Raw genomic sequence first — 230686 nt, 5'->3', positions numbered from 1 at the left:
TCTGAACCGTGGAAGAAATTCTCCGGGCTGGGTTGCAGCCCGTCCCGGAGATGAAACGCCTTCGTCACAGAACGAAGGTATCGATATTGGCCAGCAAAGGAGTACACCTATGGCTACCACAATTCAACTGACGCAGTCTTCCTCCGATCTGATCGGCTACCTCAACGGTTGGACGAGCGGTTTCGGTTCGACCTATGGTGCGTTCTACGACGCTCAGACGAGCTCTCTTGCCACCACCACCATCGATCCGAACACGACCTATGAGGCGTGGGGCGATGGCAGCACCGGCGGCAAGGGCATCGTCATGAGCGGCGCTCTGCAGTACTCCCAGGGCAACCTGACGGGTTCGGTCGACAGCATCGTTCTGGGCACCGGCTACAGCCAGTCCACCAGCGGTATCGCGGTCAGCCAGCAGGAACTGCTGATCGATCCCGACAGCGCCTACTCGCTCGCCGGCGCTCGCGATCTTCTCGATCTTGCCGTTTATCAGCTCGCCCGCTTCGGTTCGCTTGCCGGTTTTTATGATTACTTCGCGGCCACCGGCACCGTCATCGAGGATACGGCGGCCTCCAATACCCTGACCGGTTTTGCCGGCGCGGACACCTTCGTATTCTCCGGCGGCAACGACGTTGTGGCGGCTGGCCCGACCGGCACCTACGGCTACCAGGACGGCACGGATACGCTCGACGTTTCCGCCTGGGGCGCAACTTCGGTGGACGATTTGTTGTGGTATAATGATAGCGGAAATGCCGTTATCCTTTCGGCAACAGACACATCCGTCTCCATCACGCTCAATGGCGTCGATGCAAATGTGCTCGATGCATCGGACTTCATTTTCGCCAACGCATCGGCGCTTGCCGCGTAAAGGAAAAACAGGCTGTGGGCTTTCAGAACCACCAGCAGACGCCGCCGCAGTCCCTCACTGCGGCGGTTGTTTCGCCCCTTAAAAGCACATTTCTCGGCGTTGCGCTCGTCAGCGGCGTGGTCAATATACTCGCGCTCACGTCGCCGCTCTTCATGTTGCAGGTTTATGACCGGGTTCTGGCAAGCGGCAGCCTGCCGACGCTGGTCGGACTTGCCGTGCTTGCGCTCGGCCTTTACGGTTTCCAGTGCCTGCTCGACATCATCCGCGCGCGTGTCCTTATCCGCATCGGCGAAGACTTCGACATGCGTCACTCCGGCAGGGTGCATGATGCGGTGGTGCGCCTGCCGCTCGTCAATCGCATGCCGGGCGACGGGCTGCAGCCGCTGCGCGATCTCGACAATGTGCGCGGTTTTCTCTCCGGCACGGGGCCGACTGCCTTTTTCGATCTGCCGTGGATGCCGCTTTATCTCGGCATATGTTTTCTGTTTCACTTCTGGATCGGCGTGACGGCGCTTGCCGGCGCGGTGCTGCTGGTATCCCTGACGATCCTCACCAATATCTTCTCGCAGAAGCCGATCCGCGACACCATGGTCGAGAATATGGCCCGCAACCGGCAGCTGGAGGCCTCGCGCCGTAATGCCGAAGTCGTGCAGGCTATGGGTCTTGGCGGCCGGCTCGGAAAACGCTGGCAGAATTCCAACGAGGCCTATCTTGCCGCCAATCGCAAGGCGGGCGACGTGGCCGGCGGTCTCGGCAATATCGCGAAATCCCTGCGGGTCGTGCTGCAATCGGCCATTCTGGCGGTCGGCGCTTGGCTCGTCATCAATCAGGAGGCCTCCGGTGGCGTGATGATCGCCAGTTCGATCATGATGGGCCGGGCTCTGGCGCCCGTCGATCTCGCCATTTCCAACTGGAAGTCCTTCGTGGCCGCCCGGCAGAGCTGGGCGCGGCTGAGGGAGCTTTTTGCCCAGATGCCGGCCAATGACGCCGCCATGGCCCTGCCGAAGCCTGAAAAGGAATTGCGGGTCGAAAACGTCACCATCGTTCCGCCGGGAGAAAGAAAACCGACCGTCACCGGCCTTGGCTTCATCGTGACTGCTGGAAACGCGCTCGGCGTCATCGGCCCCTCCGGCTCGGGTAAATCCACGCTGTCGCGCATTCTCACCGGTGCGTGGATGCCGGCCGCCGGCAAGGTACGGCTGGACGGTGCAAGTTTCGAGCAATGGGACCGTGAGGCGCTGGGCCGCCACATAGGCTATCTGCCGCAGGGCGTGGAGCTGTTCGACGGCACGATCGGTGAAAATATCTCCCGTTTCGAGGATAATCCCGATCCCGAGGCCATCATGGCGGCGGCCAGGGCTGCGGGTGCGCATGAACTGATCCTGCGTTTCGAAAAAGGTTATGACAGCGATATCGGCGAGGCGGGTTCGGCGCTTTCCGCCGGGCAGCGCCAGCGCATCGGCCTTGCCCGCGCGCTATACGGCGATCCCTTCATCGTGGTGCTGGACGAACCCAACGCCAATCTCGATGCGGAAGGCGAAGCCGCCGTGGTCAAGGCGATTTCCTCGGTCAAGGCGCGTGGCGGCATTGCCGTCGTCGTCGCCCACCGGCCGAGCGCCATCGGTGCCGTCGATTTCATTCTGATGATGGAAGAGGGGAGGATGAAGGCCTTCGGCCCGCGCGACGAAGTGCTGTCGAAGGTGCTGCGCGTTCCGCAGGGGCAGGCGGCCAAGGGATTTGCCGCATCCGCCCAGACGGTCTCGCCGCTGCGCGTCGTCGCCAATACCCAGCCACAGGCGTTGGTGCTGGAAGACGTCCGTGAAGAGAACAGCCAGGAAGGAGATGCGGATGTCAAACATTGATCAGCGCAGCCGTGTGTCCCGCTCCATCCGCAAACATCTCGTTGCCGGCCTTGCTGCGGGTGTAGCGCTGCTGGCCGGCGTCGGCGGATGGGCTGCGACGACCAATCTTGCCGGCGCGGTTGTCGCCTCCGGTCATCTGGTGGTGGATTCCTACAGCAAGAAGGTGCAGCACCCGAGCGGCGGTGTCGTCGGCGAAATTCTGGTGAATGAGGGCGACAGGGTGAAGGCCGGCGATGTGGTCATGCGCCTCGATGCGACCCAGACGCGCGCCAATCTCGCCATCGTCACCAAGCGTCTGGATGAGCTGAATGCGCGCATGGCAAGGCTGGAGGCTGAGCGCGACGATCTGCCGGAACTCGTTTTTCCGCAGACTCTCATTGCACGCAAGGACGATCCCGATGTCGCCTCCGCCATGCGCAGCGAGACCAAGCTGTTCGAATTCCGTAAATCCTATCGGGAAGGGCGCAAAGCGCAGCTTTCCGAACGCATCACCCAGTTCGAACATGAGATTGAGGGGCTGAAGGCGCAGGAAGTCGCTTATGATAACGGCCTTGCCGTGCTGGAGGCTGAAATCACCTCGCAGAAATCCCTGCGCGAACAGGGTGTCGTCTCGGTGCAGAGGCTGAACAGCCTGCAGACGCAGGCCGCGACATTCGGCGGCGAACGCGGCGAAAAAATCGCCTATCAGGCGCAGGCAGCAGGGCGCATCACCGAAACCAGGCTGCAAATCCTGCAGATCGATCAGGAATTGCGCACCGAGGTCGGGCGGGAACTGCGCGAGATACAGGCCCAGATGGGTGAATTCGTCGAGCGCAAGGTTGCCGCCGAAGACCAGCTGAAGCGCATCGATATCGTCGCGCCGCAATCCGGCATGGTACATGAAATGGCCGTGCATACCGTGGGCGGCGTGGTGACGCCGGCGGATCCGATCATGCTCATCGTGCCTGATGGAGACGAGCTGGCGCTGGAAGTGCAGATCGTGCCGAAGGATATCGACCAGCTTCAGCTGGGGCAAAAGGCCATGCTGCGCATGACCGCCTTCAACCAGCGGGTCACGCCGGAACTGGAAGGCCATGTCAGTCGTATCGCGGCGGATATCACCACCGATCAGCGCAGCGGTCTCTCCTATTATCTGGCGCGGATTTCCGTGCCGGTTTCCGAAAGGCAGAAGCTGAACAATGCGCCGCTGGTGCCGGGTATGCCGGCCGAGGCGTTCATCCAGACCAGTGAAAGGACGGCGCTGTCCTATATCGCCAAGCCGTTGACGGACCAGATCAGCCGCGCCTTCCGGGAAGAGTAGGAATCTGGGCCAGGCTTGCGGACTTTATCCACCTTCGCCAAAACGGAAGGCGGCAAAGCCCTTTTTCTGTGTCGGGATTGCCCAGACGCCGCCCGAAAATGGCGATTGCTTCAGCCGGTCTTCGGACATGTTGTGGCGGTGTGACGTCAGGAAAAGGATGCTGAAATCAGGTCCTCCGAAGCACGGCATAGTGGGGTGCGGCACAGGGGTCGGGATCACGTCCGTATGGTCGCCGTCGGGCGCGAAAATGTTCAACAGGCCAGCGGAAACGCCTGCGCTGTAATAGGCGCCACTGCTGTCGAGACAGCCGCCATCGGGTCTTCCCGTCTCTTCCGTCATCCGGGCCACCAGCACGCCCTCATCGAATGTGCCGTTCCTGCTATCGAATTTGCGCCGGCGTATCCATTTCTGGACGGAATCGCTCTGCCACATGATGGAGCCGTCTGGGGAAAAGGCGAGGCCGTTTGGGCATGTCAGGCCGGTCTGCCTGCGCTCGGCGCTCTTTTCGGTGATCCGCCAAAGCTCACCATGAGGTTCCATGTCCGAGAGTGGCACATTATGCATGGTTCCCACCCAGAAGGCGCCGTCGGGGCCGACCCGTCCGTCGTTCAGCCGGCAAGGAATGCCGTCCGGTGACGGGAGGGAATGGAGAAGGCGTGTTTCGCCGCTGTCCGGATCGAGGATGACAACATCCATGCCGCAGGCGACGATGAGATCGCCGTTCCGACAGAGACCGAGACTTGAGACCGTATGAGGAAACGTCCATTCGCGATAAAGGCCGGGCTCGATCGCTGCGGACCGCACCGTCCTGCCGAGTATATCGCACCAGAAAAGCACCTGTCGCCGCTCGTCCCAGACAGGGGATTCCGCAAGTGTGCTCATCGTGTCGCACAGAAGTTTCGCCTGCGACATGGCAAGCGCTTTTTCGGGATTTGCCGTATTCATGATGCTCGAACCGTTGAAGATGATGGCGCAGAATTATTCGAAATAGTCCTGGTGGTTCTCGAAAACCTGCGAAAGAATACCGAGAACGCGTCGCAGGTGCTTGCGCAGACCATCGGTCGCGCGGGCTTCGTCGCCGGCCTTGATCGCATCGTAAACCGCCTCATGTTCGGAGAGCAGCCGCGCCATATGCGCCTCGTCGGTGATGGCGAGCGCGCGCAGGCGGTCCAGCCCCGCCTTCTCGCGGATCAACAGCGTCTCCAGCCTCTCAAGACCGGTCGCGGCGGCAAGCGCGCTGTGGAACTGGTCGTCATGCACACGAAAAGCCTTTCTGTCTCCGCGGTGCATGGCTGCGCGCTGGCCGGTGAGGGCGTGTTCGATCTCCTGCTCGGCCTCCGCGGTTATGCCGATCTGGCACAGCCTGCAAACCGCAGCGACCTCCAGTGCCTCGCGGATGAATTGCGCACTGCGAATGTGTTTTTCCGATAATCTGGAGACATAGGTGCCGCGGCTTGGCAGGGTGACGATCAGGCCGTCATCCCGCAGGCGGCTCAGCGCTTCGCGCACCGGCGTTCGACTGGAATTGAACAACTGTCCGATCTCGTTTTCCGAAACCGCCTGGCCGGGAAAAAGCTCCCGGGACAGGATGGCCGATTTCAGCGCGGAATAGATCTGGTCCACGACCGGACGGTTAAGGTCCAGTCGCTCCATCGTCGGCACGGAGCCACCTGTTACGGGAATTTTCGGCATATACCCTCCAGCGTTTTCATAACCGGTATACCGGAACACAAGTCTGTTGACAACCGGCATACCGGTATGCAAATGATCGCTTATTGGGAAGGAGGCTCCCGAAATGCAAAATATCAAGACCTGCGTCATCGTCGGCGCCGGAATGGTGGCGAAGACGCATGTGCTCGCCTGTGCGGCAAGTCCGGAAAAAATTCGCCTGAAGGGTTTGGTCGATGGCGGTTCCGGCCGCGCCAGGGCGCTGGCCGCCGAAGCGTCGAAACACGCCGGATATGAGGTCGTCGTTTATTCCTCGGTGGAGGAAGCCGCACGCGATGCGGATGTCGATTTTGCCATCGTCGCAACGCCGCCGAATGCCCGCATCGATATCGTCGGACAGCTCGCAAAGGCGGGCAAACACATTCTGATGGAAAAGCCCGTCGCCCGGAACACGCAGGAGGCCGGCGGCCTTGTCGCCCTCTGTCGTGACGCCGGCGTCACGCTCGGCATCATCTTCCAGCACCGTATGCGGGCTGCATCGCAAGAAGCCCGTGAGCTTGTGGACGGCGGGACGCTCGGAGCTCTGGGTCTCTGCGAAATTTCCGTGCCGTGGTGGCGTGGGCAATCCTATTATGATGAACCCGGCCGGGGCACACTGGCACGCGACGGCGGCGGTGTCCTGATCTCCCAGGCAATCCACACCATCGATCTGGCGCTGAGCCTCGCCGGGCCGGTCTCGCGCGTTCAGGCTATGGCGGCGACGACGCGGTTTCATCGCATGGAAACCGAAGATTACGTCGCGGCCGGCCTGCGATTCAAGAATGGTGCCGTTGGCTCACTCGTTGCAAGCACCGCAAGTTTCCCCGGTGCTCCGGAATCGATTGTCCTGCATTTCGACAATGCCAGCCTGCGGCTCGCCTCGGGCCTCCTGCATGTCGACTGGCGCGATGGCCGGCAGGAGACCTTTGGCGGTGCGGCATCCGGCACGGGTGGCGGCGCCGACCCCATGGCTTTCACGCATGAATGGCATCAGGGCGTCTTCGAGGATTTCGCAGACGCCATCTCCTCAGGGCGCGCGCCGGTCGTCACCGGTGAAGCGGCTCTTTTGTCTCACAGATTGATCGACGCGATCATCAACTCGGCCGATACCGGCAAGGAAGTGGAACTGCAGGATGACTAAAGCAATCAAGTTCGTCGCTCTCGGCATAGAGCACCGGCACATTTTCGGCATGGCCCAGAACCTGCTGGACGCCGGCGCGGAATTCGTCGGCTGGTGGACCGAAGGCGAGCCGGATGTCGTGGAAGGCTTCGTCAAGCGCTTCCCGACCGTGCCGCGCGCGGCATCGAAAGAGGCTCTGCTTGCCGATGGCACCGTCGATCTCGTGGTGATAGCTGATATTCCTTCCAAGCGCGCCGATCTGGCGATTGCCGCCATGGAAGCGGGCAAGGACGTCATGTCCGACAAGCCCGGCTGCACCACTTTCGAACAGCTCGATCGCCTTCGCCAGACCGTGGCTAAGACCAAGCGTATCTGGACCGTCGATTTCTCCGAGCGTTTTGAAGTTCCGAGCGTGACCAAGGCGGCCGAACTCGTTGCGCAGGGCGCCATCGGCCGTGTGATCCAGACCGTCGGCCTCGGCCCGCATCGCCTAAACCGCCAGATCCGTCCGAAATGGTTCTTCGAGCGTGAAGCTTACGGCGGCATCATCACCGATATCGCCAGCCACCAGATCGACCAGTTCATGTTCTTCACCGGTTCGACCGAAGTGGAGATCGTGGCTGCCACCGTTGCCAACTATGCCAACCCTGATGATCCGGGTCTGCAGGATTTCGGTGAAGTGGTGCTGCGCGGCGACAAGGGTCACGGCTATATCCGCGTCGACTGGTACACGCCCGATGCGCTGCCGACCTGGGGTGACGGCCGCCTCACAATCCTCGGCACCGAGGGCTACATCGAACTGCGTAAATATGTCGATGTCGGCAACAAGGAAGGCACCGACCGCCTCGTTCTCGTGAATGGCGACCGCTGCGAATACATCGACGCCTCCGATGCAGGCTTGCCCTATTTCGGCCGCCTGTGCGACGACATCCGCAACCGCACGGAAACGGCGATGACGCAGGAGCATGTGTTCAAGGTATGCGACCTGTCGCTGCAGGCGCAGGCCAAGGCCGAAGGAACTTCGAAATGATCGGTGTTGCCATCATTGGCGCCGGCATCGGCGCCCAGCATCTGAGCGGCTATCGGGCCCTGCCGAAGCGCTTCGTCGTCAAGGCGATCTGCGACCTCGATCTGGAGCGCGCCCGTTCCGTCGTGGGTGAGGATACGTCCATTCGTCTGACGACCGATCTCGACGAGGTTCTGGCGGATGAGAGCATCCAGCTCATCGACGTCTGCCTGCCGCCGCACCTGCATTTCCCCGTAACGCTGAAGGCGCATGCGGCGGGCAAGGACGTGGTCTGCGAAAAGCCGCTTGTTCGCTCGCTTGAAGAGGCAAATGCGCTGATCGACTCCGTCAAGAAGACCGGCCGTGGCGTGTTTCCCGTCTTCCAGTACCGTTTCGGACATGCGATGCGGCAGCTGCGTGCGCTCATCGATGCCGGCCTTGCGGGTAAGGCCTTTGTCGCGAGCTCGGAAGTTCACTGGAACCGTGGCGCCAGCTATTACGACATTCCCTGGCGCGGTACGTGGAAGGGCGAATGCGGTGGCGCGATCCTCGGTCATGCCATTCACGCCCATGATCTTCTCTGCCACGTTCTCGGTCCCGTCGACGAAGTGTTCGCCATGGCCGATACGCGCGTCAACAAGATCGAAACCGAAGATTGCGCGGCACTCAGCTTCCGTATGAAAAGCGGTGCGCTGGCGACAAGCTCGGTGACGCTCGGTGCCGCCGAAGATACGTCCCGCCTGCGCTTCTGCTTCGAGGGCTTCACCGCCGAAAGCGGCACGCTGCCCTATCGTCCGGCCGAAGACACATGGCGTTTCATCGCCCGTGCGCCGACCACGCAGGACCAGATCGACGCCGTCCTGGCGACGGTGGCCGATGGCGAAAACGGTTTTGCCGGTTTCGTCGAAGCCATTGCCGACGCAATGGAAGGACGCGGCGGCAAGGAAGTGACTGTGAACGATGGCTTGCAGTCCATCGAACTCGTCACCGCCATCTATCGCTCGGTGCGGGAAGGAAAGCCGGTTCGCCTGTCTGACGCCGCCGAAGGCGAGTGGATCAAGGGCTGGGCTCCGCGCACATCCGCCAACGCATAATCATCTAAGGGAGGAAAAGAGATGATCGGTAAATACAGCATGGCATTGGCGCTCGCCATTGGCGCGGCGTCCTTTGCAGGCGCCGCACAGGCGGCTGAGGAAGTGCGCTTCACCTGCGCTTATGACGGCAACGGCTGCGAAATTCTGAAAGATATTCTCGCGCGCTACGAAAAGCAGCACCCGGACGTGAAGATCGTCACTGACGTCGTGCCCTATAAGGCGCTGCTGGAAGGTCTGCCCGTGCAGCTCGCCGGCGGCAGCGGCCCGGATTTCGCAACCGTGACCGACCTTGGCGGCCTCAACCGCTATTATCTCGATCTCACGCCCTACGTGGACGCGAAATATTGGGAAGACAATTTCTCGAACGTGCTGAAATGGTACCGCAGCGGCCCTGACGACAAGGGCATCTACGGCATGCATACCCAGCTCACCATTACCGGCGCCTTCATCAACCGCACTTTGTTCGATCAGGCAAACGTCGCCGTTCCCGGCAAGGATGCGACGCTGGACGACTGGGCGAAGGCTGCAAATGCCGTCGCCAAGGCAACCGGCACGCCTTACCCGATGGCCATCGACCGTTCCGGCCACCGCATTGCCGGCCCGGCCATTTCCTATGGCGCGAAGATTTTCGATGCTGATGGTAAGCCAATTCTGGTCGATGAAGGCTTCACGACCTTCGTGAAGAAATTCGTCGAATGGAACAAGGACGGCACCATGGCGCGTGACGTCTGGGCCGGGCAGGGCGGCAATACCTATCGCGACGCCGCGCAGGAATTCATCAACGGCCAGCTCGTCTATTATTATTCCGGCAGCTGGCAGACCGCGCGCTTCGACAGCCAGGTGGGCGATGCGTTCGACTGGGAAGTCGTGCCGCAGCCCTGCGGTGGCGCAGCCTGCACCGGCATGCCCGGCGGAACCGGCATCGTCGGCTTCAAGCAGACCAAGAACCCGAAGATCGTTGCAGACATCCTGAACTTCTTGGCGCAGGACGAGAATTATCTCGACTTCACCGTGCGCACCCGCAACGTTCCGGCCCACAAGGCCGTGGCCGACAAGGGCGTGACCTATACCGGTGCGACGCCCGCGACGCAGAAGGCCATGAATGCCTGGCTGGACCAGATCCCCGGCCTCAGCCCGATTGCCTACACCTATCAGGGTTACAAGAACAATCGCGCCATGTTCAACATCTCCGTCCAGCGCATCACGCAGGCCATCGTCGGTGAAAGCACCGTCGATGAGGCCATGGCCCGCGCGAAGACGGACCTCGAGGAAGCGTTGAAACAGGCGAAGTGATCCATCGCCTTCCGGCGCGGCGCATGCCGCGCCGCGCCGGATCGAAGGAGGACCCTCATGTATAAATTTCTTGCGCCCGTCATGGGCATCGTCGAACTGCCCTTCGCCTTTCTGCAGAAGGTTCTCGGCCACCGGCGGATCGCCTGGGTGTTTCTCACACCCAACCTGATCCTGTTTGCGGTCTTCGCCTTTCTGCCGATCCTGCTGAACATGGCCTATTCCGTGACCGGCAGCGAACACATATTGCTTTCCGAGCGCCCTTCGGTGGGCGGTGAAAACTTTTCGGTCCTTCTTTCCTGTCAGAATTACCTCGACCCCAATTCCTGTCAGCGCGACCTGTTCTGGCGCTCGGTCTGGAATACGGTTTTCTTTGTGGTGCTGCAGGTTGGTTTCATGGTCGGCTTCTCGCTGATAACGGCCATCGTGCTCAACCGCGATATCCGGGCGCGCGGGTTCTTCCGCGCGGTGTTCTTCTTCCCGGTTCTACTCTCGCCCGTCGTTGTCGCGCTGATCTGGAAGTGGATTCTCCAGCGTTTCGGCGTTCTTAACGCGGCGATGGAGGGGCTCGGCCTCGGTTCGGTCGATTGGCTGCTCGAAGCCAACCTTGCCTTCGGCTGGTCCGTGTTCCTGTCGGTCTGGGCGCATATGGGTTTCTACACGCTCATTCTTCTGGCCGGCCTGCAGGCGATCCCGCGTGATGTCTATGAGGCGGCGCAGCTTGACAAGGCGAGCCCGTGGCGCATTTTCCGGCGCATTACCCTGCCGTTGCTTGCGCCCACCATGCTCGTCGTTCTCGTCCTGTCGCTCATCAAGGGCGTGCAGACCTTCGATGAAGTCTTTGCCTTCACGGGTGGCGGCCCCGGTTCGGCGACCACCTTCATCATTCAGTTCATCTATCAGACCGGCTTTGCCGGGACGCCCCGCAATTTCGGCCTTGCGGCTGCCGCTTCGCTGCTGCTCGCCGTGGTGCTCGTGGTGCTGACCGCCCTGCAATTCCGGGCAAACAGGAGCAAGGTCGATGGCTAGGATTGGCGCATTTCTGACCCGTACCCGCGGCCGCAACGGCAAGCTGCACTGGACCGACTGGCTGTCCTACGCCTATCTCGGCGTGGCGGTGCTGATGATGTTTGGTCCCGTCGTCTGGCTGGTGCTCTCCTCGTTCAAGACGGAGGCCGATCTGCAGCGCTTTCCGCCGCGTCTTCTGCCCTATACGCAGGAAACCGTGGTGGTGGATGGGCAGCCGGCGCCGCTGCCGGCCTATGTCGACAAGGATGGCCGCAAGTTCGGCATGGTGCGCCGCATCGGTCTCGTTGCCCAGGTGGTCGACCCGGCCAAGCCAGCCGAAGTCCTGAAGATGCAGTTCAACGAGCTGAAGCCTGCCGAAAAGGTGGCGCTGGCGACGGAAAACTACACCGAGCTTTTCCAGCGCTTCAATTTCCCGCTTTATTTCTGGAACTCGACCTTCATTACGGTGACGTCCACGCTCATCATGCTGATCGTCAATTCCATGGCGGCCTTCGCGCTCTCGAAATACCAGTTCAAGGGCAGGGGCGTGGTGCTGGCGCTGGTTGTCGGCACGCTGATGATCCCGCAGACCGTCGTGCTGGTGCCGCTGTTTCTCATTACCAGCCAGCTCGGCATGATCAACAGTCTCTGGGGCGTCATCATTCCGGGGGCGGCTACACCGACCGGCGTCTTCCTGCTGCGGCAATACATGCTGACGATCCCGGATGAAATCCTCGATGCGGCGCGTATGGACAAGGCCAGCGAGTGGAAAATCTACTGGCGCATCATCCTGCCGCTTTCGGCCCCGGCGCTTGCGGTTCTGGCGATCCTTGCGATCATGTGGCGCTGGAACGACTTCCTCTGGCCGCTGATCGTGCTGACCCGCAACGACAACTTCACCCTGCAACTGGCGCTCAACTCCTTCCAGGGGGAGATGACGACGGAATGGAGCAATCTTCTGGCCATGACGGTGCTGACACTCGCCCCGATCGCGCTGGTCTTCATGTTCCTGCAAAAATACATCGCCACCGGCATTGCATCGACGGGCGGCAAATAATCCTCAGGGAGGAAACACGACAATGGCAAGTATAGAGCTTCGTCAGGTCAAAAAGACATATGGTGCCCTCGATGTGATCAAGGGTGTGGATCTCGATATCAAACACGGCGAATTCTGCGTTTTCGTCGGCCCTTCCGGCTGCGGCAAGTCGACCCTGCTGCGCATGATCTCGGGTCTCGAGGAACTGAGCGGCGGCGATATCGTCATCGGCGGCGATGTGGTCAACACGGTGCCGGCCGCAGATCGTGGCCTTGCCATGGTGTTCCAATCCTATGCCCTTTATCCGCATATGACCGTGCGCGAAAACCTCTCTTTCGGGCTTGAAAATATCGGCACACCCAAGAAGGACATCGCCGAAAAGATCGCCCAGGTCGCCAAGATGCTGCAGATCGACCAGCTGCTGGAGCGTCGCCCGAAGGACTTGTCGGGCGGCCAGCGCCAGCGCGTCGCCATCGGCCGCGCCGTGGTGCGCGAGCCGCGCGTGTTTCTTTTCGACGAGCCGCTTTCCAACCTCGATGCGGAATTGCGCGTCGATATGCGCGGCGAGATTTCCAGCCTGCACCGGCGGCTCGGTAATACCATGATCTATGTGACGCACGATCAGGTGGAAGCCATGACCATGGCCGACAAGATCGCCGTTCTGCGCGCCGGCAAGCTCGAACAGTTCGGCGTGCCGCTCGATCTTTATAACCGCCCGGCCAATCTTTTCGTGGCAGGCTTCATCGGTTCGCCGAAGATGAATTTCTTTGCCGGCGAAGTAACCTCGGATGCAGCGCCGTCGCTCAAGATCGCCACAGGCGAGCTGATCCCTCTGCCGCAGACCGGTTTTGCCTACAGGCCCGGCCAGAAGGTGACGCTCGGCATCCGCCCGAACCATGTGCAGGCGGGTGGCGAAGGCGCGCTGACCATGTCGGTGCGAACGGCCGAGCAGCTGGGCGGCGAATCCTATCTTTACGGCACGCTCGGCGATGGCACTCGGGTGACGCTGCATCTTTCCGGCCAGACCTCGACATCGGCGGACGAAGTCATCCGTTTGTCGGCGCCGCTGGAACATATCCATCTTTTCGACACGACGAGCGGGCTGACGCTCCGGCAGGACTGACAGCCTTAAGCGCAACCCGCAACGCAGGATCATTGACATGACCGATAAAAAACTCCGCTCCGACCGCTGGTTCGCACCCGATGACCTGCGCAGCTTCGGCCACCGTTCGCGCATGATGCAGCTTGGTTATGCGGAGGAGGATTTTGTCGGCAAACCCGTCATCGGTATCCTCAATACCTGGTCGGAGCTGAACACCTGTCATTCGCATTTCCCTGAAAGGGTGAAGGATGTGAAACGCGGTGTGCTGCAGGCGGGTGGTTTCCCCGTCGAAATGCCGTCGCTCTCGGTGGACGAAAGCTTCACCAAGCCGACATCGATGCTTTACCGCAACATGCTGGCCATGGAGACGGAGGAGATGATCCGCTCGCATCCGCTTGACGGCGTGGTGTTGATGGGTGGTTGCGACAAGACGACGCCCGGCCTCGTCATGGGGGCGATCTCCGCCGGCGTGCCGATGATCTATCTGCCGGCCGGCCCGATGCTGCGTGGCAACTATGCCGGCAAGGTGCTGGGTTCAGGTTCGGACGCCTGGAAATATTGGGACGAGCGCCGCGCTGGTAACGTCACGGACGAGGAATGGCGCGGCGTGCAGGGCGGCATCGCCCGTTCCGCCGGTGTCTGCATGACCATGGGCACCGCCTCGACCATGACCGCCATCACCGATGCCCTTGGCCTCACCCTGCCGGGAGCTTCCTCCATTCCGGCGGTGGATGCCGAACATCAGCGCATGTCGGCAGGTTGCGGCCGGCGTATCGTGGAGATGGTGGCCGAGGATCTGACGCCGGACCGTATCCTGACCGCGACCGCGTTTCGCAACGCCGCCATCGTCGCCATGGCGACCGGTTGCTCCACCAATGCCGTCGTGCATCTTATCGCCATGGCGCGGCGCGCCGGCGTGCCGATGACGCTCGATGAGCTGGACGAGCTTGGCCGGATCACGCCGCTCATCGCCAATGTTCGCCCCTCCGGCAAAGACTATCTGATGGAGGACTTTTATTACGCCGGCGGTCTGCGGGCGCTGATGAAGCAGCTCGAAAGCCGTCTCGACTGTTCGGCGCTGACCGTGACCGGCCGCAGCATGGGCGAGAACCTCGAAGGTGCGAAGGTCTATAATGACGACGTCATCCGCTCGCTCGATAATCCTGTCTATGCGGAAGGCTCGCTTGCGGTGCTGCGCGGCAATCTTTGCCCTGATGGCGCCGTCATAAAGCCCGCCGCCTGCGATCCGAAATACCATATCCATGAAGGCCCCGCGCTGGTCTTCGACAGCTATCCCGAGATGAAGAAGGCGATTGATGACGAGAACCTCGATGTCACGCCGGATCATGTTCTGGTGCTGCGCAATGCCGGTCCGCTCGGCGGTCCCGGATTTCCTGAATGGGGCATGCTGCCGATCCCCAAGGCGCTGATCAAGAAGGGGCACCGCGACATGGTGCGTATTTCCGATGCCCGCATGTCCGGCACGTCCTATGGCGCCTGCGTGCTGCATGTCGCGCCGGAAAGCTTTGTCGGTGGCCCGCTGGCGCTCCTGAAGACCGGCGATATTGTCCGCCTCGATCTGCCGCAGCGCCGTCTCGACATGCTGGTCAGCGAAGAGGAAATCGCCAGCCGCCGCGCCGCCTGGCAGGCGCCGGTACCGCGTTATGAACGCGGTTATGGCTATCTCTTCTCCAAGCACGTCACCCAGGCCGATCAAGGCTGCGATTTCGACTTCCTGCAGACGGATTTCGGCCGCACCGCCGGCGAGCCCGATATTTTCTAAGGACGCGACATGTTGAAGCGATTGCTCATCACCGGTGCCGGCGGCAAGCTGGGCAGCATGCTGCGCGGGCGGCTTGGCCATGTCGCGGAGACGATCCGTCTTTCCGACGTCGTCGATCTCGGTGAGGCAGCCCCCCAAGAGGAGCTTGTTCGCTGCCGGCTCGAAGACGAGGCGGCGGTTCATGAACTGGTAAAGGGCTGTGACGGCATCGTCCATCTCGGCGGTATTTCGGTGGAAAAGGCTTTTGATCCCATCGAGGCCGCCAATCTTCGCGGCGTCTACAATCTTTACGAGGCGGCGAGACAAAACGATCTGCCGCGTATTCTCTTCGCCTCCAGCAACCATACGATCGGTTATTATCCGCAGGGGCGGCAGCTTGAGCCGGAAACACCCTTTCTGCCGGATGGCCTTTATGGCGTCTCGAAGATTTTCGGTGAGGTGATGGCAAGCCTCTACCATTCCAAATTCGGCCAGGAGACGGCCATCGTCCGCATCGGATCCTGCGAAGAAAAGCCCTCGAACTGGCGGATGCTGTCGACCTGGCTGAGCTATGGTGATTTCGTCTCGCTGATCGAGGCCACCTTCCGTGTGCCGAAACTCGGCTGCCCGGTCATCTGGGGCGTTTCGGCCAATGACGACAGCTGGTGGGACAATTCCCATGTCGATTTTCTCGGCTGGCAGCGGCGCGACAATGCTGCACATTACCGGGCGGAAATCGAACGCGACGTACCGCGCCCCGATCCCGAGGCCGCAATCGCAAAATATCAGGGCGGCGTCTTCACAGACGAGCCCATTCACAGGACTTGAAACACACCCATCCGCCCATTGCGAGGAGACAGACATGAACAATGAAACGCGCGAAAAATTGCTGACGATTTCCGTCGCTACGCTGGCGACGGCGCTTTACAAGCGGGGTCTGCGCAACCAGGTCATTCAGGGCGTGCGCCCGCTTGGTTACAAGGGCAAGAACATGGTGGGCCCGGCCTTTACCCTGCGTTACATGCCGGCCCGTGAGGATCGCAACCAGCTTGTCGAATTTCGCAATCCCGCCCATCCGCAGCGCGTCGCCATCGAGACCTGCCCGCCGGGCCATGTGCTTGTGATGGACAGCCGCAAGGACGCGAGTGCCGCTTCGGCCGGCGATATCCTCGTTACGCGCCTGATGGTTCGCGGCGGTGCGGGCATCGTTTCGGATGGCGGCTTCCGTGATGCGGCCACCATTGCCGAGCTGGATATTCCTGCTTACCACACCCGCCCTTCGAGCCCCACCAACCTCACCAAACACGAGGCTATCGAGATCAACGGCCCGATCGGCTGTGGCGATGCGCCGGTCTTTCCGGGTGACATCATCGTCGGCGACGCCGATTGCGTCATCGTCATCCCGGCGGGTATAGCCGACGAGGTAGCGACCGAGGCGGTGGAAATGACGGCTTATGAGGACTTCGTGGTGGAGCAGGTCAAGGCCGGCCAGACGATCATCGGGCTTTACCCCTGCACCAAGGAAGAGCACCAGACGGCATTTGCCGAATGGCGCAAGAAGAACAACCGCTGAGCCTTACAGCCAGCCCAGTGCTTTCGCCGCGCGGATCGCCTCCGCGCGGCGTTTGCAATCCAGCTTGCGGAACAGGTTGCCGAGGTGAAATTTCACCGTCACTTCCGAGATGTTGAGCGTCTGGGCGATCTTCTTGTTGGACATGCCGCTGGCCAGCAATTGCAGCATCTGCGCTTCCCGCTGGGAAAGCCCGCCATGCAGCGCGCGTGCCTGCGGTGAGTTGACCGAGGCGGCGAAAATCGACAGCGCGGTGCGCACATCGGAAGAGGTTTCGATGAAACTGCGGATGCGGCGATTGTTGAGAAGCGGTGACAGAAAGACGCGCTCTTCCGACAGCACGCCGTTGCAGCCAAGGCGGGTTGCTGATTCAAGAGCGGTGAGGATATGGGCGCGGGCGCCGGCATTGTCGCGGCGCTGCTGCGCGGCATAGCTCTGCCAGATCCTTAGCGCGACCTTTTCACGATTGGTGACCTTGGGATTGGCGATCATCGCGTCGATCTGGCGGGAGAGATAGGCGCGCGGTGTGAAAAGATGCACCGCATCGCGCAGCCAGGCCATGACATAGGCGATTTCGTCTCGCCGCGTCAGGCGGGAAAGGTCTTCATGGGCGCTTTCCACCCAGTTGCGGCCCATCGGCATGCGGATTGCCGAAAGCGTCGCGGCGGCATCCGCCCACCGGTTGGCGTTCTGATAGGCGAGGGCCGTCCTGATCTCCATCATCGCATGGAATTGCAGCCCTTCCGAAAGGTGAATCCACAGGCCATCGAGAAAGCCCGGACGAACGGTCATCGGAAAATGGTCGATCAACACCTGCGAGGCGTAAAACAGGGCAAATTGCATCAGGCTCGGCCAGATTTCGGCAGCGGCGAAGTGATCGAATTCGTGCTCGACGAAATGTAGGAGGTCGCGTGGCTTTCCCGCTTCATAGGCAAGACAGGCTTCCGCCAGCCGCAACATCCGGAACTCCTGCACGGCATCATGCGGCACCTGTTCCAACCGTGCGCGCGCCTCCTGCGCCGCCCGGCGGGCCAGAAGCACATCGCCGCTCATCAGCCGCAGTACGATCTGATGCAGGTGGATGAAGAATTCCAGCAGGGGCTGCCCGCCCATCTTGCGCAGATAGATAAGCGCGCGGGCGGCAGCCGCCTCCGCCTCACGGAAATTGCGGCGGCGGATTTCAAATTCCAGCAGCGCATTGTAATAGGCCGCCCATTTACCGTGATCGTCCATCGGATAATCGGCCATGAACTCGCCGAGCCGCGTTATGACAGCGTCATTGGGCGTCAGGTCCTCGGCGATCATCAGGTTTAGCCGGAAGGTGCGGGCGGCGAAGGAAAACCGCGAGCCACGGGCAAGCACCTTCAGCGGATCGAGATAATCCGAACCGAGACTCTTGCCGAGCAGATGGCGCACGCGTTGCAATTCACCCTGTTTCAGCAGCGCGCGGGTGACGGCGAAGAGCACGGTTTCATTGGCCGCGATCATATCCTGCGAAAACCGCATGATGATTTCGCGAAACCGGTCGACGCTGCTTCTGTAGATCAGCTCACGGCCGTCGGCGCGCTCAAGGATTTGTGCGGCATGGGTCTCGTAACCGCGGTCCAGCAGCATGGCCATGGCGGCCAGCGAACGCCCTGCCTTTTCGAAAGCCGAGGCGACCTCCACCACGGCGCTGTCGGCCTGCAATGTGGCGAGGCGTTCTTTTGCCGCAACCGTCAGAAGCCGTATCAGCGTGCGGTGATTGTCGGGCTTTCCCGTCAGAAAGGGCGGCAGAAGCTTGCTCCAGTCCGCATCTGGGTCTGCGGAGGGATTTTCGAGCCAGAAGGACAGTTCGACCGTTTGGGCAGGGGAAAGATGCGGCAGATAGCTTTCCCGCAGATAGTCGGCGCATAAGGTTTCGTCCGGCAGGCGCGCCAGCGACAGGAAGGCCGGCCACCCCGCATAATCCTCGAGTGCCAGATGCTTCTGCTCAGGCGGAAGGCTTTCGGCCTCGTCCTGCCTGAAGGCCAGTTCGTCCGATCCTATGGTGAGCGAGCCGCGATGCAGTATGTGCCGCGCCATGCCGCTGATCCGCTGGTCCGGCCGGCAGGCGATGACGACGAAACGCACCGATTCCAGGATGGGGGCGGGCATGCGTACCGCCCGTGCAAAGACCGGAACGTCCCACAGCAGGCAGCCATTTGCCGCGTCGTCGCCTTGCGGCTGGTGCGTGCGGCATATCCGCGTTCCCAGTTCTTCTGCGAGCATCTCCAGCAGCACGCTTTTTCCGGCCCCCGCTGGCGCGCGCAGAAATACCACGCCCGCGGTTTCGCTGGCGATGCGGTGGCAGAGGCGGGGACGGGGCAGGAGTGTCATCGGGAAAGGGATAGGGTATCCAGATATAAAAACCTATACTCATTCTTCAAAAAACTATACCTTTCGGCAATTGTTCAAACCGCCATCTGGTGAAAACTTGTGCTCCGGCAACCGATGCACAAGGAACGTTCCACCGATGCAGCAACATCCGCTGGTCGCGATTTTGAACAGGCTCGGCACCTTCGTGCTGGTCATGATCGCCCTGTCCATCATGATTTTCGGGCTCGCCCGTGTGGTCCCCGGCGATCCCGCCCGCATGGCGCTGGGTCCTGCGGCAACGCAGGAGCAGGTGGATGCGCTGCGCGGCGAGATGGGCCTCGATAAGCCGCTTGCCATCCAATATCTCGATTACATCGGCAATGCCCTGCACGGCGATCTCGGTTTCTCGCTGGTGTCGCAGCGCCCCGTCACCACCGATCTGGCGCAGACCGTTCCGGCAACCGTCGAACTGGTGCTGGTCTCTGTCATCTTCATGTTCGCCGTCGCCATTCCGCTGGGCGTCATCACCGCACATTACCGCGACCGGCCGCTGGACCATATCGGCCGTATCCTGTCGCTCACCGGGGTGACGATCCCGAGCTTTCTTTTCGCCATCACGCTGCAATTGCTGGCCGCCCGGTTTCTCTCCGGCTGGCCGATCATCGGCAGGCTCGATCACTCGCTCGGCTGGCAGGGCGGCCCGACGGGCTTCATCCTGATCGACGGCATGCTGGCCGGACGGTTCGATGTGGTGCTGGATGCGCTGAAACACCTTGCGCTGCCGGCTTTTGCGCTTTCCATGGCCGGCATCGGCCAAATCACCCGCATTACCCGCTCCTCGATGATTGAAAACCAGCGCAAGGACCATGTGCTGACCCTGCAGAGCTTCGGCGTGCCGGAGCGGGTGATCATCTTCCGTTACCTGCTGAAGCTCTCTTCCATTGCGCCGCTGACGATCATGGGTCTCGAATTCGCGTCGCTGATCGGCAATGCCTTCGTGATCGAGATGGTCTTCGCCTGGGGTGGTTTCGCTTCTTACGGGTTGAACGCCATCCTGCAGAAAGACCTCAATGCCGTCACTGCCGTGGTGCTGGTGGCCGGCCTGTTCTTCATCGTTGCGAACCTGATCGTGGATGTCCTGATCTCGATCATCGACCCGCGCCTGCGCCGCAAGGAGGCTCGCTGATGGCTGATATGAAAATGCTCGAACCCACCGATCGCGGTTTAAGCGCCGGTTACATGATGTGGTATCGCTTCAGCCGCAATCCGGCAGCGGTCATCGGTTCGCTGATCCTTCTGTCGGTGCTGGTGCTGGCGGTCTTCGCGCCATGGCTCACGCCCTATCCGAAACATATCGGCGCGGTCGTCGATTTCCGTGCCCGCCATATGCCGCCGGATCTGGAGCACTGGTTCGGCACCGACAAGGCCGGGCGCGATATCTTTTCCCGCACCATTTTCGGGCTGCGTGTTTCCCTCCTTCTCGTCATCGGCGTGCTCGGCATTTCCGTGCCAGTCGGCACCGTGCTCGGCCTCATCGCCGGTTATTTCGGCGGCTGGACCGAGAAACTCATCAGCGGCCTGACGAATGTGATGCTGGCCATGCCGCCGCTCGTCATGGCGCTGGCGGTCTCCAACCTCCTGGAACCGACACTGACGAACGCCATGATCGCGATCACGCTGCTGTGGTGGACCTGGCACGCGCGGCTGATCTATTCGGTGTCGAAGTCCATTGCGTCCGAAGACTATATCGAGGCGGCGCGTCTTGCCGGTGCCGGCCCCCTGCACATTCTCTTTCGCGAAATCCTGCCCAATTGCGTCTCGGTCATATCGGTCAAGACGACGCTTGATGCCGCCTTCGTCATCCTGTTCGGCGCGACGCTCAGCTTCCTCGGTTTCGGCGTCAAGCCGCCGACCCCCGATCTTGGATCGATGGTCGCCGACGGGCGCCAGTTCATGCCGGATTTCTGGTGGGAAGTGCTCTGCCCCGGTGCGGCCGTGCTTTACGTGACGCTGGGTTTCAACCTGCTGGGCGACGGCCTGCGCGACATGTTCGACGTGGAAAGCTAAGGCCATGACTGAACCGCTTCTCAAGGTCGAAAACCTCAACGTCACCTTCACCAATTATGGCCGCACCCGGCAGGTGCTGCGCGATGTCGCCTTCACCGTTGCCGCTGGCGAGCGTGTGGCGCTGATCGGCGAAACCGGATCGGGCAAATCGGTCACCGCCAAGGCGATTATCGGCACTTTGCCGAAGAATGCCGCGATCACCTCCGGCGCCATCGTCATCGATGGCCGCGATGTGCTTGCCCTGCCGCGCAGAGACCGTGAGGCGCTGAAGGGAACGGCGTTTTCACTGATCATGCAGGACCCGCTATCGTCCTTCAATCCGGTCTTCAAGATCGGCACGCATCTCGATGATGTCATGCGCTTTGCCGACAAACGCGATGGTATCAACTCGTCCAAGGCGGAGCGCCGCAACCGCATCGCAGCCGTTTTGCGCCGGGTACAGCTTGCCGATACCGAGCGGGTGATGAACGCCTATCCGTCTGAGCTGTCGGGCGGTATGCGCCAGCGCGTGCTGATCGGCCTTGCCCTGCTGCACCAGCCGAAGCTCCTGATCGCCGATGAGCCCGGCACGGCGCTCGATGTGACGACGCAGGATGAAATCCTCAATCTCATCAACCAGCTGGTTGCCGAAGAAAACATGGCGCTGCTGATGATCACTCACAATCTCGGCGTCGTGCGCAAGGTGGCGGACCGCGTCGTTGTCATGCACCACGGCGATATCGTCGAGACCGGCCCTTGCACGCAAATCCTGCATAGTCCCGCCAAGGACTATACGCGTTCACTGCTGGATGCCGTGCCGCCGCTTTATGGCCTGCGCGTTACCGATCTGGCGCAAAGCACGCGGCAGCCGATCATCACAATCGAAGGTCTGAACAAGATTTACGGCAGGCGCAATGGCTACCATGCCGTGCGCGACGTGAACCTGACGCTGAAGCAGGGCGAGGTTTTTGGCCTTGCGGGCGAATCCGGTTCGGGCAAGACCTCGGTTGCGCGCATGATCATGGGCCTTTCGCGCCCCACCTCCGGCAATCTCGTCATTGACGCCCCGACGCCTGAACGCGGCAAGCGGCTGACGCAGATCGTCTATCAAAATCCGGGTACTTCGCTCAATCCGAAGCGTACCGTCAGGCAGACGCTTTCCTTGCCGCTGAAATCCATCGGCATGGATGGCCAGGCACGGGAAAGCCGCATGCAGGAACTGATGGGGCTGGTGCGGCTGCCGCAATCCTATCTCGGCAAATATCCGCACGAGCTTTCCGGCGGCCAGAAGCAGCGTGTGGCGATTGCCCGGGCGCTCGCGGCAGAACCGAAAATCCTCATCCTCGACGAGCCGACGGCGGCACTCGATGTCTCCGTGCAGAAGACGGTGATCGACCTTCTGCTGCAACTGCGCGAGGAGCTTGGCCTCACCTATCTGATGATCTCGCATGACCTGTCGCTGATGCGCAATTTCTGCTCGCGCATCGCCATCATGCTGCGCGGCGAGATTGTCGAGGAGGGTGTGACATCGGCGGTCTTCGCCGAGCCTGCCCATCCCTATACCCGCGCCCTGATCGCGGCCATCCCCGTCGTCACCGACGAGGAAGAACGTCTCAAACCCACCGTGACCGAGGAAGAGCGCATGCGCTTCCTCGTAAAAACGACCGATTGATGAAAGAGGAGCCTGACGTGTATCGCGTTGGAATTGACGTCGGCGGCACGAATACCGATGCCGTTGTGTTGCAGGATAAAACCGTTCTGGCGGGGGTGAAGGCCTCCACGACAGAGGATGTGACATCAGGTGTCATCGAAGCCCTTGAAAAGGTCATCGAGGCATCGGGCATTGACAGGGCGCGTATCGGCGCCGTGATGATCGGCACCACGCATTTTACCAATGCGGTGATCGAGCGCCGGCATATGGACGAGGTGGCCGCGATCCGTCTCGGCCTGCCTTCCGGCGCCGGCCTGCCGCCCATGGTAGACTGGCCGGATGATCTCAAGGAAATCGTCGGCAACCACGGTTATCAGGTGCGCGGCGGTTACGAATTCGACGGCCGCGAAATTTCGCCACTCGATGAGGACGAGATCGTCCGCATCGCCGCCGATATCCGCGCCAAGGGCCTGAAGGCCGCTGCCGTCACCTGTGTCTTCAGCGGCATCAATGATGCGATGGAGCTGCGGGCGAAGGAGATCCTGCAGGAGCGCTGCCCGGGCCTGCCGGTGGTGATGTCCAAGGATATTGGCCGTCACGGTCTGCTTGCGCGTGAAAGTGCGGCGATCATGAATGCCAGCCTGCTATCGCTTGCCGACCGCACCGTTGCGGCTTTCGGCGAAGCGCTGAAGGCTGCGGGCATCACCTGCCCGTTTTATATCACCCAGAACGACGGCACGCTGATGGCGGCGGATGTGGTGCGCGGTTTCCCCGTGCTCACCTTCGCGTCCGGCCCGACGAATTCCATGCGCGGTGCGGCTTTCCTCACCGGTCTCAAGGATGCCGTGGTGGTGGATGTCGGCGGCACCACCTCCGATGTCGGCTCGCTGTCGCACGGCTTCCCGCGTCAGGCCTCGACCACGGTGGATATTGGCGGTGTGCGCACCAATTTCCGCATGCCCGATGTCTTCTCCATCGGTCTTGGCGGTGGTTCGCTGGTGGTCAATGGCGATCACGGCGTGACCGTCGGGCCGAAATCCGTCGGTTATCGCGTTCGCCGCGATGCACTCTGCTTCGGTGGCTCGACCCTCACGGCAACCGATATCGCCGTTGCCTCCGGCAAGGCCGATGTGGGCGAGAAGGCGCTGGTCGCCAGCCTCGACAAAAAGCTCGTGAATGCGGCGGTCGACAAGATCAACGACATGCTCGAAGCCTGCGTGGAGCGCAGCCGCATCTCGTCGTCACCGGTGCCGGTGATCGCCGTTGGCGGCGGCTCCATCCTGATGCCGGACCGTATCGGTGACCTCGAAGTTATCCGGCCTGAGAATTTCGCGGTGGCCAATGCCGTTGGCGCGGCCATTGCGCAGATCAGCGGCGAGACCGACCGGGTCTTCTCGCTGATCGACGGACGCACGCGCGAGAGCGCGCTGGCCGAAGCAGAAGCGGAGGCCCGCGAAAAGGCGATTGCCGCCGGCGCGATTGCCGAAACGCTTGATGTCATCGAGCGCGAGGACATGCCGCTTGCATACCTGCCCGGCAACGCCACCCGCATTCATGTGAAAGTTGTTGGAGAAATGGGAGCCAATCATGGCTGAGACACGCAAGCTGAAATATGACGAAGCGGCATTGCGGACGCTGACCCGTGAAGACCTCGACGCGCTGGAAATCGGCGCGGGCATTCTCGGCACGGGCGGCGGCGGCAATCCCTATCTCGGCAAGCTGCTGGCGCTGGAGGCCATGAAGGCTGGTTACGAGATGAAAATCCTCGCAACTGATGCCATCGAGCCGGACGCGCTCTGCATGTCCATCGGCGGCATCGGCGCGCCTGTCGTCGGCGTCGAGCGCATTCGCGAAGGCCGCGAAGGCCTGCGTTGCCTGCGGGCGATGGAAGAGCTGATCCGCACGCCCGTCGACGCCATCGTCTGTGAGGAAATCGGCGGTTCCAATTCCATGAACCCGCTGGTGACTGCGGCGCTGGGCGGTCTGCCGATCCTCGATTGCGACGGCATGGGCCGGGCCTTCCCGGAAATGCAGATGACCACCTTCTCCATCTACGGCCATAGTTCCACGCCATCCGTGATGTGCGATCTGCACGGCAATGCCGTCATCTTCAGCCATGCCGTTTCCGAAGTCTGGCACGAGCGCATGGCGCGCGCCTGCGTCGTTTCGCAGGGCGGCGGCGCGATGCTGGCGACCGCGCCGATGCAGGCGCATTACGTGCACCAGTATGGCATTCCGAAAACCTACACCAAGGCGATCGCCATCGGTGAGGCGGTGATCCGCGCCCGCAAACAGCAGGAAGACCCGATTGCCGCAGTCTGCGCACTGGAAGGCGGGCGACGCATCTTCAACGGCAAGATCACCGATCTGAAGCGCCATCTGCGCGGCGGTTTCGCGGTTGGCGATCTCACGCTCTCCGGTTTCGACGATTGCGTCGGCCAGACGGCGGGCGTCGCCATCCAGAACGAATTTCTGCTGTTTTCCCGTGACGGCAAGGTGGAAGTGACGGTGCCCGATCTGATCGTCCTGCTCGATGTCGACACCGGTTATCCGATCACCACCGAAGTGCTGCGCTACGGCCAGCGCGTGGCCGTCATCGCCATCCCCTGCCATGACCTGCTGCGCAGCGCCCGCGCGCTTGAGGTCGTCGGGCCGGCGGCATTCGGTTACCCGGACATTCCTTTCTCACCGCTGCCCATTCCGGTCAGCAAGGCTGCCTAACCATAAGCGGGGCCAATGACCCGCAATAAAGAGGAGAACGATAATGAAAATGCCTGTACTTTCTTCCCGTCTCGCCGCGCTGGCGCTCGGCACGGCGCTCGTGCTGCCGTTTGTTTCTTCCGCAGCCCTTGCGGAAGACAAGGTCTCGGTCGCGGTCAACACCATGCAGATATTCAGCTCGCTCGACCCGGCGAAGGTGACTGATTACACCGGCTACATGGCTATCGTGAACATGTATGACGGCTTGACCACGGTGAACGCCAAGGGCGAAATCGTGCCGCATCTGGCGAAATCCTGGGATATTTCGCAAGATGGCCTGACCTACACCTTCCACCTGCGCGACGATGCGAAGTTTCAGGACGGTACGGCGGTAAAGGCTGCCGATCTTGCCTGGTCGATCCAGCGCCTGCTCGGCATCAACAAGGGCCCGTCGAACCTCATCGTCGGCGTGCTGAAGCCCGAAAACGTCACCGCGCCTGACGATGCGACGCTGGTCATGAAGATCGAGCGCCAGTTTTCGCCCTTCATGGCGGCGACGCCCTTGATGATGGCGATGAATAAGACGCTGATCGAAGCCAATGCCAAGCCGGAAGACAAGTGGGGCGAGGCCTATGTCGGCGAACATTCCGCCGGTTCCGGCCCCTACAAGCTCGTCAGCTACAACCGTTCCGCCGATATGGTCATTGCCCGCAATGCCGATTATTTCCTCGGCTGGACGAAGGGCAAGCCGATTGATGAAGTGCGCTTCGTGCAGACCAGCGACGACGCCACCGTCAAGGCGCTGGCGGAAAAGGGTGAACTCGGTCTTTCCTCGCACGGGCTTGGCAACGACACCTATGAATCCATCGGCCGCATGAAGGGTTACAAGCTGATCCAGACCCGCACCGCCGGCGGTTTCGTCATCAAGCTCAACACCAAGGTCTATCCGACCGACGACGTTCATGTGCGCCGCGCCATCGCCTATGCGACGGATTACAAGACGATCCAGGAAGTGATCTATCCGGGCTTCGACATGCGCGGACCGCTCTCCGACGCGTTCAAGGATGCGCATAACGGCGATATCCAGCCGGGCGTTTACGATCTGGAGAAAGCCAAGGAAGAACTGGCGAAGTCGAAATATGCCGGCCAGAAGATCACGCTGGTCAACAGCTATGTCGCGTCGCTGGCCTTCGAGGCCGAAGTGGCGTTGCTGTTGCAATCGAGCCTCGAGCAGATCGGCATCACGCTCGATATCAAGCCAGAGCCGTGGAACCGCATCGTCGAGCTGTCCTCCAAGCCCGAAACCACCCCGGCATCGACGCAGGTGAACATCTCTCCGACCTATCCGTCGCCGGACGCGATGTTCTACAACCAGTATCATTCCAAGGCTTCCGGCACCTGGATGTCGATGGAATGGTTGCAGAACGCGGAAATCGACGGCCTGATCGACAAGGTCCGCGCCACCACCGATGTGAACGAGCAGAACGCCACCTACAGGGAACTGCAGACGAAGATCGCCGATCTTCAGCCGGACGTCTGGGCCGTTGCGCCGAACCGCCGTTATGCGGCGAACAAGTGCCTTCAGGGTTACGAGTTCATTCCCATGCAGAGCTGGGACCTGAACTTTTCCAACTTCCATTGGGACTGCAAGGCGGAGTGATTTTCGCCTCTTGAAAACCGGCCCCGCCACAAATGGCGGGGTTGGCCAGACTTGGAACTTCAAAGGGAAGGAGCATCGCTTGCGGCCGGAAAGGCTGCGGCATGCCCGAGGATGACGCATGATCCAGGAATTTTCCGAAGACGATATCGAACCTCTGGCCACCGGCGCCTGGATTCTGGGAACGGGGGGCGGCGGCAATCCCTATATCTCGACGCTCAACCTGCGGCGTCTCTATGCCGAGGGGCGGCGGGTGAAAGTTATGGACCCCATGGCGCTCGCCGATGACGATATGGTTGCCGTCGTCTCCAAGATGGGTGCGCCGCTTGTCGGTCAGGAGCGGCTGGGAGACCCTGTCCATCTCGCCCGCGCTGTCGAGGTGATGGAGGATTATCTCGGCAAGCCGTTCCGGGCGATCATGAGCGTTGAAATCGGCGGTTCCAATGCGCTGTCGTCCTTCCTCGCCGCCGCCGTGCTCGACCGGCCGGTCGTGAATGCCGATGCCATGGGACGCGCCTATCCGGAGGCGCAGATGACATCCTTCGCCATCGGCAACCTGCCGATGTTTCCGCTGTCGCTGGTGGATGTGCGCGACAATGAGGTGATCGTGACGCGGGCCGCCTCGTGGAAATGGATGGAGCGCATCTCACGCAAGGTCTGTACCGAAGTCGGTTCCACCGCCGCCACCTGCAAGGCGCCGCGCACCGGCAGGGAAGTGAAGGAATGGGGCATTCATTACACCGTCACCAAGGCGACCGAACTCGGGCGCGCGGTGATGGAGGCGCGTGCGCGCCATGACGATCCGGTTCAAGCGGTTCTCGACCATGAGGGCGGCAAGCAGCTGTTCCGTGGCAAGGTGGTGGATGTGGCGCGTGAGACCACCGGTGGTTTCCTGCGCGGCAGCACGACCATTGAAGGCATCGATGCCGACCGCGGTTCGCGCATGGAACTGGCCTTCCAGAACGAATGGGCGGTCGCCTTCCGCGATGGCCAGCCTGTCGCCATGACGCCGGACCTGCTTTGCCTTCTCGACACTGTTTCGGGCGGCGCCATCGGTACGGAATCGGTGCGATACGGCCAGCGCGTCACGGTTGTCGCCCTGCCGGCGCCGGAGCTTTTGACGACACCTGCCGGCATCGCCGCCGTCGGTCCGCGCGCCTTCGGTTATGACATTGACTTCAGATCGGTATTCCCATGAAACGCATCGGTATTGACGTTGGCGGCACCAATACGGATGCCGTTCTGATCGATGGAGACACCATCGTCGCTTCCATCAAGGTTCCAACCACGCAGGATGTGCTGTCCGGCGTAAAGGCGGCGCTTGCCCATGTGGCGGGCCATGTCGGCACGGCGGAACGGCCGATTGATGCGGTGATGATCGGCACCACGCATTTCACCAATGCGGTGGTGGAGCGCGCCCGGCTGGAACGGGTCGCGGCGATCCGCATCGCATTGCCAACAGGTTCTTCACTGCCGCCGATGTGCGATTGGCCGAAGGATCTTCGCGAGGCCGTGGATCCGCTGATCTTCATGGTCCACGGCGGCCATGAATATGACGGCAGTCCGCTGGTGCCGATGGTTCCCGATGAAATTCGCGAAGCGGCGATGAAAATCCGCGATGCGGGCATCACCTCCATCGCCATTTCGGCAACCTTCTCACCGCTGACGACGGAGTGCGAGGTGAGAGCGGCGGAAATCGTCCGCTCTGTGATCCCTGATGCACGCATCACGCTTTCCCATACGCTTGGCCGCATCGGGCTGCTCGAGCGAGAAAATGTCGCTCTCCTGAATGCAGCGCTGCAAACGCTCGGCAAGACCACGGTTCAGGCATTTTCGGATGCGCTGCGCGAAGCGGGCGTAAAAGCGCCGTTCTATCTGACCCAGAATGACGGCACCGTGGCGCTCGCGGATGTGGCCGCCGCCAACCCCGTGCACAGTTTCGCTTCCGGCCCGACCAATTCGATGCGCGGTGCGGCCTTCCTCACCGGGCTTTCCGACGCCATGGTGGTGGATGTTGGCGGCACCACTTCCGACATCGGCTGCCTTGTCGGCGGCTTTCCGCGCGAGGCGAACAATATCGTTCATATCGGTGGGGTACGTACGCTTTTCCGTATGCCCGATCTTCTGCCGATTGCGCTCGGCGGCGGCACCATCGTTGACCCTGAGACAGGCAAGATCGGTCCGCGCTCGGTCGGTTATCGCATCCTGACGGAAGCCCGTGTTTTCGGCGGCGAGACGCTGACGACCTCGGATATCGCCGTTGCCGCAGGCCTGATCGAGATGGGTGACCGCGACCGTGTGAAAGACCTCGATCCGGCATTCGTGCAGGCCTCGCTTCAACGCATCCGTGACATGGTGGCCGACAGTTTCGACCAGATGAAGACCTCGGCCGAAGACGTGCCGCTGGTCGCTGTCGGCGGTGGGGCGTTCCTGATCCCGGAGACGGTTCCGGGTGCGTCGGAAGTGCTGCGCGTGGAAAGTGCCGGCGTTGCCAATGCGCTGGGCGCGGCGATGGCGCAGGTTTCCGGCGAGGTCGATCAGGTCTTTTCCGGCCTGAGCCGCGACGAAGCCCTTGCGAAAGCCGAGACCGAGGCGCAGAACGCAGCCGTTGCGTCTGGCGCGGAGCGGGCGAGCCTCAAGACGCTTGAGGTGGAGGATATTCCGATCGCCTATCTGCCGGGCGGCGCTCGCAGAGTGCGCGTGCGGGTCATCGGCGATATCGCCTTTCATTGATGGTAAGAGGCCCTGCCGGAGTGGGGTGACGAGGGAGTGAGCACATGACGAAGATCGCACTGGCCATTCACGGTGGTTGTGGCGTGATGCCGGAAGACAGCATGACGTCAGAGGAGTGGGCCGCTGCGCGCGACGATCTGGCGGCGGCGCTGCGTGCCGGTTATGGCGTGCTGAAGGCTGGCGGAACCGCGCTTGAGGCGGTCGAGGCGGCGGTCGTCGTCATGGAGGACAGCCCGCATTTTAATGCCGGGCATGGTGCCGCACTCAACGAAAACGGCATTCACGAACTCGATGCTTCGATCATGGATGGTGCCACACTGGCGGCGGGCGCGATCAGTGCGTCCCGCGCCATTCGTAACCCGGTGAAGGCGGCGCGCGCGCTGATGGTGGATGAACGTGCCGTCTATCTGACGGGTGAGGCGGCTGACCGCTTCGCAAAGGAAAAAGGGCTTGCTACCGAGCCTCAATCCTACTTCACCACACAAAAGCGCGTGGAGGCACTGGCGGCGATGAAGCGTCATGCCGCCACAGGTACGGAAGCGACTGAAAACGAAAAGCACGGGACCGTCGGCGCAGTGGCGCTCGATGCGGCGGGGCATCTTGCTGCGGCCACCTCGACCGGAGGTTACACCAACAAGCCGGACGGCCGGGTGGGAGACAGCCCGGTGATCGGCGCCGGCACCTATGCGCGGGATGGCGCCTGTGCGGTCTCCGGCACCGGCAAGGGCGAGTTTTTCATCCGTTATGTCGTCGGCCACGAGATCGCGTCCCGCGTTGCCTATCTCGGGCAGGATCTGGAGACCGCCGCCGGCAATCTCGTGCACAAGGATCTGGCCCCCTACGATATCGGTGCCGGGCTAGTGGCGATCGATGCCGAGGGCGGCATATCCGCGCCCTATAATACATCCGGCATGTTTCGCGGCTGGGTGACGCCATCGGGCGAGGCACGCGTGGCCACCCATGACACAGTCTACGAGGTGAAATTGTAGGTCGCTGTCACGCGCAGGATAAAAAACCGGTGACAGGAAGCGCTATCGGCGGCAAAAGGTTTGAACCGTTACCGGCTCGTTTTTCATCCATGGTGCTGGCCTCATGAACATCAAGCAGCTCGAAGTCCTGCGCACACTTCTTTCCACTGGCTCGACCATTGCCACGGCCAAGGCCATGGGTCTCAGCCAGTCCGGTGTCAGCCGGCTTCTGGCGCAGCTCGAATCGGATTTGTCACTGACACTGTTTGCCCGTGACAAAGGGCGGCTCATTCCGACGCCGGAAGCCGCACTTCTTGCCCGTGATGCCGAAAATGTGCTGCTCGCCGTTGATCGCATGTCCGGCCACGCCGAAGATTTGCGCAATGGTGCCGCCGGCCCGGAAATCGTTCGCATCGGCCTGCCGAGCAGCATGTGGGAAAATTTCGCGCCCGCCATGCTGATCGACTATGTCCGGGATTTTCCCGGCGTGCGTATCGAAACCTTCTTCGAAACGACCACCGCCATCAACAAGCTGGTGGGCGAACGGGTGATCGATCTCGGTTTCCTGCGGATGGAAGGCGAGATCGGGCCGGGCATCGATGTCGAACGTGTTGCAACCGGCAAAAGCGTCTGCGTGGTCCGGGAGGATCATCCGCTGGCTGAACTCACCGAAATCACCGTCAAGGATCTGCGCAATGTTCCGCTCATCCTGATCGGCCGGCAGAGGCCGAACCGTATGGCGCTCGATCAGGTGTTCAAGAAGGCCGGCGTCAAGCCGATGGTGAAGATCGAGACCCATACCAACAGTTCCGCCTGCGCCTATGTGGCGCACGGGTTGGGGGTAACGATCATCAGCAGTTTTTATGCTAACCTCTACCGGCACCTTCCCGTTGTCGCCCGACCATTCGTTCCGCAGGCGACACAGGAATTCGGTCTTGCCCGCGCTTCCGGTGCACCCTTGTCCATCGCGGCGCAGGCACTAAGCGATGCCCTGAAGCGGGAAATCCAGCTTTCGCAGAAAATCGACTGAAAACGGGATTTTGGGCGGAAAATCTCATTGTCCTCATCAAGATAAAACGCGCCGCCATTCTGCATAGACATATGACGTTTACGCATAATATTGCGTGATATTTCTCAATCCGTCATAGTCGCCAGCAACGAAACCGATAGAGGCGGGAACACGTTCCCGGCCATCAATCGTGGGGAACCGATGATAAGATTCATACTGAGCCGTCTTTTGATGGCGCTGCCGACGATCGCATTCGTGTCGATCACGGTTTTTGCGCTCATCCGCTTCATTCCGGGCGATCCGGCTGCCCTGATGCTGGGCGACATGGCGCAACCGGAACAGATCGAAGCCATGAGGACCGAACTCGGCCTCGACAAGTCCATACCGCAACAATTCGTCATCTGGGCCGGCAATGTGGTGCAGGGCGATTTCGGCCGCTCCATCGTCAACGACGAAGCGGTGTTGCCGCTGGTCGTGTCGCGCTTCCTCGTCAGCGCCGAGATCGTCGTGGTCGCCGTGCTGCTCGCCAGCCTGATTGCGGTTCCGGCAGGCGTGATCGCCGCCTGGAAACAGAACAGCCTGACCGATCTCGCGCTGGTGGGAACAGCAACCCTGCTCCTCTCCATCCCGACATTCTGGCTGGGTCTTCTGCTGCTTCTGTTTTTCGGCCTCAAGCTCGGCTGGCTGCCGGTGCTGGGATATGTGTCGATCAGCGACAACCTGGTCGGCGGCATGCTCTATCTCGTCCTGCCCGTCATGACGCTGGTGATCCATGAAATGGGTGTCCTGATCCGCATGGCGCGCGCTTCGACGCTGGAAGTGCTGCGGCTGGATTACATCACCCATGCCCGTGCCAAGGGCCTTTCCGAAGGTGCTGTCCTCTGGCGGCACGCCTTCAAGAACGCATTCGGCCCGACCTGGACGATGATCGGCCTCATCCTCGGCAATCTCCTCGGCGGTATCGCCGTCATCGAGACGGTGTTCACCATTCCCGGCCTCGGACGGCTGATGGTCGACAGTATTTTTGCCCGCGACTATCCCGTCATACAGGGCTGCCTGCTGTTCGTCTCGCTGTCCTATGTGCTGGTCAACCTGTTCGTCGACCTTCTTTATCCCCTCTTCGATCCGCGTGTGGTTGCCGAATGAAAAAGTTCACACTTAACGGGCTTATCGGCGGCTTTCTCATCGCCCTCCTGCTCATCACCGCCGCAACCGGTCTGTTCTGGACGCCCTATGACCCGATGAAGCTCGGTTTTGCCTCGCGTCTGGCCGGTCCAAGCGCCAGCCATCTTCTCGGCACCGACGAATTCGGGCGCGATGTTTTGAGCCGTTTGATGGTCGGCGCGCGCGCCAGTGTCTGGATCGGCTTCCTGACGGTCAGCTTCGCGACGATCTTCGGTACGCTGATCGGCCTTGTCAGCGGTTATGCGCGGGGCTGGGTGGATGGCGTCATCATGGCCATCAACAATGCGCTCTTGGCCTTCCCGGGCATTCTGCTGGCGCTCGGCCTGCTCGCGGTTTTCGGCGCAAACCAGTATGGCATCATCTTCGCGCTCGGCATTGCCTATACGCCATCCATGGCCCGCGTGGTGCGCGGTGCGGTGCTTTCTCTGCGTGAGCGGGAATTCATCGAGGCGTCGCTCGTGATGGGCAATGGCGAGATCTACACCATGTTCCGCCACATCCTGCCCAATTGCATCGCGCCGATCACGGTTCTTGCCACCTCCATGTTCGGCTGGGCCATCCTGTCGGAAAGCGCGCTCTCCTTCCTCGGCCTCGGCGTGCCGCCGCCGGCGCCCACCTGGGGCAACATGCTGGCCGCCGGCCGGCCCTTCATCCAGCAGGCCGTCTGGCTCGGGCTTTTCCCCGGTCTCTGCATCGCATTGACGCTGCTTGGCATCAATCTTCTGGGCGATGCCCTTCGCGACAGGCTTGACCCGCGCATGAGAGGTCTCAAATGACGGACAATACACTTCTCACCGTTCGCGGCCTTTCGCTCGAAGTCGCCAGAACCGGCCATCGGGTGGTCAAGGATGTCTCCTTCGATATTGCCGCGGGCGAAATCTTCGGCATCGTCGGCGAAAGCGGCTCGGGCAAGACGCTCGCGACCCGCGCGCTCATATCGCTTCTGCCGCCGGCCATCGCCGTCACCGGCGGGTCGATCATCTACAAGGGGCAGGACGTCATGTCCCTGCCGGTGAAGGATCTTCGGCGTCTGCGCGGCGCGGAGATCGGCGTGGTGTTTCAGGAGCCGATGACCTCCCTCAATCCGTCAATGACGATTGGCCGGCAGCTGGAAGAGGGGCTGATCCTTCACACGAAGTTGTCGCCCGAAGAGCGCCGTGAGAAAATTCTCGACATGCTGCGACGGGTCGGCATCCGCGATCCCGAAGGTGCGCTGAGGGCCTATCCGCACGAGTTTTCCGGCGGCATGCGCCAACGCATCATGCTGGCCTCGGTCATGCTGCTGAAACCAGCCCTGCTGATCGCCGATGAGCCGACGACGGCGCTCGACGCGGTCATCCAGCGCGATGTCATGGAACTGATGGTGGAGCTGACGCGGGCGGAAGGCACCGCCGTTCTCCTCATCAGTCACGATCTGCCGATGGTGGCACGTTATACCAGCCGCATCGTGGTGATGGAAAAAGGCACGATCGTCGAACAGGGCCGCACCGAGGACCTGCTGGACGCGCCGCAGCACCCCTATACGAAGAAACTTCTTTCCTCCCTGCCGTTTCGTGGTGAGCCGCGCAGTATCGACACCTCCAAGGCGCCAATGGTTTCGGCCCGCGATATCGTTGTGGATTATGCCGGCCGCAAATCGCTGCTGAAGAAAGCCAAACCGAAGCGGGCGCTGCATGGCGTCAGCATCGATATTCATGAGGGCGAAGTCGTGGCGCTCGTCGGCGGTTCCGGTTCCGGCAAGACGACGCTTGGCCGAACCATTGCCGGGCTTGTGCAGGAGAGCGAAGGGCATATCCGCTTTCAGGGCCGCGAGCGCAACGAGGACTGGAAGGATTATCGCCTGAATTGCCAGATGGTGTTTCAGGATCCCTATTCCTCGCTTGATCCGCGCATGACCATTCAGGCGCTGGTGGAGGAGGCGCTGCGCCTCGTGCCTGACCTCGATCAGGCCGCCAAGCGCAAGCGGGCGCTGGAGACGCTGGAGGAAGTGGGGCTCGGCGCCGATTTTGCCGCCCGCTACCCGCACGAGCTTTCCGGCGGCCAACGCCAGCGCGTGGCGATTGCCCGCGCCATTGCCCGCCGTCCGCGGTTCCTGATCGCCGACGAACCGGTCTCGGCGCTCGACGTGACAGTGCGGGCGCAGGTGCTCGATCTCTTTTCCGATCTGCAGAAACGTTACGGTTTTTCCTGCCTGTTCATCAGCCACGATCTCGGCGTGGTGGAGCAGGTGGCCGACCGTGTCGTCGTCATGCAGGACGGCCGCATCATCGAAGAGGGTGATCGCGACACAATTTTCGACAGTCCGAGGGAGGCCTATACGCGCCGGCTGCTCTCGGCCATTCCCGCCCTCGACCAGAATGAAAAGGGCGGCGTGACACTGAAATGGCGTCTGGAAGATGAAGTTTAACAGGAAGATGACAATGACTGTGGCTGCCCAATTAAATGCGATCTGTGATGCACAGCCTTTCGTGACGCGCTTCATGGTGCGTAATCTCCTGACCGGTGAAGAGATCGGCCGGGGAGAAAACGAGGAGACGCCATCGGGCAGCACCCGCAAGACGTCGATCATGATGGCTGTGCTCAAGGCCGCCAGCGAAGGGCGGATCGATCTCGACCAGCCCGTCACCTATGAAAAGCGGCTGGCGGAAGAGGTCGCGAGCGGCATGTTCCGCTATATGACGCCGGGCATCGTCATCTCACTACGTGATGCCGTCGCCGGCATGATGGTGCTGAGCGACAATGTCTGCACCAAGATGGTGCTGGAGAGACTGACGCTGGAAGAGGTGGACGGCTATTGCAAGTCGCTCGGCATGGCCAATACCCACCACCGTTTCCTCATCCCGCCGCTGGCGCTGGCGGCCGACCATCCGTTGAAGACAGTTACGACCACCTCGGCGGCGGATCAGGTGCTTCTGCTGCAGACCATTCTCGATGCGCAATCTTCGCCGGAGGCGCAGGCAAAGCTCGGTTGCAGCCCGCAATTGTGCGAGTGGGCGATGCAGACGCTGAAGAACCAGATTTTGCGTTATGGAATTCGCTCCCGTCTGCCCTTCGAGGCCGTGGTGGCCAGCAAGAGCGGTCGCGGCAAGCGCGGGCGCATGGATGCCGGCATCGTCTACAGAAACGGCGCGCCGTCCTTCATCATCACCACCTATACCGATGAGGTTCCGCAAACCATGCCTGACGGCACGCCGGGATACACCATCGCGCTCGAGACGATCGGCCGGCTGGCAAAGGCCTGCTGGGACGGGTTTTAATCAATTACAATCAACGACAACAAAGAGGGTAGAACAGTGAAAAAACTTCTTCTCGCAGGCGTTGCCCTGCTGGTAACGGCCAATATCGCGGCGGCCCGCGACATCACCATTGCGCAAAGCTCGGATCTGCGCAGCAACAATCCCGGCGTGAACCGCGACGGCAATACGGACGGGGTTATCCTGCACATCGTCGAAGGCCTTGTCGGTTATAACAATGCCGGCGAGGTGAAGCCGCTTCTGGCCGAAAGCGTCGAGGTTGCGCCTGACGGCCTGACCTATACGTTCAAGCTGCGCAAGGACGTGAAATTCCACAATGGCAAGCCGCTCACCGCAGAGGATGTCGTCTGGAACTGGACACGTTATCTGAAGCCGGAAACCAAATGGACCTGCCTCAACGATTTCGCGGAAGGCGGGGCAGCGCACGTCACCGGCGTCAAGGCCACGGATGCATCCACGGTCGAGATCTCGCTTGAAAAACCCTCCGCCGTTTTCCTCGGCCTGATGTCGCGGCCGGAGTGCGGTTATACCGGCATGATCTCGCCGGAATCGGTTGCTGCCGATGGCAGCTTCGTCAAGCCGATCGGCACCGGGCCTTTCCAGTGGGACGAGTGGAAGAAAGGCGAATATATCCGCCTCGCCAAATTTGCCGATTATGTTTCGCCGGCAAATGACGGCAAGCCTGATGGCATGGTCGGCTCCAAGCGGCCGCTGGCCGATGGTATCAAGTTCATGGTCATTCCGGATGCCTCGACCGTGAAGGCGGGCCTTGAATCCGGTGTGCTCGACACGGCCGAGATTTCTCCCGATCTCATTCCGGAGTTCAAGACCAATGACAAGATGCAGCTGATCGTTGCCCGTAACAACGGCAAGAACCTGTTCTACATTCAGACCCGCGACAAGGTGCTGAGCAATCCCGGTGTGCGCCGCGCCATGGCGATGGCGCTCGATCTCGATGAATTGGTTGCCGCCGCATCGAACGGTACGGGTGAAGCCAACGGTTCGATGGTCTCGCAGGACTCGGTCTATTTCGACGAGACCCAGAAAAAGCGTCCGGCCTATGACATCGAGGCGGCGAAGAAGGAACTGGAGGCCGCCGGTTACAAGGGCGAGCCGATCTCCATCATCGCCAACAAGCGTGGCAACGTGCCGAGCTTCCCGGCCGCCGTCATGGCGCAGGCCATGATGCAGCAGGCGGGTCTCAACGTGCAGATCGAGGTGCTGGATTACGCCACGCAGGTCGATCGCCGTCGCTCCGGTAATTATCAGGTGATCTCGCAGTCGGTCGCCCCGCGCCTCGACCCGGCGCTGATGTATGCCTTCTATGTCGGCAACAAGGACAAGAACGCCTCGCTGATGTGGGACGATCCGAAGGCGATCGAGCTGATGAAGGCGGCCTATGTCGAGGCCGACCAGACGAAGCGCCAGAAGATTTTCGACGAGTTCCATGAGCTGATGCTGAAGGAAATGCCGGGCATCTTCCTCTACGACATGGTCGATGTCTGGGGCGCCACGAAGAAACTCAAGGGCCAGCCGGTCTGGCAATCGAACGCCCGCCTCTGGGAAGTCTCGGTCGACAACTGATCCACTGTTGCCCGCGCCGGAGGCGGACCTCGGCGCGGGCTTTCCATTATAGGGTGCAAGGATTTGGCGGTGTATCCGCCAAAGCGCTTGCGCGTGCCCGCAAAGGGCGGAAATGCGAGGACAAGCCATGAACCGTGATGCCGTGATGTCGATTGCCGCCGAAGTCGAGGCCATGAAGCCCGACTTCACCACCTTGAGCGACAGCATCTGGGATTTTGCCGAGCTTAAATTCGAAGAACGGCAATCCGCTGGCGTTCTGGCCGCCGCGCTTGAGGAAAACGGCTTTGCGGTTCGCCGCGGCGTGGCAGGCATGGAAACGGCGTTCATCGGCGAATTCGGCAGCGGCGAGCCGGTCATTGCCTTCCTCGGCGAATTCGATGCGCTGGCCGGCATGAGCCAGGTGGCCGATGTGGCGCAGGTGCAGCCGCGCGAGGCGAACGCTACCGGCCATGGCTGCGGCCACAACCTCCTCGGCGTCGGCTCGTTGATGGGGGCCATCGCGCTCGCCCGGCATCTGAAAGCCAATAATCTGCCAGGCACCGTGCGTTATTACGGTTGCCCCGGTGAGGAGGGCGGTTCGGGCAAGACCTTCATGGTGCGCGCCGGCCTGTTTGATGATGTCGATGCGGCACTGACCTGGCATCCGGCACCCTTCAACGGCGTGCGTTCCACCAACAATCTTGCCGTGCTGGAATATTTCTACCGTTTCAAGGGTGTTGCGGCCCATGCTTCCAACGCCGCCCATCTCGGCCGCTCGGCGCTTGATGCGGTCGAACTCATGAATGTCGGCGTCAATTTCCTGCGCGAACACATGCCGCAGGATTGCCGGGTGCATTATGCGATCACCGATACCGGCGGCAAGGCGGCGAATGTGGTGCAGGCGAAGGCCGAAGTGCTTTATCTGATCCGCGCCCCGGAAATGCGCCAGGCGCTCGATCTTGCCGCACGGGTGGACAAGGTGGCGCGAGGCGCGGCGATGATGACTGAAACCGAGGTGGAGATCGTCTTCGATACCGCCTCCACCAACCTTTTGCCCAACCTCACGCTGGAAACGGCGATGCATGAAAACATGGTGGCGCTCGGCCCTATCGCCTTCGACGAAGCGGATATTGCTTTCGCAAAGAGCATTCAGGATACTTTCACCGACGAGGCGATCAAAAGCAGCATCCGGCTCTACCAGATAAAGGGCGATGTTTTCTCCAACCGGAAGATCGATGGTTCGGCGCCCCTGCATCTCGGCCTGCGCGATTTCGAGGGCCAGTCGCATTTCCGGGCGGGTTCCACCGATGTCGGCGACGTCAGCTGGATCACGCCAACCGCACAGTGCTGGACGCCGGCCTGGGCGATCGGGACCAATCCGCATACCTGGCAGGTGGTGGCGCAGGGCAAAAGCCCGGCCGCCCACAAGGCCATGGCGCATGCCGCCAAAACGCTTGCCTCGACCGGTCTTGCGCTGATGACCTCACCGGAACTGCTCGCCAGTGCGAAAAGGGAATGGCAGGAAAAGACCGAAGGCAGCGCTTACGTCTGCCCGATTCCCGCAGATGTCATGCCCAGTTCGCATCGATAGAACGTATCGTTCCAGCATCCGTCTCGATGACCGCTATGCGGGCTTGAGATTGGATTCGACCTGCAATCCTACTTGACGTCATCCTCGGGCTTGCCCCGGGGATCCGTAATTTCAATGGCTTATGTCTCCTCACCGTAAGGGCGGGGAGGATATGAAAAGAATGGGTCGGCACGCCTGTCGGCAATCCGACCCTAAGCTCCATCCCTTTCAATCTCCCTTCATCACCGCCTTGTGTGTCGCTTCGCCGTCAGGCCGCGAAGAAAACATTGACGTTCGAACCAAAAATGGAATAAATATATCGAACAACAGAAAATCGGTTTCATTATTCCGTTTTCTGGATGAGGAGGTAGCGGCGGGCTTTCGGGTCCGCTTCCGGCTGGGAGAGGTGGCGCCGGACACCGAGGAGGAGAAAAACAATGAAGAAACTTATCATCAGTGCTGCCATGTCTGTGCTTTTGGGCACGGCGGCACATGCCGAAACCGTCGGCGTTTCGATGGCACTGTTCGACGACAACTTCCTGACCGTGCTGCGCAACGGCATGCAAGATTATTCCAAGGAACTGAAGGGCGTTACCCTGCAGGTTGAAGACGCGCAGAACGACGTCGCCAAGCAGCAGAGCCAGATCCAGAATTTCATCGCTTCCAAGGTCGATGCGATCATCGTCAATCCGGTTGATACGGATGCGACGGCGGCCATGTCGAAGCTTGCAGCGGACGCGAAAATTCCGCTGGTTTACGTCAACCGCCAGCCGGTGAACGTGGATACGCTGCCGGACGGACAGGCATTCGTCGCCTCCGATGAGACGGTGGCCGGCACGCTTGAAGCGAAAGAAGTTTGCCGCCTTCTCGGTGGCAAGGGCAAGGCCGTCATCATGATGGGCGAGCTTTCGAACCAGGCGGCCCGCATGCGCACGCAGTCTGCAAAGGACTTTTTGCAGACCGACGAATGCAAGGGCATTTCGGTTGTTGAAGAGCAGACCGCCAACTGGCAGCGTACGCAGGGTTCCGACCTTGTTACCAACTGGCTCTCCAGCGGTATCGAATTCAACGCCGTCATCGCCAACAATGATGAAATGGCGATCGGTGCCGTTCAGGCGCTGAAAGCCGCTGGCAAGGACATGAAGGACTATGTCGTTGCCGGTGTGGACGCCACGCAGGACGCCCTTGCCGCCATGCAGGCGGGCGATCTCGACGTTACGGTTTTCCAGGATGCTGCCGGCCAGGGCAAGGGCGCTCTCGATGCGGCTCTGAAGCTCGTCAAGGGCGACAAGGTCGAGAAGAAGGTCTACATTCCCTTCCAGCTCGTCACGCCGGAAAACGTCAAGGACTACGTGGCCAAGAACTGACGATCCCGTTCCGGCATCTGCGCCCGATCGACGTGATCATCGCAGCCAGATGCCGGATCCGGACGGCAACCCAAGGCCAGGCCTGCGGGCTGATGTAGATAATAGAATTTCAGTGAATTCAAAGTGTTACAGCGCCGTCACCTGTCTTGAGAGACACGGCGCTGTAAGCCTCCCCGGAAGGAAGGGCGCGATTTCGCGGGCCATATTTCCGGTCATTTTTGTCTATTGTGGAGGGTGAGATGGTCGTCAGTCCATCGACAATGGCCGCCGTGCGCGCCAGTGGCGCCGTGCCGAATGCAGAATTTCTTCTGGCAGCGGACGGCATACGCAAGGAATTTCCCGGCGTCGTGGCGCTTGATGATGTGTCGTTCCACCTCAAGCGCGGCACCGTGCATGCGCTGATGGGCGAGAACGGCGCCGGCAAATCGACGCTGATGAAGATTCTCGCTGGTATCTACCAGCCGGACATTGGTGAAATCCGCCTGAAAGGTGCTCCGATACGCCTCGATTCCCCACTCGACGCGCTCGAAAACGGCATTGCCATGATCCATCAGGAACTCAACCTGATGGCCTATATGACGGTGGCCGAAAACATCTGGATTCGCCGCGAGCCAAAAAACCGGTTTGGTTTCATCGACCATGGCGAAATGTATCGCCGCACGGAGACGCTGCTGGAAAGGCTCGGTATCGACCTCGACCCGGAAACCCGCGTCGGCGAGCTGTCGGTCGCGAGCCGTCAGATGGTCGAGATCGCCAAGGCGGTTTCTTACGATTCCGACGTTCTGATCATGGACGAGCCGACATCGGCGCTGACCGAGCGCGAGGTCGAGCATCTCTTCCGCATCATCCGCGACCTCAGGGAACGTGGCATCGGCATCGTCTACATCACCCACAAGATGAACGAGCTGTTCGAGATCGCCGACGAGTTCTCTGTCTTCCGCGACGGCAAATATATCGGCACCCATGCTTCCACCGATGTGACGCGCGATGACATCATCCGCATGATGGTGGGCCGCGAAATCACGCAGATGTTCCCGAAGGAAGAGGTTCCGATCGGCGATGTGGTGCTGTCGGTCAAGAACCTGACGCTCGATGGCGTGTTCCATGATGTGTCGTTCGATGTTCGCGCCGGCGAAATTTTAGGCGTTGCGGGTCTTGTCGGCTCGGGACGCTCCAATGTTGCCGAGACGGTGTTCGGTGTTACGCCGGCCTCTTCGGGTAGCGTTGCAATCGACGGTAAACAGGTTGCTATCGACAGTCCGACCGAGGCAATCCGCCACCGCATGGCGTTCCTGACCGAGGACCGCAAGGATACGGGATGTCTGCTGATCCTCAATATTCTGGAGAACATGCAGATCGCCGTCCTGCAGGACAAATATGTCGCCAATGGCTTCGTGCAGGAAAACGCGCTTTCGGATGCCTGCGAGGAGATGTGCCGCAAGCTGCGGGTCAAGACGCCGCATCTTTATGAGCGCATCGAAAACCTGTCGGGCGGCAACCAGCAGAAGGTGCTGATCGGTCGCTGGATGCTGACCAAGCCGCGCATCCTCATTCTGGATGAGCCGACGCGGGGCATCGATGTCGGGGCCAAGGCGGAAATTCACAAGCTGGTTTGCGAGATGGCGCGCCAGGGCGTCGCCGTCATCATGATTTCCTCCGAAATGCCGGAGGTTCTGGGTATGAGCGACCGTGTCATGGTCATGCATGAAGGTCGGGTGACGGGTTTCCTTGACAGAAGTGAAGCCACACAGGTGAAGGTGATGGATCTCGCATCGCGGTGAGGCGCGCTGGGATTTCTCGAGGAGGAATGATTATGAATACGAACGCCGCCGCCAACGCAGAGTTGGACGCAAAATCCGGACGCAAGCCGCACAGGCGCATACCGCCGGAAGCCAATATCTTTTTCGTGCTGATCGGCATCGCGCTGGTTTATGAAATTCTCGGCTGGATTTTCATCGGTCAGAGCTTCCTTATGAACCAGCAGCGCCTGACGATCATGATCCTGCAGGTGTCGGTAATCGGCATCATCGCCGTTGGCGTGACGCAGGTTATCATCACCGGCGGTATCGACCTTTCCTCAGGCTCCGTCGTCGGCCTGACGGCAATGTTGTCTGCCAGCGTGGCGCAATCCTCCACCTGGCCGCGGGCGCTTTATCCGGGCCTCACCGACCTGCCGTTCTTCATCCCGCTGGCTGTTGGCATTCTAGCGGGTATGCTGGCCGGTTTCATCAACGGGCAGCTGATTGCGCGCACGAAAATTCCGCCCTTCATCGCCACGCTCGGCATGATGGTGACGGCGCGCGGTCTTTCCAAGTGGTACACGAAGGGCCAGCCGATCTCCGGCCTGACCGACGGTTTCAACTTCATCGGTACGGGCATCTGGCCGGTCGTCGTTTTCCTCGTCGTCGCCATCATCTTCCACATCGCGCTGCGTTACACGCGTTATGGCAAGTTCACCTATGCGATCGGCGCTAACCAGCAGGCGGCGCGCGTTTCCGGTATCAATATCGAGGCGCATCTGATCAAGGTCTATGCCATTGCCGGCATGCTGGCCGGTCTTGCCGGCGTCGTCACCGCCGCCCGTGCACAGACGGCGCAGGCCGGCATGGGCGTGATGTATGAACTCGACGCCATCGCCGCAGCCGTTATCGGCGGCACATCGCTTGCCGGCGGTGCCGGCCGTATCACCGGAACGGTCATCGGCACCATCATCCTCGGTGTGATGACATCGGGCTTCACGTTCCTCAGGGTCGATGCCTATTACCAGGAGATCGTCAAAGGCCTGATCATCGTGGCTGCCGTCGTCGCCGATGTCTACCGACAGAAGAAACGCGCAAAGCGCTAACTACTCCTCCCGGAACTTGGGGCAGGCCTTCAGGCTTGCCCCTTTTTTATGTCCTGATGCTGAAGTCCGCTTTGCTCTGGGTGCGGTTGGCCGATTTCAGGCTTTGCTGTTTCGGTACTCGTGAACAGCCTTGCCGAATGCCTCGAACAGGGCGCGTGAGGGTGCATCCGTTTCAGCCCAATATTCCGGATGCCATTGCACACCGACGGCAAAGCCCTTGGCATCGATGACGGAAACAGCCTCGATGGTGCCGTCTGCCGCCGTTGCCTCCACCTGCAGGCGTGGTGCGGTTTCGGCTATCGCCTGCCGGTGCAGCGAATTGATCTGGATTTCACCCGACATGCCGAGATGCTGCGCAATGCAGGAGCCTTCGCGCACATGCACGGGCTGGCGGATGGCGAAGGCCACGTCGCGGTCGTCATGCTCCGGCTTGCGGTGATCCCAGACGCCTGGCTGTTCCTGAATTTCCGAAGCAAGCGTGCCGCCGAGTGCGACGTTCAATTCCTGAATGCCGCGACAGATGGCGAGCATCGGAATGGCGCGTTCGATGGCGCGGCGAATGAGCGGCAGGCTGGTGGCGTCGCGGGCGGGATCGAAGGGACCGTCGCTCTCCCGCGCCTCTTTTCCGTAAAGGGCAGGGTGAACATTGGTTGCCGAGCCGGATACGAGCAGGCCGTCGACCCGGTCCAGAATGGCGTCGATCTCGTTACCATCCTCGAAAGCCGGGACGATGAAGGACATGACGCCCGCGACTTTCAGGGCGGCGGAGAGATACTGGTTTTGCGCGGCGTGCCAGTCGGCTCCGGCGAAATGCCTGATGTCGGCGGGGACGGCGATAATGGGTTTTGGCATGGCTGCTCCGGGGCGAATCTTCGAAATTTGTGCGACTGCCGGTGAGCCAAGTCAAGCACGCGTTTTGCGTTTTGGCGGGAATGGATGCGCCTAAAGTATAAGGCGCCGCGAAGATATTTCAGTTGCAAATAAAATACGAAGGTGACTTCCGGAAATGGCCGGTTTTCCGCGATTAATTCTTGATGCGGGTGCTTGTCAGTCGGGCGGTAACCGTGCTTACTTTGCTGCGATGCCTGAACAGCAAAAGGGGAATTCAAAGCTGCGGGCAGCGTTCATATCTGGGAGGATATAGATGGATCGCCGTTCCTTTATGAAAAAAGGTGCGCTTGCGGGAGCCGCGACGGCTCTGGCCGCGCCCGCCATTGCGCAGCAGAATGCCAAGATCAACTGGCGCCTGACGTCGTCATTTCCAAAATCCCTCGACACGATCTATGGCGGCGCCGAGGACATTGCCAAACACGTCGCCGCGGCAACCGACGGCAATTTCACCATCCAGCCCTTTGCCGCCGGCGAAATCGTGCCCGGTCTGCAGGCGGCCGATGCCGTGTCATCAGGCACGGTGGAAATGTGCCATACCTGCTCGTATTATTACGTCGGCAAGGACCCGACCTTCGCCATCGGCACGGCGATACCCTTCGGCCTCAATGCCCGCCTGACCAATTCCTGGTTCTATGAGGGCAACGGCAACAAACTGCTCAACGAATTTTACGCCAAGCATAATCTCTACGGCATGATATCAGGCAATACCGGTGCCCAGATGGGTGGCTGGTTCCGCAAGGAAATCAATACCGTCGACGATTTCAAGGGCGTGAAGATGCGCATCGCCGGTCTGGCCGGCAAGGTGGTGGAAAAACTCGGCGTCGTGCCGCAGCAGATCGCCGGCGGCGACATCTATCCGGCGCTGGAAAAGGGTACCATTGATGCTGCCGAATGGGTCGGCCCTTATGACGACCACAAGCTCGGCTTTCAGAAGGTGGCGAAATATTATTATTACCCGGCCTTCTGGGAAGGCGGTCCGGTCATCCATTCCTTCGTCAATCTGGACAAGTGGAACAGCCTGCCGAAGAGCTATCAGACCGCCCTTCAGGATGCCTGCGCCTTCGCCAACACCAGCATGATGGCGAAATACGACGCCAAAAACCCCATCGCCATCAAGCAGCTGGTTTCGGAAGGCGCAGTCCTTCGGCCTTTCAGCCAGGAGATTCTGGAAGCCTGCTACAAGTCCGCACTGGAGGTTTACGCCAATATTTCGGCATCCAACCCGGACTTCAAGAAGATCTACGAGGATCAGGTCGCCTTCAAGCGTGAAGGTTACCTGTGGATGCAGCTTGCGGAATATACCTTCGATACGTTCATGATGATCCAGCAGCGTAACGGCAAGCTCTGATTATTCGGTAACGGCGGCGGACCGGGCAAAGGCCTCGGAGATTTCGGTCTCCGGGGTTTTTGCTGTGCGGAAGCCTTCATGTATCCGACAACAAAGGATGATTTACGATCGGACCTGTTGTGAGCGAAAGCAGCAGGCTCCGCGACCAGCCGGAGTGTCGGCGGGGATTGGCCACGCCGACCTCGGCAAAGGCCTTGCTCTCAACTGTGGAGGTGATGTGATGTGGAAACCACTGAGCATTACGCTTTGGCTTAGGAAAAACCGGACGGGCTAGTCTATCTCCGTCCGGTTCAATTTTCTAAGCAGATAAGCTAACGGAAGGCAGGGCTGGAACCCTGTCTTCCACTCCGCAACTATAAGCGTTTCGCCCAATCCTTACAAGACAGCTCTTACGGTCCGATCTTCGGGGGTTCGCCGAGATTAGGCATGCCCGGCAAGCCCCCTGGCTGGCCGAAATTGGGCATGGTGTTGCCGCCCTGATTGCCGAAGGCGGGCACCTCGATCTTGATGGAGTTCAGATCGACCTCGGGCGCCTTGTCCAGCCAGTAGGTGACGGATTCCGGCCAGAAGATCACGATGGCGACGAGGATAAGCTGCATGCCGAGCCACGGGATGGCGCCCATGTAGATATCCGATGTCTTGACCGAGCGCGGCGCGATGGAGCGCAGGTAGAACAGCGCAAAACCGAAGGGCGGATGCATGAAGCTCGTCTGCATGTTGATGCAGATCAGCACGCCGAACCAGATCAGATCGATACCGAGCGACTGGGCGATCGGCGCCAGCATCGGAATGACGATGAAGGCGATCTCGAAGAAATCGAGGAAGAAGGCGAGGAAGAAGATGAAGATGTTGACGAAGATCAGGAAGCCGATGGGGCCGCCCGGAATGCCCGACAACATATGCTCGATCCACAGCGAACCGTCCATGCCCTGAAAGACGAGGGAAAAGCAGGTGGCGCCCACCAGAATGAACACCACCATGGAGGTGATATGCATGGTGGAATGCATGCCCTGCTTGACGAGGTCCCAGGTAAGGCGGCGATGTGCTGCGGCGAGCGCCATGGCACCAACGACGCCGAGCGCCCCGGCTTCCGTGGGGGTTGCAAGGCCGAGGAAAATGGTGCCGAGCACAAGGAAGATCAGCACGATGGAGGGGATCATGCCCGCCAGCACGCGGAATACCAGCTTGCGGTCCAGTTCGCCGCGCGCTTCCGGCGGCAGCGCCGGCAGATCCTTCGGCCGCACGATCGACATCAACAGGATGAAGAGCATGAAGATGGCGACCTGCAGGATCGACGGGCCGACCGCACCGAGATACATGTCGCCCACGGATTTGCCGAGCTGATCGGCAAGGACGATCAGCACGAGTGACGGGGGAATGACCTGCGTGATCGTGCCCGATGCGGCGATGACGCCGGTGGCAAGCCGCGGATTATACCCGTATTTCAGCATGATCGGCAGCGAGATCACACCCATGGTGATGACGGAGGCGGCAACCGTGCCGGTGATGGCGCCGAGGATCGCGCCGACGATGATGACGGCATAGGCAAGACCGCCGGGAATGGCGCCGAACAGTTTGCCCGTGCCTTCCAGCAGATCCTCCGCCAGCCCGCATCGTTCGAGGATCGCGCCCATGAAGGTGAAGAAGGGAATGGCGAGCAGAAGATCGTTCGAGACGATGCCGAAGATGCGCAGCGGCAAAGCCTGAAGAAAGGCCGGTGAAAAATGCTCGGTGAAGATGCCGATGACACCGAAGACGAGGCCGACGGTGGCAAGCGAGAAGGCGACTGGAAATCCGTAAAGCATGAAGATGATCATGCCGAGGAACATCAGCGGTGGAAGAATACCATATTCAAACATGGAAAATATCCTGAAGGTTCAGATCGGCGCGATCATTGCAGGGGTTTTTCGTACTTCGTATCCAGCGCATAAAGCCCGTTGAGGGCGCCTATGCGCTTGATGAGTTCGGAAAACCCCTGAAGAACCAGCAGGGCGAAACCGGCGAAGATGACGAGTTTCACGGGCCAGCGGATGAGGCCGCCGGCATTCGAGGATACTTCGTTCTGGTGCCAGGACAGTGTGAACATGGGCCAGGACAGCCAGGCCAGATAAACGCAGCCTGGCAGCAGGAACAGAACGATGCCGACAATGTCCACCCAGATGCGGCTGCGCGCGGAAATCGCGCCATAGATGATATCGACACGCACATGCTCGTTCATGCGCAGCGTATAGGATGCGCCGATAAGCACGATGAAGGCAAACATGTACCACTGGATTTCCAGCCAGCCGTTCGAGCTGTAGTTGAAGGCATAACGAACCATGGCGTTGCCGGCGCTGACGAGGCAGCAGATGAGCACCAGGTAACCGGCGACCTTGCCCAGAGCTTCGCTCGCAAGGTCTATCAAAGCACTTATTTTCAAAAGCGATTTCATGACTTTCCCCTCTTCCCTTACCGGGCCCTTTGCGGGTTATGGCGGAGAGCAAAGCCGGAAAGCTCCCGCGGCGGTCACGCCTCCACGTGTCTCCGCTCAGACTAGTTCCGGTGTTCCTCCCCACAGAATCCCGTGTATGGGCAGGCCGTACGAAAAGCAACTAAAACCGCGACCGGACGGGGCGCAGGGCCGTGCTTTTCAACCGTTTGCGCAAGGATGTTGCCCGGCCGCACGCTTTGCCCGGTTCGGCGGATGCCGCGTGCGGCATGGCTGCTCTTTCGCTCGGAACGCATTGCGCTTTTCTTCGACTTCATGTTACCTCTGGTGACGGAGAAACCGGCATGAGCCCGTCACCGTTCGCAGGATAATGGTCTTGCGCGGCGGGAGCGTCGGATGGAGCAAAGGGGAAGCGGAATGAGCGAACACCACACGGGTCCGGTCGAAGTTGGCGCCGAGATGAACTACGCCGAGCATGAAAAGACCTATAACGGCTTTCTGGCTCTGACGAAATACGGCACCATGGTCCTGTGCGTGCTGCTGCTGGCCATGGTCGCCGGTTTCTTCACGTCTGCGGGCTTCCTTGGCGGCCTCATTGTCTTCCTCGTGCTTTCGGCTGCGGGCTTCATTCTGCTGCGCTGAACGATCCGCCGTCTCGAAGGGTTTCCTGCGCGGGGACCCGGAAGATGCCGGACAATCGGAAAGGCCAGGCCATGAAACGTCTGTTATCCTGTCTGTTTCTGTTCGTGGTGCTGGCGCAGCCCGTGCTGTCGCGAGATATATCACCGTCTGAGCAGGACAGTTTGCGCCAGCAGATCGAACGGTTCAACAGCGCCCTGAACGGGCAGGATTTCGAGACTGTCGGCAAGACGGTGCCGCCGAAAATCTTCGAGTCCATCGCACGCGATGCGGGCGTGACCGTCGAGCAATTGCGCAGCGCCCTGACGACACAGATGCAGATGGCGCTCGCTGCGGTCAAGATAACCGAGTTTACCATGGACAAGCAGGCGATCCGCCTTGAGCAGACGCCGGACGGAACGCCCTATGCGCTTATTCCGACGAAAACGGTGATGGAAACCAACGGTCAGACGATCGAGGCGAATTCCCACACGCTGGCGCTGATGGACGGTAGCGACTGGTATCTGCTGCGCGTGAGCGACCAGCAGCAGGTGACGATCCTGCGAAAGGTCTATCCATCCTTCGCCACCGTGGAGTTTCCGGACGATTCCATGCAGGTGAAATAGCCGTCATTCCCGGAAGTATCTCCCCTTTATGCGGAATACGTTGCCCTGTTTCGGCTATTGCGCTGGCCTCGCCTGCGTCAGGAAAAACGCCCCGGCCGGAACGGATCGACGGAGATCGCCGTCTCCTCGCTATTGGCCAACTGCGTTACGAGACGGGCGGTCGCCGCCGATTGCGTCAGGCCCAGATGGCCGTGGCCGAAGGCGTAGATGACGGAAGGCGTGGTGCGCGCCGTGCCGATGACGGGAAGACAGTCCGGCATTGACGGGCGAAACCCCATCCATTGCCGTCCGCCCTCCGTCTTGAGACCGGGCAGGAAACGTCCCGCCTTTTTCAGCATCGCTTCCGACCGCTTGAAATTCGGCTCCAGATCCAGCCCGCCAAGTTCGACCGCGCCACCGACACGGATGCCGGAGGAAAGCGGCGTCACGACGAAGCCATGATCGTTGAAATAAAGCTGGCGCGTCAGGTTGAAGGCGCCGGCGGGCAGGGTGGTGTTGTAGCCCCTCTCCGTTTCCAGAGGCACGATATTGCCAAGCGTCGCGGCAAGTTTCTTCGACCAGGCGCCGCATGCGATCACCACCCTGTCGGCATCGATCTTGTCGCCGTTTTCCAGGGTGACGATGGTGCTTTCACCGACAGCGTCGATGCGTTCCGCCTCACCCTTGCGCAGGCTCGCACCCCTGGCAATCACCAGATCGAAAATCGCACGGGTGAAATCATGAGGATCGGAGACCTGCATGCCGTCCGGTGAGAACATGGCATGGCGGAACTGCGGGGCAAGACCCGGCTGCAATTCGTCTATCCGGTTACGGCCGACACGCTCAAAGGAGAAGCCCGCGCGCTGCTTTTCATCCCAGTCCCTGGCGGCGGCGTTCAGGCTTGCCTCGCTGTCATAGAGATCAAGCGTACCGGTTTTCGAGACAAGGGCGGAAAGTTCCGGCATGGCGGCGACATGCGCCATTTCCGTGGCCGCCAGCCGGTTGATATCGCTCAGCACTCTCAGCCCATGGCGGAAGTTGCGTTCGGCGCTGGCACGCCAGAAACGCCAGAGCCACGGTGCGATCTTTGCGGCATAGGCCGGCGGCACGCTGAGCGGGCCGAGCGGATCGAACAGCCAGCGCGGCGCTTTTTTCATGATGCCGGGGGAGGGAATGGGGATGATTTCCGGAAAGGCCAGTATACCGGCATTGCCGGAACTTGCGCCACCGGCAATCTCGCCGCGCTCCAGAAGGACGACCTCCCGCCCGGCGTTCTGCAGATAAAGCGCCGCCATCGAACCGATAATGCCGGTGCCGATCACCAGCACGTCGCATTTCAGGGTTTTGGTCATCGGCGCTCCTGCAACACAAATCTTTCAAGCCCGCCATAACAATGAATGGCGCCTCGATGAAAGGCCGCATTGCGTCGCGATCGCAGAAATATCAGCACTGTGGCAAATAAGCGGTTCATATATGGCTGGGGCGTAACGATCGTTCTTCCGGTCTTCACCGCCAGATCAGGCCTTTGGCGCGATAGTTATAAACCATCATTAATCGCTATTTAACGCTGTCCCGCTAGTTTTGCGTGCGGGCAGACTGACCGGTTTTCAGCCTCTGGATTATCCAGGGTTAGGAGGTCCGCAAACTGGTCTTTGTTGGGGATTGAAAAAGCATGTCTCACTTTTCTAGGTTTGGGTTGGATGCGTCTGCGGTGCTGGAAGCCCTGAACCGCTCACAGGCGATCATCGAATTCGATCTGACCGGCAAGGTTCTCAAAGCGAACGATAATTTCTGCAAGGCCATCGGTTACACGCAGGAAGAGATCGTCGGCCGCCATCATCGCATGTTCCTTTCCACTGAAGATGCGGCGTCTGCGCAATACAAGGCTTTCTGGGAAAAACTGTCGCGCGGCGAGCACGACAAGGGCCAGTATCGCCGGCGCGCCAAAAGCGGCGCCGATATCTGGATCGAAGCGTCCTACAATCCGGTTTTCCGCTTCGGCAAACCCTACAAGGTGGTCAAGATCGCCACGGACATCACCGTGATCAAGCGCCAGAGCGCCGAGGACAATGGCAAGCTCTCCGCACTTTCCCGTGCGCAGGCCATGATCGAATTCTCACCGGACGGAACGATCCTGAGCGCTAACGAGAATTTCCTCGAAGCGATGGGATATTCGGCGCAGGAAATCATCGGCAAGAACCACTCGATGTTCTGCGATCCCTCCTATGTCGGTTCAGCGGAATACCGGACCTTCTGGGAAGGGCTGCGAACCGGCCATTTCTCCACCGGCCAGTTCATGCGGCTCGGCAAGGCTGGCAGGCGCGTCTTCATCCAGGCATCGTATAATCCCATCCTCGATGATCGCGGGCAGGTCTTCAAGGTTGCCAAATTCGCCTTCGACGTGTCGGACCGGGTACATGCGGTGGAAGAACTCGGTGCGGCGCTGGAGAGGCTCTCCCAGTGCAACATCCGCATCACGCTGGACAAGCCGTTCGTCGGCGAGTTCGAAGGACTGCGGCGCGATTTCAACAAATCGATCGCGGAATTCCAGAAGACGCTCGAGAATGTTCTCGGCCAGACAGGTGACCTGACCCGCAGCAGCCAGGAAGTCAGCGAGGCCTCCGTCAATCTCGCCGAACGCTCCCGCGAGCAGGCTGTGGCGCTGGAGGAAACCTCGGCGGCGCTGGAAGAGATCACTGCGACGGTTCAATCATCCACCGAGAACATGAAGGAGACGCGCAAACTCGTGCAGAGCGCGCGGGCATCCACGGTCGCTTCCACGGAAGTGGTCGAACGGACGGTCGACGCCATGCAGCGCATCGAGACGGCATCGCGGGAAATCAGCCAGATCATCGGTGTCATCGACGAGATTGCCTTCCAGACCAACCTTCTGGCGTTGAATGCCGGTGTCGAGGCGGCACGGGCGGGCGATGCCGGCAAGGGTTTTGCCGTGGTGGCGCAGGAAGTACGCGAACTGGCGCAACGCTCCGCCAACGCCGCCAAGGAAATCAAGGTGCTGATCAATAATTCCGGCAGCGAGGTTCTTGAAGGTGTCCGGCTGGTTGGCGAGACCGGCGAGGCGCTGAAACAGATCGACGCACTGGTCAGGCACATTGACGGCAATGTCGACATGATTTCGAAGGCGGCCGATGAACAGGCCGTCGGCATCAGCGAAATCAACAAGGCCGTCAACCGGCTCGACCGGATGACCCAGGAAAATGCCGCGATGAGCGCCCGTACCACTGCGATCAGCACCACGCTGGCGCAGGGCGCCGATGTGCTGGCACAGCTTGTCAGCCTGTTCAAACTGAACCGCCGCACGGTTCAGCGCGAAGACGGAGCGTCCGCCCGGCCGGAATTTTCAAACGCCGGCCGGCGCGACCAGCAGGCGGGACGCGCCGCAGCGTGACAGGGCGGGCCTTTGCCCGCTCCGACTTATCGACGCGATTTGGTGATGCGGATGCCTGTGGTCAGGTATCCGCACGCTGTTATCCCCGCAACGTCGGACGGTCGATGCCAAGGTGGTCGCGCAGCGTCGAGCCTTCGTATTCCTTGCGGAACAGGCCGCGCTCCTGCAGAAGCGGCACGACCTCGCGGTTGAATTCTTCGAGCCCACCAGGGAAGAAGGGCGGCATGACGTTGAAGCCGTCGGCCGCGCCGTTTTCGAACCATTCCTGCATCCGGTCCGCCACGTCCTTGGCCGTGCCCATGACGATATGGTGGCCGCGTCCGGCGGCGACGCGCAGCGCCAGTTCGCGGATCGTCAGCTTTTCACGGCGCGCCAGTTCGGTCAGAAGTTCGGCGCGGCTGCGCAGCTGATCGGAGATCGGCAGGTCCGGCAGCGGGCCGTCGAGATCGTAATCGGCCAGGCTGTGGCCGATGCGTTCTTCAAGCAGCGGCATGGCGCTCTTGATATCCGTCCAGCGGTTCAGTTCCTTCAGCTTTTCACCGGCTTCCTCGAAGCTCCTGCCGATGATCGGCATGAAACCCGGCATGACGGCAACGCTTGCCGGATCGCGGCCGAACTTTTCCACCCGCGCCTTGAGACTGGTGTAAAAGGCCTGCGCTTCGGAAATCGCCTGCTGTGCGGTGAAGACGATATCGGCGGTGCGGGCGGCGAGATCCTGTCCCGGGCCGGAGGAGCCTGCCTGAATGAGAACCGGGTGTCCCTGCGGCGAGCGCGGAATATTGAGCGGCCCCTTGACCGTGAAATATTTGCCTTCGTGATTGAGGATGTGGACCTTTGCCGGATCGACATAGCGGCCCGCCTGCTTGTCCTTGATGAAGGCGTCGTCATCCCAGCTGTCCCAAAGGCCGCGAACGACGTTCACATATTCTTCCGCCACCACATAACGCTCGTCATGCTCGGGATGATCCTTGGAGAAATTCGCCGCCGTGCGGGCATAAGAAGTGGTGACGATGTTCCAGGCCGCGCGGCCATGGCTCAGATGGTCGATGGACGCGAAGGCGCGGGCGGTGTGATAGGGCTCGCCATAGGTTGTAGAGGCCGTTGCGGCCAGGCCGATCTTGTCGGTCACCATGGCAAGCGCTGCGAGCAGGGTCAGCGGCTCGAAGCGCGCGATCATCGACGGATGGGCGTCGACGCCGCTGGTCAGGCCGTCGGCCAGGAAAACCATGTCGAACTTCGCCGCTTCGGCCATTTTCGTAACGCGGGTGAGCAGATCGAGATTCTCGCTGCCGGCCTCCGCATCGGGGTGACGCCAGCCGGAAACGTGGTGCCCGGCGCCCTGCAGGAAAAGGCCGAGATGCATCTGTCTTTTGCGGGTCGTATTGGTCATGGGGATCATGCCTTCATGTCGGTCGGGTTATATTTCAGTTGCCAGAAGCGTCTCGAGCTCCCGGAGATCGGCTGCGGTTTTCATGGACCGCACCAGTGCCGGAATTCCGGCGAATTTCTCATTGCCGCCGGTGGCATCGGCGAATTTCTCCGTCGGGTCATCGATGCCCGGCAGGCCGTCTATGCGGCGTGACAGCAATGTTCCGTCTTTCTTTGTCACATCGATGACCACGAAACGGGTGGTCGGGTCGGGCGACAGGCGGCGGGCTGTTTCATCATGCCGGCGCGAGACTTTTGCCGAAAGTGTAAGCAGATCGGCACGTGCCGGGCGCTCGTCGAAATGGCCAATCCCGAGTGCTCCGTCCGCGAGCGCTGCGGCGAAAACATATTCGGGGCTGAAGCGCGCATCGATGCCGGTGGCGGGCGTGGCGGTGCCGACAAGGGCGGCATCGCCGCCCGGCGGGAAGGTGATGACAACAGTTTTGATCTCGTCCGGTGTCAGATCATGCGCGTTGCGCAGTGCCAGCGCTCCAACGGCGACGGGGTGGGCGGCGGTGCAACAGGGAAAGGCCTTGAGGGTGAGGCCGGGCGAGACGATCTGCCAGGGTGCACCCCAGCCGGAGAGAACCCGTTTCGGTTGCTCGGCGCCGAAGGCGAAGGCCGAATAAAAGCCGATGGGATTTTCCAGAAAATCCGCTGCACCCTGAAACCCTGACCGAGCCAGCCGCGCCGCAGTGAGACCGGCGCGGGTGGCAAGCCCGGCATGAAGCGGCTTAGCATCGAACCCGAATTGCAGGCGAAGCCCGGCCGATTGCGTGGCGGCAAGGCCGAGTGCGACGGCTGTGGTCTGCGGATCGAATTTCAGGAGATGGGCGATGGCAGCGGCAGCGCCGATGGGACCGAGCGTGGCGGTGGCGTGGAAGCCGTTTTCATAGTGCTTGGTGCCGAGCGACAGGCCAATCCGCGCCATTGTCTCCAGCCCGACAATATAGGCGGCGATGAAGGCGTCCGCCGTCGAATTTTCCTCCACCGCAACGGCCAGAAGCGCGGGAATGATGGCGACGGTGGGGTGACCACGCACGCTGCCATGCACATCGTCATAATCAAGCACATGGCCGGCATGGCCGTTGATGAGGGCGGCGGTAAAGACGTCGGTGCGCAGATCATGGCCGATGATACCTGCCGTGCCTGAGGTGCCCGAGGTAAAGTTGTCGATCAGGATTTGGGTGCTTCTGTCGGCAGCACCGCCCAGCACGCAGGCGAAAAAATCGATCAGCGCCGTGCGGGCAATCGTCACCGCCTCATCGTCGCCTAGAGGATCAGACGCGGCGATGGCTTCGGCCAGATGAAGGGTGAGTTTTTCCTCGGTGGCCATGGCGTCAGATTCCCTCACCATCATTGAGCCGTGCCGCCTGTCCTCCCAGACCCTTGACGAAGGCGTTGATGCGCGGATTTGTCGACCGGTAGAAGATATGATCAGGCGTGCCCTGATCGACGATCAGGCCGTTTTCGGTAAACACGATCTTGTCGCTGATTTCTTCGGCGAAGCGCATTTCATGGGTGACGAGAATGCTGGTCATGCCGTCATTGACGAGATCGCGGATGACGGCGAGCACTTCACCCACGGTTTCCGGGTCGAGCGCGGAAGTGACCTCATCGAACAGCACCAGTTCCGGCCGCATGGCAAGCGCGCGGGCAATCGCCACGCGCTGCTGCTGGCCGCCGGAAAGCTGGCCGGGATAGGCATCGACCTTCTGGGAAAGGCGGACCTTTTCCAGCAGTTCGCGGGCATGACGCTCGGCTTCAGCCTTCGGTGTGCCGAGGATTTTGATCGGCGCGATGGTGATGTTTTCCATGACAGTCAGATGCGGGAAGAGATTGAACTGCTGGAAGACGATGCCGATGCGCTTGCGCAGTGCGATGCGCTCGGCCTCGGTCTTCAGCTGGTCTACCCGGGTGCCACCAACGGTGATCTTGCCCGATTGCGGGATGAGCAGGCCGTTGATGCAGCGCAGGATGGTGGATTTGCCGGAGCCGGAAGGGCCGATGATGGAGACGGCGTCGCCCTTGTTGACCGTAAGGTCTATGCCTTTCAGGACCTGATTGTCGCCGAAGGAGAGATGAATCCCTTCGAGTTCGACAAGCGCTTTGGCGGTTTGTGGTGCGGATGCGGACATGGCTTGTTCCAATCAGCGGGAGGCGAAGCGCCGCTCGAGGCGCTGCGTGAAACGGGAGACGGGATAGCAGAACAGGAAGAACGCCATCAGAACGGTGAGATAGACCACGACGGTGAAGTCATTGCGCTGCACGGCGGTGCTGGCGTCTGTCGCGGCGTGCAGCAGTTCATGCACGCCAACCAGCGAGGCGAGGGCCGTGCCCATGGTAATCGACGCGTAAAGGTTCATCCATGGCGGCAGCGAACGTTTCACGCATTGCGGCAGGATGATCCAGCGCAGCGTCTGATTGCGCGAAAAGCCCAGCCCCTGGGCGGCTTCCCATTGCGCCGTCGGAATGGACTGGATGGCGCCGCGGGTGATTTCGGCGATATGGGCGCTGGCGGGAATGGCGAGACCGACGACGGCCTTGATCCAGTCCGGGAAGGGGATGTAATTGCCAAAGGCGACGATCTCGAAGGGGAAGATGTAGGTCGCGGCAAAGATCAGCACCAGATGCGGGGCGTTGCGGAAAATCTGCACATAGGTGAGCGCCGGCGCGCGCACGAGGCGGTAGGGCGCAAGCTCCATGATGCCGAGCAGGACGCCGATGAAGGTGCCAATCGCGATCGCCAGAATGCTGATCAGCACATTCATGGCGAAACCCTTGCCGAGATAGGGCAGCCATTCGAGCAGCACCTGTCCGAGCGACGGATCGAGGATCAGCCACAGCACGACGGCGATCAGAACGCCGAGCAGCAGAATGGTGCCGAAAGGCGGCTTCTTTGCCGCCTGTGTTGGAGAAACCACCGCGCTCATTGGCCGAACCCCGGAACCGCAAGACGCCGTTCAAGCCAGAGACCGGCCCTTGCGACGATAAAATTGATGACGCTGAAGAAGATGAGAATGACGAGCATCAACTCGACCACATTGTCGCGCTGTGTCCAGATCAGGATCGAGGCATAGGTGATTTCACCCACCGCGATCGCCGAGCCGACCGTGGTGAGCTTCACCAGATTGACGAGATTGTTGATGATCGAGGGCAGGGCAGTGCGGATCGCCAGCGGAAATTCCACGTAACGCAGCACTTCGAAGGAGCTGAAACCGATCGCGCGCGCCGCTTCGATGGTGGTGGCCGGCACCGCTTCGATGCCGCCGCGCAGCGCTTCCGCGTGGAAGGCGGCAATATGCAGGCCGGTGACGGCGACGACCCAGAAGAACGGGGTGAGCGGATTGTTCTGCGCGCCGCCCAATGCATTGGAAATCAGCATGTTGAGCACGAGGAAACCGCACATCAGCTGCACCAGTGTCGGCGTGTTGCGCGTCAGCTCCACATAGGCGCGCACGGGACCGGCGAGCCAGACCTTGCCCGATGTCAGCATGGCGGCGAAAACAAAGCCGAAGACGAGGCTGAGCGGCAAAGTGACGGCGACGAGGATGAGCGTCATCTTCATGCCGTCAAGCCAGATCTGAACCTCGTAGCCGCTGTTCAGAAAATCATATTTGAGGCCGAGATGCGCGGCGAGTTCAATGAAGCGCGCTGTAAATGAATCCTGCATCGGAAATCCATGCTGTTATTGCGGGTGCCGCCCGGCGGGCGGCGCCAGAATGGCCTGCCTTGTTATAAAGCAGAAAAGAACGGCAGGCGAAACCGGCCGTTCCTGATGGTCAGGGGAAATCACTCCGCCCTTTTGCCGCCGTCCTCACCTGTGATGGGGACAGGCAGATAACGGAAAAGCCCTGCTCCTGTCCTTATTGGGCGGCAGAAAGCTTCTTTTGCTGTTCTTCCATGTAGCCGATGCTCGGCAGGCGGTTGGCCTTGGCGAATTCGAGCATCTTGCCGGAGGCGTGCAGCTCCTTGACGATCTTGTCGAGTGCGGCCTGGGTATCGCTTTCACCCTTGCGCAGCCAGATCACGGAATCGGAAGGGATGAGGTCGGTGGGGATCAGAATGCCGTAATCCTTCCACTCGTCGGCGCGGTCCTGCAGCATCAGGCTCAGCGTGCCGTTGACGTGGACGGAGACATCGCAATTGCCGCCCTTCAGCGCCAGCAGCGATTCCGGCTGGCTCGGCAGGGCCTTTACCTGTGCGCCATATTCCTCGATCAGCGGCTGGGTGTAGTTCGACCCTTGCGAAACGCAGGCGATCTTGCCCTTCAGGTCCGGCCAGTCCTTGATACCACTGTCCTTGCGGCCGATGGCTGCGCCGCCCTGGCGGTCATAGGGGGTGGGCACATAATCGAGGGTTTTGGCGCGCTCTTCCGTGTATTGCATGTTGGCGATCAGAATATCGACCTTGCCCTGCTGCAGGAACTGCACGCGGTTAGGCGGGGTAACGGTTTCGGTGACCAGCTCGACACCGAGGCCGGCGGCCAGCGCCTTGGCCACATCGATGTTGAGGCCTTTCTGTTCCTGCGTCTTCGGATCGATAAAGCCGAAGGGCGCGCCCGACAGGATCACGCCGACGGTGAGCTTGCCGCGACCCTTGATCCGGTCGAGCGTTGCATCCGCATGGGCGGCGGTGGCCATCGAAGCGATGACGACGGTTCCGGCGATGAGTTTTGCGGCAAATCTGGAGAAAGAGAGGGCCATGGGTATTTCCTTTTGATTGTAGGTGGAAACTACATGAGGCACCCGCCAAGAGCGAGAATTGGCATTGCGCAAAAAATACTATGAATAAAATCGTGTTCCAATAAAGCTTAGAGGGCGAAAAAATATCCTAATAATTTTAAATCGTAGAATCCTGTTCTTTGTCCGCGCTGTTTGCATCTGGCCATAAGGCCGCGCGGGGCAATCCGGACGCCGTTTTCCGGCCAAATGGCCAAAGGGAAAACGAGCGAATACCGCTTGTTTCTTCTCCCCGAGGGGGAGAAGGTCACGGCAGCGGGATGAGGAAGCTACGGTAGAGATATCCGGAGAGCTTGCCCCCTCATCTGACCCTTCGGGCCATCTTCTCCCCGGCGGGGAGAGGAAGCAAGCGACACGCCCTGTGCTTATCTCCCGGCGTTATAAGCCGCGATCGCCGCCATGTTGACGATATCGCTGTCCTTGGCACCCATCGAGGTGATCTGCACCGACTTGTCGAGGCCGACGAGCAGCGGGCCGATGACGGTTGCGCCGCCCAGTTCCTGCAGCATCTTGGTGGAGATGGAGGCGGAATGGATGGCCGGCATGACCAGAACGTTGGCCGGGCCGGAAAGCCGGGCGAAGGGATACTGGCTCTGCATGCGGTGATGGTTCAGCGCCACATCGGCCGACATCTCGCCGTCGACCTCGAAATTGACATTGCGCCGGTCGAGGATTTTCACCGCCTCGCGCACTTTGTCGGAACGCTCGCCGGTCGGCTGGCCGAAGGTGGAATAGGCGAGCATGGCGACGCGCGGCTCATAGCCGAAACGGCGGGCGAGGCCGGCTGCCTCTTCGGCGATATCGGCAAGGTCGTCGGCCGATGGCATGTCATGCACGGCGGTATCGGCCACGAAGACGGTGCGGTTGCGCGAGACAACAAGCGAAACGCCGATGACGCGATGGCCGGGTTTGGTATTGATGCAGCGGCGGATATCCTCGAGCGCCGTCGAATAATTGCGGGTAACGCCGGTGACCACGGCGTCCGCATCGCCCATCGCCACCATGCAGGCGGCGAAATGGTTGCGGTCATTGTGGATCAGGCGCTGCACGTCACGCAGCAGGAAACCACCGCGCTGCAGCCGCGCATAGAGATAATCGACATAGGCATCGACGCGGCTGGAGAGGCGGGCATTGGTAATCTCGATATTGGCGCGGTCGAGATCGATGCCGGCACGTTCCGCATTGGCCTTGATGATATCGTCGCGGCCGAGCAGGATGGCGGTGCCAAGCCCTTGAGCGGTAAACGAAATCGCCGCGCGCATGACCTGTTCTTCTTCCGCTTCGGCAAAGACCACGCGCTTCGGCGAGCGGCGCACGCGCTCGTAAAGACGCTGCGTCGTCGAGGCCATCGGGTCGCGGCGGGCGGAAAGCTCGCGGGCATAGGCGTCGAGGTCAGGCAGTTCGCGCCGGGCGACGCCGGTTTCGATGGCGGCTTTCGCCACGGCCACCGGAATGGCCGAGATCAGGCGCGGATCAAAGGGAACCGGAATGATATATTGCGGCCCGAAGCGCGGGCGGTTGCCCTGATAAGCGGCTGCGACATCATCAGGCACGTCCTCACGGGCAAGATCGGCCAGCGCCTGCGCGGCGGCGATCTTCATCGCATCGTTGATCTGGCTGGCGCGCACATCGAGCGCGCCGCGGAAGATGTAGGGGAAGCCGAGGACGTTGTTGACCTGGTTCGGATAATCCGAGCGCCCGGTCGCCATGATGGCGTCGTCACGGACGCGCGAGACTTCTTCGGGGGTGATTTCCGGGTCCGGATTGGCCATGGCGAAGATGATCGGCTTCGGCGCCATGGACCGGATCATCTCTTCACTGAAAGCGCCCTTCTGGGAGAGGCCGAACACCACATCCGCGCCCTTCATGGCTTCCGCCAGCGTGCGATTGTTGGTTTTCACCGCGTGGGCGGATTTCCACTGGTTCATGCCTTCGGTACGGCCCTGATAGATCACGCCCTTGGTGTCACAGAGCGTGATGTTTTCCGGGTTGAAGCCCATGGCCTTGATGAGGTCCATGCAGGCAATCGCCGCAGCACCCGCGCCGTTACAGACCAGCTTGGTGGTCTTGAAGTCGCGGCCCGTCAGCTCGATGGCGTTGATGAGGCCGGCGGCGGCGATGATGGCGGTGCCGTGCTGGTCGTCATGGAAAACGGGGATGTCCATCAGTTCGCGCAGGCGGCTTTCGATGATGAAACATTCCGGCGCCTTGATGTCTTCCAGATTGATGCCGCCGAAGGAGGGGCCGAGGTAGCGCACGCAATTGATGAATTCATCCGCATCTTCGGTATCGACCTCGAGATCGATGGAATCGACATCGGCGAAACGCTTGAAGAGGACGGATTTGCCCTCCATGACCGGCTTGGAGGCGAGCGCGCCGAGATTGCCAAGCCCGAGGATGGCCGTGCCGTTGGAGATGACGGCGACCATGTTGCCGCGTGTCGTATAATCGTAAGCGGTCGCCGGGTTTTCGGCGATGGCTTTCACCGGCACGGCCACGCCAGGCGAATAGGCGAGCGACAGATCCCGCTGCGTCGCCATCGGCTTGGTCGGGGTGATTTCCAGTTTCCCCGGTCTGCCTTCCGCGTGGAAATCCAGGGCTTCCTGATCCGTAACCGATGTTCTTGTGCTGGCGGGTTTTGGCGTGTCGGACATGGGCTGAGCGTGCTTTCGTGTCGATAACAGTGTAAAAATATCCGTCGTTGTTATTGTATTTTTCGCGCGCCTGCCAAGCCTTGAATGTTGTTCAGTGCAGCAAATTTAACGCGGGGGAAATTTGCGGCCGTTTCAATCGATTAAGTCGATATTCTTAACCTGGCGCCCGGTTCGTGGGTTCCGGGTGCCACCGCCCGGCCGCGGATGCGGCTTCTTGGGACGCCGAGATTTCCGCGATCCCCGGAGATGTTTTCGCGGAGAATTGTGCGGAACCTCGCAAGCCATCTCGCGTTAGCGAAACGGGTCCCCAGGCAATCGACATGTCCTCCAAATGCTCCGCCGCTCGTTCACCAAGCTTTCACAAGGCGAATTTATGAGCTTGCGCTTGTCCGCCCGTAAACCGATGATGGCGGCATTGGGAAATATGTATATTGTCCGGCGCGCCGGGAAATTTTTTGATGTTGGAAAGGTTTTGTCGTGAAAGAACACACTCGAAAGATCACGCCGGTTCTTCTTGCTGGCGGTGCCGGTTCGCGTCTCTGGCCTGTCTCGCGTGATCAGCTGCCCAAGCAGTTCCAGCCGCTGGTCGGCAATCTTTCGACCTATCAGCAGACGCTGATGCGGGTGGGCGACAAGGGGATGTATGCCGAGCCGCTCGTCATCACCAACGAGGATTTCCGTTTTTTCGCCCGCCGTCAGGCGGAAGAGATCGGCCTGCCGGCAACGGTGGTGCTTGAACCCGCCCGCCGCGACAGCGCTGCCGCCATGGCGGCTGCCGCCGTGCTGGCGGAGCGTCGCGAACCGGGATGTCTGGTGCTGGCGCTTGCCGCCGACCATGTGGTGCTCGATGCCGACAAGTTCTCCGACGCCGTGAAACTCGGGGCCAAGGCTGCCGATCAGGGCAATATCGTCGTTTTCGGCCTGGTGCCGAGCGAGCCGCGCACCTCCTATGGCTATATCAAGCCGGGCGAGGCGATCGACGGCGAGGAGGACCTGAGCACGGTCGATGCCTTCGTGGAGAAGCCTGACATGAAGACGGCGATCTCCTATCTGGAAAAGGGCTATCTCTGGAACTCCGGCAACTTCCTGTTCCGTTCCGATGTGATGATCGCCGAGCTGAAGGCCTTCGCGCCGGAGATTCTTTCGGCGGTGACGCAGGCGGTCGAGCAATATGAAAGCGACCTCGGTTTTGTGCGTCTGCATCAGGAAAGCTTCGAGGCCTCGCCGAAAAATTCCATCGACTATGCGGTGATTGAAAAAACCAGACGCATGGCGGTGGTGCATGGCCATTTCCGCTGGTCGGATATTGGCAGCTGGGATGCGATCTGGGAGATCGCCGACAAGCGCGGCAATGACAATGCGCTGGAAGGCGATGGCGTCTTCATCGATTCCGAAGGCTGCCTTATTCACTCCACGCAACTGCTGACGACGGTGGTGGGGGCGAAGGATCTGGTGGTGGTGGCCACCAAGGATGCGGTTCTGGTGGTGCCGAAGAACCGGGTGCAGGATGTGAAGGGTCTGGTGGAGACGCTGAAGGACGGCGAACATGCGCCGCAGACGCAGAGCCACAAGCGTGTTTACCGTCCCTGGGGTTATATCGAACACATGTATGTGGACGACCGTTACCGGGTCGGCCACATCACGGTCGATCCCGGCCATCGGATCTCGTTCCAGAAACATTATCATCGCTCGGAACACTGGATCGTGGTCAAGGGCACGGCGACGGTGACGATGGGCGAGGAAACGCGGCTTCTGACAGAAAACCAGTCGGTCTATATCCCGATCGGTCAGCCGCACCGTCTGGCAAACGAGGGCCAGATCCCGCTCGAACTGGTCGAAATCCAGACCGGAGCCTATATCGGCGAGGATGATGTCATCCGCATCGAGGATGATTACAAGCGGCAATAACATCGCCGGCCGCATTGAAGCCGTATGATCGAAGGCGAGCCGGAGTGCTGTCCGGCTCGCCTTTTCCGTTCACGAAGCCAATGCGTTCACACAATGGGCAAAGGCATGGGAAAACATCGCCGCCTCCAGTCCCCGGCGCCAGAACAGCCATCCGAACAACAGGCCGGGTATGAAATTGGTGAGCAGGATCGCGGCGATCAGTGCCGGTTGCGGCTGGGCGGCGATAGCGAACAGAAACGGCAGATGACCGGCGGCGAAGAGGGCGGCTGCCATGATGACGGCGGCCCACAAAATCGGCGGACGGACTTCTCCCTTGCCTGTCAGACGCCAGAGCACCCACGCGAAAAACAACATCAGGCCCCATCGGGTCAGCAATTCCTCGGTAATCCCGCCATAGAGTATCCGGGTTGCCAGCGGCACGGGAAAAGCGCTCATGCCCGCCACCGTCGCCGTATCTGTCACTGATGGCAGGATAATCCGTGCATAGGCGATCATCAGGAGGCCGACAGCAAGCCCGGTGAGCAGCGCGGCCGGCGACTGTCTTTGCAGCACGATGCGGTGGTTATTTCTCCGCAGTAACGCGTCGATCAGCGGTGTACCAAGTCCAACCTTTGCCGCAAGAGCCTGACCGACCGCAACGGCAGCCACGGTCAGTATCGTCGGTTGCACAAGTATCAGCGCGCGCATCATCTGCGAAAGTTGCTCTCCCGGCACAAGCTGCGCGAAACTTGCCAGCCATAGCGAGGCGACCCCCACCAGGCCGATGATCAAAAGAATGTGCCAGTTTTTCATTTTCGTTTTGCCCATTTATCCGCAGACCCGGTATCGATGCGGGAGACGGCCACAGCCTCAGACTTTAAAGAGCCAGCATTGCCAGTAAGTTACGCGATGAAATGAGGATTTTCCCGCCGCCGGCCCGCACGGTTTCCAAGCCCGTAAAGGCGCCGAAATGACCCCGAATAGATTCGTATCTTAGGCGGTTGCCTAATCAAAAATCTTCGCATACGTTCCAACTGCAACGTTTCAGTGAGGGAGGAGACTCATGCGAATGCGTGTTATTTCTGCGGCCTTTTTGGCCAGTGTCATGATTCCGGCGGGCATGGCCGGGGCCACCGATCTTGAGGTGACCCATTGGTGGACATCGGGCGGCGAAGCCGCAGCGGTGGCCGAGCTTGCCAAGGCTTTCGATGCGACCGGCAATAAATGGGTGGATGGCGCGATTGCCGGTTCGGGCGGCACGGCCCGTCCGATCATGATCAGCCGCATCACCGGCGGCGACCCGATGGGCGCCACGCAGTTCAACCATGGCCGGCAGGCGGAAGAGCTGGTGCAGGCCGGCCTGATGCGCGACCTTTCCGACGTTGCCGAAAAGGGCAAGTGGAAAGAGGTCATCAAGCCGGCAAGCCTGCTCGACAGCTGCACGATCGACGGCAAGATTTATTGCGCGCCGGTCAACATCCATTCCTGGCAATGGCTGTGGCTTTCCAACGAAGCCTTCAAGAAGGCGGGCGTCGAGGTTCCGAAGAACTGGACGGAATTCGTCGCGGCCGCACCGGCGCTGAAAAAGGCCGGCATCCAGCCGCTCGCCCTTGGCGGGCAGGCATGGCAGGCGAACGGCCTGTTCGACACGCTGACGCTTTCGATCGGCGGCAAGGACCTCTATCAGAAAGTCTATGGCGACAAGGATGCCGAAGCGGCAGCCGGCCCCGAGATGGCGAAGATTTTCGCGGCGGCCGTCGAGGCCCGCGATATGGCCAAGGGCACCAATGTTCAGGACTGGAACCAGGCCACCAACATGGTGATAACAGGCAAGGCCGGCGGCCAGATCATGGGTGACTGGGCGCAGGGCGAATTCCAGCTGGCCAACCAGAAGGCCGGTACGGATTATTCCTGCCTGCCGGGTCTGGGCCTCAACGACTATATCACCACGGGCGGCGACGCCTTTTATTTCCCGGTGCTGAAGGACGAGGCGAAAACCAAGGCGCAGGACGTGCTGGCCGAAACCATCGTCGATCCGAAAACGCAGGTCGCCTTCAACCTGAAGAAGGGCTCGCTGCCGATCCGTGGCGACGTCGATCTCAATGCCGCCAATGACTGCATGAAGAAGGGTCTGGAAATTCTGGCCAAGGGCAATGCGCTGACCAGCACCGACCAGCTGGTTTCTGCCGATACGCAGAAACAGAAGGAGGACCTGATGGCGGAATTCTTCGCGGGCTCGATGTCGGCGGAAGATGGACAGAAGCGTTTCGCGAGCATTATCAGCTCGGCTGACTGATTGTGATCTCTCCGGATCGGGGAGCGGTTCGCCGCTCCCCGATCCAACGTCCGGTCTGTGCGATAATTACCGGCACGGGCCAGGTTTCATGCGGCAAGGTTTTTTGCTTGGCTGCGAACTGTAACGTTACAGGAGGAGGTAACATGGCAGGACAAGCGCGCTCCGGGCGCCCCAATCAGCTCTTTCGCAATCTTAATTCCAAGATTGCCTCCATTCCCATGATCTTGACCGCCATGGTGATCTTCCTCGGCGGCACGATCTGGACGGTGGTTTATTCCTTCACCAATTCCAAGCTTCTGCCGCGCGCGAGTTTCATCGGTTTCGACCAATATGAGCGTTTGTGGGCCGCGCCGCGCTGGATCGTATCCATCCAGAATCTGGCGATCTACGGCGTGCTGTCGCTGATCTTCAGCCTTGTCATCGGCTTTGTGCTGGCGGCGCTCATGGATCAGAAAATCCGTTTCGAAAACACCTTCCGCACCATTTTCCTCTATCCCTTCGCCCTGTCCTTCATCGTCACCGGCCTTGTCTGGCAATGGCTGCTGAACCCGGAATTCGGCATCCAGTCCGTGGTCCGCTCGATGGGCTGGGAAAGCTTCACCTTCGATCCGCTCTATAATTCCCAGATCGTCATCTACGGCATCCTGATTGCCGCGCTCTGGCAGGGCACCGGGCTCGTCATGTGCCTGATGCTGGCGGGCCTTCGCGGTATCGATGAGGATATCTGGAAGGCGGCGCGCGTCGACGGCATTCCGATGTGGAAGACCTATATTCTCATCATCATTCCCATGATGCGGCCGGTCTTCATCACCACGCTGGTCATCATCGCCAGCGGCATCGTCAAGGTCTACGATCTGGTGGTGGCGCAGACCAGCGGCGGGCCGGGCATCGCCTCCGAAGTGCCGGCGAAATATGTCTATGACTACATGTTCCAGGCGCAAAATCTGGGGCAGGGCTTCGCAGCCTCCACCATGATGCTTCTGACGGTCGCGATCATCATCATTCCATGGGCCTACCTCGAATTCGGAGGCAAGAAGCGTGGCTAATATCAGCACATTGAACACGGTTGTCGCCGCAAACGATGCGGTTTCCAAGGAGCTTTCCGGCCCGCGCGGCAAGAAGCCGAAGAAGGCTTTTTCCCGCCGCAACATCATTCTCTACGGTACGCTGTTCGTGGCTGCCGCCTATTATCTGCTGCCGCTCTACGTGATGGTGGTCACCTCTCTGAAGGGCATGCCGGAAATCCGGCTCGGCAACATTTTCGCGCCGCCGGTGGAAATCACCTTCGAGCCCTGGGTGAAGGCCTGGGCCAATGCCTGCACCGGCTTGAACTGCGATGGGCTTTCGCGTGGCTTCTGGAATTCGGTGCGTATCCTCGTGCCTTCGGTGGCGATCTCGATCATCGTCGCTTCCGTCAGCGGCTACGCCATGGCCAACTGGAAATTCAAGGGATCGGAACTGTTCTTCTCGATCCTCATCATCGGTGCGTTCATTCCCTATCAGGTGATGATCTATCCGATCGTCATCGTGCTGCGTGAAATGGGTGTCTACGGCACGCTGACCGGCCTCGTCATGGTTCACACCATCTTTGGCATGCCGATCCTGACGCTGCTGTTCCGCAATTACTTCGCCTCGCTGCCGGAGGAATTGTTCAAGGCGGCGCGTATCGATGGCGCGAACTTCTGGCAGATCTATTTCCGCATCATGCTGCCCATGTCGCTGCCGATCTTCGTCGTGGCGATGATCCTGCAGGTGACCGGCATCTGGAACGACTTCCTGTTCGGTGTGGTGTTCACGCGGCCGGAATATTACCCGATGACGGTGCAGCTCAATAATATCGTCAACTCCGTGCAGGGCGTGAAGGAATACAACGTCAACATGGCCGCAACCCTTCTGACGGGTGCCGTGCCGCTGATCGTCTATTTCGTCTCCGGCAGGCTATTCGTGCGCGGCATTGCCGCAGGCGCAGTAAAAGGTTGAGCTATATGAACAAAAGCGTTTCCATCCGCGATCTTTCCCTGTCCTTCGGTGCCGTTACCGTGCTGAAAGACCTCAATCTCGATATTTACGACGGTGAGTTCCTCGTGCTGCTCGGCTCTTCCGGCTGCGGCAAGTCGACCCTCCTCAACTGCATCGCTGGGCTTCTGGAGCCGACCGACGGGCAAATCTTCATCAAGGACCGCAACGTTACCTGGGAGGAGCCGAAGGATCGCGGCATCGGCATGGTGTTCCAGTCCTATGCGCTTTATCCGCAGATGACGGTGGAGAAGAACCTGTCCTTCGGCCTTCAGGTCGCCAAGGTGCCGAAAGAGGAAATCGACCGCCGCGTCAAAAGGGCGGCCGGCATCCTCCAGATCGAGCCGCTGCTGAAACGCAAACCGGCCGAGCTTTCCGGCGGCCAGCGCCAGCGTGTCGCCATCGGCCGGGCGCTGGTGCGGGATGTGGATGTGTTCCTGTTTGACGAACCGCTTTCCAACCTCGACGCCAAGCTGCGCTCGGAGCTGCGCGTGGAAATCAAGCGGCTGCACCAGTCGCTGAAGAACACCATGATCTATGTGACGCACGATCAAATCGAGGCACTGACGCTGGCGGATCGCATCGCCATCATGAAAAGCGGCGTCATCCAGCAGCTGGCTGACCCCGTCACCATCTATAACAAGCCGCGGAACCTCTTCGTTGCCGGTTTCATCGGTTCGCCGTCGATGAATTTCCTGCGTGGCGAGTTGATCGAGAAGGACGGCAAGGTGGTATTCACCACCAATGGCGTGACTTTCGCGCTTGAGGGCTATCATGCGGAAACGCCGCTTGCCGCCGGCCGTGCCGTGGTACTCGGCGTGCGTCCCGAACATGTCCGTGTCGATGCCGATATCCTCAGTGGCGAAGTGCATGAGGCCGTTGTCGATATCGAGGAGCCGATGGGCGCCGACAATCTGATCTGGCTGAAACATGCCGGGCATACCATGTCCGTGCGTGTCGGTGGCCACAGGCGGTTTTCGCCGGGCACGAAGGTGCGCCTCGGCCTCGACATGGCCATGGCGTCGCTGTTCGACTCGCAAAGCGAGGAACGGCTTTAGGCGCCCTACTTTTCCCCCCCACACAATCCCAAGACCAACATCTCTATGGAGGAGACAATGACAGAACTCGGTTTTCAGCTTTACAGCGCCCGCAATTTCCAGCCGTTTTCCAATATTCTGAAGAAGCTCTCGGCGGCGGGTTACAAACAGGTCGAAGGTTATGGCGCCATGTATGCCTCGCTGGATGATGCCGGTTTGAAGGGCCTGCGCGCCGAACTTGATGCCAACGGCCTTTCCATGCCGACGGGTCATTTCGGCCTCGATCTTCTTGAGGGCGATCCGAAAAAGGCGCTCAACATTGCCAAGGTTCTGGGCGTGGAGGCGATCTATTGCCCTTACCTGATGCCCGACCAGCGCCCGGCGGATGCCGCAGGCTGGTTCGCTTTCGGCAAGCGCCTGCAGGAAGCCGGCAAGCCTTTCGTGGATGCCGGGCTGATTTTCGGCTGGCATAACCACGATTTCGAGTTCAAGGCGCTTGCCGATGGCTCCACCCCGCAGGAGCAGATTCTGGCCGGCGGACCGGACCTGAAGTGGGAAGCGGATATCGCCTGGATTATCAGAGGCAATGCCGATCCGCTCGCCTGGATCGAGAGTTACGGCAAGCGCATCACCGCCGTGCACGTGAAGGACATCGCACCGTCGGGCGAGAATGCGGATGAAGACGGCTGGGCCGATGTCGGCCATGGCACGGTGGACTGGAAGGGCCTCGTTGCGGCGCTGAAGGCGAAATCCGCCACGAAACATTTCGTGGTCGAACACGACAATCCAAAAGACATCGACCGGCTGATCACCCGCTCGATCGCCTCGTTCAAAACCTACTAAGTCTCACATTTCGGAGTTTCATCATGGCCAGGGATCTTGGCGTCGGCATCATCGGATGCGGCAATATCTCGTCTGCATATTTTTCGCTGGCACCGCTCTTCAAGGGTATCAAGGTGCTTGCCTGCGCCGACCTCAACCGCAATGCGGCGGAGCTGAGGGCAGAAGAATTCGGCGTTGTCGCGCAGTCCATCGAGGAACTGCTCGCCAACAAGGACATTGACGTGGTGGTGAACCTCACCATTCCCGCCGCGCATTTTCCGGTGTCGAAAGCAGCCCTCGAGGCAGGCAAACACGTCTATTCGGAAAAGCCGCTGGTGCTATCGCTTGAGGAAGGCGAGGAGCTGCGGCGCATCGCCCGCGAAAAGAAGCTTTCCGTCGGCTGCGCGCCGGATACGTTCCTCGGCGGTGCGCATCAGCTTGCCCGGCAATATATCGATGACGGCAAAGTCGGGCGCATCACGTCAGGCACGTGCCACGTGATGAGCCCCGGCATGGAGATGTGGCACCCCAATCCGGGCTTCTTCTTCCTGAAGGGCGGCGGGCCGATCCTTGATCTCGGCCCCTATTACGTTGCCAATCTCATCAACCTCATCGGCCCGGTCAAACGTGTCGGCGCGCTGACCACGATGGCGAACCCCACGCGCACGGTGACCAGCCAGCCACTCAACGGCGAGATCATTCCGGTCGAAACACCGACCAATATCCACGCCCTGCTGGAATTCGTGAACGGCGCGACGATCACGCTTTCGGCCAGCTGGGATGTCTGGTCGCATCGCCACGCCAATATGGAGCTCTATGGCACGGAAGGCTCGATCTACGTGCCGGACCCGAACTTCTTCGGCGGTGTGGTCGAAGCCAGTGGCCGCGACAAGAATATCCAGCCGCTGGAAGACTGGGCGCATCCCTTCGGCATTGCCAACCAGGAAAGCCCGAACGGGCCGCGCGCCAATTACCGCACGGCAGGCCTTGCCGATATGGCGATTGCAATCCTTGAAGGCCGCGATGCCCGTTGCTCGCTTGATCGCTCGCTGCACGGTATCGACGTGATGACCTCGATCCTGAAATCAGGCGAAGAGGGCCGCTTCATCGAGATGACGACCACCTGCACCCAGCCGGCGGCACTCGGCATCGAGGAGGCGCGGGCGCTGCTGCGCTAAGCCCCCGTTTACAAAAAAGAAGGCCCGGCGTACTGCCAGTCCGCCGGGCCTTCCCCGCTCAGCCGGTTGCGGCGAGCGTCGCGTGTTCGCGCTTGAACTCCTTAAAAGCCGATGAAAAACCCCAGCCACCGTGCAACGGTTCTGATCATCCAGATCAGGAACACGAACGGGGCTATGCCAACCGCTGCGACGAGTGCCGCCGAGGCGACAACCAGCGCAGCGGTGAGATTGCGCCTGAACCGATGGCGTTTTGTGTCGAGGGCCTTATCCATGGCGAATGGCGGCAACCAGCCCGCGAATGGTGAGCATGACGTAAAGCATGCCCGCCATCGCCATCAGCAGGCCGGTGCCGAGAGAGCTGAGATTGCTCAGCGAAAACAGAAATGTATCAGCCGCCACCATTGGCAGGACCCTTCAAGAACAGCAAATTCGGCATTGTTCTAGATCGCGCCGGTTTCCCGCTTATGTCCCGTTTGTTTCGTCTTGTTGCTGTGACGGGGCATTTTCGTGATGGCGCGGATTGGCCTCATATCCGCAAGGCCCTTCACAAGCCTGTCGGTTTGGTTTAAAGCCGCTCCCCGTAATCCGGTCGCAGCCCACCCGGTCAAAACAAGGGATCCCAAATTATGAAAACCATCGTCATCTGCTCCGGCGGATTGGACTCCGTTTCGCTTGCGCATAAAATCGCGGCGGAACACGAACTTCTCGCTCTCGTCTCCTTCGATTATGGCCAGCGCCACAAGAAGGAGCTGGAATACGCGGCCGATTGCGCAAGGCGTCTCGGCGTGCCGCATCATGTCATCGATATCAGAACCATCGGCGCGCATCTCACCGGCTCGGCGCTCACCGACGACGTGGAGGTGCCTGATGGCCATTACGCGGAAGAGACCATGCGCTCCACCGTGGTGCCGAACCGCAACGCCATCATGCTCACCATCGCTTTCGGGCTGGCCGCCGCGCAGCAGGCGGATGCGGTGGCGATTGCCGTGCATGGCGGCGACCATTTCATCTACCCCGATTGCCGGCCGGGCTTCATCGACAGCTTCAATGCCATGCAGGCGCATGCGCTTGAGGGTTATGCCGACGTCAAGCTCTTTGCGCCCTATGTCACCGTTTCCAAGGCGGCGATTGTGACCGATGGTGCGAAATACGGCACGCCGTTTGGCGAAACATGGTCCTGTTACAAGGGCGGCTTGCGTCATTGCGGCCGCTGCGGCACCTGCGTCGAACGGCGCGAGGCCTTTCATCTGGCCGGCGTTACCGACCCGACCGACTATGAGGACCCGGATTTCTGGGTTGCCGCCACCAACGCCTTTGTGGCCCAGGAGGTGCGCTGATGTTCCGCATCACCAAGGAGTTTCACTTCTCCGCCTCGCATCAGTTGAAAAGCCTGCCCTCAGATCACCAGTGTAACCGCCTGCACGGGCACAATTACATTGTCGAGGTGGAATTATCAGGCGAAGCACTGAACGAGCATGGCTTCGTGCGCGATTATCACGAGCTTGCGCCGCTGAAGCGCTATATCGACGATCATTTCGACCACCGCCACCTGAACGACGTTCTCGGCCATGACCGGGTGACGGCGGAATATCTGGCGAAGCATTTTTACGACTGGTGCAAGGATCGCCTGCCGGAAACCAGCGCCGTGCGGGTGAGCGAAACCGCCAAGACCTGGGCGGAATACCGGCCATGACGGCGGCTGCACATAAGATTGCAGCGAAGGAAACCACGATCCGCATCAGCGAAATCTTCGGTCCGACCATTCAGGGCGAAGGCGTGTTGATCGGTCTACCGACCGTCTTCGTGCGTACCGGCGGCTGCGATTACCGCTGTTCCTGGTGCGATACGTTGCATGCGGTCGATAGCGACTACCGCGATACGTGGAAACCGCTGTCGGTCGAGGTGATCTGGCAGGAGGTACGGCGGCTTTCCGGCGGCGTGCCGCTCACGGTATCGCTCTCCGGCGGCAACCCCGCCATCCAGCCGCTCGGGCCTTTGATCGCCAAGGGGCACGGTGAGGGGTATCGTTTTGCACTGGAAACGCAGGGCAGCATCGCGAAAGACTGGTTTACCGATCTCGACCATCTGGTTTTAAGCCCCAAGCCGCCATCAAGCGGCATGGGAACGGACTGGCAGGCTTTCGAGGACTGTCTTGCCGCGGCCGGCGAGGGGCCGCAGGTGGCGCTGAAGATCGTGGTCTTCGACGATGTGGATTATGCCTATGCCAAGGCGGCATCCGCGCGGTTTCCGCATCTGCCGGTTTTTCTTCAGCCCGGCAACCATACCCCGCCGCCGCCCGATGATGACGATGCGCGCGTGGATATCGATGGGGTGATGGACCGGATGTTATGGCTGGTGGACAAGGTCAGCGAAGACCGCTGGTTTTCCGCCCGCGTGCTGCCGCAGCTGCATGTCCTGTTGTGGGGGAACAAGCGCGGGGTTTGAGGGAGTTATAAGGTCCCTCCGTCATGCCGGTCCCCGGAACAAGTCCGAGGATGATCCGGCATCCAGTCACGGCGCGTCTGCGCCGGGAAAAGAGTCTTTTGCGATCAAAGGCTTGATCGCGCTGGACCCCGGATCATCCTCGGACTTGTTCCGGGGACCGGCATGACGGAGAGCGAGGAGCGCCCTTTGCGGCAATCCATGCGGCGGCTTGCGCCGCCGCACTTTCGAAAATCAAGCCGAAACAGCCACCTCACGCCGTTCCCGATCCGCGATGATCGATAGATCGAGCACCTTCTGCAGGTTGGCGGCATGGCGGAAGTCCGGATCGGCGGGGCCGCCTTCCATGACGGCCTTGGCGAATTTTTCATAATTCGTTGGCACGGGGTCGACATCGATCGTCTTCCAGATTGCCGTTTCCACATCCTCGCCGATGCAGGCACGCAGGCTGGAATAGTCGGGCGTGTGGATGACTTCCAGCGCACCCTTGTCGCCATGGATGCGCAGGCGCAGTTCGTTCAAGTGCCCCGTCGCCCAGCGGCTGGCGTGGATGACGCCCATGGCGCCGTTTTCAAGCTCGGCGGTCATGGTGAAGCTGTCATTGGCGTCGAGATCGTAGACGCCGATTTTATTGCCCTCATATTTGTCGAAGGTCTTCAGTCGCGTGAAGATGCGCTCCACATCGCTGCCCGCGCCATAGGAGGCGAAGTCGAGAATGTGGATGCCGACATCGCCCAGCACGCCGTTGGAGCCATGCTTGGTGGAAAGCCGCCACAGCCACTTGCTCTCCGTCATCCAGTCGCCCCAGGCCTTGGAAACCAGCCAGCTCTGGAGATAGGAGGCTTCCAGATGCCGCACCTTGCCGATCTTGCCTGCCAGCACCATCTCGCGCGCCGCCTGCAAGGGGGCGACGTTGCGATAGGTGAGGTTGACCATGGCGACGAGGCCGGCTTTTTCGGCGGCATCGGCCATTTCGGCGGCCTTGGCGTAGTTTTCCGCCAGCGGCTTTTCGCAGAAGACATGCTTGCCGGCCGCCAGCAGTTTCAGGCTGGTGGGATGGTGGATGGCATCCGGCGTGACATTCGCCGCCGCGTCGAATTCACCCCAGGCAATGGCGTCATCCAGCGAGGTGAAGGAGAGCGGGATGTTGTGGCGGAGCGCAAAGCCGCGCACCACGACATCGTCCACATCCACCGCCGCGACCAGTTCGACGCCGGGGATTTGCGAGAAATAGGTGGCATGGTTGTTGGCCATGCCGCCGGTTCCGAGAATGAGAAGTCTCATGGCTTTTTACCTGTAACCTGCTTCGCCTGCCTTGTGCAGCTTGGGGCCGCGTTCTTCGATCGGCTCCAGCGCCTTGTCGACGGGAACATTGGGGGCATCGTGAATGCTCTTCAGTGCGCCAACCGGATTATAGGCCCATTTCACCGAGTTGCTGATGACCTTCTGCACATTGGCGTCGTGATAGGTCGGATAGGTCTCGTGGCCGGGACGGAAATAGAAGATATTGCCTGCACCACGGCGCCAGGTGAGACCGGACCGGAAGACTTCGCCGCCCTGGAACCAGGAGATGAAGACGGTTTCCAGCGGCTCCGGTACGGAGAACTGCTCGCCATACATTTCCTCGTTTTCCAGCTCGAAATGTTCCGGCAGGCCGGCGGCGATCGGGTGGCGCGGATTGATGGTCCACAGGCGCTCGCGTTCACCCGCCTCACGCCATTTCAGCGCGCAGGGCGTGCCCATCAGCCGCTTGAACGGCTTGGAGAAGTGGCCGGAATGCAGGACGATGAGGCCCATGCCTTCCCAGACGCGCTTGGCGACGCGCTCGACGATCTCGTCCTGCACCGCGCCATGGTCCTTGTGGCCCCACCAGACCAGCACGTCGGTCTTGTCGAGGCGATCCTGCGAAAGGCCATGTTCCGGCTCCTGCAGCGTGGCGGTGGTGGCGTTGATCTCGGGGTTCTGGTTCAGCGCATCGGCGATGGTGTTGTGCATGCCGTTTGGATAGATCGAACGCACCGTCTCATTGATGTGTTCGTGGATATTTTCGCCCCATACAACGGTGTTGATGGTCATTTTCATGCTCCTCGGTGAAAGCCGGGACCTTGGGTGATCCCGGCGAAAGTGAAAAATTCAGGCAGCGCCCCGGGCGGGGTTGCGGGCAAGCGCCCGGCCTTCGGCGTCAAAACGATGGATCTGCGTCGCATCCGCCACGAGGGCGATACGCTCGCCCGCTTTGCGGTCGGTCACGCCTTCTTCGCGAACGACGACGGGTTCACCGGCGCCGATCTCGACATAGATGTAGCTGTCCGACCCGAGCATTTCCGAATGCACGATCTCACCGCTCCAGCTGCTGCCGTCGGTGGTGATGGTGATGTGCTCCGGGCGGATGCCGATGGTTTTTGCGCCTTCCGTCTCGGCATATTTGCCTGACAGGAAGTTCATCTTCGGCGAGCCGATGAAGCCGGCGACGAAGGTGTTGACCGGACTTTCGTACAGCTCCAGCGGCGTGCCGATCTGCTCGACTCGGCCGTCGCGCAGCACGCAGATGCGGTCGGCGAGCGTCATTGCCTCCACCTGGTCGTGCGTGACGTAGATCATCGTCGTGTCATGCATCGAGCGGTGCAGCTTGGCGATTTCCAGACGCGTGGCAACGCGCAATGCCGCATCGAGGTTGGAAAGCGGTTCGTCGAACAGGAATACCTTGGGATCACGCACGATGGCGCGGCCGATGGCGACACGCTGGCGCTGGCCGCCGGAAAGCTGCTTTGGCAGGCGCTCCAGATAGGGCGTGAGCTGCAGCATCTCGGCTGCCGCTTCGACGCGCTTCTTGCGCTGTTCCTTGTCCGCGCCTGATAGCTTCATGCCGAAGGCCATGTTTTCGAACACGGTCATATGCGGATAAAGCGCATAGGACTGGAAGACCATGGCGACGCCGCGCTTGGCGGGCGGCAGGCGGTTGACCGTCTCGCCATCGAAGGAAAGCGTGCCGCCGGAAATTTCCTCCAGCCCGCAGATGAGGCGCAGAAGCGTGGACTTGCCGCAGCCGGAGGGGCCGACGAAGACCATGAACTCGCCGGAGCGGATGTCCATGTCGATGCCCTTGATGACGTCGAAGGCGCCGAAGGATTTGCGAAGATCGCGCAGTTGAATGGTGGTCATGATGTTTCTCCTAGCCTTTGACGCCGCCGGCGGTGAGGCCGGAGATGATGCGTCGCTGGAAGATCAGAACGAGGACGACGAGCGGGGCGGTGACGATGACGGAGGCCGCCATGATCGTTCCCCAGGGTATTTCGAACTGCGAGCCGCCCGACAGGAGCGCAATGGCGACAGGCACCGTGCGCTGCTCGTTCGATGAGGTGAAGGTGAGCGCGAAGAGGAATTCGTTCCACGCCGCGATGAAGGCGAGAAGCCCTGTGGTGACGAGCGCCGGCCACATCAGCGGCATGAACACCTGGGTGATGATGACCCATGGCGTCGCGCCATCGACGATCGCCGCTTCCTCGATCTCGATCGGCAGGTCGCGCATGAAGGTTGTCAGCACCCAGACCGTGAAGGGCAGGGTGAAGATCATGTAGGAAAAGATCAGCGCCAGCGGCGTGTTGAAGATGCCCGCCCAGCGGATCAGTTCGAACAGGCCGGCGAGCACGGCGATCTGCGGGAACATCGAAACCGACAGGATGGTGAGCAGCAGCAGCGCGCGGCCACGGAAGCGGACGCGGGCGAGAGCATAGGACGCCGTTACCGCAAGGAACAGCGAGAGTATGACGACGGAAGATGCGACAAACAGCGAATTGCCAAGATTGCGCAGGAACGTGCCGTTGCCGATGACGAAGCTGTAATTGGTCAGCGAGAAGTCACGCGGCCAATAATTGACCTGGAACAGCGCCGAGCCGGATTTCAGGCTCGTCAGGATCGCGTAATAAAACGGGAATACCGAAATCACCATGATGATGGCGACCAGCGCATAGAAGGCGGTGGTTTTCAGGATGCTTGGCAGGGTCATCGCGCGGCTCCATCGGTGTTGACGCGCCCGAGCCACATGTAGATGACCGTGATCGAGGCGATGATGAGGAACAGCATGGTGGAGGCGGCGGCGCCATAGGAGAACTTGTCGAAATCGAACAGGTTCTCACGCGCCAGCACCGACATGGTGCGGGTCTGGGCATTATTCGGCGTCAGGATGTAGATGAGGTCGAATACGCGCATCGCATCCAGCATGCGAAAGATGACGGCGACCATGAGCGCGGGTCGGATCATCGGCAGGGTGACGCGGAAGAACACCTTGACCGGATGAATGCCATCCACCTTGGCCGCCTCATACATGTCCTTCGGCACCATCTGCAGGCCGGCAAGGATGAGCAGCGCCATGAAGGGCGTCGTCTTCCAGATGTCGACGATCAGCACGGCCACCATCGCGGTTTCGGGATTGGCGGTCCAGGCGACCTTGTTGGAGATCAGCCCGAGATTGAGGAACAGGTCGTTCAAGATGCCGAACTGGTCGTTCAGCATCCACGCCCACATCTGCGCCGAGACGATGGTGGGAATGGCCCAGGGCACGAGAATGGCGGCGCGCACGAGGCCGCGTCCCCTAAATTCGGCATTCAGCACCAGCGCGACGATGAGGCCGAGTATCGTTTCGAGGCTGACGGAGACGACGGTGAATTTCAGCGTATTGAGAACCGCGCCCCACCATGCGGGATCGGCAAGCAGGCCGCGATAGATTGTGCGGCCGCTGCTGAGCGTGATCCAGGTGAGGTAGTTCTTGAGGCCGACGAACTGCGCACCCTCGAGATTAGTGAGCGACGCATCGGTGAGGCTGAACCAGACGGTGCGCACCAGCGGCCAGCCGGCCACCAGCGCCAGTACCAGAAATGTGGGGGCAAGAAACAGCCAGGCGGATTTCAGACGTTCCGACTGCAGATCGGAGCCGGTGCCGGCTGCCGCGACCGGTCTTTGAAGGGCGATGTCGTTCATGGGGATATCTCGCGGTTGGGGCGCGGGAAACGATCAGGCTAGACCATCTCCCGCGCGGGCCGGATTACCAGCCGTTGCCTTTGAGATCGGTCAGTTCAACCTCGAGAAGTTCGAGATTTTCCGCCGCCGTGCCGTTGCCGGAGAGCGTGTTGTGCACGGCACCCCAGAACTTGGCCGAAACCTCGTTATATTTCACCTTGGCCGAGGCGGAAGGACGCGGAACGGCGGTCTGGAAGATCGGCTTCCATGTCGGCATGAAGGGCTGTGCTTCGGCGACATCCTTGTCGTCGTAAAGGGATGCGATCGTCGGCATGTTGGAGAGCTGGATCGCGCGCAGCTTTTGGGTGTCTTTCGACGCCAGGAATTTCACGAGCTGAATGGCGGCTTCCTGATCGTCGGAATATTTCGAAACGGCGAGGTTCCAGCCGCCGAGTGTCGAGGCAGGGGCCTCGCCTTCTGTGCCAGCTGGCAGCGGGGTGACGCCGAACTTGCCCTTGATGGCGCTGTCGTCGCCGTTTCCAAGCGCATAGGCATAGGGCCAGTTGCGCATGAAGACGGAATTGCCGGTCTGCCAGACGCCGCGCGCTTCCTCTTCCTTGTAGGCCAGCACGCCCTGCGGTGCGATGGTGCCGACCCAACCCTTGGCGGTTTCAATGGCTGCTGCCGCCTTTTCATTGTTGACGGAGATATCGCCATTGCTTTCGACGATATGGCCACCGCCTGCCGATGCGATCCATTCCAGCGCGTTGCAGGTCAGGCCTTCATAGGCGCTGCCCTGGAAAACGAAGCCCCAGAGATCCTTCTGTCCGCCCGCGCGTTCCTTGTCCTGAATTTCCTTGGCGGTCTCGCTCAGTTCCTTCCAGGTTTTCGGCGGCTGCTTGCCGTATTTTTCCAGAAGGTCCTTGCGGTAGAACAGCGCCGGCGCGTCGGTGAACATCGGCATGGCGACGAGCTTGCCGTCAACCGTCTGCGACGCGACGATGGAGGGGAAATGATCGCCGATGACATCCTTGGTCGCTGCGGTCAGATCCACGAATTGGTCGGCCAGCTGCGGCGCCCAGATCACATCCGTCTGGTAGACGTCGACATCCTTGTTGCCAGCGGCAAGCCACAGCCGGTACTGGCTGAACTGCTCGCTTGAAGATGACGGCATGGTGACGAGATTGACCTTGTGGCCGGTTTCTTTCTCGAAAGCGGCGATGCGTTCGCGGAAGAACGCAACGTTCTTGCCGGTCGAATTGGCGGCGATGGAAAGCTCGGCCGCCTGAGCCGAAACGGCGGCGGAAAACACGGTTCCGCACAGGAACAAAGTCTTCATGGAAATATTCATTGTCAAACTCCTCCGTTGACGCTTCCGATTGTCCTCAAAATTGAAAGCGCTTTTGACTGACGCGAGGCTCTCAAAAGCTGAGCAATCTGTCAATACTCTTTCTAATTCCCCGGAAATCGGCCGTTTTCGCCTGCAATTTTTCGGCGTTTGCCTTTGAGAATAATCAACTGTAAGGTTTCAGGTGGAGGAAAATTGAAATCGTTTTCAATTTTTGTCGGCTTGAAAAATCCGCGGCGGCGACGCATGCAGGGGCAAATTGGCAAAAAATTATGAAGCTCAAGGAATTCGCAGAGAAAGTCGGGCTCTCGCCCACCACCGTCAGCCGGGCGCTGGGCGGCTACCCCGAGGTGCGCGAGGAAACGCGCCGGCGGGTGATGGAGGCTGCGCTGAAATACGGCTACCGGCCGAATGCAAACGCTGTCAGGCTGGCGACGGGCAGGGCGGGCGCCATCGGCGTCGTCATGGGCCGTTCGGGCGGCGGGCACTTCTTTTCGGAATTCATGGGCGGCATGGCGACCCGGCTGGAGCGCGAAGAGACAGATATTCTTGTCAGCGTCACCGTCGACAACAATGTCGATGAGGAACTGGCGATTTTCAGCCGGCTGGCGGCGAGCGGCCGGGTGGATGGCATCATCGTGCATTCGCCGCGCCCGGAGGACGAGCGTATCGCGCTGCTCAATCGGCTGGGGGTGCCTTTCATTGTGCATGGCCGATCAAAGACGCCTTTCGAACATGCCTGGCTCGATATCGACAATCATGATGTGACCTATCGCCCGACGATCCATTTTCTGGAGCGCGGCCATCGGCAGATCGCCCTTATCAATGGTCCTGTCGGTCGAACCTTCGTGCAGGATCGTGAACAGGGTTTTCGCGAGGCGCTGGCGACCCACGGCATCACGCCGGATCCACGCTTCATGATGAGTGAGCACTTCAGCGAGGAAGCGGCTTTCCGCTTCGCCCGCTCGCTGCTGGAGCAGACGCCGCGCCCGACGGCCTTTGTCGCGGGTGCGATGATGACGGCGCAGGGTGTCTATCGCGCCGCAACGCAGATGGGGCTGGTGATCGGCAGGGATGTCTCCGTCATCGCCCATGACGACGTGTTTCCCTATCTCACGCCGGAGAGCATGATGCCGCCGCTCTCCACCACCCGTTCGCCCATGCGCATGGCGGGCATGCGGGTAACGGACCTGCTTTTGCAGATCATCGGCGGCCGGTCGATGCGCGAGGTCCAGGAATTGTGGCCGGTGGAGCTGATCTTGCGGGAATCGGTCGGCCCCGCCTGAGCTTGTCGACATAGCGCACTGATTCCACTCCATTTTGTGAACATCAGTTGATAGCGTTCGCCTTTCGTCATCTATACGTCCGCGCCATCTCATGTATAATCAAAACAGTCTTGTTCGTTATGGAACGGGACTTGGGCCGACGCGTTGAGGGGACGTGTCGAAGGAGGACGACGGATGTTCGAATTTTTAAAACCGCAACCGCAGACCGTGATTGACGACGTTGAGGCGACAGGCACCTATGCCGATGCACTGCTAAACGTCCCGAGCCCGGAACTGACCCGTTCGACAGCCCGTGAGCACGGCCACGAGGCCCATTCCCGCGATTATTGCGAAAACCGTGACATTTCCCGCAGCGCGCTCGGTTTTGCCTGAGTCCGTGCAAAAGCTTCCCTGAAAGACGGAACGGACCGGCCGGTCCCGCGTTTTCCCCGTACGACCCGCAGGGCGGCGCAACCGGACCGAAGGGACCTGACCGGCATTTGACCGATGGGCGAATTGGGTGTTGCGCCGCCTGAATGGCGACGGCGCAAATGCGTTGTCCCGATGGATGAAAGTGCTGCCGTTACCGGCATGGGATCGGCGCACTCATATCAGGAGGCCGCAATGCCGACCGTTCCCGTCGAACCCTATCCGGAACCGCCGATGCCGGTGCCGCCGCAACCGGATATTCCGCCGGTGGAAGAGCCGGAACCGGACCGCTTGCCCGACGAAATTCCCACACCCAACCCCGACGAAAACGACCAGCCGCCGAAGGTCCTTCAGGGGTTCTGAACCGGTTGCCGTTCGAATTTCCTGCTGACAAAAGCCGAACCTTCCAGCCCGAAGCGCCATGGATAATCGATCGCGCGGCTGATGCCGATGCGTCTGCCGCTGGTAACCGTGGCCGCCTCTTCCGGCAGCCGCAGGAAAAACGGCGGAGCATTCAGCGGGGCGCCGTCCATATCCCCCGTAATCGCCATCGCCTGGCAAAGTCTTCCCGGGCCGGAACACAGGAGTTTCGGCTTGTCAGTTCCCCTTCGCAGTTTCATCATGTCAATGCCGGTCAGCGGCTCGATGGCGCGCAGAAGCACGGCCGAACCCGGCGCGCAGACGAAATTGGCGCACCAGTGAATGCCGTAGGACCGGTAGACATAGAGATGGCCGGCCGGACCGAACATCGCCCTGTTGCGCGGGGTCTGCCCGTTGAAACTATGGGAGGCCGGGTCGTCCGGATGATAGGCTTCGGTTTCCACGATGATGCCGCCTGCGTTGCCGATGCGGAACTCCGCGCCGATGAGGGCGCGTGCCACGTCGACCGCGTCGCGCAGGAAGAAATTCTCGTGCATTTCCGGGCCAAAGGCCTGATCCATCGGGAACCCCTTCGCTCTGCCATCGTTGTGAATTCAGGTTCCAGTCTTATTTCCGGCATCGGATTTGTCCCGACGCCTTTAAACCGGAGGGCATGTCATGCAACTTTCCACGACCTATGTAAAACGCAATAACGGCGTCATCTCCGTCGAATTCGTCGGTAGCGATGGCGACCAGGTCTCCGTTCGTCTGGCCGACGGATTGGAGGGGATCGATGATGCGGAGGCCATCCGGCGTGCCAGTGCGGTGATGGTGCAGCTGACCGCTTTCGGCACCCGCCATGGCGCCGATGCGCCGTCGCAGTTTTCCGCTCTGGGAACCGCGCAGGCCGACGATGTGCCGCATGGTCAGGCAAGCGCCCGCACCGCGAAGGATCGCGATATTCTGGAAGAGGAACTGGATGAGGGGCTGGAAGACAGTTTTCCGGCCAGCGATCCGGTTTCGGCAACCGTCACCTCGATTGCATCCAGAAAAGGGGCGTGATCATTGGCTTGTGCTAAAGTTGCTCTCGTTACCGGTGCGGGCTCCGGCATCGGTCGCGCCGCTGCCCTCCGTCTGGCTGCGAATGGATTTTCGGTCGGGCTGCTGGGCCGTACCGAATCCGAACTTGTGGCGGTGAGGGATGAGATTGTTTCCGCGTTGGGCGCCGCAAAGGTGCTTGTTGCGGATGTGGCGGACGAGGCGGCCATGGATGATGCCGTCAAAACACTGGTACAGGCTTTCGGCCGTCTCGATGTCGTGGTGGCCAATGCCGGCGTCAACGGTGTCTGGGCGCCTATCGACGAGTTGAAACCCTCCGAATGGGACGACACCATCCGCATTAATCTGCGTGGCACCTATCTCACGGTCCATACCAGCGTACCGCATCTGAAGGCGGCCGGCGGCGGCTCCATCGTCATCGTCTCCTCAATCAACGGCACCCGCACATTCACGTCGCCGGGCGCGACGGCCTATTCGGTGACGAAGGCCGGTCAGCTTGCCATGGCCCAGCAATTGTGTCTGGAGCTTGGACGTCACCGCATCCGTGTCAACGCGGTGTGTCCGGGCGAGATCACGACGGCGATCGATGAAAATACCGACATTCGCGGACGCGAAAAGACCGAGGTGCCGGTGCTGTTTCCGTCGGGGGACATTCCCGTGACGGGCGGTGTGGCGGGGTCGGGCAATGATGTCGCCGAGCTGATCGGTTTTCTGGCATCGGACGCATCGCGCCATATCACCGGTACGCCGATATGGATCGATGGCGGGCAGGGGCTGCTTCGATAGAGGGACCCGGTCACCCTTCAAATGCCCGCTGGCCCCTCACGGCCTTGTGTCCGTATGATTAACGAAAGGGTAACGTCTGTTCACGAGACTTTGTCCATGTGCGAGGTTGCCGTGTTGTGGCCACCTTCGATAGTTAAGCGTCTGCCGGAAAGGCGGGCAAATCAGGCGGGCAGAACGATCCATGGGCATGAAGGCATTGCTGGATTTCGCGGTTGCGGGGTGGCGGCAAAGGGTAAAGGCAGGGGCAAGAGTGGCTGCGGTCGTCGCGATCGGCGGTGGTCTTGCTGCGTGTACCTCCATGGGTCTCGACAGCGTCAAGAAGGATCCGCCGAAGCTGTCATCCAGAATGATGGCGCAGATGTCGGCCAAGAGCATGCGTCCGGAAAGCCCGGTCCTCGTGCGTATCTTCAAGCAGGAAAGCGAGCTTGAGGTCTGGAAGGTCGACAAGACCGGAAATTATGCCCTCCTCAAGTCCTATCCGATGTGTCGCTGGTCCGGAAAACTCGGACCCAAGATGAAAACGGGTGACCGGCAGGCGCCGGAAGGTTTTTATCATGTCTCGGCGGGCATGCTGAACCCGAACTCGCAATATTACGTTTCCTTCAATCTCGGTTATCCCAACCGGCTGGAATCGGCGCTCGGTTATACCGGAGAGGCGCTGATGGTGCATGGCGCCTGCTCGTCCTCCGGCTGCTACGCCATGACCGACCAGCAGGTCGGCGAGATCTACGCCATCGTTGCGCGTGCGCTGCAGGGCGGGCAGGACCGTTTCCAGGTGCAGGCCTACCCCTTCCGCATGAGCGCCCGCAACATGGTGGCGCATCGGGATGATCCCAACATGCCTTTCTGGAAGACACTGAAGGAAGGTTACGATTATTTCGAGGTGACGCGCCGGCAGCCCAAGGTTTCCGTCTGCGGCCGCCGATATGTCTTCAACAGTGAATTTGCCGGCGGAGAGCCTGCCGACCCGCTGGCCGCCTGTCCGCCGGCCGTCAACCAGCCGGACCCGCTGGTGGCATCGAAACTGGTCGAAGAGCAACAAAAGCTCGCTGCGGCGATGAACGAGGGAACTTCCGCCCCGCTCAGCGCGTATGTAGACGGCGGCATGCATCCGAGCTTCCGGGCCATTCTGAAATCCAGCGGCGCCAAGGCCATGGCATCGCAGGTTTCCGGCACGAAGTACCCTATCAGCCGCCCCGAGGCGGCGCTGGCAGACCCCTTTGCCAGCGTGAGATGACGTAAATGAGGTTTTTCAATTGAACGAGACGACAACGACCCGGCGGGGTTTCCTGCTTGGAGCAGGCGGACTGGCGCTTGCCGGCCTTGCAGGCTGCAACACCACGGCGCGTGAGGCTGCCCGGCCCGCAGCGCCTGCCGAAGACCCGATGTATGCCCTGATGTACGGTCCCAAGCCGGACGAGCAGTTTCCGCTGCCGGAAATTCCCTACAAGCGGATTCCGCGCCAGTTCCTGCGGCAGATGGTGGCAAACCCGACGGGTGAGCGCCCCGGCGTCATCGTCGTCGATACCGCAAACCATTTCCTTTACCTGACCTATGAAAACGGGCAGGCCATGCGGTATGGCGTCGGTCTTGGCCGTGCCGGTTTCGAATGGGCCGGTCGCGGCGTGATCCAGTACAAGCGCCAATGGCCGCGCTGGACGCCGCCCGATGAAATGATCGCCCGCCAGCCGGAACTGGAGCCCTACAGCAGCCGCAATGGCGGCATGGAGCCGGGGCTCAAGAACCCGCTCGGCGCACGTGCGCTCTATATCTTCAAGGACGGCAAGGACACGATCTATCGCCTGCACGGCTCTCCCGAATGGTGGACCATCGGCAAATCGGTCTCGTCCGGCTGCGTGCGCCTGCTGAACCAGGACATTGTCGACCTCTACAACCGTGTGCCGGATGGCACGCCGATCGTGGTGACGGCGCTCGGCCCGGCGCAGCAGGGCGTGCCGATCGGGCAGGAAGGTGTTCCCGTGGCGCAGTATGGCGATGGTGTGATCGGGGATGGCCTGTCGCAGCCGGCGCAGGCCTATTGACAGGCAGAAATTTCCAGCCGCCGGAGATGGCGGCTGGAAACGATGGACAAGCGCCAGGGTAATCGTGGTGCTGTCGCCTCAGGCCACTTGACGGATAACGTCGCGGTCCCCCGCATTTTCCATATCCAGCCGGAAGCGTGATACCAGCGCACGCAGCCTCGCCGTTTCCGCGGCAAGCGTTGCCGAAGCGGCGGTGGATTGTTCCACCATCGCCGCATTCTGCTGGGTGGCGTGATCCATGGAGTTTACGGCTGCGTTGATCTCGGCAAGACCGGTCGATTGTTCGGCCGCCGATGTGGCGATCGCGTTCATGTGGCGGTCGATACCGGCGATGCGCTCGCCGATATCCTTCAGCGCCGTGCCTGTATCGAGAACCAGCTTCACGCCGCTTTCCACTTCCGTGGATGATTGGCGAATATGATCGCGGATTTCGCTTGCGGCCCTTGCGGCGCGCTGGGCGAGATCGCGTACCTCCTGCGCGACCACGGCAAAGCCCTTGCCGGCCTCGCCGGCCCGGGCGGCTTCCACCCCGGCATTCAGCGCGAGAAGATTGGTCTGGAAGGCAATTTCATCAATGACGCCGATGATGCCGGTGATCTGGTGTGAGGAGGTCTCGATGCGGCGCATCGCCTCTTCGGCATGGCTCACCACCTCGACCGATTTCAGGGCGCTGTGGTTGGCATCGGTAGCGGCAAGCCGCGCTTCGGCAGCGCGCTTGTTGGCATTGGCGACATTGACGGTGATCTCATCGAGAGCAGCCGCCGTCTGCTCAAGGGATGCCGCCTGATTTTCCGTCCGGCGGGAAAGATCACCGGCGCCGGCGGCGATCTCGCGGCTGCTGCCGTCGATTGTTCCGATGCCGTCGGAAATCGCAAACAGGGTTTCCGCAAGCTGCCGCACCGAGCTGTTGAAATCATGACGCAGGGTTTCGAATTGCGGGGCAAATGCCTCATCGAGCTGGAAGGCCAGGTCGCCGGATGCCAGCCGCTTCAGGCCGGCAGCGAGGCCGGATGTGGCGATGCGCAGTCGTTCGGAAGCATCCTCCTCCGCCTGCCGCCGTGCCGCTTCCTGATCGGCTTCCGCCTGCCGGCGGGCCGCCGCGGCCTGTTCTTCGAGCGCCCGGTTGGCAATGGCCGCCTGCCGGAATATCTCGACCGCGCCGGACATGGAGCCGATCTCGTCCCTGCGGTCAACGCCGGCGGGCGGCTGCGACGTATCGCCAGCGGCCAGGATTTCCATGTTCTTCGACAATTCCAGAATGGGACGGATGACCGATCTGCGGGTGAGCAGGAAAAGTCCGGCGCAGAAAAGCGCTGCGAGAGCCAGCAGCCCTTTCAGGACGAGGTTGATGGTCGCCTTGGTCTTTTCGCTTTCGGCCGAGGCGGCGTTGGACAGGGCCTCGATCTGGTCCCCGGCCGTTTCCATCGCTTTTTCAAGCGCTGAAAATTGCCGCATGAATTCGGGCATCAGCTTGAGGGCCTCTTCCGGTCGGGAGCCGGCAAATCCGACAACCGCATTGGCGGCTTCGATATAGGCAAGAAGCGGTGTTTCGACGCCGTCGATGACGGTTTTGACGTTTGTACCCGCCGACAGGGACCTGTTTGCCTCGATCATTTCCCGGAAAGTGGTTTCATGGTCGGCCAGGTCGGCCTTTACCGCGTTCAGGTCCAGGCCCATATGCCCATCGGAAGAGAGAATGGCGGCAAGAACGTCGGACCGCAGCGCGTCGTGCATCATGTCCGCCTGCATGTGATTGCGCAGCACATCCGCCGAAAGTGCCACATATTCACTGTTGCGGTTGAGCGTCTCCGTGGCCCACATGCCAACGCCCGTGGCACTGCCGGTGATGGAAAAGATTGCAATGCTTGCCAGTATTATCTTTTTCTGAATCGACGCCATGGGATGTTCCCGCGCTGTTGGTTATACTGCGGGAAAATAATAGAATATGCTTAATAAATGATCTATTTTCTATTTGCTCTTGATAAAAGCAGAAAAGGCTGCATTTTGTATTGCAGCCTTTTCTTTATTAGAATTTCGTACTCTTAGCTTGCTCTTTTCAGCGCATCGCCGAGGATCGAAACAATGTCGTCGAAATGGGATTTTTCGGCGATCAGCGGCGGTGAAAGGGCGATGATGTCGCCGGTCACGCGGATGAGCAGGCCGCGCTCGAAGCAATCCACGAAAATATCATAGGCGCGCGCGCCGATGGCGCCATCGCGTGATTGCAGCTCGATACCGGCGATGAAGCCTATGGTGCGGATGTCGATGACGTTCGGCAGGCCTTTCAGCGAATGAATGGCGTCGTGCCATACATCCTGCAACTCGGATGCGCGGGTAAAGAGGCCTTCATCGCGGTAGATGTCGAGCGTGGCGATGCCGGCGGCGCAGGCGACGGGATGGCCGGAATAGGTGTAGCCATGGAACAGTTCGATCTGGCTTTCCGGGCCATGCATCAGCGCATCGTGCACCTTGCGGCTGGTAAAGACCGCGCCCATGGGAATCGCACCATTGGTCAGCCCCTTGGCGGTGGTGACGATGTCAGGCGTAACGCCGAAATAGTTGCTGGCGAAGGATGTGCCCATGCGGCCGAAGCCGGTAATGACCTCATCGAAAATCAGCAGGATGCCGTGTCGGTCGCAGATCGCACGCAGGCGTTCCAGATAACCCTTCGGCGGCACAAGAACGCCGGTGGAGCCCGCTACTGGCTCGACGATACAGGCGGCGATGGTTTCCGCACCATGCAGGGCGACCAGCCGTTCCAGATCGTCGGCAAGCTCGGCGCCGTGTTCGGGTTGCCCCTTCACGAAGCTGTTCTTTGCAGGATCATGGGTGTGGCGCAGATGATCGGCGGGGATCTGCGGGAAAACACGGCGGTTGTTGACGAGGCCGCCGACCGAGATGCCGCCGAAACCGACGCCGTGATATCCGCGTTCGCGGCCGATCAGACGGCTGCGGGTGCCCTGGCCGATGGCGCGCTGATAGGCGATGGCGATCTTGAGCGCCGTATCGACCGATTCAGAACCGGAGCCGGTGTAGAACACGCGGTCGAGCTTGCCGCCTTCCGGCCCGGGTGCGATTTCCGCCAGCCGCTCGGCAAATTCGAAGGCAACGGGGTGGCCCATCTGGAAAGAGGGCGCGTAGTCCATGGTTGAAAGCTGGTGCTTGACGGCGGATGCGATCTGCTGGCGGCCGTGGCCGGCATTGACGCACCAGAGGCCAGCCGTGCCGTCGAGAACCTGGCGGCCGTCATTGCTGGTGTAATACATGCCTTCCGCACTCGCCAGCAGACGGGGATTGGCCTTGAACTGCCGGTTGGCGGTAAACGGCATCCAGTAACTGTCGAGGGAGGTGGAATTGGATCGGCTGGGGTTGTCCATCATGGTTCTCCTGTTCGCTGCCGATGATTGAAGGCTATTTTCGCGGCTGAACAAGCCCTTTTCTCTTTGTGGCCAAGCCATTGAAAATACTATAATCGGAAAGCAAGGTTTTCGATATTTCGAACAAGGGTAACGGGGGTATCGGCATGTCGGTGGATATAGGCGGGCGTTTGCGCCATTTGCGGCTGCGTCACAATATTTCCCAGCGTGAACTGGCAAGACGCGCCGGTGTTACGAATTCAACGATTTCCCTGATCGAATCCAATACGTCCAACCCGTCCGTCGGCGCGCTGAAACGTATTCTTGACGGTATCCCCATCGGCCTTGCCGAATTTTTCGCCTTCGAGCCGGAAACGAGCCGCAAGGCCTTCTACCGTGCGGACGAACTGGTGGAGATCGGCAAGGGGCCGATTTCCTTCCGCCAGGTGGGCGATAATGTCTTCGGCCGCAGCCTGCAGATACTGAAGGAATGTTATCAGCCCGGTGCCGATACCGGCAAGGTACCGCTGGTTCATGATGGCGAAGAGGGGGGAATAATCCTCTCCGGGCGTCTGGAGGTGACGGTCGAGGAGGAGAGGCGGGTGCTTGGACCGGGAGACGCCTATTATTTTGAAAGCCGACGGCCGCATCGCTTCCGCTGCGTCGGCCCCGTGCCGTGTGAGGTCATCAGCGCCTGCACGCCGCCTACCTTCTGATTCCGCAATCTTTTGACCTGTATGGCGCCCGGAAAGCGCTCCGCGTGTCGCCGGCGCAGCGAATCCGGTGGCGGCCTGAAAGATTTTGAAGATATTCTTTTGCCTCGGTGCGGGTTTTTGCCACTGTTTTGCCGCTTTTGCGCCGCTGTTGCAATTTTTCCATCGCTTTTTCTTGGTGAAACCCGGGTGCCGGGTAAAAAAATCCCGGCTAATATGTCAAATTTTATATGCATTGCCGCAATCTTGCTGCGCCGCAAAAAAATTTAATAGTCTGTTACACCCATGCCTGTTCTTGGCGTTCCTGTCTCATCTGATTAAGTCATAAGAAACATATAAGAAAAGACTGCCAGCCGTCGAAAATACAATACATGCCGGGGCGCCACCCATGCTCTGGGCACATGGCCACGGGCCCATTTGTTGCTTTTTTATGCAACCGTTAATATTGCCCGGACGTTGATCGGCCGCTCCTGCAAGAAATCGCATAGACGGTCATGGGCAATGTGCCTTACAAAAAATCCATTAGCATCAAATTCCGAACACAGACTTGTTATCTCTTTTTGACGGAAAGACGCGCCTCCGGGCACCGACCAATCGCAAAACATAAATGGAGTTCTCTCTATGAAGTCCGCGACCCAATCGGCTGATCAGACACTCAGCAGCTCCGAAGATTTCGAGGTCAGTTTCCCTATCGGGGGCATCGCAAAACGCAGCTTCGATATGACGTCGGCTGCGCTTGCGCTGCTCATCTTCAGCCCGATTTTCCTGTTGATCGCCTTGCTGGTGAAGGTTTCCGATCCCGGCCCGATCTTTTATGGCCACCGGCGGGTGGGGCATAATGGCCGCTATTTCCATTGCCTGAAATTCAGGACGATGGCGATGAACGGCGACGAGATGCTGCGGCAATATCTTGCCGCCAATCCGGAAGCCGCCGAGGAATGGCGTGCCACCCGCAAGCTCAAGAACGATCCGCGCGTCACCGCCGTCGGCGCCGTATTGCGCAAGCTTTCCCTTGACGAGCTGCCGCAGCTCATCAACATCATCCGTGGTGAAATGAGCGTTGTTGGCCCGCGCCCCGTCGTCGACGAGGAGCTTGGCTACTACGAAAGTGCCGCCGCTTATTATCTCAGCACCCGTCCGGGCCTCACCGGCCTGTGGCAGATCAGCGGCCGTAACGACGTCTCCTACAAGACCCGCGTCGCTTTCGACACGCAATATGTGCAGAACTGGTCGATGCGGCAGGATGTATTCATCATCGTCAAGACCATCCCCGCCGTGTGCCTGTCGCGCGGCAGCTACTGAAATCAATATTGAGTTCGGCTTTATCGATTTTCGTTTCGACACGCACCCGACCGGGGTCCCAAGTCCGGTCTTCGGGTGCGTCATTGGTGCTAATCATGGCGACCGCTTTTGCGGCGCTGCGCAGCCGGCCTTGTCCGGTTGCGCTATCGCCTGATCGCCTGCAGGGCGATCAGTAAAACAGGGAGTCTCCCGATGAACGGCCTTTTTGCCGCCACCCGTCATCCACTTACCGCGCTTGTGCTTGCCGCTTCCGTCGCCTTTGCCGCGCCGCTTTCCGCCATGGCGGCAGAAGGCGCCCAATACAAGCTCGGCACCGCCGACAAGCTGCGCATCCGCGTTGCTGAATGGCAGCCTGCCGATGGTAGCATCCGCAACTGGGACGTCATAAACGGCGATTATTCGGTTGGCCCATCCGGCGCGCTGTCGCTGCCTTTCATCGGACAGCTGGACGTGGCGGGGAAAACGCCCTCCGAGGTTGGCGAAGCGATCGGTGCGCAGCTTCAGAGCAAGTTCGCGCTTCGTAACCTGCCTTCGGCTTCCGTCGAAATCGCGCAGTTCCGGCCGATCTTCCTCAGCGGTGACGTGCAGACGCCGGGCGAATACCCCTATGCCGCCAATCTCACCGTGCTGAAGGCGGTCAGCCTTGCCGGCGGGCTCAGGCGTTCCGACGCCGGCCAGCGTTTTGCCCGCGACTTCATCAATGCGCGCGGTGATGCCGCCGTCTACGACAACCAGCGGGCTAGGCTGCTTGCCCGCCAGGCGCGGCTGATCGCCGAGGTCAAGGGTGATGCGAGCATCGCCAAGACGCCGGAGATGGAAAAGATCAGCGAGATCGATGCGCTGCTGGCCAGCGAAAGCGCACTGATGAAATCGCGGACCGAGCGCTATACCCTGCAGCTGAAGGCGCTGACCGAACTGCGCGCGCTTCTTGAAAGCGAAGTGGCTTCGCTGCAGAAGAAGTCGGAAACCCAGAACCGCCAGCTCGAACTCGCCAATGAGGACCGCGACCGCGTGAACCGGCTGAACGAGCAGGGGCTGGCGCTGTCGCAACGGCGTATCTCCGCGGAAGAACGGGCCGCGGAGGTGGAGTCCACGCTTCTCGACATCGATACACAGTCGCTGCGTGCCAAGCAGGACATCAACAAGGCGACGCAGGATGAAATCAACCTGCGCAATGACTGGGAAGCCCAGCGCTCCAAGGAATTGCAGGACACGGAAGCGGAGCTGGAAAAGCTCGGCCTGCAGCTGACCACCAGCCGTGAACTGATGTCGGAAGCGCTGGCCCAGTCGGCCGAGGCGATCCGCTTCGATCCTTCGGGGAAATCCGCCACGATCGGCTATGTCGTGGTGCGTGAGGAAAACGGCAAGCCGAAAGAACTGAAGGTGGATGAAAACACCTTGCTTCAGCCCGGTGATGTCATCAAGGTCTCGTCCGAAATCCTGATGCAGTGAGGTTGGCATGCGAATTGCCAAATCGGCGCTGATCGATCCCGAACGCAACGAGATATACGGAATGACGGCGATTGCGCTGTCATTCTTCGTGTTCGCTTATTCGTCGCGTTTCGGGCAGATTTCGGTTCTTGCCTATTATGGCATGTGGCTGCCGCTGGTGGTGGTCGATTACCGCCGCGTGCTCGGCAACTATCCGCGTTATCTCTGGATATTCGCCTTCGGTATTCTCACCGTGCTGTCGAGCTTCTGGTCGGAAGCGGTTTCGGTCACCATGCGCGCTTCCATCCAGTATATGACGCATATCGTCTGTGCACTGATCGCCATGCGCGTCATCTCCATCCGGACATTAACGCGCGGCGCGCTGGTCGGCATCGCGGTCGTTCTGCTCTATTCGTTGCTGTTCGGCATCTACCTCTTCGATGCGCTTGATGGAACCTACAGTTTCGTCGGCGCTTTCTCGTCGAAGAACCAGCTCGGCTTTTATGCCTCTCTGGGTGTTATTTTCGCTGCCGCCTCCGTACTGGTCCTCAAGCAGAGGGGTATCTGGCTGCCAGTCGCCGGCATTACCGGGCTGCTGTCTGCCTATAGTCTGGTCGCGTCGCAATCGGCGACATCGGCCATCACCACGGCAGCGGTGGTCGCCCTTATCATCGGCTTCATTCCGATTGGCATGTTGTCTCCCGCCAACCGCAAGATGACGTTTTTTGCACTTGGCGGCCTCGGTGCGCTGCTGGCTGTCGCTTCCCTGCAATTCGGTCTTCTCGACGCCATTCTCGGTATTTTCGGCAAGGATTCGACGCTGACCGGCCGCACCTATCTCTGGCAGCAGGGCATCGAGGCGGCAAAACAGACGCCCATTCTCGGCGTCGGTTATCAGGGGTTCTGGGTCGCCGGTTTTGCCGATGCCGAACGCCTGTGGAACGATTTTTTCATTACCGGGCGCAGCGGCTTCCATTTTCACAACACCTATATCGAGACGGTGGTGGAAAACGGCTTTGTCGGCATGTTCCTGCTCGGCATGGTGCTCTACGGAACGCTCATCGGGCATCTGCGCTCGGTCCTGATGCGTCAGAGCGATCCGCAGGGCGTGATCCTGTTTGCGATCTGCGCGCTGTTCGTGGTGCGCTCCTTCGTGGAGATCGACATCATCTTCCCCTATCAGATCGGTTCATTCCTGCTTTATTTCGCGGCCGGAAAACTCTGCCTTCCGGCGAAGGTGGCGCAGGGCGGTGACACTCACCCGGCAATCGGCATGCGGTTGCAGACACGCGCCTAGAGCGCGTCCGGCCTGGTCGAAGCCGTCGGCCGAGCGTTATCCCTTTGTTTTCCGAGATTTTCCGGACGTAAAGCCGCCACGCATTTTTACTGGAAATGCTCTAGAGATAATCCGCAGAAACATGCGGGCTGGCATGGATGAAGTTCCACATGTCCTTGCTGACATCGACGATGTCGGCGATCGATTTTTCCAGGTGGCCGATTTCCTTCTCGTCCATGCGTTCGACCTTGCCGTAGCGGACCTGGCTGTCGTCCTCCACCAGACGCATCAGCTGAGTACTGGCGATGTCGCCCTTTTCGTCGAAGGAATAGATGCAATGATTGTATTTGTTGCGCGTCTTCGCCTCCTTCTTCAGCCGCGCCATGATGGAGAGAATGGTCTTCCTGTCCTGTGTCGGCGTGGAGGGGAGTTTTGCCAGACGCTCGATGAGATCCATCCGCGCCCGCGTGGTGTTGAGTGTCAGGAACACGACGATGGCCGCTTCCTTCTCCACTTTCAGGAGATGGACGATCAGATAGATCATCAGGCTTTCGGTGTTCGTCCACACGTAGTTCAGCCTGCCGACCAGCAGCAATACATCCGACATCGCCGCCATGCCGCTTCTCCCGCCCCGACAAAACAGACTGGCATTATAGGCCGATCGGCCCCGGATTGACAGTGTATGAGCTGTTCTTCGTTCCGCATTTTCCGGGCTAAAAAACGCTGCGGTCTTTCCTCATCTTTCCTTGAAGGCGCGCGACATGCTGTCGGAAATCGGCTTGGTCAGATATTCGAAGAAGGTACGTTCCGAGGTCTGGATCAGAACGTCCGCCGGCATGCCGGGCACGGGATGGAAATTATGGACCTTGGCGATTTCCTCGTCCGGCACCTGTACGCGCACGATATAGACATCCTTCACCTGCAGGCCGGCATTTTCCTCGATACTGTCGGCCGAAACGTAAAAGACCTTGCCGTTCAGAACCGGTGTGGTGCGGCGGTTGAGCGCCGAGAGGCGGATTGCGGCGGTCTGGCCCTCATGCAGCTGGTCGATGGAGGTTCTGAGAACCTGCGCTTCAAGGATCAGGGGAACATGCGCCGGCAGGATTTCCATGATCGGCTTGCCTGTCGTGATGACGCCGCCCGGCGTATGATAATAGGACCGCACCACCGTACCGTTGACCGGGGAGCGGATGACGGTGCGCTCCAGCACCTCGGCAGCACCGCGCACCTGTTCCCGAACGCTGTCGAGATCGGATTCCGCGGTTTCCAGCGCATCAAGCGCTGCCTGCTTGTTGGCATTGACGGCGATGATCGCTTCCTGCTTGAATTTGGCGATTTCGGCTTCGCTCTGGTTCATCTCGCCGCTCAGGCGGGCAATGTCGCCCATGGCGTCGGCAATGGCGCGCTCCAGCGCCAGCATGTCTGTCTTGCGGATGACGCCGTCCTTGGCGAGTTTTTCCTTGGAATCGCGTTCCTGTGTCAGAAGTGCCAGCTGCCGGTCGAAGGACTGCTTTTGCCCGTCATAACCCGCATAACGGAATTCCAGTGACCTGATGTTCTTTTCGATCAGGTTCAGCTGTTCCTCGAGCTTGACGAGCTTGCTGTGGAACACGACGTTCTGGCTCTGGATAATGGCGTTGATGTCGGGATCGCCGGCTTCCTTCATGACGATGTCTGGTACCTTGAAGCTTTTTTCGCCCTGTGCCTCCGCGCGCAGGCGCGTGACGATGGTTTCGAGGCGGAGGCGCCGCAGCTGCAACATGCGCTCATTGGCCAGCGCCGTCGTCTTGTCGAGCGTCAGCAGCACATCGCCCTCCTTGACCGTGTCGCCTTCGCTCACCATCATGTCCTTGATGATGCCGCCCTCCAGATGCTGGACGACCTTGTTGTTGCCGGTGGCGACAAAGCTGCCCTGGGCGATGATGGCGGAGGAAAGCGGCGCCGTGCCGGCCCAATATCCGAAACCGCCGAAGGAGGCGAGCAGAACGGCAAGCCCGATGGAGCTGTGCAGCCGGATAGAGCGCGGCACCTCGCTGTACCATTCCAGCTGGCCCTGTGGTTTGACTTCCGCGATGGCGTTCTTTTTCCTGAACATGACGATCCTCAACCCTCGATCTGCGGGGACTGGCTGGCCGGACGGCCGTTGCCGGAAAGCGCCTTCAGCACCTCTATCCTCTCGCCGAACATGGCGACGGAGCCGTCCTTCAGCACCATGATCTTGTCGACGCATTGCAGGAGCGCCGGCCGCTGGGTGATGGTGACGGTTGTGATGCCCTGTTTCTTGGCGTGCAGCAGCGCCTTGGCCAGCGCCTGCTCGCCCTGCGTGTCAAGGTTGGAGTTCGGCTCGTCCAGCACCACGAATTTCGGGTCGCCGAAGAAGGCGCGGGCAAGTGCGATGCGCTGTTTCTGACCGCCGGAAAGCGGCGCACCGTCGGCGGCGACCACGGTTTCATAACCCTGCGGGAAACCGGCGATCAGCTCGTGCACATCGGCCAGCACTGCCGCCTCGTAGATCTGCCGGTCCTCGATGTCGTCGCGCATGCGGCAGATATTGGCCTTGATGGTGCCGGGGAAAAGCTGAACGTCCTGCGGCAGATAACCGATGCTTTCGCCGAATTGCCGCTGGTCCCAGTTGCGCAGGTCCATGAGGTCGAGACGGACATTGCCTGAGGTGGGCAGGATGGAGCCGACCAGCATCTTGCCGAGCGTCGTCTTGCCGGAGCCGGAATTGCCGATGATGGCGAGCGATTCCCCCTTTTTCAGCGAAAAGGAAATGCCGTTCAGGATCACTTTCTTCTGTGGCGGCGGCACGAAGAGGATGCGTTCCACATCGAGACGCCCCTCCGGATTGGGCAGGCGAAGACGCGGGAAATTCAGCGGCGAACTGATGAGAAGCTGCTTGATACGGCCATAGGAGGCGGCGGATTTGTTGAATTGATGCCAGCCTTCGATCGCCCCTTCGATGGGCGCCAGCGCGCGGCCGGAAATGATCGAGGCTGCAATCACCATGCCGCCGGTCAGCTCACCGGAAAGCGACAGATGCGCGCCCCAGCCGAGCAGCGCCACCTGGGTGATCATGCGGGCAGCCTTGGAGACGCCTGAGAACATGATGTTGCGATCCTGCGCCGCCACGTGCGATTTCAGAGAGCCGGCCGTTTCCCGGCCCCACATCTTCACGGCTTCGGGGATCATGGCGAGTGCGTTGATGATCTGCGAATTGCGCGACATGGAATCGAGGTGGAAATTGGCGCGGCTCAGATAGCCGGAAGCCTCGGAGAATTGTCTGGCGGTGAAACGCTGGTTCAGCCAGGCGATGGTGAACAGCACGGCGCAGCAGACCATGATGATGATGCCGAGATGGGGATGGACAAGATAGACCACCACGATGAAGAGCGGCATCAGCGGCGCATCGAGGAAGGCAATAAGGGTGCCCGATGTCAGGAAGGAGCGCAGCTGCTGCAGATCCTGCAATATCTGATAATCCTTGCCGCTGCCATGCAGGGATGCGCGGGCGGCGGCCGAGAGGATCGGAGCGCCAAGCTGCACCTCAAGTTCAACGGCGGTCCGCATCAGGATGAAGCGACGGATGGCATCCATGAAGGCCTGCAGCAGAACCGCGCCGAGCACGGCGACCGTCAGCATGACCAGCGTGTCCATCGAGCGGCTGGTCAGCACCCGGTCGGAAATCTGGAACAGATAAAGCGGAATGGCCAGCAGCAGGATGTTGATGGCGACAGTAAACAGCATCACCACCACCATGTTGCGGCGAACGGCTGCAATGCCCTTGGCAAGACTTGCGGCGAAATTGATCGGCTCGCTGCGTTTGTGGAAGCCGCTCTGGCTTCCGCCGCCGCCCCCGCCGCCACCACCGCCATTGTCCACCGGATCCTTGCCGCCGCCGCCTGTCACCGGCCGGCGCTCGTTTTCGCGGACCGGCCCGCCATTGTTGTCGATGGTCTTGACGAAGGGCAGGTCGCTGTTGTCGATCTTGGCCTTTGGTTCCGGCGGGGAGGCGGGTTGCGGGGCCTGTCGCGGCGCCGGCCTTTCCTGGGGGATGTCCCGCAATTGCGCCGGCTGCTCTGTCTTCGCGTGCGGTTGGGGAGGGGGTTGTGGAGCGGTCCGCATGGGGGATGAAGCGGTTTTGGTCGCCTGTTCCGCGCCGGACAATTGGCGCAGGTTTTCGACGGCTTCGTTGATGGCCAAAATGCAGGCATCCGTCAGCCTGCTGTCTTCCGCGTCCTGATCCAGCGGCAAATCCAGCGAGCGTCCGTCGGCAATGGTTTTTCTTGAAATATGATCCATTTTATATTGGTCCCCTCGGTGATCTTGCGGTGTTTGCGGCTCGGCCGGGGGCAGGGGCATTGGCCGCCCGCCTGTCGGGATTACGCAACGACCGTCTGCATGACGTCGGATGGGTGGGCGTTCGACCAGGAGAGGTCGTGGCCGCCATTGATGACGCCGTCGGATTCGTTCTGGGTGGTGGCGGGATCGTCGTGAAGAAATGCGATGACCTCGTTTGCCAGCTGGCCGTGCTGCGCCGGCTGTGACGTATCGTTTTCGATGATGCCGCCCTGTATCAGTATGGCATCCGAATAGACGCCGCCGGCGACATAGGTGGTCGAGCCGAAACTGTCATAGTCGACGATCTGCGCGAGATTGACGACCGCGTTGCTGCCGGTGTCGATATGGACAGTGGCGTTTTCATTATTGTCGAGAACCTTGGCGGCGGCCTGGGTCACATCATCGGAATCGCCCAGCACGCTCACCTGTTTGATGATGCTGACATCATAAAGGTTGCCGGTGATGTAAAGGACATTCAGTCCCTGATAGCCGGCAAAATTGGCGTCGTGGGCAAGGGCGTCCGGCATGTTCGGGTCGCGCTCGTTGATCGCGTTCACCGTCTGATGCATGTAATCAGGCATGGTTTCGAACCTGCCGTTGCTGCCGACATTGTGAATTCCGGCATCGTTCCAGAGCAGGTTATTGCCGGATTGAATGGTGGCGCCATCAGGCGCATCGGGATTGGCGCGCGCCCAGTCATTGTCGTAGAGCACGGCAATCTGGCTGATGAGGTTCATGTCCAGCACATTGCCGCCGACGATGATCAGATCGTACTGCATGCCGATGCCGAGGAAATTGGCGATGTTGAGGGCGGCATTGCCTCCCGTCAGCAGGCTGACGCTTGCGCCTGAAGTGGTGACCGTCATCGTGTCGTTGTCGCTGACGAACTGGTATTGCTCGATCCAGTGGACGAAGGATACGTCCCCCTCCAGCACGCTGACGCGCCACGCCGTCGGGAATATCGGCGTCTCGCCTGTCTCATGGCTGTCTGCGGCGGCGTTTTCCGCGCCGGGGTAGATGGTGCGCTCGAAGCTGGCGATATTATAGGCTGCTGTCGCTGCCTGATCCTCGGAGCGGGTGAAGACCGATGAAATCTCGTCCCGGTCGCTATAGATATAGGCTTGGGTGATGGCGTCGATCTGGTGATAGTCGCCCATGACCGCGGTAACGGAGGTCATGACGCCGGTATTGACCAGGGTGGCGACATTGGCGACGATATTGGCGCCTGCCGCCACATCAAGGCTGTTGCCGGCGGGACTATCCTCATGCAGTGAAACATCGCTCTTTTCCAGCTCTTCCGGCGGCTTGGCGATGCCGCGATCCGGCAGGAAGTCGTCGAGCACCGGCTTTTCGCTGGCTATCGAGCCGTTGATATAAAGCCCGTTGATATCGTTGCCGGCCAGAACGAAATCCTGGTCCGCACCGGTGCCGAGCGAGGTGACGTCATTGTCGCGGGCATGTTCGATATAATCATGCGCCGATTTGGCGAGCGCCTGCAACGCGTCGTAGCTGTCTGTGCGCTGGAAGGCGGAAAAGGGCGTGAAGACGGCCGCTTCATTGTAGAATTCGACGGTGCGCTCGGTAACGAAGGTCGTGTCGCGGGCCACATTGGGGCCGTCGGTCATGTTCAGATAATCGTCGTCCTGAAGAATATTGACCTGCGTGACATGGGCCGCCACGGAGCCGGGGCCGGTATGAACAACCAGCTCGCGTTCGTCCTCAAAGGAAAGGCGGCCGGGAAAACGAAAATGGGCGGCGGAAATATCGGTCGGTATCGCATTTGCAAGCTGCTGCATGTCATATTCGACCATGCGGGCGAAATGCGGTTTCAGATAATCGAAATCGTAATAGCCGGCGCGGTATTTGACACCGGGATCGTAGTCCTCAAGCGGGACGTCGTAATTTTTGTCGAGCAGCCTTGCCGCCTCATCGTCCGGCAGTCGCTCCGGATCGGAATGCGCCGGGCCTTCGCTATAGTTGTTTCTCAGACGCGCTTCCTCGACCACCGTGTCGAACAGGCCGATGAAATGCGCGATCATGTCGGAAATCTTGTCGATATGCATCGGAGGTCCCTCCCTGATCATTGCGGCGAGGACCGGGAGTGGCAGCCGGCATGCGTGCCCCAGAGGCCGTGCTGCGTTTTGCCGAACCCGGTTTTAAAACCGCAAACTGCACCGGCGGATGCCGGTGCAGCTCTTTTCGTCAAGAGGTGGTTATCAGGAGTGATCCTCACCGACGTCAGACACATGCGAGTTACCGCCTGTGATCGTGACATCAACGGCATTGGAGAGCATGTTGGCGCCCTGCACCAGTTCCAGATGGAAGCCGGAATTTGCAAGGATTGCCGATGCATCCGCGGTGCTTGTGCCTGCGGCATCGTCGCCGGCCTTGAGGTCCCATCCCTTGCCGTCCATGCCTTCCGCGCCATAGGCGTCGCCGGCATTGGCGCTCAGGTGGTTTTCCGCACCGCCATTCTGCATCTTGATGTCGTAGGCCTGATCCTGGTCAGCCAGATGGTTGGCCTGCACCATGCTGAAGCCGGTGTCATTGCCGTCGCCATTGAGCGAGCTGTTGAGGATATTGTCGACATCGAGCGTGAAGGAGAAGTCGTCACCCAGGTTGAAGGTGAGATCCCCGCCGGCGATGCCGAGATTGCCGACATCCTTGACGCCGGTGATGTTGCCGAAGTCGTCGTCCGACTTGTAGAAACTGTCAGCGGAGTTGAAGCTGTCGGAGGTCGTCGTGGTCTTGGTGGAGGTGTCGTTGTCGGAGTAGGTGAAGGTCTTGTTGTCCGAATCCGTAACCGTCTTCACATTGGTGTCGTTGTCGCTATAGGACTTGCTGTCATAGCTCCAGTCGTAGTCGGTCTTGATGTCGGTATTGGTTTCGGTGCTCGTCTTCACATTGGTGTCGTTGTCGCTATACGACTTGCTTTCGTAGCTCCAGTCATAGTCGTTGTCGCGATTGTCCCCGTTATTGGCGGAAACATCGATCTTGGCGTCAACATCCACATTGGTGCTGTGGTCGCTGTTGTCGTTGTTGCGGTTCTCACCATTTGCGGTGCCGACATTGCTGTCTTCCACCTTGGCATCATTGGTCGATGTGTTGGCGAAACCATCGGAAAGCGCGCCGATCTTGGTGATGTCGTCGTCGCTGCCGGATGACTTTGGATCATAACCCATTTCTATTTCCTCCGAAAAAGCTCGGAGCAGCTTTCGAAATCCCTCTCATCTCAAACGGGATTTTTTCGCGCTTGCTCCGTGTTGCACAAGATTGATGTTCTGCAGATGCACTCGGTACGTTTCATCTGCGGTTCGGCATCGGCCCGTGACCGGGCTCTTTTCGTTCAGCCCTGTGCGCAACTCGATATAAAGGCGCACAAATCCGTTCCTCGCTTCAATGGGAAGCGTGGTGGGCCTCGTCTTTTCGTTGTCATGTTTCTTGAAAAGGGACCGGCGTCTGCAAACACACGTCAAAGGCCGGGCTGGTCTTTCCATCGGCCGCCGTTTCAGCGACGGTCAGACTGTGCCGCAGAAAAATCGCGGTTCCTAGCTATCAATTCGGGCTAAACATCCTGGTGCCGTCACCCCGATTATATATGCGGCAAGGCGGTGCAGCGGCATCTTCTCGCTGCCGAGGCGGCAGATATTGGCAGCGTTTTCAGTAAAAAATGCTTCTCTCAAAAAAACATGATCCAATCCGGCGGCAAAGAGGCGCCGTGCCGAAAAGGCACATCTCCGGCAATCGTTCGCCGGGGAGCTATGTAAAGGGATATCAACTAAAAGTTATATTTTCTCGGATTGCAAAACCGGAGCGGAGGCTTTTCCGATGCCTTTGTTTTCGCGGCATTTCCGAAGTGAAGGATTCTCTCTCATGGTAATCAATTTTGTATGCCTAATGTAAAAAATAACCCGTTTGGGCCATTTATTTACACAGCTTTTCGTATTAGCCTCCTTAATTAACGGGTAATTAATGATAGTTGACACGGCTTCAGGGTGAAAACTCCCCCTCTGATTTCAGGGGTAGCCTCCAGACGACAGACGGCACAACCAAAAAGAATGTAATGCGTAAGCGCTTTAGGGAGGCGTCAATGTTCATGGGAACTGCAGATTATGCGTCAAAAAAAAGCGGTGCAGTTGCGCCTATAAATGGAACTTTATTAATCATAGCGGATCCGGATCTGTTTTCCGAGTGCCTCGTGGAGGCGTTGGGCAAAAAGTTCCCCACATTCGCCGTGGTGAGTCTGGCCTCGTCAGCGACGATTGACGAGGATTATGGCGCCAATGTCCGCCTGGTGCTGCCATATCGCATGACGGGCGCGAAGCTTGACGCCGTTCTTTCGGCAATCAGGGAAAAGCACCCGGACGCACCGATCGCGCTTGTCGTCGAAACCATCGACAAGTTCGAGGAGCCGTTGAAGCAGCTGGTGGGAATGCGCATCATCGATGGTGTGCTGCCGCTCAACCTGCGGCTCGATGTCTTCATGGCGGCTGTTGATCTGCTGATGAAGGGCGGAGAGCATTTTCCTGCCGCGCTTCTCGGCAAGCTCACGCCCTATTCCGCCGCCGTGAATGGCAAGAGCGTTCAAGAGAGCGCGGTGGTCGCCAATCGCGCTGACGCCCTTGCCGCCAGCAGAAGCGGGATGGCAACGCTGACGACACGGGAAGTGCAAATCCTGGATCTGCTTTGCAAGGGCACGCAAAACAAGATCATCGCCGACCGGCTGCATCTGTCCGAAAACACCGTGAAGGTGCATGTCCGGAACATCTACAAGAAGATGAACGTACGCAACCGAACGGAGGCGGCGTCACGTTTCTTCAACAAGGACGACGACAAGGCGTTTTCCGGCTGGAAGAACTGAGCGTCAGGCTGGCTGAGGCCGCCCCGGCGACAGTTTCCGTCGGTATTCCGCTCCAGAAGCTCAGGGCCGCAGGAAGCAGCGGGACTTCTGGCCAAATCCGCTCGGTGAGCAGATGTAGGGAGAAGAACCGGAATAGGACTGCCGCGATATCGACGGCGTACCGGACGACGTGTCGGCAACAAGCGTCACAGCCGCATTGCCTGTCTTGTCGTAACCGTAAGAGGTCCTGGTGGGAGCGACCCGGGTCTTCATCGTCGTTGCATCGGCAGATGCGGTCTTGATGAGAACGGCGTCTTCGACCACGGCGCAGGAGGCCGTCGCGAAAGTAAGTGCTGCAAGGGCTGCTGCAACGAGCGCGAAATGATTGCGTCTGGTTGCTCTGCCGCTATGGGAATAAGGCATTTCATTCATCATGTGTGTCCCCTGAAATCGACTGTCTGTCGTATCTCGCCGGGCGGTTTTGTCCCGGTGGACCGAGCCTTACAAAACCAGGATAGTCCCGACTGGTTGAGCGAAGCTTGCGCTAATGCTCAATAAGAAAGGCATAATGGAGGCATAGTTAAAAAGTATTAAATCGGGGGCTATTTTGAGTATTTAAGGGTAATCAATTGTAATATTTCGATAAAATCAAGTTGACCTGTTTTCCACCGCGCCTATCATAAAAGTTGAAATCCATCGAATCGAAATATTAAAACCTCCAGAAGAAATAAAAACCGGAGGGTGATATTCAAGATACCGTACAATCGGGAGTTTGATCCAGTTCAAGGTGAATCAGCCGGGCTGATTCCTCATGGGGAGGAGTGTGTAATGCGTAATTTCGTTCCCAACGAACATGACAATGGCGTCACGATCTACTCGGAATGGCGTCCTGGCCAGCGCGTTCTCGTCAATGGCGGCGCTGGTTTTCTTGGCTCCCATCTTTGCGAACGGCTGCTGGCCTGCGGGCACGAGGTGATCTGTCTCGACGATCTTTCGACGGGACGAACGGCGAATGTGGAGCATTTACGGGACAATAAGCGGTTTCTGCTGGTCGAGCACGACGTGCGCAAACCCTATGACATCGACGTCTCGCTGATCTTCAACTTCGCCTCGCCGGCATCGCCGCCGGATTACCAGCGCGATCCGGTCGGCACATTGCTCACCAATGTGCTCGGTGCCGTCAATGTGCTTGAGGTCGCGCGCAGATGCGGTGCAACCGTCGTGCAGTCCTCCACTTCGGAAGTCTATGGCGATCCGCTCGTCAATCCGCAGCCGGAAAGCTATTTCGGCAATGTAAATACAATCGGGCCGCGAGCTTGCTACGATGAGGGCAAACGCAGCGCCGAAACGCTGTTTTTTGATTATCACCGCTGCCATGGCGTCGATATCAAGGTGGGACGCATCTTCAACACCTATGGGCCGCGTATGCGCCCGGATGATGGGCGGGTGGTTTCCAACTTTATCGTGCAGGCGCTGAAGGGTGCCGATATCACCATTTACGGCGATGGCAGCCAGACGCGTTCCTTCTGCTATGTCGACGATCTGATCGACGGCTTCCTGCGTTTTTCGGCCAAGCCGAAGGATTGCACCGGGCCGATCAATCTCGGCAATCCGAGCGAAATTCCGGTGCGGCAACTGGCCGATATCGTCATCCGCATGACGGGGTCGCGCTCGCGCATCGTGCATCTGCCGGCTGCCATCGACGACCCGCAACAGCGCCGTCCGGATATTTCACGGGCGAAGGAACAGCTCAGATGGCAACCACGTGTATCGCTCGAAATCGGGCTGGAAAAAACCATCGTCTATTTCGATGCGCTGCTCGCTGGCAGGAAAGTGGCGGAGGCCGTATGAGATGGCCCGCACAATCCTCGTCACGGGCGGGGCCGGATTCATAGGCAGCCACATCTGCAAGGCGCTGGCGCAATCCGGCTTCAAGCCCATCGCTTACGACAATCTTACGACCGGCCATGCGGATGCGGTTCGCTGGGGGCCCTTCATCGAAGGTGACATTCTCGATGGCGCCCTGCTGAGAGCCACGCTTCGGGAATTCTCGCCGGCCTTCGTCATCCATTGCGCGGCCAACGCCTATGTGGGCGAATCCGTGGAGGATCCGCGCAAATATTACCGCAACAATGTCGGCGGCAGTCTTTCACTGCTCGATGCGTGTCTCGACCGGAATATTGGCGGGCTGGTGTTTTCTTCCAGCTGCGCCACCTATGGCGTGCCGCCGCAATTGCCGATCCGTGAGGAAACGGCGCAGATGCCGGTCAATCCTTACGGACGCACCAAGCTGATCTTCGAGATGGCGCTGGAAGATTATGCCGCTGCCTATGGCCTGCGTTTCGTGGCGCTGCGTTATTTCAATGCGGCCGGTGCCGACCCGGATGGCGAGCTTTGCGAACGCCATGAACCGGAGACACATCTCATCCCGCGGGCACTGATGGCCGCTGCCGCAAGGTTGCCGCAACTCGACGTCTTCGGTGCGGATTACGCGACCAGTGACGGTACCTGCGTTCGCGACTACATCCATGTCAGCGACCTGGCCGATGCCCATGTGGCTGCCGTCAACTATCTGATTGACGGCGGTGAGACCCTGCGTGTCAATCTGGGCTCCGGCCACGGCACCTCTGTCGGTGAAATCATCCGGGCGATCCACCGCATCACGGGGCAGGATGTGCCGGTGCATTTCGGCGCAAGGCGCGCGGGCGATCCGCCGGCGCTCTTTGCCGATATTGAAAGGGCGAGGCAGGCGCTCGGCTTCGCACCCAAGCGGTCGGATATCGACACCATCATCCGCACGGCCGGTCCCGGTTTCGGACTGGAGGTGCGGTCATGAGGGCTCGCTCCACCCCTTCGGTCGCATCGCCAAGCGCCGCAGGCGCGCTGCGGATGCTACCTGTCTTTACCGGCTGGAACCGCATGGCCTATCGTCTCGGCATCGGCGGCTGGCTGGTGACACTTGCCTATTTCTGGCTCTGGTGGCTCGACCGCGACCGGGTAATCGACTGGCCCTATTATGTCATCGTCACGATGACGCTGGCCTGGATCACCCTTCTGCCATCCTATTTCATCTTCATCTTCCTGAACGCCAGGGTCGTTGACCGGCGGTCTCCTTTGCCTGCGGGCCGGGTGGCGATGGTCGTCACCAAGGCGCCGTCGGAACCTTTCGCCGTCGTGCGCAAGACGCTGCTGGCCATGCTGGAGCAGAAGGGGCTGGAATTCGACGTCTGGCTCGCGGATGAAGATCCGGATGCGCAAACGCTGGCCTGGTGCGGAGCACATGGCGTTTTCGTCTCGACCCGCAAGGGTGTCGCCGATTATCACCGCAAGACCTGGCCGCGCCGCACGCGTTGCAAGGAAGGCAATCTCGCCTATTTCTACGATCATTACGGCTATGACCGTTATGATTTCGTCGCGCAGTTCGACGCGGATCACGTGCCGCAACCGGATTATCTGCGTGAAATCATCCGCCCTTTTGCCGATCCCTCGGTTGGATATGTTTCCGCGCCAAGCCTCTGCGATGCCAATGCCGCTGAAAGCTGGGCCGCGCGCGGCAGGCTTTATGCCGAGGCAAGCCTGCACGGCGCGCTGCAGCTCGGTTATAACAATGGCTGGGCGCCGCTCTGCATCGGCTCGCACTACGCCGTTCGCACGCAAGCGCTGCGGGAAGTGGGCGGTCTGGGGCCGGAGCTTGCCGAGGACCACTCCACCACGCTTTTGATGAATGCCGGTGGCTGGCGCGGCGTTCATGCCGTCAACGCCATCGCCCATGGCGACGGGCCCGTGACCTTTGCCGATCTCATCGTGCAGGAATTCCAGTGGTCGCGCAGCCTGATGACGATCCTGCTGCAATATTCCGGGCGTTACGTGCCGAAGCTGACACCGCGCCTGAAATTCCAGTTTCTGTTTTCACAGCTATGGTATCCGCTGTTTTCCGGCTTCATGGCGCTGATGTTCGTGCTTCCCGCCGTCGCCCTGATGCGAGGCCATGTGCTGGTCAACGCCTCCTATCCGGCGTTTCTGGCGCATTTCCTGCCGATTTCGCTGATCATGATCGTATTCGCCTTCTTCTGGCGGGCGACGGGCGCTTTTCGCCCGCATGATGCGAAACTCTTCAGCTGGGAAGCGATGGTATTCCTGTTTCTGCGCTGGCCATGGTCGCTGATGGGTGTGCTGGCGGCGATACGCGACACGATCCGTGGCGATTTCGTGGATTTTCGTATCACGCCCAAGGGCACGCAGGCCAAACCGCCGCTGCCGCTGCGGGTCATCGCGCCCTATATGGTGCTGGCGGCGGTGAGCCTTCTTGCCATGGTGCTGGCGCCGCGCGACAGCGGGGCGGAGGGCTTCTTCATTTTCGGGGCGGTCAATGTGGCGATCTATGCGGGGCTCTCCGTGTTCCTGCTTGTTCGCCACACGATCGAAAACGGTTTGCCACGGCTGCCGGCCCTGCGCGGCGGCGCGACTGCCGCTGCCTGTTCACTGTTGCTTGTCACGGGCAGTGCCGTGGAGCTCAGTTCCCATGCGATTGGCGGGCTGGAAGCCCTGTCGCACGGGCAGCCCTACGTCACCTTCACCGAAACGCGCTTCACGGTTGCCGGTGCAGGCGCGGAGGGCGCGAGATCGGTGCGCCTGAAGCTGCGCATCACCTTGCCGGGTCTGCCCGGATATCAGGAGATGCAGGCGGAACCGGCGGTCGTGCCATCGCCCGCGGTGGCAACCGGAGAAATCATGCTGGCCGACAATAGGGTCGGGCAATAGAAGGAGGAGGCTGTGATGAGAACAACAATAAGCAAATGCGGATTCTCCGCTTTCGTACTCAGTCTTGCGGTGATCGCGCCCAGTGCCGTCCACGCCGCAGGCGGCACGAAGACGCCGAAACCGCTCAGAACCAGCGAAGTCGTGGACATGTACTTCGACAAGACCTGGAAATGGGATACGGGCGGCGGCCGCTTCATTGCCGACGGCCGCAAATTCATCGCCGCGACGGAAGAAAAAGGCAGGAAGTCCGTCGGCGAAGGCCGCTGGACTGTCGATGCCAACGGAACGCTGTGCATGCGCGCCACATGGAAAAGCGGGGCGGGAAGCGGCAAGGCCGATACCTGCTTCGACCACGGCCGCATCGGCAAGGTGCTCTACCAGCGCAAGCAGGGCGGTCAATGGTATGTGTTCCGGCACAACCCGCCGAGGCCTGGCGATGAATTCCTGAAACTTGTCCGCAAGGACGACGTCACCCCGCAGATCGCCGCCTATGACAAGGCGATGACGGCGACGCGGTAGGGAGGAAAGTGTCATGCAGATAACCAGAAGAAGATTGCTCTTCGCAAGCGGAGCTGCTGTCGCTTTTTCAGGCAGCATGTACCCCATGTTCAAACTGGACGCGCAGGGTGTCGCGCCCATGGGCTCCACGGGCATGAAGACGCTTGCCGACAAACGCCCGACATTGCATGCGGACGGCATCCGCTTCGGCGCCTACGATCCGCACGGCGATTTCACCGGACAGGCCGGGGTGACGACGGAGCATCTGTTCCTGCCCTGGGAAGACGTGGATCTCGACAGCCTTGCGCTTGCCGACGCCTACGCTCTGGAGCGCAAGCGCAATGTGCTGATCACCGTCGAGCCCTGGTCGTGGGACGTCAACTGGCGGCTTTCGTCCGACGAGTTGCGTCGCAAGGTGCTGGGCGGCGACTACGACAAGAACATGCAGGCGATTGCCGCCCGCATGTCGGCGATGAAAAGTCCGCTGATCCTGCGTTGGGGACAGGAAATGGAAGACATGTCCGGTCGCTTTTCGTGGTCGGGCTGGAACCCGCAGGATTACATCACGGCCTATAAACGCGTGGTGGACATGACCCGCAGGGCGGTTCCAGGTGTCAAGGTGATGTGGTCTCCCAAGGGCCTCGATGGGCTGCGGGCGTATTATCCCGGCGATAACTATGCCGATCTTGTCGGCCTGTCGGTCTTCGGTCTCGAAGACTACGACAAGATCGAATATGGCGGACCGAAGACCTTCTCCGATCTGCTGCGCAAGGGGTACGGCCTCGTCGAAAACTTCAACCGGCCGGTCTGGGTTGCTGAACTCGGATATGAGGGTGGCGATTCCTATGTTCGCCCGTGGATGAACGACGTGACGCTGAAACAGGCGGATTTTCCGAAGCTGGAAGAGGTCGTCTATTTCAACGACAAGGACGTGCACCCCTGGCCGCACAATCTCGGCAAGCCCGACTGGCGCGTGGTGCGTCCGGCCAAGGCCTGACTGAGGCCGGAGCGGGCCGAGCGGACGCCCGGCCCGCTCGGCCGCCCGGACATTATCCGCTGACCGCCAGCACGGCCTCTGCCTCATAGATGGCGCAGACGATGTGATAAAAGGTGCTGGCCGGTGCCGGCTCGTCGATCATCGGCCTGTCGGCCGGCCATTTGTCGAACCACAGGCCCCTGACCGGCGTATCGAGGAACGGCTGCAGCGCGCCGATGGCCCTGAGGCCGGACGCAAGGTAACGTTGCCGCTCCTCGCCGCCCGTCACGCTGGCAAGCCGCACCGCCGCCTTCAGCCATTCCGTCTGCGGCCACAGCCGCGCCAACCCGTCATGCACCGAAAAATCATCGTAGAGGCTCATCACCGCCACCTTGCGGCGCGGGCAGATGCCATGGTCCTCGCCGATCTCGAACAGGCGTTTGGCCTTGTCGATCGCCTCGCCATTCCGGCGCAGGCTGCCCCAGCGCACCAGAAGCCATGCCCATTCGAACTGGTGGCCCGGCTCCATGATCCGGCCCTTGTCGCTCTTATGCGGTGTCCAGTCCTGCTCGAAGAACTCCCGCAGGCCCCCATTGCCGCCATCGATGAAGCGGGTGAGCGCAAGGTCGGCGATCTCGTCGGCCAAAGCCGCCCATGGACCATCCGGATCCTGCGTCTCCCAGGCCAGCATCGCTTCGAACAGATGCATGTGCGGATTGGAGCAGAGCGGCGTGCGCGGCGGATTCGCCTCCTCGAAACCGGCGACGGGATGTTTGTAGTCGCGCTTGAGGATGGCGAGAATATCCAGCGCCCGGCCGCGCATCTCGTCCTTGCGCTCGGGAAGGCTTGCGGCGGTCTGGGCGGCGGCGAAAAGCGCAAAGGCCTGATTGTAAAGATCGAAGGAGGGATCGATCAGCCGTCCGGTCTGGTCGGCGAGGTTGCCGTAAAGGCCGTTATCGAGACGGTAGACCTTTTCGAACCAGCTCAGACCATGCAGGAGCGCGTCTTTCCACGGGCCCTGCCAGCCATGCTGGCCGGCGGCGGCAAAACAATAGGCCTGACGCGGCTGCACGCGGGCACGGCGGTCATCGGAAAAAACCGGTTTGGCGTCCTGACCGAGGCGCTCGTAAAAGCCGCCATCCGGGCGGGCGGAGCCGACCTCCCACCACAAGGGCAGCGCATCCTCATCCAGCCATTTCCGTAATGTCCCGACCTCTTCGCAAAGCGCCTGGGAGGCACTCGGAAATTGCACTGTCATAGCTCAACTCTCTGTTTTTACAGGTGAATGAAAAAATAGGTCAATAAAAATACGCAAATATGAAAGCAAGTAGATCATGGGAGATATTGCGCTGCAACCGTAAAAATTATCGACCTCACCGGGAGCGAACCCCTGGTGGCGCGATTGGTTCCGCAATTCATCCCCGCAAGGCAGGATCAAAAACGATTCGAAATTCATAAAGTGTCAGAAATTACAACGAAAATTTGAGATTGCTTATTCGTAGTCCTCACGTATTTCGTAACAATGGTCTGGTCATTAGTGATTCGGTCTCCTTTTAACCTGGGCGGCGTTGGGGAAACAAAGGGGCGCAAGGCAGTGAAAGTTTCTGCCTATACTTCATTGCTGTTCTCCATTGTGGTTCTTTCGGGCTGCAATACTCCCGCGGGTGTTCGTTCGTTCGGGGGCGCGCAGATGTTGTCCCCGTCCGAGGCGCTGATCTTCCCGCCGCCGGGCGGCCCGGAGATCGTCACCGTGGTCAGCCGCACCTATTCGAACGCCGTTGCGCAGCAGGTCATATTGCGATCCGAGGCCGCCACGCCCGGACAGAACTATATCAAGGCCGAATTTTTCGGCCCGCAGCAGGCCGGCGATACGGATCGTGACGCCCTGACTTTCACCGGTTTCAGGTCCGCATCCGTCGCGCGCGAAATCCGCGCGGAGTTTCCGGGCGAAAACATCGCCATGTCGGCGAATTACCTGCAGAACGGTTATGGCGCCTTCTCCTATGCCGCCGGCAACGGCCGGGGCGATGACACATGCCTTTATGGCTGGCAGGATATACGCTCGCCGGAAAGCATGCGGCAGGACTTCCGCAATCTCGGTCGCATCAAGGTGCGACTGCGCCTCTGCCAGTCCGGTGCGAGCGTCGACCGGCTTCTGGCGGTGATGTATAATTACACGATCACCGGCACCTATGCTTCGCAAAGCTGGAACCCCTACGGCACGCCGCAGGCGGTGGATAAAAACCTCGGACGGCCGGGCCACCCGGTCTATCCTGTCAGGGCGGATGACGTGCCGATGCGGCCCGGTGGCGAGGTGACCGCCAGCGTGCCGGCACGGCCTGCCCGTCGCGTCGCCGCCGTCGCGCCCGTGCAGCCGGAACCACAGCCGCTTCCGCCCGTTGCTTCTGTCAGTATTCCGTCGCCGGCATCGGCCGGCGCGCCGGCCCAGCCTGCGCGGCCAGCGGTTGCGGGCCGGCGCGGCGAGGGTGATCCGGCGGAGAGCGGCCCGCAGTCGTCGCAGGTGTCCATTCCCTCGCCAGCCTGTCTCACCGGAGCGGGAACGGCGCCGGGATGCAGATGATCCGGGGAAGTAGTGCGGCAATTCCGGGCCGAGATTCCGGATGGGGAAGAGAACGGAAAGTTTCTGGATGAACAAGGCCATCACAGTCATTGTCTGGTTGCTTGTGTCGCTTTGCGTTCTGGCCATCATCACGATGCCGGTCAGCCTGCAGACGCATCTGGTGGCGACCGCCATTTCGCTCGTTCTTCTCGCGACCATCAAAGGCTTCAACGGGCAGGGGGCCTGGCGTCTGGTGGCGCTGGGTTTCGGCACGGCCATCGTTCTGCGTTATGTCTACTGGCGCACCACCAGCACGCTGCCGCCCGTCAACCAGCTCGAGAATTTCATTCCGGGTTTCCTGCTTTATCTCGCCGAAATGTACAGCGTCGTGATGCTGGGCCTCAGCCTCGTCATCGTGTCGATGCCGCTGCCGTCGCGCAAGACGAGACCCGGCTCGCCGGACTATCGGCCGACTGTCGATGTCTTCGTGCCGAGCTATAACGAAGATGCGGAGCTTCTGGCCAATACTCTGGCGGCGGCCAAGAACATGGATTACCCGGCCGACAGGTTCACGGTCTGGCTTTTGGATGATGGCGGCTCGGTGCAGAAACGCAATGCCAGCAACATTCTGGAGGCACAGGCCGCGCAGCGCCGCCATGAGGAGTTGAAGAAGCTTTGCGAAGACCTCGACGTGCGTTATCTGACGCGCGAGCGCAATGTCCACGCCAAGGCCGGAAATCTCAATAACGGTCTCGCCCACTCGACCGGCGAGCTGGTGACGGTCTTCGACGCCGACCATGCGCCCGCCCGCGATTTCCTTCTGGAAACGGTCGGTTATTTCGAGGAGGATCCCCGGCTCTTCCTGGTGCAGACGCCGCATTTCTTCGTCAATCCCGATCCCATCGAGCGCAATCTGCGCACATTCGAGACGATGCCGAGCGAAAACGAGATGTTCTACGGCATCATCCAGCGCGGCCTCGACAAGTGGAACGGTGCCTTCTTCTGCGGCTCCGCCGCCGTGCTGCGGCGCGAGGCGCTGCAGGATACGGATGGTTTCAGCGGTGTCAGCATCACCGAAGATTGCGAGACGGCGCTGGCGCTGCATTCGCGCGGCTGGAACAGCATCTATGTCGACAAGCCGCTGATCGCCGGGTTGCAGCCGGCCACCTTCGCAAGCTTTATCGGCCAGCGCAGCCGCTGGGCGCAGGGCATGATGCAGATCCTGATCTTCCGCCAGCCCCTGTTCAAGCGCGGCCTCTCCTTCACGCAGCGCCTGTGCTACATGTCGTCGACGCTGTTCTGGCTCTTTCCTTTCCCACGCACGATCTTCCTGTTCGCGCCGCTGTTCTACCTGTTCTTCGATCTTCAGATTTTCGTGGCCTCCGGCGGCGAGTTCCTCGCCTATACGGCCGCCTATATGCTCGTGAACCTGATGATGCAGAATTATCTCTATGGCAGCTTCCGCTGGCCATGGATCTCGGAACTTTACGAATATGTGCAGACGGTTCATCTCCTGCCTGCGGTCGTGTCCGTGATCTTCAATCCGGGCAAGCCGACCTTCAAGGTGACGGCGAAGGATGAATCCATTGCCGAGGCGCGGCTTTCGGAAATCAGCCGGCCCTTCTTCGTCATCTTCGCGCTTCTGGTGGTGGCGATGGCGTTTGCCGCATGGCGCATCTACAGCGAGCCCTACAAGGCCGATGTGACACTCGTCGTTGGCGGCTGGAACCTGCTCAATCTCATCTTCGCGGGCTGCGCGCTCGGTGTCGTTTCCGAGCGTGGTGACAAGTCGGCATCGCGGCGCATCACCGTCAAGCGGCGCTGCGAGGTGAAGCTTGAGGGCAGCGACACGTGGGTGCCCGCCTCCATCGACAATGTCTCCGTGCATGGCTTGCTGATCAATCTTTTCGACAGCGCCGCAACCGTCGAAAAGAACATGACGGCCATCGTGAAGGTCAAGCCGCATAGCGAAGGCGTGCCGGAAACCATGCCCATCAACGTGGTCCGGACGGTGCGTGGCGAAGGTTTCATTTCGATCGGCTGCACCTTCTCGCCGCAACGCGCCGTCGATCACCGGCTGATCGCCGACCTGATCTTCGCCAATTCCGAACAATGGAGCGAATTCCAGCGCGTGCGCCGCAAGAACCCGGGTCTCATCCGTGGCACGGCGATCTTTCTGGCCATATCGCTGTTCCAGACGCAGCGCGGCCTCTTTTATCTGGCCCGTGCGCTGCGGCCGGCCTCCCGAAGCACCAAACCTGCCGGAGCTGTGAAATGACCGGCAGCAGCATGATCAGGGGTTCCCTGACAGCATTGATGTGGGGTGTCGCCGCAACCGGTGCGATGGCGCAGTCCTCGCCTTTCGACATGTCGCCGGAAAGGCCTGCCCAGACCGCCCCTGCGCCAGTGTCGCCGCCCGTCATTCCTCCCGCCGTGCCTCGCCAGCAGCCTCCGGCATCGACGCCGGTCCAGCCGTCTGCGCCGCCGCCATTTGCCGTTCAGCCCGCGCCCGCATCGCAGCCTCCGGTCGCATCGCCTGCACCGGCTGTTGCCGTTCCTCCGCTTCAGGAAGGGGCAAGACCTGCGCCGCCTCGGTCGTCCTCATCCGCTGCTGACAGCCGCCGCCGTTATATATTGCCTTATGAGAAGCTCAGCCTTTCCGGCGAGATGGATCGGCGGCAATGGGGCATCTATCTGACCCCCGAGCAGGCGGGGGCTGCCGTCTCGCTCAATATCGGCTATCAGAACGCCATTGTGGTTGCACCCGAAAGCTCGAATTTTCAGGTCAGCCTGAACAATGTTCCGCTGGACGCGGCGCGGATCGAAGCGCCCGACGGCGAAGGCAACGTTTCCCTGAAGATCCCGCCCGGTGTCTTGCAGGTCGGGACCAATCTCGTCACGCTCGGCGTGCAGCAGCGGCACCGGACAGATTGCACGATCCAGTCCACCTATGATTTGTGGACCGACGTCAACCCGGCCAATACCTATATTGGCTTCAATGCCGATGTCGCCGGCACCTTTGCCAATATGGACGATATCCAGGCGACCGGGCCGGACGGCAAGGCCACGACGTCGATCGAGATCGTCGCGCCGGCTCTCGGCAATCCGGCATTTGCCGATTCGCTGTTGCGGCTGTCGCAGGCGCTGGCGCTTAGAACCCAGATGCCGAACCAGACGATCCGCTTCGTGACGGCCCCTTCCACTGAGCGCAAGGCGGGAACGCTGACGGTTCTGGTGGGCACCGCCCGGGAGATCACGGGCCTGGCTGGCGTGTTGCCGCCTGAGGCATCGGCGGGCGCCTTTGCCGGTTTTGGCACAGCCGCGCCGGGTGGCCTCTCACCTCTTTTTGTCAGCGGCCCCACACCGCAGGCGGTGCAGGCGGCGATAGAGACGCTGTTTTCGTCGATCTCGCGGACGCCGGGCGCCCAGAGGACGACGTTCTCGACCCGTAGCTGGCATGCGCCTGACGTTCCGCTCATCATGTCGGATCGCCGTATTGCGCTTTCCGAACTTGGCCTCGAAAGCACCGAGTTCAGCGGGCGCCGCTTCCGCAACGAATTTTATATCGGCCTGCCCGCCGATTTTTATGCCTCGGCCTATGGCGAGGCATCGCTGCTGCTCGACGCGGCCTATTCTTCGCAGGTTTTGCCGGGCAGCCATATCGATATCTACGTCAACGACCAGATTGCCTCGACGGTACCGATCTCCAACAATGGTGGCGGTATTTTCCGGCATCTGCCCATCAACGTCACGATGCGTCACCTGAAACCGGGGCCGAACAAGGTGACGATCGAAGCGGTGTTGATGACGGCGCAGGATCAGACCTGCGCGCCCGGTGCGCCGGCCAGCACGACGCCGCGCTTTGCCCTGTTCGACACCACCGAAATCCATATTCCGGATTATGCCCGGATCGGCCGCAAGCCGGATCTCGCGGCGATGGCCGGCGCCGGCCAGCCCTACAGGGCCGCCGGAAGCCCGGTCGCGCTCTCTCTCGACCGGTTCGATACCGACACCATGTCGGCGGCGGCAACGCTCATCAGCCGGCTTGCGAGCGTTGCGGGACATCCGATCAATGTCGAGACCGTTGCCTCGCCGCTGGTGATCGGTGATCGCGATGCGCTGTTCGTCGGGACGGTCTCGCAATTCCCGCAGGCGTTGATCAGCCAGTTCAATCTCGCTCCCTCAAGCCAGGTCGCGTGGAAAGTGGGAACCGGCGTGCAGCCGCCGGTCCAAAACAGCGAAACCCTGTTCAATGACTGGCGGCAGCGGGTTGATGGCGGTGTCTGGGAAGGGCAGGTCTCGTCCTTCGAGGAATGGATGAAGCGCAATTTCGACCTGAGTTCGGATACGCTCCGTTTCCTGCCGGCGGCCGAGCAGCCCTATGCCCCGCCCGCCAACGTCTCCTTCATGCTGGCGCAGGGGCTCAGCCCCTCCGGCGATGGCGTCTGGACGCTTGCCACTGCGCCGACCTCGGCGGAACTGCTCGACGGCATGTCGGCGATGACGCGCGAGAACCGCTGGGGCGATGTCACCGGACGGGTTGCCGCTTACGACGCGGCTGCGGAAAAGGTCGAAACAGTTGAGGTGGAACGGCCGTATTTTTATATAACGGGGGCGTTTTCACTCTCCAACTGGAGACTGATCGCCGCCAACTGGCTATCATCCAACGTGCTTTCCTATTCGCTGGCATTCATAGGGTTCGTGTCGCTTCTGGGCTTCGCTACCTTCGTGATGCTGCGCCTGATGGGGCGACACCGATGACGGGCTGGATTTCGAAACTTGCCGGCATTGTCTGCCTGTCCGCGATGGCGCTGATTGTGGGTATCTCCGCCGGCCGCGCCGCATCCGTATCGCCGCAAGCGTGGTCTGCCTACAAGGACGCCTTCCTCGATCCCGGTGGGCGCATCATTGATACCGGCAACGGCAATATAAGCCACAGCGAGGGGCAGGGTTACGGCATGTGGCTCGCCGTGCTTTCCGACAACATTGCCGATTTCGAACTGATCTGGAGTTTTACGCGCACCGAGCTGCTGGTTCGTGATGACGGGCTTTCCGCGTGGAAATGGGATCCGCGCACCCGGCCGCATGTCACTGATATCAACAATGCGACCGATGGCGATATCCTGATTGCCTATGCGCTGGCGCTCGCCGCCGGCCAATGGAACCGGCAGGATTACGCCGAGGCGTCCGCAGCCATCGCATCCGCCATCCTGAAGAAGACCGTAGTGCAGCGCGGCGGGCGAACGCTGCTTTTGCCGGCCGCCAGCGGTTTTGGTGAGGATGACCGTAAGGATGGTCCGGTGGTCAATCCGTCCTATCTGATTTTCGAAGCCTTTCCGGTCCTCAACTTAGTCGCCCCGTCGCCGCTCTGGAAAGCGATTGCCGATGACGGCGCGGCACAGGTCGGCGCCTTCGCCTTCAGTGACAGGAAACTGCCGGCGGACTGGGTGTCTGTGAAAACGAAGCCGCAGCCGGCGGCGGGTTTCCCGCCGGAATTCGGTTACAATGCGGTGCGCATACCGCTTTATCTCGCACGGGCGAAAACGGGATCGCCCGAACTGCTTGCGCGGCTGAAAAGCGGTATGACGCTGGACGATGGTGCTGCCGGCACTTTCGACCTGAAAAGCGGGGCGGTCAAGGATGTGCTGTCCGACCCCGGCTATCGGGTCATTCCGGCACTGGCGGACTGCGTTGCCGGCGGCTCGACCATTCCCGCCGAGCTTAAAAACTTCCAGCCAACACTTTATTATCCTTCCACATTGCATCTTCTGGCATTGTCGTTTCTGGCAAGGAATAACGGGGAATGCCGATGAACAAACCTCTGTCGACCTCGGCTCTCATCCTGCTTCTGATCGGGCTTGCCGCCTTCCACTGGCGTGACAGCATTCTCGGACGGGTGTCGGACATGCATACATCGGCGGTGGGGGATAACCGTGCGGCGCAGCGGGTTTCTCCGGCGGCAGCCAATCCGGCGCAGATCAATGCATTTCTCAAGAACCGCGAGGTGGCGCAGGTGACGCAGCCGGCGACGCCACCGGTGACGGTGCCGGCGACCGACCCGCAGCCGGTGACGACGACCGGCGGGCAAACACCGCAAATGCTGACGGCGCAGGCACCTGCGTCCCGCGCCGGCCAGCCGGCGTCGGCCAATATGCCTGATGTCGATCTCAGCGCGCTGCGCTATTTTGCGGCGAGGGGCGATACCCAGCGCCTGCAGGCCGAAATAGCTCGGCTGCGCACGCTCTACCCCAACTGGACGCCGCCCGCCGATCCTCTCGCCATTCCGGAAAATGGCGATCCCCGGCTGGATGCCATGTGGCAGCTTTATACCAATGGCCGCTATGCCGAGGTAAGAAAGGCGATTGCCGACCGGCAGCAGGCCGAACCTGGCTGGCAGCCGCCGGATAATCTGACGGGCATGCTTTCCCTTGCCGAGGCTCGCCAGCGGCTCGTCAATGCGTCCGATCTCAAGCAATATGCGACGGTGGTGGATACGGCTGCCAACAATCCGGGATTGCTGACCTGCAGCGAGGTTGATGTCCTGTGGCGGGTTGCCGATGCCTTCGCCAATACCGACCGGATGGGACGGGCGCGGGACGCCTATCTCTACATTCTTAACAATTGCACGGTTGCAAGCGACAGGCTCGCCACCGTGCAGAAAGCATCTGCGCTTCTGCCGGCGGAAATGATCGGCGAACTGCTTGCCAAGGAAAAGCCCGGAGCCGACGGCCAGCTGGAGTTCGAGCCGGTGAAGAACGATCTCGCCCGCCAGTTCGTGGCGAAGGCGGGAGAAAAAGAGGGCATTTCCGTTCCCTCCGCCTATCTGATGCGGCTTGAAAGGCTTGCCGAGACCGACAGGCTTGCGAGCGATGCGCTGCTGCTCGGCTGGTACAATATCCGCCAGAAGAACATGACGGAGGCGGAAAAATGGTTCCGCAAGGCGCGGGAAGAGGAGGACAGCGCTTCGGCCTCGCAAGGGCTGGCGCTGGCTCTGATCGACCGCAACGAGCCTCGCGAGGCCGAGGACGTCATGTATAAATGGCGTACGGCATCCGATGATGCGCTGGCGACCTATCTTGCCGCGACAGCCAATCTCCTGGCGCTGGAGCCGCCCATCGTGCTGCCGCCGGATGTGCTGCAGCGCATTGCCGCCGAGACGGTGGCGCGCAAGGATGCGGCGACTGCACAGCAATTCGGCTGGTATTCGCTCGCCTTCCGGCAGACGCAGCTTGCCCTGCAATGGTTCGGCACCGCGCTTGGCTGGAAAGCGGATGACGAACCGTCGGCTTATGGCATGGCGGTCAGCTATCATGACCTGCGCAATCTTGCAGGCCTGCGCGGCATTCAGCAGCAATGGGCAAGCCGCTCGCAGCGTATCGCGGATGTGGGGACGGCCCGCATGGTCGACCAGTCCGGCCAGCCGCCTGCGCCCGTAACCGCGCCGCCTGTTGCCGCAACGCCGCAGCCGATGGCGTCAACGTCTTCCGCGCCGCAGGCTGGAGCGCCGGTCAGCTATGGCCAGCCGGTTATCCAGCAGCCTGCCGCGGAACCATCGCGCAAGCAGGCGCGCCTGCCGGCGCAGACCCAGAAGACCAACAGGACCGCGTCACGCCCGCGTTCCTGCGCCGCCTATCCCGATCCGCAGCGCCTGCCGCCGCAGCAGGCGCTTGATCTTGGCTGGTGCCTGATGGAGACGAACCGGCCGGCGGAAGCGCTGAAGGCCTTCGAATCCGCCATTGCCGGCGGCCAGTCGACCGTCAAAAGCGATGCGGCCTATGGCCAGAGCCTTGCCTATCTGCGCATGGGGCTGACGGACCATGCCGCCGTCTCGGCGACGAAATCGCGTATGGACCGTCCGCGCGCCACGGAGTTGCAGGTCTCCATCCTGGCGGACAGGGCGGTTTCCGCCTTCCAGTCGAAGCGTTATGCGGAAACGCTTCTCCTGCTCGATCAGCGTTCGCGGCTCGCCGACGAGCGAACGGACCTGATGGTGCTGCGCGGTTATTCCTATCTTGCCATGCGCCGTTATGCCGATGCCGCCCAGATTTTCGAAAGCCTTGCTTCCACCGGCCATCAGGATGGCATCAAGGGACTGGCGGCGGTGCGTGCCGCCCGGCCGAGCAACGGTCCGCAGGGCGGCGGCTGACGGGCGGCGGCCAGAGCCTGGCCGCTGCTATCCCGCGTCTGTCAGGTTGCGGATGATACGCATGAAGATGCGCGCGCCGATTTCGATCAGATCATCGGGGAAGTCATAATCGGGATTGTGCAGGTTGGGATAGTCTTCGCCTGCGCCGAGAAAGAACATGGCGGATGACGAAACGGCGCGGAAACGGCCGAAATCCTCCGAGGCGCGCATCGGCAACCCTTCCGAACCGTGGGAGATTTTCTCCTCATCCAGCGCCCGCCGGATATGCGCCACCGCCTCCGGCGTGTTTTCGCAATGCAGGAAGATATCGTCATAGGCGATGTCGAGCGACAGTTGCTGTTCGTCCGCCACCTTCTTCGCGAGCGTTTCCGCGGCCGCGCAGAGCCTTTCCATCCGGTCGTCCGTCAGCGTCCTGAGTGTCGCCCAGATTTCCGCGTCAGCCGGGGAAATACCGAAGGCGGCCTCGCCCATGACGGCATGGGTGATTGTCACCATCGAGAAATCAGGCTCGGGCGGGAAGCCGGAACCAAGATCCGTCAAGGCCGGCATCAGCCGGGATATCGCCCGCATGGGGGAGACGCCGTGTTCGGGGGAGGAAGCATGCGCCGTCTTGCCGGCGAGGCGGATCTTGACGCCGCGCGATGCGCAATTGACTGGCCCCTCCACCACACTGACATGGCCGAACGGAAGACCGGGCAGGTTGTGAAGCGAAAAGGAGTAGTCGGGTTTTATCTCCGCAAAACGCGGATCGGCGAGGACGGCGGCGGCGCCTGCGCCGGTTTCCTCTGCGGGCTGGTATAAAAGGATGATGCGACCGCTGCCGGGTCGCTGCCGGGAAAGGCCGAGCGCAAGCGCCGTCAGAATGGTGGAATGGCCATCATGGCCGCAAAGATGGCCCTTGCCGTCGGTGCCGGAGCGGTGTTCGGCCCCGCTTTTTTCATGGATCGGCAGCGCATCGAGTTCCGAGCGGATCAGGATCGACGGGCCGCTTTTACCGCTGTCATAGATAGCGGCAACGCCGTGGCCGCCAAGATCGGCGAGCAGCCGGTCGGGTCTTGCCCCGTCAAGAAAGGTGCGGATGCGCCGCGCCGTTTCCTTCTCTTCGCCGGAAACCTCCGGATGACGGTGCAGATCATGGCGAAGCTCGACGAGATCGAGCATGTCCTTGTTGGTCAGAAACATCAAAAATCCTTGCAAGTCGGCCGGCCGGTTTTTCCTGCCGCAACTTACAGATCATTGCCTTCAATGCAAAACCTTTGGCGGGTGCCAGCGCTTGCCCGCCGCCTTTGGTTTGGCGGCAAGTGTGATGGCATCCGCAGGCAGCGGCACCTTGGTCTTTGCGAGTTCCAGCCGGGCAAGGGCAGCGCGGGCTTTTTCCGCATATTCCAGATGCGCGGCATCGTCCGAATGGTAATGCTGCAGCCTGTCGAGGATCTCGGCGCCTTCCATCGCCCTTTCGGCGGCGATGAGGGCGACGGCACATTTATAAAGTGCCTCGCGGTGGAAGGGCGCGCGGTTGGTCACCTGACGGAAGGCCTCGGATGCCTCGTGATAATGCTGTTGCGCCAGCCGCGCCTCGCCGATGCGCAGCCAGAGCAGAAGCGGGTCCTGACCGCCGGCGAGAAGCGCCAGATAGGCTATTTCCGCTTCCCGGAACTCGCCACGGTCAAAGGACAGATTGGCCAGCCCGAATTGTGCCCCGGAATGTTCCGGCGCGGCGGCCAATACCTGACCGAAGGCGATATTGGCTGCGGCCTTCTTGCCGGTCTTGTAGAATTTTAGGCCCTGTTCATAGACAAAGCGGATGCTGCGCGGATGCAGCGTGCCGCCGAGATTGTCGCCCGAGCGGGTGCGAAACAGCGTGCAGCTGAGCTTCTGCTCCTCCGGTCCGAAGAAATATTTGTAAGGCTCGTTGCCGCGCAGGAAATCATAGGTCTTGAAACCCTGCTCGATGGCCCTGCGGATGCAGTGGCCATGCAGCACCAGCCCGGGTGAGGGGGTTTTCCAGTTCTCGTCGCGGCCGGTAATGTAAAACAGTATCGACATCTTCCGCCGGTCGATGATGTTGGCGAGCGCGCCGAGCGGCTGATCGCCGTACCACAGGACCGGCACCTCCAGATCGCCGCGCCTTTGGCAGTCCATCAGCATCTGGCGCGTTGCGCCGATCAGCAGTTCCGTGCGTTCCTTGCCCTTGTGCGGCGCCCAGCGGATACGCCAGAAATCGAACAGGACGTCCATGTCCCGTTTGATCGTTTCGTCCGTCGCGAAGGTGATGCGGTATTCGTCGCCACCCTCCACCTTTCTGAGAAATCGCCGGAGCTTCTGTCGCGTCTGGCTGCTCATATGGCTTTCGAGATAACCGTCGAACGTGTCCGGCAGGGTGACGACCGGGCAGATGCAATTGTTGATGTTGTAGGGGTTGGTCGGCATGTTGTCCCGGAACATCACGAGTGGTCCCTGAAGCGCGCGGATCATCGCGTCGCGCCGTTCCGGCGGCCCGGAAAGATAATCGAGCTTCAGTTCGGTCCAGTTCTGCTGGCGAATATAGGAGCAGAAACCGGCAATGGCATGATTTTCATAGTCCGGCAGGGTGATGAAGCCGGTGTAATCGGCGGCCGCATTGCCGGCCATGACGATGCTGTCGTGAAACCGGCCGGTTTTCTTGTCCGGTTCGGTGACGATGCGCAGCGGGAAAAACGCCACATAGGGCGAGCCTTCCGGACGCTCCCTGAGCGCCAGGATGAACCAGCGCCTGCGGCGCGGCATATAATCGCGAAGCCAGCCCCAGGAGAGGAAGTGCCGCGCATGCGGGTCGGCCATGAATACCGATTCCCAGTTTTGCCGGATCGCTTCGAAGCCGGCGTCGGTGTCGATGATGTCGATGCGCATGTGTCCCCTCCCAATACGGATCACAAAATCGGGAGGCTTCATTCTATGGGCAAATGGCCGCCTTCAAATATTCCGTTCGGGTGAAAGGCTCACATCAAATGGGATTAGCCCGCGGCAGGTTCGGCATCGACGCGCCGCGACAAAAAACCCCTTGTCCGTCGATTGTAACTCTCTAACATGCGGGCTGAATGCGCGGTCGGCTCAACGATCCGCATGGCACAGGAGTTCTCTTATGGCTGTTCCTTATATGCTTCTCACCGGTGCGAGCCGGGGAATAGGGCATGCCACCGTCAAGCTGTTTCAGGAAAAAGGCTGGAGAATCCTTACCGTATCGCGGCAACCTTTTTCGGAGGAGTGCCGCTGGCCCTCGGCGCGGGAGAGCCATATCCAGGCCGATCTGGAGGACTTGTCACGCATTGAGGAGCTTGCCGACGAGGTTCGTTCGCGCCTGCCGGAAGGCAAGCTTGCCGCGCTCGTCAACAATGCCGGAATTTCGCCCAAGGGTGACGGCGGAAGCCGTCTCGGTGTCATGGATACGACGGCGGATATCTGGACACGGGTGCTCAATGTCAATCTCGTTTCCACGGCGCTGCTCGCCCGCGCGCTTTTGCCGGAACTGGAGGCGGCGAAAGGCTCCATCGTCAATGTCACCTCGATTGTCGGCTCGCGCGTGCATCCTTTTGCCGGCGTGGCCTATGCCACATCGAAGGCAGCGCTTGCGGCGCTGACGCGGGAACTGGCGCATGAATTCGGTCCGCGCGGCGTGCGCGCCAATGCCATTGCCCCGGGCGAGATCAACACCGCCATCCTCTCTCCCGGCACCGCCGAACTGGTGGAGGCGCAGGTGCCGCTCGGCCGGCTCGGCACCACCGCCGAGGTGGCGCAGACCATCTATTTCCTCTGCTCGGACCAGTCGAGCTACATTAATGGCGCGGAAATTCACATCAATGGCGGCCAGCACGTCTGACGCTTCAAGCTCATCCAAACGAACGGAGCCTTTACCGATGACCATCCTGCCGAATTCCGTCGAGGCACGCGATATCGCCTATCAGATGCACCCGAACGTCAACCTGCGCAAATTCGAAAAGACCGGCGGTCTGGTGATCGAAAGCGGCGAGGGCATCTATGTCACCGACAGCAGCGGCAAGCGTTACATCGAGGCAATGGCGGGGCTGTGGTCGGTGGCGCTCGGTTTTGGCGAGCAGCGGCTGGTGGATGCCGCAACGAAGCAGATGCAGAAGCTGCCCTATTACCACACCTTCTCCTACAAGACGCATGGCCCATCCGTTGATCTCGCCGAATTGCTGATCGAGCTTTCGCCGGTGCCGATGTCGAAGGTGCACTTCACCTCGTCCGGTTCCGAGGCGAATGATCTGGTCGCCAAGATGGTTTGGTATCGCTCCAATGCGCTCGGCAAGAAGGACAAGAAAAAGATCATCGGCCGCATCAAGGGTTACCATGGCGTGACGATCGCATCAGCCTCGATCACCGGCCTGCCGCGCAACCATGAAAGCTTCGATCTGCCGCTGGACCGTATGCTGCATACCGCTTGCCCCTCCTATGTGCATTTCGGCAAGGATGGCGAAAGCGAAGCGGATTTCACCGCGCGTATCCTGAAGGAGCTGGAGGACCTGATCCTTCGCGAAGGTCCCGAAACCGTCGCCGCCTTCTGGGGCGAGCCGGTGATGGGCGCCGGCGGGGTTCTCCTGCCGCCGGAAGGATATTGGGAAGGCGTGCAGGCGATCCTGAAGAAATACGACATTCTGCTTGTCGTGGATGAGGTTATCTGCGGTTTTGGCCGCACCGGCAAGATGTTTGCCTGTGAGACCTATGGCATCAAGCCGGATGTGCTTGTCGTTTCCAAGCAGATTTCGTCGTCCTACATGCCGCTTTCGGCGATCATCATGAATGACAGTTTTTACCAGCCGATTGCCGATGAGTCCGACCGTATCGGCTCCTTCGGCCATGGTTACACCGCTTCCGGTCATCCGGTCGCGACGGCGGTGGGGCTGGAAAACCTGAAGATCATTCAGGAGCGGGATCTGGTCGGCAATGTCGCCCGGCTGGAGGGCAAATTTCTTGATCATCTGAAGGCGCTTGCCGATCATCCGCTCATTCATTCCTCGCGTGGCGTCGGTCTCCTTGGCGCGCTGGAAGTGAAGCCATGGGAAGGCCTGAAGGCCGGGGATACGACGCTCGCCATTGCCGCCGCCATCGAGGAGGAGGGTGTCATCACCCGACCGATCGGCGAATCCATCTGCTTTTGCCCGCCGCTGATCATCACGGCGGAGCAACTGGATGAGCTATTCGCTGGCGTGAAACGCGGACTGGACAAGGTCGCGGCCGCACGCGGCTGACGATCTTATCGATTGCGCTAGCCGAGCGTTCCTGCTCGGCTGGCTTATCCCCTGTAGGCCACGAGCACTGCGCCGCAGGCGATCAGGACCACGCCGAGCCAATTCGGCAACGACAGCCTTTCCCCCAGAAACAGCACCGCAAAGACGGCGACGAAGACGACGCTCAGCTTGTCGATGGGGGCGACGCGGGCGGCATCGCCGATTTTCAGTGCCCGGAAATAACATATCCACGATGCGCCGGTCGCCAGCCCTGAAAGCACGAGGAACAACCAGGTCCGCCCCGAAATGGTGGAGGGCTGCTGCCAGTTACCGGTGATGTAAACCATCAGGCCGGCGGCGGCGAGGATGACGATGGTGCGGATGAAGGTGGCGAAATCGGAATTGACGTTCTCGATGCCGATCTTCGCAAAAATGGCGGTGAGCGCCGCAAAAGCCGCTGACAGCAGTGCCCAGAATTGCCAGGCCAGAAACAGGTTCTTCATGTGATGCCGACTCCGTTCATCCATTCGGTCCCGTCTGGCTCTACAGCATCTGTCTTGCCATAAGAACTGTTTTCACAATTGTATCTGAACGTGGAAGGCCGGCGCATCGGTCATGATGCGCCGGCCTTCTTGTAAGAGCCTGTCCGGACGGAGCCGGGACAGGCCGGACCTTGGGAGGTCTTATTATTCGGCGGGCTGAACCGATGCCGGCAGTGCCGTATCCACATCGGCAATGCCGGAGATTTCTTCCTGGCCGCTGAGCACGCGGGCAAGCTGGTCCTGATCCAGTTCGCCTTCCCAGCGGGCGACGACGATGGTGGCGACGGCGTTACCGACGAAGTTGGTGAGCGCGCGGCATTCCGACATGAAGCGGTCGATACCGAGGATCAGCGCCATGCCGGCAACCGGAACGGAAGGCACGACGGAGAGCGTTGCAGCGAGCGTGATGAAACCAGCGCCGGTGATGCCGGCCGCGCCCTTGGAGGAGAGCATGGCAACGAGCAGCAGCAGGATCTGTTCACCGAAGGACAGGTGGATACCGGTTGCCTGCGCGATGAAGAGGGCCGCCAGCGTCATGTAGATGTTGGTGCCGTCAAGGTTGAAGGAGTAACCGGTGGGAATGACGAGGCCGACGACGGAGCGCTTGCAACCGGCCTTTTCCATCTTGCTCATCAGGCCCGGCAAAGCGGCTTCCGAAGACGAGGTGCCGAGAACCAGCAGCAGTTCTTCCTTGATGTAGCGGATGAGCGCGACGATGGAGAAGCCGTTGTAGCGGCAGACGGCGCCGAGAACCACGAACACGAACAGGAAGGACGTGATGTAGAAGGTGCCGATCAGCATGGCGAGGTTGGTGACGGACGAGATGCCGTATTTGCCGATGGTGAAGGCCATGGCGCCGAAAGCACCGATGGGGGCGGCCTTCATCAGGATCGCGACCAGCTTGAAGATCGGATACATCAGGGCATGCATGAAATCGGTGACGGGCTTGCCCTTTTCGCCGACAATGCCGAGTGCGATGCCGAACAGAACCGAGAAGAACAGCACCTGGAGAATGTCACCGCTGGCGAATGCGCCGACGATGGTGGTCGGGATGATGTTCATCAGGAAGCCGGTGATGGTCTGCTCATGGGCCTTGTCGGCGTAGGTCGCGACGGCCTTGGCATCCAGCGTGGCCGGATCGATGTTCATGCCAGCGCCCGGCTGCACGGTATTGGCGACGATGAGGCCGACGATGAGTGCGAGCGTGGAGAAGATGAGGAAGTAGATCATGGCCTTGCCGGCCACGCGCCCAACCTTCTTCATGTCGTTCATGCCGGCGATACCGGTTGCGACGGTGAGGAAGATGACGGGAGCAATGATCATCTTGACGAGGCGGATGAAACCGTCGCCGAGCGGCTTCAGCTGTTCGCCGAAGGCCGGATAGAAATGGCCAAGCGCGATACCGGCGATGATGGCGACCAGAACCTGGAAATACAGGTGCTTGTAAAATGGCTGCTTGGCGTGGCCTGCGGCCACGGCTGTCGTATCGATCATGTTTTTTCCTCCTCGGCCTCACCCTGCCTTTATTGGCCTCCCGGGTTCGCCGTGACGTTGACGGCTTCGCGCCGATTGCGGAGTCATGTGCAATACGCATGCCAGACTTGCTCATTTGCCGTAACTGGCTGATTTAAAAAGTACTTTTTATGGACGCTTTGCCGGCTCATAGGCATTTGTGCGGAATTCCGGACAATGCCTCTTGCGGTCTGTGTGTAAATCCGCACAATTGACGCATGACCTATCAGGATCAGGCACCTCATTCTCAGGCGAAACGTCGCGCGCAATGGCTGGCGTTGGCTGGCCTGTGGCTGCTCGTCAGTCTTGGTGTGCTGCTGGTGGCCGATGAATTCGCCCGTCATCAGGCGATGCGAACGGCGGGTTTCGAGGCGTCAACCGATGCCGAACTGAAGATTGCTTTGCTGAACGTCGCGCTGGAGCGGCCGCGCGCCATTCCACTGGTTCTGTCAGGCGATCCCGATCTTGCCACCGCGCTGGATGGCGGCGACGCCGTTGCCATCGACCGGCTGAACCGCAAGCTGGAGGGGCTGATTGAAGGCACGCAGTCGTCGGTCATCTATGTGACCGGGCCAACCGGTCTCACCATCGCTTCCAGCAACTGGCGGGAGGAGGACAGCTTCGTCGGCTCCAACTATGCGTTCCGCGAATATTTTCAGGCGGCAATGAAGACCGGCATGTCCGAACATTATGCGCTCGGCAATGTCAGCCGCCGGCCGGGTCTTTATATTTCCCGCCGCATCGATGCTGCGGACGGGCGGCCGCTTGGTGTTGTCATCGCCAAGGTGGAATTCAACCGTCTGGAATCGGACTGGAACATTGGCGGCAAGCCGGTTTATGTGGTCGACAGAAACGGCGTCGTGCTGATGACGAGCGTGCCGGAATGGCGCTTCAAGACCGTTGCACCGATTGACGAGGCGCGGCGAAAGGTGATTTCCGAAAGCCTGCAATTCGGCAATGAGACGCTGGCGATCCTGCCTTTCCGGCCGGCCCGCTCATCGGGCGATGATGTTCCGCTGATCCATGTCGATGAGCCGGGGCGGGAGCGCGGCGATTATCTGCGGCTGGAAACACCGGTGCCGACGACCTCATGGACCCTGCATTACCTGCAACCCGTAGCGCCGGCGCTGAACGCCGCCATCCGCGAGGGCCGGGTGGTGGCGCTGGCGACGCTGATGCCGCTGATGGGTCTTTCGGCCCTGTGGCTGTGGCGCCGGCACAAGACGCTCAAGGAAAAGGAAGAGGAGCAGCGCGCCCGCGCGGAGCTGGAAATGAAGGTGCAGGAGCGAACCCGCGACCTGACGAAGACCCGTGACCATCTGCAGGCGGAAATCGCCCTGCATGAAAAGACAACGAGCGAGTTGCGCAATGTGCAGCATGAGCTGGTGCAGGCCAACCGCCTTTCCATTCTCGGCCAGGTGGCGGCGGGTGTGGCGCATGAAATCAACCAGCCGGTGGCGACGATCCGCGCCTTTGCCGACAATGCCCGCACCCTGCTGAAACGCGACCGTTTGTCCGAGGCGACCGAAAACCTCGAAAACATCGCGGCCCTGACCGAGCGTATCGGCACGATTACCGGTGACCTGAAGATATTGGCCCGCAAGGGCCGCACCGCCGCCGAGCCGGTCAGCCTCAAACTGGTCATCGAAGGCGCGGTCATGCTGTTGCGCAGCCGTTTTTCCGGGCAGATGGATGCGCTGGATATTGCGCTTCCCGATCAGGATTTGAAGGTGCTGGGCAGCCGTATCAGGCTGGAGCAGATCCTCATCAACCTTCTGCAAAACGCTCTGGAAGCCACTGAAGCGATTGACAATGCGCATGTCGAGGTGCGTGTGCGTGAGGAGGACGACATGGTCGTACTTTCAGTCAGCGACAATGGCGGTGGAATTCCCGAAGACATTCGCGCCCAGCTGTTTTCGCCTTTCAACACCTCAAAGGAAAGCGGCCTCGGGCTTGGCCTCGTCATCTCCAACGATATTGCTTCGGACTATGGCGGACGTATCGAGGTGGCGGGCGGCGAGGCGGGCACGTGTTTTTCCGTATATCTGAAGCGAGCATGACATGACGGCGGATGGAACCATTTTCCTGGTGGATGACGACTCGCAGCTGCGCAAGGCGATGGTGCAGACGCTGGAACTCGACGGATTGCCGGTCACCTCCTTTTCCCGTGCCGAACAGGCGCTTGCGGCTCTGAGCGAGGATTTCGACGGCGTCATTATCACCGATGTGCGCATGCCGGGCTTGACCGGCCTCGAATTCTTCGACCATGTCCGCAAGATCGATGCTGATTTGCCGGTTATCCTCATCACCGGCCACGGTGATGTACCCATGGCGGTCGATGCGCTTCACAACGGCGCCTATGACTTCATAGCAAAACCCTTTCCGGCCGAGCGCATGGTGGAGAGCGCGCGCCGTGCGCTGGAAAAACGCCGTCTCGTACTGGAAAACCGCGCGCTTCGCCGGGCGGCGGGACAGGCGGAGGACGATCTGCCGCTGATCGGCCAGACGCCCGCCATGGAGCGCCTGCGCACCACGCTCCGTCACATTGCCGATACGGATGTGGATGTGCTGGTGGCGGGTGAGACGGGCAGCGGCAAGGAAGTGGTGGCGACGGCGCTGCACCGCTGGAGCAGGAAGCGCTCGCGGGGAAATTTTGTGGCGCTGAATTGCGGGGCACTGCCGGAAACGGTGATCGAAAGCGAGCTTTTCGGCCATGAGCCGGGCGCTTTTACCGGCGCCCAGAAGAAGCGCGTCGGCCGTATCGAGCATTCCAGCGGCGGCACGCTGTTTCTGGACGAGATTGAAAGCATGCCGCTTGCCGTGCAGGTGAAGATGCTGCGCGTGCTGGAAATGCGCGAGGTCTCGCCGCTGGGTTCGAATGAGGAGCGGCCGGTCGATATCCGCGTGGTGGCGGCGGCCAAGGTCGATCTCGGCGATCCGACTGAGCGCGGTACCTTTCGCGAGGATCTTTATTACCGGCTGAATGTGGTGACCCTGTCGATACCGCCGCTGCGGGAACGCAAGGCGGATATTCCGCTGTTGTTTTCCCACTTCGTCACCAAGGCCGCCAATCGCTTCAACATGCCCGTGCCGCAAATCAGCGCCGGCATTTCCCGTCGGCTTCAGGAGCATGACTGGCCGGGCAATGTGCGCGAACTCGGGCATTTCGCCGAAAGAGTGGTTCTGGGACTGGAAACAGAAGCTGCCGCCGCACCCGTTGCACAGGCTGCCATTCCCGCTTCAGGCACCTTGCCCGAGCGCATGGATGCAATCGAGGCGCGGATCATTCGCGAAACGCTGGAACAGTCGAATGGGGATGTGGCGGAGACAATTGCGACGCTCGGCATTGCCCGCAAGACGTTTTATGACAAGCTGCAACGCCACGGCATCAATCGGGCGGATTATGTGAAGAACTGAGGGGGGCGTGAAAGGCCTGCAACGCTTTGGACGGGTTTCCCACACTCGGGTCATCCTCGCCCTTGAGGCGAGGATCCATCGGCCCTCGAAAGTGTGGGTCCTCGCCTCAAGGGCGAGGATGACGGAGGAGGCATTGGCGCGCATCGCCAGTATGACGCTCAGCTTTTCTGCTGTCTCTCCTGCTGGAAGCCGCTGGCGTAATTAGCCCGCGACGCAGAAATGACGCTGGCCGTCATAATCCGTATAGGTGCCGGTGCGGGTGTTGAAGCTGCGGTAACGCTGCGAGCAATAGTCGTACCATGCGTTGGTCCACGGCTCGATGGTGCGGTAAGTGGCGCGCTGGCCATAGACCGGGCGGCTGTCATAAACAGGCTGCGGACGATAGACCGGTGCCGGGCGATACACAGAGGCCGGGCGGTAGACCGGCTGAGGCTGCGGCTGATAATAACGGTAGTCCGGCTCCTCATAAACGTAGCTCGGCTCATAACGGCGCGGCGGATCGATGTAGACGCGCTCATCGTCAACAGGCGCCGGGCGGGAAAGGGCGGAGCCGACGGCGACACCGGCAGCAAGGCCGAGCACGCCACCCAGAAGGGCGGCATCGCGGCGGTCACGGCGGCCCCAGTCATCGGCAGAGGCGGTGTTGAAAGGAACGATGGTCGCTGCGGCAACGGCGACGGCCAGAACGGTTTTAGCTGCAAAGGACGACATGGTCTTCTTCCATCCAGATGGCAGGGGCGCTGCCAGTTGCAAATTCGATGGTTAAAGAAATATAGCGGCGCTGCTGAACGGGCGCTGAATGAATTGTGGCGCGCTGACGGCCGGAATTGGAACGGGCTTCTCCCGGTTTTGCAGGCCGCGACGCCGGGCGGCGGCGCGGCAGGACCGTTTCAGGCGGCGTAACGGCTGATGGCCAGATCGTGCGTATCGATCTCGGGCTTGGTCCCGCTGATGAGATCGGCAAGCACCCGGGCGGAACCGCAGGACATGGTCCAGCCGAGCGTGCCGTGGCCGGTGTTGAGATAAAGATTGCTGTAGCGGGTAGCGCCGATGACGGGCGTGCCATCCGGCGTCATCGGGCGCAGGCCGCACCAGAATTTCGCCTGGGTCTGATCACCCGCGCCACCGAACAGGTCCTCCACCGAATGGGTCAGCGTTCCCTGCCGCGCGGCCGGCAGATCCTTGCTGAAACCGGCGATCTCGGCCATGCCGCCGACGCGGATGCGCGAGCCGAGCCGGGTGATGGCCACCTTGTAGGCCTCGTCCATCACCGTCGAGACAGGCGCGCGCTCTTCCTTCACGACCGGAACGGTAATGGAATAACCCTTGACCGGGTACACCGGCAGGTCAAGGCCGAGCTGGCGCACAAACTGCGGGGAATAGCTGCCCAGTGCAGCGACGAAAACATCGGCTTCCACCAGACCCTTGGTGGTTTCCACGGCCTTGATGCGGCCGGCTTCAACGATGGGACGCATGATGCCGGTATCATAGATGAAGGTAACACCGGCTTCTTCCGCCATGCGGGCGAGCTCGGTGGTGAACATGAAGCAGTCGCCGGTCTCATCGCCGGGCAGACGCAGGCCACCGACGATCTTCTCCTTGGCGGGTGCAAGACCGGGCTCAATGGCAGCGCAGCCGTCACGGTCGAGAATTTCGAAGGGTACACCGCCGGCGGTCAGCACGTCGACATCCTTGCCGATAGCATCGAACTGCTTCTGGGTACGGAAAACCTCCAGTGTGCCCTGCATGCGCTGGTCATATTGAATACCGGTCTCGTCGCGCAGCGCCATCAGGCAATCGCGGCTATATTCGGCAACGCGCACCATGCGGCTTTTGTTGATGGCATAACGCGCCGAGGTGCAGTTGCGCAGCATCTGGCCCATCCAGCGCCACGCCGCCGGATCGGCCGTCGGGCGGATGATGAGAGGGGCATGTTTCATGAACAGCCACTTCATCGCCTTCATCGGAATGCCGGGCGCTGCCCACGGCGAGGAGTAGCCGGGGGAGACCTCACCGGCATTGGCGAAGCTGGTTTCGAGCGCTGCGGCCGGCTGGCGGTCGATCACCGTCACCTTGTGTCCGGCTTTGGCCAGATACCAGGCGGATGTCACGCCGACAACGCCGGCTCCGAGGATAGTGACGTTCATGATCGTCTCACTTGTTACTGACTGATGTTGAAGCGGCTGCCGGAGTTTCTCCCGGCTGAATATAGCTGCGGCGGTAACGGCGTCCGAGGCCGGTCAGGATTTCATAGGCAATCGTGCCCGCATCCTCGGCGATGTCTTCCAGTGTCTGTTCAGGCCCTATCATCTGAACGAGGCTGCCCTGGGTTAATGTTCCCTCGGGCAGGGCGGATATGTCGAGAATGATACTGTCCATCGAAACGCGCCCGGCAATTGGCAGGCGAATTCCATTGTACCACGCTGCCCCGCGATTACTGAGCGAGCGTGGCAGGCCATCGGCATAACCGGCGGCGATTGTTGCGAGACGTGTGGGGCCTGCGGCTTCGAAGGAGCCGCCGTAACCGACCAGCGAGCCGGCGGACACGGTGCGTGTCTGGATGACGGCGAGATCGAGACGCACGACCGGCTTCATCGGGTTCGGACGGGCAACGGAGGGTGCGCCGCCATAAAGCGCGATGCCGGGGCGCAGCAGATGATTGTGGTAGTCATTGCCGAGAAATATGCCGCCGGAGTTGGAAAAGCAGACGGGCACATCAGGAAAAGCAATGGCAGCTTTACGCATCACCGCAAGCTGCAGAGCATTGGCGGCATGATCCGGCTCGTCGGCGCAGGCGAGGTGGCTCATGACGAAGGCGATGTCGATACCATCGAGCAATTGCGGCTGGGACGTGAGGATTTCCAGCTCTGCGGGGGAGAGGCCAAGACGGCACATGCCGGTATCGATCTGCACCGCCGCCGGTAGCGTCCTGCCAAGCTTTTTCGCATGGGCCGACCATTGCGCAATCTGCTCCAGCGAGTTCAGAACCGGGGTGACGGCCATGGCGGCGCAGGAGGTCTCATTGCCGGGCTGAAGACCGTTGAGCACGAAAATCCGCGCCTGTGCCGACAGACGAAGCCGGAGCGCCAGCGCCTCATCGATATGGGCGACAAAGAAATTGCGACAGCCTGCGTCGAACAGGGTTTGCGAGACGATATCAGCGCCGAGGCCATAGGCGTCTGCCTTGACGACCGCTGCCGTCTGCGATGCGGGGGCCATGGCCGCAAGGGTCAGGTAATTGTCGCGTAATGCGCCGAGATCGATGCTCAGATGGCCGCTTGCACCACCGGCTGCCTGCTGGCGGCTGATCTGCATGTCCATGGTCGTTCACCCTCATTTTTATCCCATGAGAGTATTGCAACGATTATCGAATTTCTTGGCGATTGTTCGAAGGAAATGCGATAGAATTCAAAATGGCGCAATTTTCTTTGTCTGATTGGAATTTTCTATGTCGTCACTTGATGCGACCGACCGCCATATCATCCGCCTGCTTCGGCTCAACGCCCGTATCAGCAATGCGAAGCTGGCCGCGGAAGTCGGGCTTTCGGCCTCGGCCTGTCTGCGCCGGGTCGATATTCTCGAACGGGAGGGCATTATCCGCGGATATACGGCGCTGACCAGCGGCCTTGCGGGCGGCGAGGTCATCTCGGTCATCGTGCAGATCACGCTTGACCGCCAGACAGAAGATTTTCTCAACCGGTTCGAGAATGCGGTGCGGCGGTATCCGGAAATCCGCGAATGTTACCTGATGACCGGCGGCTCGGATTATTTCCTGCGTTGCGAGGCGGAAAGTGCGGGGGATTTCGAGCGGATTCACAAGGAGATTCTATCGAAACTGCCGGGGGTTTCGCGGATTCATTCGAGTTTTGCGATCCGGAATGTGTTGGCGACGCCGAAGGCTCGGTGAGGGATTGAGTATGCAGAGCGTGCGGCTTACCCCCCTCTGTCCTGCCGGACATCTCCCCCTCAAGGGGGGAGATTGGGTGAGGTTTCTGCCTCAGTCCCACGCAATCCTCTCAATGTGAGAAACTTCGCTCATTGAATGGTGAGCAAGCCGCTTGTCGATCTCCCCCCTTGAGGGGGAGATGTCCGGCAGGACAGAGGGGGGTAAGCCCCACGCTCCTACGGCATCCCGTCACCACCACCGATAAAAATGATGCACCGGCCCCCGCCCACTCCCAACGGCGAGCCCGCGCCCAGCCTCAAGCGCTCCGTTCAAATATTCCTTCGAAAGCCCGACCGCCTCCCGCAGCTCACAACCCCTGGCAATGTGGGCCGTAATCGCCGCCGCCAGCGTGCAGCCGGTGCCGTGGTCGTTCTTCGTGTCCACCCGCGGTGCCGCAAGCGCCAGCATGGTGCCATCAGCAAACAGATAATCCGTGCTCTCAGGCCCATCGCCATGTCCGCCCTTGATGAGCACGGCTTTTGCACCGGTCTTGAGGATCGTCTCGGCCTGGCGGTTGATGTCCGTCTGCGCCTCCGCCATCGGCGTGCCGGTCAGCAGCGCCGCTTCGGGCAGGTTTGGCGTGACGACGGCCGCGAGCGGCAAAAGCTCCCGCCGCAATGTCTCGATGGCGTCCTCATGCAGCAGCCGGTCGCCTGATGTCGCCACCATCACGGGATCAAGCACCACCGGTTGCGATTGCCGCCGCAGCCGTTCCGCGATGGCGGCGATGGTTTCGATGCGCGAGACCATGCCGATCTTCACCGCATTGACGGCGAGATCGGAAAAAACCGCGTCCATCTGGGCAACGATGGTGGCCACTGAAATATCCTCCACCGCGGTCACGCCCCTGGTGTTCTGGGCGGTGATGGCGGTGATGACGCTGGCGGCATAGACGCCAAGAGCGGAGAAGGTCTTGATGTCGGCCTGAATGCCGGCACCGCCGCCGCTGTCGGAGCCGGCAATGGTCAATGCAATGGATGTCATGGCTGTCTCGCTTTCAGCGCCGCGTCAATTGCAGAGCGGAAGCCCTTGGTTGCGCTGGCAATATCGCCTGCCCGGAAAATCGCGGAAATGATCGCGACGCCATTCGCGCCGGCCTCGATGACTGACGGTATACGGGCAAGGTCGATACCGGCGATGGCGCCGACAGGCATATCCGGCCGCCATTCGCGCAGCAGGGCGCGAAGCGTCGCAAAACCATCGATACCGACCGGCTTGTCCGGGTTCACCTTGGAAACCGTTTCGAACACGCCGCCAATGCAGGCGTAATCGGCGGGCATGGAAGCTGCCCGTTCAGCATCGGCGTGGTTCTTGACGGTGAGGCCGATGATCGCCTTTTCGCCGAGAATACGCCGTGCGGTCTTCGCATCCATGTCATCGGCACCGAGATGCACGCCATCAGCGCCGGAGGCGAGCGCCACATCCACGCGGTCGTTGATAACAAGCGGCACACCGGTGCCGGCTATAGCCTCATGAATGGCGCGGGCGTTGTCAATCATTTCGCGCGTCGAGCCGTGCTTGTCGCGATATTGCAGAATGGTCGCACCGTTGAGCGCGGCCGCCAAAGCAAGCTCGGGTAAGGGCGCGACATCGGCAAGACTGGCATCGACCAATGCGTTGAGGCGGTAATCAACCTTGTTCATGCTCTATCCTCGCGTGATTGATGATGTCTTCCCCTGAAATTTCGGAAAGCGCATCCAGAAATGCCGGTTCGAATGTGCCGGGGCCTCTGGCCTGTTTCGCGGCCAGCTCGGCGGAAACGCCTGTGACGGCAAGGGCTGCGGCCGCCGCGGTCAACGCATCCTTTTCCACGGCCATGAAAGCTGCGATGACGCCGCCCGAAAGGCAGCCTGTACCGGTCACCTTCGCCATCCACGGGTGACCGTTGACGATCCTGACGTTGCGGGTCGTGTCACGGAGATGATCCACGGGCCCGGTCTCGATCCTCACCGCGTCGGGTACATTGCCGATCAGGCTCATTTCGGCATGATTGCCACGGACGATTGTCGGGGAAAGTGCGATGAGCTCGCGCGTGAATTCCAGCCGCGATGGCGAATAATCGCAATGGACGGGGTCGACGATCCATGGCTTGCCGGATGCATTGGCAATCTCGATCGCCAGCCGGATGACCTTGCGCCGCTCGGCATCCAGCGTGCCGAGATTGACGGTCAATGCATCCGCCTTGGTGACGAAGCTCTCGATTTCCTCGAGCGAGGTGGTCATCGAGGGAATGCCGCCGACGACGGTGATGCCGTCGGCGGTGAATTTCTGCACCACTGTGTTCATCAGGCAATGCACGCGCGGGCGCGTCTTGCGCACCCGCTCCAGAATCTCGGCGGCTTTTGCCGCTGTCGGGAAATTCGTCGTCATGGCTGCTGCAGCTCCACGGCGATGTCCTCCGCCGCCGGTGCCTGCTTGATCAGCTGCATCTCCTGCATGAAGGCGCCGAAACGGGCGTAGCGCACGCGGTCGAGTGCGGCGGGACGCTTGGCGAAGCGCGGTAACGTGTCGAAGAAGGCCTGCTTGTTCAGCGCATCGTCAAGGTTCGGATAGGCCTTGATGAAAAGCTGCCAGGATTCCTGCGGGTGGTTGGTGATGAAGATCGCGGCCTGTTCCACGGCGGAGAGGAAACGCGGCAGGCGGCTGTCTTTTACGAGATCGCGATGGGTGACGAAGATCAGCTCGTCATAGGCCGGCACGCCATGTTCTTCCGGGAAGAAGGAGCGGCCCTCATGGCCTTCAAGCTTCATCTGCGTCAGTTCGAAATTGCGGAAACCGCCGAGTGTCGCATCCACCTTGCCGGCAATCAGCGATGGCGAGAGCGAGAAATTGACGTTGATGAGTTCGACATCATCCTTCGTCAGGCCGTCCTTTTCCAGCATGCGCTTCAGCATCGCATCTTCAAAGCCGGAAACGGAAAAACCGACCTTCTTGCCCTTCAGGTCCTTCAGGCTTTTGATCGGCCCATCGGCGAGAACGGTGACGGTGTTCAGCGGGGTTTCGACCAGCGTGCCGAAACGTACGAGCGGCAGGCCGGCATCGTGATCGAGATAGAGGTTCGGCTGGTAATGCACGCCGATATCGGCCTGCTTTGCCGAGACGAGACGCGGCACGGCGGAAGGGTCGGCCGGCGGCACCAGTTCCACCTCCAGCCCGGCATCGGCAAACAGGCCACGTTCCCTGGCGATCACCATCGGCGCATGATCGGGGTTCACGAACCATTCGAGCAAAACGGTAAGCTTGTCGGCGGCCTGTGATTGCATGGGAGCAAATGCGCCTGCTGCCGCGACGACGAGGGAAAGAAGCGTTCGTTTCATGGTGCCGAAAGTCTCCGTAAATATCTGAGAGGAATGGTATGTTCTGTTTCCTTGGCCCAGGGGGCCAGATTGGCGGTCGCCCGGTCGACGACGAGCCGCAGCAGCACCGCCATGACGGCAAGAATGGCCATGGCGGCAAACATGGTGTCGGTCTGCATGCGGGCATTGGACTGGATCATGACGAAACCGAGCCCCGCCGAAGCACCCACCCATTCGCCGATGACGGCGCCCAGCGGGGCGAGCGGGGCGGCGACCCTCAGCCCGGAAATAAGCGATGGCAGCGCCAGCGGTACGCGCAGCCGGGTGAGGATCTGCCAGTGGCTTGCCTCCGTCAGCGAGGCGGCGTCGAGAATGGCGCGATCCGTGCGGTTAAGGCCATCGGTGAAGGAGGAGGCGACGGGGAAGAAGATGATGATCGCCGTCATCACCACTTTCGAGGCCATGCCGAAACCGAACCAGAGCACGAGAATGGGCGCGAGCACGAAGACCGGGAAGGCCTGCAGCACCAGAACCATGGGCCAGACGAGGCGGCCAAGACGCGGGATGGCGGCGATGGTGAAGGCGACGAGGATGCCAGCCGTAACACCGGCCGCTAGCCCAAGCGCCATTTCGCCAAGCGTTACCATGGCCTGGCCGAACAGGAAGCCGGGCTGACGCCAGAAGGCGGCGGCGACATCGGCGGGCGACGGCAGGATATAGCGTGGCGGTGCAAACAGCCATGTGCCTGCCTGCCACAGAAGCAGCAGGAGACCGATACCGTTCAATGCATGGGTGGCACGCATGAGCCGGACCTCAGACGCAAACGCACCATGTGCGAAGGACAGAAGGTTTCAGCATCATCATTCAGTCTCCAGATGTGACAATCACGGAGATCATGGCCAAGCGGAGAAGAGAAAGGGAAGCGCCTGAAGGGTGCGACAGTTTCCGTTCCTACGCCGGCATGACCCGGATCAGGTTCAAGGGTCCGGCTCATCGCCATCTCAGCACCGTGCGGTGCTCCCCTCGGAATGCGTCGGAAACTGTCGCTTTTTTAGCTGGCTGTCAACGGCTCAGATGCTGCGAAGCTGTTCAAACAGGGCGATATGTCGGCTATCGGCACGATAGAAAACCGCCGGCTGGCCGAGCGGCGCTTCGATGGTGACTTCGCGCCCGCCGGGATGGCGCGCGCCGCTCCACAGGTGCACCCATTCGCCATTGCCCGGAAGATAAAGCGTGCGCTGCGTTTCGCCCGCTTTCCAGACCGGCGCAACCAGCATGTCGGCTCCATAGAGATAGCTGTCCTGAATGGCGTAGGTCTGCCGGTCATCCTCGAAATGCAGGAAAAGCGGGCGTTGCACCGGCAAGCCTGTCTCAGCCGCCTCTGCGGAAAGCGATTTCAGATAGGGGGCGAGCGCGACGTAAATTGCCGTCATGCGGGCGAAATGGGCGAGAACTGTTTCGTCCTGATCGATCTGGAGATTGTCGCGCGGGCGGTTGCCCTCATGGGTGCGCATGACAGGCGTGAAGGCGGCCATCTCCGTCCAGCGCATGATGAGTTCCGCTGTCCGGACATTGCCGAACAGGCTGGTGTATCCACCGATGTCGGAATGGTGATAGGCGTTGCCCATCAGGCCGGAAGAGAGTGCGCCGCAGATGACGGTGACAAGGCCGTCGTGGCGCGAGAAATCGACCGACTGGTCGCCGCCCCAGATCAACGGGCAATGGGCCTGCACACCGGTGAAGCCTGCGCGCATGAAGAACAGCGCTTCACCCGTCTTGCTCCGGCTTTCGACGGCCTTCGCGTTAACCTCGGCCCAGAGGGTGGGCCAGGCATTGTGCATCAGCTTGGCATCGACGCCGTTGGAAAGGTTGATGTCGATCGGCAGATATTCGCCAAAATCGGCCATCCAGCCGGAAAGGCCGAAATCCAGCATGTTTTTGCCGATGATCTCTTCGGCAAACCAGTCGGCGGCGGCCGGATTGGTGAAATCGACGACGCCGCAGTCGAATTCGCCGAAATCCACCAGCGCCGTCTTGCCGTCCGCGCCAGTTGCGAAATAACCGGCTTCTTCGGCGGCCGGGAACAGCGGGCCGTCGACGCAGAGATAGGGGTTCACGTAACCGAGAAAACGGATGTCGTGATCGGCCAGCTCCGCGATTTTCTGGCGCAGATGCGGGTAGCGGGTGTCATTGGCCTGCCAGTCCCAGAAGAGGCGCGCGCCGAAGGATGTCTGGCGCAGGCCCACCCAGTCCTCGCACCAGAGGCCGGAAACCTTCGTTCCGGCCGCACGGATTTTCTCCAATCGGGCAAAGGAGTTGACGCCGTCCTTTAACCCGATGATCGCGCCGTTATAGACCCATTCCGGCAGTTCCGGCTGGCGTCCGAACCGCAGCGACAGGGCGGAGACGATATCGGTGAAGGCATTGCCGGCGAAGAACTCGATCTTTTCCGGGATCGCCCATATTTCGATTTCGTGGAAATCGCCGTTGCGGAAATCGAACACCGAATAGGCGCTCGTTTCCACATGCAGGGCGTATTTGCGCGACGAGAGGTAGGTCGGCTGCGGGTAGTTGGTGTTGTAATAATCGCCACCCGCTTTGCCGCTCACATCGGCCTTGAAGGTGATCTCCGAGGTCTTGTCGCGGCCGACGCCGGGTTCAGAAGTCCAGAGCGGGAAACGCCGGCCGCGCATGTCGAAATAGGACATCTGCTCGCCGCCGCCCCAGACATGTTCATTCGTTTCCGCGACGATGCGCAGCCACAGGCGGTTGATGGTTTCATCCAGCGCCGTCAGCCTGATGGCGTTGCCGTCCAGCGTCAGGCGCAGGCCAGGGGCCTGTCCTGGTGCGGAGGAAAGCGTAACGCTGTCGCCATTCAACTCGGCATGGCGCAGGGCGGTCCGCTCGATGACATAGTCCTCGATGTCGAAATTGCCGCGATACATATCCATCCGCTCGCGGCCAGAACCGGCGAAGAAGGCAGGGTTGTCTGGCGAATGGGCAAGGATGGTGCGGCCGCCGATTGCGAGTGTGAAGCCGTCTTTGGTCTTTTCGAAATGCATGACTGTACCTGTTTAGCCCTTGAGACCGCCGGCGGTGAGGCCGGAGACAACCCGTTCCTGAAAGATGACGATCAGGATGGCGACCGGCACGATGCCAACCACCAGCGCCGCCGAAATGACCGGCCAGGGGAAAGCGAATTCACCCTGATAAAGCTGGATGCCGACGGGCAGGGTGCGAAGAGCCGGATTGGAATTGAAGGAAAGCGCCAGCAGGAACTCGTCCCAGGCATTAACGAAGGCGAGAATGCCGGCGGTAAAGACGCCCGGTGCGCAGAGCGGCACGACCACCTTGAACAGCGCGCCGATGCGGGTGCAGCCATCGATCATGGCGGCGTTTTCGAGATCGCGCGGGATGCTTTCGAAGAAGGAGACCAGCATCAGGGTGCAGACCGGCAGCGAAAGCACCGTGTAGGGCAGGATAAGCGCCGTCCAGCTGTTGAGCAGGTTCAGCGCCCGCATGATTTCGAACAGCGGCACCAGCAGCGTTACCAGCGGAAAGGTGGAAACGGCGATGATGAGCGAGAGGATCAGCGCCCGGTATTTGAGGTTGAGCCGCGCCAGCGCGTAAGCTGCCAGCACCGAAATCAGGATGGTGAGTGCGGTCGAAAGCAGCGCCACCATGAAGCTGTTGAACAGGAAGAGGTGCAGCGGCTGATCGGAAAAGGCCTGCATGTAGTTGGCCAGCGTCGGCGCATGCGGAAACCAGGTGATCGGCTTCGCCGTCAGTTCCGCTTCCGTCTTCAGCGAGGTGAAGAGGATCCAGATTGCCGGAAACAGGCCGTTGACCAGAAGGATGGAGGCCGCGATGAAGCGCAGAGGCTTGCCGGAAAAGAACGAGGACAGACCGGAATTTGCAACGGTGCTCATGGGATCAGTCCTTCGTCCTGATGATGCGGAGATAAACGGCGGTGACGCACATGGAGAGCGCAAACATCATGACAGCGAGCGCCGAACCGTAACCGAGATCGAGGAAGGAAACGGTGTTCTGGTGAATGTACATGGCAAGCGTCGTGGTGGATGTGCCGGGGCCACCGCCGGTCATCATGTAAGGAATATCAAAGGTCTGCAGCGCCGTGATCGTGCGGAAGATGAGGGCGACGACGATCGAGGGCTTGAGAAGCGGCAGGGTGATTTCGAAGAACTGCCGGATTTTGCCGGCGCCATCCACATCCGCCGCCTCGTAGAGCGAGCGGGGAATGGTCTGCAGGCCGGCAAGGATCATCAGCGCCATGAAGGAGGATGTCTTCCAGATGATCGTCAGGCAGATGGCCGCGAACGCCCAGTTGGGGGAGTTGAACCAGATGACGCCTTCAAAGCCCAGCCGGTTCAGCACATCATTGACCACGCCATACTCGTAATGGAAGAACCACGCAAAGATCAGGCCGGCAAAAGAGAGCGGCAGCGCCCAGGGAATGAGCAGCGACAGGCGCATCGGCCATTGCATGGAAAAGGGCAGGTTGGCGAGCAGCGCGAGGCCGAGGCCCATGAAGAGCGCGCCAGGCACGGTAATCAGCGTTATCAGAACCGTATTCCAGGTCGTTTCCCAGAAGATCGGGTCATCGAACATCGCCGTGTAGTTTTCAAAGCCGATGAATTCCGCCGGCAGGCCCGATGTCAGCGACAGGCTGAAAAACGAGGTATAAACGAGCCGCGCCACCGGATAGACGATGATGAGCGACAGAAGAATGGCGGCAGGCGCCAGCAGAAGCACGGCAAGCGACCGGTCGCCGAGATCGAGCCACCGCGTCCAGCGCGGCAGCTGCTTTTCGTCCACCCGGACCATGGTTCTTTCCGGCATTGTCTCACCTGCCACTCCCGCAACTGGATTCACGTCATCGTCTCCCGATCGGACCGGTTCATATCCGGCCCGTTTATCGCACCGCCCGGGCGCGTTTATTCTTATTCCGTCGAAGCAGCCGGAAAGGGCATGAAACCATGCCGCTTTCCGGCCTTGAAGCTTAGCGCAGAACGCGCCGCAGACGGCTTTCCATCTGCTTTGCGCCGTCTTCCGGCGTCATGACGCCGGCAAGTACGCCGTTGACGGTGGTGCGGATCGTCTCGCTGACCTCGTTGTAACGCGGCGTCACGGGACGGGCCTTGGCGGTTTCAACCACGGGCAGGGCATCGGCAAACCACGGGATGGCCTTGGTCACGTCGGCATCCTTGTAAAGCGCGGCATAGGTCGGCAGCAACGTGGCGTTGATGGCCATGAACTTCGAGACATCCTGACCGGAGAGATATTCCACCAGCTTCTTGGCTTCATCCTGCTGTTTGGAGTAGGCGGAAACGCCGAATTCCCAGCCGCCGAGGCAGGTTGTCTGCTCGCCGCCCTTGACGGCCGGCAGGCGGGCGACGCCAACCTTGTCATTCACCTGCGATTCCTTGCCCTGGAAATGGGTCCAGGCGTAGGACCAGTTGACGGCGAAGAGAACCTTGCCGGCCTGGAATTCCTTGCGGGTGTCGTCGGTCGCGACTTCAGAAATATTCTTCTTGGAAATGCCTTCATCGACGAAGCTCTTCCAGAGCTTCAGCGAATCCACGGCCGCCTGATTATCGAAGTTCAGCTTGCCGTTTTCGACCAGCGACTTGCCTTCGCTCCAATAGGGCAGGAGGAAGGTGCAGACCGCACCTTCGATCGCCTTGCCCTGGAAGGACAGGCCCTGAAGCTCCGGGTTCTTTTCACCCTCCATCACCTTCTTGGATGCTTCCTTCAGCTCGTCCCAGGTGGTTGGCGGCTGAATGCCGTATTTGTCCAGCAGGTCCTTGCGGTAATAAAGGAACATGGAGTCGGCGAAGGCGGGCAATGCCACGATCTTGCCGTCCACGGTGTTGGCTTCGGCATAGGTCGGCAGATAAGCGGACATGTCCTTGCCGGAGAAATCGCTGGTCCAGCCGGCGGTGGCGAATTGCGCGGGACGGATGACGTCGAGCATCAGCACGTCGAGGCTGGAATCCTTGGCCGACATCACGGTGTTGAGATATTGCGCCTGCATTTCCGAGGTGTTGCCGCCTGTCTCGATGACAACCTTCACGCCCGGCGTCTTCGCCTCATATTGATCGAGCGCCTTGCGCCAGACATCCGGCTGATGCTGGCTGGAAACGAAGATTTTCAGTTCGGCATCGGCAAAGGCCTGTCCCGAGAAAGTGAGCATGGTTGCGCAGAGCGCTGCCCCGGTTATGGCTTTGAATTTCATGTGTTCCTCCCGTTATTAAACCCGTTGGCCGCAGCGTTTCCACGCCCGGCAATCAGTGGATGGAGCGTTCCGTCGCGGCGTCGAAAAGATGGACCTTGGACGGATCGAGCCCGATCTTAAGCTCCTCGTTCGGCGCCGGGCGAAGCTGCGGCGGCATTCTGGCGGTCAGCGCCGCATCGCCGAGGCTGAAATGGACGAGCGTATCGGAACCCAGCGGTTCCACCACCTGCACCTTGACTGCAAGCTGGCTGTCGAAGCCCTCGGCGGGGCCGAAATGTTCCGGGCGAATGCCGACAATGACGTCGCGCCCTTCGAGGCCCGTTTCGCGAGCTGGCCGGATGGCTGCCATCGGCAAGGAATTGCCGTCGGAAAATGTCAGCCGGTCGCCACTTACCCTGGCGCGGGCGAAATTCATGGCGGGAGCACCGACGAAGCCGCCGACAAAGACGCTTTCCGGACGGTTATAGACCTCGTCCGGAGTGCCGACCTGCTCGATATCGCCGCCACGCAGGATGACGATACGGTCGGCCAGCGTCATGGCCTCCACCTGGTCATGGGTGACATAGATGATTGTCGTGCCAAGCTGCTGGTGAAGGCGCTTGATTTCCGTGCGCACCTGTCCGCGGAGTTTGGCGTCGAGGTTGGAAAGCGGCTCGTCGAACAGAAACACCTGCGGGCGGCGCACGATGGCGCGGCCCATGGCCACACGCTGGCGCTGGCCGCCGGAAAGCTGGCCGGGCCTACGGTCAAGCAGATGCTCGATGCCGAGCATCTTTGCCGCCTCATCGATGCTGGCATTGGCCTGCGACGCGCTCACGCCGCGTACTTTGAGGCTGAAACCCATGTTTTCGCGCACGGTCTTGTGCGGATAAAGCGCATAGTCCTGAAACACCATGGCGATGTCGCGTTCGCGCGGCGGCAGTCGGTTGACGACGCGGTCGCCGATCATGACCTCCCCGCCGGTGATGCTTTCCAGACCCGCGACCATGCGCAGCGTCGTGGATTTGCCGCAGCCGGAAGGGCCAACGAAAACCACGAATTCGCCATCGTTGATTTCAAGGTCTATGCCCTTGACGATGCGCAGGGCACCGTAACTTTTGTCCAGCTTGCGCAGGCTGACCGAAGCCATATTTTCCTCCTCACGACCGGCGCGTCCAAAATCCGGATGGATGCAAAAGCCGGTATCAACCTTCAAGTTCCACGTATCGCTCTGTCGAAAATCTGTCCCGATTATCCGGCGATAGCATGGGATGGCGAAACGCCTGTCTCCCTAATTCCGTGATATTACCTTTCACAAAAAGGAAATCAATAGTGTATCAATTTTATTTCTGACAGAAATCAAAAACTATTAAGTTGTTGATTTAAAGAAATATAACCGCGAAATCGCCGGTTGGTCAGGTCGCGGCTTCCTTGCCTCCCGTCAAATTCCTTCGCCCGTGTGGATCACGCGAATTTTGCTCGATCTCAACGTATGCGGGAAACATAACGGGCGACCGTATGGTCGAACCATGTCCATGATACTTCGGCCACCGCGCCATCCTGCGCCTGGCTGAGACGCAGCACGCGTGGCACCGGCGCGCCCGACTTCTGACCGAAGGCCTCGGGCGCCCATTCGGGCACATCGCCCAGATCGATGCGGTCCTCCGCCTTCGATATCCAGAGATTGAGACGGGTGCGGTAATAGAGATAGAGGGATTCCGACATGTTCTCGATGGCGATCGTGTCGACATAAGAACCGTCAAGCCAGATTTCCTCGATGGCCGCCGGCTTTCCGGCAATGCGCCGGAGGCGGCGGATGCGATGTCCTTCCGTCGAGGTGCCGAAAGCGGGCAGGTCGGCGGGTTTGGCAAGCCGCGCCACATCCAGAACCTCCGCCGTCGGCAGGCCGCCGCCCTCGATCATCTCGAGGCGGAAGAAGGCATAAACGCTTTGTGGATCGCTGACGGCGCGGATGTAATTGCCCGAACCCTGCACGCGCTCCAGCAGGCCGCGTTCCTGCAATTCGGCGAGTGACTTGCGAAGTGTGCCGACGGCAATACCGAGATCGGCCGCCATGTCCCGTTCCGGCGCCAGCTTTTCGCCGTCGATCAGCCGGCCCGCCGCCACCTCGCGCACCAGCATTTCGGCGATCTGCAGATACATGGGCAGGCTGCCGCCAGTGTGTTTCATGATGCCGGTTCCTCCCCGAAACAAAAATTGATACATCATTGATTTACATATTTCTTGATGTTATGCAAGAAAAACAAGAGCGGCCCTGAGGAGGAATTGCATGACCGTCGTACCCGTTACATCCGCTGATCTCGATGCTGCCGAGGTCTCCTGGTTTTCCGCTTTGTGCTCCGATGATTACGCCTATCTGGGCGTGCCAGATGGCAGCCTGCGTTCCAGCTTCGACCATTGCTCCGATATCGTCAAAAAGGCCGAAGAACTCGGTTTCCGCAACATCCTCTGCCCCTCTTCCTATCAGGTCGGGCAGGATACGCTGAGCTTCGTTGCAGGCTGTGCGCCGATCAGCGACCGCATCAATTTCCTGGCGGCCATCCGCTGCGGCGAGATGCAGCCGATCATGCTGGCGCGCACGGTGGCGACGCTCGACCACATGCTGAAGGGCCGCCTGACGCTCAACGTCATCAGCTCCGATTTTCCCGGAGAAGTGGCCGATAGTGCGTTTCGTTACAAGCGCAGCCATGAGGTCGTGCAGATCCTGCGTCAGGCATGGACGCGCGACACCATCGACCATGACGGTGAAATCTACCAGTTCAAGGGCGTCTCCACCGAGCCGGCACGGCCTTACCAGCAGAATGGCGGACCGTTGCTTTATTTCGGCGGTTATTCGCCGGATGCGCTCGAACTCTGTGGCGCGCAGTGTGACGTCTATCTGATGTGGCCGGAAACGAAGGACCAGCTGGCGGACCGTATGCGCGCCGCCAATGAACGCGCCGCCGCCCATGGCCGCACGCTGGATTACGGCCTGCGTGTCCATATGGTGGTGCGCGATACCGAACAGGAAGCGCGTGAATATGCCGAACATCTCGTCTCGAAGCTGGATGACGAATATGGCCAGCTGATCCGCAACCGCGCCCATGACAGCGGCTCGCTCGGCGTGTCGCATCAGGCGCGTGCCCGCGAACTGGCTGACAAGTTCGGTTATGTCGAACCCAATCTGTGGACCGGCATCGGCCGGGCGCGCTCCGGCTGCGGTGCGGCTCTCGTCGGTTCGACGGATCAGGTTCTGTCGACGCTGGAGGAGTACCAGAAGATGGGCATTCGCGCCTTCATTCTTTCCGGCTATCCGCATATTGATGAGGCGGAACACTTCGGCACCAAGGTTCTGCCGCAGATGAAAACCTGCTCCCTGCCGCATGCTTACGGCCGGGTGCCTTCTGAAACGCCTGCCACGCCGCTCGGCAACGGGGAACGCCACTGATGGAACGCATCGCTCTTTCCGACAAACTCGAACTCAGCCGCATCGTTTATGGCATGTGGCGCATCGGTGACGACAAGGACACTTCGCCCGCCCATGTGCAGGCCAAGATCGAAGCCTGCCTGGCGCAGGGCATCACCACCATGGATCAGGCCGATATTTACGGCGGATACACGGCGGAAGCCATTCTGGGTAACGGCCTCAAGGCTGCCCCGGGACTGCGCGACAAAATAGAGATCGTCACCAAATGCGGCATCGTCGCACCAGCCGGGCGTCACTCCGCCGCCCGCGTCAAGCACTATGATACGACAGCCGGCCATATCAACGCTTCAGTCGAGGCGTCGTTGCGGGACATGGGAACGGATCACGTTGATCTGCTGCTCATTCACCGCCCCGACCCGCTGATCGACGCGGAAGAAACAGGCAAGGCGCTCGACGCGCTGGTTGCGTCCGGCAAGGTCAAGGCTGTTGGTGTCTCCAACTTTCGCCCATGGGATTTCTCGCTGCTGCAATCGGCCATGAAAAATCGGCTGGTGACGAACCAGATCGAAATGAGCCTTCTTGCGACGGATTGTTTCACCAATGGCGATCTGGCCTTTCTGCAGGAAAAGCGCGTTTCTCCGATGGCATGGTCGCCGCTTGGCGGTGGCTCGCTGTTTTCCGGCGCTCATGGTGGAACCATGGCGGCGCTGCAGCGCATCGGCAAGGAGCAGGGTGTTGATGCCACGGCCGTGGCGATCGCCTGGTTGCTGCGTCATCCGGCGAAGATCGTGCCGGTGCTTGGCACCAACAATATCGAGCGCATCAAAACGGCGGCCGATGCCCTCAGCGTGACGATGGACCGCCAGACCTGGTTCGAACTCTACACCCTTGCGATTGGAAAAGAGGTGCCGTGATGACAGTGGCAGAGGCGATCAAGATGCCTAACGAACATGTATTCGTTCCCGGCGGCGAAAACAGCCGCAGCTTCCGCAATGCGCTCGGCGCTTTCACGACAGGCGTAACGGTGGTGACCGCCACGACGCCGGAAGGCCCGATCGGCATGACGGTCAACAGCTTCGCGTCCGTGTCGCTCGATCCGCCGCTGGTGCTGTGGTCGCCGGCCAAAAGCTCGTCGCGTTATCAGGCCTTCAGCGGTGCCACGCATTTCGCCATCCATGTGCTGAGCGCCGATCAGGATGTGCTGAGCGCGCGCTTCACCCGCAATGGCCGCGCCTTTGATGATCTGGACTGGGAAATGAACGACGAAGGTGTTCCGGTCATTCCCGGCACGCTGGCCCGTTTCGAATGCCGGCAGGCGGCCGCCCATGATGCGGGCGACCACACCATCATCGTCGGCGAAGTGCTGCGCGCCGCTCACCGCGATGGCGACCCGTTGTGCTTTTCGGGTGGGACCTTCGGCCGGTTTGCCCGGCAGTAAATGGGCCCGGGCCGGGGTTTTTCCATTCGCTGACAAGGGCCCTGTTATTCCAGCCGTAGCGCCCCGGCGAATTTCTTCGAGGCGCCGAAGCGCCTCGAAAGCCTGCACTGGAGCATGTTCGGCCTAAACGGAATCATCGGACCTGCTCTATCCTTTTGTTTTCCGGTATTTTCCGGGCGTAAAACCGTTACGCATCTTTACCGGAAATGCCCTAGGCGGCAACGGAATCGGGTTGGCCTTTGCCTTCCGGCTTTTGCGGTTCGGCGTGTTTATCGGCTGATTTCCTGCGGGAAAACAAACCGGTGAGGAAGTTGCCGAACCGGTCCATCTCCACGAAGATCACCGGGGTGATGAACAATGTCAGCAATTGCGAGACGATGAGCCCGCCGACCACGGCAATGCCGAGCGGCTGGCGCAGTTCCGAACTGGCGCCTGAGCCGAGTGCGATGGGCAGCGCGCCCAGCAGCGCGCAGAAGGTCGTCATCATGATCGGCCGGAACCGGCGTACGCAGGCTTCGTGAATGGCCGTTGTGGGTGGCTCGGCTTTTTCGCGCATCAGTTCCACCGCAACATCGATCATCATGATCGCGTTTTTCTTGACGATGCCGATCAGCATCAGCAGACCGATCAACGCGATGATCGAGAAATCCATGCCCATTACCTTCAGCGCCACCAATGCGCCGAAAGCTGCCGCCGGCAGGCCGGAAAGAATGGTCAACGGGTGGATGAAGCTTTCGTAGAGCACGCCGAGGACCACATAGATGGTCAGCACTGCCGCCAGAATAAGGATGCCGGTATTGCCCTGGCTCTGCTGGAAAATCGCCGCCGTGCCGCCATAGCTGGTGAACACGTCCTGCGGCAGGCCGATCGCGCTCTTGATCTCGTTGATCCGGCTTGTGGCATCGGAAAGCGCCACGCCGTCGGGCAGGTTGAAGGAGATGGTGGTGGAGACGAGCTGGCCCGTTTGGTTGATGGTGACGGGTGCCTGCGTGCGGGTGAGGGTGGCGAAGTTGGAAAGCGGAACAAGAACACCCGATTTCGCCGAGAGAATATTGATATCGCTCAGGAAATCGTCATTCCACTGTTTGGAGCTGTCGAATTCCACAATCACATCATAGCTGTCGCCGGTCGACTGGATTTGCGCGGCCGTATAACCGCCGAATGACATTTCCAGCGTCTTGCGCAATTGGTCATTGGTGATGCCGAAGGCCGCCGCCTTTTCCGGGTCGACGGAGATCGTCGCAGCAATGGCGCCGTTCTGGGCGTCGGAGGTGACGGCGGTGAAGGTATGGTCGCGGCGCATCGCCTCCATCAGCTTGTTCGACCAGTCATTTGTCGTGTCGGCATTCAGGCCCTGAACGACGAGCTGGTACTGGCTGGCGGAGCTGCGTCCACCAAAACGCAGGCTCTGCTGCGGGTTGATATAAGTGCGGATGCCGGCCACTTTCGATGTGGCCTGCCCCAGTTCCGCCAGCACCTGGCTGAGCGGTGCGCGCTCTTCCTTGGGTTTCAGTTCAACGAACATCGAACCGTTGTTGAGTGGATTGCGGGAATTGCCACCGACGATGGAGGTGACGTGCACAACGGCGGGGTTCTTGCGGATCTGGTCGGCAACCTGGGCCTGAAGGTCACGCATCGCAGTATAGGAAATGTCTTCGCGTGCCTGCGTCGACACGGAAAGACGGCCAATATCCTCCTGTGGAAAGAAGCTGGAGGGCAGGGTTTCGAACAGATAGAGCGAGGCGGCAATCGATGCCAGAAACGACGCAAGAACCACGCGGCGGTGGGAAAGACACCAGCTCACCGCACGGCCATAAGCACGGAGCGTACGCTCGAAACCCGCATCGAACCAGCGGATGATGGCGGGCGGGCGGGAGGAATGGCCGGAAAGACGGGAGGCGAGCATCGGCGTCACCGTCAGCGAGACCAGCGCTGACGCCATGATCGCCAGTGTGACGACCATGCCGAATTCGTTGAAGAGCCGGCCGACCACCCCGCCCATCAGCAGGATGGGAATGAAGACGGCAACGAGCGAAATGGACATCGACAGGATGGTGTTGCTGACTTCCGCCGCCCCCTGAAGCGCGGCCTCGCGCATGGTCAGGCCCTTTTCATGCAGGCGCAGTATGTTTTCCAGCATGACGATGGCGTCGTCCACCACAAGCCCGACGGACAATGTGAGCCCGAGCAGCGAGATATTGTCGATACTGTAGCCCAGCACATACATCGCGCCAAAGGCGGTGATCAGCGACAGCGGCACGGCAAGACCCGGAATGATGGTCGCCGTCAGGTGCCCGGTGAAAAGATAGATGACCGCGACCACCAGCCCGATGGTGAGAAACAGCGTGAACTGCACATCCGAAATCGCGTCCGTGATGGCGGTCGAGGCGTCGTTCATGACGTTGATGTTGACCGAGGGCGGCAATTGCTGGCGAAGCGCCGGCAGCTTGGCCTTGATGGCATCCACCACGTCGACGGTGTTGGCGTCCGGCTGACGCTGCACGGCGAGGATGATGGCCTGTTCACCATCAAACCAGCTGCCGGCATTGGTGTTGTCGATACTGTCGGTGACATTGGCTATGTCGCCGAGATGAATGGGTGCGCCATTATTCGTCGCCACGACCAGTGAGCGGAAGGCCGCAGCATCGGTGCGCTGGGTGTCAGCCTCGATGGTCAGGCGCTGGTTGTCGTTCTGCAGGGCGCCAACGGGCACCTGATTATTGGCCTGGGCGATAGCATTGGTGACGGTATCGACGCCGAGCCCGCGTGCCTGAAGCTGCGCGGGGTCAAGGCCGATGCGGACGGCATAGGTCTGCGCACCGTAGACGCTGACCTGGGCGACACCCGAAATGGTGGAGAGGAGCGGCGAGATGATATCCTCGGCGATCTCGTCCACCTTGCTGGTCGGCAATTCCTTGCTGTTGACGGCCAGCAGCAATATGGGGGCATCGGCCGGGTTGGTCTTGCGATAGCTCGGCGTCGTCGTCATGTTGCTCGGCAATTGCCGCTGCGCCCGCGAAATCGCAGCCTGCACATCGGCGGCCGCCGCATCGATATCGCGATTGAGGTCGAATTGCAGCACGATCGAACTGTTGCCGAGCGTATTTGTGGCGCTGATTTCACTGACGCCCGGTATGGTCTCGAACTGCTTGACCAATGGTGTGGTGACCGATGTGGCCATGGTTTGCGGCGAAGCGCCTGATAGCGACGACGAGACGCTGATTGTCGGAAAATCGACCTTCGGCAGTGCGGCGACGGGCAGCAGCCGGAAACCAGCCAAGCCGGCCAGCACAAGGCCGATGGCGAGAAGTGTGGTTGCGACGGGCCGGTTGATGCAGAAATTCGGGATCATTGGCCGGCACCCTGTTCCTGTGGCACATTGGCGGCGAGATTGCTGGCCGCGCTACCCTTGTCGGAAAACTGCTCGACGACCTGCTGGCCATCGGCGAGTTCCGACTGACCCTCGATGATCACATGTTCTCCGCCGGACAGGCCGCTTGCGATGGCGGTGAGATCGCCGTTCGAGCGGGCGACATCCACGCTTGTCATATGGACCCGGTGATTCTCGTCGACGGTATAGACGAAACTGCCCTTCGGTCCCGGCCGAACCGCGACTGTCGGCACGACGATCATCTCCTTGTCCGAGACGAAATGGGTCGTGACATTGACGGACTGGCCGGGCCACAAAAGGCCGCGATCATTCTTGAATTCCGCTTTGACCAGCACGGTGCCGGAGGTCTGGTCCACCGTATTGTCGTAAAACCGCAGCACGCCCTGCATGGCCTCGCCACCCGTCGCCGCCGGATCGACATCCACCATCGTGTCGTTCTCAAGGCCTTCGCGCAATTGCGGCAGGTAACGCTGCGACAGGCGGAAACTGACGTCGATGGGGTCGTATTTCGTGATCGTCACGATATTGACGCCGGCGCTGAGATAGGCGCCGGGGCTGACGCTGATATCACCCAGCCGCCCATCGAAGGGCGCGCGGATTTCCATGTTCTCAAGCGTCACCTGATCGGAGGCCAGTGTCGCGCGGTCCGCGTCGATTTTGGCGCTCGCGGAATCCCGGGCTGCCTTGGCCTGATCCAGCACCTGTTGGGCCTCGGCATTTTGCTTGACCAGATTGGCGGCGCGCTGAAGGGCAGCCTCGGCCTGGTCCAGCGTCGCCTGATCGGCGGCAATATTGGCGTTGTCCTTGTTAACGGCCGCGCGGGCGATGCGGTCATCCATTTTCAGTATCAGGTCGCCAGCCTTGACATGCTGACCGTCCTTTGCCGCGATTTCGGTGACGAGGCCGGCCTGAAGCGGAGCTATGTTGGTGATATCGGCTGCAACTGCCCAGCCCGTCGCCGTTGCGTCCATCGGCAGGGTCGCCTTGTCTACCGCTATGGTGCTGACGGTCGGCGGTCCGCCATTGCGCCGTCCGCTGCCCTGTCTCTGGCCCTGTTGCGGGGTCGGTTGGCCATTTTGCGCATGCTGTGTTCTGGTGTCCGCCGTGCCGGTTTCCGCCTTGGGGGAAACGCTGGCGAATTGCTTGAGATAGGGAATTTGATCGAGCGGCAGGCGATCCTTGAAATACCATGCGCCGACGGCTGCGATGGCAAGAACGCTGAGGGCGGTCCAGAAACGTTTCATCTGACGGTTCCGCATAATGAGAGCGATACATGTTTCCCGAACATGTGCGGCAAGCCGTGGGAGCAGCTTTCCCCCACAAGACACCCAATGCGCTGCGAAATCACCTTAAACTTTTGTAATGGCGGTGACAATGTTTGCGGCGGTGTCGCCTTGTGCCACAGGGGATTCGGCGTTTTTTGCCGGTGCCGGTTGCTGGCCCCATCGCATGACGGCGGTCGCTTTTGTCTCGGGCCGGGTTCAAAGGTCGATGCCGATTTTGATCAGGAAGTGCCGGATTGTTCTAAAGGCAGCGTGACGCCGGGATGCGCCCTGACTGGCGGACCATGCCGTAGTCGCCGCTGGTCATGGTCAAGAAAAAACCGCCACGGTTGCGCGGCGGCTCTGGTGACGGTGGCGTGATATCGGGATCAGAAGGCCCGGATGGCGTTGCGGGTCGCAAGCACATCCTCGGCCACATTGCCCGTCGTTGCAGGAACGGAGCCGACGAGATCCAGGAACTTGTAAAGTTCCGTGGCCTGCGAATTCGTGACGTAGATGATGTCGCGATCCTGCATCGGGAACTTCGTGCTGGCGAAAAATGTGGACGGATCGCGCAGATTGGCGCGGAAGATGACCGGAACGTCCTGCCCGGGGAACCTGGACGTATTGATGCCGAGTTTGACCAGAAGGTCGCGCTTGACGATACGATAGACATAGACCTGGGCGGGGTCCGCGCGGGAATCGAGCAGCCCGCCTGCCTTGCCGAGCGCATCGGAAAGCTTGAGATCGGCGTCCTCGAATTCGAAGCGGCCGTTGAGGCCGGAAGCGCCGAAGGCGAGGTAGGTGCGGCGTTCGCGCTCCACCATGATCGTATCGCCCGGAACCACATAGATATTCTCGGAGGGCGTGCTGACAAGGTGATTGTAGTTGACGCGTGCGGTCTTTCCGCGGCGGATCAGCGTGACATAGGATTCGATGTTCGGCGCGCTGAGGCCCTTTGCATAGGATATGACGTCAAGAACGCGGTCACCGGCTTCTGAAAGCTGAACCTTCGTTGGTTCCTTGACGTCGCCAAGCACGGATGCCTGTGCCGAGCGGCTTGAAATCTTGGTGATGAGAACCTGCGGTTCGATGGCGCGGTTGGCGAGCCGTTCCTCGATTTCGCTCTGCACATCCTCGACATTGCGGCCCGTCGCGCGGATCTTGCCGGCGTAAGGCACGCTGATATTGCCTTCGCGGTCCACGGTCTGGTTCGGCAGGCTGATATAGTTGCCGGGACGGCTGCCCGCGTCGCTCGGGATAAACAGGCCGCCCGCCTGACTTTCGAAGATCGCGACCTGCACGACGTCGCCGACCCCCATCGGCAGCGCCGGAACACCGCCTTTACCACCGCCGAAGCTGCCGAGCAGGGTGGTCGTGGTGGTGTCGCCGACATAGTTCAGAACGGCGCTGTTTATATCGATGAGAGCGTAATCGACGCCTGCGGTTTTCTGTTTGTCCCTGGAACCGAATTTGACCGAAGCGTTGGATTCGATTGATGCCGCATCGGGTCCGGAAGCTGCTGTGACCGTGCAGCCTGCCAGTGCTGCGGAGGCAAGCAGGATCGAAACATTCAATAAACGCATTTGGTCCTCAAAATAAATTTTGTCCGAAAGCAGAAATGTTCCGGACATCGTATAATTTTTTAAAAAATATCTACTTCACAAACGGAATCGGTAAAGAAAACGTCAGCCGGTATTACATGTCTTCAGCAGAATCGTATTCGAAAACTGCTTTCGCCCGGCTCAGGCATATGCCCAATTCCAGACGATGCTTCAAGTTCATTCGCCGATCGTCTGCCCCGGGAAATCTGCAATCGCGCGCAATTCACGGTTCAGAGAAGCGTTGTATGTCATTGCTCTTAAATATCAGTCAGAGATCATAATCTCTTCGATTGCTGCATTGCGCTAGTGCAGTTTTGTCACGCTCGCGCAGTTTCTTCGTGTTCTGATATCATCAAGCGGTAATTACTCGTTTTGGGGCGCTCTTTCAGCTGTTTGCGGGTGTGCTTGAAAGACGCCGTGATGTCGTTTGGCTTCTATATGCCGAAGCGGGCAATGCCAGCCATTCATGGATGCCAAGGCGGATGGCGGCCATGTGGACGATCGTCGGTAGTGCAATGCCGATGACTGTCGTGACGATCAGAAGGCTCGTCATATCGGTTATCTGAAACAGCTTTATTGCCACAGCCCGGCCAAAGCCTATGGCGATGATGTGCATGACATAGATGCCGACGGATAGTCGCCCAAATGTTTCCAATAATGACGATATCGCGTTTTTGCGGCGGGTGAGGATTTGCGATAGTGCGGTTATCAGAACGATGCCGAGCACTGCGGAGATAAAAGGAAGTCTCTCTGGAATCTCGGCCTGCCACGACAGATAAGTTGAAATTGCAAATGCGACGAAGAGCGCGATAAATAAGTGCGCGTCATATCGTTTCTGCTGAAAGCCATATTGTTTCGCGACGATGCCGAGCGTGAAATAGAGGAAGCCGTAGGCGATGTCCCACAGGACGGAATGGCCGAGTGAATAAAGCAAAGTGAAAAGAACGAGCGCCGATGCCAAGCGAATAAGTGCGGATATTTGCTTCAGCGCAAAAGATGCGAGTTGGCAGAAAAGCAGTGCGTAGAGAAACCAGAAGGGGCTGATCGGATTCCAGGGGATTTCGAGAATTCTGGTAAAATCGATGACCGTGTTGGTAAGGCCGAGACGACCCATTGCAACCATTAGGCCGCCATGCAGGAGTGACCAGAACAGATAGGGGTAAGCGATATTCTTTCCCAGCTTGATGAAGAAATCGCCCGAATCCGTATTTTTGCCGAATGAGAAAAAAAGCCCGGACACGAAGAAGAAAAACGGCATATGAAAAGTATAGATTGCGTAGTCGACAAATCCCAGAAGGCTGAATTGCGGTGGTGCGCCGGAGGCGCTTAATCCCCTTTCCGCGTGGCCGAAGACAACCAGGATCATGCACAGGCCTTTTGCGACATCATAACTATTGTCGCGTGAATTTTTCTGTTCCATGTCGGCGCTCTGTGAAAAGTTTTGATAAAATTCAAAATGGAATGAAAATTCAGAACACAAAAAATCGTGGTCCAGACTGTGTCTCTGGACCACGATCATTTTTAGGCTAGGGCACCGCTAATGCAAATTCTCCTTGAGAGAATTATGCGGTGAACCAGTCGCTGCCGGTAAGGTGAACACCCGAAACGATGATCTTCTCACCCTTGTGCGCGCCATCCACATTGTAGCTGAGGATGGTGTCGTCTTCGAAGCTCGTCAGTGTCCAGTTCTGGATTGCCGTGCCGACCAGCTTGAGCTTGTCCATGCTGGCGTCGAAACCGGCGATGGTGTCGGTGGCAATGCTCTTGGCCATGTCGCCGAGATTGAATACGAAAGTATCGGCACCGCCGCTGGCAATGATGTGGTCGATGCCCTTGCCGCCGGTTACCAGCGACGAAGCAAGCTTGACACCACTCAGGTCGATCGTGTCGTTGCCATCGCCGGCGTTGATCGTGACCGAGGTTGCGCTGCCGTCGGTGATGCCCTTGCCGTTGTTTGCAACATTGGTGCCGGCGGCAACGCCGCCCGCACCTGCAGCAGACGGATCATTGAATGCAGCGCCAGCCTTGACGATGATGGTGTCGTTGCCGGCGCCGGTGTCGATGTTGAAGGCGTTTACCCAGGCCTTGTCATTCGAGAGCACGGAGAGAACGACGGTGTCGTTGCCCGAACCCGTGGAGATATTGCCGCGCTTGGCGTTGAGAACTTCGACGTTGGAAGCGGTGGTGCCGCCGAGATGCACGTCAACCTGAACGAAATCCTTGAACGAAAGATTTTCCGCCGAGTCGGACTTGGCGAGAACGTTCTTCACCGAGTTCCATGCCGACGTCACATCGAAATTGAAGCTGTTGGTATCGGCATTATATCCGATATCGACATTGCCGCCCGCACCGCTGCCCGGAACGGCAACCGCGCCGACATTGACCACGCCGGATTCGAGGGAGGAGCCTTCCTTGGTCTGCGTCGTGGATTCCGTGAGGAGCTTGTAAGCTTCCTGGTCGATAAGGTTGGTGAGCGACGAAACCGTCGAAGCGCCGCCATTACCGAAAGTGACAGTTAATGCCATGTTACTCTCCCATAAATTTTTGAGACTGAAATGAATTGAAATTTACTTTAAGATAACCATTACGAGTGATTTTTAATCCATAAAAAATAATAAAACAAGAGTCTAAATTATGCTTTTTCGAAAGTATAGGCTGTATTGAATCTTTGTTTTTGTGAATGTTTTCATTTGGATAATATACGGGAAAAGCACGCTTATTCCTGTATGAATGTTTTATTAAGCCTGTCCTGGAACGGTTTCACGAAATAGGAGAGAACGCTTCTCTCACTTGTCTGTATGAAGACTTCCGCCGGCATTCCAGGGTACAGTTTTCCGCCCGGAAGATGCTGCATCCCGATTTTATCCGGTTTGATTCGCAGAGTGTAAAAGGATGCGCCGGTTCGCGAATCCATCTGTAGATCGGGAGCGACGACGGCGACTTCGGCAACGACATCAGGTGTCGTGCTTTGGTTGAAGGCCGTGAACCGGATGGTGACCGGCTGGCCGACGTAAATCTGGTCAATGTCTCGCGGAAGTATGTCCGCTTCGATTGCGAGGTCGTCTTTCTCAGGCACCACCAGCATCAGCACTTCGCCCGGCTGAATGACGCCGTTTATATTGTGCACGGAAAGCTGATAGACACGCCCGGCGATCGGTGAGCGAATATCAAGGCGATCCAGCTGATCGCGGGTTGCGGCAAGCCGTTCTTCGTATTCGGCGACCGTTGCCTCGACGGATGTGAGGTCTTTGGTAACTTCGGACTTGCGGTCTTCGTCGAGCTGAAGCAGCTGCAGGTCCATTTCACTCATCTTGCCCACCGTCTGGGCGCGGGCCGCCATATATTGGCCCTGCTGGCCTTCGAGGTTGGAAAGCTGCCGCTTCAAAAGATTGAGCCGCTGAAGCGTGACGAGCCCCTTGCTGTAAAGTTCCTGCGTCTTGGAAACATCCTCCTTGACGATGGCAAGCTCGTTTTCGGTTGCCTCAACCTGAACGGCCATACCTCGCGCCTCATCAAGAAGTTGCTCCTTGCGCGTTGCCAGCTGTTTTTTCATGCCGGTCAGTGCACTGAGGCGGCTGTTGAAAAGGCCCTGTTCGCTATCGATGAATGTCCTGGCGGCTTTTGGATTGGTCAATTCCACCAGATCTTCCGGCACGGTAAAAGACGTGGCCTCGGTAATTTCGGCGCGCAGGCGCGCGCGGCGCGAATAAAGCTGCGCAAGCGTGTTCTCGACGATGGATAAATTGGCCTGGACGATCGTATCGCTCAGCCGCAGCAATATCTGCCCTGCATCGACCCTGTCACCTTCGGCGACCTTGATCTCGCTGACGATTCCGCCGGAAAGATGCTGGATTTTCTTGGAATTGCCTTCGACGACGACCCGCCCGGTGGCGACGACGGCGCCGGCAAGCTTTGCCATGGCCGCCCAGCCGCCCAATCCGACGAGCAGTCCGATGGCGAGAACCATCACGGCCGCGGAGTGCCTTATGAGGGACGCATGTGTCACGCCGGCTTTTTCCTGCTCACCCATTTTCGCTCACCCGGTTTTCGATCTTGCGTGTTTCTTCCTCCGCTGCCGGCACCTGATGCAGGTTCTGCCGCAGGATTTGGGCCAGCACCTCTTCCTTGGTGCCGAAACGAAGCATCCGGCCGCCGCTCATCACCATGACGAGATTGACGCTTTCGATGGCGCTGGGGCGATGGGCGATGACGACGACGATGCCGCCTCGCGCCCGGATGTCGCCGATGGCATTGCGCAGGGCCATTTCGCCTTCGCTGTCCAGATTGGAGTTCGGTTCATCGAGAAGTACAAAGAACGGTTCGCCAAAAAGCGCGCGTGCGAGGCCGATGCGCTGTTTCTGCCCGCCCGACAAAGCCTCGCCGCGGTCACCGATATAGGTGTCGTAACCATTGGGCAGGTTCAAAATCAGCTCATGAACCTGCGCTGCCTTGGCCGCGGCAACGATGGCTTCCGCTGTCGCGTCGCGGTCGAAGCGGGCGATGTTCTGCGCCACCGTTCCCGGCATCAGCTCCACCTGCTGGGGCATGTAACCGATGGATTTGCCGAGAACCTCGAAATCCCACTGGTTCAAGGCGGCGCCATCGAAGCGCACGGAACCGCGCTCATAGGGCCAGATACCCGTCATCAGGCGCGCCAGCGTCGATTTTCCGGAGGCGCTCGGGCCGATGATGCCAAGGCCGTCGCCCGCATTCAGCGTGAAGGAAATATCGGCGACCGTGTCGCGAGCGCCATTGGGCGGCCCACCCGTCACGCGGTCGATCGCGACGGTATATTGCGGTCGCGGCAAAGAAAGCGGTGCGGCTGGCTCCGGCACCAGTTCAAGAAATTCGTTGATCCGTTTCCAGCCCTGTCGGGCCGCCATGAAACTGCGCCAGTTGGCGATGGCATGTTCGACGGGGCCGAGCGCCTTCGCCGAGAGGATCGAGCCTGCGATGATGCTGCCCGCCGACGCATTGCCCTCTATGACCAGCACGGCGCCGATCGCCATGACGCCGGATTGCAGCAGCAGCCGGAATGTCCGCGATATCGCGCCGAGCGTTCCCGCCGTATCGGATGTCGACAGGGTGATGTTGCGATATTGGGAATGCAGATCGTTCCACATCGCCGTCACCGACCCCATCATTCCCATGGTCTTGATGGACTCGATGTTACGCTGACTGTTGCCGACGAGCGCGTTTCTCTGTCCGCGTGCGGCATAGGCCTGCTTGGTCGCTTTTTCGGTGAGCCAATTGGTCAGAAGCGTCAATACGACAAGAATGGCGGCGCCGCCAAGCACGGCAAAACCGATCCACGGGTGCAGGGCAAAGCAGATCAGCAGATAGATGGGCAACCAGGGAATATCAAAAAATGCTCCCGGCCCGGGGCCGGAGAGAAACTGGCGTATCTGGTCGAGATCGCCGACGATCTGCAATCCGTCGATCCTGGCGGAGGCGAGGAGTGGGGCGCCGATCGACGCCCGGAAGAGCCGTTGATTGAGCGTGTCGTCCATATCGTCGGAGATGCGTGCCAATATCCGGCTGCGCAACACGTCGAAGCCCATCAGAAATGCGTAGAGAATGATGAGGAGAACAACCAGCGCCACAAGCGACGGGATGCTCTTGCTGGGCAAGATGCGATCGTAGACCTCCAGCATGAAAAGCGAGCCGGAAAGATTAAGTATGTTCATCAATGCGCTGGCGAGGCCGACGGCAAAAAAGGCGCGCTTATTTTTTGTTAAAAAAGAATTAAATATAAACATATAAACACCTAAAACTGTACGAAAGTCGCACAATAAACAAGATTAGGCAATGCTATTTGAGAATGAACTGGAAAGATGGTCGCAACGTCTTGTGAGCTGCGTCTTTCCGGCAATAAATCCGGCTAATAATTCAGGCGGGCCTTTTCGGACTTGTCCCCGGTATCTTGAAGTTCCGCCTCTGTTGAAATTGCCTGAGGCGGAAGGCTCCACCGGGCATGGTGTTCAATATGAACGCCACCGCTCGGCTGTCAGGAAGTTTTGCAGGCGCATAGCGGGTCCTTGCGGCTCAGGCCCGTTCAGCGAGGGCAAAATTCACGGTATCGGCAAATTCCCGCAGGAAACGTTCGCGTGAGAAGCGGGCGGCGTTGTCGATACAGGCGTTCTTGTCGAAGCGCTCGGAATTGTCGACGAATTCCTGCACGGCGGCGCAGATCGCTTCAGCTGTCTGTTCGCCGAAATAAAGACCCGTCGGCTGATTGGAGGCACCGAGTGGAATGACTGTCTCGAGCACCCCGCCTTTGCCATAGGCTATGACCGGTGTTCCGAGCGCCTGCGATTCGACCGGCACGATGCCGAAATCATCCTCCGCCGCGAAAACGAAAGCCCGGGCTTCCGCCATGTATTTATGAAGTTCCTCATTGCCGACGAAGCCGAGAATTTCGACGTTGGGCGTGGCGATTTCGCGAATACGCTTCATGTCCGGCCCGTCACCGATGACGACCAGCCGTTTGTCCGGCATTTTCGCAAAGGCTTCGACGATCAGATGCACCTTCTTGTAGGGTACGAGCCGCGATGCTGTGACAAAATAATCGCCTTTCCAGTCGGAGGGGGAGAGGTGGGATGTGTCCACCGGCGGATAAATCACGGTGGAATCGCGCCCGTAACATTTGCGCACACGGTTGCGGATGAATTTGGAATTGACCGTCATGAGGTCGACGCCATTGGCGGTGCGAATGTCCCACATGCGGATGTAGTGGAGAATGGCGCGGGCGATCCACGAGGCGAAACCGCGCGTGAGCCTTGTTTCTTTCAGGTACTGGTGCTGCAGATCCCAGGCGTAACGGATGGGGCTGTGGATATAGGAGACGTGGAACTGGCCCGGCCCGGTTATGACGCCTTTGGCGACGGCGTAGCTTGAGGAGATCACCAGATCATAACCGCTGAGATCGAACTGCTCGACGGCGAGCGGCATGAGCGGCAGATAGGATCGATATTTTTTGCGGGCGAAGGGTAGTTTCTGGATGAAGGAGGTGTTGACGGCGCGGCCTCCGAGAAATCCCCGGTCGCGCTCGCTCATGAAATCCACCAGGCAATAAAGATCCGCCTGCGGATAAATCTCGAGAAGGTTGTGAAGCACCTTTTCAGCCCCACCCCTGTCGGTGAGCCAGTCATGGACGATTGCCGTCTTCATAATTTCCTCAATAATATCAACGTAATAAAAATTTATAATCCGCCCTGGACGAAAACTCGGCGGTGTAGAATGTCGTATGTGTCTCGAGGCCCTGAAAAAGCGGCGGCGGGAGACGGATGAAAAGAAAAATAATATCTGTGCTAGGCGATGTCTGTCGGAATCTGGTCTTTGTCTGATCTTCAATAGCAGTTTGTTCGCAAATGCGAAATATCCCGGCCTCCTGATTCTCCGTTTCCCTGACGGGAAGGGGCAGCCCTTATTTCCGAAAGCTTCATTTTTAACCCCGGCGAGCCTCGCCTGCCGGCACGTCGCTCCGCGATTTCCAACATCTCGCGATGAGGTGATTGACAAGGCGTCTTATCAAGATATTCTGTTATAAAGATGCATATAACATAATAATGGAACATCAAATTGGAACAAAGAGCTGGGAGCTTGACCATGAGACGTAAGATTGCATTTCTCGCCACCGCCGCGCTGTTGCTGGCGCCGGGTGTGATGATGGCCGCGGAGAAGGGGGGCGTCATCAATGTCGCGACGATCGGCGAGCCGCCGACACTCGACCCCATGGCCTCGACGGCCGATCTGGTCGGCATCGTCACGCAGCATATTTTCGAGACGCTCTACACCTTCGACAAGGGCTGGAAGGCGACGCCGCTTCTGGCCGAAAGCCTGCCCGAGATCAGCGCGGATGGCAAAACCTACACAATCAAGCTCAGGCAGGGCATCAAGTTTCATGACGGCAGCGACATGACCTCGGAAGATGTCGTCGCCTCGCTTGGCCGCTGGATGAAGATTGCCTCGCGCGGCAAACAGGCGGCTGGTTTCATCGACACTATTTCCGCCCCTGACGCTGCAACGGTGACGATCACCCTCAAGCAGCCTTATGCGCCGCTGACTTCTCTGCTCGCTTTCAACAATTCGGCGGCCATCATCCTGCCGGCGGAGAAGCAGGCCGAACCGATGGCCGAATTTGTCGGCACCGGCCCCTATATGCTGAAGGAACGCAAGGCGGACCAATATATCCAGCTCGTGCGTTTCGATGGTTACAAATCGCGCGATGGTGAAAGCGATGGCTATGGTGGCGCGCGCCACCAATATCTCGATGAAATCCGTTTCGTTCCGGTTCCGGATGCGAATACCCGTGTCGAAGCCGCCGTTTCCGGGCAATATGACTATGTCGATTCCATTCCGGTGGAATCCTTCGACAGGGTGAAGTCTTCCTCCGCCTCGCAGCCGCTGATGCTGAAGCCCTTCGGTTACCCGGTCTTCGTATTCAACACCAAGGAAGGTCTTTCTTCCAAGCTCGAGGTCCGCAAGGCGGTAACCGAAGCGTTGAACATGGAAGACATGCTGGCTGCCGCTTTCGGCAGCACGGATTTTTATGCGCTGGACGGCGCCTATTACCCCGACAATTTCTCCTGGCACACGGAAGAGGGTGTCGAGGGCAATTATAACGTCGGCAACCCCGAAGCCGCCGCTGAAAAGTTGAAGGCTGCCGGTTATAATGGCGAGCCGCTGCGCATCCTCACCAGCCGCCAATACGAGTTCCATTACAAGATGGCGCAGGTTGCCGCGGAATATCTGAAGTTGGCCGGTTTCAAGGTGGATATGCAGGTGGTGGACTGGGCGACGCTGACGCAGCGCCGCGCCGATCCGAAACTCTGGGATATCTATATCACCCACAGCCCCTTTCTGCCGGAACCGGCGCTGATCGGCGCGCTCTCCACCGGCTCGCCGGGCTGGTGGGACACGCCGGCACGCAAGGCGGCGGTTGACGCCTTCACCTCGGAGGCCGATCCGGACAAGCGCGTCGCGCTCTGGGCCAATGTGCAGAAGACGATGTATGCCGAGTTGCCGCTCATCAAGATCGGTGATTTCAACGCGGTGGCGGCGAAATCCAACAAGCTTGATGGTGTCGATCCGGCTCCGTGGCCCTACTTCTGGAACGCTTCGGTCACGAAGTAAGACCGGTACCGCACGCCGTCACCCCGGCCTTGAGCCGGGGTCCAGCGCGATCAAGTCCTTGATCGCGAGAGATTCTTTCACCACGCCGACGCGCGGTGGCTGGATGACGGATCATCCTTTGGCCTGACCCGAGGACCGGCATGACGGAAGCGAGCGGTCGGCTTCCAGATAACTCAATTCAATCGTCGCCTGGTCGCGGCCCATCACGCGCTTCGGAGCTTTCATACGTGATACGGTATATTTTCCAAAGACTTGCGGGAATGATCGTGGTGATGTTCCTCGTCGTCACCATCGTTTTCGTCATCCTGCGCGTCACCCCCGGAGACCCGGCCGCCGTGATGCTGGGGCCGGATGCCTCGGCGCAGGATATTGCGGAGCTGCGCAGCCGGCTCGGCCTCGATCAATCGCTTGGCGTGCAATATGTCTATTATATCGGCCAATTGCTGAGGGGCGATCTCGGCCAGTCGATCTTTCTCAACATGCCGGTTGGATCGGCCCTGCTGGACCGGGCGGAACCGACCTTCTTCCTGACGATCTTTTCGCTGCTGATCGCCAGCGTCATCGCGCTGCCCATCGGCATCTACGCCGCTTACCGGCGCGGTTCCTTCGTGGATCAGGCCGCTACGACGGTGGCGATGCTGGCGGCGAGCATACCGAGCTTCTGGCTCGGCCTCATCCTCATGCAGGTTTTCGCCGTGCGGTTCGATATGTTTCCGGTGTCGGGTTATGGCGGGCCGGGCGCGAGCTTCCTAGAGCGCATGTATCACCTGACCTTGCCGGCCATCGCGCTCGGCCTCGTTTCCTCCGCCCTCATTCTGCGCTTCACCCGCGCCTCGATGCTGGATGTTCTCGGCGACGATTATGTCCGCACCGCCAGAGCCAAGGGCGTCAAGGAGCGCCGGGTGGTGATGAAACATGCGCTGAAGAATGCGCTCATTCCCATCCTCACCGTGCTTGGCCTCACCGCCGCCGTGCTGATTTCCGGTGCAGTGGTAACGGAAACCGTCTTCGGCCTGCCGGGTGTCGGCAATCTTGTCGTCTCAGCCGTGCTGCGGCGGGATTATCCGGTCATTCAGGGCGCGCTTCTCATCATCGCCGGGCTTTACGTGCTCATCAATTTTGCAATCGACATGCTTTACCTGCTGGTCGATCCGAGGGTTCGTTACTGATGGCCGATATTGTTTCCACCACCCCGCCGGCGCGCAACCCGACCATCCTGTTCATTCGGCGTCTCCTGAAGCGCAAGACGGTCGCTGCCGGTCTTATCGTTCTCGTCGTCTTCGTGCTGCTTGCCGTTTTTGCGCCGATGATTGCGCCTTATTCGCCGTCGAAACTGTCGATTGTGAACCGCCTGAAGCCGCCCAGTGAAATTTACTGGTTCGGCACCGACGAGTTCGGCCGCGACGTGTTTTCCCGCACCATCTATGCCGGAAGGCTGTCGCTTCTGGTCGGGGCCGCCGTGGTGGCGCTTTCGGCGCTGATCGGCATCACGCTCGGCCTGCTTGCCGGTTTCTTCCAGAAGCTGGATACGCCGATTGCGCGCCTGATCGATGCGATGATGGCCTTTCCGGATATTCTGCTGGCGATTGCGCTGGTGGCAGCACTCGGCCCGTCGCTGACGACTGTCATCATCGCGCTTGCAGTCGTTTATTCGCCGCGCCTTGCCCGCATCGTCCGCGCCTCGACACTGGTGATCCGTGAGTTGCCCTATGTGGAGGCGGCGAAGGCGCTTGGCATTTCCACCTTCCACATCATGACGCGGCATGTGCTGCGCAATCTGGTCTCGCCCATCCTCGTGCAATGCACCTTCCTTTTCGCCAGCGCCATGCTGGCCGAGGCGGGCCTTTCCTTTCTGGGGCTCGGTGTCAGCCCCGAAATTCCCACCTGGGGAACTATGATCTCCGCCGGCCGCCAATATATCGGCCAGGCTGACTGGATGACCTATTTCCCCGGCTTTGCCATCATTCTTTCCGTGCTGTCGCTGCAAATGGTCGGTGATGGGCTGCGGGACATGCTAGACCCAAGACTGCGAAGGGATTTGTAATATGTCGTCCGGCGAACAGGCGAAAGCGCCTCTTCAAGCTCCCATTCTTCTCACCAATGTCAAACCCGTCGGTTTCGGAAAGGGGGCGACCCAGGCCTTGACCGATATTCTGATCGGCGGCGACGGCAAGATCGCCGCGGTAGGCTCTGCCCTGCAGGCGCCTGCGGATGCACAGCGTATCGATGCCAAGGGCGCTTTCATCTCGCCCGGCTGGGTGGACCTGCACGTGCACATCTGGCACGGCGGCACCGATATCTCCATCCGCCCCTCCGAATGCGGGGCGGAACGCGGCGTCACGACGCTGGTGGATGCCGGTTCGGCGGGCGAGGCGAATTTCCATGGTTTCCGCGAATATATCATCGAACCCTCGAGAGAGCGCATCAAGGCCTTCCTCAATCTCGGTTCCATCGGCCTTGTCGCCTGCAACCGGGTGCCGGAACTGCGCGACATCAAGGATATCGACCTAGATCGTATCCTCGAATGTTACGCCGAAAACAGCGAGCATATTGTCGGCCTGAAGGTGCGGGCGAGCCACGTCATCACCGGTTCCTGGGGTGTGACGCCGGTCAAGCTCGGCAAGAAGATCGCCAAGATCCTGAAAGTGCCGATGATGGTGCATGTGGGCGAACCGCCGGCCCTCTATGACGAGGTGCTGGAAATTCTCGGCCCCGGTGATGTCGTGACCCATTGCTTCAACGGCAAGTCGGGCTCCAGCATCATGGAAGACGAGGACCTGTTCAACCTTGCCGAACGCTGCGCCGGTGAAGGCATCCGGCTGGATATCGGCCATGGCGGCGCCTCCTTCTCCTTCAAGGTGGCGGAAGCGGCGATTGCACGCGGCCTGCTGCCCTTCTCGATCTCGACGGATTTGCATGGCCATTCGATGAATTTCCCGGTCTGGGATCTGGCGACGACCATGTCGAAGCTGCTGTCGGTCGATATGCCGTTCGAAAATGTCATCGAGGCCGTTACCCGCAATCCGGCCTCCGTCATCCGCCTTAATATGGAAAACCGTCTCGATGTTGGCCAGCGCGCCGACTTCACCATTTTTGATCTCGTGGATTCCGATCTGGAAGCGACCGATTCAAATGGCGATGTGGCGCGCCTGACGCGTCTGTTCGAGCCGCGTTACGCGGTCATCGGCACGGAAGCGATTGCCGCCAGCCGTTATATTCCAAGGGCGCGCAAGCTGGTGCGCCACAGCCATGGTTATTCCTGGCGCTGAACCCGAATGGAATGGCGGGGCATACCCTCCGCCTTCCGCAGACATTACGGGATACCCGTCCCGGCATTATGAGGAATTCGCGTGAAACAGTCTTCGCTTGATGCAGAAGGGCACCTTTCGCCCTATGACCGGCTCGCTGCGCTCGGCATCTCTCTGCCGCCGCCGCCGCCGCCAATTGCCAATTTCGTCACCCATGTGGTGGAAGGCAACATGCTTTATCTCTCGGGCCAGGGGCCACGGGAAGAAAACGGCCATCTCTATGCCGGCAAGGTGGGCGCGGAAATCGGGCTGGAAGAGGCCTATAACCATGCGCGTCTCACCGGCATCAATCTGCTTGCCGTCATGCATGAAGCGCTGGGTGATCTGTCGCGGGTGAAAAAAGTGGTCAAGCTGCTCGGGATGGTCAATGCCGTCAGCGATTTCCGCGATCACCCGAGTGTTATCAATGGCTGCTCCGATCTCTTCATCGATGTGTTCGGCGATGCGGGACAACATGCCCGCTCCGCCGTTGGTTTCGGCTCATTGCCGGGCAACATCACCGTTGAGATCGAAGCCATCGTCGCGCTGAAGGGGTGAGGCCGTTTAATGGTTGCGCCAGCCCATCAGCTTTTCGATCCGTTCTGCCGAGACCCTGACCTGTTCGGTGTAATGGTTTTCGTCCGCCAGCACCTTCTGTTCCGGCAGCACGATGGAAATCGTCGCAACGCATTCGCCCCTGTTGTCGCAGATCGGCGAGGCAATGCAGGCGACGGCGTAATCGGATTCGGCGACCTGTATCGACAGGCGGTCATGGAAAGCGGCGCCTGCCGATTGCGACAGGGTCTCCGGGTTGATTTCCGCGCGGCCGGTGGGCGAGGTGCGGGCGCAGCGCTTGAACAGTTCGACACGTTCCGCCTCCGGCAAATGACCGACGAGCAGGCGGCCGGATGCCGTCCAGTTCAGGGGAACACGGGTGCCGACGCGCGATGCGACCTGAAAATGGCTTGGACCATCGGCCATGGCAAGCACCAGCATGTGGTCGCCATCGCGGCCGCAAAGCTGCACGGTCTCGCCCGCATGGCGGCACAGATCGTGCATTTCGTGGGTGGCGACACCCATGAAATCCAGCGAGCGGGCATAAGCAAGGCCATAATGGTAAAGCCGCGCGCCGAGCCAGATATTGCCATCGGCATTGCGCGCCAGCATGTTCTTTTCGACGAGATCGTCAATGATCACATAGACGGTGGAAAGCGGCGCCTTGATGGCCTTGGCAATCGCGTAAGCGCCCGCTGGCGATCCGGTTTCGTAAAGGTAATCAATAACCTGAAGCGCACGGTCGATGCCGCTGACGCGCGAGCGCTTGGCCGTCTTCGCGTCCGGATTTTCCTCCGTGGGAGACACGGCAGTTGAAGGCATTTCGTCCAGTCTATGGGCGTCCAATTTGGGCTCCTCATGGTTTTGAGAAGCTATTACATTATTATGGCATATATGTCGATGCCTATCGCATCGCAAAGACAGGAGAAAGACATGACCGAGGATATCAGAAGCAGGATCGGCCTTCGCCCGGTCATCAACGTCTCGGGCACCATGACCTCGCTCGGCGCGTCGATTGTCGTTCCCGAGGCCGTTCAGGCCATGGCGGCCATCCTGCCGCAATTCGTCGAGATCAATGATCTGCAACGCAAGGCGAGCGCGATCATTGCAAGGCTGACGGGCGGCGAGGCCGGTTTCGTCACGGCGTCCTGCTCCTCCGGCATCAGCCTTGCGGTGGCGGGCGCCATTACCGGCAATAATCTGCTGGCCATCGAAAAGCTGCCCGATGTCGCGCCTGAGAAGAACGAAGTGCTGGTGCAGATGGGGCATGTGGTGAGCTATGGCGCCCCGGTGGATCAGGCAATCCGCCTCGGCGGCGGCAAGGTGGTGCTGATCGGGCAGGCGACATCGACCCATCGTTTCCACATGGAAAACGCCATCACCGAAAAGACGGCGGCGGCGGTCTATGTCGTCTCGCACCATGTGGTGAATTACGGTCTGCTGCACCTTTCCGAATTCGTCGAGATTGCCCACGCCAAGGGCGTGCCTGTTATCGTCGATGCGGCGTCAGAATATGATCTGAAGCTGTTTCTGGCGACAGGCGCGGATGTTGTCCTCTATTCCGGCCACAAGTTCCTCGGCGGTCCCACTTCCGGCATCGTCGCCGGCAAAAAGGAACTGGTGCGCAATGCTTTCCTCCAGAATATGGGCATCGGTCGTGGCATGAAGGTCGGCAAGGAAAGCATTTACGGCGTCATGGCGGCGCTGGAAGCCTGGGAAAAGCGTGACCATGACGGCATTCGCGAGCGCGAAACCGGCTATCTCAACCTCTGGAAAAAGACACTGGACGGACGCCCCGGCGTGACGGCGCTGATCGAGCCCGATCCAACCAACAATCCGCTCGACCGGCTGCGCGTCATCATCGATGCCGAAGAAGCCCATATCACGGCATGGGACCTGACGACGGCGCTGGCCAGAGGCAATCCGCCGATCATTGCCCGCGATCATGAGGTGGAACACCGCTATTTCTATCTCGACCCCTGCAACCTGCATCCCGGCCAGGAAGCCATCGTGGCTTCCCGTCTGGCGGAAGAGCTGGATAAGGCACGCGCCTCCAACGAGGTGATCGCCACGCCGTTCGAAGACCGCAGCCGCCACCGTTTCGACGGCATGCTGCGCTGGCCGGACTGAGTGGAACGAGCGGGTGCGGCAGTTTTCTTCTCCCCGCCGGGGAGAAGAAACTCGCGGTAACTGCCCGCCCAAGCATTGCAACCAGAATAAAGAAAAGGGAACGATCATGATCATGCCGCAGGCAGCACCGCTTAGTGCCGAAGATGCCGTGCTTTCCGTCCGCAATCTCACCACGTCCTTTCACGTGGATGGCGGCTGGAAACCCGTGGTGCGTGATATTTCCTTTGATGTCGGGCCGGGCGAGACGGTTGCGATCGTCGGCGAAAGCGGGTCGGGCAAAAGTGTGACATCGCTTTCCATCATGCGGCTGCTGGACCGCGAAAGCAGCAGGGTGCAGGGTGAAATCCTGCTCGGAGGTCGCAACCTGCTCTCGCTTTCCGAAGACGCCATGCGGCGGGTGCGGGGCAATGAAGTGGCGATGATCTTTCAGGAGCCGATGACCAGCCTCAATCCGCTCTTCACCATCGGCGACCAGATTTCCGAGGCTCTGCTGTGCCATCAGCCGATGTCGAAAGCCGATGCGCGGGCCGAGACGATCCGCCTGCTGGAAAAGGTTCGCATACCCTCCGCCGCCTCGCGTTTCGATGAATATCCACACCGCTTTTCCGGCGGCATGCGCCAGCGCGTGATGATCGCCATGGCGCTAGCGTCCCGGCCGAAGCTCCTGATCGCCGACGAGCCGACGACGGCGCTCGATGTGACCATTCAGGGCCAGATTCTCGATCTCATCAAGACGCTTCAGGAAGAGGAGGGCACCTCCGTTCTGTTCATCACCCATGACATGGGCGTGGTGGCTGAGATTGCCGACCGTACCGTCGTCATGTATCGCGGCGAACAGGTGGAAGTCGGCGCGACGGCGGATATCTTTCACCGCGGCAAACATCCCTATACGCGCGCGCTTTTGTCCGCCGTTCCGGTTCTTGGGTCGATGACGGGTGAGGAAAGACCGCTCCGGTTTCCCATCGTCAACACCACCACGGGGGAAACGCAGGAGCCGGCGCGTCCGGCCGATACCGTTGACGCCAGCGCCCAGCCGGTGCTGAAGGTGGAGGGGCTGACCAAGCGTTTCGACATCCACTCCGGCCTGCTGGGACGCCTCAGCGGCCGCGTCCACGCGGTGGAAAACGTGTCCTTCGATCTGAGGGCTGGGGAGACACTATCGCTGGTGGGCGAGAGCGGCTGCGGCAAGTCGACTACCGGTCGTGCCATCATGCGGCTGATCGAGCCGGATGCCGGTTCGGTGGTGGTCAATGGCGAGAATATTCTCGCGCTCGACAAGATGGGCATGCGCGAAATGCGCAAGACGGTTCAGATGATCTTTCAGGACCCTTTCGCCTCGCTCAACCCGCGCATGACGGTGGGTGCGGCGATTGCCGAACCGTTTCTGGAGCATCGCATGGGTAGCGCCCGCGAAGCGAAGGATGTGGTGGCCGACATGCTGGAAAAGGTCGGCCTCTCGCCCGATATGGCGGCGCGTTACCCGCACGAATTTTCCGGTGGCCAGCGCCAGCGCATCTGCATTGCCCGCGCGCTGGCGCTGCAGCCAAAGGTCATCGTCGCCGATGAAAGCGTCTCGGCGCTGGATGTCTCGATCAAGGCGCAGGTCATCAACCTGATGCTGGATCTGCAGCAAAGCCTCGATCTTGCCTTCCTGTTCATATCCCATGACATGGCGGTGGTGGAACGCGTCAGCCACCGGGTGGCGGTGATGTATCTCGGCGAGATCGTCGAAATCGGCCCGCGTGCTGCCGTCTTCGACAATCCGCAGCACGACTATACCCGCAAGCTGATGGCCGCCGTGCCGGTGCCGGACCCGGACCGCCGCAATACGAGGCGCGGTGCTGCCAATGACGAGCTGAAAAGCCCGATCCGCGCCGTTGATTATGCCGTCAAGCCGCGTGAATATCGCGAGGTTTCGCCCGGCCATCTCGTCGCCTGTTAAAGTCCCGGCACGTCCGACGTTGCGAAGGGTACACGATAACCGCGCTTAAAACTTTCCCGCTGTCCAAGCTGGCGATACCACCGCTGTACCGCCGGAAAATCATCGAGATTGATTTTGTGGCGCGCGAAGCGCGAGACCCATGGCCAGATGGCGATATCGGCGATGGAAAAATCTCCCGCCACATATTCCCGCCCCGTTAAACGGTCGTTCAGTGTTCGGTAGAGGCGCTCCACATCCGCGGCAAAACGCGTTTCGGCAAAGGGGGCCTCTCCGGCATGATAGGTCAGGAAATAATGGGCATAACCGAGTGTCGGGCCGAAATTGGCGGCCTGCCACATCAGCCATTCGGTGACTGTCAGTCGCTCAGCGGTAGAGGCGGGCAGAAGTCGGCCGGCCTTTTCGGCGAGATAGAGGAGGATCGCGTTTGATTCCGTCAGGACGGTGCCGTTGTCATTGTCGATGATTGCCGGAATTTTCGAGCCGGGATTGATGCGGATATAACCGGCCGCGAATTGCTCGCCTTTTTCGATGTCGATGGCGTGGCTGCGATAGGGTAGGCCGAGTTCTTCCAGCGCAACCGAGATTTTGAGGCCGTTCGGCGTGATCCAGGTGTAAAGGTCGATCATGTCAGTCGAACATCGCCTCATCCAGCGGCAAGGCGCGACGGCCTTTCTTGCCCGTCACATCGGAAAGGTCCTTGTAAAGACCACGCAGGGTCAGAACCAGCTGGATAATGCGCGGATCGGTGACACGATAGATCACCGCCTTGCCTTCCCGTGTGCCTTCAATGATACCGGCGTCGCGCAATTCGGCGAGCTGCTGCGAAAGCGTTGGCTGCTGGATACCAAGTTCATATTCCAGTGCGGAAACAGACGCTTCCGTTTCCATGAGGTAACAGACGATGGCCAGACGGTTGGCGTTGGCGACAAGCTTCAAAAGCTCGCTCGCTTCCACCACGCTGCGGCAGATGAGATTGGAAACCGGTTTCGTCACAACTACTGGTCCCTGTTTCAGACTATAAAAAAGTAAATTGTATAGCGATAAATTTCAATGGCTTGATGCAGGTCGTTTTTAGTCAGCTGCAGAATTTTTAAAATCTACAGGATTAGTAGATTTCTCTTTCGCTTTCCGGCTGAGGATCGCCAAAGCGTTCCTCGAAAACACTCTATAAAAAAGTAGATTGATTGCGAAATGAGGTGTCGACATGAAAATCGGGGTCCATCCCAACAATCTGCATTTGCGGCTCGCCCGGCTCTGGCCCGGCGCTTTCGAGCAATTTAATCCGGAATTCGTGACCTATCGCGAAGGACGCGATACGGCGGCTCTGCTGGAAAAGGGCGACATCCATTTCGGTGGCACCGGCTCGACGCCGCCCATTGAAGCGGATGCGCGCGGGCTTTCGGCGGTCTATATCGCCGCTTCCGCGCCGAGGCCCGCCAATGGCGCAATCCTCGTGCGGCGCGACAGTCCAATCAGTTCTGCTGCTGATCTCAAGGGAAAGCGCATTTCGCTGATCGATGGATCGTTTCACACCTATCTTCTGGCCCGCAGCCTGGAAGGGGCGGGGCTTGGTCTTTCGGATGTGACGCGGATTGAAAGCGGTGACGGCGACAGCCTGCTCGACCTCGTGGAAGGCCGTGTCGATGCCTGGGTAACGATGTCGCCACGGCTGGAAAAGGCCCTGACCCATGAGGAGATCAGCCTTCTGGTCCGTTGCGGTTCAACCATTCCCAACCGCTCGCTGTTCTGGACGCTGGCGCGTCACAATATAGCGCAGGAGACACGACAGGCGATTGCGGCCGAACTGGACCGCGTCGGCCGCGCCGTCATGGCGGATATCGACAGGGCTGCGGCGCTGCTCGCTGCCGAACCGGGCAGTGAGGGTGATGCGGCATCCTGGGCGAAGGTGCTGCGCTCACGCGATCTTTCCGTGGTGCCCGCCGCTGAAAATATCCTTGCCGAACAGCAGGAGGAGGCCGATACGCTTTACAGGCACGGCCATTTCTCTTTACCGGTTCAGACCGGGCAAAGCCCGGCCCCGCAATCAGCCAGCGTCGGAGGCGACAGATGAATGTTTTCTGGTACATGTGCGCGCCCGACGGCGCCTATCCCTGGCAGCCGGAAGGCTCCCGCAAGGTCGATCTCGGTTATTACAGACAGCTGGCGCTGGCTTACGATCAGCTGGGTTACACCGGCGCGCTGTTTGCCACCGGCGCGCATGATGTCTGGGTTCTGGCGGGCGCACTGCTGTCCCATACCGAGCGGCTGAAACTGCTGGTCGCCATCCATCCGGGCCTGATCGCGCCGACGCTGCTTGCCAAGATGGCGGCGACGCTTCAGGAGTTTTCGCGCGGCCGCCTGCTGATCAATGTCGTCTCTGGCGATGCGAAAATGCTCGGCGCTTACGGCATGACCATGGCGCATGACGAGCGTTACGATATGGCGGATGAATATCTGCAGATCTGGCACCGGCTTTTCGCCGGCGAGGCGGTGGATTTCAAGGGGCGGCATTTCCAGACCGAGGGCGCGAAGCTCGCGCTGCCGGTGGGGCAGGGCATCGAGCCGCCGCCCCTGTGGTTCGGCGGTTCTTCGGACAAGGCCATCGATGTTGCCGCCAAACATGTCGAGACCTATCTCTCCTGGGGTGAAACGCCCGATCAGATCGGCGCGAAGGTCGATCTCGTCAAGGCGCGGGCAGAACAGCTTGGCCGCGAACTGGAATATGGCATTCGGCTTTATGTCATCGTGCGTGATACCGATGAAGAGGCCTGGGCCGCCGCCGCCGACCTTTACGGGCGAATGGATGAGCGCGCGATTGCCGCCAACCAGCGTTTTGTCGGCAAGACCGATTCCGTCGGCCAGCAGCGCATGACGGCGATGCATGGCGGGCAGAAACCGGAAAACCTGCGCGATCTGGAAATAGCCCCCAATCTCTGGGCCGGCATCGGGCTTGTCCGTCCGGGCCCGGGAACCGCGATTGTCGGTTCGCCGGATACTGTCATCCGCACGCTGGAGGCCTATAAGAAGGCGGGCGTGAACACCTTTATCCTCTCGGGCATGCCATTGCTGGAGGAAGCCTTCCGCTTCGGCGAAAAGGTCCTGCCACGCCTCGATGTATCGCGGGAAGTGTCAGCGGCAAAACAATTCAACTGGTCGACCCTGTTCGACCGCGACCTCTCGGCCAAGGCCTCCTGAGCATGGTGCGGGAGTGGAGAAGAACAACATGACGGCAAGTCCGGCAACAACAATCGCGCAACGGCGCTTCGGTCCACAACGCGTGGCCGAACGGGCGCTTGCCGTTCTGGACAAGGCGCTGGGCGCGGTTGCCGCCGCCATCCTCGCGACGCTTCTTGTGGTGGTGCTGGTCAATGTCGCCCTGCGATATCTGTTCCATACCGGTTTCATCGGCGCGGAAGATCTGGGCATCTGGCTCAATGTGGCGATGATCGCGGTCGGCGCGCCGCTCAGCCTCAAGAGCGCTCTGGCCATGCGGCTGGATGTATTCGTGCGCTTCCTGCCGGAACGCTTTCATGCCGCAACCGAAGTTCTGGCCGATGCGTTTTCCTTCGTCGCAGCCCTCATCCTCGCCTTCGGTGGGGTGGAGATTGCGGCCATGCTGGGTGGTACATCGCCAACGCTTGGTCTGCCGGAATGGGTGCGCTTCGGTTTTCTCGGTGCAGGCGGCGCGCTGATCTTTGTATATCTGGCGCTTCAACGGGTCGGTGAGGGCAAGGCGCTTGCCGTTCTGCTCTCCGTCGCCATCGCGGTCGTTTCTTATGTCGGCCTGCCGGAACTGTTTATCGATACGAGCCTGCCGCCGAGCCTGTTTCTGGCGCTGACGGCGGCCGTGGGGCTGGTTCTGGCCGCACCGCTTGCCCATGCCTTCCTCGCCGCCGCCTATGTGGCGATCGCCTTCGGCAGCACCTTGCCGGAGCCAGCCATCGTGTCTTCGACGGTGACGGGCATGTCGAAATTCCTGCTGCTGGCCATTCCCTTCTTCCTGCTGGCCGGCAGCCTGCTGACGGAATCAGGCGTCGCCAACCAACTGGTTCGTTTTGCCGCCTCCATGGTCGGCCACCGGCGGGCAGGGCTGGCGCAGACGACGCTTCTGACCAGCGTGCTGTTTTCCGGCGCATCCGGCTCCTCGGTCGCCAATGCCGCCTTCGGCGCTTCCACCTTCCAGCCGGAACTGGTGAAGCACGGCTATCCGCCGGCGCAGGCGGGCGCGATCATTGCCGCTACCTCGGTGCTGGACAATGTCATTCCGCCTTCCATCGCCTTTCTCATCCTTGCAACGGCCACCAACCTGTCGGTCGGCTCGTTGCTGGTTGGCGGCTTCTTCGCGGGTGGGCTTATGGCAATCTGCCTTGCGGTGGCGATCCATCTCAGCGTGCGCAGCGTCGATACCCTGCCGCGGGCGACAGGCAGCGAACGCTGGCGTTCGGCCGTGGCCGCCATACCCGCCTTCGGGCTTGGCGTCATCGTGGTGGTCGGCATCCGCATCGGTGTTGTCACCACCACGGAAGCTGCGGCCCTTGCCGCTCTCTATACGCTGTTTCTCGGTTTCGGTTATCGGCTGGGCGCGGGCCGCATTTTCGCGACCTTCCGCCAGTCGGCGGGTGAGGCGGCAGCCATCGGTCTTCTGATCGGCACGGCGGGGCCTTTCGCCTTCCTGCTGGCGGTGGACAATGTCTCCGGCCTCGTCACCGATTTTGTGACGCTTCTGGGCGGCAGCAAGATTGCGGTGCTCCTGCTCTCCAACCTCATCCTGCTCGTGGTCGGTCTGGTGCTGGATATTGGTGCTGCCATCCTGCTGTTCGGGCCGATCCTGCTGCCCGCAGCCGTGGCAGCCGGCATTGATCCCATCCATTTCGGCGTCATTCTCGTGGTCAATCTGATGATCCACGGCCTGACGCCGCCGCTCGGCATGCTGATCTTCGTGGTCAGCGGCGTCACCCGCATTCCGGCGACAGCACTTTTCCGGGCCGTCGTTCCCTATCTCGTCTCGCTTCTCGTTTCCCTCGCCATTTTGTGCGCCTGGGCCATTTTCTTCTAAATTTGGGGTTTCAATCATGACTATTATCGATCGCCGCAATCTCCTCAAACTCTCCGCCATCGGCGCCGCAACGCTCGCCGCGCCTGCCTTCGCGCGCACGGCAAATGCCAGAACCCGCAGCCTCACGGTTGCCTCGCTGTTTGCCGATGACAAGCCGGAGACGAAAATCTGGGTGAAGATCAGCGAGCTGGTGGAGGCGAAGCTGCCCGGCCGTTTCCGTTTCAACATCGTCAAGAGCGGTGCGCTGGGCGGTGAAAAGGAAGTGGCGGAAAATATCCGGCTGGGCTCGGTTCAGGCGAGCCTTTCGACAGTCTCCTCGCTCTCCGGCTGGGTGCCGGAACTGCAGATCCTCGATCTGCCTTTCCTGTTCCGCGATGCCGACCATGTGCGCAAGGTGGTGACGGGCGAGACTGGCACTGATCTGAAGACGAAGCTCGCCGCCCAGCAATTCATCGCCGCCGATTTCATCAATTACGGCGCACGCCATCTTCTGACCAAGGAGCCGGTAACCCGGCCGGAGCAGCTGGAAGGCAAGAAGATCCGCGTCATCCAGAGCCCGCTGCACACCAAGCTGTGGAGCGCCTTCGGCACCACCCCGGTCGGTATTCCGATCACCGAGACCTATAATGCGCTGGCAACCGGCGTGGCTGATGCCATGGATCTTACCAAGTCCGCCTATGCCGGCTTCAAGCTTTACGAGGTCGTGCCCTATCTGACGGAAACCGGTCACATCTGGGCTTCAGGCGTCGTCTATTACGGTGCGACCTTCTGGAACCAGCTGGATGACGAAGAGAAGAAGGTTCTCCTGGAAGCATCGAGCGAAGGCGCGCAATATTTCAACCAGCTGATCGTGGAGGACGAGGTAAAGTCCGTCGAGCTTGCGCTTTCGAAGGGCGGCAAGGTGCTGCAGCCGGAAGCGCTGGACGAATGGCGCAAGGGCGCGCAGGGCGTCTGGCAGGATTTCTCCGGCATTGTTGGCGGCATCGAGAAGATACAGGCTGTGCAGTCGGCCTGATAATACGGCCCATCAAAATCAGGAAACCCCGTGTGTCCTTCGGGCGCACGGGGTTTCTTCTGTTCGATATCAGTGCGAAGCGCCGGAGCCGCCAACGGCAACGATGGAGTAGGGCTGGCCTTCCACCGCAAGCGTGCGGGTTTCCTTCAGGCTTTCCGCATCCACCACGCGCACCAGCGAATGGCGCGGATCGGAAATTGCCACCTGCCCGTCGGCAACGGCGAGACGCGGACGCGGATCGCGCCAATGGCCATCCTTGCTGTAGGGTTCGGTCACCTTCGCCTTGCGGGTGATGGCGCCTTCCAGCACGTCAAGCACGTGCAGGTCACCATCTTCCGTCAGGATATAGGCATTGCGCGGATTGGCGGGGTCGAGGATGAAATCGACGCGCCGGGTCGGCAACTCCACCAGACGGAAGGCGTCCTTGCTGTCAGGATCGATCAGGACGACCTTGTCTTCACCGTAGTTTCCAAGGAAAAACTGCATGGATTTGCCGCCGACCAGCGTGCCGGTATAGGCTTTCGGGAAATCTTCCGGATAGGCCAGCATTTCGAGCTTCGGGCCATCCGTGCCGCCCGGCCGGGCAACGAGAATGCCTTCCTTGCAGCCAAAAGCCGCAAGCCGTGCGGATGTCGCCTCGCCATGCAGATCGGTGCATGTCGCCTGTTCACCAACCTGCTTGCCTTCCCTGTCAAGAACGCGCAACCCGATGCGGGGCGGCAGCGTGTCGGGTTTGGTTTCGATCTGCGTGTTGGGTACGGATACCAGAACGTAACGGCCCATCGTCACTGCCACGCCGTGATGCGGGGCGGTCGTATCGACAGTGCGGACCTTTGCCTTGCCGTCCAGCAGGGCGGCCTCGTCGATGATTTCAGCCTTGCCACCACGGTCGTAGAACAGGATGGCATGATCATCATGCGGCACGACGTGGAACGGGCGTTTGCCTTCGAAGGTAACGGGCAGCAGCGCCGCATCTTCCACATCCAGATCGCGATGTTCACCGTGGTCGGAAAAGACGATGCCGGTCTTGATCACATGCACGATATCCGAATCCGACTGTGTAGCGAAAACAGTCTTGCCTGATGCGCTGGCGGTCAGCGCCGCATAGCCCTTCAGGTCGTAGCGTCCGAGTTCCTTGCCGGTTTCGAAATTGATCGCGCGCACCACCGGCTGGGTGTGATCGGCGATGAAGAGACGCCATTCCTTGACGGTGTCGCCGCTTTCTTCCGCCTGCGCCACGCCAGAGGCGAGCGGCAGGGTGAGGGCAAGGCACGTGGCAAGCGCGCTCATGCCAAGGTGCTGTTGAAGGGAAAATCTCATGGTGTTCCTTCCAGACGTTATCATCCCCGTGCGGATAAGAACCGGTATCGGTTCTAAGGATGACTGTAATGTTATTACGTTACGAGATTACGTATTAGCATTACGTGCGGGGGCGATGTCAACCGATGCCGACGTCTTGGTACGGAAAAATCTGGATGGGGACCGTGAGGCGGGGGAGGGAGGCGGGCGACGCTTCAGCGTCAGGCCGTATTTCCGAAGGGCGGTAAAGCCGAATAAAAAGGGCAGGCGCATCGCTGCGCCTGCCTCAATCAGTTTTAGCGGATATCGTCAGGCAGAACATCCGAAGGGATGTTCTGATAGGAAACCGGGCGCATGAAGCGGCGGATCGACATGGTGCCAACAGAGGTTGCGCCGAAGTTCGTCGATGCCGGGTAAGGGCCGCCATGAACCATGGCTTCGGAGACTTCCACGCCGGTCGGGAAACCGTTGGCGAGAACGCGGCCGGCCTTGCGCTCCAGGATCGGCAGCAGCTTGCGGCCAAGCTCGGCGTCGCCGGCATCCAGATGCAGCGTTGCGGTCAGCTGGCCTTCGAAGCTCTTTGCCACTTCCAGCATTTCTTCCGGGCTATCGACCGTCACGATGAGGCCGAGCGGTCCGAAGACTTCTTCGGCAAGAGCGTGGTTGGCAACCCAGTCCTTGCCGGAGACCCGGTACAGATAAGGCGTTGCATTGCGCAGGTTGCAGGTGGTGGTCAGCACGTCGCGCACGCCGTTGCCGGCGGCGATACGGTCGCGGCCGTCGCGATAGGCAGCGGCGATGCCGTCGGTCAGCATGACCTGCGGGCCGACTTCGGAAAGCGCGGCACGTGCGGTTTCAGCAACCGCATCCGCCTGCTCGGAGAGAATGACGGCGATGCCGGGATTGGTGCAGAACTGGCCCGCACCCATGGTGAGCGAACCGGCCCAGCCCTTGGCGATGGCCTCACCGCGAGCGGAAACGGCCTCCGGCAGCAGGAACATCGGGTTCACGGAGCCGAGTTCGCCGAAGAAGGGGATCGGCTCAGGGCGCTGGGCGCAGAGATCGAACAGCGCGCGGCCGCCGGCAAGCGAACCGGTGAAACCGACCGCCTTGATGCGCGGATGCTGCACGAGCGCGGAACCGACATCGCGGCGGCCGCCCTGGATCAGCGAGAAGACGCCGGGATGCAGATTGTGCTTCTTGACGGCGGCGAGAACGGCTTCGGCAACGATTTCGCCGGTGCCGGGATGGGCGGAATGGCCCTTGACGACGACGGGGCAGCCGGCGGCCAGAGCAGCAGCGGTATCACCACCGGCCGTGGAAAAGGCGAGTGGGAAGTTCGACGCGCCGAAGACGGCGACGGGGCCGATCGGGCGCTGCATCAGGCGGATATCCGGGCGCGGCAGCGGCTGGCGATCCGGCAGCGCTTCGTCGTGCCGGCGGTCGAGATAGTCACCCTTGCGGATATGCGAGGCGAAAAGGCGGAGCTGGCCAACGGTGCGGCCACGTTCGCCCTGCAGGCGTCCTGCGGGCAGGCCGGTCTCGGACGAGCCGATTTCGGTGATGGCGTCGGCGCGCGCTTCGATCTCATCGGCGATGGTGTCGAGGAATGCGGCGCGCTCTTCGCGGGTGGTGTAGCCGTAGCTCCAGAAGGCTTCTTCAGCAGCTTCGGCAGCCTTGTTCACCAGATCGACCGTGCCGACCGAAAAATCGAAAGCCTCGCCATGTGCAGGCTCGCTGCGGAATTTTGCTTCCGTTGCGACCCATTCTCCTGCAACCAGATGTTTGCCGTGCGGCTTGAAACTCATTGTGCTCTTCCCTGAAAATCTGATCCTGCGTGGAAAATCCACCCGACACCGCGACATGGACCGAAAGGCGACAGCACAAACGCCATCAGCCGCGATCCTCGCCCGGTTGCCTTCTGCCTTAGCCCGTGCGGGGCCTGAGCGAAAGGCGGTTTCTCAACTATTTGACCAAAAAGTGTGATTAATCGGGCGAGACGTGAAAAACACCCGCTTCCGTTTACGCGCACGGCGTTTTATATGACGTCATGATGACAAATAGACTTCCGAAATACATCGCCTGGTCGGTTTTTCTGCTGATCGTGATCGTTACAATCTGCCCGATCGGCTTTCGGCCTCACACGCTGACGACGGTGGGGATAGACCGTGCCGCCGCCTTCGCTTTCTGCTCGGCGGCCTTCGTGTTTGCCTATCCGCGCCACTGGCTCGCCGTCATCGTTGCGGGCGTCACTGCGGCTTTTGGTATCGAGGCGCTGCAGTTTCTGTCGCCCACACGGCATCCGCATCTGATGGACGCCGCGGTGAAAGCCGCCGGCGCCATAGCCGGTGGGCTTTTTACCATTACCTGTCTGCTATTCAGGGGGCGACTGACCGCCGGCAGACGGGAAGCCCGCGGTCAATAGTCTCGCTCAGCCTTGCCTGCTCGCCAGCCCGAAACGGCCATGCGACAGGGTGCGTTCGATGCCGCGCAACTCCGCCAGCCCTTTCAGCCGGCCGATGGCGGGATAACCGGGCTGTGCGCCGCGCGTCAGGTCATCGAGGATTTCCTGTCCGTGGTCGGGACGCATCGGAATGGTGTGATCTTCACGGCCTTCGGCGCGACGGCGGGTTTCCTCCGACAGAAGTGCGGCGATGACGGCGACCATGTCGGTGCCGCCTTCCAGATGTTCGTCCTCGAAGAAGGAGCAGGGCACGGTATCGGTGTCGCGCGTCACATTGCGCAGATGCACGAAATGGATGCGATCGGCAAAACGGCTGGCGATGAAGGGCAGGTCGTTATCCGCCCGTGCGCCGAGCGAGCCGGTGCAGAGCGTCACGCCATTGGCGCGGCTATCGACCTGCGACAGCATATGGGCGTAGTCGTCTTCCGTTGAGAGAATGCGCGGCAGGCCGAGTAGCGGCCATGGCGGATCATCACCATGGGCGCAGATATTGATGCCCACTTCCTCGGCAACCGGTGTCACCTCGGAGAGAAAGTCGATCAGGTTCTGCTGCAGCCTTTCACGGTTGACGCCGTGATAGGAGCGCAGTTTTTCGAGCAACTGGGCGAGTGTATAACCATCCGCCGAGCCGGGCAGGCCAGCGTCGATATTGCGCCCGAGCGCGGTGATTTTTGTATCCGGCATTTCGGCGAAGCGTTTTGCCGCTTCCTCCAGCAGCCAGTCCGGATAGTCGGCCCTGGCATCTGGACGTTTCAGAATATGAATGTCGAAGGCGGCGAAATCGGGAAGATCGAAGCGCATCGCCTTTGCGCCGTGTCTGGTTTCCCAGCGCAGATCAGTGCGGGTCCAGTCCAGCACCGGCATGAAATTATAGCAGACGGTGCGGATGCCGGAGGCGGAGAGGCGGCGCAGGGTTTCCTGCCAGTTGGCGATGTGATTTTTCCAATCCCCGGTCTGGGTCTTGATATCTTCGGAAACGGGCACGCTTTCAACCACGTCCCAATAAAGCCCGCCGGCCTTGATGGCCTCATGCCGTTTGGTGATTTCGTCCACCGGCCAGACATCGCCGGTGGCGATGTGGTGCAACGCGCTGACGATGCCTTCCGCACCCGCCTGAGCCGCATCCTGAACCGTGACCTTGTCGACCGGGCCGAACCAGCGCCATGTATGTCTCATCTTAAATCCTCAAATATCAGTCTGCTGAAAATGTCAGTTGCACCTTGCAGGCGGCGGAGCGGTCTCCGGCCTGTTCGAATGCGGCTTTTGCCTCGCCAAGCGGGAAGCTGTGGGAAATGATCGGCCGCACATCGATCCCGCGCGTGGAGATAAGCCCGGCGGCGATGGCGAATTCATCATGGAAACGCTGCGAGCCGCGCCAGAGGATTTCCTTGCCCACCAATGCATTGAGCGGAATGGTGATGTCGCCGGTGACCCCCACCTGCACGATGGTGCCGCGCGGGCGCACGCAGGCAAAGGCGGTGCGAAGCGCGGGCGCTGCGGCGGAGCAATCGAAAATGACGTCGAAATAACCCTTGTTTTCCTGATAGGGCAAAAGCGCCTCAGTGTCTTTTGCGACATTGATGGTGCGGTCGGCGCCCATGGCGGGTGCGCGTTCCAGCGCGGCATCGGTGAGATCGGTCGCGACGAGGGTGTCGGCGCCGGCATGGCGTGCGGCGGCGATGGTCAGGAGGCCGATGGGGCCTGCGCCCGTCACGAGTACGTTTGCACCCTTCAGATCGCCGGCCTGGGCGACTGCATGCAGGCAGACGGCGAGCGGTTCGGTGCAGGCGGCCTCGGCGGGTGAGGTCGCGTCTGAAAATGTTGCGCATTGTTTTGCCGGAACCACCAGCCGGTCGCGGAACATGCCCTGCTCATGCGGCAGACGCATGGCGCTGCCCATGAAGCGCATCTCGAGGCAATGGATCGGCTGACCCTTCAGGCAGAACCGGCAATGGCCGCAGGGCTGCGACGGATTGACGGCGACGAGCTGGCCGATGGCAAGCCCGCTGACACCTGCGCCCAAAACCGCGACACGGCCGGATGCCTCGTGGCCGCAGATGATCGGCTCGCGCACCCGCACCGGGCCGAAACCGCCATCCTGATAATAATGCAGATCGGAGCCGCAGATGCCGCCTGCGGCCATGGTGAGCAGCACTTCGCTGGGGCCGGGAGCCACAAGCTCCTGCGTTTCGACGCGGATGTCCTTAACGCCGTGTAGACGTGCCACGCGTGTCTGCATGACGATGCCCTCATTTATGGGTGTTTTATGGATGGACCCGCGCGGGAAACCGCGCGGGCAATGATGTTTTCGTCAGCGGATCAGGCCCATTTCGGTCGGCAGCCACAAGGTGATGGCCGGAACGAAGGTGATCAGCAGCAGCGCTATGAACAGCGGCACCAGCCACGGCAGAATGGCCATTGTCGTGCGCTCGACGGAGAGTTTCGCCACACGCGAGAGCACGAACAGCACCATGCCGAGCGGCGGGTGCAGCAGCCCTATCATCAGGTTGAGCGTGATGATCAGGCCGAAATGCACCGGGTCGATATTGAATTGCAGCACCAGCGGCAACAGGATCGGCACGAGGATGGTGATCGCCGCGATCGTATCGAGGAAGCAGCCGACGAACAGCATCAAGAGATTGACCAGCACGAGGAAGATCCACTTGCTGTCGGTGATCGTCAGGATCGCCGCCGACAGAATCTGTGCCGCCTGACTGACGGTCAGCAGCCATGCGAAGACGGAGGCGGCCGCGACGATGAAGAGCACCGAAGCGGTCGTTTCGATGGTGTCGAAGGTCGATTTTGCCAGCGTCTTGAAGGTCATCGTCCGGTAACGGACAAGCCCGAGGAACAGCGACCACAGAACGGCCGCAACAGCTGCCTCCGTTGGCGTGAACCAGCCCATGGTCATGCCGCCGATCAGGATGACAGGCGTCATCAGCGCCATCACGGCGGAGAAGTCGAAATACCAGTCGCAGGCGAGCAGGATGACCAGCACGATCAGGATCGACAGGTTGAGCGACAGGCCGAATGCCGTGAGGATATAGATGCCGAGCGGCACCATCATGACGACGAGGACTTCAAGAGATGCGCCGAAGATGGTTCTGAGATTGAACGGTGTATCGGAGCCCCAGCCCTTGATATAGGCGAAGACCGCAACCGTGATCATCATCAGAAGCGTCATGACGACGCCCGGGACGATACCGGCCATGAACAGCGCGCCAATCGAGACATTCGCCATCATGCCGTAGATGACGAAGGGCAGCGATGGCGGGAAGATCGGCCCGAGCGTTGCGGAGGCGGCGGTGACGCCGACGGCCGCTTCGACCGGATAACCGTGATCCTTCATGGCCTTGATTTCGATGGTGCCGATACCGGCCGCATCGGCAAGCGCGGTGCCCGACATGCCGGAAAAGATCACCGAGCCGATGATGTTGACCTGTGCGAGACCACCCTTCATCCAGCCGACCAGCGCGACCGCAAAGGAATAGATGCGTCCCGTCACACCCGCCGTGTTCATGAGATTGCCGGCAAGGATGAAGAAGGGAACGGCCAGAAGCGGGAAGCTTTCCACACCCGCGATCAGGCGCTGCGCCGCGATGATATCAGGCGCGACGTTGTAAAACACGATGTAGAGCAAGGAGGCCGAGGCCATGGAAATGGCGACCGGCAGGCCGATCAGCATCAGCAGAAGAAATGAGCCGATAAGAAGCAGCATCTGATCAATCCCCCGCGCTCTGGAATTCTTCGGGCCGTTCCAGAACGGAATAGCCTCGCTGCATATTGGCGATGAACACCTGCACGGACCGGAAGAACATCAAGACAAATGCCGCCAGAACCGTGTAGAAAACGATGTTGCGCGGCAGCGCCACGGTGACCATTTCCTCATCCGCGACGATTTCCAGATAACGCCACATCAGCCAGGATGTGTAGGCGAAGAACAGGATGCGCAGCACATCGACGAGGATCGACATGGCGCGGGCCACCTGCGGCGGCACGTAGTGATAAAGCACATCCACCTGAATGTGGCGCGACATGCGCACGCACATGACGGACCCCAAAAACACCACGCCGATCAGGCAGTTGACGGCGATTTCTTCCGTCCAGGCGTAACTGTTGTTGAGCACGTAACGAGTGAAGAACTGAAGGAACACGCAGCCCGTCATCAGCCAGAAAAGGCCGAGCGTGACCCAGTCCTCGAATGAGTAGACCTTGAGATCGACCTCGGGCGGCGCCTCATCGAACGTATGGGCGAGTTCCTCAGGGGTGACCTGAGTATGGATTTCCTGCGACATTGAGATATCCCGTCTGGAGAGAAAGGGCGGTGCGGCAAAGAAGCCGCACCGGATCTTGGCTCACTTGACGGCGCGAATGGCTTCCCAGTCGGCCTTGTCGTAACCGAAGTCCTCGAACTTCACTTTTTCGATGACGTTCTTCTCGAAGTCGGCCTTGTCGACTTCGGCAACGGTCAGGCCGCGCTTCTTGAAGTCTTCGACGAGGCTTTTCTCGCGTTCATCGATGGTCTTGGTGGTCCGCTCGGCGGCTTCCTGCATGACTTCGGTGAAGATTTTCTTGTCGTCATCCGAGAGCTGCGACCACAGGTTCTTCGAGATCACCGTGTTGAGGTGGTCAACGATGTGGCCGGTCAGGACGATGTTCTTCTGCACTTCGAAGAACTTCTTGGCCTCGATGGTGGTCAGCGGGTTTTCCTGCGCATCGACGGTGCCGTTCTGCAGCGCCAGATAGACTTCCGCGAATGCAATCGGCGTGGTGTTGGCGCCGCAGGCGCGCGGCATGGCCAGATAGGCCGGAACGTCGGGAACGCGCATCTTCAGGCCCGCCATGTCGGCGCAGGTGGCAATCGGCTTGTTCGACGTGGTGTGACGCGTGCCGTAATAGCTGACGGCGGCGATGTGGTTGCCGGTCTTGTCTTCATAACCCTTGGCGAGACGCTTGAAGATATCGCTCTTGGTATAGGCGATCAGATGGCTCGGGTCGCGGAAGATGTAAGGGAAATAGGTGACGCCGATCGGCTTGAAATCACGTGCGGCAAAGCTCGAACCGGAAATGATGATGTCAACTGTGCCGATCTTCAGGCCCTGGTTGATATCGGCTTCCTTGCCAAGCTGCGAGGCGGGGAAAACATCCACCTTGTAGCGGCCATCGGTGCGCTTGGCGATCTCTTCCGCCGCCCAGACCGAATCGGTGTGGAACGGTTCGGAGGTCTCGTAGACATGCGCCCATTTCAGTGTGGTCTGCGCCTGCGCCGCCAGGGCGGAAAGCAGGATGGCGGCTGTTGCGCCCATCAAAGTCGACAATCTGATTTTCATTCTTAACTCCTCCCGAATTAAAGCCAGATGTGCTGTTTTTTCCGTTGCCAGCTGCGGCGACGGTCACTCTTCTCCGATCGTTTCCTCCCCGAAACTTTCGGAAAATCTCTTTTGCGACAGCGTCAGATGCTGCCGCATCGCCTCACGCGCTCCTTCCGGATCGTTGGCGGCAATGGCGTCGCGGATCACCCGGTGCTCCTGCACGGCGAGGTTCCAGGTGTGCGGGCCCTCGAAATAGCTGGCGAGCTTTTCGAAAAAGGGTGACAGGCTGCGCTCGTCATAGATCAGGCCGGTAAAGCGATTGAGCGCCGAATTGCCGATGATATCGGCAATCGCGGTATGGAAGGCCCGGTCGAAATTGAGTGCCTGAGGCGAATTGTCGAGCGCGCCGGCCATACGCTCGATGATGTCATCGAGTTTGGCGATGCATTCCGGCGTGGCAAGCCGTGCGGCCTCTTCCGCAATCGCGCTCTCGATGATGCAGCGCGCCTGCAGGATTTCGAACGGGCCATGGGCATCCGGCACTGCCGGCTTTTCCTTGGCCTGCTTGCCGGCTGCGCTGACATAAACGCCCGACCCCATGCGGATATGGATATGGCCTTCCACTTCCAGCACGATCAGTGCTTCACGCACCGTGGGGCGGGATACGCCGAAGCGTTCCGCAAGGTCGCGTTCCGCCGGCAGACGCTGACCTTCGGTCAGTTCCCCGCTTTCGATGAGCAAGCGAATTTGTTCCGCGACCAGCCGGTAAAGGCGGCGCGGCTCCAGAGCCACAAACATGATGTCCTCCCAGCGTGAAAGTCTCCCCCGATCACGCAAGCGGTAAGATGGTCTTACCAATTTTATTAGGACGCATTTGTGCGGCGCTGTCAATTGGCCGTTTGTGGAAATGTCTATGGGCTACGATTGCGAGCGGTTCGGCAGATTGGGCGGTTGTCGCATCCCACGCTTTCGCCATTCCGGCGTTGAGCGACCCCAGGTGTTTGCCTTGAACGGGCTCTTTTCGCTGCGCGGACGCGTCTCGGCCTGTTTCCGGCTTTAGGCCGGAATGGCGGGAAAAAGTTCATTCCGGACAGTTGCGGCGGCTGACTTGTTTGCCGGGAGGTTGAGAATAAAGCCGCGGCATCCAGCACGCGGCTCGCATCAGTTCCCCGTGCCGGCGAGCTTCAGATTGCCATTTTCGGCAACAATCACATCCAGCTCACCATAGCCACCGATGGAAAGATGCGGTGTTTCGATCGGGTGGGAATGGGTCACATTGATGACCACCACTGCGGCTCCCATGCGTTCGCCGGCCTGAATGCCTGCGGGAGCATCCTCGAAGACAACGCAGTGCTCCGGCGCAACGCCCAGCCTTTCGGCGGCCTTCCTGTATCCTTCAGGGTCTGGCTTGCCGTTGACCACATCGTCTGCACAGATCATGACGGGTGGCGGTGTAATGCCGGCCGCGGCGAGCCGGCGCTCGGCCAGTTCCCGCACGGCTGATGTGACGATAGCCCATTTTCCTGCCGGCAAAGACGCAAGAAAGGCTGCGGCACCGGGTATCTGAATGATGCCCTCCACATCATCCATCTCGGCGCGCAGTATCATGTCGGCCTCCTTATCCACATCGAGGCCGGGAACGGCCTCGCGGCGGATCACCTCCGAGGCCCGCATGCCGTGAATGCGCTGCAGGAAGGCATCAGGTTCTATGCCGTTTGCAACGGCCCACTCCCGCCAGACGCGCTCCACAACCGCAATCGAATTGACCAGTGTTCCGTCCATGTCGAACAGGAAGGCGGCGTAATCCTGCGAAAATATCTGGTCCTGCGGCGGGACTTTGCTGTGCATCTCATTCTTCCATTGGAGGTATCGGGATCGCCTGTCTCTACAGCATCAAAGGGCATAACGGAATCGCTTTTCCATCTGGAAGGCAGGGAATGGCTTTCCGGCAGCCAACGGGAGTGTCCCGGAATCGGACGCTTCATGTGTTTCGCGACTCGCCGGGTTAGGGTAGGGGCATGACGTGCCTTCCCGGCGCCGCAGGGCGTCAGGTTGCAGCAAGGATGAACTGCTATCGTGAGTTTTTACCAGCGATAGAAGTATGTGAAATCAAAAGATAATGGATGGATTTGAATGTTTCGGTTGAGAATTTTCGCGTTGGAATTTTCTTAACGAAACCGCCGCCCGAGGGGTGGCGTTAACCATTTGTTAACCATATTCGAGGTACCTAATTGTCAACGATTTGTTTACCAAGATGACCAAAGTGCTAACAGACCAGCGTTCGATCCGTATCAAAGGCCGCTCCTTCCTCGCAGTCGTGCTGTCCCCCGAATCTCCGGTCGATCAATGGCTGGAAAAGCTCGATGATCTTGCTGCCCGTTCCGCGGGCTTCTTCCTGTCGCGTCCGGTGGTGCTGGATGTGACGGAACTGACGCTCGACAAGGCCGGACTGAAGGCGCTGCTGGCGGCGCTGACGGAGCGCAATGTCGGTATCATGGGCATTGAGGGTGTTCGCCCCTCGATGATCGAGCCCGGCATGCCGCCGTCGCTGAAGGGCGGAAAGCCGGCCTCCGATGTCGAGGTTGAGCCGGTTGCTGTCGTCGCCGACGTGTCGGAGGCAAAGCCGCAGGCATCGGGTGAGGTTCGCGCGGTGGTGCAGTCGCTGGTCATCAATGAACCGGTGCGCTCCGGCCAGTCGATCATGTTCCCCGAGGGGGATGTCACCGTCATCGGTTCGGTTGCCTCGGGTGCGGAAATCATCGCCGGCGGCTCGGTGCATATTTACGGCGCCCTGCGTGGTCGCGCCATGGCCGGGTCGCTCGGTAATGTCTCGGCGCGCATCTTCTGCCGCAAGCTCGAAGCCGAGCTCCTGGCCATCGATGGTGTCTACAAGGTTGCCGAAGATATTGACGACAAGCTGCGCGGCCAGCCCGTTCAGCTGTGGCTGGAAAACGATACGATCAAGGCCGCGAAGCTCGGCTGACAACAGAGAAACACACAGGAACAGGAGAGAGCCATATGGGGAAGGTAGTCGTTGTAACTTCCGGCAAGGGCGGGGTCGGCAAGACCACCTCGACCGCAGCGCTTGGCGCCGCGCTGGCGCAGAACAAGCAGAAGGTCGTGGTCGTGGATTTCGATGTCGGCCTGCGCAACCTCGATCTCGTCATGGGTGCGGAACGCCGGGTGGTTTACGATCTCGTCAACGTCATCCAGGGCGATGCCAAGCTGACGCAGGCGCTGATCCGCGACAAGCGCCTCGAGACGCTGTTCCTCCTGCCGGCCTCGCAGACGCGCGACAAGGACAATCTGACGCCGGAAGGTGTGGAATGGGTCATCAACGAGTTGAAGAAGCACTTCGACTGGGTGATCTGCGACAGCCCGGCCGGCATCGAGCGCGGCGCGACTCTTGCCATGCGCCATGCGGATGTGGCCGTCGTCGTCACCAACCCGGAAGTCTCTTCGGTGCGCGACAGCGACCGCATCATCGGCCTGCTCGATTCCAAGACGCTGAAGGCCGAACGCGGCGAGCGCATGGAAAAGCACCTGCTCCTGACGCGGTATGATTCCGCCCGCGCCGAACGCGGCGACATGCTGAAGGTGGATGACGTTCTGGAAATCCTCTCCATCCCGCTGCTCGGCATCATTCCGGAAAGCACGGATGTGCTGCGCGCCTCCAACGTCGGTGCGCCGGTGACGCTGGCGGATGCACGCTGCGCGCCGGCCATGGCCTATTTCGACGCCGCCCGGCGCCTGTCCGGCGAGGATATCCCCGTCGTCATTCCGGGCGAGAAGCGCGGCATCTTCTCGAAAATCTTCGCAAGGAGGGCTGCATGAGCATCTTCAGTCTCTTCCGCAAACAGAAGTCGGCCCCGCTTGCGCGTGAGCGCCTGCAGGTGCTGCTCGCCCACGAAAGGGCATCGTCGGGTTCGGATCTCGTCGCCATACTGAGGGAAGAAATTCTCGGCGTCATCGCCAAACACGTGCAGATCGACAGCGACAGGGTGCATGTGAAGATGGATCGCGACGAACACGTTTCCATACTGGAGATCGACGTCGAAATTCCGCTGGGCGCTGATCTGCGCGCTGCCTGAGCTATTTTATGAAGACGCCGCCCACCCCACCGGGCGGCGTCTCTACTCCGCCGTCGTATCGACCGGCCTGCGGAACGCTTCGGCCAGATCGCCGGGCAGGGCCCGCTTCAGGTTGATGCCGTTCGGTGGTATCGGCGCATTGAACCACTTGTCATAGATTTTTTCGATTTCGCCGCTGGCATAGATTTGCCCCAGCGCCTCGTTGACTGCGTCCCGGAAACCGGTATCGCCATGGCGGAGCATCAGGCCATAGGGCTGCGGCGGGGCAAGATATTCGTTTGAAATGGTATAGTCGTCCGGTCGCCCGGTTTCGGCGACGAAGGATCGCAGAAGAATATCGTCCATGACGAAGGCCGAGGCGCGGTTTTCCGTCACCATGTCGAAACCGCCTTCGGTACTGTCATTCTGCAGAACGGCGATATTCAGCCCCAGCTTGCGGTTGAGAACGTTCAATTGGCTGATATTGATGGTTCCCGTCGTCACCACCACCGTGCGGCCGGCAAGATCGGCAACCGTGTTCAGGCCGCTTGCCTTGAGCGCGACATAACGGGTGCCGGTGATGAAGTGGCTGTAGGAAAACCATACCGCCTTGCGCCTCTCCTCCGTATTGGTGCTCGCCACACATTCCATGTCGATCGTGCCGTCATTGAGAAGCGTGATACGGTTGCTTGGCGTGCGCTTGACGAACTCGGCCTTCAGTTCCGGCAGGCCCAGTTTCTTCTTGATGGAATCGGCCACCCTCAGGCAAAGCTCGATGCTGTAGCCGATCGGTTCCGGGCCACTCCCCAGATAGGAAAAGGGAATGTTGCGGTCGGCATAACCCAGCCGGATGATGCCGGTTCTGGCAATGGTTTCGAGCGTTGGCGGCTGGTTGTCCTCGCTCACGGCCGGGGTGGATAAAAGGCTTAAAATCCCGAATGCAAGCCACAATGTCGATCTCTGCATCGCGCATCTCCAGCTAAAATGGTCTGTCAAAACGTGTCTTCATAAAAGTCGAGGCGGGAGGGGAGACCCTCAGTCCCGGTATTCATTCGGGTGTTCGTAGGCCTGTTTCAGGGTGGCGGCCATTGGCAGGTTCAGGTTCATGCCGTTGGGCGGAATGGGTCTGGTGAACCATTTTTCATAGAGTCCGTGAATGGTCGGGCCGGTGAAGATCTGCCGCAGGCTTTCATTGACGACAGCCTTGAAGGCCGGATCGTCGCGCCGGAAGACCAGCCCATAGGGCTCGGGCGCGCTCAGCGTTTCCTCGGACAGCGCGTAGAGGTCCGGATTGTCGGATGTCGCCGCCAGTGCCGCCAGCAGGATACCATCCATGACGAAGGCGGAAGCCTTGCCGGAAACGACGAGTTCGAAGGCCTCCTCGTTGGTTTTTGTCGGCATGACCGAGATATTGAGGTTCTTTTCGCGGTTCACGGCATTCAGCTGTTCGATATTGACGGTGCCGGAGGCGGATGTGACGGAACGGCCCGCCAGATCGGCAAGGCTTTTCAGATTGTCCTGCCTGCGCGAGAGAAACTGGGTGGCGGTCATGAAATTCGGATAGGAAAAATCCACGATTTTCCGGCGCTCGCTGTTATTGGTCGTGGCGGCGCATTCGATATCGATCTGGCCGCTGCGCACGAGGATGAAGCGGGTGGCGGGCGTGGCCTTGACATATTCGAGGTCGATCCTGTCGAGCTTCAGCTGCTTGCGGATATCCTCGCTGATCGCGCGACAGAGATCGGTCGAAAAACCCGTTACCTGCCCATCCGGCAACTGGTAGGAAAAAGGCGGTTCGGCTTCGCGATAACCGATGCGGATTTTCGCGGTCCTGGCAATCTGCTGCAGCGTGTCGCCTTCGCCGGCGGCCTGCAGCGGGGTGATGGGGGCAAAGCATGTGAGGAAAAGGCAAAATACTGCAAGACGCATTTTATGTCCTTTTGGCCGGCGGCCGGTTTCTCAAATCGCTTTTTGTGGTGGGCAATAATTGTCCTGGGTCGGTTGTCCAGCGCCGCCAAATTCGTCGTTCCCGATCGGAGCGATGACGGCGCGGTTCTTGAGTATCCGGGTAAGCGGGGCTGGCTCGGCGAAATAATAGCCCTGCGCTTCGTCGCATCCGGAAAGTTTGAGGGCCTCGAGCTGCTGGCTGTCTTCCACGCCCTCGGCCGTCACCTTCAGGCCGATCTGCTCCGCCATGTCGATGATGGTGTTGACGATCGCCGAACACATGGGATTGGCGGGCAGGCCGGAGACGAATTCGCGATCGATCTTGATCTTGTCGAAGGCCACATGCGTCAATGTGCTCAATCCGGCGTAACCGGTGCCGAAATCGTCGAGGACAAGGCGGACGCCCCTTTCCTTCAGGAGCTTCAGGGCTCTGGCGCTGCTGTCGCGCTCCAGCATCGCCGTTTCCGTCACTTCCAGCTCCAGCCGCTCCGCCGGGAAGCCGGATGTTTCAAGTGCCCGGTCGATGACGGGAACGATGTCGTCATTACAGAGCTGGACTGCGGACAGGTTGACGGCGAGCCGGATGTCCTTCGGCCAGCTCATGGCATCCGCGCAGGCCTGCGAAAGAACCCACTCACCCAATGGCTTGATGAAGTTGTTTTCTTCGGCAAGGGTGATGAAGCGGTCCGGGGAGATCAGGCCAAGCTTGCTGTGCCGCCAGCGGGCAAGTGCCTCATAGGCAACGATACGGCCGCTCTGCAGATTGACCACGGGCTGGTAATGCAGCTCGAATTCATGGTTTTCGAGGGCGGATTTCATGTCTATTTCCAGCGCATGCTTGTGCTGCGCCACCATGTCCATGCCCGCCTCGTAAAAAACGAAATAGCCGCATCCCATGGATTTAGCCCGGTAAAGGCCGAGATCGGCATGTTGCAGAAGCTGCGTGGCGGATGTGCCGTGTCCTGGCGCGCAGGCGATGCCGATGCTAGTATCGATGCTGATGTCGCTGCCTTCGAGGTGGAAGCTGCGCGAGACCGCGTGCACCACCCGGGCCGCGAGCATCGCCGCATGGCTCTCGCAGTCTGCGTTTGTCGATTGTATGATTGCGAATTCGTCGCCGCCAAGCCGGCTCACCATGTCGTCTTCGCCGAGCACGGAGGAAATCCGCGAGGCCACCGCCACCAGCAGTGCATCGCCGGCCGCGTGCCCTAGCGTATCATTGACGGCCTTGAAGCGGTCTAGGTCGAGCAGCATGACATTGAACGGCTGGCCGGATGCGACAAGATGTTCAAGGCGGTTTTCCAGCGTCTTCATCAGCAGCACGCGGTTGGGAAGGCCGGTCAGCGCGTCATGGTGCGCCATGTGTTCCAGCTGTTCCGCCATGTCGCGTATCTGCCTCAGACGCCCGCGCTCCAGAACCGCTTCACGCAGCGTTTCGATGGCGGTGGCCATGTCGCCGATCTCGTCCCTGCGTTCCTGAAACGGCGTGACGGTATCGGTTTCCTCACGGGCGATCCGCAGTGTCGCCTGCACCAGGGCGGGGACGGGCTTCAGGAAATGCCTGGCAATCAGTGTCACGAGTACGCCGGTGACAGTCAGCACCACGATCAGCGCGGCGAGCGAATTGTAGATCAGCTTGCGTTGCGCGCCATAAAGCGCGTCCGAACCGCCGATGCTGACGGCAACGGCGCCGATCGGTTTTTTCGTTTCCGTGCTGATGATCGGCAGCAGGCCAATATAGTGGCTGGATTCGCCAATCGTGGCAAAGCCGGTGGCAAAACGTGCCGCTACGGCATCCCGGGAAAAGATCGGATCGGTGGCAAGCGGCTTTTCAGCATCATCGGTGGCGTTGTCGAAGGCCGCGGCGATCTGCCGGAAACCGGAATCGGCTTCGTCATAACGGAAAAGCCAGACGGCATTTTTGGTCTGGGCGCCGATGAGGGCAAGAACGTCGCTCGGATTGAAGCCGGTAACGAGAATGGATTCGTCGTCGCCGATCGGTTTGTCGGTCAATATGCCGTTGACCTGCCCGTCGGCATCGGCGGTGACGCTGACATAGGTATAGATGCTGCGCAAGGTGGCGCTGGCGATCTGCGAATTGACGCGGGCCTGGTTAAGCCATTGCTCGCTAGCGGCGGCAACGAACATGTACCAGCCGACGAGCGCGCCGATGCTGTAGGAAAAGATCACGCCGCCCAGAAATATCAGGGTTATCTTGCTGGCAAGCGAGCGCCGCCGCGACAACCGGCCCGCCTCCGGCTGCGTCGTTGAGCGAAGCATGTGCCCGGGTTCAACCTGTCTATCCGTCCCGCGATAGGCAGTCTCTTCCATTCGCGATAGTCCCCCGCGATGTCGCGTTATGATTGTTTTATGGAATTTTTATAGGGCATGTATTTCAATGGTGTCTGCTAAATAATTCAACAAAGTTTAGATGCGATTAAGAATTAATCCGTCTTTTTATAGTCGTCGCTGATATAAGGCGCGGCGATCTTGCACCTCAGGTTGAAAAAACAGCCGCCGTCGGTGGGCGTTCATGTGCCAGATTCAGCCAGCCTGCTTGCAGCTGTCCCGCACCCCGGTACCGATCTTTCGCCCGCAAACGAGCTGTGGCCGGCCTTGCCAAGCCGCGGATAAACGGCATGTTGGACGCAATATGCCGATTTAAGGGAATGTCATCATGGCTCACACGGGCAAAAACATCGCGCAGCTTTCCATCCTCATCCAGAGCGGCCATCTTAATCCGCGCGCCCTGGCGGAAGAGACGCTCGACGTGATCCGCGGGCAGGACGATCAGGCGATTTTTGTCGGGTTGACGACAGAGCGCGCCGTGGCGGAGGCGGAGGCCGCCTCGAAACGCATTCGCGAAGGCCGCTCCCGTGGTCTGCTCGACGGTATTCCGGTTGCCTGGAAGGATCTTTTCGATCTCGAGGGCATGGCGACCACGGCCGGGTCGAAGGTGCTTGCAGATGCCACCGTTGCGGCCCGTGACGCGGATGTGGTGTCGGCGCTGAAGCAGGCGGGCATGGTTTCCGTCGGCCGCACCAATATGAGCGAGTTTGCTTTTTCCGGCCTCGGCATCAATCCGCATTACGGCACGCCGCGCAACCCCGCCGCGCGGGACGGTCACCGTTTGCCCGGCGGCTCGTCCTCCGGCGCGGGTGTGGCCGTGGCTGCCGGCCTTGTGCCGGTGGCGATCGGTACGGATACCGGAGGATCGGTGCGCATTCCCGCCGCCTTTAACGGCGTGGTGGGCTACAAGGCAAGCCGCGACCGTTATTCGATGCGCGGCGTCTATCCCCTGGCGAAAAGCCTCGATTCGCTCGGACCGCTCACCCGCACCGTGCAGGATGCCGCCTGGGTGGATGCCGCCATGCGCGGCAAGGCCACGGCTGATGTGGCGCGCGCACCTCTTTCCGGCCTGTCGCTGGTGGTGCCGGAGACAGTGTTTTTCGATGGTATCGAGGATGGTGTTGCTGCCGCCTTCGAGCAGGCGGTGGAGCGGCTGGTGCGTGCCGGCGCTTCGGTGCGGCGGCAGGCATTTCCGATTTTTTCGGAGTTGTTCGACCTTATCAGGGAAAAGGGCGCGCTGGTAACGGCGGAAGCCTTTGCACTGCATAAAGTCCGGCTGGAAGGTGAGGACGCCGCGCGTATGGACCCGCGCGTCGTTGCCCGAACGAAGCTTGGTGCGAATATCTCCATGCCTGACTATATCGCCATTCTCGAGGCGCGCGAACGCATGACGGCGGCGTTTTCCGGCATGGTCGGCAGGCACGAGCTTCTAGTCTCGCCAACATTGCCGCACGTCGCGGCAAAGGTCGCGCCGCTCATCGATGATGACGATGCCTTTTTCGCCATGAATGCGAAAACCCTGCGCAACACCCAGATCGGCAATTTCTTCGATCTCTGTGGTGTTTCGATCCCCTGCGGAACAGGCGAGGCAGAAATGCCGGTCGGCCTGTTGCTTTCCGGCCTGCATGGGACGGACGATCATGTTCTCAGCGTGGCGATGGCGGCGGAAGAGATTGTTCGGGGTTGAGGGGGATTCATCCCCTCGGGTTGTCGGTAACGTAAAAACCTATCCTTCGTCATCCTCGGGCCTGTCCCGAGGATCTGCTGCCGATTGATTTTTGATACGTGGTTAGATCCTCGGCACAAGGCCGAGGATGACGTCGCGTGGGGAGAGGACTCCCGACAACCTCAACGCGCCGCCCAATTGGCACCGCGGCGGAACATGGTTTTCATCTGCGGCACGGAAAACTCCTTGGCCTGATGGCCGAGCGCCGAATAGAAAACCCGGCCCTTGCCGTATTTGCGTTTCCACACCACCGGCATCACTACGCCGTCGATCCACCAGGCATGGTCGCCGGTGAATTTCGTCGTCGCCAGCACCTCGTTGGAGGGGTCGACATGCATGTAATATTGCTCCGACGTGTAGGGGAAATCGGAAATTCCCTCCATCAGCGGGTCATCGGGGCGGGTGATGTTGACGTGATAGTCGATGATGTTGCCGGGATGGGCGACCCACTGGCCACCGATCATGAACTGGTATTCCACACATTCGCGGAAACTGTCGCCCGCGCCGCCATGGAAACCGGCAATGCCGACGCCGTTTTCGACGGCGGCCGTGAGGTTCTTGATCTCTTCCTTCTCGATCTTCGACATGGTGACGATGGGCACGACGAGGCTGAGATCATGTACCGAAGGATCGGCGAAGGCCTCGGTTGAATGCTCCACATAGACCTTGAAACCGTCCTCCTCCAGCATGTCCTTGACGATGGTGGCGCATTCCTGCGGCTCGTGGCCGCTCCAGCCGCCCCAGACGATGAGTGCTTCGCGCATTTATTTTCTCCTCCGGATTATTTACCGAGCTGGCCGTCGACCAGCGATGTTTCAAGCGGAGCAGGGCGCTCTGCCTTGGTGGTGATGGAAACGGTCGTGCCGCTGTCGGATGCCGTCTGGAAGGCTTCCATGACCTCCAGCACATGCAGGGCCAGATCGCCACTGGCGCGATGCGGGCGGTTCTCGCGGATCGCATGGGCCATGTCGGCGACGCCGATGGAGCGGTAATTGCCGTCGGCATAGGGTGACGACAGCGCCTGCGGCTCGAACTGGCCGCCCTTTTTCAGCAGTTGCACTTCGCCGCCGAAATGGTTGGGATCGGGCACGATCAACGTGCCTTCGGTGCCGTAGAGTTCCAGCGGCACGTGTTTGTGGCCCGCCACATCGAAGCTCATGCCCACCTGCACCACGGCGCCATTCTCAAAAGACAGCACGCCGGAGACATGGGTGGCAACATGAACGGGAATTTTTTCGCCGTTCTTCGGTTCGCTAGTGATGAGGCGTTCATTGCGCGGCGCGATGGCGAAACCCGCAACCTTGGCGACCGGGCCGAACAGGTTGACGAGATCGGTGATGTAATAGGGACCCATATCCAGCATCGGCCCGCCGCCAACCTCGTAATAAAAGGCCGGATTGGGGTGCCAGCGCTCATGGCCGGGGCACATGAAGGTGGCCGTGCCGCCAACCGGTTGGCCGAGCACGCCCTCGTCGATCAGCCGACGCGCGGTCTGGTGGCCGCCGCCGAGGAAGGTATCCGGAGCCGAGCCGATGCGCAGGCCCTTGGCCCTTGCTGCATCCGCAAGCCGTTTGCCCTCGGCGAAATTGATGCCGAGCGGCTTTTCGGAATAGGCGTGTTTGCCGGCGTCCAGCGCGCGCAGCCCCACCTCCACATGCGCCTTGGGGATCGTCAGGTTGACGATGATCTCCACGGAAGGATCGGCGAGAAGCGCGTCGATGCTGGTTGCCTGAAGGCCGAACTCATCGGCGCGGGCTTTCGCCGCCGCCTCGTTCATATCCGCAAGACCGCGAATGTCGAGAATGGGAAACGACGCCATGGCCTTGAGATAGGCGCTGGAGATGTTGCCGCAGCCGATGATGCCGATGCCGACCCTGTTCATGTGATTTCCTCCCGTAAATCAGAAATGTCTAAGCGCGCTGCTCTGCCTGTCGGCTAGAGCGCCGGCCCCGTCGTGTTCCAAGGCGATTCGTAAAGCTCGTAGAGTGCTACGGCTGCCGCGCCCTGCGCCCACAATTCATCGCTCGCAACGTCGAAAACCAGCTCCGCGACGCCGGCCAGCGAAGGCGGCACGGCGGCGTTGTAGCTGTCGCGGATGCTGGTGATGAAGGGTTCGCCCAGTTCGAGGCTGGAGCCGGTGATGATGACCAGCGGCGGTGCAAACAGCGTGACGATATTGGCAAGTGTCAGGCCCAGCGCCGCGCCGGCGCGCAGGGCTGCCGCAATGAGATCGTGATCTTCAGCCGCAATCAGCGCATGGGCATGCTGCATGCCGCGACCGAGCCGGATCGCCTCGGCAAATCGCCCGTCCACGGGGCGCGAGCCTAAAATAGCGTTTTCGCCGGCCTGGCTCGCCAGCCGCACTGTGCCCTCATTGGCAAGACCGATGACAAGGTCGCCGAGATTGTGGCTGAGGCCGCCGGCACCGCGAAACAGCTGGTTCTGGTGCAACACGCCAAGCCCGAGCGTCTGCTCGAGCGAAATCAGCACCATGTCTTCGAGATCGCGGGCATGGCCGAACCAGTGGTGGGCAAGGGTAATCGCATGAGCGTCGCTTTCGATGATGGTCGGCGAGCTCAGCCGCGCCGTCATTTCCTCGGCGAAATTGACGTTCACCTCACGCAAAATCGGGCTGCTGCGGATTTTCCCGGTGCGGTGTTCTATGACGCCGGGAAGTCCGAGGCAGACCATGTCCACATCTTCCAGCGACAGACCGGCATCGACCACGCAGCGGCGAACCCCGTCCTCCACCAGATCGGCGATGACGCCAATCGGCTGGCGGTCGACACGGATCGGCAGGGCGAGGGTGGAAAGCACATTACCGCAGAAATCGGTGACAACGAAAACCATGCGGCTTGCAGCGATCTTGGCGCCCACCACGCGGGCGGCATCCGGGTTCAGCTCCAGCATCACCCGCGGCCTGCCGCGTGCACCTTCGGTGCGGATGTCACCGAGATGACGGGTCAGTATAAGCCCGTCATCAAGCAGCGAGGCTGTAATCGCCGAAACGGTGGTGGTGGAAAGTTGCGTTCTTTCGCTGATTTCCACCCGCGAGATCGGGCCGTGGCGGCGGATGCTGTCCAGCACGCTTAGCCTGTTGATCGCGCGCATTAATTCGGGGTCTGCGGTCTTCATGGTGTCCTGCTGCGATCGATGCCGGTTCGAGAACCGATTTATGTCGGGTTGCGGATTAAATAACGGTGTGGGGGAGGGGTATGTCAAGCGGTTCGCGCAAAAAATCGGCATGGCGCCTTGACATTGGGCGAGGCCTAATGTGAATTAATCCGCATTGGGGAATAAATGAGGAAATCCCCGAGGGAGGATCACCATCATGACGATTTGGCACGCAGGCGCAAGCCTGAGCGGCAGGCTGACAGGCTTTGCCGCAACGACAAGCATTGCTCTCATGCTCGGCGCCGCCAGCGCCTCGGCCGCGACGGTCGTTAAATGGATGCATGTGGAACTGGACCCGAAAGCCGTGGCCGTCTGGGAGGAGATTGCCAAGGATTTCGAGACCAAGCACCCTGATGTGGATGTGCAGTTGCAATTCCTGGAAAACGAAGCCTTCAAGGCGAAGTTGCCAACCCTCCTGCAATCCAATGACGTGCCGGATTTCTTCTATAGCTGGGGCGGCGGCGTTCTTGAGGAACAGTCCAAGACCGGCGCGCTGAAGGATCTGACCGAGGTTTTCGACGCCGATGGCGGCAAGCTGCGGCAGGCCTATAATGCTTCCGCGATCGACGGACTGTCTTTCGACGGCAAGGTCTGGGCCGTGCCTTACAAGGTCAGCCTCGTCAGCTTCTTTTATAACAAGGAGCTGTTTGCCAAGGCCGGCGTGAAGGCGGAAGACATCAAGAGCTGGGACGATCTCGGCGCCACGGTCAAGAAGATCAAGGAAGCCGGCATCGTGCCGATTGCCGGTGGCGGCGGTGAAAAATGGCCGATCCATTTCTATTGGAGCTACCTCGTCATGCGCAATGGCGGGCAGGCCGTGTTCGATGCCGCTCGCAAGGGTGAGGGCGAAGGTTTCATGGATCCGGCCATCATCAAGGCCGGCGAGCAGCTGGCCGAATTCGGCAAGCTGGAACCCTTCCAGCCCGGTTATCTCGGCTCCACCTGGCCGCAGGCGCTCGGCGTCTTCGGTGACGGCAAGGCGGCGATGATCCTCGGTTTCGACAATACCGAAGCCAACCAGCGCAAGAATGCCGGTGATGGCAAAGGACTTGCCGCCGACAATATCGGCCGCTTCGCATTCCCCGCTGTCGAAGGCGGTGCCGGTAAGGCAACCGATACGCTGGGCGGCCTGAACGGCTGGGCAGTCACGAAAAACGCTTCCAAGGAAGCCATCGATTTCGCGACATTCCTGACCAGCAAGGAAAGCGAAGAGAAGATGGCGGCAGCCGGCATGATCCTGCCCGTTGCGACGGGTGCTGACGGTGCGGTGAAAAACCCGCTGCTGGCGGATTCGGCCAAGCAGCTTGCCGGCTCCACCTGGCACCAGAACTTCTTCGACCAGACGCTGGGCGCTGCCGTTGGCCGCGTCGTCAATGATGTCTCCGTCGAGATCGTCTCCGGCCAGATGAGCGCGGAAGAGGGCGCCAAGCAAATTCAGGACGCTTTCGAGCTTCGCTGATTGTCACCTGCATTGCGGCCGCCGCGCTAAAACGCGGCGCCGCGATATCTGCATAAAAGAAAGCGGATAGAGATGACGGATATTTCCATGACTTCTGCGTCCATACCGGCGCGCGGCGCGGCAAAGGCGAAGCGCAAGCAAAGTTCGGTTGCGCATGACCGGGCGCTGACGCTTCTGGTGTTTCTGCCGCCGGCACTGTTGCTCTTTACCCTGTTCGTCATCCTGCCCATGGGCGAGGCGGCGTGGTACAGCCTTTATCGCTGGAACGGCTATGGCACGCCGACGGATTTCGTGGGTTTAAGGAACTTTCAGGTCCTGTTCGGCAATGCCGCCTTCTCGCAGGCTCTGCTCAATAACGGCCTCATCATCCTAATCTCCATCCTGATCCAGATCCCACTGGCCATCTGGCTCGCCACGATGCTGGCGCACCGCATTCCGGGCGTCGTCGCCTTCCGGCTGGTGTTCTTTCTGCCCTATGTGCTGGCGGATGTGGCGGCTGGTCTGATCTGGCGGTTCGTTTATGACGGCGATTATGGCCTCTTCGCCGCCATTTCCAATTTCTTCGGCTTCGCCAACCCTTACGTGCTGGCCGACAAGGATGTGGCGATCTATGCCGTGCTCGGCGTCATCGTCTGGAAATATTTCGGTTTCCACATGATGCTGTTCATCGCCGGCCTTCAGTCCGTCGACAAGAATGTGCTGGAAGCAGCCGAAATCGATGGCGCTTCCGGCTGGCAGAAGTTCCGTTATGTCACCTTGCCGATGCTCGGCTCCACCGTTCGTCTTTCCGTCTTCTTCGCGGTTATCGGCTCATTGCAGCTGTTCGACATGATCATGCCGCTCACCGGCGGCGGTCCGTCCAACTCCACGCAGACCATGGTCACGTTCCTCTACACTTACGGCGTCATGCGCATGCAGGTGGGGCTTGGCAGTGCGGTCGGCGTCGTTCTTTTCGTCATCTGCGTGACGCTCGCCTTCGGTTACAAAAGGATTTTCATGCGCCATGACTGACACATCCACCTCCGTCCGCATGCCGCTGCAAACCAAGCTTTATCTCTATATATCGCTGAGCCTGATCGCGGCCATCGTGCTCATCCCGTTGCTCACCACCGCACTTGGCGGCTTCAAGACGCTGGGAGACCTGCGCGTCAACCCGTTCGGCATTCCGGCGGAATGGCAATGGGCCAATTACGGCGATATTCTCTTCGGCAAACGTTACTGGCTGCAGATTTTCAATTCGCTGGTCATCGCGCTGTTGACGGTGTTCCTGACGCTCACCGTTTCGGCCATGGCGGCCTTTACCTTCGCGCATGTGAAGTTCTTCGGCTCGTCCTTCCTGCTCAATTATTTCCTGCTGGGGCTGATGTTCCCGGCGGCCACCGCCATCCTGCCGCTGTTCATCCGCATCCGCGATCTCGGCCTGCTCGATACCTATTGGGGTGTGGTGCTGCCGCAGGTGGCCTTCGGGCTTGGCATGAGCATTCTTCTGTTCCGCAATTATTTTCGCAATCTGCCGGAGGAGCTGTTTCAGGCCGCCTTCGTGGATGGCTGCGGGTATCTGCGCTTCTTCTGGCACATTTCCCTGCCGCTTTCTCGACCCATCGTCGCCACCGTGGGCATCGTTTCCTTCGTTGGCAGCTGGAACAGCTATATCCTGCCGCTGATCATGCTGAATTCGGAATCGAAATATCCCTGGCCGCTCGGCATCATGGTTTATCGTGGCGAATTCGGCACCGAGTGGCAGCTGGTGCTCGCCTTCATCACGCTGACGATCCTGCCGACCGTCATCGTCTTCTTCCTCGCACAGAAACACATCATCGCGGGCCTGACGGCCGGTGCCGTCAAATCGTGACCTGAAAGGAGCAAAACATGGCTTCCGTCGAACTTAAGGATATCGCCAAGTCCTATGCCTCGCTCGATGTCATCCACGGCATCTCGCTTGATATAGCGGATGGTGAGTTCATCGCGCTGGTCGGCCCTTCCGGTTGCGGCAAGTCCACGCTTCTGCGCATGATCGCCGGGCTGGAGGAAATCACCGGTGGTGATATCCTCATCGGCGACAGGGTGGTCAACGGCATGACGCCGCGCGAGCGCAACATTGCCATGGTGTTCCAGTCCTATGCGCTTTATCCGCATATGACGGTGGCCGAAAATATGGGCTTCAATCTGAAGCTCGCCGGCCAGCCGAAAAACGTCATAGAGGAACGCGTGGCGGAAGCCGCTCGCATGCTCGATCTCGGCAAGCTTCTGGATCGCAAGCCCTCGCAGCTCTCAGGTGGCCAGCGCCAGCGCGTCGCCATGGGCCGCGCCGTGGTGCGTAACCCGGCGGTCTTCCTGTTTGATGAGCCGCTCTCCAATCTGGACGCCAAGCTGCGCGTGCAGATGCGCAGCGAAATCAAGGCGCTGCATCAGAAAGTTGGCACGACGTCGATCTATGTCACCCATGACCAGATCGAGGCCATGACGCTGGCGGACCGGGTGGTGGTGCTTAATCACGGTCGCATCGAACAGCAGGGCACGCCGCTGGAACTTTACAAGACGCCCGCTAATCTCTTCGTTGCCGCCTTCATCGGCTCTCCCGCCATGAACCTCATTGAATGCGTGGTCGATGGCGAGGGCGATCAGCCCGCCGCGCGGCTGAAGGACGGCACCGCGATCCGCATTGCCGCGACACGCAAGGTCAAGCGCGGCCAGCCGGTGACGATCGGGCTTCGCCCCGAACATATCGGCTCGACCATTGGCGGTGATATCTCGCTTTCCGGCCGCACTGTACTGGTGGAACCAACCGGTGCGCAGACCCATGTGGTCTTTGAACTGGCGGGTGATCAGGTGACGGCCGTGGTGGATGGCGAGCAGCTGGTGAAGGTCAACGCACCCTTTGCCGCCACCGTGCATCATGAGCGCGTGCATGTGTTCGACAGGGCCAGCGGGCTGGCGCTTTAAACCTGTTTCGCTTTTTTAGTGAAATAGCGAAATTCTCTCGTCCCTCCGCTTTTGGGGCTTGTCTGAAAATTACGAGCGGTTAGCTTGGCGCTGGGAGTCAAAGCGGTTTTACCGCTCAACTGTATCGATACAGGGAGGTTATTTTATGAGAACGATCAAGGGACCGGGTCTTTTTCTCGGCCAGTTTGCCGGTGATGCTGCCCCCTTCAACAGCTGGGATGGCATTACCAAATGGGCGGCGGAAAAGGGTTATGCCGGCGTGCAGGTGCCGACATGGGCCGGGCAATTGATCGATCTCAAAAAAGCGGCGGAATCGAAGGATTATTGCGATGAGTTCGCCGGCGTGGCGCGCCAGAACGGTGTGGAAGTAACCGAGCTTTCCACCCATCTGCAGGGCCAGCTGGTTGCCGTTCATCCCGCTTATGACGAGGCCTTCGACGGCTTTGCAGCGCCTGAAGTGCGCGGCAACCCCAAGGCCCGGCAACAATGGGCCGTCGAGCAGGTGAAGCTTGCGCTGAAAGCCTCGAAAAACCTCGGCATCAAGGCACATGCCACATTCTCCGGTGCGCTTGCCTGGCCGTTCGTTTATCCGTGGCCGCAGCGTCCGGCCGGGCTGGTGGAAGCCGCCTTTGACGAGCTGGCAAAACGCTGGACGCCTATCCTTGATTATGCCGATGAGCAGGGCGTGGATGTCTGCTACGAAATCCATCCGGGCGAAGACCTGCATGATGGCGTTACCTTCGAGATGTTCCTGGAACGCGTAAAGAACCACAGTCGCGCCAACATGCTCTACGATCCGTCGCATTACGTGCTGCAATGCCTCGATTATCTCGACAATATCGACATCTACAAAGACCGTATCAAGATGTTCCACGTCAAGGATGCGGAGTTCAACCCGACCGGCCGGCAGGGCGTTTATGGCGGTTATCAGGGCTGGGTGGAGCGCGCCGGTCGCTTCCGTTCGCTGGGCGACGGGCAGGTGGATTTCGGTGCGGTCTTCTCGAAAATGGCGGCCAATGATTTCGACGGCTGGGCCGTGGTCGAATGGGAATGCGCGCTGAAACATCCCGAAGACGGTGCCCGCGAAGGGGCGGAATTCGTCAAGGCGCATATCATCCGCGTCACGGACAAAGCCTTTGACGATTTCGCATCTGGTGGCACCGACGATGCGGCCAACCGCCGTATGCTTGGGCTTTGAAAGCATTTCAGGGGAGATATTATGGCTATTGAAGGAAAGACAACCGACAAGGCGAACAGGCGGATTCGTCTTGGCATGGTCGGTGGCGGCTCGGGCGCATTTATCGGCGGCGTCCATCGTATGGCAGCAAGGCTCGACAATCGCTTCGATCTTGTGGCGGGGGCCCTGTCCTCCACGCCGGAAAAATCCCTCGCATCCGGCCGCGAGCTGGGACTCGATCCCGAGCGCTGCTACGGCTCTTTCGAGGAAATGGCCGAAAAAGAGGCTCTTCGCGAAGACGGCATCGAGGCGGTGGCGATCGTCACGCCCAACCATGTGCATTATCCGGCCGCCAAGGCGTTTCTGGAGCGCGGCATCCATGTCATCTGCGACAAGCCGCTGACCTCCAACCTGGAGGACGCCAAAAAGCTGAAGCAGGTGGCCGACAAGGCGGATGCGCTGTTCATCCTGACGCATAATTATACCGGCTATCCGATGGTGCGGCAGGCGCGGGAACTGGTGGAGGCCGGTGAACTCGGCACGATCCGTCTGGTGCAGATGGAATATCCGCAGGACTGGCTGACGGAAGCGGTGGAGCAGACCGGTGCGAAACAGGCCGTCTGGCGCACCGATCCGGCGCAATCCGGCGTCGGTGGCTCCACCGGCGATATCGGCACCCATGCCTATAATCTCGGCTGCTTCATTTCCGGTCTGGAAGCGGATGAGCTGGCGGCGGATGTGCACACCTTCGTCGAAGGCCGCCGTCTGGATGACAATGCCCATGTGATGTTGCGCTTTAAACCAAAGGGTGGCAAGCAGTCTGCCAAGGGGTTGCTCTGGTGCAGCCAGGTTGCGGTGGGTCACGAAAACGGGCTGAAGGTTCGTGTTTATGGCGACAAGGCCGGCCTCGAATGGACGCAGGCCGATCCCAATTACCTCTGGTTCACAAGGCTCGGCGAGCCGAAGCAGCTGATCACCCGCGGCGGTGCTGGCGCTGGGGCCGCTGCCGCCCGTGTCACCCGCATTCCCTCCGGCCATCCGGAAGGTTATCTCGAAGCCTTCGCCACCATCTATACCGAAGCGGCGCATGCCATCGAGGCCCGCCGCACCGGCTCGGCGCTGGACAAGGCGGTCATTTACCCGACCGTCGATGACGGCGTTAAAGGTGTCGCCTTCGTCACCGCCTGCATCGAGTCCGGCAAGAAGAATGGCGGCTGGGTGAAACTGTAAAACGAGGTTGCCGCGTATTCTTCTCCCCGTCGGGGGAGAAGGTGGCCCGAAGGGTCGGATGAGGGGGCAAGCTCTCGGTTTATCGCTGGCCGCGCCCCCTCATCCCGCTGCCGCGGACCTCTCCCCGACGGGCAGAAGAAACAAGCGGGATGCGCTCGCTCCTTCGTGGACTGGGGTGCAAGACTTATTGATAAGCGCTGGACGATGTCGACTGCGCCCGTTCCGTCACGGGGCAACCGTCCTGAACCTTGGTCCAGGAGGAGACATTGAGCTTCATTTCGCAGCGCGCGAGATAAGAGCCGCCGTCAACCTTCAGGCAGGATGTCTGGCCAAGCTGGAACATGACGCCGCGATTTCGGCATTTGCAATTATGGGCATCCGCCAAAGTTGGAACAAGGGCTATGATCAGGCCAGATATGAGCACTCCAGAACGCATGGCTGAGGCTCCAAAGGATATCCCGTCAGATTACTCCTGTCCGAGGGTATAGTCAAAACGGCTCTCCTCCGTGATGCGCGCACCGGAGGGGCACCAGCCGGCTCGAACGCTCGCGGATTTCACCCGATCAAAATCGCCCTGATATCATTCACATTCGTCAGCGTCGGCCCCGTCACGACAAGATCACCGACCCCTTTGAAAGCCGTGTAGCTGTCGTGGCCTACGAGCGACTGGCGCGGATCGACACCGGCAGCCCGCATACGGGCAAGCGTATCCGGTGTCACCACCGCGCCCGCCGCATCCTCCACGCCGTCTATTCCGTCGCTGTCACCGGCAATGGCCCAGATGCCGTCCGCACCCTTCAGCGTCAGCGCGAGGCTCAGCAGGAACTCCGTGTTGCGGCCGCCCTTGCCGGCCGGTCCCTTGCCGCCAACTCCCCTGTTCAGCGTGACCGTGGTTTCGCCGCCGGAAAGCAGCACGGCCGGGCCTTTGACCGGCAGGCCCTTACGGTTGGCGGAAAGGGCGATGCCGGCCATGACGGCGCCGACATCCCTGGATTCGCCTTCAAGGGAATCGCCGAGGATGAGCGGTGTAAGGCCGAGTTTCACCGCCTCTTCCGCTGCCGCCTGCAGGGCAAGCGAGGGGGCCGCGATCATCCTGACATCCTCATCGATATCGCCGGCCTTCGGTGTCTCCTCACCCTTTTCCAGTACCCTGCGCACGGTTTCGGGAAGATCGAGTTCATAACGCGAGACGATTTCCCACACGGTCTGAATGTCGCTCGGATCGGCAACCGTCGGGCCGGAGGCGATCTCGGAGGGGTCGTCTCCGGGCACGTCGGAAATCAGCAGTGAAACAACCCTGGCCGGCTTGGCGGCCAGCGCCAGCCGTCCGCCCTTGATGAGGGAGAGGTGCTTGCGCACGGCGTTCATTTCGGAAATCGTCGCACCGCTGGCCAAGAGGGCACGGTTGACGGCCATCTTGTCGGCAAGCGTCATGCCTTCGGCGGGGGCGACCATCAGCGCCGAACCGCCGCCGGAAATGAGCGCGATGACCATGTCGTCGGCGGTCAGGCCCTCAACGGCGGCGAGAATACGTTTTGCCGCCTCAGCACTTTTGTCATCGGGCACGGGATGCGAAGCCTCGATGATCTCGATGCGACCGGCCGGAACGGCATGGCCATAGCGGGTCACCACCACACCGGAGAGATCGACATCCGCCCAGGCCTTGTCGAGCGCTGCGGCCATGGCGGCCGAGGCTTTGCCCGCCCCCACCACCACGCAGCGGCCTTTGGGCGGGGAGGGAAGGTGGTGTTGCAGCACCTTTGCCGGGTCGGCGCTTGCGACCGCCGCCATGAAAATCCGGTTGAGGGCGTCTTTGGCGCGGCTGTCATTCCATGCGGTCATCGGTTCATACTCCAATCCAGAGCGCGCCAAGCGCCAAAAGGGCGGGCAGCGCCTGAATGAACAGGATCTTCATGGTATTGGCGGTAACGGCACCGAAAATACCGGCCACCAGAACGCAGGTGAGGAAGAAGACCTTGAAGCTCAGCCCGGTATCGCCCTGCATGAGCCCATAGATCAGCCCGGCTGCCAAAAACCCGTTATAAAGCCCCTGATTGGCGGCCAGCACTTTCGTCTGCCGGGCGAAATCCGCCGAAAGACCAAAGGCCTTGCGGCCGGCCGGCTTTTCCCACAGCAGCATTTCCAGAATGACGATGTAGATATGGATGGCCGCAACCACGGCAATCAGAATGCTGGCGATCATCGGCGGTTTCCTCCAAAACCCTGATGTCCGTGGCGCATCGGTTCTCGTGAGAAGAACGGCAGCGAGCGGACAATTCCGTTTTAACGGCGGGACGAAGCGCTGCAAGGGCTTAATCCTCTCTTCCCGTGCAAACTGTTGATGAGCGGCAGCCTGTTGCTTGACTCTTTGCTGAAATAGGAACAAAACAAGAACAATAAAGATGAATAACCGGAATTGAAACCTGTCATGCCATGCAAAAGCGCGCGGATCAGTTGCTCGTTGTCGAAGAGCTGCGTGAAAGGCTGGAAAGGATCGGTAACGGTCCTGAGCGGCTGCACGAGAGCTTGCCTTTCGGCGTGGATGCCATCGACCATCACCTGCCGGGAGGCGGGCTGAAGCTCGGTTGCCTGCATGAGCTGAGCGGCGGCGGCAATGGCGCTGCCGATGGTGCAGCGGCAGCGCTGTTTGCTGCCGGTGTGGCGGCGCGGCTTTCCGGCAAGGTTTTATGGTGTGTCACCCGGCGGGATCTGTTCATGCCGGGTCTGACACAGGCCGGCCTGTCGCAGAACCGGCTTATCATCGTTGAATGCCGCGATGAGAAAGGCGTGCTCGACTGTTTCGAGGAGGGCTTGCGCTGCAACGGTTTCGGCGCGGTGATGGGTGAAGTGGCGAAACTGCCGATGACCGCCTCGCGGCGGCTGCAGCTGGCGGCGGAAACCTCTGGGGTTACCGGCATCGCCATCCGCCGCTTCCGGCGTCAAGCCGATGCGGCGCTGTTCGGGGAGCCGACGGCGGCGGTGACCCGCTGGCGCATCTCCGTGCGGCCCTCTTCGCCCTTGCCGGTGCCGGGGGTGGGCAGGCCGCGCTGGTTTCTGGAGCTCTTGCGATGTCGCGGCGGCGAAAGTGCCGAATTTGAAGTGGAAGCCTGTGATGCAAAGGGTCGTCTCGCTCTACCTGCCGACATGGCCGACGGATCGTTTCCGGCGTCTTTCGGGCAAGAACGCGCCGCCGGTTGAAAAGCCGCTGGTCATGATTGGTCGTCAGGGCAGCCGCCGGCTGGTGCTGGCGCTCGACAGGGCGGCAAAGGCGGCGGGCATCCGCCCCGGCACGCCGGTCAGCAAGGCGCAGGCGCTGGTGCCGGGCCTTCTCGTTGAAGATCTGGATGCGGCTGATGATGCCCGCGCCCTGCAGCAACTGGCCTTTCATTTCCTGCGCATCTATGCCCCGATCGTCGCCGCCGACCCACCCGACGGGCTGGTGCTGGACACGGCGGGTGCGGACCATCTGCATGGCAATGAGACGCTGATGCTGAGCGGCATGGTCAACCGCCTGCATGCTGCAGGCTTTGCCGCCCGCGCCGCCATTGCCGATAGCTGGGGGGCGGCCCATGCGCTGGCGCGTTTTGGCCGTGACGCAATCAGCATCGTGCCGCCGGGCGGGCAGCGTGTGGCGATCAGCGGCTTGCCGCTTGCTGCGCTCAGGCTGGAGGAGCGTATCGTTTCCGGGCTGAAGGTGCTCGGTTTCCGCAGCATCGGCGAGCTTGCCGAAGCCCCGCGCGCGCCGCTGACCCTGCGTTTCGGCCCCGAGCTCGTTCGCCGCCTTTCCCAGGCGCTCGGGGAGATCGGCGAACCCATCGAACCGGTGCGTGTGGCTGAACTGGTGGAGGTGCGGCGCGCCTTTCCCGAACCCATCGCGGCGGCGGAAACGATTGCCCGTTATAGCCAAAAGCTGGTTGCCGAACTTTGCATCGCGCTGGAAAAGCGCGGCCTCGGCGCACGCCGGGTCGATCTGGTGCTGCACCGGGTGGATAGCGGTCTGCAGGCCATACGGGCCGGCACGTCCAGACCGGTGCGCGATGTCAAACAGCTTGTCCGGCTTTTGACCGACCGCATCGACACCATTGATCCCGGCTTCGGCATCGAGATGATGGTTTTGACCGCCACCCATGCCGAGCCGCTTGTCGCTGCGCAGGCCCGTTCTTCGCTTCTGGAGGAAGGCCGTGCGGAAATCGCCGATACGGTCGATGTCATCCTCAATCGCGGCCACCGGGTCTATCGTTATGCGGCGGTGGCAAGCGATGTGCCGGAACGCTCCCTTACTTCAGTTGCGGCGCTGGCGGCGGAGGATACGCTCGGTTGGCCCGGCCATTGGCCGCGTCCGGTCAGGCTTTTTGCAAGGCCGGAACCCATCGAGACGCTGGCGCTGCTGCCCGACCATCCGCCGCGTTATTTCCTCTGGAAAGGCGTGCGCCATAATGTCAGGCGCGCCGACGGGCCGGAACGGGTGTTCGGCGAATGGTGGAAACGCGACCGGGAAAAGGCCGCGGTGCGCGATTATTTCATGGTGGAAAACGAAGGTGGCGAGCGCTTCTGGATTTTCCGCTCCGGTGATGGCGAACATGCCGAAACGGGTTCGCAGGGTTGGTTCATTCACGGGGTCTTCGCATGAATACGCCCCGTTATGCCGAGCTGCAGGTGACCACGCATTTTTCCTTCCTGCGCGGGGCAAGCTCCTGCGAAGAGCTTTTCGAACAGGCCAAAAGCCTCGGCATCGAGGCGCTTGGTATCGTGGACCGCAACAGTCTTGCGGGCATTCCCCGCGCTTATGAAGCCGCCAATAATCATGGCATCCGCCTCATCATCGGCTGCCGGCTCGATCTGGACGATGATCTTTCCGTGCTCGCCTATCCCATGGATCGTGCGGCTTACGGGCGGCTTTGCCGGCTGCTTTCCGTCGGCAAGAAAAGGGGCGGCAAGGGCAAATGCCGTCTTGCTTGGGACGATCTCGTTGCCTATGGCGAAGGCCTGATTGTGGTGCTGCTCGCTGACCTCGCGGATGATCTTTGCGCACTTCGCCTGCGGCGGCTCAAAGCCGCCTTTGCCGACCGGGCCTATATGGCGCTCAGCCTCCGAAGACGCCCCAACGACCAGATGCGGCTTTTCGAGCTATCGGAGATGGCGCAGGTCGCAGGTGTACCGACTGTTGTCACCAATGACGTGCTCTTTCATGTGCCCGAGCGGCGAATGCTACAGGATGTCGTCACTTGCATAAGGCACAATTGCACCATCGATGAGGCCGGTTTCCGCCGCGAGCGCCACGCCGACCGCTATATGAAGCCGCCGGAAGAGATGCACCGGCTGTTTGCCCGTTACCCTGAAGCGCTTGCCCGTAGCCTCGAAATTGCGAAACGCTGCAAATTTTCGCTGAAGGAACTGGTCTATCAATATCCCGAGGAGCGTAGCCTGCCGGGACTGACGGCGCAGCAGGCGCTGGAGAAGATGGTATGGGAAGCGGTGCCGGGGCGTTATCCGAAGGGTTTACCTGAGAAGGTGGAAAAGGCGTTGCATCATGAGCTGGCGGTTGTCGGCAGGCTGCAATATGCCTCCTATTTCCTGACCGTGAATGCCATTGTCCGTTATGCGCGTTCAAAAGATATTCTATGTCAGGGGCGTGGTTCGGCGGCCAATTCGGTTATCTGTTTTGTGCTTGGCATCACCGCCATCGATCCTGCCCTTTTCAGCAATCTCGTCTTCGAACGTTTCGTTTCCGAAAACCGGGGAGAACCGCCGGATATCGACGTGGATTTTGAACACCAGCGGCGTGAAGAGGTCATTCAGTGGGTCTATGACACCTACGGCCGTGACAAGGCCGCACTCTGTTCCGTCGTTACCCGTTATCGCGGGCGTGGGGCGCTGCGCGATGTCGGCAAGGTTCTGGGCCTGCCGGAAGACCTGACGAAGCTTCTGTCCTCGCAGGTCTGGCGCTGGAGCGAGGGTGTGGATGAAAAGCAGGTGAAGGAGCTGAACCTCAATATGGAGGATCGCCGCCTGAAGCTTGCCTTCGAACTGGCCAACCAGCTTGTCGGCACACCGCGCCATCACAGCCAGCATCCGGGCGGCTTTGTTCTGACCCATGACCGGCTGGACGAACTGGTGCCGATCGAACCCGCCGCCATGGACGACCGCCAGATCATCGAATGGGACAAGGACGATATCGATGTCGTGAAGTTCATGAAGATGGATTGCCTGGCGCTTGGCATGCTCTCCTGCATGAAGCGCGGCTTCGACATGCTGGAGGCACGCACGGGCGAGAAATACGATCTCGCCGCCATGCCGCCGGATGACGGGCCTACCTACGCCATGATCCAGAAGGCCGATACGCTCGGTACGTTCCAGATTGAAAGCCGGGCGCAGATGTCGATGCTGCCGCGCCTGAGGCCGAAGGAGTTTTACGACCTCGTCATTCAGGTCGCCATCGTTCGCCCCGGCCCCATTCAGGGGGATATGGTGCATCCCTATCTACGCCGCCGGCAGGGAAAGGAGCCGGTCCTTTTTCCGAAAAAAGAACTTGAAAGCGTCCTGGGAAAGACGATGGGTGTTCCGCTGTTTCAGGAGCAGGCGATGCGGATCGCCATGGATTGCGCCGGTTTCACCGCGGATGAGGCTGACCAGCTGCGCCGCGCCATGGCGACTTTCAAGAATGTCGGCACCATTTCCAAATTCAGGGAGAAACTGGTCACGGGCATGGTCGTGCGCGGTTATGAGCAGGAATTCGCCGAACGCATCTTCAAACAGCTGGAAGGTTTCGGCAGTTATGGTTTCCCTGAAAGCCATGCGGCTTCCTTCGCGCTGATTGCCTATGCCTCCTCATGGCTGAAATGCCATCATCCCGATATTTTCTGTACGGCGCTTCTCAACTCGCAGCCCATGGGTTTTTACGCCCCGGCGCAGATCGTGCGCGATGCGCGTGATCATGGTGTCGAGGTGCGTCCGGTCTGCGTTAATAACAGCCGCTTTGATTGTACGCTTGAGCCTACGGGCAAGAAGAATGGCAAGGGTGAGGAGCGCTTTGCCGTGCGGCTTGGCCTGCGCATGGTGAAGGGGCTTTCCAATGATCATGCTGCAAAAATCGTCGCCGCCCGGCAGGATCGGCCTTTTGCCTCCGTCGACGATCTGTGGCGAAGGGCGGGTGTTCCGGCCGCCGCCCTTGTCTGTCTCGCCGAAGCCGATGGCTTTCTGCCGTCGCTTTCGCTTTTCAGGCGCGAGGCGCTCTGGGCCATCAAGGCCCTGCGGGATGAACCGCTGCCGCTTTTCGCCGCCGCTGCCATCAGGGAAAATGCCGTTATCGAAGAGCTTCAGGAACCCTCCGTTGCGCTCAGGCCCATGACTGATGGTGGCGAGGTGGTGCAGGATTACGGCCATGTGGGGCTGACGCTGCGCGAACACCCCATGACCTTCCTGCGGCATGATCTTTCCCGCCGCATCGTCACCTGTGCGGAGGCGGTGTGCGTTCGGGATGGCACATGGCTGGAAACGGCCGGTCTGGTGCTGGTGCGCCAGCGCCCCGGTTCGGCAAAGGGCGTGATCTTCATGACGCTGGAGGACGAGACGGGCATTGCCAATGCGGTGCTGTGGGTCAAAACCTTCGAAAAATACCGCCGCGTGGTGTTGTCAGCCGGCATGGTCGGCATTTACGGCAAGATCCAGCGGGAAGGTGAGGTGGTGCATCTGGTCGCCCACCGGCTGACCGATTTGTCAGAAGCGCTGGCAAGTGTGGGCGAGCGCAACCGCACCTTTCCTTTGCCGCATGGGCGGGGCGATGAGTTCCACCACGGCATTCCGCCGGAGGATCAGCGCGCGATCAGGAAGCGCCCGCCGCCCGCCGCCGCTGATGAGGATGCGGTGGAGCGGATAAAGGTTGTTTCCCGCAATTTCCACTGAGGATGGCGGCTCAAGCTCACCTTTTGCGCGCCACGATATAGGGGCGATTGTCATTGCCCTTTGTCGCGTGGATTTCCGTCGCCAGAATCTCGAAGCCGCCGGCGCTTATATGCCGGCCAAGCTCGGCCGCGTTGAACGCGCCGGCATAGGGCGCCTTGCCGATTGCGCGCATTGCCGGCAGGACAAGGCGGATAAGCGGGTTCATATCGCCGACACAGGGGGTCTTGGTAATGAACAGGCCGTGCGGAGCAAGCAGGGCGTGAATGTGCCGCAGCGTGCCTGGCAGGTCGCGGACCAGATGAAGATAGTTGAAACCCAGTACCGCGTTGAACTGCATGTCGCCCGGCACAAGCGCTTCCGCAGTCGTTGCGTTGAAGGTGAGGTTGTGGAGAGAGCCGGCGGCTTGTTTTCTCTCTTTGGCGATTGCGATCATGTCGGTGGAAATATCCGTCGCATAATAGTCTTTGACACTACCCGCCAGCCGGATCGCCGTCGTCCCGGTGCCGCAGCCCAGTTCCAGTACGTTGTCGTCGGGTTTCAGCAGGGCGCGGGTCCGCTCCAGCGTGCGCGCATATCCGGCCTCGTCTGAAATCCTGCCTTTCGCATATTTCCGTGCTGACCGGTTCCAGAAACGGGCGTCGTCGGCCATGCTCATGGTGGATGCTCCCCGGACGATGCCCTTCCGCTTCAGGCGGATCTGTTTTTCACACAGTATCCTTACCCGGTTTGTCTGAAGCTTTTAAGCCGCATCCTCCAGCCCGGCCGCATCCTTGCGGCGGAACTGGCTGGGTGGCGCGCCGAGCACCCGTTTGAAAGCGCGGCTGAAGGAGGCTTCGGAATCGTAACCGAGCTTTTCCGCAGCGAGCGTCACACGCATGCCTTCGCGCAGCCATAGCCGTGCCTGATGCATGCGCACGCGCACCACATACCGCGCCGGGCTTTCACCCACCACGCGGGTGAAACGTTCTGCGAAACTGGAGCGGGATGCGCCCATCAAGGAGGCAAGCTCTTCCACGCTCCAGTCCTTTTCCGGGGTGAGGTGGATGGCGGCCAGCACCCGCCCGAGTTCGGGATTGCGCACGGCAGCCAGCCAGCCGCTGGAATCGCCGCAGCCATGTTCCACCCAGGTGCGGATCAGGGTCGCGGTCAGCACATCGGCAAGCCTTGCCAGAATGCCGCCGGCGCCGACGCGGTTCAGCTCCACTTCGCGCGCCATGGCTTCCAGCAGGTGGGGAATGGCCGGGTCGCTTTTGGCCAGGTCGCTGGTCAGCATCACATCCGGCATCAGCTGCAGCAGCGGGTGCAGATTGTCCATGTTGAAACGCATGGAAGCGGTAAAGGCCACGGTATCGCCGCCGGCGCTGGCGCATTGCATGTCGAAAATGCCCTGGCAGACTTCCTTTTTGCCGAAACGGTCAAAGGGCGAGGGCGTCACATTCTCCCCGCTGGCAAGCACATGGGCGTGCCCGCGCGGCAGAAGCACGGCATCGCCGCATTTAAGCATCAGCCATTCGCCGGAAGGCTTTCGCAGCTTCGCCTGGCCGACGCCGATAAAATGAAACCGCGCCGCTTCCTGTTCGGGAAAGGCGGTGGCCCAGGGGGTGGCCATGCGGCAGCGGCCATATTCCACGCCGTCAAGCCTCAGACCTCGCAGCATTTCCGTCAGGGCATCATTCATGACATCTCGCAAATTCGGACGATTGGTTAAGGAATACGGATTTTCTAGCATGGAAACGCCGGGGTGTCACGCATAGCTTATGACCATCGATTTGCGGGCGCTGAACCGGCCTCCCAGCGGTTTCATCGTCTTGCCCTTCCATTTCAGGGCGCATTCTGGCAATGCGCATCAGGAGATTTTCATGAATAACCGGACCATAAACGAACTCGAATATGTGCCGCGCAGAAAAGAGCCGGATGCGAAGTGGGCCGCCGTGGTTTCGCTTTCGCTCGGTGTCTTCGGGCTGGTGACGGCGGAATTTCTGCCGGTCAGCCTTCTGACGCCGCTATCGGAAGATCTTGCCATCAGCTCCGGCATTGCCGGGCAATCCATCACCGTCACCGCGCTGGTTGCGGCGGTTGCCGGCCCCGGCGTCGTCATCGGCACACGCGGCATCGACCGCCGCTGGACACTTCTCGGGCTCACCACGCTGCTGATCATTTCCAGCACGCTTGCCGCCTTTGCCAACGGGCTTTTCATGCTGTTTGCATCGCGCGTCCTGCTCGGCATCGGCCTTGGTGGTTTCTGGGCCATGTCGGCGGCGCTGGCGCTGCGGCTCGTGCCGCTCGACAAGATGCCGCGTGCCATGGCCATCATCCTGACAGGGGTTTCGGTCGCCACCGTCTGTGCCGCACCGGTGGGCGCATGGATCGGCGCGACGCTCGGCTGGCGCGCGGCCTTCGTGGTTGCGGGTGTGCTCGGTGTCATCGCACTTGCCGTGCAGCTGCTCACCATTCCGTCTCTGCCGCCGGCCGGCGCACCCGGTCTCTCCACCATGTTCCGGCTGTTGCAGCGGCCGCAGGTCCGGATCGGCCTTCTGACAACGCTGTTCATCGTTGCGGGTCACTTCGCCGGCTTCACCTATGTTCGCCCGTTCCTGGAAGACGTGCCGCAGCTCGGCGTTGAAGCGATCTCCCTCGTTCTTCTGGTTTATGGCATCGGTGGTTTCTTCGGTAATCTCTTCGGCGGTTTCCTTGCCGAGAAGAACACGGCATGGGCCGTGACCTTCGCCGCGACGCTGATTGCCGCGTCAGCCTCCATTCTGGTGATTGCCGGCGCATCTCCCGTCGTTGCGGGTGTCGCCATCGCTTCCTGGGGTTTTGCCTTCGGCGCGCTTCCGGTCAGTGTGCAGAGCTTCATCACCCGCGTGGCTTCGGATGAGGCCGAAAGCGCCGGCGCGCTGCTGCTCACCACCTTCCAGATCGCCATTTCCAGCGGCGCAGTTCTCGGCGGCCTGCTGATCGATCTGCAGGGGGCAACGATGGTCTTCGTCTTCGTGGCAATTTCTGCCCTTCTCGGCGCATCGCTCATGGCGTCGCGCCGCGGTGTGGTGCCGCAGGTAGAGGCATCGCAGGGATAAGAACCCGGCTAAAATAAAAGGCCCGCTTTTGAGCGGGCCTCCGGATAGGAGCCGCGTAACGCGGCTCTTTTTTGTGGGTGACGGGCAGGGGAGCGCTGGATGTACAGCACACCGCCCCGGTCCTGTCAGGCGGCCTGTCTGTCCCAATTGGCGAAGGGGTCCGGCAGGTGTCGCCATGCGTCGGGCGTGAAGGCTTCGGTGTCGATCAGGCAGGCGTCGAGCTGGGCGCGAATGCGGGCCTCGCTCATCGGGTCGGAGCCGATGAAGACGATTTCCTGCCGCCGGTCGCCGAAGACCGGGTCGAGATAGGGCTTCATCATGTCGATAAACTGTTTTTCACGCGGCCATTGCTCCTTGGGCACGGCGGACCACCACAGACCCATCTTGCCGGTGCGGACCAATGCGCCCGCCTGGCTGATCTCGCCGACATAACGTGGCCGTGTCGCCAGCCAGAAGAAGCCCTTGGCGCGCACCACCCCCGGCCAGGCACGATCGATAAAGCGCTGGAACAGCACGGGGTCGAACGGTTTTTTGGCGCGGTAAACGAAGGAGCGGATGCCATATTCCTCGGTTTCGGGAATGTGGTCCTTGAAGCCGTGCAGTTCCTTGAACCACAGGGGATGTTCTTCGGCCCTGGCGAAATCGAAGCGACTGGTGCCGAGCACCTCCTTCAGTTCCACCCTGCCGAAATCCGCCTCGATGAGTTTCGCATCCGGGTTCAGCCCGACGATGATCTTGCGGGCCGCATCCCGCTCCTCGGGCGTGGCGGTGCCGATCTTGTTGAGGACGACCACATCGGCAAATTCGATCTGCTCGACCAGAAGGTCGACGATGGTGCGGTTGTCGCCATCACCCGCCGTTTCGCCCCGGTCGGCCAGAAAATCGGATGAACCGTAATCATTGAGAAGATTGGCGGCATCCACCACCGTCACCATCGTATCCAGCTGCGCGACATCAGACAGGCTGCGACCGTTCTCGTCACGGAAATCGAAGGTGGCGGCCACGGGAAGCGGCTCGGCGATGCCGGTGGATTCAATCAGCAGATAATCGAAGCGGCCCTGTTCGGCGAGCGCACGGACCTCGGTCAAGAGGTCGTCGCGCAGCGTGCAACAGATGCAGCCATTGGTCATTTCCACCAACTGTTCCTCGGTGCGCGAGAGATTGGCGCCGCCATCCCGCACCAGCGCCGCATCGATATTGATTTCACTCATATCGTTGACGATCAACGCCACGCGCAGGCCATCACGATTGGCAAGGATGTGGTTGAGAAGGGTGGTTTTGCCAGCGCCTAAAAAGCCGGAGAGGACGGTGACGGGGAGTTTTTTCATGGGGACCTCGTTCTGTGGCAACAGTCGCGTGGGCGTTATGACGACCACGGCAGGCGATCTGGAAGCGGAGGATTTTTGGAGTGCCGGTTCCAGTTACGTAATAACATTACATATGTGCAACATGTCAACGGGCTTTGGAAAAAAAGCATCTCGGAGGCGTGAGGTCTCTGCCCACCAGCGTGCCGCTCTGACTTTCCAATAGTTAATGTTATTTCATTACGTATTCGTTTGACGAATGTAATAACATTACATATCAAGGGTCCTCGAATGAAACCCTGCCCAGGAGGGATCGATGAGCGATCCGTGCCTCACCTTCACAAATCTGACGCTTGGATATGCCGGCCGCGCGGCCGTGCATCATCTGGATGGCGATATCACCAAGGGATCGCTCACCGCGGTTGTCGGCGCCAATGGCTCGGGCAAATCGACGCTGATGAAGGGTATCGCCGGCATCTTGAAACCGCTCGGCGGTGAGTGCCGGATCAGCGCAGGCATTTCCGTCACCTATCTGCCGCAGCAGTCGGAACTCGACAGGTCGTTCCCGGCTCAGGTGCGCGATCTCGTTGCGCTGGGTCTCTGGCCCAGGCGCGGCCTGCTTGGCCGCCACCGTTCTGAGGACAAAGCGGCGATGGGCCGGGTGATGGAAGCGGTCGGGCTTTCCGGCTTTGAAAAGCGCAATATAGATTCGCTCTCCGGTGGCCAGATGCAGCGTGCCCTGTTCGCCCGCGCCATGTTGCAGGACGCGCAGTTGATCCTGCTGGACGAACCCTTCAATGCCGTTGATGAGCGCACCGTCACCGATCTTCTGGTGCTGATCAAGGCATGGGTCGCGGAAGGACGCACGGTGCTCGCCGTCCTGCATGACCATCAGCTGGTGCGGCAGCATTTTCCCCAGACCCTGTTTCTGGCGCGACGTCTCGTGGGCCTCGGCCCGACAGCCGATGTCCTTAAGCCGGAAAACATGCGTCAGGCGCGGCATTTCCACGAGGCATGGGAGGAAAATGCACCGTGGTGCGCGCCGGGCGATGCGCCAGTGACCAATGCACCGGCGACCGATGCGTTCGATGCAGGCCCACGGGCGGCGTCATCCCATTCCCACATCCACTCCCACGCAAATTCGAATGCCCATGGCTGATTTCTTCATCGAACCCTTCGTTCAATATGTCTTCATGCAGCGGGCGCTTGCCGGCGCCTTGATCCTTGCCATCAGCTGCGGGCCGGTCGGGGTGTTCCTGATGCTGCGGCGCATGAGCCTTACGGGCGATGCCATGTCGCACGCCATCCTGCCGGGGGCGGCCGTCGGCTTTCTGTTTTACGGGCTGGAAATCCTGCCGATGACGATTGGCGGGCTGGTGGTCGGCCTCGTGGTGGCGCTGGGTGCCGGCGCGGTATCGCGTTTCACCGTCCAGAAGGAAGACGCCTCGCTTGCCGCCTTTTATCTGATTTCACTGGCGCTCGGCGTGCTGCTCGTTTCGTGGCGCGGCTCCAGCGTCGATCTCATGCATGTGCTGTTCGGCACCGTGCTGGCGCTGAACAACGAGGCGCTCAGCCTCATCAGCGGCATCTGCATCGTGACGCTGGTGGTGATGATCACCTTCTGGCGGGCGCTTCTGGCGGAATGCCTCGATCCCCTGTTCCTGCGCTCGGTCAGCAACTGGGGCAGCCCGGTGCATTTCCTCTTCCTCGCCATTGTCGTGCTCAATCTGGTTGGTGGCTTTCAGGCGCTCGGAACGCTGCTTTCGGTCGGCCTGATGATGTTGCCCGCCGCCGCCAGCCGGTTCTGGTCCAACCGCGTGGCGCCCATGTGCTTCATCTCGATCGGCATCGGCATGGTTTCCTGCTTTGCCGGCCTCATCCTGTCCTATCACGCGTCGCTGCCATCCGGCCCGGCGATCATCCTTTCGGCGGGCGTCATCTATGCGCTCTCCATTCTCGTCGGCACGCGCGGCTTGCTCGGCGATCTTCTCGGTTCCGGCCGCCACAGAACGGCCTGAAAACAGCGTTCGAAAAAAGGAGAACCTTCATGTTCAGAACCCTCCGTCTTGCCACCTGCGCAAGCCTTCTTACCCTTTCCCCGGTCCTGATGGCGCAGGCTTCGGCTGCCGAACTCAAGGTCGTGGCCAGTTTCTCGATTATCGCCGATTTCGCCAAAAATGTCGGCGGTGACCGCGTCGAGATCACCACGCTCGTGGGTCCGGATGGCGATGCGCATGTCTATGAGCCGCGTCCGGCCGATGCGGTTGCCGTCAGCAAGGCTGGCGTCGTGCTGGTCAATGGCCTGGAATTTGAAGGCTTCCTGAAGCGGCTGATCGACACCAGCGGCACCAAGGCGCCGGTTTTTGAACTGACCAAGGGTGTCGAGCCGTTGAAACTTTCCGAAGAGCCGGCCGGCCATGCCCATCCGGAAGCGGAAGAAGAGGAAGGCCACGACCACAAGGCTGAAGAAGCCGGCCACAGCCACGAAACCGCCGAGGCCCACGATCACGACCACGGCCATGAAGGTCACCACCATCACGGTGAATTTGACCCGCATGCCTGGCAGTCGATCAAGAACGCGGAAATCTATGTGAAGAACATTGCCGGCGCATTTTGCGAGGTCGACAAGGCCGGTTGCGCCACATACACCGCCAATTCCGATGCCTATATCGCCAAGCTTGCCGCTCTGAACGAGAAGGTGAAGACCGAGATCGCCGCCATCCCGCCGGAAAAGCGCGTCATCATCACCTCGCATGACGCCTTCGGTTATTTCGAGCACGCTTATGGACTGAACTTCCTGGCGCCCGAGGGCATCTCGACGGAATCCGAAGCTTCGGCCGCCGATGTCGCCAAGCTCGTGGATCAGGTCAAACACGACAAGGCTTCGGCGATCTTCGTCGAAAACATCACCGACAAGCGGCTGATCGACCAGATCGCCAGCGAAACCGGCCTGAAGGTCGGCGGCACGCTCTATTCCGACGCGCTTTCCACCGCCGATGGCCCGGCCGCGACCTATATCGACATGATCAACCACAATATCCAGACCATCAAGGCGGCTGTGCTCAGCCAGTAAAACGGACAGTTCCGGCGTGAATTTTGGGGAGGGTGGCATGCGCTGCCCTCTCTGCTTTTGTGTTGCTCCCCCTGCCGCCTGCCGAGGAACGCGAGGCGGCACCGGAACGAAAGGGTCCCTTCGCAATCGCCTGTTCCTTTGGCGATTTCCATTTCGGTGTTACACACCTCTTCATGTCCGATGCGCTTCACATCTTCACCGACGGCTCCTTCGACGATGCCACCCGATCCGGAGGATGGGCGTTCGTCGTTCATGAAGAAGGTGGCCAGGTCCATTGCGCCTCAGGCAAGACGTTTGGCACATCAAACAATACTTTCGAGGTCCTCGCTGTCCTGAACGCAATGTCCTGGATCGCCGCCGAGGCGCCAACGCGAACCGTCACGCTCTGGACGGATGCCGTTCATGTGATTGAGGGCTGCCGCCGTTATCGGGCGATCTGGCGCAACAACGGCTGGAAGCGGAACACGCCTAACCAGCGCACCCGCCGAAGGCCTATCCCCGACAGGGAAATCTGGCAGCAGCTCGACAGCCTGCTCGAGCGGCATCCCCATGTGGCTGTGGAATGGTGCAAAGGGCATTCCGGCACAGCCGGCAATGAACATGCCGATGCATTGGCGCGTGGTGTCGCCCGTGTGACGGCGACTTAGCGGGCGGGCGTCAGTTGCCGTCATGCGGCGCGTAAAATGGTTGATTTCAGCCGTCCCCGGTCCCGACATCTTTCCTATCGAACGGTTGCGCCGATACTTTTTACCGGACCGTCAACCCATTTGCTCACGAGCGGCCGCCTGAATCGTTTCGGGAATTTAGAGGTCGTTGCGTCCGCCATGTCGGGAGAGTGGCACATCACTCTTCGTTGGCGGTTGACAATCAATTTGCCGTTTGAAATGGTAAGATGTCAGACCAATTTAGAGGATGCATCTTGGACAGGTCCAGCCGGGAATTCATGCAGCCGATTCCGCCGAGCGACCGCGTGCGCCAGGTCGAGGCTGCGCTTTCCGACTATGTCGAGCGGGCGGGGCTGAAGGCCGGAGACCGGCTGCCGGCGGAGCGGGAACTGATGGCGGCGCTGGGTGTCGGCCGGTCCACCATCCGCGAAGTCATCCGCAAGTTTCAGGCGCTCGGTGTCATCGATAGCCGCAAGGGCAGCGGCAATTATCTGCTGAAGCCGATTTCCGCCGCCACCGTGCATATGCCGATTTCCATCGATGCCGAAAGCCTGCGCGATGCGCTGCTGATGACGCTGGAAGTGCGGCGCGGCATCGAGGTGGAAGCCTCCATGGCGGCTGCGCGCCGCCGCACGGCAGACGATATCGCCACGATGGAAGCGCGGCTTGACGAGATGGAGCGGGTGCATCTGGCCGAGGGAACCTCCGGCAAGGCCGACCTTGCCTTCCATCTGTCGATCTACGATGCCACCCATAATACGCTGTTCAAGCAGCTTCTGGAGCAGATGCGCGAAGGTTTCGAACGCTTCTGGTCGAAGCCGTTCGACCGCCCGGATTTTGCCGGCCGCTCCTTTCCCTTTCACCGCACGCTGTTCAACGCCATCGCCGCCGGTGATGCGGAGACCGCCCGTGAAGAAACACTGAAAATCCTCGCCGTCGTCGAGGAGGATATCAAGGACATGTCGAAATGAACCATGGCAACGATCTCTTCGATCCCGCCTCATTTATCGTTGCGCATGACGAGGCCCACGCCTTCGAAGCCGTGGTGCCGCCCATCGTGCAGACCTCGCTTTTCACCTTTTCCAGCTATGACGAAATGGTCTCCACCTATCGCGGCGAAAAGGTGCGGCCGGTCTATACGCGCGGGCTGAACCCCACCGTGCGGCTGTTTGAGGAGATGCTGGCGAAGCTGGAAGGTGCCGAAGATGCGCTCGGTTTTGCAAGCGGCATGTCGGCCATTTCCTCCACCGTGCTCTCCTTCGTTTCGCCGGGTGACCGGATCGTCGCCGTGCGCCATGTCTATCCCGATGCATTCCGCCTGTTCGGCACCTTCATGCGGCGCATGAATATCGAGGTGACCTATGTCGACGGCCGTGATGAGGCGGCGGTTGAAAAGGCGATGCCGGGCGCAAAGCTGTTTTACATGGAAAGCCCGACGAGCTGGGTGATGGAAGCCCATGATGTGGGTGCGCTGGCCGCCATCGGCAAGCGGCATGGCGCCGTCACCGTCATCGACAACTCCTGGGCAAGCCCGGTCTTCCAGCAGCCGATCTCGCTCGGCGTGGATCTCGTCGTGCATTCGGCCTCGAAATATCTGGGCGGCCATAGCGATGTGGTCTCCGGCGTGGTGGCCGGTTCGAAGGCGATGATCGACCGTATCCGGGCGGAAACCTATCCCTATCTCGGCGGCAAGATGTCGCCCTTCGATGCCTGGCTGCTCATTCGCGGGCTTCGCACGCTGCCGCTGCGCATGAAGGCGCATCAGGCCTCGGCGCTTGAGATCGCAACCCGCCTGCAGGCACTGGATGTGGTGGAGAAGGTCTGCCATCCGGGGCTGGCGAACCGCCTGCCGCCCGGCCTTCACGGCACGTCGGGCCTGTTTTCCTTCATCTTTAGGGAAGGGGTGGATGTGCGCGCTTTTGCCGACCGCCTCAAGCTTTTCAAACTGGGTGTTTCCTGGGGCGGGCATGAAAGCCTGATCGTCCCCGGCGAAGTGGTGCTCGAACAGAAGGCGCAGCCAAACTCCGCCCACACCTTCGGCATCAGCGCGCGTTCGGTGCGCCTGCATGTCGGGCTGGAGGGCACGGAAGCCCTCTGGAACGATCTCGAACCCGCGATCAAGGCGGCCTCCGCCGCCTGACGCGTTTTTAAACTGACGACAAAAAAGGGGAGAACGACATGAAAAAACTGGTAACAGCAGCAATCTTCACCGCCCTGATGACCGGAACGGCGCTGGCGGACACGACCTTGAAACTGGTCGAGGTCATCACAAGTCCCGAGCGGACGGAAACGCTGAAAGGCATCGTCTCGAAATTCGAGGCCGCCAATCCCGGCACCAAGGTGGAAATCATCTCCCTGCCGTGGAGCGAAGCCTTCCAGAAATTCGCCACCATGGTCTCGGCCGGCGATGTGCCTGACGTGATGGAAATGCCCGACACATGGCTGTCGCTTTATGCCAATAACGGCATGCTGGAGAGCCTTGAGCCCTATCTTGCCAAATGGGAGCATACCGCGGGCCTGAGCGAGCGCACGCTGGAACTCGGCCGCGATGTCAAGGACACGGCCTATATGCTGCCCTATGGTTTCTACCTGCGCGCCATGTTCTACAACAAGAAACTGCTGGCCGAAGCCGGCGTGAAGGAGCCGCCGAAGACCCTTGAGGAATTTGCCGATGCCTCCAAGAAGGTCGCAGCCCTTCCCGGCAAATCTGGCTACTGCCTGCGCGGCGGCCCGGGCGGCCTTAACGGCTGGGTCATGTTCGGCGCATCCATGGCCGGTTCGAACGAGTTCTTCACCAAGGACGGCACCTCCACCTTCGACAGCCCCGGCTGGGTGAAGGGCCTGACCTATGTGATCGATCTCTACAAGAACGGTTACGCGCCAAAGGACAGCGTCAACTGGGGCTTCAACGAGATCGTCGCCGGCTTTTATTCCGGCACCTGCGCCTTCCTCGATCAGGACCCGGATGCGCTGATCGCCATTGCCCAGCGTATGAAGCCGGAAGATTTCGGCGTTATGACCATGCCCAAGGGCCCCGACGGCAAGACCTTCCCGACGATTGGTTTCGCCGGCTGGTCGATGATGTCGAAATCCGAAAACAAGGACCTTTCCTGGAAGCTGATCGAGACGCTCGAAGGGCCGGAAGGCAATATCGAGTGGAACAAGAAGACCGGCGCGCTGCCGGTGCACAAGTCGGCGGAGAAGGACCCCTTCTATGCCAGCGAGCAGTTCAAGGGCTGGTTCGACGAACTGGCCGACAAGAACGCCGTACCGACGACGATGCCGACCTATCTTGAGGAATTCGCCTTCTTCAAGGATTCGCTTGTGATCAAGACATCGCAGGAAGCGCTGCTCGGCGACATCACGCCGGAAGACCTTGCCAAGCAATGGGCTGATTACATGACCAAGGCGCAGCAGAAGTTCCTGGCCTCGAAGTAACGACATTGACCGGCCGTGCGGGCGCACATGCCCGTGCGGCGGTCTTGCCGGCCTTCGCTGCGACAGGCCTTTTCGTCGCAATTTTTCGGATCGGTAAGCCGTGAGGCTGGAAAACCCGTCCGTTCCGTCGTCCGATCAGGGAGCGATACAATGTCCTATGCCCATGGCGCCGGGCCGGTGGCTGCGCGCAAACCGGCCGGCAAGCCTGCGATGCGGCGGTTTGCCGATTGGGCCGAACCGTGGCTTTACAGCGCGCCCGTGCTGGTGCTCATCGTCGCCGTCATGCTGGTGCCGCTGGTGCTTGGCCTCTCCTATGCCTTTCGCGATGTGCAGCTGCTCAATCCGTTTTCCGGCGGTTTCGTTGGCCTCAAACATCTGGAGGCTCTGTCGCAGGATGCGGCCTTTTACCGGGCGCTGAAAAACACGCTGTGGTGGACGGGCGCTTCGGTTTTCCTGCAATTCTTCTTCGGCCTCATTCTGGCGCTGCTGCTCGATAAACCCTTCGCGGGCAGGGGGCTGGCGCAGGCGCTGGTGTTCCTGCCATGGGCCGTGCCGACCTTCCTTGCCGGTCTCAACTGGGCATGGTTGTTCAACCCGGTCATCGGGCCGTTACCGCACTGGATGGTCTCGCTCGGGCTGTTATCCGCACCCAACAATATCCTCGCCGATCCGCAGCTTGCCATGTGGGGGCCGATCATCGCCAATGTCTGGTGGGGCATTCCCTTCTTCGCCATCACCTTGCTTGCGGCACTTCAGGCCATCCCGCGCGATCTTTACGAGGCGGCGGAAATCGACGGCGCAAACCCGTTGCAGCGTTTCACCTCCATCACCCTGCCGTTTCTGGCGCCCACCATCGCCATCACCATCCTGCTGCGCACCGTCTGGATCGCCAATTTTGCCGATCTCATCATCGTCATGACCAATGGCGGGCCGGCCGACCGCACGCAGATCGTCGCCAGCTACATCTTCACCCAGGCCTTCCGGCGTCTGGATTTCGGTTATGCCTCGGCCATTGCGCTGGTCCTGCTGGTGCTGCTGCTTGCCTATTCCATGCTGATCGTGCTGCTGCGCCAGCGCCTGATCGAGAAGGACTGACCGATGACCTCAAGGATATTTCTCACCCTTGCCCATCGTCTGGCGATCCTTGCCTATATCGCCTTTGCACTGTTCCCGCTGTTCTGGCTGCTCAAGGTGTCCGTCACGCCGAATGATCTGCTCTATAGCGAAGGTGTGAGGATGTGGCCATCGCGGGCGACCTGGGATCATTATCGTTTCGTCATAGAAAACAGTGCCTTCCCGACGTTTTTTAAAAACAGCGTCATCGTCGCGGGCTCCACGGCAATTGCCGTGACGATACTCTCGTCGCTGTCGGGTTACGCGCTGTCACGCTTCCGTTTCAAGGGCAAATACTGGATCGTGGCGCTAATGCTGATCACCCAGATGTTTCCGCTGGTCATGCTGGTCGCGCCGATCTTCAAGATGCTGTCGCCGCTCGGCCTCACCAACAGCCTGACGGGCCTCGTCATCGTCTACACCGCCTTCAACGTGCCTTTTGCCACCTTCCTGATGCAGTCGTTCTTCGATGGCATTCCGAAGGATCTGGAAGAGGCGGCGATGATTGACGGGGCGAGCCGGTTTACGGCCTTCCGCCAGATCATCCTGCCGCTGACGCTGCCGGGCATTGCCGCGACGCTCGGTTTCGTCTTCACCGCCGCGTGGAGCGAGCTTCTGTTTGCGCTGATGCTGATTTCCGGCAACCAGAGCGCCACCTTCCCGGTTGGTCTTCTGACCTTCGTTTCGAAATTCTCCGTCGATTTCGGGCAGATGATGGCGGCGGGCGTTCTGGCGCTCATTCCGGCCTGCCTCTTCTTCCTGCTCATTCAACGTTATCTCGTGCAGGGCCTGACGGCCGGCGCGGTGAAAGGATAATCCCATGGCTTCCATCGAGCTGAAGAATGTCGGCAAGACCTATGGCGACCTCGCCGTGCTGCATGGCGTCGATCTTGATATCAGGGATGGCGAGTTCATCGTCCTCGTCGGTCCCTCCGGCTGCGGAAAATCGACGCTGCTGCGCATGATCGCCGGCCTTGAAGAGATAACATCCGGCGACCTGTCCATCGATGGCGAACGCGTCAATGATCGCCGGCCGAAGGATCGCGATATCGCCATGGTGTTCCAGTCCTATGCGCTCTATCCGCATATGAGCGTTGCCGACAATATGAGCTATAGCCTGCGCCTGCGCCGCAGCCCGAAAGAAACCATCGCGGCGGCGGTGGCCGGTGCTTCCGCGAAACTTGGCCTCGATCCCTATCTCGCCCGCCGTCCGAAGGCGCTCTCCGGTGGCCAGCGTCAGCGCGTCGCCATGGGCCGCGCCATCGTGCGCCAGCCAAAAGCCTTCCTGTTCGATGAGCCGCTGTCCAACCTCGATGCCCGGCTGCGCGAGCAGATGCGCGCTGAAATCAAGCGCATGCATGCCGATCTCGGGGCCACCTCGGTTTATGTCACCCACGACCAGATCGAGGCGATGACGCTTGCCTCGCGCATCGTCGCCATGAATGCCGGCCATGTGCAGCAGATCGGCGCACCGCTCGATCTTTACGACCGCCCCGCCAATCTCTTTGTCGCCGGTTTCATCGGTTCGCCCGGCATGAATTTCCTCGAAGGACGGCTCGTGCAGGAGAATGGCGGCGGTTTCGTCGTGCTGGGTGACGGCACGCGCTTTGCGCTTGGCCGGGAAGTGGACCTCGCTGATGGCGAGCCGGTCACGCTCGGCATCCGCCCGGAACATGTCACTGTTGCGCCGGCTGAAGGCGGTGTGGAGGCAACCGTCGATCTGGTCGAGCCGACCGGCCTCGGCGTCATCCTGCACCTCACCGTGCATGGATTGCCGTTCAAGCTGTTTTCATCAGACCGGGCATTGTTGCAGCCGGGTAAATCCCTGCGGGTCGGTTTCCCGCAGGAAAGGCTGCATGTCTTTGATCGGAATGGTGTGAGGATCGGGGAGGCGTGAGGCTTCATATAGTACTCGGCGGGAGGGTTTCCTGTGCCGTTGTATGCCCCGTCCGTCATTTTGGCGAAAGCCGGAGACGTTGAGAACCTTCGCAAACGCGCCAACCGTGGCATCAGATTGCCCTTCGGTCGTCTATTGTGGAGGCTTCGGCTGGATGTGAGCTTTCACAGGATTTTTCGTTCACGCGGACCCGCAGGCGCGTGGGGCTTACCCCCCTCTGCCCTGCCGGGCATCTCCCCCTCAAGGGGGGAGATCGGCAAGAGGCTCTTTCATCGCTTCATTCGCAAACTTCGAGATGTACGAGACTTTGCCGCAGATCGATCTCCCCCCTTGAGGGGGAGATGCCCGGCAGGGCAGAGGGGGGTAAGCCCCACGCGCCTGCGGGTCCGCTGTGAATGAAAAACCTTGTGAAAGCCAGCACCTAGATCGCCACCCCCTTGTCATCGAACCTGTGTATCTTGGTCTCGTCCGGGGTGATGAAGACGGTATCGCCATGCCTGCATTCGAACTCGCCATCGGTCCTTGCTGTGATCGGGCCGATACCTGACACCTCGAGATGCAGGAAGGTATCCGATCCGAGATGTTCGGCGACGGTGACCTTGCCCTGCCACAGCCCGCTTTCCTTCGACAGCAGCAGATGCTCCGGCCGCACGCCGGCGGTGGTGGCATTCTTGCTGCGGGCAAAGTCGCCGGTGATCAGGTTCATGCGCGGCGAACCGATGAAGCCGGCGACGAAGAGGTTGGCGGGGGTGCGGTAAAGCTCCATCGGCGAACCGACCTGCTCGATATTGCCGCGGTT

At 60.4% G+C, this 230686-nt stretch carries 197 protein-coding genes and 1 riboswitch (1 of these 198 cut by a window edge); of the genes, 113 read left to right on the top strand and 84 right to left on the bottom strand.

The window, feature by feature from the left end:
• The 4 genes from JZX88_RS11540 to JZX88_RS11525 all read left to right on the top strand — a co-directional run.
• Nucleotides 1-5: the 3' portion of a TonB-dependent receptor gene (locus JZX88_RS11540; RefSeq protein WP_206913639.1), read on the top strand. The gene continues 2767 nt to the left of window position 1, outside the view; only the last 5 of its 2772 coding nucleotides appear in the window; its start codon lies beyond the left edge, outside the window; its stop codon occupies nt 3-5.
• 104 nt (nt 6-109) lie between these two features.
• Nucleotides 110-865 carry a hypothetical protein gene (locus JZX88_RS11535; protein ID WP_065117522.1) on the top strand — a complete coding sequence of 252 codons (756 nt, stop codon included), beginning with the start codon at nt 110-112 and terminating at the stop codon, nt 863-865.
• A gap of 14 nt (nt 866-879) precedes the next feature.
• A complete protein-coding gene (locus tag JZX88_RS11530; RefSeq protein WP_206913638.1) occupies nt 880-2727 on the top strand; it encodes a type I secretion system permease/ATPase in 1848 nt (615 codons plus the stop codon).
• Nucleotides 2714-4027, top strand: a complete 1314-nt coding sequence (locus tag JZX88_RS11525; protein ID WP_206913637.1) for an HlyD family type I secretion periplasmic adaptor subunit — start codon at nt 2714-2716, stop codon at nt 4025-4027. The genes JZX88_RS11530 and JZX88_RS11525 overlap by 14 nt, the downstream gene beginning before the upstream one ends.
• A 24-nt stretch (nt 4028-4051) precedes the next feature.
• On the opposite strand, the gene JZX88_RS11520 is transcribed toward JZX88_RS11525, so the two are convergent.
• Nucleotides 4052-4972 carry an SMP-30/gluconolactonase/LRE family protein gene (locus JZX88_RS11520; protein WP_206913636.1) on the bottom strand — a complete coding sequence of 307 codons (921 nt, stop codon included), beginning with the start codon at nt 4970-4972 and terminating at the stop codon, nt 4052-4054.
• Nucleotides 4973-5005: 33 nt separating this feature from the next.
• Nucleotides 5006-5719: a GntR family transcriptional regulator gene (locus JZX88_RS11515; protein WP_142855902.1), complete on the bottom strand. Its 714-nt coding sequence runs from the start codon at nt 5717-5719 to the stop codon at nt 5006-5008.
• 103 nt (nt 5720-5822) lie between these two features.
• On the opposite strand from JZX88_RS11515, the gene JZX88_RS11510 reads away from it, so the two are divergent.
• Genes JZX88_RS11510 through JZX88_RS11465 form a run of 10 tightly spaced genes read left to right on the top strand, consistent with a single transcriptional unit; the run spans nt 5823 to nt 16725 of the window.
• Nucleotides 5823-6875 (top strand): Gfo/Idh/MocA family protein, encoded by a 1053-nt coding sequence (locus JZX88_RS11510; protein WP_206913635.1) that lies wholly within the window; start codon nt 5823-5825, stop codon nt 6873-6875.
• Entirely contained in the window at nt 6868-7884 is a 1017-nt protein-coding gene (locus JZX88_RS11505) for a Gfo/Idh/MocA family protein (protein ID WP_206913634.1), read from the top strand. Before JZX88_RS11510 ends, JZX88_RS11505 begins: the two co-directional genes overlap by 8 nt.
• Nucleotides 7881-8954: a Gfo/Idh/MocA family protein gene (locus JZX88_RS11500; RefSeq protein ID WP_110757919.1), complete on the top strand. Its 1074-nt coding sequence runs from the start codon at nt 7881-7883 to the stop codon at nt 8952-8954. The genes JZX88_RS11505 and JZX88_RS11500 overlap by 4 nt, the downstream gene beginning before the upstream one ends.
• 21 nt (nt 8955-8975) lie before the next feature.
• A complete protein-coding gene (locus JZX88_RS11495) occupies nt 8976-10247 on the top strand; it encodes an ABC transporter substrate-binding protein (protein WP_065117530.1) in 1272 nt (423 codons plus the stop codon).
• A gap of 57 nt (nt 10248-10304) precedes the next feature.
• Nucleotides 10305-11273, top strand: coding sequence for a carbohydrate ABC transporter permease (locus JZX88_RS11490; RefSeq protein WP_110757921.1), 969 nt, complete (start codon nt 10305-10307; stop codon nt 11271-11273).
• The gene (locus tag JZX88_RS11485; protein ID WP_110757922.1) at nt 11266-12309 is read left to right on the top strand and encodes a carbohydrate ABC transporter permease; all 1044 of its coding nucleotides are present in this window, start codon (nt 11266-11268) and stop codon (nt 12307-12309) included. Before JZX88_RS11490 ends, JZX88_RS11485 begins: the two co-directional genes overlap by 8 nt.
• Nucleotides 12310-12331: 22 nt before the next feature.
• Nucleotides 12332-13411, top strand: a complete 1080-nt coding sequence (locus tag JZX88_RS11480; RefSeq protein WP_065117532.1) for an ABC transporter ATP-binding protein — start codon at nt 12332-12334, stop codon at nt 13409-13411.
• A 37-nt stretch (nt 13412-13448) separates the two neighbouring features.
• Complete coding sequence (gene araD / locus JZX88_RS11475; RefSeq protein ID WP_206913633.1) at nt 13449-15173, top strand: L-arabinonate dehydratase; 1725 nt, start codon at nt 13449-13451, stop codon at nt 15171-15173.
• 9 nt (nt 15174-15182) lie between these two features.
• On the top strand, nt 15183-15980 hold the full coding sequence (locus tag JZX88_RS11470) for an NAD(P)-dependent oxidoreductase (RefSeq protein WP_206913632.1): 798 nt from the start codon (nt 15183-15185) through the stop codon (nt 15978-15980).
• A gap of 34 nt (nt 15981-16014) precedes the next feature.
• Nucleotides 16015-16725 (top strand): ribonuclease activity regulator RraA, encoded by a 711-nt coding sequence (locus tag JZX88_RS11465; RefSeq protein ID WP_172873757.1) that lies wholly within the window; start codon nt 16015-16017, stop codon nt 16723-16725.
• Between the two features lie 3 nt (nt 16726-16728).
• Here the strand turns inward: JZX88_RS11465 and JZX88_RS11460 are convergent, their stop codons facing one another.
• The gene (locus JZX88_RS11460; protein WP_206913630.1) at nt 16729-19080 is read right to left on the bottom strand and encodes a LuxR C-terminal-related transcriptional regulator; all 2352 of its coding nucleotides are present in this window, start codon (nt 19078-19080) and stop codon (nt 16729-16731) included.
• A gap of 136 nt (nt 19081-19216) precedes the next feature.
• Between JZX88_RS11460 and JZX88_RS11455 the strand changes: the two genes are divergently transcribed.
• The 19 genes from JZX88_RS11455 (at nt 19217) to JZX88_RS11365 (ending at nt 43607) form a co-directional block, all read left to right on the top strand.
• Nucleotides 19217-20245 carry an ABC transporter permease gene (locus JZX88_RS11455; RefSeq protein ID WP_065117537.1) on the top strand — a complete coding sequence of 343 codons (1029 nt, stop codon included), beginning with the start codon at nt 19217-19219 and terminating at the stop codon, nt 20243-20245.
• Nucleotides 20245-21126: an ABC transporter permease gene (locus tag JZX88_RS11450; protein WP_006698626.1), complete on the top strand. Its 882-nt coding sequence runs from the start codon at nt 20245-20247 to the stop codon at nt 21124-21126. The genes JZX88_RS11455 and JZX88_RS11450 overlap by 1 nt, the downstream gene beginning before the upstream one ends.
• Before the next feature lie 4 nt (nt 21127-21130).
• Complete coding sequence (gene nikE / locus JZX88_RS11445) at nt 21131-22777, top strand: ABC transporter ATP-binding protein (RefSeq protein WP_206913629.1); 1647 nt, start codon at nt 21131-21133, stop codon at nt 22775-22777.
• A 17-nt stretch (nt 22778-22794) separates the two neighbouring features.
• Nucleotides 22795-24351 carry a hydantoinase/oxoprolinase family protein gene (locus JZX88_RS11440; RefSeq protein ID WP_206913628.1) on the top strand — a complete coding sequence of 519 codons (1557 nt, stop codon included), beginning with the start codon at nt 22795-22797 and terminating at the stop codon, nt 24349-24351.
• Nucleotides 24344-25477, top strand: a complete 1134-nt coding sequence (locus JZX88_RS11435) for a DUF917 domain-containing protein (protein ID WP_206913627.1) — start codon at nt 24344-24346, stop codon at nt 25475-25477. The genes JZX88_RS11440 and JZX88_RS11435 overlap by 8 nt, the downstream gene beginning before the upstream one ends.
• A gap of 43 nt (nt 25478-25520) precedes the next feature.
• A complete protein-coding gene (locus JZX88_RS11430; RefSeq protein ID WP_206913626.1) occupies nt 25521-27116 on the top strand; it encodes an ABC transporter substrate-binding protein in 1596 nt (531 codons plus the stop codon).
• A 118-nt stretch (nt 27117-27234) separates the two neighbouring features.
• Nucleotides 27235-28311: a DUF917 domain-containing protein gene (locus JZX88_RS11425; protein WP_206913624.1), complete on the top strand. Its 1077-nt coding sequence runs from the start codon at nt 27235-27237 to the stop codon at nt 28309-28311.
• On the top strand, nt 28308-29846 hold the full coding sequence (locus JZX88_RS11420; protein WP_206913623.1) for a hydantoinase/oxoprolinase N-terminal domain-containing protein: 1539 nt from the start codon (nt 28308-28310) through the stop codon (nt 29844-29846). Before JZX88_RS11425 ends, JZX88_RS11420 begins: the two co-directional genes overlap by 4 nt.
• Before the next feature lie 44 nt (nt 29847-29890).
• On the top strand, nt 29891-30835 hold the full coding sequence (locus JZX88_RS11415) for an isoaspartyl peptidase/L-asparaginase family protein (protein ID WP_206913622.1): 945 nt from the start codon (nt 29891-29893) through the stop codon (nt 30833-30835).
• A gap of 103 nt (nt 30836-30938) precedes the next feature.
• Nucleotides 30939-31844, top strand: a complete 906-nt coding sequence (locus JZX88_RS11410; protein WP_110757939.1) for a LysR family transcriptional regulator — start codon at nt 30939-30941, stop codon at nt 31842-31844.
• Between the two features lie 180 nt (nt 31845-32024).
• Nucleotides 32025-32969, top strand: a complete 945-nt coding sequence (locus tag JZX88_RS11405; RefSeq protein ID WP_206913621.1) for an ABC transporter permease — start codon at nt 32025-32027, stop codon at nt 32967-32969.
• A complete protein-coding gene (locus tag JZX88_RS11400) occupies nt 32966-33784 on the top strand; it encodes an ABC transporter permease (protein WP_003524591.1) in 819 nt (272 codons plus the stop codon). The genes JZX88_RS11405 and JZX88_RS11400 overlap by 4 nt, the downstream gene beginning before the upstream one ends.
• Nucleotides 33781-35415 (top strand): ABC transporter ATP-binding protein, encoded by a 1635-nt coding sequence (locus JZX88_RS11395; protein ID WP_206913619.1) that lies wholly within the window; start codon nt 33781-33783, stop codon nt 35413-35415. The genes JZX88_RS11400 and JZX88_RS11395 overlap by 4 nt, the downstream gene beginning before the upstream one ends.
• Before the next feature lie 13 nt (nt 35416-35428).
• Complete coding sequence (locus JZX88_RS11390; RefSeq protein WP_206913618.1) at nt 35429-36265, top strand: serine hydrolase; 837 nt, start codon at nt 35429-35431, stop codon at nt 36263-36265.
• A 36-nt stretch (nt 36266-36301) separates the two neighbouring features.
• Nucleotides 36302-37846 carry an ABC transporter substrate-binding protein gene (locus tag JZX88_RS11385; RefSeq protein WP_065117547.1) on the top strand — a complete coding sequence of 515 codons (1545 nt, stop codon included), beginning with the start codon at nt 36302-36304 and terminating at the stop codon, nt 37844-37846.
• A 127-nt stretch (nt 37847-37973) separates the two neighbouring features.
• The gene (locus tag JZX88_RS11380; RefSeq protein ID WP_206913617.1) at nt 37974-39416 is read left to right on the top strand and encodes a M20 family metallopeptidase; all 1443 of its coding nucleotides are present in this window, start codon (nt 37974-37976) and stop codon (nt 39414-39416) included.
• Between the two features lie 416 nt (nt 39417-39832).
• A complete protein-coding gene (locus tag JZX88_RS11375) occupies nt 39833-40762 on the top strand; it encodes a sugar ABC transporter substrate-binding protein (RefSeq protein ID WP_206913616.1) in 930 nt (309 codons plus the stop codon).
• A 239-nt stretch (nt 40763-41001) separates the two neighbouring features.
• Nucleotides 41002-42543: a sugar ABC transporter ATP-binding protein gene (locus tag JZX88_RS11370; RefSeq protein ID WP_065117550.1), complete on the top strand. Its 1542-nt coding sequence runs from the start codon at nt 41002-41004 to the stop codon at nt 42541-42543.
• Nucleotides 42544-42575: 32 nt separating this feature from the next.
• Entirely contained in the window at nt 42576-43607 is a 1032-nt protein-coding gene (locus tag JZX88_RS11365; protein WP_065117551.1) for an ABC transporter permease, read from the top strand.
• Nucleotides 43608-43703: 96 nt separating this feature from the next.
• Here the strand turns inward: JZX88_RS11365 and JZX88_RS11360 are convergent, their stop codons facing one another.
• Nucleotides 43704-44459, bottom strand: a complete 756-nt coding sequence (locus tag JZX88_RS11360; RefSeq protein ID WP_206913615.1) for a gamma-glutamyl-gamma-aminobutyrate hydrolase family protein — start codon at nt 44457-44459, stop codon at nt 43704-43706.
• 292 nt (nt 44460-44751) lie between these two features.
• Here JZX88_RS11360 and JZX88_RS11355 point away from each other — a divergent pair, with 292 nt between their 5' ends.
• Nucleotides 44752-45846, top strand: a complete 1095-nt coding sequence (locus JZX88_RS11355; protein WP_142855882.1) for a TRAP transporter substrate-binding protein — start codon at nt 44752-44754, stop codon at nt 45844-45846.
• A 389-nt stretch (nt 45847-46235) separates the two neighbouring features.
• Here JZX88_RS11355 and JZX88_RS11350 read toward each other — a convergent pair whose 3' ends face one another.
• Both JZX88_RS11350 and JZX88_RS11345 read right to left on the bottom strand, forming a co-directional pair.
• Nucleotides 46236-47705 carry a TRAP transporter large permease subunit gene (locus JZX88_RS11350; RefSeq protein ID WP_065117554.1) on the bottom strand — a complete coding sequence of 490 codons (1470 nt, stop codon included), beginning with the start codon at nt 47703-47705 and terminating at the stop codon, nt 46236-46238.
• A 32-nt stretch (nt 47706-47737) separates the two neighbouring features.
• A complete protein-coding gene (locus JZX88_RS11345; RefSeq protein WP_065117555.1) occupies nt 47738-48277 on the bottom strand; it encodes a TRAP transporter small permease subunit in 540 nt (179 codons plus the stop codon).
• 414 nt (nt 48278-48691) lie between these two features.
• Between JZX88_RS11345 and JZX88_RS11340 the strand changes: the two genes are divergently transcribed.
• Both JZX88_RS11340 and JZX88_RS11335 read left to right on the top strand, forming a co-directional pair.
• Nucleotides 48692-48916 (top strand): aa3-type cytochrome c oxidase subunit IV, encoded by a 225-nt coding sequence (locus JZX88_RS11340; protein WP_065117556.1) that lies wholly within the window; start codon nt 48692-48694, stop codon nt 48914-48916.
• A 71-nt stretch (nt 48917-48987) separates the two neighbouring features.
• Entirely contained in the window at nt 48988-49518 is a 531-nt protein-coding gene (locus JZX88_RS11335) for a hypothetical protein (RefSeq protein ID WP_174031201.1), read from the top strand.
• Nucleotides 49519-49595: 77 nt separating this feature from the next.
• Here JZX88_RS11335 and JZX88_RS11330 read toward each other — a convergent pair whose 3' ends face one another.
• The gene (locus JZX88_RS11330) at nt 49596-50849 is read right to left on the bottom strand and encodes an FAD-binding oxidoreductase (protein ID WP_206913614.1); all 1254 of its coding nucleotides are present in this window, start codon (nt 50847-50849) and stop codon (nt 49596-49598) included.
• A 320-nt stretch (nt 50850-51169) separates the two neighbouring features.
• Between JZX88_RS11330 and JZX88_RS11325 the strand changes: the two genes are divergently transcribed.
• Entirely contained in the window at nt 51170-52906 is a 1737-nt protein-coding gene (locus JZX88_RS11325; RefSeq protein WP_206913612.1) for a PAS domain-containing methyl-accepting chemotaxis protein, read from the top strand.
• A 79-nt stretch (nt 52907-52985) separates the two neighbouring features.
• Here the strand turns inward: JZX88_RS11325 and JZX88_RS11320 are convergent, their stop codons facing one another.
• The 7 genes from JZX88_RS11320 to JZX88_RS11290 form a co-directional block, all read right to left on the bottom strand.
• On the bottom strand, nt 52986-54305 hold the full coding sequence (locus JZX88_RS11320; protein ID WP_206913611.1) for an LLM class flavin-dependent oxidoreductase: 1320 nt from the start codon (nt 54303-54305) through the stop codon (nt 52986-52988).
• An 18-nt stretch (nt 54306-54323) separates the two neighbouring features.
• A complete protein-coding gene (locus tag JZX88_RS11315) occupies nt 54324-55670 on the bottom strand; it encodes an MmgE/PrpD family protein (RefSeq protein ID WP_206913610.1) in 1347 nt (448 codons plus the stop codon).
• A gap of 4 nt (nt 55671-55674) precedes the next feature.
• Nucleotides 55675-56472 carry an amino acid ABC transporter ATP-binding protein gene (locus JZX88_RS11310; protein ID WP_065117562.1) on the bottom strand — a complete coding sequence of 266 codons (798 nt, stop codon included), beginning with the start codon at nt 56470-56472 and terminating at the stop codon, nt 55675-55677.
• Between the two features lie 12 nt (nt 56473-56484).
• Nucleotides 56485-57267 (bottom strand): amino acid ABC transporter permease, encoded by a 783-nt coding sequence (locus JZX88_RS11305; protein ID WP_065117563.1) that lies wholly within the window; start codon nt 57265-57267, stop codon nt 56485-56487.
• A complete protein-coding gene (locus tag JZX88_RS11300) occupies nt 57264-58007 on the bottom strand; it encodes an amino acid ABC transporter permease (protein WP_206913608.1) in 744 nt (247 codons plus the stop codon). The genes JZX88_RS11305 and JZX88_RS11300 overlap by 4 nt, the downstream gene beginning before the upstream one ends.
• Before the next feature lie 193 nt (nt 58008-58200).
• Entirely contained in the window at nt 58201-59040 is an 840-nt protein-coding gene (locus JZX88_RS11295; protein ID WP_065117565.1) for a transporter substrate-binding domain-containing protein, read from the bottom strand.
• Between the two features lie 401 nt (nt 59041-59441).
• The gene (locus tag JZX88_RS11290; protein WP_065117566.1) at nt 59442-61730 is read right to left on the bottom strand and encodes an NADP-dependent malic enzyme; all 2289 of its coding nucleotides are present in this window, start codon (nt 61728-61730) and stop codon (nt 59442-59444) included.
• 477 nt (nt 61731-62207) lie between these two features.
• Here JZX88_RS11290 and JZX88_RS11285 point away from each other — a divergent pair, with 477 nt between their 5' ends.
• Entirely contained in the window at nt 62208-63638 is a 1431-nt protein-coding gene (locus JZX88_RS11285) for a mannose-1-phosphate guanylyltransferase/mannose-6-phosphate isomerase (protein WP_206913606.1), read from the top strand.
• Nucleotides 63639-63707: 69 nt separating this feature from the next.
• Here the strand turns inward: JZX88_RS11285 and JZX88_RS11280 are convergent, their stop codons facing one another.
• A complete protein-coding gene (locus JZX88_RS11280; RefSeq protein ID WP_206913605.1) occupies nt 63708-64430 on the bottom strand; it encodes a CPBP family intramembrane glutamic endopeptidase in 723 nt (240 codons plus the stop codon).
• Nucleotides 64431-64680: 250 nt separating this feature from the next.
• Between JZX88_RS11280 and JZX88_RS11275 the strand changes: the two genes are divergently transcribed.
• The 6 genes from JZX88_RS11275 (at nt 64681) to JZX88_RS11250 (ending at nt 70966) form a co-directional block, all read left to right on the top strand.
• Nucleotides 64681-65913, top strand: coding sequence for an ABC transporter substrate-binding protein (locus tag JZX88_RS11275; RefSeq protein ID WP_142855874.1), 1233 nt, complete (start codon nt 64681-64683; stop codon nt 65911-65913).
• 143 nt (nt 65914-66056) lie between these two features.
• Entirely contained in the window at nt 66057-66959 is a 903-nt protein-coding gene (locus tag JZX88_RS11270) for a carbohydrate ABC transporter permease (RefSeq protein ID WP_003525111.1), read from the top strand.
• Nucleotides 66952-67893: a carbohydrate ABC transporter permease gene (locus JZX88_RS11265; RefSeq protein WP_206913604.1), complete on the top strand. Its 942-nt coding sequence runs from the start codon at nt 66952-66954 to the stop codon at nt 67891-67893. The genes JZX88_RS11270 and JZX88_RS11265 overlap by 8 nt, the downstream gene beginning before the upstream one ends.
• A 5-nt stretch (nt 67894-67898) precedes the next feature.
• On the top strand, nt 67899-68987 hold the full coding sequence (locus JZX88_RS11260) for an ABC transporter ATP-binding protein (protein ID WP_206913603.1): 1089 nt from the start codon (nt 67899-67901) through the stop codon (nt 68985-68987).
• Nucleotides 68988-69044: 57 nt separating this feature from the next.
• Nucleotides 69045-69809, top strand: a complete 765-nt coding sequence (locus JZX88_RS11255) for a sugar phosphate isomerase/epimerase (protein ID WP_110760626.1) — start codon at nt 69045-69047, stop codon at nt 69807-69809.
• Nucleotides 69810-69832: 23 nt separating this feature from the next.
• Nucleotides 69833-70966, top strand: coding sequence for a Gfo/Idh/MocA family protein (locus tag JZX88_RS11250; protein WP_065117572.1), 1134 nt, complete (start codon nt 69833-69835; stop codon nt 70964-70966).
• A gap of 101 nt (nt 70967-71067) precedes the next feature.
• Here the strand turns inward: JZX88_RS11250 and JZX88_RS11245 are convergent, their stop codons facing one another.
• Nucleotides 71068-71238 (bottom strand): hypothetical protein, encoded by a 171-nt coding sequence (locus tag JZX88_RS11245; RefSeq protein WP_206913602.1) that lies wholly within the window; start codon nt 71236-71238, stop codon nt 71068-71070.
• Nucleotides 71231-71368 carry a hypothetical protein gene (locus tag JZX88_RS11240; RefSeq protein ID WP_162854467.1) on the bottom strand — a complete coding sequence of 46 codons (138 nt, stop codon included), beginning with the start codon at nt 71366-71368 and terminating at the stop codon, nt 71231-71233. The genes JZX88_RS11245 and JZX88_RS11240 overlap by 8 nt, the downstream gene beginning before the upstream one ends.
• Nucleotides 71369-71592: 224 nt before the next feature.
• Here JZX88_RS11240 and queC point away from each other — a divergent pair, with 224 nt between their 5' ends.
• Genes queC through queE form a run of 3 tightly spaced genes read left to right on the top strand, consistent with a single transcriptional unit; the run spans nt 71593 to nt 73411 of the window.
• The gene (gene queC / locus JZX88_RS11235; protein ID WP_206913601.1) at nt 71593-72303 is read left to right on the top strand and encodes a 7-cyano-7-deazaguanine synthase QueC; all 711 of its coding nucleotides are present in this window, start codon (nt 71593-71595) and stop codon (nt 72301-72303) included.
• A complete protein-coding gene (queD, locus tag JZX88_RS11230; RefSeq protein ID WP_110760619.1) occupies nt 72303-72659 on the top strand; it encodes a 6-carboxytetrahydropterin synthase QueD in 357 nt (118 codons plus the stop codon). Before queC ends, queD begins: the two co-directional genes overlap by 1 nt.
• A complete protein-coding gene (gene queE / locus JZX88_RS11225; protein ID WP_206913600.1) occupies nt 72656-73411 on the top strand; it encodes a 7-carboxy-7-deazaguanine synthase QueE in 756 nt (251 codons plus the stop codon). The genes queD and queE overlap by 4 nt, the downstream gene beginning before the upstream one ends.
• 231 nt (nt 73412-73642) lie before the next feature.
• On the opposite strand, the gene JZX88_RS11220 is transcribed toward queE, so the two are convergent.
• From JZX88_RS11220 to JZX88_RS11195, 6 genes are all read right to left on the bottom strand, one after another.
• Entirely contained in the window at nt 73643-74692 is a 1050-nt protein-coding gene (locus JZX88_RS11220; RefSeq protein ID WP_065117576.1) for a Gfo/Idh/MocA family protein, read from the bottom strand.
• A gap of 6 nt (nt 74693-74698) precedes the next feature.
• Nucleotides 74699-75484, bottom strand: a complete 786-nt coding sequence (locus tag JZX88_RS11215; protein WP_065117577.1) for a ThuA domain-containing protein — start codon at nt 75482-75484, stop codon at nt 74699-74701.
• A 57-nt stretch (nt 75485-75541) separates the two neighbouring features.
• Complete coding sequence (locus JZX88_RS11210) at nt 75542-76570, bottom strand: ABC transporter ATP-binding protein (RefSeq protein ID WP_206913599.1); 1029 nt, start codon at nt 76568-76570, stop codon at nt 75542-75544.
• 10 nt (nt 76571-76580) lie between these two features.
• Nucleotides 76581-77414, bottom strand: coding sequence for a carbohydrate ABC transporter permease (locus tag JZX88_RS11205; protein WP_003523786.1), 834 nt, complete (start codon nt 77412-77414; stop codon nt 76581-76583).
• Nucleotides 77411-78385, bottom strand: a complete 975-nt coding sequence (locus JZX88_RS11200; RefSeq protein WP_174031175.1) for a carbohydrate ABC transporter permease — start codon at nt 78383-78385, stop codon at nt 77411-77413. Before JZX88_RS11200 ends, JZX88_RS11205 begins: the two co-directional genes overlap by 4 nt.
• Before the next feature lie 64 nt (nt 78386-78449).
• Nucleotides 78450-79715 (bottom strand): ABC transporter substrate-binding protein, encoded by a 1266-nt coding sequence (locus JZX88_RS11195; protein ID WP_206913598.1) that lies wholly within the window; start codon nt 79713-79715, stop codon nt 78450-78452.
• 269 nt (nt 79716-79984) lie between these two features.
• On the opposite strand from JZX88_RS11195, the gene JZX88_RS11190 reads away from it, so the two are divergent.
• From JZX88_RS11190 to JZX88_RS11180, 3 genes are all read left to right on the top strand, one after another.
• Nucleotides 79985-80998, top strand: a complete 1014-nt coding sequence (locus tag JZX88_RS11190) for a substrate-binding domain-containing protein (RefSeq protein ID WP_206913597.1) — start codon at nt 79985-79987, stop codon at nt 80996-80998.
• Between the two features lie 174 nt (nt 80999-81172).
• Nucleotides 81173-81370: a hypothetical protein gene (locus tag JZX88_RS11185; RefSeq protein ID WP_065117582.1), complete on the top strand. Its 198-nt coding sequence runs from the start codon at nt 81173-81175 to the stop codon at nt 81368-81370.
• 231 nt (nt 81371-81601) lie between these two features.
• Nucleotides 81602-81769: a hypothetical protein gene (locus JZX88_RS11180; protein WP_077768084.1), complete on the top strand. Its 168-nt coding sequence runs from the start codon at nt 81602-81604 to the stop codon at nt 81767-81769.
• On the opposite strand, the gene JZX88_RS11175 is transcribed toward JZX88_RS11180, so the two are convergent.
• On the bottom strand, nt 81757-82347 hold the full coding sequence (locus JZX88_RS11175) for a DNA-3-methyladenine glycosylase (protein ID WP_142855861.1): 591 nt from the start codon (nt 82345-82347) through the stop codon (nt 81757-81759). The two genes, JZX88_RS11180 and JZX88_RS11175, sit on opposite strands and share 13 nt — an antisense overlap.
• A gap of 97 nt (nt 82348-82444) precedes the next feature.
• Between JZX88_RS11175 and JZX88_RS11170 the strand changes: the two genes are divergently transcribed.
• The 4 genes from JZX88_RS11170 to JZX88_RS11155 all read left to right on the top strand — a co-directional run bounded on the left by JZX88_RS11170 (nt 82445) and on the right by JZX88_RS11155 (nt 85653).
• Nucleotides 82445-82828, top strand: coding sequence for a hypothetical protein (locus JZX88_RS11170; protein ID WP_065117585.1), 384 nt, complete (start codon nt 82445-82447; stop codon nt 82826-82828).
• Nucleotides 82829-82831: 3 nt separating this feature from the next.
• Nucleotides 82832-83611 (top strand): SDR family NAD(P)-dependent oxidoreductase, encoded by a 780-nt coding sequence (locus tag JZX88_RS11165; protein ID WP_206913596.1) that lies wholly within the window; start codon nt 82832-82834, stop codon nt 83609-83611.
• A gap of 181 nt (nt 83612-83792) precedes the next feature.
• Nucleotides 83793-84848, top strand: coding sequence for a murein L,D-transpeptidase family protein (locus tag JZX88_RS11160; protein ID WP_065117587.1), 1056 nt, complete (start codon nt 83793-83795; stop codon nt 84846-84848).
• Nucleotides 84849-84867: 19 nt separating this feature from the next.
• Nucleotides 84868-85653: a L,D-transpeptidase gene (locus JZX88_RS11155; RefSeq protein ID WP_206913595.1), complete on the top strand. Its 786-nt coding sequence runs from the start codon at nt 84868-84870 to the stop codon at nt 85651-85653.
• A gap of 78 nt (nt 85654-85731) precedes the next feature.
• Here JZX88_RS11155 and JZX88_RS11150 read toward each other — a convergent pair whose 3' ends face one another.
• Nucleotides 85732-87552: a methyl-accepting chemotaxis protein gene (locus JZX88_RS11150; RefSeq protein WP_206913594.1), complete on the bottom strand. Its 1821-nt coding sequence runs from the start codon at nt 87550-87552 to the stop codon at nt 85732-85734.
• A gap of 143 nt (nt 87553-87695) precedes the next feature.
• Entirely contained in the window at nt 87696-89030 is a 1335-nt protein-coding gene (locus tag JZX88_RS11145) for an aspartate aminotransferase family protein (RefSeq protein ID WP_174031160.1), read from the bottom strand.
• Nucleotides 89031-89176: 146 nt separating this feature from the next.
• Here JZX88_RS11145 and JZX88_RS11140 point away from each other — a divergent pair, with 146 nt between their 5' ends.
• The 4 genes from JZX88_RS11140 (at nt 89177) to JZX88_RS11125 (ending at nt 93752) form a co-directional block, all read left to right on the top strand.
• Nucleotides 89177-89725, top strand: coding sequence for a cupin domain-containing protein (locus JZX88_RS11140; RefSeq protein ID WP_065117591.1), 549 nt, complete (start codon nt 89177-89179; stop codon nt 89723-89725).
• A gap of 618 nt (nt 89726-90343) precedes the next feature.
• Nucleotides 90344-91024 (top strand): sugar transferase, encoded by a 681-nt coding sequence (locus JZX88_RS11135; RefSeq protein ID WP_065117592.1) that lies wholly within the window; start codon nt 90344-90346, stop codon nt 91022-91024.
• Between the two features lie 192 nt (nt 91025-91216).
• Nucleotides 91217-92476, top strand: a complete 1260-nt coding sequence (locus JZX88_RS11130) for a polysaccharide biosynthesis/export family protein (protein ID WP_142855857.1) — start codon at nt 91217-91219, stop codon at nt 92474-92476.
• A gap of 7 nt (nt 92477-92483) precedes the next feature.
• Nucleotides 92484-93752 carry an O-antigen ligase gene (locus JZX88_RS11125; RefSeq protein WP_142855856.1) on the top strand — a complete coding sequence of 423 codons (1269 nt, stop codon included), beginning with the start codon at nt 92484-92486 and terminating at the stop codon, nt 93750-93752.
• Between the two features lie 100 nt (nt 93753-93852).
• Here the strand turns inward: JZX88_RS11125 and JZX88_RS11120 are convergent, their stop codons facing one another.
• From JZX88_RS11120 to JZX88_RS11100, 5 genes are all read right to left on the bottom strand, one after another.
• The gene (locus tag JZX88_RS11120) at nt 93853-94347 is read right to left on the bottom strand and encodes a hypothetical protein (RefSeq protein WP_065117596.1); all 495 of its coding nucleotides are present in this window, start codon (nt 94345-94347) and stop codon (nt 93853-93855) included.
• Nucleotides 94348-94467: 120 nt separating this feature from the next.
• The gene (locus JZX88_RS11115) at nt 94468-95826 is read right to left on the bottom strand and encodes an HlyD family type I secretion periplasmic adaptor subunit (protein WP_065117597.1); all 1359 of its coding nucleotides are present in this window, start codon (nt 95824-95826) and stop codon (nt 94468-94470) included.
• Between the two features lie 8 nt (nt 95827-95834).
• Entirely contained in the window at nt 95835-98033 is a 2199-nt protein-coding gene (locus tag JZX88_RS11110; RefSeq protein ID WP_206913593.1) for a type I secretion system permease/ATPase, read from the bottom strand.
• Between the two features lie 80 nt (nt 98034-98113).
• Nucleotides 98114-100135 (bottom strand): hypothetical protein, encoded by a 2022-nt coding sequence (locus JZX88_RS11105; RefSeq protein WP_065117599.1) that lies wholly within the window; start codon nt 100133-100135, stop codon nt 98114-98116.
• Nucleotides 100136-100288: 153 nt separating this feature from the next.
• Nucleotides 100289-101254, bottom strand: coding sequence for a fibrinogen-binding protein (locus JZX88_RS11100; RefSeq protein ID WP_065117600.1), 966 nt, complete (start codon nt 101252-101254; stop codon nt 100289-100291).
• Between the two features lie 908 nt (nt 101255-102162).
• Here JZX88_RS11100 and JZX88_RS11095 point away from each other — a divergent pair.
• Nucleotides 102163-102933 carry a response regulator transcription factor gene (locus JZX88_RS11095; protein ID WP_206913820.1) on the top strand — a complete coding sequence of 257 codons (771 nt, stop codon included), beginning with the start codon at nt 102163-102165 and terminating at the stop codon, nt 102931-102933.
• A gap of 60 nt (nt 102934-102993) precedes the next feature.
• Here the strand turns inward: JZX88_RS11095 and JZX88_RS11090 are convergent, their stop codons facing one another.
• Entirely contained in the window at nt 102994-103347 is a 354-nt protein-coding gene (locus tag JZX88_RS11090) for a hypothetical protein (RefSeq protein WP_110760606.1), read from the bottom strand.
• Between the two features lie 393 nt (nt 103348-103740).
• On the opposite strand from JZX88_RS11090, the gene JZX88_RS11085 reads away from it, so the two are divergent.
• The 5 genes from JZX88_RS11085 to JZX88_RS11065 are packed head-to-tail and all read left to right on the top strand — an operon-like array spanning nt 103741 to nt 109168.
• The gene (locus JZX88_RS11085; protein WP_065117603.1) at nt 103741-104763 is read left to right on the top strand and encodes a UDP-glucuronic acid decarboxylase family protein; all 1023 of its coding nucleotides are present in this window, start codon (nt 103741-103743) and stop codon (nt 104761-104763) included.
• Between the two features lies 1 nt (nt 104764).
• On the top strand, nt 104765-105748 hold the full coding sequence (gene galE, locus JZX88_RS11080) for a UDP-glucose 4-epimerase GalE (RefSeq protein WP_110760604.1): 984 nt from the start codon (nt 104765-104767) through the stop codon (nt 105746-105748).
• Nucleotides 105745-107673 (top strand): glycosyltransferase family 2 protein, encoded by a 1929-nt coding sequence (locus tag JZX88_RS11075; protein WP_110760603.1) that lies wholly within the window; start codon nt 105745-105747, stop codon nt 107671-107673. Before galE ends, JZX88_RS11075 begins: the two co-directional genes overlap by 4 nt.
• A 15-nt stretch (nt 107674-107688) precedes the next feature.
• Nucleotides 107689-108192, top strand: coding sequence for a DUF995 domain-containing protein (locus JZX88_RS11070; protein WP_065117606.1), 504 nt, complete (start codon nt 107689-107691; stop codon nt 108190-108192).
• 13 nt (nt 108193-108205) lie between these two features.
• A complete protein-coding gene (locus tag JZX88_RS11065) occupies nt 108206-109168 on the top strand; it encodes a glycoside hydrolase family 26 protein (protein ID WP_142855847.1) in 963 nt (320 codons plus the stop codon).
• Between the two features lie 52 nt (nt 109169-109220).
• Here JZX88_RS11065 and JZX88_RS11060 read toward each other — a convergent pair whose 3' ends face one another.
• Entirely contained in the window at nt 109221-110405 is a 1185-nt protein-coding gene (locus JZX88_RS11060; protein WP_246753468.1) for an AGE family epimerase/isomerase, read from the bottom strand.
• A 432-nt stretch (nt 110406-110837) separates the two neighbouring features.
• Here JZX88_RS11060 and bcsN point away from each other — a divergent pair, with 432 nt between their 5' ends.
• The 5 genes from bcsN (at nt 110838) to JZX88_RS11035 (ending at nt 119853) form a co-directional block, all read left to right on the top strand.
• Complete coding sequence (bcsN, locus tag JZX88_RS11055) at nt 110838-111728, top strand: cellulose biosynthesis protein BcsN (RefSeq protein ID WP_246753467.1); 891 nt, start codon at nt 110838-110840, stop codon at nt 111726-111728.
• A 67-nt stretch (nt 111729-111795) separates the two neighbouring features.
• Entirely contained in the window at nt 111796-113985 is a 2190-nt protein-coding gene (gene bcsA, locus JZX88_RS11050) for a UDP-forming cellulose synthase catalytic subunit (RefSeq protein ID WP_065117609.1), read from the top strand.
• On the top strand, nt 113982-116468 hold the full coding sequence (locus JZX88_RS11045; RefSeq protein ID WP_206913591.1) for a cellulose biosynthesis cyclic di-GMP-binding regulatory protein BcsB: 2487 nt from the start codon (nt 113982-113984) through the stop codon (nt 116466-116468). The genes bcsA and JZX88_RS11045 overlap by 4 nt, the downstream gene beginning before the upstream one ends.
• Complete coding sequence (locus tag JZX88_RS11040) at nt 116465-117520, top strand: glycosyl hydrolase family 8 (RefSeq protein WP_206913590.1); 1056 nt, start codon at nt 116465-116467, stop codon at nt 117518-117520. The genes JZX88_RS11045 and JZX88_RS11040 overlap by 4 nt, the downstream gene beginning before the upstream one ends.
• Nucleotides 117511-119853 (top strand): cellulose synthase, encoded by a 2343-nt coding sequence (locus JZX88_RS11035; RefSeq protein ID WP_206913589.1) that lies wholly within the window; start codon nt 117511-117513, stop codon nt 119851-119853. Before JZX88_RS11040 ends, JZX88_RS11035 begins: the two co-directional genes overlap by 10 nt.
• A 27-nt stretch (nt 119854-119880) precedes the next feature.
• On the opposite strand, the gene JZX88_RS11030 is transcribed toward JZX88_RS11035, so the two are convergent.
• Nucleotides 119881-121035 carry an amidohydrolase gene (locus JZX88_RS11030; RefSeq protein WP_206913588.1) on the bottom strand — a complete coding sequence of 385 codons (1155 nt, stop codon included), beginning with the start codon at nt 121033-121035 and terminating at the stop codon, nt 119881-119883.
• Between the two features lie 60 nt (nt 121036-121095).
• On the bottom strand, nt 121096-122742 hold the full coding sequence (locus tag JZX88_RS11025) for a GNAT family N-acetyltransferase (protein ID WP_206913587.1): 1647 nt from the start codon (nt 122740-122742) through the stop codon (nt 121096-121098).
• Nucleotides 122743-122974: 232 nt separating this feature from the next.
• Between JZX88_RS11025 and JZX88_RS11020 the strand changes: the two genes are divergently transcribed.
• Nucleotides 122975-123709 carry an SDR family NAD(P)-dependent oxidoreductase gene (locus JZX88_RS11020; RefSeq protein WP_206913586.1) on the top strand — a complete coding sequence of 245 codons (735 nt, stop codon included), beginning with the start codon at nt 122975-122977 and terminating at the stop codon, nt 123707-123709.
• A gap of 37 nt (nt 123710-123746) precedes the next feature.
• Nucleotides 123747-125099 (top strand): aspartate aminotransferase family protein, encoded by a 1353-nt coding sequence (locus tag JZX88_RS11015; protein WP_065117616.1) that lies wholly within the window; start codon nt 123747-123749, stop codon nt 125097-125099.
• Between the two features lie 44 nt (nt 125100-125143).
• Here the strand turns inward: JZX88_RS11015 and JZX88_RS11010 are convergent, their stop codons facing one another.
• Together JZX88_RS11010 and JZX88_RS11005 are read right to left on the bottom strand one after the other, a co-directional pair.
• The gene (locus JZX88_RS11010) at nt 125144-125581 is read right to left on the bottom strand and encodes an EamA family transporter (RefSeq protein WP_046800765.1); all 438 of its coding nucleotides are present in this window, start codon (nt 125579-125581) and stop codon (nt 125144-125146) included.
• Nucleotides 125582-125764: 183 nt separating this feature from the next.
• Nucleotides 125765-127114 carry a dicarboxylate/amino acid:cation symporter gene (locus JZX88_RS11005; RefSeq protein WP_065117617.1) on the bottom strand — a complete coding sequence of 450 codons (1350 nt, stop codon included), beginning with the start codon at nt 127112-127114 and terminating at the stop codon, nt 125765-125767.
• A 236-nt stretch (nt 127115-127350) separates the two neighbouring features.
• Here JZX88_RS11005 and JZX88_RS11000 point away from each other — a divergent pair, with 236 nt between their 5' ends.
• Both JZX88_RS11000 and JZX88_RS10995 read left to right on the top strand, forming a co-directional pair.
• Nucleotides 127351-129192 (top strand): sensor histidine kinase, encoded by a 1842-nt coding sequence (locus tag JZX88_RS11000; RefSeq protein WP_206913585.1) that lies wholly within the window; start codon nt 127351-127353, stop codon nt 129190-129192.
• Between the two features lies 1 nt (nt 129193).
• Nucleotides 129194-130549 carry a sigma-54 dependent transcriptional regulator gene (locus tag JZX88_RS10995; RefSeq protein ID WP_206913584.1) on the top strand — a complete coding sequence of 452 codons (1356 nt, stop codon included), beginning with the start codon at nt 129194-129196 and terminating at the stop codon, nt 130547-130549.
• Between the two features lie 201 nt (nt 130550-130750).
• Here the strand turns inward: JZX88_RS10995 and JZX88_RS10990 are convergent, their stop codons facing one another.
• From JZX88_RS10990 to alr, 3 genes are all read right to left on the bottom strand, one after another.
• On the bottom strand, nt 130751-131260 hold the full coding sequence (locus JZX88_RS10990) for a BA14K family protein (protein WP_206913583.1): 510 nt from the start codon (nt 131258-131260) through the stop codon (nt 130751-130753).
• A 179-nt stretch (nt 131261-131439) separates the two neighbouring features.
• Complete coding sequence (locus tag JZX88_RS10985; protein ID WP_206913582.1) at nt 131440-132696, bottom strand: D-amino acid dehydrogenase; 1257 nt, start codon at nt 132694-132696, stop codon at nt 131440-131442.
• A gap of 7 nt (nt 132697-132703) precedes the next feature.
• Complete coding sequence (alr, locus tag JZX88_RS10980) at nt 132704-133870, bottom strand: alanine racemase (protein ID WP_206913581.1); 1167 nt, start codon at nt 133868-133870, stop codon at nt 132704-132706.
• Between the two features lie 127 nt (nt 133871-133997).
• On the opposite strand from alr, the gene JZX88_RS10975 reads away from it, so the two are divergent.
• On the top strand, nt 133998-134456 hold the full coding sequence (locus tag JZX88_RS10975) for an Lrp/AsnC family transcriptional regulator (RefSeq protein ID WP_003500727.1): 459 nt from the start codon (nt 133998-134000) through the stop codon (nt 134454-134456).
• Between the two features lie 228 nt (nt 134457-134684).
• On the opposite strand, the gene thiD is transcribed toward JZX88_RS10975, so the two are convergent.
• The 11 genes from thiD to JZX88_RS10920 form a co-directional block, all read right to left on the bottom strand.
• Nucleotides 134685-135479, bottom strand: a complete 795-nt coding sequence (gene thiD / locus JZX88_RS10970) for a bifunctional hydroxymethylpyrimidine kinase/phosphomethylpyrimidine kinase (protein ID WP_206913580.1) — start codon at nt 135477-135479, stop codon at nt 134685-134687.
• Complete coding sequence (gene thiE / locus JZX88_RS10965; protein WP_206913579.1) at nt 135476-136138, bottom strand: thiamine phosphate synthase; 663 nt, start codon at nt 136136-136138, stop codon at nt 135476-135478. The genes thiD and thiE overlap by 4 nt, the downstream gene beginning before the upstream one ends.
• A complete protein-coding gene (locus tag JZX88_RS10960; protein WP_206913578.1) occupies nt 136125-136865 on the bottom strand; it encodes a hydroxyethylthiazole kinase in 741 nt (246 codons plus the stop codon). The genes thiE and JZX88_RS10960 overlap by 14 nt, the downstream gene beginning before the upstream one ends.
• Complete coding sequence (locus JZX88_RS10955) at nt 136862-137812, bottom strand: ABC transporter substrate-binding protein (RefSeq protein WP_206913577.1); 951 nt, start codon at nt 137810-137812, stop codon at nt 136862-136864. Before JZX88_RS10955 ends, JZX88_RS10960 begins: the two co-directional genes overlap by 4 nt.
• Nucleotides 137809-138594: an ABC transporter permease gene (locus JZX88_RS10950; protein WP_206913576.1), complete on the bottom strand. Its 786-nt coding sequence runs from the start codon at nt 138592-138594 to the stop codon at nt 137809-137811. The genes JZX88_RS10955 and JZX88_RS10950 overlap by 4 nt, the downstream gene beginning before the upstream one ends.
• A gap of 128 nt (nt 138595-138722) precedes the next feature.
• A riboswitch (TPP riboswitch) is annotated at nt 138723-138825 on the bottom strand.
• Between the two features lie 36 nt (nt 138826-138861).
• On the bottom strand, nt 138862-140853 hold the full coding sequence (locus tag JZX88_RS10945) for an alpha-glucosidase (RefSeq protein WP_206913575.1): 1992 nt from the start codon (nt 140851-140853) through the stop codon (nt 138862-138864).
• Between the two features lie 12 nt (nt 140854-140865).
• On the bottom strand, nt 140866-141720 hold the full coding sequence (locus JZX88_RS10940; RefSeq protein WP_035220846.1) for a carbohydrate ABC transporter permease: 855 nt from the start codon (nt 141718-141720) through the stop codon (nt 140866-140868).
• Nucleotides 141721-141724: 4 nt separating this feature from the next.
• Nucleotides 141725-142636, bottom strand: coding sequence for a carbohydrate ABC transporter permease (locus tag JZX88_RS10935; RefSeq protein WP_003519885.1), 912 nt, complete (start codon nt 142634-142636; stop codon nt 141725-141727).
• A 175-nt stretch (nt 142637-142811) separates the two neighbouring features.
• Nucleotides 142812-144047: an ABC transporter substrate-binding protein gene (locus JZX88_RS10930; RefSeq protein WP_206913574.1), complete on the bottom strand. Its 1236-nt coding sequence runs from the start codon at nt 144045-144047 to the stop codon at nt 142812-142814.
• A 52-nt stretch (nt 144048-144099) separates the two neighbouring features.
• Nucleotides 144100-145176: an ABC transporter ATP-binding protein gene (locus JZX88_RS10925; protein ID WP_206913573.1), complete on the bottom strand. Its 1077-nt coding sequence runs from the start codon at nt 145174-145176 to the stop codon at nt 144100-144102.
• Between the two features lie 335 nt (nt 145177-145511).
• The gene (locus JZX88_RS10920; RefSeq protein WP_206913572.1) at nt 145512-146216 is read right to left on the bottom strand and encodes a GntR family transcriptional regulator; all 705 of its coding nucleotides are present in this window, start codon (nt 146214-146216) and stop codon (nt 145512-145514) included.
• Between the two features lie 100 nt (nt 146217-146316).
• Here JZX88_RS10920 and JZX88_RS10915 point away from each other — a divergent pair, with 100 nt between their 5' ends.
• From JZX88_RS10915 to JZX88_RS10905, 3 genes are read left to right on the top strand one after another with little or no spacing between them, the layout of a single operon-like run.
• Nucleotides 146317-147474: an LLM class flavin-dependent oxidoreductase gene (locus JZX88_RS10915; RefSeq protein ID WP_110760291.1), complete on the top strand. Its 1158-nt coding sequence runs from the start codon at nt 146317-146319 to the stop codon at nt 147472-147474.
• Entirely contained in the window at nt 147474-148367 is an 894-nt protein-coding gene (locus tag JZX88_RS10910) for an aldo/keto reductase family oxidoreductase (protein ID WP_174033662.1), read from the top strand. The genes JZX88_RS10915 and JZX88_RS10910 overlap by 1 nt, the downstream gene beginning before the upstream one ends.
• Nucleotides 148367-148891, top strand: coding sequence for a flavin reductase family protein (locus JZX88_RS10905; RefSeq protein WP_110760293.1), 525 nt, complete (start codon nt 148367-148369; stop codon nt 148889-148891). Before JZX88_RS10910 ends, JZX88_RS10905 begins: the two co-directional genes overlap by 1 nt.
• Before the next feature lie 211 nt (nt 148892-149102).
• Here JZX88_RS10905 and JZX88_RS10900 read toward each other — a convergent pair whose 3' ends face one another.
• The 8 genes from JZX88_RS10900 to JZX88_RS10865 all read right to left on the bottom strand — a co-directional run bounded on the left by JZX88_RS10900 (nt 149103) and on the right by JZX88_RS10865 (nt 162318).
• Entirely contained in the window at nt 149103-152243 is a 3141-nt protein-coding gene (locus JZX88_RS10900; RefSeq protein WP_110760294.1) for an efflux RND transporter permease subunit, read from the bottom strand.
• Nucleotides 152240-153526, bottom strand: coding sequence for an efflux RND transporter periplasmic adaptor subunit (locus tag JZX88_RS10895; protein WP_206913571.1), 1287 nt, complete (start codon nt 153524-153526; stop codon nt 152240-152242). Before JZX88_RS10895 ends, JZX88_RS10900 begins: the two co-directional genes overlap by 4 nt.
• Nucleotides 153527-153933: 407 nt before the next feature.
• On the bottom strand, nt 153934-155130 hold the full coding sequence (locus tag JZX88_RS10890; RefSeq protein ID WP_206913570.1) for a polysaccharide biosynthesis/export family protein: 1197 nt from the start codon (nt 155128-155130) through the stop codon (nt 153934-153936).
• Nucleotides 155131-155533: 403 nt separating this feature from the next.
• A complete protein-coding gene (locus tag JZX88_RS10885) occupies nt 155534-156568 on the bottom strand; it encodes an acyltransferase family protein (protein WP_206913569.1) in 1035 nt (344 codons plus the stop codon).
• 142 nt (nt 156569-156710) lie between these two features.
• On the bottom strand, nt 156711-157673 hold the full coding sequence (locus JZX88_RS10880; protein ID WP_174031097.1) for a rhizobiocin: 963 nt from the start codon (nt 157671-157673) through the stop codon (nt 156711-156713).
• A 191-nt stretch (nt 157674-157864) separates the two neighbouring features.
• Nucleotides 157865-159178, bottom strand: a complete 1314-nt coding sequence (locus tag JZX88_RS10875) for an HlyD family type I secretion periplasmic adaptor subunit (protein ID WP_065117640.1) — start codon at nt 159176-159178, stop codon at nt 157865-157867.
• On the bottom strand, nt 159171-160907 hold the full coding sequence (locus tag JZX88_RS10870; protein WP_206913568.1) for a type I secretion system permease/ATPase: 1737 nt from the start codon (nt 160905-160907) through the stop codon (nt 159171-159173). Before JZX88_RS10870 ends, JZX88_RS10875 begins: the two co-directional genes overlap by 8 nt.
• Nucleotides 160908-161193: 286 nt before the next feature.
• Nucleotides 161194-162318 carry a glycosyltransferase family 4 protein gene (locus tag JZX88_RS10865; RefSeq protein WP_206913567.1) on the bottom strand — a complete coding sequence of 375 codons (1125 nt, stop codon included), beginning with the start codon at nt 162316-162318 and terminating at the stop codon, nt 161194-161196.
• Nucleotides 162319-162756: 438 nt separating this feature from the next.
• Here JZX88_RS10865 and JZX88_RS10860 point away from each other — a divergent pair, with 438 nt between their 5' ends.
• From JZX88_RS10860 to JZX88_RS10840, 5 genes are all read left to right on the top strand, one after another.
• Nucleotides 162757-164283: an ABC transporter substrate-binding protein gene (locus JZX88_RS10860; RefSeq protein WP_065117643.1), complete on the top strand. Its 1527-nt coding sequence runs from the start codon at nt 162757-162759 to the stop codon at nt 164281-164283.
• A 227-nt stretch (nt 164284-164510) separates the two neighbouring features.
• Nucleotides 164511-165452 (top strand): ABC transporter permease subunit, encoded by a 942-nt coding sequence (locus tag JZX88_RS10855; protein WP_206913566.1) that lies wholly within the window; start codon nt 164511-164513, stop codon nt 165450-165452.
• Nucleotides 165452-166327 (top strand): ABC transporter permease, encoded by an 876-nt coding sequence (locus tag JZX88_RS10850; RefSeq protein WP_065117645.1) that lies wholly within the window; start codon nt 165452-165454, stop codon nt 166325-166327. The genes JZX88_RS10855 and JZX88_RS10850 overlap by 1 nt, the downstream gene beginning before the upstream one ends.
• Before the next feature lies 1 nt (nt 166328).
• Nucleotides 166329-167552: an amidohydrolase/deacetylase family metallohydrolase gene (locus JZX88_RS10845; RefSeq protein ID WP_206913565.1), complete on the top strand. Its 1224-nt coding sequence runs from the start codon at nt 166329-166331 to the stop codon at nt 167550-167552.
• A gap of 81 nt (nt 167553-167633) precedes the next feature.
• Nucleotides 167634-168128: a RidA family protein gene (locus JZX88_RS10840; RefSeq protein ID WP_020011822.1), complete on the top strand. Its 495-nt coding sequence runs from the start codon at nt 167634-167636 to the stop codon at nt 168126-168128.
• A gap of 6 nt (nt 168129-168134) precedes the next feature.
• On the opposite strand, the gene JZX88_RS10835 is transcribed toward JZX88_RS10840, so the two are convergent.
• Nucleotides 168135-168971, bottom strand: a complete 837-nt coding sequence (locus JZX88_RS10835) for an IclR family transcriptional regulator (protein ID WP_065117648.1) — start codon at nt 168969-168971, stop codon at nt 168135-168137.
• Nucleotides 168972-169058: 87 nt separating this feature from the next.
• On the opposite strand from JZX88_RS10835, the gene JZX88_RS10830 reads away from it, so the two are divergent.
• On the top strand, nt 169059-170255 hold the full coding sequence (locus tag JZX88_RS10830) for an aminotransferase class V-fold PLP-dependent enzyme (RefSeq protein ID WP_206913564.1): 1197 nt from the start codon (nt 169059-169061) through the stop codon (nt 170253-170255).
• Between the two features lie 106 nt (nt 170256-170361).
• The gene (locus JZX88_RS10825; RefSeq protein WP_206913563.1) at nt 170362-172197 is read left to right on the top strand and encodes an ABC transporter ATP-binding protein; all 1836 of its coding nucleotides are present in this window, start codon (nt 170362-170364) and stop codon (nt 172195-172197) included.
• Here JZX88_RS10825 and JZX88_RS10820 read toward each other — a convergent pair.
• Entirely contained in the window at nt 172194-172823 is a 630-nt protein-coding gene (locus JZX88_RS10820) for a glutathione S-transferase family protein (RefSeq protein ID WP_206913562.1), read from the bottom strand. The genes JZX88_RS10825 and JZX88_RS10820 overlap by 4 nt on opposite strands.
• Before the next feature lies 1 nt (nt 172824).
• Nucleotides 172825-173190: a helix-turn-helix transcriptional regulator gene (locus JZX88_RS10815; RefSeq protein ID WP_065117652.1), complete on the bottom strand. Its 366-nt coding sequence runs from the start codon at nt 173188-173190 to the stop codon at nt 172825-172827.
• 211 nt (nt 173191-173401) lie between these two features.
• Here JZX88_RS10815 and JZX88_RS10810 point away from each other — a divergent pair, with 211 nt between their 5' ends.
• Genes JZX88_RS10810 through JZX88_RS10795 form a run of 4 tightly spaced genes read left to right on the top strand, consistent with a single transcriptional unit; the run spans nt 173402 to nt 178268 of the window.
• Nucleotides 173402-174268 (top strand): ABC transporter substrate-binding protein, encoded by an 867-nt coding sequence (locus JZX88_RS10810; protein WP_206913561.1) that lies wholly within the window; start codon nt 173402-173404, stop codon nt 174266-174268.
• Nucleotides 174265-175392, top strand: coding sequence for an LLM class flavin-dependent oxidoreductase (locus tag JZX88_RS10805; protein WP_206913560.1), 1128 nt, complete (start codon nt 174265-174267; stop codon nt 175390-175392). The genes JZX88_RS10810 and JZX88_RS10805 overlap by 4 nt, the downstream gene beginning before the upstream one ends.
• 28 nt (nt 175393-175420) lie before the next feature.
• Nucleotides 175421-177253, top strand: a complete 1833-nt coding sequence (locus tag JZX88_RS10800; RefSeq protein ID WP_127755849.1) for a TRAP transporter large permease subunit — start codon at nt 175421-175423, stop codon at nt 177251-177253.
• A gap of 16 nt (nt 177254-177269) precedes the next feature.
• Nucleotides 177270-178268 carry a TRAP transporter substrate-binding protein gene (locus tag JZX88_RS10795; RefSeq protein WP_206913559.1) on the top strand — a complete coding sequence of 333 codons (999 nt, stop codon included), beginning with the start codon at nt 177270-177272 and terminating at the stop codon, nt 178266-178268.
• A gap of 69 nt (nt 178269-178337) precedes the next feature.
• Here JZX88_RS10795 and aztD read toward each other — a convergent pair whose 3' ends face one another.
• Nucleotides 178338-179588: a zinc metallochaperone AztD gene (gene aztD / locus JZX88_RS10790; RefSeq protein ID WP_206913558.1), complete on the bottom strand. Its 1251-nt coding sequence runs from the start codon at nt 179586-179588 to the stop codon at nt 178338-178340.
• Nucleotides 179589-179863: 275 nt separating this feature from the next.
• Nucleotides 179864-181375, bottom strand: a complete 1512-nt coding sequence (locus JZX88_RS10785; protein ID WP_065117658.1) for an aldehyde dehydrogenase (NADP(+)) — start codon at nt 181373-181375, stop codon at nt 179864-179866.
• A gap of 245 nt (nt 181376-181620) precedes the next feature.
• Here JZX88_RS10785 and JZX88_RS10780 point away from each other — a divergent pair, with 245 nt between their 5' ends.
• Nucleotides 181621-181992, top strand: a complete 372-nt coding sequence (locus tag JZX88_RS10780) for an antibiotic resistance protein VanZ (protein ID WP_246753466.1) — start codon at nt 181621-181623, stop codon at nt 181990-181992.
• Between the two features lie 6 nt (nt 181993-181998).
• Here JZX88_RS10780 and uxuA read toward each other — a convergent pair whose 3' ends face one another.
• The 7 genes from uxuA to JZX88_RS10745 all read right to left on the bottom strand — a co-directional run bounded on the left by uxuA (nt 181999) and on the right by JZX88_RS10745 (nt 189191).
• Nucleotides 181999-183207, bottom strand: a complete 1209-nt coding sequence (uxuA, locus tag JZX88_RS10775; RefSeq protein ID WP_206913556.1) for a mannonate dehydratase — start codon at nt 183205-183207, stop codon at nt 181999-182001.
• A 16-nt stretch (nt 183208-183223) separates the two neighbouring features.
• Nucleotides 183224-184270 carry an L-idonate 5-dehydrogenase gene (locus JZX88_RS10770; protein WP_206913555.1) on the bottom strand — a complete coding sequence of 349 codons (1047 nt, stop codon included), beginning with the start codon at nt 184268-184270 and terminating at the stop codon, nt 183224-183226.
• Between the two features lie 72 nt (nt 184271-184342).
• Entirely contained in the window at nt 184343-185749 is a 1407-nt protein-coding gene (locus JZX88_RS10765; protein WP_174034928.1) for a TRAP transporter large permease, read from the bottom strand.
• 4 nt (nt 185750-185753) lie between these two features.
• Nucleotides 185754-186326 carry a TRAP transporter small permease gene (locus JZX88_RS10760; RefSeq protein ID WP_020809476.1) on the bottom strand — a complete coding sequence of 191 codons (573 nt, stop codon included), beginning with the start codon at nt 186324-186326 and terminating at the stop codon, nt 185754-185756.
• Nucleotides 186327-186386: 60 nt separating this feature from the next.
• The gene (locus tag JZX88_RS10755; RefSeq protein WP_065117663.1) at nt 186387-187361 is read right to left on the bottom strand and encodes a sialic acid TRAP transporter substrate-binding protein SiaP; all 975 of its coding nucleotides are present in this window, start codon (nt 187359-187361) and stop codon (nt 186387-186389) included.
• A 63-nt stretch (nt 187362-187424) separates the two neighbouring features.
• Nucleotides 187425-188141, bottom strand: a complete 717-nt coding sequence (locus tag JZX88_RS10750; RefSeq protein ID WP_142855810.1) for a FadR/GntR family transcriptional regulator — start codon at nt 188139-188141, stop codon at nt 187425-187427.
• Nucleotides 188142-188504: 363 nt separating this feature from the next.
• Complete coding sequence (locus JZX88_RS10745) at nt 188505-189191, bottom strand: HAD family hydrolase (protein WP_110760315.1); 687 nt, start codon at nt 189189-189191, stop codon at nt 188505-188507.
• A gap of 406 nt (nt 189192-189597) precedes the next feature.
• Between JZX88_RS10745 and minC the strand changes: the two genes are divergently transcribed.
• The 3 genes from minC to minE are packed head-to-tail and all read left to right on the top strand — an operon-like array spanning nt 189598 to nt 191434.
• Complete coding sequence (minC, locus tag JZX88_RS10740) at nt 189598-190326, top strand: septum site-determining protein MinC (RefSeq protein ID WP_206913554.1); 729 nt, start codon at nt 189598-189600, stop codon at nt 190324-190326.
• A gap of 35 nt (nt 190327-190361) precedes the next feature.
• Nucleotides 190362-191177 (top strand): septum site-determining protein MinD, encoded by an 816-nt coding sequence (gene minD, locus JZX88_RS10735; RefSeq protein WP_046802075.1) that lies wholly within the window; start codon nt 190362-190364, stop codon nt 191175-191177.
• A complete protein-coding gene (minE, locus tag JZX88_RS10730; protein ID WP_003506500.1) occupies nt 191174-191434 on the top strand; it encodes a cell division topological specificity factor MinE in 261 nt (86 codons plus the stop codon). The genes minD and minE overlap by 4 nt, the downstream gene beginning before the upstream one ends.
• Before the next feature lie 42 nt (nt 191435-191476).
• Here the strand turns inward: minE and JZX88_RS10725 are convergent, their stop codons facing one another.
• The 3 genes from JZX88_RS10725 to JZX88_RS10715 all read right to left on the bottom strand — a co-directional run bounded on the left by JZX88_RS10725 (nt 191477) and on the right by JZX88_RS10715 (nt 195691).
• The gene (locus JZX88_RS10725) at nt 191477-192379 is read right to left on the bottom strand and encodes an amino acid ABC transporter substrate-binding protein (RefSeq protein ID WP_065117668.1); all 903 of its coding nucleotides are present in this window, start codon (nt 192377-192379) and stop codon (nt 191477-191479) included.
• A 69-nt stretch (nt 192380-192448) separates the two neighbouring features.
• Entirely contained in the window at nt 192449-193342 is an 894-nt protein-coding gene (locus tag JZX88_RS10720; protein WP_206913553.1) for an amino acid ABC transporter substrate-binding protein, read from the bottom strand.
• A gap of 30 nt (nt 193343-193372) precedes the next feature.
• On the bottom strand, nt 193373-195691 hold the full coding sequence (locus JZX88_RS10715; RefSeq protein ID WP_206913552.1) for an EAL domain-containing protein: 2319 nt from the start codon (nt 195689-195691) through the stop codon (nt 193373-193375).
• Nucleotides 195692-196037: 346 nt separating this feature from the next.
• On the opposite strand from JZX88_RS10715, the gene JZX88_RS10710 reads away from it, so the two are divergent.
• Complete coding sequence (locus JZX88_RS10710) at nt 196038-197396, top strand: amidase (RefSeq protein ID WP_206913551.1); 1359 nt, start codon at nt 196038-196040, stop codon at nt 197394-197396.
• Between the two features lie 161 nt (nt 197397-197557).
• Here JZX88_RS10710 and JZX88_RS10705 read toward each other — a convergent pair whose 3' ends face one another.
• From JZX88_RS10705 to JZX88_RS10695, 3 genes are read right to left on the bottom strand one after another with little or no spacing between them, the layout of a single operon-like run.
• Entirely contained in the window at nt 197558-198199 is a 642-nt protein-coding gene (locus JZX88_RS10705) for a ThuA domain-containing protein (protein WP_003523774.1), read from the bottom strand.
• Nucleotides 198200-198216: 17 nt separating this feature from the next.
• On the bottom strand, nt 198217-199317 hold the full coding sequence (locus JZX88_RS10700; protein ID WP_206913550.1) for a Gfo/Idh/MocA family protein: 1101 nt from the start codon (nt 199315-199317) through the stop codon (nt 198217-198219).
• 53 nt (nt 199318-199370) lie between these two features.
• Nucleotides 199371-200570 (bottom strand): ROK family transcriptional regulator, encoded by a 1200-nt coding sequence (locus tag JZX88_RS10695; protein WP_065117673.1) that lies wholly within the window; start codon nt 200568-200570, stop codon nt 199371-199373.
• A 196-nt stretch (nt 200571-200766) separates the two neighbouring features.
• Here JZX88_RS10695 and JZX88_RS10690 point away from each other — a divergent pair, with 196 nt between their 5' ends.
• From JZX88_RS10690 to JZX88_RS10665, 6 genes are all read left to right on the top strand, one after another.
• Nucleotides 200767-202068: an ABC transporter substrate-binding protein gene (locus tag JZX88_RS10690; RefSeq protein WP_206913549.1), complete on the top strand. Its 1302-nt coding sequence runs from the start codon at nt 200767-200769 to the stop codon at nt 202066-202068.
• 72 nt (nt 202069-202140) lie between these two features.
• Nucleotides 202141-203079 carry a carbohydrate ABC transporter permease gene (locus tag JZX88_RS10685; protein ID WP_065117675.1) on the top strand — a complete coding sequence of 313 codons (939 nt, stop codon included), beginning with the start codon at nt 202141-202143 and terminating at the stop codon, nt 203077-203079.
• Nucleotides 203072-203920 (top strand): carbohydrate ABC transporter permease, encoded by an 849-nt coding sequence (locus JZX88_RS10680; RefSeq protein ID WP_035220775.1) that lies wholly within the window; start codon nt 203072-203074, stop codon nt 203918-203920. Before JZX88_RS10685 ends, JZX88_RS10680 begins: the two co-directional genes overlap by 8 nt.
• A gap of 17 nt (nt 203921-203937) precedes the next feature.
• Nucleotides 203938-205011, top strand: a complete 1074-nt coding sequence (locus JZX88_RS10675; RefSeq protein WP_206913548.1) for an ABC transporter ATP-binding protein — start codon at nt 203938-203940, stop codon at nt 205009-205011.
• Nucleotides 205012-205156: 145 nt separating this feature from the next.
• A complete protein-coding gene (locus tag JZX88_RS10670; protein WP_142841801.1) occupies nt 205157-206209 on the top strand; it encodes a sugar phosphate isomerase/epimerase in 1053 nt (350 codons plus the stop codon).
• Between the two features lie 21 nt (nt 206210-206230).
• The gene (locus JZX88_RS10665; protein ID WP_206913547.1) at nt 206231-207418 is read left to right on the top strand and encodes a Gfo/Idh/MocA family protein; all 1188 of its coding nucleotides are present in this window, start codon (nt 206231-206233) and stop codon (nt 207416-207418) included.
• Nucleotides 207419-207602: 184 nt separating this feature from the next.
• On the opposite strand, the gene JZX88_RS10660 is transcribed toward JZX88_RS10665, so the two are convergent.
• The 3 genes from JZX88_RS10660 to JZX88_RS10650 form a co-directional block, all read right to left on the bottom strand.
• Entirely contained in the window at nt 207603-207854 is a 252-nt protein-coding gene (locus JZX88_RS10660; protein ID WP_206913546.1) for a hypothetical protein, read from the bottom strand.
• A 119-nt stretch (nt 207855-207973) separates the two neighbouring features.
• Nucleotides 207974-209260 carry a glycerate kinase gene (locus tag JZX88_RS10655; RefSeq protein WP_206913545.1) on the bottom strand — a complete coding sequence of 429 codons (1287 nt, stop codon included), beginning with the start codon at nt 209258-209260 and terminating at the stop codon, nt 207974-207976.
• A 4-nt stretch (nt 209261-209264) separates the two neighbouring features.
• Nucleotides 209265-209621, bottom strand: a complete 357-nt coding sequence (locus JZX88_RS10650) for a DUF1304 domain-containing protein (protein ID WP_080820661.1) — start codon at nt 209619-209621, stop codon at nt 209265-209267.
• A gap of 230 nt (nt 209622-209851) precedes the next feature.
• Here JZX88_RS10650 and JZX88_RS10645 point away from each other — a divergent pair, with 230 nt between their 5' ends.
• From JZX88_RS10645 to JZX88_RS10635, 3 genes are read left to right on the top strand one after another with little or no spacing between them, the layout of a single operon-like run.
• On the top strand, nt 209852-210616 hold the full coding sequence (locus tag JZX88_RS10645; RefSeq protein WP_206913544.1) for an ImuA family protein: 765 nt from the start codon (nt 209852-209854) through the stop codon (nt 210614-210616).
• Complete coding sequence (locus JZX88_RS10640) at nt 210531-212048, top strand: DNA polymerase Y family protein (protein ID WP_206913543.1); 1518 nt, start codon at nt 210531-210533, stop codon at nt 212046-212048. Before JZX88_RS10645 ends, JZX88_RS10640 begins: the two co-directional genes overlap by 86 nt.
• The gene (locus JZX88_RS10635; protein ID WP_206913542.1) at nt 212045-215320 is read left to right on the top strand and encodes an error-prone DNA polymerase; all 3276 of its coding nucleotides are present in this window, start codon (nt 212045-212047) and stop codon (nt 215318-215320) included. Before JZX88_RS10640 ends, JZX88_RS10635 begins: the two co-directional genes overlap by 4 nt.
• 16 nt (nt 215321-215336) lie before the next feature.
• Here the strand turns inward: JZX88_RS10635 and JZX88_RS10630 are convergent, their stop codons facing one another.
• Complete coding sequence (locus JZX88_RS10630; protein WP_206913541.1) at nt 215337-215975, bottom strand: bifunctional 2-polyprenyl-6-hydroxyphenol methylase/3-demethylubiquinol 3-O-methyltransferase UbiG; 639 nt, start codon at nt 215973-215975, stop codon at nt 215337-215339.
• 84 nt (nt 215976-216059) lie between these two features.
• Nucleotides 216060-216998, bottom strand: coding sequence for an AraC family transcriptional regulator (locus tag JZX88_RS10625; RefSeq protein ID WP_110760332.1), 939 nt, complete (start codon nt 216996-216998; stop codon nt 216060-216062).
• A gap of 181 nt (nt 216999-217179) precedes the next feature.
• Between JZX88_RS10625 and JZX88_RS10620 the strand changes: the two genes are divergently transcribed.
• Nucleotides 217180-218397: an MFS transporter gene (locus JZX88_RS10620; RefSeq protein ID WP_065117703.1), complete on the top strand. Its 1218-nt coding sequence runs from the start codon at nt 217180-217182 to the stop codon at nt 218395-218397.
• Between the two features lie 125 nt (nt 218398-218522).
• Here the strand turns inward: JZX88_RS10620 and zigA are convergent, their stop codons facing one another.
• Nucleotides 218523-219725, bottom strand: a complete 1203-nt coding sequence (gene zigA / locus JZX88_RS10615; RefSeq protein ID WP_206913540.1) for a zinc metallochaperone GTPase ZigA — start codon at nt 219723-219725, stop codon at nt 218523-218525.
• A 292-nt stretch (nt 219726-220017) separates the two neighbouring features.
• Here zigA and aztA point away from each other — a divergent pair, with 292 nt between their 5' ends.
• The 10 genes from aztA to JZX88_RS10565 all read left to right on the top strand — a co-directional run bounded on the left by aztA (nt 220018) and on the right by JZX88_RS10565 (nt 229887).
• Entirely contained in the window at nt 220018-220860 is an 843-nt protein-coding gene (gene aztA / locus JZX88_RS10610) for a zinc ABC transporter ATP-binding protein AztA (RefSeq protein WP_206913539.1), read from the top strand.
• On the top strand, nt 220853-221719 hold the full coding sequence (gene aztB / locus JZX88_RS10605; protein WP_077768092.1) for a zinc ABC transporter permease AztB: 867 nt from the start codon (nt 220853-220855) through the stop codon (nt 221717-221719). The genes aztA and aztB overlap by 8 nt, the downstream gene beginning before the upstream one ends.
• Before the next feature lie 29 nt (nt 221720-221748).
• Nucleotides 221749-222774, top strand: coding sequence for a zinc ABC transporter substrate-binding protein AztC (gene aztC, locus JZX88_RS10600; protein ID WP_206913538.1), 1026 nt, complete (start codon nt 221749-221751; stop codon nt 222772-222774).
• Nucleotides 222775-222947: 173 nt separating this feature from the next.
• On the top strand, nt 222948-223421 hold the full coding sequence (locus JZX88_RS10595; protein WP_206913537.1) for a ribonuclease H: 474 nt from the start codon (nt 222948-222950) through the stop codon (nt 223419-223421).
• 296 nt (nt 223422-223717) lie between these two features.
• Nucleotides 223718-224410 carry a FadR/GntR family transcriptional regulator gene (locus JZX88_RS10590; RefSeq protein WP_048902873.1) on the top strand — a complete coding sequence of 231 codons (693 nt, stop codon included), beginning with the start codon at nt 223718-223720 and terminating at the stop codon, nt 224408-224410.
• Nucleotides 224407-225579: a PLP-dependent transferase gene (locus JZX88_RS10585; protein WP_206913536.1), complete on the top strand. Its 1173-nt coding sequence runs from the start codon at nt 224407-224409 to the stop codon at nt 225577-225579. The genes JZX88_RS10590 and JZX88_RS10585 overlap by 4 nt, the downstream gene beginning before the upstream one ends.
• Before the next feature lie 38 nt (nt 225580-225617).
• Nucleotides 225618-226877 carry a sugar ABC transporter substrate-binding protein gene (locus tag JZX88_RS10580; RefSeq protein WP_127758036.1) on the top strand — a complete coding sequence of 420 codons (1260 nt, stop codon included), beginning with the start codon at nt 225618-225620 and terminating at the stop codon, nt 226875-226877.
• Between the two features lie 150 nt (nt 226878-227027).
• Nucleotides 227028-227972, top strand: coding sequence for a carbohydrate ABC transporter permease (locus JZX88_RS10575; protein WP_003525091.1), 945 nt, complete (start codon nt 227028-227030; stop codon nt 227970-227972).
• Between the two features lie 3 nt (nt 227973-227975).
• Nucleotides 227976-228806 carry a carbohydrate ABC transporter permease gene (locus JZX88_RS10570; RefSeq protein ID WP_035228147.1) on the top strand — a complete coding sequence of 277 codons (831 nt, stop codon included), beginning with the start codon at nt 227976-227978 and terminating at the stop codon, nt 228804-228806.
• Nucleotides 228807-228810: 4 nt separating this feature from the next.
• Nucleotides 228811-229887: an ABC transporter ATP-binding protein gene (locus JZX88_RS10565; protein WP_206913534.1), complete on the top strand. Its 1077-nt coding sequence runs from the start codon at nt 228811-228813 to the stop codon at nt 229885-229887.
• Nucleotides 229888-230308: 421 nt separating this feature from the next.
• Here JZX88_RS10565 and JZX88_RS10560 read toward each other — a convergent pair.
• Nucleotides 230309-230686 (bottom strand): TOBE domain-containing protein (locus JZX88_RS10560; RefSeq protein WP_206913532.1); only part of this gene is annotated, 378 nt, incomplete at its 5' end.

It is taken from the genome of Agrobacterium sp. OT33 (assembly GCF_017313365.1).
In the GTDB taxonomy this organism is placed as follows: domain Bacteria; phylum Pseudomonadota; class Alphaproteobacteria; order Rhizobiales; family Rhizobiaceae; genus Agrobacterium; species Agrobacterium rhizogenes_A.
The sequence above is the reverse complement of the archived record's forward strand: the minus strand, read 5'-3'. Positions and strand labels throughout refer to the sequence as shown.

Excerpts from the sequence above, each read along its gene's own strand:
- JZX88_RS11535 (WP_065117522.1), top strand. The coding sequence starts at position 110 with ATGGCTACCACAATTCAACTGACGCAGTCTTCCTCCGATCTGATCGGC.
- JZX88_RS11525 (WP_206913637.1), top strand. The coding sequence starts at position 2,714 with ATGTCAAACATTGATCAGCGCAGCCGTGTGTCCCGCTCCATCCGCAAA.
- JZX88_RS11520 (WP_206913636.1), bottom strand. The coding sequence starts at position 4,972 with ATGAATACGGCAAATCCCGAAAAAGCGCTTGCCATGTCGCAGGCGAAA.
- JZX88_RS11515 (WP_142855902.1), bottom strand. The coding sequence starts at position 5,719 with ATGCCGAAAATTCCCGTAACAGGTGGCTCCGTGCCGACGATGGAGCGA.
- JZX88_RS11510 (WP_206913635.1), top strand. The coding sequence starts at position 5,823 with ATGCAAAATATCAAGACCTGCGTCATCGTCGGCGCCGGAATGGTGGCG.
- JZX88_RS11505 (WP_206913634.1), top strand. The coding sequence starts at position 6,868 with ATGACTAAAGCAATCAAGTTCGTCGCTCTCGGCATAGAGCACCGGCAC.
- JZX88_RS11500 (WP_110757919.1), top strand. The coding sequence starts at position 7,881 with ATGATCGGTGTTGCCATCATTGGCGCCGGCATCGGCGCCCAGCATCTG.
- JZX88_RS11495 (WP_065117530.1), top strand. The coding sequence starts at position 8,976 with ATGATCGGTAAATACAGCATGGCATTGGCGCTCGCCATTGGCGCGGCG.
- JZX88_RS11490 (WP_110757921.1), top strand. The coding sequence starts at position 10,305 with ATGTATAAATTTCTTGCGCCCGTCATGGGCATCGTCGAACTGCCCTTC.
- JZX88_RS11485 (WP_110757922.1), top strand. The coding sequence starts at position 11,266 with ATGGCTAGGATTGGCGCATTTCTGACCCGTACCCGCGGCCGCAACGGC.
- JZX88_RS11480 (WP_065117532.1), top strand. The coding sequence starts at position 12,332 with ATGGCAAGTATAGAGCTTCGTCAGGTCAAAAAGACATATGGTGCCCTC.
- araD (WP_206913633.1), top strand. The coding sequence starts at position 13,449 with ATGACCGATAAAAAACTCCGCTCCGACCGCTGGTTCGCACCCGATGAC.
- JZX88_RS11470 (WP_206913632.1), top strand. The coding sequence starts at position 15,183 with ATGTTGAAGCGATTGCTCATCACCGGTGCCGGCGGCAAGCTGGGCAGC.
- JZX88_RS11465 (WP_172873757.1), top strand. The coding sequence starts at position 16,015 with ATGAACAATGAAACGCGCGAAAAATTGCTGACGATTTCCGTCGCTACG.
- JZX88_RS11460 (WP_206913630.1), bottom strand. The coding sequence starts at position 19,080 with ATGACACTCCTGCCCCGTCCCCGCCTCTGCCACCGCATCGCCAGCGAA.
- JZX88_RS11455 (WP_065117537.1), top strand. The coding sequence starts at position 19,217 with ATGCAGCAACATCCGCTGGTCGCGATTTTGAACAGGCTCGGCACCTTC.
- JZX88_RS11450 (WP_006698626.1), top strand. The coding sequence starts at position 20,245 with ATGGCTGATATGAAAATGCTCGAACCCACCGATCGCGGTTTAAGCGCC.
- nikE (WP_206913629.1), top strand. The coding sequence starts at position 21,131 with ATGACTGAACCGCTTCTCAAGGTCGAAAACCTCAACGTCACCTTCACC.
- JZX88_RS11435 (WP_206913627.1), top strand. The coding sequence starts at position 24,344 with ATGGCTGAGACACGCAAGCTGAAATATGACGAAGCGGCATTGCGGACG.
- JZX88_RS11430 (WP_206913626.1), top strand. The coding sequence starts at position 25,521 with ATGAAAATGCCTGTACTTTCTTCCCGTCTCGCCGCGCTGGCGCTCGGC.
- JZX88_RS11425 (WP_206913624.1), top strand. The coding sequence starts at position 27,235 with ATGATCCAGGAATTTTCCGAAGACGATATCGAACCTCTGGCCACCGGC.
- JZX88_RS11420 (WP_206913623.1), top strand. The coding sequence starts at position 28,308 with ATGAAACGCATCGGTATTGACGTTGGCGGCACCAATACGGATGCCGTT.
- JZX88_RS11415 (WP_206913622.1), top strand. The coding sequence starts at position 29,891 with ATGACGAAGATCGCACTGGCCATTCACGGTGGTTGTGGCGTGATGCCG.
- JZX88_RS11410 (WP_110757939.1), top strand. The coding sequence starts at position 30,939 with ATGAACATCAAGCAGCTCGAAGTCCTGCGCACACTTCTTTCCACTGGC.
- JZX88_RS11405 (WP_206913621.1), top strand. The coding sequence starts at position 32,025 with ATGATAAGATTCATACTGAGCCGTCTTTTGATGGCGCTGCCGACGATC.
- JZX88_RS11400 (WP_003524591.1), top strand. The coding sequence starts at position 32,966 with ATGAAAAAGTTCACACTTAACGGGCTTATCGGCGGCTTTCTCATCGCC.
- JZX88_RS11395 (WP_206913619.1), top strand. The coding sequence starts at position 33,781 with ATGACGGACAATACACTTCTCACCGTTCGCGGCCTTTCGCTCGAAGTC.
- JZX88_RS11390 (WP_206913618.1), top strand. The coding sequence starts at position 35,429 with ATGACTGTGGCTGCCCAATTAAATGCGATCTGTGATGCACAGCCTTTC.
- JZX88_RS11380 (WP_206913617.1), top strand. The coding sequence starts at position 37,974 with ATGAACCGTGATGCCGTGATGTCGATTGCCGCCGAAGTCGAGGCCATG.
- JZX88_RS11375 (WP_206913616.1), top strand. The coding sequence starts at position 39,833 with ATGAAGAAACTTATCATCAGTGCTGCCATGTCTGTGCTTTTGGGCACG.
- JZX88_RS11370 (WP_065117550.1), top strand. The coding sequence starts at position 41,002 with ATGGTCGTCAGTCCATCGACAATGGCCGCCGTGCGCGCCAGTGGCGCC.
- JZX88_RS11365 (WP_065117551.1), top strand. The coding sequence starts at position 42,576 with ATGAATACGAACGCCGCCGCCAACGCAGAGTTGGACGCAAAATCCGGA.
- JZX88_RS11360 (WP_206913615.1), bottom strand. The coding sequence starts at position 44,459 with ATGCCAAAACCCATTATCGCCGTCCCCGCCGACATCAGGCATTTCGCC.
- JZX88_RS11355 (WP_142855882.1), top strand. The coding sequence starts at position 44,752 with ATGGATCGCCGTTCCTTTATGAAAAAAGGTGCGCTTGCGGGAGCCGCG.
- JZX88_RS11350 (WP_065117554.1), bottom strand. The coding sequence starts at position 47,705 with ATGTTTGAATATGGTATTCTTCCACCGCTGATGTTCCTCGGCATGATC.
- JZX88_RS11345 (WP_065117555.1), bottom strand. The coding sequence starts at position 48,277 with ATGAAATCGCTTTTGAAAATAAGTGCTTTGATAGACCTTGCGAGCGAA.
- JZX88_RS11340 (WP_065117556.1), top strand. The coding sequence starts at position 48,692 with ATGAGCGAACACCACACGGGTCCGGTCGAAGTTGGCGCCGAGATGAAC.
- JZX88_RS11335 (WP_174031201.1), top strand. The coding sequence starts at position 48,988 with ATGAAACGTCTGTTATCCTGTCTGTTTCTGTTCGTGGTGCTGGCGCAG.
- JZX88_RS11330 (WP_206913614.1), bottom strand. The coding sequence starts at position 50,849 with ATGACCAAAACCCTGAAATGCGACGTGCTGGTGATCGGCACCGGCATT.
- JZX88_RS11325 (WP_206913612.1), top strand. The coding sequence starts at position 51,170 with ATGTCTCACTTTTCTAGGTTTGGGTTGGATGCGTCTGCGGTGCTGGAA.
- JZX88_RS11320 (WP_206913611.1), bottom strand. The coding sequence starts at position 54,305 with ATGATCCCCATGACCAATACGACCCGCAAAAGACAGATGCATCTCGGC.
- JZX88_RS11315 (WP_206913610.1), bottom strand. The coding sequence starts at position 55,670 with ATGGCCACCGAGGAAAAACTCACCCTTCATCTGGCCGAAGCCATCGCC.
- JZX88_RS11310 (WP_065117562.1), bottom strand. The coding sequence starts at position 56,472 with ATGTCCGCATCCGCACCACAAACCGCCAAAGCGCTTGTCGAACTCGAA.
- JZX88_RS11305 (WP_065117563.1), bottom strand. The coding sequence starts at position 57,267 with ATGAGCGCGGTGGTTTCTCCAACACAGGCGGCAAAGAAGCCGCCTTTC.
- JZX88_RS11300 (WP_206913608.1), bottom strand. The coding sequence starts at position 58,007 with ATGCAGGATTCATTTACAGCGCGCTTCATTGAACTCGCCGCGCATCTC.
- JZX88_RS11295 (WP_065117565.1), bottom strand. The coding sequence starts at position 59,040 with ATGGCCCTCTCTTTCTCCAGATTTGCCGCAAAACTCATCGCCGGAACC.
- JZX88_RS11290 (WP_065117566.1), bottom strand. The coding sequence starts at position 61,730 with ATGTCCGACACGCCAAAACCCGCCAGCACAAGAACATCGGTTACGGAT.
- JZX88_RS11280 (WP_206913605.1), bottom strand. The coding sequence starts at position 64,430 with ATGAAAAACTGGCACATTCTTTTGATCATCGGCCTGGTGGGGGTCGCC.
- JZX88_RS11275 (WP_142855874.1), top strand. The coding sequence starts at position 64,681 with ATGCGAATGCGTGTTATTTCTGCGGCCTTTTTGGCCAGTGTCATGATT.
- JZX88_RS11270 (WP_003525111.1), top strand. The coding sequence starts at position 66,057 with ATGGCAGGACAAGCGCGCTCCGGGCGCCCCAATCAGCTCTTTCGCAAT.
- JZX88_RS11260 (WP_206913603.1), top strand. The coding sequence starts at position 67,899 with ATGAACAAAAGCGTTTCCATCCGCGATCTTTCCCTGTCCTTCGGTGCC.
- JZX88_RS11255 (WP_110760626.1), top strand. The coding sequence starts at position 69,045 with ATGACAGAACTCGGTTTTCAGCTTTACAGCGCCCGCAATTTCCAGCCG.
- JZX88_RS11250 (WP_065117572.1), top strand. The coding sequence starts at position 69,833 with ATGGCCAGGGATCTTGGCGTCGGCATCATCGGATGCGGCAATATCTCG.
- JZX88_RS11245 (WP_206913602.1), bottom strand. The coding sequence starts at position 71,238 with ATGGATAAGGCCCTCGACACAAAACGCCATCGGTTCAGGCGCAATCTC.
- JZX88_RS11240 (WP_162854467.1), bottom strand. The coding sequence starts at position 71,368 with ATGGTGGCGGCTGATACATTTCTGTTTTCGCTGAGCAATCTCAGCTCT.
- queC (WP_206913601.1), top strand. The coding sequence starts at position 71,593 with ATGAAAACCATCGTCATCTGCTCCGGCGGATTGGACTCCGTTTCGCTT.
- queD (WP_110760619.1), top strand. The coding sequence starts at position 72,303 with ATGTTCCGCATCACCAAGGAGTTTCACTTCTCCGCCTCGCATCAGTTG.
- queE (WP_206913600.1), top strand. The coding sequence starts at position 72,656 with ATGACGGCGGCTGCACATAAGATTGCAGCGAAGGAAACCACGATCCGC.
- JZX88_RS11220 (WP_065117576.1), bottom strand. The coding sequence starts at position 74,692 with ATGAGACTTCTCATTCTCGGAACCGGCGGCATGGCCAACAACCATGCC.
- JZX88_RS11215 (WP_065117577.1), bottom strand. The coding sequence starts at position 75,484 with ATGACCATCAACACCGTTGTATGGGGCGAAAATATCCACGAACACATC.
- JZX88_RS11210 (WP_206913599.1), bottom strand. The coding sequence starts at position 76,570 with ATGACCACCATTCAACTGCGCGATCTTCGCAAATCCTTCGGCGCCTTC.
- JZX88_RS11205 (WP_003523786.1), bottom strand. The coding sequence starts at position 77,414 with ATGACCCTGCCAAGCATCCTGAAAACCACCGCCTTCTATGCGCTGGTC.
- JZX88_RS11200 (WP_174031175.1), bottom strand. The coding sequence starts at position 78,385 with ATGAACGACATCGCCCTTCAAAGACCGGTCGCGGCAGCCGGCACCGGC.
- JZX88_RS11195 (WP_206913598.1), bottom strand. The coding sequence starts at position 79,715 with ATGAATATTTCCATGAAGACTTTGTTCCTGTGCGGAACCGTGTTTTCC.
- JZX88_RS11190 (WP_206913597.1), top strand. The coding sequence starts at position 79,985 with ATGAAGCTCAAGGAATTCGCAGAGAAAGTCGGGCTCTCGCCCACCACC.
- JZX88_RS11185 (WP_065117582.1), top strand. The coding sequence starts at position 81,173 with ATGTTCGAATTTTTAAAACCGCAACCGCAGACCGTGATTGACGACGTT.
- JZX88_RS11180 (WP_077768084.1), top strand. The coding sequence starts at position 81,602 with ATGCCGACCGTTCCCGTCGAACCCTATCCGGAACCGCCGATGCCGGTG.
- JZX88_RS11175 (WP_142855861.1), bottom strand. The coding sequence starts at position 82,347 with ATGGATCAGGCCTTTGGCCCGGAAATGCACGAGAATTTCTTCCTGCGC.
- JZX88_RS11170 (WP_065117585.1), top strand. The coding sequence starts at position 82,445 with ATGCAACTTTCCACGACCTATGTAAAACGCAATAACGGCGTCATCTCC.
- JZX88_RS11160 (WP_065117587.1), top strand. The coding sequence starts at position 83,793 with ATGGGCATGAAGGCATTGCTGGATTTCGCGGTTGCGGGGTGGCGGCAA.
- JZX88_RS11150 (WP_206913594.1), bottom strand. The coding sequence starts at position 87,552 with ATGGCGTCGATTCAGAAAAAGATAATACTGGCAAGCATTGCAATCTTT.
- JZX88_RS11145 (WP_174031160.1), bottom strand. The coding sequence starts at position 89,030 with ATGGACAACCCCAGCCGATCCAATTCCACCTCCCTCGACAGTTACTGG.
- JZX88_RS11140 (WP_065117591.1), top strand. The coding sequence starts at position 89,177 with ATGTCGGTGGATATAGGCGGGCGTTTGCGCCATTTGCGGCTGCGTCAC.
- JZX88_RS11135 (WP_065117592.1), top strand. The coding sequence starts at position 90,344 with ATGAAGTCCGCGACCCAATCGGCTGATCAGACACTCAGCAGCTCCGAA.
- JZX88_RS11130 (WP_142855857.1), top strand. The coding sequence starts at position 91,217 with ATGAACGGCCTTTTTGCCGCCACCCGTCATCCACTTACCGCGCTTGTG.
- JZX88_RS11125 (WP_142855856.1), top strand. The coding sequence starts at position 92,484 with ATGCGAATTGCCAAATCGGCGCTGATCGATCCCGAACGCAACGAGATA.
- JZX88_RS11120 (WP_065117596.1), bottom strand. The coding sequence starts at position 94,347 with ATGGCGGCGATGTCGGATGTATTGCTGCTGGTCGGCAGGCTGAACTAC.
- JZX88_RS11115 (WP_065117597.1), bottom strand. The coding sequence starts at position 95,826 with ATGTTCAGGAAAAAGAACGCCATCGCGGAAGTCAAACCACAGGGCCAG.
- JZX88_RS11110 (WP_206913593.1), bottom strand. The coding sequence starts at position 98,033 with ATGGATCATATTTCAAGAAAAACCATTGCCGACGGACGCTCGCTGGAT.
- JZX88_RS11105 (WP_065117599.1), bottom strand. The coding sequence starts at position 100,135 with ATGCATATCGACAAGATTTCCGACATGATCGCGCATTTCATCGGCCTG.
- JZX88_RS11100 (WP_065117600.1), bottom strand. The coding sequence starts at position 101,254 with ATGGGTTATGATCCAAAGTCATCCGGCAGCGACGACGACATCACCAAG.
- JZX88_RS11095 (WP_206913820.1), top strand. The coding sequence starts at position 102,163 with ATGTTCATGGGAACTGCAGATTATGCGTCAAAAAAAAGCGGTGCAGTT.
- JZX88_RS11090 (WP_110760606.1), bottom strand. The coding sequence starts at position 103,347 with ATGATGAATGAAATGCCTTATTCCCATAGCGGCAGAGCAACCAGACGC.
- JZX88_RS11085 (WP_065117603.1), top strand. The coding sequence starts at position 103,741 with ATGCGTAATTTCGTTCCCAACGAACATGACAATGGCGTCACGATCTAC.
- galE (WP_110760604.1), top strand. The coding sequence starts at position 104,765 with ATGGCCCGCACAATCCTCGTCACGGGCGGGGCCGGATTCATAGGCAGC.
- JZX88_RS11075 (WP_110760603.1), top strand. The coding sequence starts at position 105,745 with ATGAGGGCTCGCTCCACCCCTTCGGTCGCATCGCCAAGCGCCGCAGGC.
- JZX88_RS11070 (WP_065117606.1), top strand. The coding sequence starts at position 107,689 with ATGAGAACAACAATAAGCAAATGCGGATTCTCCGCTTTCGTACTCAGT.
- JZX88_RS11065 (WP_142855847.1), top strand. The coding sequence starts at position 108,206 with ATGCAGATAACCAGAAGAAGATTGCTCTTCGCAAGCGGAGCTGCTGTC.
- JZX88_RS11060 (WP_246753468.1), bottom strand. The coding sequence starts at position 110,405 with ATGACAGTGCAATTTCCGAGTGCCTCCCAGGCGCTTTGCGAAGAGGTC.
- bcsN (WP_246753467.1), top strand. The coding sequence starts at position 110,838 with ATGTTGTCCCCGTCCGAGGCGCTGATCTTCCCGCCGCCGGGCGGCCCG.
- bcsA (WP_065117609.1), top strand. The coding sequence starts at position 111,796 with ATGAACAAGGCCATCACAGTCATTGTCTGGTTGCTTGTGTCGCTTTGC.
- JZX88_RS11045 (WP_206913591.1), top strand. The coding sequence starts at position 113,982 with ATGACCGGCAGCAGCATGATCAGGGGTTCCCTGACAGCATTGATGTGG.
- JZX88_RS11040 (WP_206913590.1), top strand. The coding sequence starts at position 116,465 with ATGACGGGCTGGATTTCGAAACTTGCCGGCATTGTCTGCCTGTCCGCG.
- JZX88_RS11035 (WP_206913589.1), top strand. The coding sequence starts at position 117,511 with ATGCCGATGAACAAACCTCTGTCGACCTCGGCTCTCATCCTGCTTCTG.
- JZX88_RS11030 (WP_206913588.1), bottom strand. The coding sequence starts at position 121,035 with ATGTTTCTGACCAACAAGGACATGCTCGATCTCGTCGAGCTTCGCCAT.
- JZX88_RS11025 (WP_206913587.1), bottom strand. The coding sequence starts at position 122,742 with ATGCGCATCGACATCATCGACACCGACGCCGGCTTCGAAGCGATCCGG.
- JZX88_RS11020 (WP_206913586.1), top strand. The coding sequence starts at position 122,975 with ATGGCTGTTCCTTATATGCTTCTCACCGGTGCGAGCCGGGGAATAGGG.
- JZX88_RS11015 (WP_065117616.1), top strand. The coding sequence starts at position 123,747 with ATGACCATCCTGCCGAATTCCGTCGAGGCACGCGATATCGCCTATCAG.
- JZX88_RS11010 (WP_046800765.1), bottom strand. The coding sequence starts at position 125,581 with ATGAAGAACCTGTTTCTGGCCTGGCAATTCTGGGCACTGCTGTCAGCG.
- JZX88_RS11005 (WP_065117617.1), bottom strand. The coding sequence starts at position 127,114 with ATGATCGATACGACAGCCGTGGCCGCAGGCCACGCCAAGCAGCCATTT.
- JZX88_RS11000 (WP_206913585.1), top strand. The coding sequence starts at position 127,351 with ATGACCTATCAGGATCAGGCACCTCATTCTCAGGCGAAACGTCGCGCG.
- JZX88_RS10995 (WP_206913584.1), top strand. The coding sequence starts at position 129,194 with ATGACGGCGGATGGAACCATTTTCCTGGTGGATGACGACTCGCAGCTG.
- JZX88_RS10990 (WP_206913583.1), bottom strand. The coding sequence starts at position 131,260 with ATGTCGTCCTTTGCAGCTAAAACCGTTCTGGCCGTCGCCGTTGCCGCA.
- JZX88_RS10985 (WP_206913582.1), bottom strand. The coding sequence starts at position 132,696 with ATGAACGTCACTATCCTCGGAGCCGGCGTTGTCGGCGTGACATCCGCC.
- alr (WP_206913581.1), bottom strand. The coding sequence starts at position 133,870 with ATGGACATGCAGATCAGCCGCCAGCAGGCAGCCGGTGGTGCAAGCGGC.
- JZX88_RS10975 (WP_003500727.1), top strand. The coding sequence starts at position 133,998 with ATGTCGTCACTTGATGCGACCGACCGCCATATCATCCGCCTGCTTCGG.
- thiD (WP_206913580.1), bottom strand. The coding sequence starts at position 135,479 with ATGACATCCATTGCATTGACCATTGCCGGCTCCGACAGCGGCGGCGGT.
- thiE (WP_206913579.1), bottom strand. The coding sequence starts at position 136,138 with ATGAACAAGGTTGATTACCGCCTCAACGCATTGGTCGATGCCAGTCTT.
- JZX88_RS10960 (WP_206913578.1), bottom strand. The coding sequence starts at position 136,865 with ATGACGACGAATTTCCCGACAGCGGCAAAAGCCGCCGAGATTCTGGAG.
- JZX88_RS10955 (WP_206913577.1), bottom strand. The coding sequence starts at position 137,812 with ATGAAACGAACGCTTCTTTCCCTCGTCGTCGCGGCAGCAGGCGCATTT.
- JZX88_RS10950 (WP_206913576.1), bottom strand. The coding sequence starts at position 138,594 with ATGCGTGCCACCCATGCATTGAACGGTATCGGTCTCCTGCTGCTTCTG.
- JZX88_RS10945 (WP_206913575.1), bottom strand. The coding sequence starts at position 140,853 with ATGCATTTCGAAAAGACCAAAGACGGCTTCACACTCGCAATCGGCGGC.
- JZX88_RS10940 (WP_035220846.1), bottom strand. The coding sequence starts at position 141,720 with ATGAGCACCGTTGCAAATTCCGGTCTGTCCTCGTTCTTTTCCGGCAAG.
- JZX88_RS10935 (WP_003519885.1), bottom strand. The coding sequence starts at position 142,636 with ATGGTCCGGGTGGACGAAAAGCAGCTGCCGCGCTGGACGCGGTGGCTC.
- JZX88_RS10930 (WP_206913574.1), bottom strand. The coding sequence starts at position 144,047 with ATGAAATTCAAAGCCATAACCGGGGCAGCGCTCTGCGCAACCATGCTC.
- JZX88_RS10925 (WP_206913573.1), bottom strand. The coding sequence starts at position 145,176 with ATGGCTTCGGTCAGCCTGCGCAAGCTGGACAAAAGTTACGGTGCCCTG.
- JZX88_RS10920 (WP_206913572.1), bottom strand. The coding sequence starts at position 146,216 with ATGAAACACACTGGCGGCAGCCTGCCCATGTATCTGCAGATCGCCGAA.
- JZX88_RS10915 (WP_110760291.1), top strand. The coding sequence starts at position 146,317 with ATGACCGTCGTACCCGTTACATCCGCTGATCTCGATGCTGCCGAGGTC.
- JZX88_RS10910 (WP_174033662.1), top strand. The coding sequence starts at position 147,474 with ATGGAACGCATCGCTCTTTCCGACAAACTCGAACTCAGCCGCATCGTT.
- JZX88_RS10905 (WP_110760293.1), top strand. The coding sequence starts at position 148,367 with ATGACAGTGGCAGAGGCGATCAAGATGCCTAACGAACATGTATTCGTT.
- JZX88_RS10900 (WP_110760294.1), bottom strand. The coding sequence starts at position 152,243 with ATGATCCCGAATTTCTGCATCAACCGGCCCGTCGCAACCACACTTCTC.
- JZX88_RS10895 (WP_206913571.1), bottom strand. The coding sequence starts at position 153,526 with ATGAAACGTTTCTGGACCGCCCTCAGCGTTCTTGCCATCGCAGCCGTC.
- JZX88_RS10890 (WP_206913570.1), bottom strand. The coding sequence starts at position 155,130 with ATGCGTTTATTGAATGTTTCGATCCTGCTTGCCTCCGCAGCACTGGCA.
- JZX88_RS10885 (WP_206913569.1), bottom strand. The coding sequence starts at position 156,568 with ATGGAACAGAAAAATTCACGCGACAATAGTTATGATGTCGCAAAAGGC.
- JZX88_RS10880 (WP_174031097.1), bottom strand. The coding sequence starts at position 157,673 with ATGGCATTAACTGTCACTTTCGGTAATGGCGGCGCTTCGACGGTTTCG.
- JZX88_RS10875 (WP_065117640.1), bottom strand. The coding sequence starts at position 159,178 with ATGGGTGAGCAGGAAAAAGCCGGCGTGACACATGCGTCCCTCATAAGG.
- JZX88_RS10870 (WP_206913568.1), bottom strand. The coding sequence starts at position 160,907 with ATGTTTATATTTAATTCTTTTTTAACAAAAAATAAGCGCGCCTTTTTT.
- JZX88_RS10865 (WP_206913567.1), bottom strand. The coding sequence starts at position 162,318 with ATGAAGACGGCAATCGTCCATGACTGGCTCACCGACAGGGGTGGGGCT.
- JZX88_RS10860 (WP_065117643.1), top strand. The coding sequence starts at position 162,757 with ATGAGACGTAAGATTGCATTTCTCGCCACCGCCGCGCTGTTGCTGGCG.
- JZX88_RS10850 (WP_065117645.1), top strand. The coding sequence starts at position 165,452 with ATGGCCGATATTGTTTCCACCACCCCGCCGGCGCGCAACCCGACCATC.
- JZX88_RS10845 (WP_206913565.1), top strand. The coding sequence starts at position 166,329 with ATGTCGTCCGGCGAACAGGCGAAAGCGCCTCTTCAAGCTCCCATTCTT.
- JZX88_RS10830 (WP_206913564.1), top strand. The coding sequence starts at position 169,059 with ATGACCGAGGATATCAGAAGCAGGATCGGCCTTCGCCCGGTCATCAAC.
- JZX88_RS10825 (WP_206913563.1), top strand. The coding sequence starts at position 170,362 with ATGATCATGCCGCAGGCAGCACCGCTTAGTGCCGAAGATGCCGTGCTT.
- JZX88_RS10820 (WP_206913562.1), bottom strand. The coding sequence starts at position 172,823 with ATGATCGACCTTTACACCTGGATCACGCCGAACGGCCTCAAAATCTCG.
- JZX88_RS10810 (WP_206913561.1), top strand. The coding sequence starts at position 173,402 with ATGAAAATCGGGGTCCATCCCAACAATCTGCATTTGCGGCTCGCCCGG.
- JZX88_RS10805 (WP_206913560.1), top strand. The coding sequence starts at position 174,265 with ATGAATGTTTTCTGGTACATGTGCGCGCCCGACGGCGCCTATCCCTGG.
- JZX88_RS10800 (WP_127755849.1), top strand. The coding sequence starts at position 175,421 with ATGACGGCAAGTCCGGCAACAACAATCGCGCAACGGCGCTTCGGTCCA.
- JZX88_RS10795 (WP_206913559.1), top strand. The coding sequence starts at position 177,270 with ATGACTATTATCGATCGCCGCAATCTCCTCAAACTCTCCGCCATCGGC.
- aztD (WP_206913558.1), bottom strand. The coding sequence starts at position 179,588 with ATGAGATTTTCCCTTCAACAGCACCTTGGCATGAGCGCGCTTGCCACG.
- JZX88_RS10785 (WP_065117658.1), bottom strand. The coding sequence starts at position 181,375 with ATGAGTTTCAAGCCGCACGGCAAACATCTGGTTGCAGGAGAATGGGTC.
- JZX88_RS10780 (WP_246753466.1), top strand. The coding sequence starts at position 181,621 with ATGACAAATAGACTTCCGAAATACATCGCCTGGTCGGTTTTTCTGCTG.
- uxuA (WP_206913556.1), bottom strand. The coding sequence starts at position 183,207 with ATGAGACATACATGGCGCTGGTTCGGCCCGGTCGACAAGGTCACGGTT.
- JZX88_RS10770 (WP_206913555.1), bottom strand. The coding sequence starts at position 184,270 with ATGCAGACACGCGTGGCACGTCTACACGGCGTTAAGGACATCCGCGTC.
- JZX88_RS10765 (WP_174034928.1), bottom strand. The coding sequence starts at position 185,749 with ATGCTGCTTCTTATCGGCTCATTTCTTCTGCTGATGCTGATCGGCCTG.
- JZX88_RS10760 (WP_020809476.1), bottom strand. The coding sequence starts at position 186,326 with ATGTCGCAGGAAATCCATACTCAGGTCACCCCTGAGGAACTCGCCCAT.
- JZX88_RS10755 (WP_065117663.1), bottom strand. The coding sequence starts at position 187,361 with ATGAAAATCAGATTGTCGACTTTGATGGGCGCAACAGCCGCCATCCTG.
- JZX88_RS10750 (WP_142855810.1), bottom strand. The coding sequence starts at position 188,141 with ATGTTTGTGGCTCTGGAGCCGCGCCGCCTTTACCGGCTGGTCGCGGAA.
- JZX88_RS10745 (WP_110760315.1), bottom strand. The coding sequence starts at position 189,191 with ATGCACAGCAAAGTCCCGCCGCAGGACCAGATATTTTCGCAGGATTAC.
- minC (WP_206913554.1), top strand. The coding sequence starts at position 189,598 with ATGACCAAAGTGCTAACAGACCAGCGTTCGATCCGTATCAAAGGCCGC.
- minD (WP_046802075.1), top strand. The coding sequence starts at position 190,362 with ATGGGGAAGGTAGTCGTTGTAACTTCCGGCAAGGGCGGGGTCGGCAAG.
- minE (WP_003506500.1), top strand. The coding sequence starts at position 191,174 with ATGAGCATCTTCAGTCTCTTCCGCAAACAGAAGTCGGCCCCGCTTGCG.
- JZX88_RS10725 (WP_065117668.1), bottom strand. The coding sequence starts at position 192,379 with ATGCAGAGATCGACATTGTGGCTTGCATTCGGGATTTTAAGCCTTTTA.
- JZX88_RS10720 (WP_206913553.1), bottom strand. The coding sequence starts at position 193,342 with ATGCGTCTTGCAGTATTTTGCCTTTTCCTCACATGCTTTGCCCCCATC.
- JZX88_RS10715 (WP_206913552.1), bottom strand. The coding sequence starts at position 195,691 with ATGGAAGAGACTGCCTATCGCGGGACGGATAGACAGGTTGAACCCGGG.
- JZX88_RS10710 (WP_206913551.1), top strand. The coding sequence starts at position 196,038 with ATGGCTCACACGGGCAAAAACATCGCGCAGCTTTCCATCCTCATCCAG.
- JZX88_RS10705 (WP_003523774.1), bottom strand. The coding sequence starts at position 198,199 with ATGCGCGAAGCACTCATCGTCTGGGGCGGCTGGAGCGGCCACGAGCCG.
- JZX88_RS10700 (WP_206913550.1), bottom strand. The coding sequence starts at position 199,317 with ATGAACAGGGTCGGCATCGGCATCATCGGCTGCGGCAACATCTCCAGC.
- JZX88_RS10695 (WP_065117673.1), bottom strand. The coding sequence starts at position 200,570 with ATGAAGACCGCAGACCCCGAATTAATGCGCGCGATCAACAGGCTAAGC.
- JZX88_RS10690 (WP_206913549.1), top strand. The coding sequence starts at position 200,767 with ATGACGATTTGGCACGCAGGCGCAAGCCTGAGCGGCAGGCTGACAGGC.
- JZX88_RS10685 (WP_065117675.1), top strand. The coding sequence starts at position 202,141 with ATGACGGATATTTCCATGACTTCTGCGTCCATACCGGCGCGCGGCGCG.
- JZX88_RS10680 (WP_035220775.1), top strand. The coding sequence starts at position 203,072 with ATGACTGACACATCCACCTCCGTCCGCATGCCGCTGCAAACCAAGCTT.
- JZX88_RS10675 (WP_206913548.1), top strand. The coding sequence starts at position 203,938 with ATGGCTTCCGTCGAACTTAAGGATATCGCCAAGTCCTATGCCTCGCTC.
- JZX88_RS10670 (WP_142841801.1), top strand. The coding sequence starts at position 205,157 with ATGAGAACGATCAAGGGACCGGGTCTTTTTCTCGGCCAGTTTGCCGGT.
- JZX88_RS10665 (WP_206913547.1), top strand. The coding sequence starts at position 206,231 with ATGGCTATTGAAGGAAAGACAACCGACAAGGCGAACAGGCGGATTCGT.
- JZX88_RS10660 (WP_206913546.1), bottom strand. The coding sequence starts at position 207,854 with ATGCGTTCTGGAGTGCTCATATCTGGCCTGATCATAGCCCTTGTTCCA.
- JZX88_RS10655 (WP_206913545.1), bottom strand. The coding sequence starts at position 209,260 with ATGACCGCATGGAATGACAGCCGCGCCAAAGACGCCCTCAACCGGATT.
- JZX88_RS10650 (WP_080820661.1), bottom strand. The coding sequence starts at position 209,621 with ATGATCGCCAGCATTCTGATTGCCGTGGTTGCGGCCATCCATATCTAC.
- JZX88_RS10645 (WP_206913544.1), top strand. The coding sequence starts at position 209,852 with ATGCAAAAGCGCGCGGATCAGTTGCTCGTTGTCGAAGAGCTGCGTGAA.
- JZX88_RS10640 (WP_206913543.1), top strand. The coding sequence starts at position 210,531 with ATGCAAAGGGTCGTCTCGCTCTACCTGCCGACATGGCCGACGGATCGT.
- JZX88_RS10635 (WP_206913542.1), top strand. The coding sequence starts at position 212,045 with ATGAATACGCCCCGTTATGCCGAGCTGCAGGTGACCACGCATTTTTCC.
- JZX88_RS10630 (WP_206913541.1), bottom strand. The coding sequence starts at position 215,975 with ATGAGCATGGCCGACGACGCCCGTTTCTGGAACCGGTCAGCACGGAAA.
- JZX88_RS10625 (WP_110760332.1), bottom strand. The coding sequence starts at position 216,998 with ATGAATGATGCCCTGACGGAAATGCTGCGAGGTCTGAGGCTTGACGGC.
- JZX88_RS10620 (WP_065117703.1), top strand. The coding sequence starts at position 217,180 with ATGAATAACCGGACCATAAACGAACTCGAATATGTGCCGCGCAGAAAA.
- zigA (WP_206913540.1), bottom strand. The coding sequence starts at position 219,725 with ATGAAAAAACTCCCCGTCACCGTCCTCTCCGGCTTTTTAGGCGCTGGC.
- aztA (WP_206913539.1), top strand. The coding sequence starts at position 220,018 with ATGAGCGATCCGTGCCTCACCTTCACAAATCTGACGCTTGGATATGCC.
- aztB (WP_077768092.1), top strand. The coding sequence starts at position 220,853 with ATGGCTGATTTCTTCATCGAACCCTTCGTTCAATATGTCTTCATGCAG.
- aztC (WP_206913538.1), top strand. The coding sequence starts at position 221,749 with ATGTTCAGAACCCTCCGTCTTGCCACCTGCGCAAGCCTTCTTACCCTT.
- JZX88_RS10595 (WP_206913537.1), top strand. The coding sequence starts at position 222,948 with ATGTCCGATGCGCTTCACATCTTCACCGACGGCTCCTTCGACGATGCC.
- JZX88_RS10590 (WP_048902873.1), top strand. The coding sequence starts at position 223,718 with ATGCAGCCGATTCCGCCGAGCGACCGCGTGCGCCAGGTCGAGGCTGCG.
- JZX88_RS10585 (WP_206913536.1), top strand. The coding sequence starts at position 224,407 with ATGAACCATGGCAACGATCTCTTCGATCCCGCCTCATTTATCGTTGCG.
- JZX88_RS10580 (WP_127758036.1), top strand. The coding sequence starts at position 225,618 with ATGAAAAAACTGGTAACAGCAGCAATCTTCACCGCCCTGATGACCGGA.
- JZX88_RS10575 (WP_003525091.1), top strand. The coding sequence starts at position 227,028 with ATGTCCTATGCCCATGGCGCCGGGCCGGTGGCTGCGCGCAAACCGGCC.
- JZX88_RS10570 (WP_035228147.1), top strand. The coding sequence starts at position 227,976 with ATGACCTCAAGGATATTTCTCACCCTTGCCCATCGTCTGGCGATCCTT.
- JZX88_RS10565 (WP_206913534.1), top strand. The coding sequence starts at position 228,811 with ATGGCTTCCATCGAGCTGAAGAATGTCGGCAAGACCTATGGCGACCTC.